Source organism: Vibrio gallaecicus (assembly GCF_024347495.1).
GTDB classification, from domain to species: domain Bacteria; phylum Pseudomonadota; class Gammaproteobacteria; order Enterobacterales; family Vibrionaceae; genus Vibrio; species Vibrio gallaecicus.
The window spans coordinates 1,960,829-2,191,514 of record NZ_AP025490.1 but is presented as its reverse complement, the minus strand read 5'-3'; the positions used below and the strand labels follow the sequence as shown (position 1 = coordinate 2,191,514).

201 protein-coding genes, 2 pseudogenes, 1 riboswitch and 1 other annotated feature (2 of these 205 cut by a window edge) are annotated in these 230,686 nt (G+C 41.0%); of the genes and pseudogenes, 120 read left to right on the top strand and 83 right to left on the bottom strand.

The window, feature by feature from the left end; translation table 11 throughout:
* Both OCU78_RS09450 and OCU78_RS09445 read right to left on the bottom strand, forming a co-directional pair.
* On the bottom strand, window positions 1-1,189 hold the 5' portion of the coding sequence (locus OCU78_RS09450; protein WP_261856012.1) for a VCBS domain-containing protein. The gene continues 17,345 nt to the left of window position 1, outside the view; only the first 1,189 of its 18,534 coding nucleotides appear in the window; the start codon lies at window positions 1,187-1,189; the stop codon falls past the left edge of the window.
* Window positions 1,190-2,400: 1,211 nt separating this feature from the next.
* Window positions 2,401-3,300, bottom strand: coding sequence for a LysR family transcriptional regulator (locus OCU78_RS09445; protein WP_137372820.1), 900 nt, complete (start codon window positions 3,298-3,300; stop codon window positions 2,401-2,403).
* A gap of 140 nt (window positions 3,301-3,440) precedes the next feature.
* Here OCU78_RS09445 and OCU78_RS09440 point away from each other — a divergent pair, with 140 nt between their 5' ends.
* From OCU78_RS09440 to OCU78_RS09400, 9 genes are all read left to right on the top strand, one after another.
* A complete protein-coding gene (locus tag OCU78_RS09440) occupies window positions 3,441-4,079 on the top strand; it encodes a class I SAM-dependent methyltransferase (protein ID WP_137372821.1) in 639 nt (212 codons plus the stop codon).
* Between the two features lie 510 nt (window positions 4,080-4,589).
* Window positions 4,590-4,733, top strand: coding sequence for a DUF2256 domain-containing protein (locus OCU78_RS09435; protein ID WP_137372822.1), 144 nt, complete (start codon window positions 4,590-4,592; stop codon window positions 4,731-4,733).
* Window positions 4,734-4,767: 34 nt separating this feature from the next.
* The gene (locus tag OCU78_RS09430) at window positions 4,768-6,339 is read left to right on the top strand and encodes a cryptochrome/photolyase family protein (RefSeq protein ID WP_137372823.1); all 1,572 of its coding nucleotides are present in this window, start codon (window positions 4,768-4,770) and stop codon (window positions 6,337-6,339) included.
* 472 nt (window positions 6,340-6,811) lie between these two features.
* Window positions 6,812-7,810, top strand: a complete 999-nt coding sequence (locus tag OCU78_RS09425; protein ID WP_137372824.1) for a LacI family DNA-binding transcriptional regulator — start codon at window positions 6,812-6,814, stop codon at window positions 7,808-7,810.
* A gap of 346 nt (window positions 7,811-8,156) precedes the next feature.
* Window positions 8,157-8,480, top strand: a complete 324-nt coding sequence (locus OCU78_RS09420) for a PTS sugar transporter subunit IIB (protein ID WP_137372825.1) — start codon at window positions 8,157-8,159, stop codon at window positions 8,478-8,480.
* A gap of 4 nt (window positions 8,481-8,484) precedes the next feature.
* Window positions 8,485-9,831: a PTS sugar transporter subunit IIC gene (locus tag OCU78_RS09415; protein WP_137372826.1), complete on the top strand. Its 1,347-nt coding sequence runs from the start codon at window positions 8,485-8,487 to the stop codon at window positions 9,829-9,831.
* Window positions 9,815-10,177 (top strand): PTS lactose/cellobiose transporter subunit IIA, encoded by a 363-nt coding sequence (locus OCU78_RS09410; protein WP_137372827.1) that lies wholly within the window; start codon window positions 9,815-9,817, stop codon window positions 10,175-10,177. The genes OCU78_RS09415 and OCU78_RS09410 overlap by 17 nt, the downstream gene beginning before the upstream one ends.
* On the top strand, window positions 10,158-11,039 hold the full coding sequence (locus tag OCU78_RS09405) for a DUF7916 family protein (protein ID WP_137372828.1): 882 nt from the start codon (window positions 10,158-10,160) through the stop codon (window positions 11,037-11,039). Before OCU78_RS09410 ends, OCU78_RS09405 begins: the two co-directional genes overlap by 20 nt.
* A gap of 149 nt (window positions 11,040-11,188) precedes the next feature.
* Window positions 11,189-13,966, top strand: coding sequence for a family 20 glycosylhydrolase (locus tag OCU78_RS09400; protein WP_137372829.1), 2,778 nt, complete (start codon window positions 11,189-11,191; stop codon window positions 13,964-13,966).
* Between the two features lie 197 nt (window positions 13,967-14,163).
* Here OCU78_RS09400 and OCU78_RS09395 read toward each other — a convergent pair whose 3' ends face one another.
* Window positions 14,164-15,045, bottom strand: a complete 882-nt coding sequence (locus tag OCU78_RS09395) for a LysR family transcriptional regulator (RefSeq protein WP_137372830.1) — start codon at window positions 15,043-15,045, stop codon at window positions 14,164-14,166.
* Window positions 15,046-15,163: 118 nt separating this feature from the next.
* On the opposite strand from OCU78_RS09395, the gene OCU78_RS09390 reads away from it, so the two are divergent.
* Entirely contained in the window at window positions 15,164-16,228 is a 1,065-nt protein-coding gene (locus OCU78_RS09390; RefSeq protein ID WP_137372831.1) for an NAD(P)/FAD-dependent oxidoreductase, read from the top strand.
* Between the two features lie 215 nt (window positions 16,229-16,443).
* Here the strand turns inward: OCU78_RS09390 and OCU78_RS09385 are convergent, their stop codons facing one another.
* The 7 genes from OCU78_RS09385 to OCU78_RS09355 are packed head-to-tail and all read right to left on the bottom strand — an operon-like array spanning window position 16,444 to window position 22,564.
* Window positions 16,444-17,319, bottom strand: a complete 876-nt coding sequence (locus OCU78_RS09385; protein ID WP_137372832.1) for a hypothetical protein — start codon at window positions 17,317-17,319, stop codon at window positions 16,444-16,446.
* Window positions 17,320-17,321: 2 nt separating this feature from the next.
* Window positions 17,322-18,203: a metal ABC transporter permease gene (locus OCU78_RS09380; RefSeq protein ID WP_137372833.1), complete on the bottom strand. Its 882-nt coding sequence runs from the start codon at window positions 18,201-18,203 to the stop codon at window positions 17,322-17,324.
* Between the two features lie 14 nt (window positions 18,204-18,217).
* On the bottom strand, window positions 18,218-18,964 hold the full coding sequence (locus OCU78_RS09375) for a metal ABC transporter ATP-binding protein (protein ID WP_137372834.1): 747 nt from the start codon (window positions 18,962-18,964) through the stop codon (window positions 18,218-18,220).
* On the bottom strand, window positions 18,961-19,863 hold the full coding sequence (locus tag OCU78_RS09370) for a metal ABC transporter solute-binding protein, Zn/Mn family (protein ID WP_137372835.1): 903 nt from the start codon (window positions 19,861-19,863) through the stop codon (window positions 18,961-18,963). Before OCU78_RS09370 ends, OCU78_RS09375 begins: the two co-directional genes overlap by 4 nt.
* Before the next feature lie 14 nt (window positions 19,864-19,877).
* A complete protein-coding gene (locus OCU78_RS09365; RefSeq protein ID WP_137372836.1) occupies window positions 19,878-20,438 on the bottom strand; it encodes a hypothetical protein in 561 nt (186 codons plus the stop codon).
* A 9-nt stretch (window positions 20,439-20,447) separates the two neighbouring features.
* Window positions 20,448-20,783, bottom strand: coding sequence for a hypothetical protein (locus tag OCU78_RS09360; protein WP_137372837.1), 336 nt, complete (start codon window positions 20,781-20,783; stop codon window positions 20,448-20,450).
* A 23-nt stretch (window positions 20,784-20,806) separates the two neighbouring features.
* Window positions 20,807-22,564, bottom strand: coding sequence for a PepSY-associated TM helix domain-containing protein (locus OCU78_RS09355; protein WP_137372838.1), 1,758 nt, complete (start codon window positions 22,562-22,564; stop codon window positions 20,807-20,809).
* Window positions 22,565-22,781: 217 nt separating this feature from the next.
* On the opposite strand from OCU78_RS09355, the gene OCU78_RS09350 reads away from it, so the two are divergent.
* Window positions 22,782-25,061: a TonB-dependent receptor gene (locus OCU78_RS09350; RefSeq protein WP_167494009.1), complete on the top strand. Its 2,280-nt coding sequence runs from the start codon at window positions 22,782-22,784 to the stop codon at window positions 25,059-25,061.
* Between the two features lie 175 nt (window positions 25,062-25,236).
* Here OCU78_RS09350 and OCU78_RS09345 read toward each other — a convergent pair whose 3' ends face one another.
* On the bottom strand, window positions 25,237-26,910 hold the full coding sequence (locus OCU78_RS09345; RefSeq protein ID WP_137372840.1) for an amidohydrolase: 1,674 nt from the start codon (window positions 26,908-26,910) through the stop codon (window positions 25,237-25,239).
* Between the two features lie 238 nt (window positions 26,911-27,148).
* Between OCU78_RS09345 and OCU78_RS09340 the strand changes: the two genes are divergently transcribed.
* Window positions 27,149-27,616 (top strand): hypothetical protein, encoded by a 468-nt coding sequence (locus tag OCU78_RS09340; protein ID WP_137372841.1) that lies wholly within the window; start codon window positions 27,149-27,151, stop codon window positions 27,614-27,616.
* 110 nt (window positions 27,617-27,726) lie between these two features.
* Here the strand turns inward: OCU78_RS09340 and OCU78_RS09335 are convergent, their stop codons facing one another.
* Complete coding sequence (locus OCU78_RS09335) at window positions 27,727-28,629, bottom strand: LysR family transcriptional regulator (protein ID WP_137372842.1); 903 nt, start codon at window positions 28,627-28,629, stop codon at window positions 27,727-27,729.
* 99 nt (window positions 28,630-28,728) lie between these two features.
* On the opposite strand from OCU78_RS09335, the gene OCU78_RS09330 reads away from it, so the two are divergent.
* The 4 genes from OCU78_RS09330 (at window position 28,729) to OCU78_RS09315 (ending at window position 32,511) form a co-directional block, all read left to right on the top strand.
* Entirely contained in the window at window positions 28,729-29,577 is an 849-nt protein-coding gene (locus OCU78_RS09330) for an SDR family oxidoreductase (RefSeq protein WP_137372843.1), read from the top strand.
* A gap of 175 nt (window positions 29,578-29,752) precedes the next feature.
* A complete protein-coding gene (locus tag OCU78_RS09325) occupies window positions 29,753-30,625 on the top strand; it encodes an AraC family transcriptional regulator (RefSeq protein WP_137372844.1) in 873 nt (290 codons plus the stop codon).
* Between the two features lie 91 nt (window positions 30,626-30,716).
* Window positions 30,717-32,096 (top strand): amidase, encoded by a 1,380-nt coding sequence (locus tag OCU78_RS09320; protein ID WP_137372845.1) that lies wholly within the window; start codon window positions 30,717-30,719, stop codon window positions 32,094-32,096.
* 232 nt (window positions 32,097-32,328) lie between these two features.
* The gene (locus tag OCU78_RS09315; RefSeq protein ID WP_240701721.1) at window positions 32,329-32,511 is read left to right on the top strand and encodes a hypothetical protein; all 183 of its coding nucleotides are present in this window, start codon (window positions 32,329-32,331) and stop codon (window positions 32,509-32,511) included.
* 428 nt (window positions 32,512-32,939) lie between these two features.
* Here OCU78_RS09315 and OCU78_RS09310 read toward each other — a convergent pair whose 3' ends face one another.
* On the bottom strand, window positions 32,940-33,320 hold the full coding sequence (locus OCU78_RS09310; RefSeq protein WP_137372847.1) for a winged helix-turn-helix transcriptional regulator: 381 nt from the start codon (window positions 33,318-33,320) through the stop codon (window positions 32,940-32,942).
* A gap of 72 nt (window positions 33,321-33,392) precedes the next feature.
* On the opposite strand from OCU78_RS09310, the gene OCU78_RS09305 reads away from it, so the two are divergent.
* From OCU78_RS09305 to OCU78_RS09285, 5 genes are all read left to right on the top strand, one after another.
* Window positions 33,393-34,148 (top strand): SDR family oxidoreductase, encoded by a 756-nt coding sequence (locus tag OCU78_RS09305; protein ID WP_206383699.1) that lies wholly within the window; start codon window positions 33,393-33,395, stop codon window positions 34,146-34,148.
* 247 nt (window positions 34,149-34,395) lie between these two features.
* Complete coding sequence (locus tag OCU78_RS09300; RefSeq protein WP_137372849.1) at window positions 34,396-35,223, top strand: AraC family transcriptional regulator; 828 nt, start codon at window positions 34,396-34,398, stop codon at window positions 35,221-35,223.
* Window positions 35,224-35,257: 34 nt separating this feature from the next.
* Window positions 35,258-35,854: a LysE family translocator gene (locus OCU78_RS09295; protein ID WP_137372850.1), complete on the top strand. Its 597-nt coding sequence runs from the start codon at window positions 35,258-35,260 to the stop codon at window positions 35,852-35,854.
* 15 nt (window positions 35,855-35,869) lie between these two features.
* Window positions 35,870-36,280 carry a DUF2000 family protein gene (locus tag OCU78_RS09290; RefSeq protein WP_137372851.1) on the top strand — a complete coding sequence of 137 codons (411 nt, stop codon included), beginning with the start codon at window positions 35,870-35,872 and terminating at the stop codon, window positions 36,278-36,280.
* A gap of 318 nt (window positions 36,281-36,598) precedes the next feature.
* On the top strand, window positions 36,599-37,411 hold the full coding sequence (locus OCU78_RS09285; protein ID WP_137372852.1) for a protein-tyrosine phosphatase family protein: 813 nt from the start codon (window positions 36,599-36,601) through the stop codon (window positions 37,409-37,411).
* Window positions 37,412-37,894: 483 nt separating this feature from the next.
* Here OCU78_RS09285 and pyk read toward each other — a convergent pair whose 3' ends face one another.
* The gene (gene pyk / locus OCU78_RS09280; protein ID WP_137372853.1) at window positions 37,895-39,373 is read right to left on the bottom strand and encodes a pyruvate kinase; all 1,479 of its coding nucleotides are present in this window, start codon (window positions 39,371-39,373) and stop codon (window positions 37,895-37,897) included.
* Window positions 39,374-39,523: 150 nt separating this feature from the next.
* Window positions 39,524-40,900 (bottom strand): MFS transporter, encoded by a 1,377-nt coding sequence (locus tag OCU78_RS09275; RefSeq protein WP_137372854.1) that lies wholly within the window; start codon window positions 40,898-40,900, stop codon window positions 39,524-39,526.
* Between the two features lie 286 nt (window positions 40,901-41,186).
* Between OCU78_RS09275 and OCU78_RS09270 the strand changes: the two genes are divergently transcribed.
* Genes OCU78_RS09270 through OCU78_RS09260 form a run of 3 tightly spaced genes read left to right on the top strand, consistent with a single transcriptional unit; the run spans window position 41,187 to window position 46,085 of the window.
* Window positions 41,187-42,473, top strand: a complete 1,287-nt coding sequence (locus tag OCU78_RS09270; RefSeq protein WP_167494010.1) for an ABC transporter substrate-binding protein — start codon at window positions 41,187-41,189, stop codon at window positions 42,471-42,473.
* The gene (locus OCU78_RS09265) at window positions 42,473-44,827 is read left to right on the top strand and encodes an ATP-binding protein (protein ID WP_167494011.1); all 2,355 of its coding nucleotides are present in this window, start codon (window positions 42,473-42,475) and stop codon (window positions 44,825-44,827) included. The genes OCU78_RS09270 and OCU78_RS09265 overlap by 1 nt, the downstream gene beginning before the upstream one ends.
* Window positions 44,817-46,085 carry a sigma-54-dependent transcriptional regulator gene (locus OCU78_RS09260; RefSeq protein ID WP_137373283.1) on the top strand — a complete coding sequence of 423 codons (1,269 nt, stop codon included), beginning with the start codon at window positions 44,817-44,819 and terminating at the stop codon, window positions 46,083-46,085. Before OCU78_RS09265 ends, OCU78_RS09260 begins: the two co-directional genes overlap by 11 nt.
* A gap of 129 nt (window positions 46,086-46,214) precedes the next feature.
* Here OCU78_RS09260 and OCU78_RS09255 read toward each other — a convergent pair.
* From OCU78_RS09255 to OCU78_RS09245, 3 genes and pseudogenes are all read right to left on the bottom strand, one after another.
* Window positions 46,215-46,976 (bottom strand): annotated as a pseudogene (locus OCU78_RS09255) (IS5 family transposase).
* Between the two features lie 401 nt (window positions 46,977-47,377).
* Window positions 47,378-47,844 (bottom strand): annotated as a pseudogene (locus OCU78_RS09250) (DUF3429 domain-containing protein).
* The gene (locus OCU78_RS09245) at window positions 47,841-48,386 is read right to left on the bottom strand and encodes a glutathione peroxidase (RefSeq protein ID WP_137372857.1); all 546 of its coding nucleotides are present in this window, start codon (window positions 48,384-48,386) and stop codon (window positions 47,841-47,843) included. The pseudogene OCU78_RS09250 and the gene OCU78_RS09245 overlap by 4 nt, the downstream one beginning before the upstream one ends.
* A gap of 351 nt (window positions 48,387-48,737) precedes the next feature.
* Here OCU78_RS09245 and OCU78_RS09240 point away from each other — a divergent pair, with 351 nt between their 5' ends.
* Entirely contained in the window at window positions 48,738-49,706 is a 969-nt protein-coding gene (locus tag OCU78_RS09240; protein ID WP_137372858.1) for a nucleoside hydrolase, read from the top strand.
* A 266-nt stretch (window positions 49,707-49,972) separates the two neighbouring features.
* Here the strand turns inward: OCU78_RS09240 and OCU78_RS09235 are convergent, their stop codons facing one another.
* The 5 genes from OCU78_RS09235 to OCU78_RS09215 all read right to left on the bottom strand — a co-directional run bounded on the left by OCU78_RS09235 (window position 49,973) and on the right by OCU78_RS09215 (window position 57,868).
* A complete protein-coding gene (locus OCU78_RS09235; RefSeq protein ID WP_137372859.1) occupies window positions 49,973-52,393 on the bottom strand; it encodes a GH92 family glycosyl hydrolase in 2,421 nt (806 codons plus the stop codon).
* Window positions 52,394-52,502: 109 nt separating this feature from the next.
* Window positions 52,503-53,927: a fructose-specific PTS transporter subunit EIIC gene (locus OCU78_RS09230; protein ID WP_137372860.1), complete on the bottom strand. Its 1,425-nt coding sequence runs from the start codon at window positions 53,925-53,927 to the stop codon at window positions 52,503-52,505.
* Between the two features lie 13 nt (window positions 53,928-53,940).
* Entirely contained in the window at window positions 53,941-54,381 is a 441-nt protein-coding gene (locus tag OCU78_RS09225) for a PTS sugar transporter subunit IIA (protein ID WP_137372861.1), read from the bottom strand.
* Between the two features lie 270 nt (window positions 54,382-54,651).
* Window positions 54,652-55,869, bottom strand: coding sequence for a mannose-6-phosphate isomerase, class I (gene manA, locus OCU78_RS09220; protein WP_137372862.1), 1,218 nt, complete (start codon window positions 55,867-55,869; stop codon window positions 54,652-54,654).
* 94 nt (window positions 55,870-55,963) lie between these two features.
* Window positions 55,964-57,868 carry a PTS fructose transporter subunit IIABC gene (locus OCU78_RS09215; RefSeq protein ID WP_137372863.1) on the bottom strand — a complete coding sequence of 635 codons (1,905 nt, stop codon included), beginning with the start codon at window positions 57,866-57,868 and terminating at the stop codon, window positions 55,964-55,966.
* A 378-nt stretch (window positions 57,869-58,246) separates the two neighbouring features.
* Here OCU78_RS09215 and OCU78_RS09210 point away from each other — a divergent pair, with 378 nt between their 5' ends.
* Window positions 58,247-59,086 carry a helix-turn-helix transcriptional regulator gene (locus OCU78_RS09210; protein ID WP_137372864.1) on the top strand — a complete coding sequence of 280 codons (840 nt, stop codon included), beginning with the start codon at window positions 58,247-58,249 and terminating at the stop codon, window positions 59,084-59,086.
* A gap of 145 nt (window positions 59,087-59,231) precedes the next feature.
* Here the strand turns inward: OCU78_RS09210 and OCU78_RS09205 are convergent, their stop codons facing one another.
* Window positions 59,232-60,005, bottom strand: coding sequence for a PTS sugar transporter subunit IIA (locus OCU78_RS09205; RefSeq protein ID WP_137372865.1), 774 nt, complete (start codon window positions 60,003-60,005; stop codon window positions 59,232-59,234).
* Between the two features lie 8 nt (window positions 60,006-60,013).
* A complete protein-coding gene (locus OCU78_RS09200; RefSeq protein WP_137372866.1) occupies window positions 60,014-60,334 on the bottom strand; it encodes a PTS fructose transporter subunit IIB in 321 nt (106 codons plus the stop codon).
* 258 nt (window positions 60,335-60,592) lie between these two features.
* On the opposite strand from OCU78_RS09200, the gene OCU78_RS09195 reads away from it, so the two are divergent.
* Window positions 60,593-62,458 carry a fructose-specific PTS transporter subunit EIIC gene (locus OCU78_RS09195; RefSeq protein ID WP_137372867.1) on the top strand — a complete coding sequence of 622 codons (1,866 nt, stop codon included), beginning with the start codon at window positions 60,593-60,595 and terminating at the stop codon, window positions 62,456-62,458.
* A gap of 50 nt (window positions 62,459-62,508) precedes the next feature.
* Here OCU78_RS09195 and OCU78_RS09190 read toward each other — a convergent pair whose 3' ends face one another.
* The gene (locus tag OCU78_RS09190) at window positions 62,509-63,402 is read right to left on the bottom strand and encodes a LysR family transcriptional regulator (RefSeq protein ID WP_137372868.1); all 894 of its coding nucleotides are present in this window, start codon (window positions 63,400-63,402) and stop codon (window positions 62,509-62,511) included.
* A gap of 104 nt (window positions 63,403-63,506) precedes the next feature.
* On the opposite strand from OCU78_RS09190, the gene OCU78_RS09185 reads away from it, so the two are divergent.
* The 3 genes from OCU78_RS09185 (at window position 63,507) to OCU78_RS09175 (ending at window position 66,075) form a co-directional block, all read left to right on the top strand.
* Window positions 63,507-64,418: a DMT family transporter gene (locus OCU78_RS09185; protein ID WP_137372869.1), complete on the top strand. Its 912-nt coding sequence runs from the start codon at window positions 63,507-63,509 to the stop codon at window positions 64,416-64,418.
* 45 nt (window positions 64,419-64,463) lie between these two features.
* Window positions 64,464-64,820, top strand: a complete 357-nt coding sequence (locus tag OCU78_RS09180) for a nuclear transport factor 2 family protein (RefSeq protein WP_137372870.1) — start codon at window positions 64,464-64,466, stop codon at window positions 64,818-64,820.
* A gap of 76 nt (window positions 64,821-64,896) precedes the next feature.
* Window positions 64,897-66,075 (top strand): MalY/PatB family protein, encoded by a 1,179-nt coding sequence (locus tag OCU78_RS09175; RefSeq protein ID WP_137372871.1) that lies wholly within the window; start codon window positions 64,897-64,899, stop codon window positions 66,073-66,075.
* A gap of 73 nt (window positions 66,076-66,148) precedes the next feature.
* Here the strand turns inward: OCU78_RS09175 and OCU78_RS09170 are convergent, their stop codons facing one another.
* On the bottom strand, window positions 66,149-66,844 hold the full coding sequence (locus OCU78_RS09170) for a substrate-binding periplasmic protein (protein ID WP_137372872.1): 696 nt from the start codon (window positions 66,842-66,844) through the stop codon (window positions 66,149-66,151).
* Between the two features lie 465 nt (window positions 66,845-67,309).
* Here OCU78_RS09170 and OCU78_RS09165 point away from each other — a divergent pair, with 465 nt between their 5' ends.
* Window positions 67,310-69,232 (top strand): sensor domain-containing phosphodiesterase, encoded by a 1,923-nt coding sequence (locus OCU78_RS09165; RefSeq protein WP_137372873.1) that lies wholly within the window; start codon window positions 67,310-67,312, stop codon window positions 69,230-69,232.
* Window positions 69,233-69,344: 112 nt separating this feature from the next.
* Here the strand turns inward: OCU78_RS09165 and OCU78_RS09160 are convergent, their stop codons facing one another.
* Window positions 69,345-70,694, bottom strand: a complete 1,350-nt coding sequence (locus OCU78_RS09160) for a sensor domain-containing diguanylate cyclase (RefSeq protein ID WP_137372874.1) — start codon at window positions 70,692-70,694, stop codon at window positions 69,345-69,347.
* Between the two features lie 667 nt (window positions 70,695-71,361).
* On the opposite strand from OCU78_RS09160, the gene OCU78_RS09155 reads away from it, so the two are divergent.
* Entirely contained in the window at window positions 71,362-72,888 is a 1,527-nt protein-coding gene (locus tag OCU78_RS09155) for a methyl-accepting chemotaxis protein (RefSeq protein ID WP_137373284.1), read from the top strand.
* An 88-nt stretch (window positions 72,889-72,976) separates the two neighbouring features.
* Here OCU78_RS09155 and OCU78_RS09150 read toward each other — a convergent pair whose 3' ends face one another.
* Entirely contained in the window at window positions 72,977-74,269 is a 1,293-nt protein-coding gene (locus tag OCU78_RS09150; protein ID WP_137372875.1) for a YncE family protein, read from the bottom strand.
* A gap of 139 nt (window positions 74,270-74,408) precedes the next feature.
* Between OCU78_RS09150 and OCU78_RS09145 the strand changes: the two genes are divergently transcribed.
* From OCU78_RS09145 to OCU78_RS09135, 3 genes are read left to right on the top strand one after another with little or no spacing between them, the layout of a single operon-like run.
* Entirely contained in the window at window positions 74,409-75,584 is a 1,176-nt protein-coding gene (locus tag OCU78_RS09145) for a TonB-dependent receptor (RefSeq protein ID WP_137372876.1), read from the top strand.
* Entirely contained in the window at window positions 75,574-76,470 is an 897-nt protein-coding gene (locus OCU78_RS09140) for a metal ABC transporter solute-binding protein, Zn/Mn family (protein WP_137372877.1), read from the top strand. Before OCU78_RS09145 ends, OCU78_RS09140 begins: the two co-directional genes overlap by 11 nt.
* Window positions 76,471-76,472: 2 nt before the next feature.
* Window positions 76,473-77,258: a metal ABC transporter permease gene (locus OCU78_RS09135; RefSeq protein ID WP_137372878.1), complete on the top strand. Its 786-nt coding sequence runs from the start codon at window positions 76,473-76,475 to the stop codon at window positions 77,256-77,258.
* A gap of 214 nt (window positions 77,259-77,472) precedes the next feature.
* On the opposite strand, the gene OCU78_RS09130 is transcribed toward OCU78_RS09135, so the two are convergent.
* Both OCU78_RS09130 and OCU78_RS09125 read right to left on the bottom strand, forming a co-directional pair.
* Complete coding sequence (locus tag OCU78_RS09130; protein WP_137372879.1) at window positions 77,473-78,234, bottom strand: transporter substrate-binding domain-containing protein; 762 nt, start codon at window positions 78,232-78,234, stop codon at window positions 77,473-77,475.
* A 221-nt stretch (window positions 78,235-78,455) separates the two neighbouring features.
* Entirely contained in the window at window positions 78,456-78,791 is a 336-nt protein-coding gene (locus tag OCU78_RS09125) for a hypothetical protein (RefSeq protein ID WP_167494013.1), read from the bottom strand.
* A 283-nt stretch (window positions 78,792-79,074) separates the two neighbouring features.
* Between OCU78_RS09125 and OCU78_RS09120 the strand changes: the two genes are divergently transcribed.
* The 3 genes from OCU78_RS09120 (at window position 79,075) to OCU78_RS09110 (ending at window position 81,109) form a co-directional block, all read left to right on the top strand.
* A complete protein-coding gene (locus OCU78_RS09120) occupies window positions 79,075-79,911 on the top strand; it encodes an AraC family transcriptional regulator (RefSeq protein ID WP_137372880.1) in 837 nt (278 codons plus the stop codon).
* A gap of 137 nt (window positions 79,912-80,048) precedes the next feature.
* The gene (locus OCU78_RS09115; RefSeq protein WP_137372881.1) at window positions 80,049-80,783 is read left to right on the top strand and encodes an AzlC family ABC transporter permease; all 735 of its coding nucleotides are present in this window, start codon (window positions 80,049-80,051) and stop codon (window positions 80,781-80,783) included.
* Window positions 80,780-81,109: an AzlD domain-containing protein gene (locus OCU78_RS09110; protein ID WP_137372882.1), complete on the top strand. Its 330-nt coding sequence runs from the start codon at window positions 80,780-80,782 to the stop codon at window positions 81,107-81,109. Before OCU78_RS09115 ends, OCU78_RS09110 begins: the two co-directional genes overlap by 4 nt.
* 88 nt (window positions 81,110-81,197) lie before the next feature.
* Here OCU78_RS09110 and OCU78_RS09105 read toward each other — a convergent pair whose 3' ends face one another.
* From OCU78_RS09105 to OCU78_RS09095, 3 genes are all read right to left on the bottom strand, one after another.
* A complete protein-coding gene (locus OCU78_RS09105) occupies window positions 81,198-81,485 on the bottom strand; it encodes a Bor family protein (protein WP_137372883.1) in 288 nt (95 codons plus the stop codon).
* Window positions 81,486-81,602: 117 nt separating this feature from the next.
* On the bottom strand, window positions 81,603-82,934 hold the full coding sequence (locus tag OCU78_RS09100) for a sensor histidine kinase (protein WP_137372884.1): 1,332 nt from the start codon (window positions 82,932-82,934) through the stop codon (window positions 81,603-81,605).
* A 36-nt stretch (window positions 82,935-82,970) separates the two neighbouring features.
* Window positions 82,971-83,675 (bottom strand): response regulator transcription factor, encoded by a 705-nt coding sequence (locus tag OCU78_RS09095; protein WP_137372885.1) that lies wholly within the window; start codon window positions 83,673-83,675, stop codon window positions 82,971-82,973.
* A gap of 164 nt (window positions 83,676-83,839) precedes the next feature.
* Here OCU78_RS09095 and OCU78_RS09090 point away from each other — a divergent pair, with 164 nt between their 5' ends.
* The 5 genes from OCU78_RS09090 to OCU78_RS09070 all read left to right on the top strand — a co-directional run bounded on the left by OCU78_RS09090 (window position 83,840) and on the right by OCU78_RS09070 (window position 89,269).
* A complete protein-coding gene (locus OCU78_RS09090; RefSeq protein WP_137372886.1) occupies window positions 83,840-84,940 on the top strand; it encodes an alpha/beta hydrolase in 1,101 nt (366 codons plus the stop codon).
* Between the two features lie 483 nt (window positions 84,941-85,423).
* Window positions 85,424-85,969, top strand: a complete 546-nt coding sequence (gene ectA / locus OCU78_RS09085) for a diaminobutyrate acetyltransferase (RefSeq protein WP_180033692.1) — start codon at window positions 85,424-85,426, stop codon at window positions 85,967-85,969.
* A 19-nt stretch (window positions 85,970-85,988) separates the two neighbouring features.
* Window positions 85,989-87,254 carry a diaminobutyrate--2-oxoglutarate transaminase gene (gene ectB / locus OCU78_RS09080; RefSeq protein WP_137372888.1) on the top strand — a complete coding sequence of 422 codons (1,266 nt, stop codon included), beginning with the start codon at window positions 85,989-85,991 and terminating at the stop codon, window positions 87,252-87,254.
* A gap of 14 nt (window positions 87,255-87,268) precedes the next feature.
* The gene (locus OCU78_RS09075) at window positions 87,269-87,655 is read left to right on the top strand and encodes an ectoine synthase (RefSeq protein WP_137372889.1); all 387 of its coding nucleotides are present in this window, start codon (window positions 87,269-87,271) and stop codon (window positions 87,653-87,655) included.
* Window positions 87,656-87,844: 189 nt separating this feature from the next.
* Window positions 87,845-89,269, top strand: a complete 1,425-nt coding sequence (locus OCU78_RS09070) for an aspartate kinase (protein WP_137372890.1) — start codon at window positions 87,845-87,847, stop codon at window positions 89,267-89,269.
* Window positions 89,270-89,397: 128 nt separating this feature from the next.
* Here the strand turns inward: OCU78_RS09070 and OCU78_RS09065 are convergent, their stop codons facing one another.
* Together OCU78_RS09065 and OCU78_RS09060 are read right to left on the bottom strand one after the other, a co-directional pair.
* Window positions 89,398-90,315 carry a permease gene (locus tag OCU78_RS09065; protein ID WP_137372891.1) on the bottom strand — a complete coding sequence of 306 codons (918 nt, stop codon included), beginning with the start codon at window positions 90,313-90,315 and terminating at the stop codon, window positions 89,398-89,400.
* Between the two features lie 273 nt (window positions 90,316-90,588).
* On the bottom strand, window positions 90,589-90,741 hold the full coding sequence (locus OCU78_RS09060; protein ID WP_167494014.1) for a hypothetical protein: 153 nt from the start codon (window positions 90,739-90,741) through the stop codon (window positions 90,589-90,591).
* A 286-nt stretch (window positions 90,742-91,027) separates the two neighbouring features.
* Here OCU78_RS09060 and OCU78_RS09055 point away from each other — a divergent pair, with 286 nt between their 5' ends.
* Window positions 91,028-91,960 (top strand): DMT family transporter, encoded by a 933-nt coding sequence (locus tag OCU78_RS09055; protein WP_137372892.1) that lies wholly within the window; start codon window positions 91,028-91,030, stop codon window positions 91,958-91,960.
* 44 nt (window positions 91,961-92,004) lie between these two features.
* On the opposite strand, the gene OCU78_RS09050 is transcribed toward OCU78_RS09055, so the two are convergent.
* The gene (locus OCU78_RS09050) at window positions 92,005-92,376 is read right to left on the bottom strand and encodes a hypothetical protein (RefSeq protein WP_137372893.1); all 372 of its coding nucleotides are present in this window, start codon (window positions 92,374-92,376) and stop codon (window positions 92,005-92,007) included.
* Window positions 92,376-92,690 carry a monooxygenase gene (locus OCU78_RS09045; RefSeq protein ID WP_137372894.1) on the bottom strand — a complete coding sequence of 105 codons (315 nt, stop codon included), beginning with the start codon at window positions 92,688-92,690 and terminating at the stop codon, window positions 92,376-92,378. The genes OCU78_RS09050 and OCU78_RS09045 overlap by 1 nt, the downstream gene beginning before the upstream one ends.
* Window positions 92,691-92,822: 132 nt before the next feature.
* On the opposite strand from OCU78_RS09045, the gene OCU78_RS09040 reads away from it, so the two are divergent.
* Complete coding sequence (locus tag OCU78_RS09040) at window positions 92,823-93,728, top strand: LysR family transcriptional regulator (protein WP_137372895.1); 906 nt, start codon at window positions 92,823-92,825, stop codon at window positions 93,726-93,728.
* An 87-nt stretch (window positions 93,729-93,815) separates the two neighbouring features.
* On the opposite strand, the gene OCU78_RS09035 is transcribed toward OCU78_RS09040, so the two are convergent.
* Window positions 93,816-94,427 (bottom strand): TetR/AcrR family transcriptional regulator, encoded by a 612-nt coding sequence (locus OCU78_RS09035; RefSeq protein ID WP_137372896.1) that lies wholly within the window; start codon window positions 94,425-94,427, stop codon window positions 93,816-93,818.
* A gap of 295 nt (window positions 94,428-94,722) precedes the next feature.
* Between OCU78_RS09035 and OCU78_RS09030 the strand changes: the two genes are divergently transcribed.
* The 4 genes from OCU78_RS09030 (at window position 94,723) to OCU78_RS09015 (ending at window position 101,491) form a co-directional block, all read left to right on the top strand.
* Complete coding sequence (locus OCU78_RS09030; RefSeq protein ID WP_137372897.1) at window positions 94,723-95,826, top strand: efflux RND transporter periplasmic adaptor subunit; 1,104 nt, start codon at window positions 94,723-94,725, stop codon at window positions 95,824-95,826.
* A gap of 8 nt (window positions 95,827-95,834) precedes the next feature.
* On the top strand, window positions 95,835-98,936 hold the full coding sequence (locus tag OCU78_RS09025; RefSeq protein WP_137372898.1) for an efflux RND transporter permease subunit: 3,102 nt from the start codon (window positions 95,835-95,837) through the stop codon (window positions 98,934-98,936).
* A gap of 253 nt (window positions 98,937-99,189) precedes the next feature.
* The gene (locus tag OCU78_RS09020) at window positions 99,190-99,972 is read left to right on the top strand and encodes a nitroreductase family protein (protein WP_137372899.1); all 783 of its coding nucleotides are present in this window, start codon (window positions 99,190-99,192) and stop codon (window positions 99,970-99,972) included.
* A gap of 238 nt (window positions 99,973-100,210) precedes the next feature.
* A complete protein-coding gene (locus OCU78_RS09015; RefSeq protein WP_137372900.1) occupies window positions 100,211-101,491 on the top strand; it encodes a ferredoxin reductase family protein in 1,281 nt (426 codons plus the stop codon).
* Between the two features lie 45 nt (window positions 101,492-101,536).
* Here OCU78_RS09015 and OCU78_RS09010 read toward each other — a convergent pair whose 3' ends face one another.
* From OCU78_RS09010 to OCU78_RS08985, 6 genes are all read right to left on the bottom strand, one after another.
* The gene (locus OCU78_RS09010) at window positions 101,537-102,019 is read right to left on the bottom strand and encodes a hypothetical protein (RefSeq protein ID WP_137372901.1); all 483 of its coding nucleotides are present in this window, start codon (window positions 102,017-102,019) and stop codon (window positions 101,537-101,539) included.
* Window positions 102,020-102,279: 260 nt separating this feature from the next.
* Window positions 102,280-104,256, bottom strand: coding sequence for an alkyl sulfatase dimerization domain-containing protein (locus OCU78_RS09005; protein ID WP_137372902.1), 1,977 nt, complete (start codon window positions 104,254-104,256; stop codon window positions 102,280-102,282).
* 292 nt (window positions 104,257-104,548) lie between these two features.
* Window positions 104,549-105,538, bottom strand: coding sequence for an efflux RND transporter periplasmic adaptor subunit (locus tag OCU78_RS09000; protein WP_137372903.1), 990 nt, complete (start codon window positions 105,536-105,538; stop codon window positions 104,549-104,551).
* Entirely contained in the window at window positions 105,538-106,104 is a 567-nt protein-coding gene (locus OCU78_RS08995; protein ID WP_137372904.1) for a magnesium transporter, read from the bottom strand. Before OCU78_RS08995 ends, OCU78_RS09000 begins: the two co-directional genes overlap by 1 nt.
* A gap of 585 nt (window positions 106,105-106,689) precedes the next feature.
* Window positions 106,690-107,595, bottom strand: coding sequence for a hypothetical protein (locus OCU78_RS08990; RefSeq protein ID WP_137372905.1), 906 nt, complete (start codon window positions 107,593-107,595; stop codon window positions 106,690-106,692).
* A 645-nt stretch (window positions 107,596-108,240) separates the two neighbouring features.
* Window positions 108,241-109,488, bottom strand: a complete 1,248-nt coding sequence (locus tag OCU78_RS08985) for an OmpP1/FadL family transporter (protein ID WP_137372906.1) — start codon at window positions 109,486-109,488, stop codon at window positions 108,241-108,243.
* Between the two features lie 387 nt (window positions 109,489-109,875).
* Here OCU78_RS08985 and OCU78_RS08980 point away from each other — a divergent pair, with 387 nt between their 5' ends.
* From OCU78_RS08980 to OCU78_RS08965, 4 genes are all read left to right on the top strand, one after another.
* Window positions 109,876-110,817: a LysR family transcriptional regulator gene (locus tag OCU78_RS08980; protein WP_137372907.1), complete on the top strand. Its 942-nt coding sequence runs from the start codon at window positions 109,876-109,878 to the stop codon at window positions 110,815-110,817.
* 258 nt (window positions 110,818-111,075) lie between these two features.
* Complete coding sequence (gloA, locus tag OCU78_RS08975) at window positions 111,076-111,453, top strand: lactoylglutathione lyase (protein ID WP_137372908.1); 378 nt, start codon at window positions 111,076-111,078, stop codon at window positions 111,451-111,453.
* Window positions 111,454-111,468: 15 nt separating this feature from the next.
* Window positions 111,469-112,566 (top strand): alkene reductase, encoded by a 1,098-nt coding sequence (locus OCU78_RS08970; RefSeq protein ID WP_137373286.1) that lies wholly within the window; start codon window positions 111,469-111,471, stop codon window positions 112,564-112,566.
* Window positions 112,567-112,674: 108 nt separating this feature from the next.
* Entirely contained in the window at window positions 112,675-113,553 is an 879-nt protein-coding gene (locus OCU78_RS08965; RefSeq protein ID WP_137372909.1) for a DMT family transporter, read from the top strand.
* A gap of 88 nt (window positions 113,554-113,641) precedes the next feature.
* Here the strand turns inward: OCU78_RS08965 and OCU78_RS08960 are convergent, their stop codons facing one another.
* The 5 genes from OCU78_RS08960 to OCU78_RS08940 form a co-directional block, all read right to left on the bottom strand.
* Complete coding sequence (locus tag OCU78_RS08960) at window positions 113,642-114,070, bottom strand: MarR family winged helix-turn-helix transcriptional regulator (protein WP_137372910.1); 429 nt, start codon at window positions 114,068-114,070, stop codon at window positions 113,642-113,644.
* 177 nt (window positions 114,071-114,247) lie between these two features.
* Window positions 114,248-114,742, bottom strand: coding sequence for a peptidylprolyl isomerase (locus OCU78_RS08955; protein WP_137372911.1), 495 nt, complete (start codon window positions 114,740-114,742; stop codon window positions 114,248-114,250).
* 243 nt (window positions 114,743-114,985) lie between these two features.
* Window positions 114,986-115,585 carry a thiol:disulfide interchange protein DsbA/DsbL gene (locus OCU78_RS08950; protein WP_137372912.1) on the bottom strand — a complete coding sequence of 200 codons (600 nt, stop codon included), beginning with the start codon at window positions 115,583-115,585 and terminating at the stop codon, window positions 114,986-114,988.
* Between the two features lie 92 nt (window positions 115,586-115,677).
* A complete protein-coding gene (locus OCU78_RS08945; protein WP_137372913.1) occupies window positions 115,678-116,094 on the bottom strand; it encodes a hypothetical protein in 417 nt (138 codons plus the stop codon).
* Window positions 116,095-116,187: 93 nt separating this feature from the next.
* Window positions 116,188-117,306: a sensor domain-containing diguanylate cyclase gene (locus tag OCU78_RS08940; RefSeq protein ID WP_137372914.1), complete on the bottom strand. Its 1,119-nt coding sequence runs from the start codon at window positions 117,304-117,306 to the stop codon at window positions 116,188-116,190.
* A gap of 263 nt (window positions 117,307-117,569) precedes the next feature.
* Here OCU78_RS08940 and OCU78_RS08935 point away from each other — a divergent pair, with 263 nt between their 5' ends.
* The gene (locus OCU78_RS08935) at window positions 117,570-118,526 is read left to right on the top strand and encodes a glycosyl transferase family protein (protein WP_137372915.1); all 957 of its coding nucleotides are present in this window, start codon (window positions 117,570-117,572) and stop codon (window positions 118,524-118,526) included.
* Between the two features lie 267 nt (window positions 118,527-118,793).
* On the opposite strand, the gene OCU78_RS08930 is transcribed toward OCU78_RS08935, so the two are convergent.
* From OCU78_RS08930 to OCU78_RS08915, 4 genes are all read right to left on the bottom strand, one after another.
* A complete protein-coding gene (locus OCU78_RS08930) occupies window positions 118,794-119,555 on the bottom strand; it encodes an iron ABC transporter ATP-binding protein (RefSeq protein WP_137372916.1) in 762 nt (253 codons plus the stop codon).
* Between the two features lie 11 nt (window positions 119,556-119,566).
* Window positions 119,567-120,517: an iron chelate uptake ABC transporter family permease subunit gene (locus OCU78_RS08925; RefSeq protein ID WP_137372917.1), complete on the bottom strand. Its 951-nt coding sequence runs from the start codon at window positions 120,515-120,517 to the stop codon at window positions 119,567-119,569.
* The gene (locus tag OCU78_RS08920) at window positions 120,510-121,466 is read right to left on the bottom strand and encodes an ABC transporter permease (RefSeq protein ID WP_137372918.1); all 957 of its coding nucleotides are present in this window, start codon (window positions 121,464-121,466) and stop codon (window positions 120,510-120,512) included. Before OCU78_RS08920 ends, OCU78_RS08925 begins: the two co-directional genes overlap by 8 nt.
* 112 nt (window positions 121,467-121,578) lie before the next feature.
* Window positions 121,579-122,496 (bottom strand): siderophore ABC transporter substrate-binding protein, encoded by a 918-nt coding sequence (locus tag OCU78_RS08915; RefSeq protein WP_137372919.1) that lies wholly within the window; start codon window positions 122,494-122,496, stop codon window positions 121,579-121,581.
* Window positions 122,497-122,616: 120 nt separating this feature from the next.
* On the opposite strand from OCU78_RS08915, the gene OCU78_RS08910 reads away from it, so the two are divergent.
* Window positions 122,617-123,537 carry a LysR family transcriptional regulator gene (locus OCU78_RS08910; RefSeq protein ID WP_137372920.1) on the top strand — a complete coding sequence of 307 codons (921 nt, stop codon included), beginning with the start codon at window positions 122,617-122,619 and terminating at the stop codon, window positions 123,535-123,537.
* A gap of 153 nt (window positions 123,538-123,690) precedes the next feature.
* Window positions 123,691-125,715, top strand: a complete 2,025-nt coding sequence (locus OCU78_RS08905; protein ID WP_137372921.1) for a TonB-dependent receptor domain-containing protein — start codon at window positions 123,691-123,693, stop codon at window positions 125,713-125,715.
* A 167-nt stretch (window positions 125,716-125,882) separates the two neighbouring features.
* On the opposite strand, the gene OCU78_RS08900 is transcribed toward OCU78_RS08905, so the two are convergent.
* On the bottom strand, window positions 125,883-126,116 hold the full coding sequence (locus OCU78_RS08900) for a hypothetical protein (protein WP_137372922.1): 234 nt from the start codon (window positions 126,114-126,116) through the stop codon (window positions 125,883-125,885).
* A 355-nt stretch (window positions 126,117-126,471) separates the two neighbouring features.
* Between OCU78_RS08900 and OCU78_RS08895 the strand changes: the two genes are divergently transcribed.
* The 4 genes from OCU78_RS08895 (at window position 126,472) to udp (ending at window position 132,065) form a co-directional block, all read left to right on the top strand.
* The gene (locus OCU78_RS08895; protein WP_137372923.1) at window positions 126,472-126,888 is read left to right on the top strand and encodes a CBS domain-containing protein; all 417 of its coding nucleotides are present in this window, start codon (window positions 126,472-126,474) and stop codon (window positions 126,886-126,888) included.
* Between the two features lie 105 nt (window positions 126,889-126,993).
* Complete coding sequence (locus OCU78_RS08890; RefSeq protein ID WP_137372924.1) at window positions 126,994-128,451, top strand: MATE family efflux transporter; 1,458 nt, start codon at window positions 126,994-126,996, stop codon at window positions 128,449-128,451.
* A 124-nt stretch (window positions 128,452-128,575) separates the two neighbouring features.
* The gene (locus OCU78_RS08885; RefSeq protein ID WP_137372925.1) at window positions 128,576-130,912 is read left to right on the top strand and encodes a zinc/cadmium/mercury/lead-transporting ATPase; all 2,337 of its coding nucleotides are present in this window, start codon (window positions 128,576-128,578) and stop codon (window positions 130,910-130,912) included.
* Between the two features lie 394 nt (window positions 130,913-131,306).
* Window positions 131,307-132,065: a uridine phosphorylase gene (gene udp, locus OCU78_RS08880; protein WP_004736272.1), complete on the top strand. Its 759-nt coding sequence runs from the start codon at window positions 131,307-131,309 to the stop codon at window positions 132,063-132,065.
* Between the two features lie 357 nt (window positions 132,066-132,422).
* On the opposite strand, the gene OCU78_RS08875 is transcribed toward udp, so the two are convergent.
* Entirely contained in the window at window positions 132,423-133,583 is a 1,161-nt protein-coding gene (locus tag OCU78_RS08875; protein ID WP_137372926.1) for a DUF1887 family protein, read from the bottom strand.
* A gap of 195 nt (window positions 133,584-133,778) precedes the next feature.
* Entirely contained in the window at window positions 133,779-135,770 is a 1,992-nt protein-coding gene (locus OCU78_RS08870) for a methyl-accepting chemotaxis protein (RefSeq protein ID WP_137372927.1), read from the bottom strand.
* 231 nt (window positions 135,771-136,001) lie between these two features.
* Between OCU78_RS08870 and OCU78_RS08865 the strand changes: the two genes are divergently transcribed.
* The 4 genes from OCU78_RS08865 (at window position 136,002) to lpoB (ending at window position 139,019) form a co-directional block, all read left to right on the top strand.
* A complete protein-coding gene (locus OCU78_RS08865; RefSeq protein WP_137372928.1) occupies window positions 136,002-136,352 on the top strand; it encodes an HIT domain-containing protein in 351 nt (116 codons plus the stop codon).
* A 261-nt stretch (window positions 136,353-136,613) separates the two neighbouring features.
* Window positions 136,614-137,942, top strand: coding sequence for a COG3014 family protein (locus OCU78_RS08860; RefSeq protein WP_137373287.1), 1,329 nt, complete (start codon window positions 136,614-136,616; stop codon window positions 137,940-137,942).
* The gene (locus OCU78_RS08855) at window positions 137,939-138,322 is read left to right on the top strand and encodes a YcfL family protein (protein WP_137372929.1); all 384 of its coding nucleotides are present in this window, start codon (window positions 137,939-137,941) and stop codon (window positions 138,320-138,322) included. The genes OCU78_RS08860 and OCU78_RS08855 overlap by 4 nt, the downstream gene beginning before the upstream one ends.
* Before the next feature lie 106 nt (window positions 138,323-138,428).
* Window positions 138,429-139,019: a penicillin-binding protein activator LpoB gene (lpoB, locus tag OCU78_RS08850; protein WP_137372930.1), complete on the top strand. Its 591-nt coding sequence runs from the start codon at window positions 138,429-138,431 to the stop codon at window positions 139,017-139,019.
* Window positions 139,020-139,202: 183 nt separating this feature from the next.
* Here lpoB and OCU78_RS08845 read toward each other — a convergent pair whose 3' ends face one another.
* Window positions 139,203-140,531, bottom strand: a complete 1,329-nt coding sequence (locus OCU78_RS08845) for an anaerobic C4-dicarboxylate transporter (protein WP_137372931.1) — start codon at window positions 140,529-140,531, stop codon at window positions 139,203-139,205.
* A gap of 371 nt (window positions 140,532-140,902) precedes the next feature.
* Here OCU78_RS08845 and OCU78_RS08840 point away from each other — a divergent pair, with 371 nt between their 5' ends.
* From OCU78_RS08840 to OCU78_RS08830, 3 genes are all read left to right on the top strand, one after another.
* The gene (locus tag OCU78_RS08840; RefSeq protein WP_137372932.1) at window positions 140,903-141,757 is read left to right on the top strand and encodes a phosphotransferase; all 855 of its coding nucleotides are present in this window, start codon (window positions 140,903-140,905) and stop codon (window positions 141,755-141,757) included.
* 109 nt (window positions 141,758-141,866) lie between these two features.
* Complete coding sequence (ycfP, locus tag OCU78_RS08835) at window positions 141,867-142,406, top strand: alpha/beta hydrolase YcfP (RefSeq protein ID WP_137372933.1); 540 nt, start codon at window positions 141,867-141,869, stop codon at window positions 142,404-142,406.
* Between the two features lie 416 nt (window positions 142,407-142,822).
* Entirely contained in the window at window positions 142,823-144,112 is a 1,290-nt protein-coding gene (locus OCU78_RS08830) for an NAD(P)/FAD-dependent oxidoreductase (RefSeq protein ID WP_137372934.1), read from the top strand.
* 104 nt (window positions 144,113-144,216) lie between these two features.
* On the opposite strand, the gene OCU78_RS08825 is transcribed toward OCU78_RS08830, so the two are convergent.
* From OCU78_RS08825 to OCU78_RS08810, 4 genes are all read right to left on the bottom strand, one after another.
* Window positions 144,217-144,753: a GNAT family N-acetyltransferase gene (locus OCU78_RS08825; RefSeq protein ID WP_137372935.1), complete on the bottom strand. Its 537-nt coding sequence runs from the start codon at window positions 144,751-144,753 to the stop codon at window positions 144,217-144,219.
* Window positions 144,754-144,831: 78 nt separating this feature from the next.
* Window positions 144,832-145,599, bottom strand: coding sequence for a peptidoglycan binding protein CsiV (locus OCU78_RS08820; RefSeq protein ID WP_137372936.1), 768 nt, complete (start codon window positions 145,597-145,599; stop codon window positions 144,832-144,834).
* 64 nt (window positions 145,600-145,663) lie between these two features.
* On the bottom strand, window positions 145,664-149,125 hold the full coding sequence (mfd, locus tag OCU78_RS08815; RefSeq protein WP_137372937.1) for a transcription-repair coupling factor: 3,462 nt from the start codon (window positions 149,123-149,125) through the stop codon (window positions 145,664-145,666).
* A gap of 6 nt (window positions 149,126-149,131) precedes the next feature.
* The gene (locus tag OCU78_RS08810) at window positions 149,132-149,701 is read right to left on the bottom strand and encodes a PilZ domain-containing protein (RefSeq protein WP_137372938.1); all 570 of its coding nucleotides are present in this window, start codon (window positions 149,699-149,701) and stop codon (window positions 149,132-149,134) included.
* A 206-nt stretch (window positions 149,702-149,907) separates the two neighbouring features.
* Between OCU78_RS08810 and lolC the strand changes: the two genes are divergently transcribed.
* Genes lolC through lolE form a run of 3 tightly spaced genes read left to right on the top strand, consistent with a single transcriptional unit; the run spans window position 149,908 to window position 153,046 of the window.
* Window positions 149,908-151,116: a lipoprotein-releasing ABC transporter permease subunit LolC gene (gene lolC / locus OCU78_RS08805; RefSeq protein WP_137372939.1), complete on the top strand. Its 1,209-nt coding sequence runs from the start codon at window positions 149,908-149,910 to the stop codon at window positions 151,114-151,116.
* Window positions 151,109-151,801 (top strand): lipoprotein-releasing ABC transporter ATP-binding protein LolD, encoded by a 693-nt coding sequence (gene lolD / locus OCU78_RS08800; protein ID WP_137372940.1) that lies wholly within the window; start codon window positions 151,109-151,111, stop codon window positions 151,799-151,801. Before lolC ends, lolD begins: the two co-directional genes overlap by 8 nt.
* Complete coding sequence (gene lolE / locus OCU78_RS08795) at window positions 151,802-153,046, top strand: lipoprotein-releasing ABC transporter permease subunit LolE (RefSeq protein WP_137372941.1); 1,245 nt, start codon at window positions 151,802-151,804, stop codon at window positions 153,044-153,046.
* A 174-nt stretch (window positions 153,047-153,220) separates the two neighbouring features.
* On the opposite strand, the gene OCU78_RS08790 is transcribed toward lolE, so the two are convergent.
* Window positions 153,221-153,730, bottom strand: a complete 510-nt coding sequence (locus OCU78_RS08790) for a DUF2062 domain-containing protein (RefSeq protein ID WP_137372942.1) — start codon at window positions 153,728-153,730, stop codon at window positions 153,221-153,223.
* 17 nt (window positions 153,731-153,747) lie between these two features.
* Here OCU78_RS08790 and OCU78_RS08785 point away from each other — a divergent pair, with 17 nt between their 5' ends.
* From OCU78_RS08785 to OCU78_RS08700, 18 genes are all read left to right on the top strand, one after another.
* Window positions 153,748-156,009 (top strand): DNA internalization-related competence protein ComEC/Rec2, encoded by a 2,262-nt coding sequence (locus tag OCU78_RS08785; RefSeq protein ID WP_240701723.1) that lies wholly within the window; start codon window positions 153,748-153,750, stop codon window positions 156,007-156,009.
* Between the two features lie 31 nt (window positions 156,010-156,040).
* Entirely contained in the window at window positions 156,041-157,789 is a 1,749-nt protein-coding gene (gene msbA / locus OCU78_RS08780; RefSeq protein ID WP_137372943.1) for a lipid A ABC transporter ATP-binding protein/permease MsbA, read from the top strand.
* A 27-nt stretch (window positions 157,790-157,816) separates the two neighbouring features.
* The gene (gene lpxK, locus OCU78_RS08775) at window positions 157,817-158,824 is read left to right on the top strand and encodes a tetraacyldisaccharide 4'-kinase (RefSeq protein WP_137372944.1); all 1,008 of its coding nucleotides are present in this window, start codon (window positions 157,817-157,819) and stop codon (window positions 158,822-158,824) included.
* The gene (locus tag OCU78_RS08770) at window positions 158,805-158,984 is read left to right on the top strand and encodes a Trm112 family protein (protein WP_137372945.1); all 180 of its coding nucleotides are present in this window, start codon (window positions 158,805-158,807) and stop codon (window positions 158,982-158,984) included. Before lpxK ends, OCU78_RS08770 begins: the two co-directional genes overlap by 20 nt.
* The gene (gene kdsB, locus OCU78_RS08765) at window positions 158,984-159,730 is read left to right on the top strand and encodes a 3-deoxy-manno-octulosonate cytidylyltransferase (protein WP_137372946.1); all 747 of its coding nucleotides are present in this window, start codon (window positions 158,984-158,986) and stop codon (window positions 159,728-159,730) included. The genes OCU78_RS08770 and kdsB overlap by 1 nt, the downstream gene beginning before the upstream one ends.
* Window positions 159,731-159,989: 259 nt before the next feature.
* Entirely contained in the window at window positions 159,990-160,670 is a 681-nt protein-coding gene (gene cmk, locus OCU78_RS08760) for a (d)CMP kinase (protein WP_137372947.1), read from the top strand.
* Between the two features lie 106 nt (window positions 160,671-160,776).
* Entirely contained in the window at window positions 160,777-162,447 is a 1,671-nt protein-coding gene (gene rpsA / locus OCU78_RS08755) for a 30S ribosomal protein S1 (RefSeq protein ID WP_137372948.1), read from the top strand.
* Between the two features lie 99 nt (window positions 162,448-162,546).
* The gene (ihfB, locus tag OCU78_RS08750; protein ID WP_137372949.1) at window positions 162,547-162,831 is read left to right on the top strand and encodes an integration host factor subunit beta; all 285 of its coding nucleotides are present in this window, start codon (window positions 162,547-162,549) and stop codon (window positions 162,829-162,831) included.
* Between the two features lie 141 nt (window positions 162,832-162,972).
* A complete protein-coding gene (locus OCU78_RS08745) occupies window positions 162,973-163,245 on the top strand; it encodes a LapA family protein (protein ID WP_137372950.1) in 273 nt (90 codons plus the stop codon).
* Between the two features lie 23 nt (window positions 163,246-163,268).
* Window positions 163,269-164,438 (top strand): lipopolysaccharide assembly protein LapB, encoded by a 1,170-nt coding sequence (gene lapB / locus OCU78_RS08740; RefSeq protein WP_137372951.1) that lies wholly within the window; start codon window positions 163,269-163,271, stop codon window positions 164,436-164,438.
* Between the two features lie 95 nt (window positions 164,439-164,533).
* A complete protein-coding gene (gene pyrF, locus OCU78_RS08735; RefSeq protein ID WP_137372952.1) occupies window positions 164,534-165,244 on the top strand; it encodes an orotidine-5'-phosphate decarboxylase in 711 nt (236 codons plus the stop codon).
* 400 nt (window positions 165,245-165,644) lie between these two features.
* Window positions 165,645-166,667 (top strand): ABC transporter permease subunit, encoded by a 1,023-nt coding sequence (locus OCU78_RS08730; RefSeq protein WP_137372953.1) that lies wholly within the window; start codon window positions 165,645-165,647, stop codon window positions 166,665-166,667.
* On the top strand, window positions 166,664-167,710 hold the full coding sequence (locus OCU78_RS08725; RefSeq protein ID WP_218940997.1) for an ABC transporter permease: 1,047 nt from the start codon (window positions 166,664-166,666) through the stop codon (window positions 167,708-167,710). Before OCU78_RS08730 ends, OCU78_RS08725 begins: the two co-directional genes overlap by 4 nt.
* Window positions 167,711-167,764: 54 nt before the next feature.
* A complete protein-coding gene (locus OCU78_RS08720; protein WP_137372954.1) occupies window positions 167,765-169,603 on the top strand; it encodes an extracellular solute-binding protein in 1,839 nt (612 codons plus the stop codon).
* Window positions 169,604-169,619: 16 nt separating this feature from the next.
* Window positions 169,620-170,486, top strand: coding sequence for an ABC transporter ATP-binding protein (locus OCU78_RS08715; protein ID WP_137372955.1), 867 nt, complete (start codon window positions 169,620-169,622; stop codon window positions 170,484-170,486).
* 4 nt (window positions 170,487-170,490) lie between these two features.
* Entirely contained in the window at window positions 170,491-171,291 is an 801-nt protein-coding gene (locus tag OCU78_RS08710; protein WP_137372956.1) for an ABC transporter ATP-binding protein, read from the top strand.
* A 194-nt stretch (window positions 171,292-171,485) separates the two neighbouring features.
* The gene (locus tag OCU78_RS08705; RefSeq protein WP_137372957.1) at window positions 171,486-172,325 is read left to right on the top strand and encodes a hypothetical protein; all 840 of its coding nucleotides are present in this window, start codon (window positions 171,486-171,488) and stop codon (window positions 172,323-172,325) included.
* Window positions 172,326-172,360: 35 nt separating this feature from the next.
* Window positions 172,361-176,479 (top strand): zinc-dependent metalloprotease, encoded by a 4,119-nt coding sequence (locus OCU78_RS08700; RefSeq protein ID WP_137373290.1) that lies wholly within the window; start codon window positions 172,361-172,363, stop codon window positions 176,477-176,479.
* 87 nt (window positions 176,480-176,566) lie between these two features.
* Here the strand turns inward: OCU78_RS08700 and miaE are convergent, their stop codons facing one another.
* Both miaE and OCU78_RS08690 read right to left on the bottom strand, forming a co-directional pair.
* Window positions 176,567-177,340, bottom strand: coding sequence for a tRNA isopentenyl-2-thiomethyl-A-37 hydroxylase MiaE (miaE, locus tag OCU78_RS08695; RefSeq protein WP_137372958.1), 774 nt, complete (start codon window positions 177,338-177,340; stop codon window positions 176,567-176,569).
* Between the two features lie 94 nt (window positions 177,341-177,434).
* Window positions 177,435-178,199, bottom strand: coding sequence for a DNA repair protein (locus OCU78_RS08690; RefSeq protein ID WP_137372959.1), 765 nt, complete (start codon window positions 178,197-178,199; stop codon window positions 177,435-177,437).
* 330 nt (window positions 178,200-178,529) lie between these two features.
* Between OCU78_RS08690 and cysB the strand changes: the two genes are divergently transcribed.
* Together cysB and OCU78_RS08680 are read left to right on the top strand one after the other, a co-directional pair.
* Window positions 178,530-179,504: an HTH-type transcriptional regulator CysB gene (gene cysB, locus OCU78_RS08685; RefSeq protein WP_137372960.1), complete on the top strand. Its 975-nt coding sequence runs from the start codon at window positions 178,530-178,532 to the stop codon at window positions 179,502-179,504.
* Window positions 179,505-179,584: 80 nt separating this feature from the next.
* Window positions 179,585-180,784: a methyltransferase gene (locus tag OCU78_RS08680; RefSeq protein WP_137372961.1), complete on the top strand. Its 1,200-nt coding sequence runs from the start codon at window positions 179,585-179,587 to the stop codon at window positions 180,782-180,784.
* Between the two features lie 118 nt (window positions 180,785-180,902).
* Here the strand turns inward: OCU78_RS08680 and ald are convergent, their stop codons facing one another.
* A complete protein-coding gene (gene ald / locus OCU78_RS08675) occupies window positions 180,903-182,027 on the bottom strand; it encodes an alanine dehydrogenase (protein WP_137372962.1) in 1,125 nt (374 codons plus the stop codon).
* A gap of 156 nt (window positions 182,028-182,183) precedes the next feature.
* Here ald and lrp point away from each other — a divergent pair, with 156 nt between their 5' ends.
* The 5 genes from lrp (at window position 182,184) to serS (ending at window position 189,684) form a co-directional block, all read left to right on the top strand.
* Window positions 182,184-182,678, top strand: a complete 495-nt coding sequence (lrp, locus tag OCU78_RS08670; RefSeq protein ID WP_004734558.1) for a leucine-responsive transcriptional regulator Lrp — start codon at window positions 182,184-182,186, stop codon at window positions 182,676-182,678.
* A gap of 286 nt (window positions 182,679-182,964) precedes the next feature.
* Window positions 182,965-186,132 (top strand): DNA translocase FtsK 4TM domain-containing protein, encoded by a 3,168-nt coding sequence (locus tag OCU78_RS08665; RefSeq protein ID WP_137372963.1) that lies wholly within the window; start codon window positions 182,965-182,967, stop codon window positions 186,130-186,132.
* A gap of 110 nt (window positions 186,133-186,242) precedes the next feature.
* Window positions 186,243-186,839 carry an outer membrane lipoprotein chaperone LolA gene (lolA, locus tag OCU78_RS08660; protein ID WP_137372964.1) on the top strand — a complete coding sequence of 199 codons (597 nt, stop codon included), beginning with the start codon at window positions 186,243-186,245 and terminating at the stop codon, window positions 186,837-186,839.
* A gap of 38 nt (window positions 186,840-186,877) precedes the next feature.
* Window positions 186,878-188,233 carry a replication-associated recombination protein A gene (locus OCU78_RS08655; protein WP_218941005.1) on the top strand — a complete coding sequence of 452 codons (1,356 nt, stop codon included), beginning with the start codon at window positions 186,878-186,880 and terminating at the stop codon, window positions 188,231-188,233.
* A 143-nt stretch (window positions 188,234-188,376) separates the two neighbouring features.
* Entirely contained in the window at window positions 188,377-189,684 is a 1,308-nt protein-coding gene (gene serS, locus OCU78_RS08650; protein WP_137372966.1) for a serine--tRNA ligase, read from the top strand.
* Window positions 189,685-189,833: 149 nt separating this feature from the next.
* Here serS and bioA read toward each other — a convergent pair whose 3' ends face one another.
* Window positions 189,834-191,117 (bottom strand): adenosylmethionine--8-amino-7-oxononanoate transaminase, encoded by a 1,284-nt coding sequence (gene bioA, locus OCU78_RS08645; protein ID WP_137372967.1) that lies wholly within the window; start codon window positions 191,115-191,117, stop codon window positions 189,834-189,836.
* A 160-nt stretch (window positions 191,118-191,277) separates the two neighbouring features.
* On the opposite strand from bioA, the gene bioB reads away from it, so the two are divergent.
* From bioB to bioD, 4 genes are read left to right on the top strand one after another with little or no spacing between them, the layout of a single operon-like run.
* The gene (bioB, locus tag OCU78_RS08640) at window positions 191,278-192,330 is read left to right on the top strand and encodes a biotin synthase BioB (RefSeq protein WP_137372968.1); all 1,053 of its coding nucleotides are present in this window, start codon (window positions 191,278-191,280) and stop codon (window positions 192,328-192,330) included.
* Complete coding sequence (gene bioF, locus OCU78_RS08635; RefSeq protein WP_137372969.1) at window positions 192,317-193,513, top strand: 8-amino-7-oxononanoate synthase; 1,197 nt, start codon at window positions 192,317-192,319, stop codon at window positions 193,511-193,513. The genes bioB and bioF overlap by 14 nt, the downstream gene beginning before the upstream one ends.
* Before the next feature lie 3 nt (window positions 193,514-193,516).
* On the top strand, window positions 193,517-194,320 hold the full coding sequence (bioC, locus tag OCU78_RS08630; RefSeq protein ID WP_137372970.1) for a malonyl-ACP O-methyltransferase BioC: 804 nt from the start codon (window positions 193,517-193,519) through the stop codon (window positions 194,318-194,320).
* Window positions 194,317-195,000, top strand: coding sequence for a dethiobiotin synthase (gene bioD, locus OCU78_RS08625; protein WP_137372971.1), 684 nt, complete (start codon window positions 194,317-194,319; stop codon window positions 194,998-195,000). The genes bioC and bioD overlap by 4 nt, the downstream gene beginning before the upstream one ends.
* 71 nt (window positions 195,001-195,071) lie before the next feature.
* Here bioD and OCU78_RS08620 read toward each other — a convergent pair whose 3' ends face one another.
* The 3 genes from OCU78_RS08620 to OCU78_RS08610 are packed head-to-tail and all read right to left on the bottom strand — an operon-like array spanning window position 195,072 to window position 196,759.
* The gene (locus OCU78_RS08620; RefSeq protein WP_137372972.1) at window positions 195,072-195,287 is read right to left on the bottom strand and encodes a hypothetical protein; all 216 of its coding nucleotides are present in this window, start codon (window positions 195,285-195,287) and stop codon (window positions 195,072-195,074) included.
* A gap of 33 nt (window positions 195,288-195,320) precedes the next feature.
* The gene (locus tag OCU78_RS08615; RefSeq protein WP_257217091.1) at window positions 195,321-196,382 is read right to left on the bottom strand and encodes an MATE family efflux transporter; all 1,062 of its coding nucleotides are present in this window, start codon (window positions 196,380-196,382) and stop codon (window positions 195,321-195,323) included.
* A 41-nt stretch (window positions 196,383-196,423) separates the two neighbouring features.
* Window positions 196,424-196,759 carry an MATE family efflux transporter gene (locus OCU78_RS08610; RefSeq protein WP_261856011.1) on the bottom strand — a complete coding sequence of 112 codons (336 nt, stop codon included), beginning with the start codon at window positions 196,757-196,759 and terminating at the stop codon, window positions 196,424-196,426.
* A 40-nt stretch (window positions 196,760-196,799) separates the two neighbouring features.
* On the opposite strand from OCU78_RS08610, the gene OCU78_RS08605 reads away from it, so the two are divergent.
* A complete protein-coding gene (locus OCU78_RS08605) occupies window positions 196,800-197,693 on the top strand; it encodes a LysR family transcriptional regulator (protein ID WP_240701724.1) in 894 nt (297 codons plus the stop codon).
* Window positions 197,694-197,754: 61 nt separating this feature from the next.
* On the opposite strand, the gene OCU78_RS08600 is transcribed toward OCU78_RS08605, so the two are convergent.
* Window positions 197,755-197,922: a hypothetical protein gene (locus OCU78_RS08600; RefSeq protein ID WP_167494016.1), complete on the bottom strand. Its 168-nt coding sequence runs from the start codon at window positions 197,920-197,922 to the stop codon at window positions 197,755-197,757.
* A gap of 274 nt (window positions 197,923-198,196) precedes the next feature.
* On the opposite strand from OCU78_RS08600, the gene htpX reads away from it, so the two are divergent.
* Complete coding sequence (htpX, locus tag OCU78_RS08595; protein WP_137372973.1) at window positions 198,197-199,060, top strand: protease HtpX; 864 nt, start codon at window positions 198,197-198,199, stop codon at window positions 199,058-199,060.
* Window positions 199,061-199,339: 279 nt separating this feature from the next.
* Here htpX and purB read toward each other — a convergent pair whose 3' ends face one another.
* The 3 genes from purB to mnmA all read right to left on the bottom strand — a co-directional run bounded on the left by purB (window position 199,340) and on the right by mnmA (window position 202,560).
* Entirely contained in the window at window positions 199,340-200,710 is a 1,371-nt protein-coding gene (gene purB, locus OCU78_RS08590) for an adenylosuccinate lyase (protein ID WP_137372974.1), read from the bottom strand.
* A gap of 68 nt (window positions 200,711-200,778) precedes the next feature.
* Window positions 200,779-201,396 carry a high frequency lysogenization protein HflD gene (gene hflD / locus OCU78_RS08585; RefSeq protein ID WP_137372975.1) on the bottom strand — a complete coding sequence of 206 codons (618 nt, stop codon included), beginning with the start codon at window positions 201,394-201,396 and terminating at the stop codon, window positions 200,779-200,781.
* Between the two features lie 27 nt (window positions 201,397-201,423).
* Entirely contained in the window at window positions 201,424-202,560 is a 1,137-nt protein-coding gene (gene mnmA / locus OCU78_RS08580; protein ID WP_137372976.1) for a tRNA 2-thiouridine(34) synthase MnmA, read from the bottom strand.
* Between the two features lie 203 nt (window positions 202,561-202,763).
* Here mnmA and OCU78_RS08575 point away from each other — a divergent pair, with 203 nt between their 5' ends.
* Window positions 202,764-203,033 carry a hypothetical protein gene (locus tag OCU78_RS08575; protein ID WP_137372977.1) on the top strand — a complete coding sequence of 90 codons (270 nt, stop codon included), beginning with the start codon at window positions 202,764-202,766 and terminating at the stop codon, window positions 203,031-203,033.
* A 103-nt stretch (window positions 203,034-203,136) separates the two neighbouring features.
* A complete protein-coding gene (locus tag OCU78_RS08570; protein ID WP_137372978.1) occupies window positions 203,137-204,441 on the top strand; it encodes an inosine/guanosine kinase in 1,305 nt (434 codons plus the stop codon).
* Window positions 204,442-204,537: 96 nt separating this feature from the next.
* Here the strand turns inward: OCU78_RS08570 and OCU78_RS08565 are convergent, their stop codons facing one another.
* A complete protein-coding gene (locus tag OCU78_RS08565) occupies window positions 204,538-204,948 on the bottom strand; it encodes an H-NS histone family protein (RefSeq protein WP_137372979.1) in 411 nt (136 codons plus the stop codon).
* Between the two features lie 384 nt (window positions 204,949-205,332).
* A riboswitch (Lysine riboswitch) is annotated at window positions 205,333-205,510 on the top strand.
* A 113-nt stretch (window positions 205,511-205,623) separates the two neighbouring features.
* Between OCU78_RS08565 and OCU78_RS08560 the strand changes: the two genes are divergently transcribed.
* From OCU78_RS08560 to hisIE, 9 genes are all read left to right on the top strand, one after another.
* Complete coding sequence (locus OCU78_RS08560; RefSeq protein WP_137372981.1) at window positions 205,624-207,225, top strand: Na+/H+ antiporter NhaC family protein; 1,602 nt, start codon at window positions 205,624-205,626, stop codon at window positions 207,223-207,225.
* A 203-nt stretch (window positions 207,226-207,428) separates the two neighbouring features.
* Window positions 207,429-207,564 (top strand) — a sequence feature (His leader region).
* Window positions 207,565-207,618: 54 nt separating this feature from the next.
* The gene (gene hisG, locus OCU78_RS08555) at window positions 207,619-208,515 is read left to right on the top strand and encodes an ATP phosphoribosyltransferase (RefSeq protein WP_137372982.1); all 897 of its coding nucleotides are present in this window, start codon (window positions 207,619-207,621) and stop codon (window positions 208,513-208,515) included.
* Between the two features lie 5 nt (window positions 208,516-208,520).
* Window positions 208,521-209,816, top strand: coding sequence for a histidinol dehydrogenase (hisD, locus tag OCU78_RS08550; protein WP_137372983.1), 1,296 nt, complete (start codon window positions 208,521-208,523; stop codon window positions 209,814-209,816).
* A gap of 9 nt (window positions 209,817-209,825) precedes the next feature.
* A complete protein-coding gene (gene hisC, locus OCU78_RS08545; protein WP_137372984.1) occupies window positions 209,826-210,866 on the top strand; it encodes a histidinol-phosphate transaminase in 1,041 nt (346 codons plus the stop codon).
* Window positions 210,867-210,956: 90 nt separating this feature from the next.
* A complete protein-coding gene (gene hisB, locus OCU78_RS08540) occupies window positions 210,957-212,045 on the top strand; it encodes a bifunctional histidinol-phosphatase/imidazoleglycerol-phosphate dehydratase HisB (protein ID WP_137372985.1) in 1,089 nt (362 codons plus the stop codon).
* 25 nt (window positions 212,046-212,070) lie between these two features.
* Window positions 212,071-212,685, top strand: a complete 615-nt coding sequence (hisH, locus tag OCU78_RS08535; RefSeq protein ID WP_137372986.1) for an imidazole glycerol phosphate synthase subunit HisH — start codon at window positions 212,071-212,073, stop codon at window positions 212,683-212,685.
* A gap of 43 nt (window positions 212,686-212,728) precedes the next feature.
* The gene (hisA, locus tag OCU78_RS08530) at window positions 212,729-213,466 is read left to right on the top strand and encodes a 1-(5-phosphoribosyl)-5-[(5-phosphoribosylamino)methylideneamino]imidazole-4-carboxamide isomerase (protein WP_012604374.1); all 738 of its coding nucleotides are present in this window, start codon (window positions 212,729-212,731) and stop codon (window positions 213,464-213,466) included.
* The gene (gene hisF / locus OCU78_RS08525; protein ID WP_017109916.1) at window positions 213,448-214,221 is read left to right on the top strand and encodes an imidazole glycerol phosphate synthase subunit HisF; all 774 of its coding nucleotides are present in this window, start codon (window positions 213,448-213,450) and stop codon (window positions 214,219-214,221) included. Before hisA ends, hisF begins: the two co-directional genes overlap by 19 nt.
* A complete protein-coding gene (hisIE, locus tag OCU78_RS08520; RefSeq protein WP_137372987.1) occupies window positions 214,218-214,868 on the top strand; it encodes a bifunctional phosphoribosyl-AMP cyclohydrolase/phosphoribosyl-ATP diphosphatase HisIE in 651 nt (216 codons plus the stop codon). Before hisF ends, hisIE begins: the two co-directional genes overlap by 4 nt.
* Window positions 214,869-214,986: 118 nt before the next feature.
* On the opposite strand, the gene OCU78_RS08515 is transcribed toward hisIE, so the two are convergent.
* Window positions 214,987-215,499: a YchJ family protein gene (locus OCU78_RS08515; RefSeq protein WP_137372988.1), complete on the bottom strand. Its 513-nt coding sequence runs from the start codon at window positions 215,497-215,499 to the stop codon at window positions 214,987-214,989.
* Between the two features lie 377 nt (window positions 215,500-215,876).
* Here OCU78_RS08515 and OCU78_RS08510 point away from each other — a divergent pair, with 377 nt between their 5' ends.
* On the top strand, window positions 215,877-217,769 hold the full coding sequence (locus tag OCU78_RS08510; protein WP_137372989.1) for a hypothetical protein: 1,893 nt from the start codon (window positions 215,877-215,879) through the stop codon (window positions 217,767-217,769).
* Between the two features lie 104 nt (window positions 217,770-217,873).
* On the opposite strand, the gene OCU78_RS08505 is transcribed toward OCU78_RS08510, so the two are convergent.
* From OCU78_RS08505 to OCU78_RS08495, 3 genes are all read right to left on the bottom strand, one after another.
* Window positions 217,874-219,085 carry an EAL and HDOD domain-containing protein gene (locus OCU78_RS08505; protein WP_137372990.1) on the bottom strand — a complete coding sequence of 404 codons (1,212 nt, stop codon included), beginning with the start codon at window positions 219,083-219,085 and terminating at the stop codon, window positions 217,874-217,876.
* 110 nt (window positions 219,086-219,195) lie between these two features.
* Window positions 219,196-219,942 carry a UDP-2,3-diacylglucosamine diphosphatase gene (gene lpxH / locus OCU78_RS08500; protein WP_137372991.1) on the bottom strand — a complete coding sequence of 249 codons (747 nt, stop codon included), beginning with the start codon at window positions 219,940-219,942 and terminating at the stop codon, window positions 219,196-219,198.
* A gap of 89 nt (window positions 219,943-220,031) precedes the next feature.
* On the bottom strand, window positions 220,032-220,526 hold the full coding sequence (locus OCU78_RS08495; RefSeq protein WP_137372992.1) for a peptidylprolyl isomerase: 495 nt from the start codon (window positions 220,524-220,526) through the stop codon (window positions 220,032-220,034).
* 186 nt (window positions 220,527-220,712) lie between these two features.
* Between OCU78_RS08495 and cysS the strand changes: the two genes are divergently transcribed.
* Window positions 220,713-222,098 carry a cysteine--tRNA ligase gene (gene cysS, locus OCU78_RS08490; RefSeq protein WP_137372993.1) on the top strand — a complete coding sequence of 462 codons (1,386 nt, stop codon included), beginning with the start codon at window positions 220,713-220,715 and terminating at the stop codon, window positions 222,096-222,098.
* Between the two features lie 92 nt (window positions 222,099-222,190).
* Window positions 222,191-222,769, top strand: coding sequence for a thymidine kinase (locus OCU78_RS08485; RefSeq protein WP_137372994.1), 579 nt, complete (start codon window positions 222,191-222,193; stop codon window positions 222,767-222,769).
* A gap of 94 nt (window positions 222,770-222,863) precedes the next feature.
* Here the strand turns inward: OCU78_RS08485 and OCU78_RS08480 are convergent, their stop codons facing one another.
* From OCU78_RS08480 to OCU78_RS08470, 3 genes are all read right to left on the bottom strand, one after another.
* The gene (locus tag OCU78_RS08480; protein WP_137373291.1) at window positions 222,864-223,463 is read right to left on the bottom strand and encodes a YdcF family protein; all 600 of its coding nucleotides are present in this window, start codon (window positions 223,461-223,463) and stop codon (window positions 222,864-222,866) included.
* Between the two features lie 43 nt (window positions 223,464-223,506).
* Window positions 223,507-224,349, bottom strand: a complete 843-nt coding sequence (locus OCU78_RS08475) for an NAD(P)H-binding protein (protein WP_137372995.1) — start codon at window positions 224,347-224,349, stop codon at window positions 223,507-223,509.
* 94 nt (window positions 224,350-224,443) lie between these two features.
* Complete coding sequence (locus tag OCU78_RS08470) at window positions 224,444-224,674, bottom strand: TIGR02647 family protein (RefSeq protein ID WP_137372996.1); 231 nt, start codon at window positions 224,672-224,674, stop codon at window positions 224,444-224,446.
* Window positions 224,675-224,935: 261 nt separating this feature from the next.
* On the opposite strand from OCU78_RS08470, the gene OCU78_RS08465 reads away from it, so the two are divergent.
* The gene (locus tag OCU78_RS08465; RefSeq protein ID WP_180033695.1) at window positions 224,936-226,309 is read left to right on the top strand and encodes an ATPase; all 1,374 of its coding nucleotides are present in this window, start codon (window positions 224,936-224,938) and stop codon (window positions 226,307-226,309) included.
* Window positions 226,310-226,640: 331 nt separating this feature from the next.
* A complete protein-coding gene (focA, locus tag OCU78_RS08460) occupies window positions 226,641-227,483 on the top strand; it encodes a formate transporter FocA (RefSeq protein WP_137372997.1) in 843 nt (280 codons plus the stop codon).
* A 235-nt stretch (window positions 227,484-227,718) separates the two neighbouring features.
* On the opposite strand, the gene OCU78_RS08455 is transcribed toward focA, so the two are convergent.
* On the bottom strand, window positions 227,719-228,513 hold the full coding sequence (locus tag OCU78_RS08455; RefSeq protein WP_137372998.1) for an ABC transporter permease: 795 nt from the start codon (window positions 228,511-228,513) through the stop codon (window positions 227,719-227,721).
* A gap of 438 nt (window positions 228,514-228,951) precedes the next feature.
* On the opposite strand from OCU78_RS08455, the gene torE reads away from it, so the two are divergent.
* The 3 genes in view from torE to torA are tightly spaced (at most 49 nt apart) and all read left to right on the top strand, a layout consistent with a single transcriptional unit that may run on beyond the window.
* Window positions 228,952-229,134, top strand: coding sequence for a trimethylamine N-oxide reductase system protein TorE (gene torE, locus OCU78_RS08450; protein ID WP_137372999.1), 183 nt, complete (start codon window positions 228,952-228,954; stop codon window positions 229,132-229,134).
* Between the two features lie 49 nt (window positions 229,135-229,183).
* Window positions 229,184-230,365 (top strand): pentaheme c-type cytochrome TorC, encoded by a 1,182-nt coding sequence (torC, locus tag OCU78_RS08445; RefSeq protein ID WP_137373000.1) that lies wholly within the window; start codon window positions 229,184-229,186, stop codon window positions 230,363-230,365.
* Between the two features lie 24 nt (window positions 230,366-230,389).
* On the top strand, window positions 230,390-230,686 hold the start of the coding sequence (gene torA / locus OCU78_RS08440; protein ID WP_137373001.1) for a trimethylamine-N-oxide reductase TorA. The gene runs 2,166 nt beyond the window's last position; only the first 297 of its 2,463 coding nucleotides appear in the window; its start codon is at window positions 230,390-230,392; its stop codon lies beyond the right edge, outside the window.

Sequence of the window (230,686 nt, the reverse complement as noted above, 5' to 3'; positions counted from 1 at the left end):
TCCACACACCATCTTCCGTGATATTGAGTGTACCCAAATGACCAGTTACTTGTGATGCTTGAAAGTGACTTTCTCCAAAGTCAGAGTCAGCTACAGAAAGTTTACCTTGGATTTGTGTCGTTAAATCTTCTATCACCACTCCTGCATCCACTCCAGAAATTACGGCATTGTCGTCGTTTCCTCCAATCGTCATATCAATGGTTTGTGGAGTTCCATCTTTGGTGTGAACAGTGAAACTTTCGTGTAATGAAGTGGCAGCGGTTAACGCTTGAATATTCGAAAGAGAGTTATCCACTTGATACTGCCAGTGTCCATCAGCATCAATAGTTAGCGACCCATACTTTCCAGAGATGATTTCATGCTTCATTGAACTTTCATTTTGGTCAGGATCTATTACATCAATTTTACCGTTCGCATGTAACAAGCCTTGTGAATCAATGTTGTGATCTTCTGTTACAACACCAGCTAAGTCTCCAGAAATGCTTGGCGTGTCTTGTTTACCGGTTACCGGTATCTGAACAATGATGTTCGATCCATTAGATAGATGTAACGTAAAATTGTCAGTACCTTGTTGGTGCTGGTTCAGCAGGATGTATTGAGGAGATTTTGGATTCAATACAAATGTGTATTGACCATTTACATCAACATGTAGCTCTCCGTATGTACCTTTTATTACTTCTGGCATAAAAGTTACTGGTAGAGCTGGTGTCGAAGGTGTACTTGAAGGAATAGGATGCCAGTTACTTCCTGCAGAGATGTCAGGCATCGATACTGAAGGAATATAATGGACTTGTGGGTGAGAAAACGTCGATAAATGATGAGAAGGTACTAAGTGACTGTTAGAACCATGTGGAGTCTGGTTTGTACTTAAGATCGGGCTTACGTGGTCTTCACCGGTTTGAGCTTCTTGATGACTAACCACTGATGATTCTGCTTTGCCATGGTCGGATATGATGCCTTTTTCTGTCGCGCTATTTGTGTTTACTCGATCTACCGTATCGCTGGTATCGTCTCCATTTCTGGCTGATGCGTGCTTTGCCAGCGATGGTAGTATCATCATAAGTGATTGAAAAATTGGTATTTTAACTTTAAGGTGCGAATGCAGTCTGAGCTTCTTTTTTTGTGTCGGCTTCTTTTGTTCTAGCTCGTTATTTTTCTTGTTTGCTTCGACGTTTTTTTTGTTAGCCATTTTTATCATCCGTGAATCGTGATTGTCTATCTTAAGTAAAATACACAGATAGAGGTTTAGCTAGCTAATTGGATAATTTTTAAAGAAAAAACCAGAAATTGAGAAGGTTCTACGTTTTAGGTATCAATGGATGTAAACAACTATGTATTTGAATACTCTAATTAGCGTTTAACCGACCAGCTTGTTTACATATATATTGGATTCAAGGAGTGGGTAGCAGTTGTTAATCTCAAGATGTAGTCATAGAGTGAAAGGGGTCTTCTGATCAGGAATTTAGTATTACAAAAAGTAATCTATGTAATACTAATTTAGTAAAGCCACTAACTTACTTTTGTCCAAAAGTTTGTTACACACATGTCGACTATGTTGTCGACTATGTCGCTAGAGGATTAATTGGAGTGTGGTAATTTTACTACGTTGATTTTTAGTCGTTGTTCAAATTTGCAGACTTTCGTTGCAATTTTATGCGAACTTATGCTGCAAATGTTATTTTAAGTCTTTGATAGTTAGTTCGCGTTATGCAGACTTATCTTGCAAGCATCACCATTAAAAAAGCCGCTCTTAATGAGCGGCTTTTTGCTATCTAAATCCTATCAAATCAAAGCTTTATCTCTATCAATAACGTGATTTTCAGCTTGGTACTAAAATGCGTTATCTCTCATTACGAAAAACTGAAACTGGTATTTTCGTTATCAAATCCCCCAACAGTTCAGATATCTTTTTGTTATCACTTCCCAGCTCTTTGGTTTCCATTATCAATTTAATAATCGTAAATGCCGATATCCCCTGACTTTTTAGTAACGGATCACAATGAACAGTCAACATTCTTCGAAGTAAAACACTTTGTCAGATTCTCAAACCTGATTTTAGGAATGGATTTGAAGAGAAACAAAGAGTTGCGTTGAATGAGTTCAACAGGCGCTTAGTGTTGGTTACTGAGTTTCAAAAGTTAGTGTTAGCGTTTATTCAACGTAAACAAATGGTGCAGCTACAAGAGGTGTCTTTGTGGCTCTGGGTACACTTATCTTCATATGATGGATCGAAAAGCTATTCAGTAAAATGAGTAAAGGGTTAGTAAACGCACTTTTTTCTTTTCAATGACAATAATAAGGGGATTTAAATGTACCAATTAGCTCACTTTATCTAGAAGCTTGCATTCTTACATTCATAAAAATTCTCGGGTATAAATTGAACCCTCTTATTACCCTAGATTAATTATAGTTTGATAACTCTTTGCTCAAAAATTCGAAAACATATTGGATTCGTCTATTTGTTCGAAGCTCTCGATGGGTAACAAGCCAAAGCTCCGTTGGAAAATGGCCAAGTTCTGGCAGTACTTTTACTACATCATCTGTTGGTTGAACCAAGCTATCTTGAATAAAACCAACACCAACGCCTTGCTTAACTAGCTCCCAGTAAACAGTATGATTACTTGTTGTGACTGGGAAGTTTTCAGGAGTTAGCTGTAACCCCCGTTGATTTAGCATTGAAATGATTTTTTGATAATCCGAAGGACCAATAAAATTAGCACTATTGAAATCTGACAAAGTCTGAGGGTTTGCTATCGAGTTAAGGTATGAATTGGCAGCATAAAGATAGAAATGGTCGTCTCTGATCTTCTTAGCAATTAAGTCTAGCTGCTCAGGTCTGTATGATCTGATAGCAATGTCTGCTTCTCTGCGTTTTAAATCACTACTCGCGTTAGATGCGACTAACTCAATCGTAATTTTGGGTTCAATATTTCTCAGCTTCGATATGATCGCAGGCAACTCGTAAACTGCCATGCTTTCTGATGCGCTTATGCAAACCGAGCCTTCTAATACCTCTGATTTTCCTGAAGCGGTCAGGGATAAATGGGCGGCAGCATTCCCCATGTTTTTGACGCATTCTGCCAATTCTATACCACTTGGCGTTAACTCAAGCCCTTTGCCTACACGTTCAAATAGAGCAACTTTAAGCTGTTTCTCTAATGCATTGACTTGCCGACTCAATGTAGGCTGGGAGCTATTTAAAGCCTTAGCTGCCGCTGACAAAGAACCCAGCTCAGCCGTCGCAAGAAAAGCTCTCGCATGATTCCAATCAAAATCTACCGCCTTCCAATCTATTCGCATATGAATACCTTTTATGCATTTTCCCATCTATCAATCCATAATAGCATCGATAGAATGTAGGTGATTTATGAATTTCAAATCATCGAGATTCAATTGAAATAGCTAGTGTATGGTTTCACAGTACTGAAAGGTGGTAGGTAATGAACAAGACTGAAAACTTCTGGAATAAGGCGTCAAAAGGCTATGACAAGTCTGAAGCTCGTTTTGAATTCATACATAATATGACCAGAAAATATGCAGAAAAATACCTCGATGCTAGCAATATCGTGCTGGATTACGGGTGTGGAACCGGTACAAAATCATGCGAGTTAGCGAGCCATGTAAAGGAGATTCATGCCATTGATATCTCAAAAGCAATGGTTGAATCAGCAAGAAATAAAGCCGCCAATAGCAACATTGAAAATGTTCATTTCACTCAAGCTACTATCTTTGACAGCAGATATGAAAACGAGTCATTTGATGTGATCTTTGCTTTCAATATGTTACATACCGTTGATAAACCTCATCATGTTGTACAAAGGATACACGAGTTACTCAAACCTAATGGTCTGTTGATTTCGAGTACACCTTGTTTAGGGGGGAGAAAATCGCTATTGGTTACCATGCAAATTCACCTTGTCAGAATACTCTCGAAGATCGGAATAATCCCCATCACTATAAGAGAATACAGAGGTTCTGATTTGGATAGTTTATTGGGAAAAGGCGATTTTAAGACAGTTGAAGCTAAAGAGATCTACAAGGGTGCATCTAGTTATTTTATTGTCGCAAGAAAAACGTAGGGATGCGGGTTTTGCGATATAAAAATACGTTGTTCGGAGATGGTTTGTTGGAAAAAAAGCCACTTAATGTAAAAAGTGGCTTTTCTATTTTTCTACAATGTACATGCTATTTCTTTCTTTTACAGTGTTACGGTTTACGTTGAAACTTGTTCATTTACCTACTGATGATGTTCTATCAGTTCTTAAAGAGTAGTCTAATTGCTAGCCTTGTCAATAAATGCCCATCTATAAAACTGACGTTGGTTAGTAACATTAAATATATAAAGATGAATGAGATCTCTTAGATAAGCGATCATGGTGACGATGACTATTTTCCCCATGGTGCACAGGGGTGGGATTAAATATGCCCCGTTGAGATGACAAATATACCTTTTACTTAAACTTTATTGATATGACTGTTTTTTTTGTGAACCCTAATACTCTTTTTTACGTAACTATATTAACTGTTTATCGATAACGGCAAAGAGCCGGAAAAATCGTTATCACGACAAATTAGTTCAGGCAAAAAAGATGAAAAAAACACAACTGCCAAAAAAGATATGTGTTGTTTGCCAAAGACCATTTAGTTGGCGAAAGAAGTGGGAGCGAGATTGGCTTACGGTTAAATATTGCTCTAAACGTTGTCAGTCTTTACGTCGTCGCAACAAAGAATAGATCACCATATGATGGTCTTAGTTAGAGGATGATCATGAACGCTACACCTCATCGTTTACGACTTATTTTGGGTGACCAATTGAATGCCAGTCATTCTTGGTTTAGGCAAGTCGATACAAAAACACTCTATGTGATAGCTGAAATGCATCAAGAAGCCGTTTATGTAAAACATCATGTTCAGAAGGTGTGTGCTTTTTTTGCTGCAATGGGGCAATTTGCAACTGCGTTAGAAAAGGCGGGACATCGGGTAATACATTTAACGTTAGATGATACCCAACAATTTGAAAAAATAGATGATCTACTAAACCACCTGATTGACGAATACCACATTACTCACTTTGAATATCAACTACCTGATGAATACCGATTGCGCAGTATGTTAGATAAATATTGTTTGTCGTTATCGATAACTTCTCAAGTTTATGAAAGCGAACATTTCTTCCTATCTGAAACGCAAATAGAGAAAGATTTTAAGCCTGATCACCATCATCGCATGGAAGCTTTTTATCGTAAGATGAGAAAACGCTTTAACATTTTAATGCAAGATGGAGAACCGGTTGGTGGGAAATGGAACTTTGACAGTACAAATCAAAACAAATTAAAGCGCAGTGAGTTTGATACTGTGCCTATGCCTTTATTATTTGCTAACGATGTATCTGATATTCTGAAACGCCTAGACCGGCATAATATAGAAACCATTGGTCAAGTAGATAAGCAATTATTGTGGCCTGTGAATCGCCAGCAGGCGAGTGAATTATTGGTGTTTTTCTGTCGTTATTGTTTGCCACGGTTTGGTCAATTTCAAGATGCGATGACCTGTAAGCTCGATGATATGCTCACTCAAAAGCAATGGAGTTTATTCCATAGCCGCTTATCCTTCGCATTAAACGCCAAAATCCTCAGTCCTAGGCAAGTGATTGATGCCGCTATTATGGAATTTAACCAACGCCCTAACGAAATTAATATTGCGCAGATAGAAGGCTTTGTGCGCCAAATTCTAGGGTGGAGGGAGTTTGTTCGCGGGATCTACTGGCGCAACATGCCTACCTATCAAAGTTTGAATAAGCTCAATGCTTCATTGTCATTACCAAGTTGGTTTTGGACGGGTAATACAAAAATGAATTGTATGCATCATGCGATTAAGCAATCACTTGATTTTGCTTATGCACATCATATTCAGCGCTTAATGATCACTGGTAATTTTTGCTTGTTAACAGGCATTAAACCTGACCAAGTAGATGAGTGGTATTTAGGTATTTATATCGATGCAATTGAGTGGGTTGAAATGCCAAACACGCGTGGCATGAGTCAGTTTGCGGATGGTGGTATTGTTGCTTCTAAGGCTTACGCAGCTAGCGGTAATTATGTGAATAAAATGAGCGACTATTGCACGGATTGCCACTATAACGTGAAGCAGGTGAGTGAGGATACTGCGTGCCCTCTAAATGCTCTATATTGGCACTTTATGCATACACACATTGAGCAGTTTAATAATAATCCACGAACTCGAATGGTTTATGCTAACTGGAAGAAAAAATCAGCAGAGCAGCAACAAATCATTCTTAATAAAGCGAAGCTCTTGTTATTGAATGTTGAGGAGTTATGATTTTCTATCGTTGCTCGTATCAAGCCATATACTTCTCCTCGAATTACAGGGTTTTGTTGCACTAAATCTTGATACTAACTCTGCTCTTCTAGCATTTTAAATCCATTCACCTGACCTGCATTTTACTTAGACTAGTGCTGAGTTTTTCTGATTTCTGGCTGTATACAACATAGCTAGAGCTAATTAAGAAAGTAAGGTTGCCGCTGCTGAAGATAGCAAGTAATTAGAGAGTAGAGTCGCTTTCAATGCTTGAAATACTTATGTCACTATAAACATCTATAACTCGGAATTTATTTCAATCTGAAGGTTTATTTTTGTTCTACAACAGAGGTATATCTGTATCGTCATGTGTAAAATGATCGAGTAGATACTTTCTAGGTTTACACTCTCGTATTCAAAATAATAGCTGCTCAAGCCCCTCTATTTTCTGTTATCTTTATTTTAATAAGCTTTAAGGTCTGAAGAGGCATAAATGACGACAATTTCTGATGTATCCCGTATGGCTGGTGTTTCGAAAGCCACTGTATCAAGAGTGGTTAACGGGACAGGACAAGTCAAAGAAAGCACAAAGGAACTAGTAAATTCAGTCATGAAAGAGCTGAATTATAAACCAAGTTCAGTGGCGCGAGCGTTAGCGACTCGCAGTGGAAATAGTGTTGGACTTGTTTTATCTGATTATACTGGCAGCTATTTTGGTATTTTACTTAAGCAGGCATCAGTCAGCGCAGACAAAATGGGCAAGCAACTTCTCATAGCGGATGGTCATAATCAAGCTGAAAGCGAGTTAGAGGCGGTTCATTCTTTGGTTGAGAAAAAGTGCGATGTGATTGTCCTTTATAGCCGCATGTTGTCAGGCGAACAGGTGATTGCGTTAAATAAATCGATAGATATTCCATTGGTGAATGTGGGACGAATATTGCCCGCTGAAGCAGGTTATTCCATCGCATTCGATCAAGAAAATGCAGTGTCACTTGCTTTCGATCATTTAGTGGAATTAGGTCATAGAGATATTACTTATATAGGTCCTGCGCCGACTACCCCTACATCTATATCTCGAAGCGAAGGTTTTGCGTTAGCTAAGGATAAACATCAAAACCTCATTATTTCATCTCGCCGCTGTGACTGTTCATTTGGTTTTATTGAAGGTTATGCGGCAGGAAAAAAATTGTTGGAAAGCGGGGAGTTTGGCAGTGCATTGCTTGCCGCTTCTGACGATATAGCTATTGGTTGTATTAAAGCTTTTAATGAGCAAGGTATATCAGTACCTGAAGAGGTATCAGTAGTCAGTATCGATAATGACCCATATAGTGGTTTTGTTACCCCAGCTTTAACAACAATTGATTTACCTATTAAAGCTATCATGGCGCGGGCAATGGAAGTTGCACAGAAATTGGCTCAAGGAGAAATAGACTTTGAGCCTGAAATAATGAGAGGGAACTTAGTTTCTCGGGACTCTACTCGACAAATCTAATGTTAATCTGCTAAATCCTACGCCTAAACCATTTCTTTTAATTCCTTCCTTCTTTATTTGCGGTGCTATTTTCTTTTACGAAATAGCACCGCTCTTATGGATCATTTTTCTTCAATGCGCACATTTATTTTCGATGATGGATTTATAAATTGCTTGTAATTTAATCTATCAACAGGGTTTCATGTCTCACTTTCATCGCTAATTACGTTATAAAAGATTGATCTCCGTTGCATATCAATGCGATTCATACACACGAAGAATGTAACTGAGCTATAAATGTAACCGGTTACTGAAACCGGTTACATTTCGTTCTGGGAAAAGGAACCTACACCTAAGGAGAGGATGGATGAAAATATTTTTATGCTGTGCTGCTGGCATGTCGACAAGCATGCTTGTTGCGAAAATGGAAAGTTCTGCGAAAGAAAAAGGGTTGGAGTGTGAAATTTCAGCTCACTCCATTTCTGAGTTTGACGAATGCATTCAGTGGAGTGATGTCTGCCTAGTTGCACCCCAGGTCAAGTTTAAATATGAAGAGTTTAAGACTAGCGCGGTCAATCTAGGCAAAGGCTGTGGGCTAATTAATATGATGGATTATGGCATGTTGAATGGGGATGCGGTGTTAGATCAAGCTCTGGAATTGTATCAAACACACGCAATAATGGAGAGTTAACACAATGGCAATTTTCGATAAGGTATTAAGTTTTGTTGAAAACGTAGTCGCCCCAGTGGCAGGTAAAATATCGGCACAAAAGCACGTCAATGCAATCAAAGATGGTTTTGTTTCTACGATGCCATTTTTGATTGTAGGCTCAATGTTATTGGTATTGGCATTTCCTCCATCAGAAGGGAATGCATTCTTTAATGCATGGCATGGTTTAATTGAAATTATTGGTTTTGACAACATCATGGCCCCATTCCAATTAAGTATGGGCATCTTTGCGGTATACGCTTCTTTTGGCATTGGGTTTAGTCTTGCTGAAGCTTATAAATTACGCCCGATGAACACGGGCATGCTATCTATGTTTGCTTTCTTACTTTCAGCCGCACCTATGGTGAGCGTTGACATTGGCGGTGTATTACCTGGTGCATATCTTGGTGGCACTGGAGCATTTACAGCCATTATTTGTGGTCTTCTAGTTCCTGAAATGCAACGTTTACTTATTAAGTACAATATTAGAATTAAAATGCCTGCAGCTGTACCTCCAAAGATTTCTGCATCATTTGATTTGTTAATTCCAATCGTATTTATCTCAATCATCGTGATGTCAGTGAACGTGTACTTAAATCAATACGGTATGAAAATTCCTTCCGCGATTATGGAGCTCTTCCAACCTCTCGTTCTTGCATCAGATAGCTTCATCGCGTGTTTGATTGCTGTCTTACTGGTTCAAATGTTGTGGTTTAGTGGCATTCATGGAGGCTCTGTTGTTGGCGGTATCATTGGTCCTATGCTCCTGATCAATTTAGGGTTGAATCAAGATGCGCTGGCCGCTGGCGAACCACTTCCTGCTATTTTCATAAACCCAGTCATGGACTTTTTCATCTTTGTAGGTGGTGCCGGTGGTACGTGGGGTCTTGTGGTATTAATGATCCGCTCTAAAGCTACTCAATTGAAAACAATCGGAAAAATGTCGATTATTCCGGGAACTTTTAACATTAATGAACCGGTTATTTTTGGTACTCCAATCGTTATGAATCCAATTTATTTCATTCCTTGGATGTTAGCGCCAACACTGAATACGACCATCGTATGGATGGCCTTCAAAACGGGCTTCTTAGCAAAAATTATTGCAATTCCACCATGGACAATGCCAGCACCAATTGGTGCCATTATCGCTACGAATTCAGGTACAGCAGCATTAGTTGTATTAAGCAGTATCGTAGTGAGTGCCACTGTTTTCTACCCATTCCTTAAGGTTCATGAACGCCAATTATTAGCAGAAGAAAAAGTGATGGATTCTAAGAAGAAATCGGAAACTAAAACGGTAGCGGAGGGCGGCTTAGATGCAGTTCGAAATTAATAGTGAATCTGAAATCACTGAAGAGTTTTTGATGACTCTACTTTGCCAGGTTGGTGAAGCTCGTTCTTCTTTTATGGAAGCTATGCGTGTCGCGAGAAAAGGAGAATTTAAGAAGGCTGAGACCTTTCTTAAATCGGGAGATCAAGCTTTAGTGGATGTTCATAAATCTCAAACGTCTTTGATTGGGTTTGATGAGGGAGCGGGAAAAGTCACCATGACATTAATCCTGACTCATATCCAAGACCATATTATGACTACGATGTTGTGTCGTGAGTTAGCCGAAGAGATTGTCGCCATTCATTATCAGTTACAAAGGAGTAGTACTCATGAAAAAGCGCATATTTGATTACACGGCTGAAGATGTTCGAAATGCCTCGCGCGAACAAATTGTAAACAGTATCAGAAATTCGGAAGGTCGCACCATAATGGTGGAGAACGTAGTATCAATAACCCCACCAATTGATTTAGTGTCAGGGCCGGAAATTGCGGCTGCATTCGGTGCAGACATGATTACGCTAAATTGTTTAGATGTTATGGACCCAAAGATCAAAGTACTGTCGGAAGTCGCCGATGAGTTCATGACCATCGAGCAAGTGAAGTTGTTAACTGGTCGTTTAATTGGTTGCAATTTAGAGCCGATTCCAGCTGATGTAAGCCATGTAGATGTAGGTCGAACGGTAACGAAAGAAACGGTTGAACGAGCAGTTGAGATCGGTCTTGATTATGTGATGTTAACTGGAAATCCGGGCAACTGTGTGACTCAAGAAACCATCATGGAAGCCATTGGTTTAGTAAGAAGTATCTCGAAAGAGATCATCATTGTAGCGGGTAAAATGCACGCTGGTGGCGTTGGAAATGATTACAACCTCAACATCGTTCCCGGATTTGCGGAAGCTGGTGCAGATATCATGATGTTCCCTGCACCGTACACTACCCCTGGTGTCACTGCTGATGTGGCAAAAGAAATGATCACTGCGGTACACCAAAGCGGTATGTTAGGCATGCTAGCTATTGGTACTTCTCAAGAAGGAGCAACAGAATCCTATATTGAGCAAGTTGCAATGGCTTCGAAAGCCGCTGGCGCGGACATCGTACATATCGGTGATGGTGGGTACAGCGGTATAGCACCACCGGAAAACATCATGCGACTTGGTTTCACCCTCCGCGGTCGTCGACACCAATATAAGCGGATGATCAACCGCAGATAACAGTTATTAGCCAAATAGGCTGATATCAAATAGCAAGGTTCATCCAATTGATGAATGGACCTTAGCTATTGAGTTCGGATAAAACCCCAATCATTTTGTATACACATGAGTAGATTACTCATGTGATTTAATCATGGAGTTAAATTAGAATGAACAAGGTAAAGTTACCATTAAAACTTCTGACGATCGCATTGGCTTCAAATATGGCTATGCCTACTACCGCGCTTGCTGATACCTACCACCCGCAAGCGGAACAGTTGGATTTGCTGTGGAAAGTTATCGATCATGATATAGGTGAGAATAAATTTCTTGGCAGTTTGACTATCACGAATAATGGCTCAGAAGCATTAGGGGAAAGCGGTTGGTCGCTGTATTACAGTTCAGTGAGACCTCCTGCATCAGTATTGCCTTTGGATAGTGCAGACGGAATTCTTGCACGCGAAGAGATAGCAGCGCAAAACCTTGTGCTAGAAAATGCTGATGTATCAAAAAGTGGAGATTACTTTGTCTTAGAACCTGTTACTGGGTTTGAACCAATTTACCCAGGAGAATCGCGCGAAATATTCATTACGGCTCAGTATTGGCAAATGCTGAAAAATGATTCGCCCTCAGGTTTCCACATTTCATTTAATGGAGAGACGCCAAGGGCTGTTTCTGTTGACGTTAAAATGGACCCGTCAGATCTAAAACAAACGAGACAGAGCATACATGACACAATGCCAGTGCAAACCCCAGGACTTCGGTTTGATGAAAACACTACACCAATTACGGACCTAGCATTGGAAAACCAGGTTGTGCCTCAACTGCAATCGGCTAAAGATAAAGACGGCGCGTTTCTAACCCTACTTGGTTGGATGGGGGCGATTGATGCACCTGATAGCCTTAATAAAGAAGCGTTATATTTACAGAGCGCTTTGCAAGATCTTATAGTCGGTGAGTTTCCAATTAATTCGGGAACAGCTCACACCTCCAATCTGATCACGCTTAAGTTGAACCCTAACTTAGATACAGACTCGGACGGAACGCCAGATAGTGAAGGTTATAGAATTGATATCGACCCGTTTAATGGCATCATCATTGAAGGGAAAGATACAAGCGGGGTATTTTATGGTATCCAAACGCTCAGGCAGTTAATCCCACAAGATGTGTATAAAGCATCTGTGGTTGGCAACAAAATGCAACACGCAGTATTGCCTGCAATGACGGCCCTGGATGCGCCTCGCTTTGAATATCGAGGCATGATGCTTGACGTTGCTCGTCACTTCCAAAGCAAAGAAACGGTATTGAAGCTGATTGATCTGTTGGCATATTACAAGATCAATAAGTTTGAAATCAACATTGCCAACGATGAAGGTTGGCGAATAGAAATTCCGGGGATCCCAGAGTTGACTGATTTTGGATCTAAGAGGGGTTTTGACACACAAGAAACAACAATGTTACATACATTTATGGGCTCAAGTAATGAGTTTCAGTCGGGTGATGGCATTGAAGGTAAGCCAACTAATATGGTTGAAGCGAATAACGGAGTCTTGCCTGCATTTCAAGGGTTTGAGGTAGCGCAGCAGAACTACTTAGGTAAAGGCTGGGGATACTATACGGTTGAGGATTTTAAAGAGATTCTTAAATACGCTGCCGACCGTCACATAGATGTTATTTTAGAATATGATTTTCCAGCTCACGCTCGTGCAGCGATCAAAGCAATGGAATACCGTTACAACAAATACAAAGATAGTGATCCCGTTGAAGCGAATCGATATAGATTGATTGATCCACTGGATGAATCACAATTTTACACACCACAATTCTACACCGATAACTTGGTTAATCCATCTTTGCCTGGTACATATGAGTTCTTGAACAAAGTGATTAGCGAAACTAAAGCTATGTATGATGCAGTTCCAGGAGCAAAGGTAACACGTCTTCATGGTGGTGGTGATGAGTTGCCTCACTTAGGGCCTAATGAGTGGTGGGCAAAATCGCCAGTTATCCAAGACAACCCAGAAACTGCAGGCAAAACAGACGCGGAACTATTTGATTACTTTTTTGTAAAGTGGGCGAATATCATTCGTCAAAATGGTTTCCAAATGGCGAGTTGGGGTGACGTACTTACTCATAATGGTACAGGTAACGCGGACTACGGTGACATTTACCCTATATTTTGGAACAACGTATGGGGGTGGGGAAATGAACATCAGTCCTATGTGTTTGCTAATCAAGGTTATAAGGTGGTGCTGTCTCATGCGACGAATCTGTATTTTGATCTCGCATATAACAAACACCCTGACGAAATTGGCTACCACTGGGCGGGTTACACAGACACTAAGAAAACCTTTGAATATCGTCCTTTTAATATTTACGCTAATGGGAAAATCGATAAGTTAGGTAATGCTGTTCCTTGGAATCCGGCTTGGGTACATTTGTCTGAAGAAGGTAAAAATAATGTATCAGGAATACAGGGACAGTTGTTTTCAGAAAATGCGAAGTCACCAGAAATCATGGAATACTTAGTATTTCCTAAATTGTTGGGTGTCGCCGAGCGTGCATGGGTGACAGATATGCCTGTAGAAGGTAAACCTGATATAAATGGAAAAACAGCGATGGATCGTGCGTGGGATGTATTCTCAAACACTTTAGGTAAACATGCTTTAGTAAGGCTGGAGTATATCCAACCTGTTGACACTTATAATCAAATTATTGAAAGTGTAGGGGTCAATTACCGCATTCCGTTACCTGGTGCAGTAATTGAAGCTGATAAACTAAGTATTAATACAAGATTCCCTGGCTTACAAAATCAATATTCTCTAGATGAAGGACAAACATGGGTTCCATACTATGGTTCCGTTGATGTTAGTCATGTGAAGAATGTAAAAATTCGAAGCATAGCACACTCCGGTCGTAGTAGCCGTGTGGAAAGCGTTCATCAATAAATAACCTTAGTAGTAGGAATAAGCCAGCCGCCCCCTATGGCTGGCTTTTTTATGCAAACAGCCCTTTTTGAATATTTCGTATACGTTCTGTTAGCCGTTATTACAGTATTGTTCCGGTTTTTTAGTTTCAGGTTTGATTTTATTTCTAAAACTTTAACTAAGTGGCTTAATTTGCCAATTCACTAGAGAGTAAATTCTCAAAGTTTAAAGTTAATTGGTTTACCTTCGGAGCTGCGTAATATATCGATAAACGCTTTGATTTTGGTTAGGTTAAACATGTCTCTGTGTACCAACGCCCATATTGGAAGTTGCCATTGTAAGTTTGATGAAATTTCTATCAGGTCAGAATTGTCATCCACAATCTCTTTTGGTAAAGCGCAAATACCGCTGCCAGCTTCCAGTGCTCTTACTGCGATTTGCAGGCTTGAACATAGGAATACAATGTTCTTCTCGGGAATATTGGTGTGAATCCACTCATTCCATGGTAAATGAGAAGGTCTTTCCTTCATGGCGATAAATCTGTGCTGGGGTAGCTCCTTTTCAGTTGGCACTCCCATGAGTTCGATATAGTTCTTGTGTGCGCATAGCACTATCTCTAAATCGGCAATTGGAAATACGATGTTGTCTGGCGTTGTTGGTTTTTCTCCACCTCTAATTGCAATGTCCGCTTCGCCGTATTCGAGGTTGTAGTTTCGAATGTCACCAATAAAATCGACGCGCATGTTGGGGTAACTATGTTGGTACTCTTGGATAAAAGGCATAAGCGAGCTGGCCATATCACCGATGGTTGTAATTGTAAGTGTCCCTTCCAGTGCTTGTTCTTTGCTCATTATTTGAGAAGTGAATTGTGAGAATTGGTTTTCGGTCACTTCTCCTAATCGCATAATTTCTAGCCCAGCCTCAGTTGGAATATACCCTTTGTCATTCCGTTGAAAAAGCACCACTCCCAGATCTTCTTCAAGTGCATCAATATGGCGCATGACCGTTGATCTGTGGACGCCAATGTCCTGAGCCGTCGCGCTGAGAGTTTGGTATTGAGCTAGCTTGTAAGCGGTTCTTATTTCATTCCATTTGTTCATTGCTTAACCGTTGCATAAATGCGCATCATTGTCGTATTTTCGCTCATTTACCAAAAAATCAAACGCGCTAATTTAGTTTCACTGAATCGAGTTAGATGGAAAAGTAAGGTAATCGAAGATGAAAAAAGTCGATATTTTAATTATAGGTGGTGGCTTTGCTGGTGTGTCAGCGGCTCAGAAATTAGAAAAAAATGGTATAGAAACGTTGCTAGTTGATAAAAAGGACTACTTCGAAGTTACTTTTGCCACTCTGCGCAATGTGGCTGCTCCTGACATCACAAAAAATAAAGCTAGAAAACAGTATAAAAGCTTTTTGACGGGATCGTTTATACAAAGCGGAGTGACTAAACTTAAAAGTAGTGTTGCGACTTTAGAGGATGGGACATTGGTAGAATTCAAGAAAGCCATCATTGCTTCAGGAACACGCTACCCAACTATGCCTATCGCTAAGTCAAAAACGGCATTGGATCTAGAAACACGAAATGGCGAAATGCTTGGATACAACGACGAACTAAAATCCGCAGACAAAGTACTTATTATCGGAGGCGGTGTTGTAGGCGTAGAGTTAGCTGGCGAAATTGCCTACGCATTTCCTGTAAAGAAAACCGTGTTAGCCCATAACACAGGTGCATTATTAGACGGTTTTAAAGAAAAAACACGCAGAATTGCACTAGAACAATTGAAAAGCCTTGGTGTTGAAGTTGAATTTAATATTAGTTATAGCAATGTCGATGGGGCGTACATTGATAGCAATACAGGGAAAACCAGTGATGCTGATTTTGTTTTTCAGGCAGTGGGTACATTACCGAACAGTGAATTTTTGCAACCTCATTTACCGCATATCTTAGACACTAAAGGATTCGTCAAAGTGAATGATAAATTGGAGGTCACCGGACAAAACAACTTATACGCGTTAGGTGATGTTGCTGATGTTGGTGAACCTAAACTGGGTTATCTTGCTCAACAGCAAGGTGAGTACGTCGCAAAGTCGATAGTCAAAAAACTAAAGAACAAAAAGGTAAAAGGGTATAAACGTAATCCGTTAATAGCGCTCATTCCAACAGGGCAAAAAAGCGGTGTAGCCGAATTACCTTTTGCTGTGACGACGTTTAAATCTCTTATCAATATGAAGCAAAAAGACCTATTTATAAAGAAAGTGCACACGGCATTCGGGGCTGATTAGAGTACGGTACTTTTATTCCGTTGAACTGTATTTTTTCCGTTGAACTTGAGTCAGACAAAGAGGACTGAACGTAGATACGTTCGGTCGTTCTTCGTAGTGAAAGGTTTCGATTCTTCAGTAGCAAAAAAAGGGCGACTTGCACTTTTAGTCGCTTAAGTCTCAGTCGTATAAACTTTCAGGTGCTTCAAATTAGATCCGCTTAAACACAGCCTAGCTTAGTTTGAGGGCAAAGCCTTCATGTTCATTTTCCAACGCTCGGTAAATGATCCTTTACGCTGTTTCGCGAAGTCATCCACGCTCCAAATAACAATATTGTCTGGAAGCTCTTTTAAGGAAGAGTGGTGTAATTTTCTATTTGTGACCAAAAGGGTTTGAAGCCCATCTTCAATCGCATCTCTACGTTCAACTAATGGCAGCAGAGTGGCAGAAGCAAGTCCTTTTAGTTCTGGCTTATTCACTATGACTAGCATGGATTCGCTATTGAAAATGATGTTATCAAATGTGATTTGGCTTTGACGTAAAGACTTGTTCATTTGTGCAAAATTGGCATTTAACCTTTGTTTTTCCTCCTTGGATCCTTTATTTCCTTTGTAATCAAGAATAAGGGATAAATCTCTATGCAGAATGCCTAACATAACAAGAGCATTCGCTGGGTTTAACCAAAAATAGCTCGAAACTTTACCTTGTGAGCTCAGCACTGCGACTCTTTCACCTTTTGGTATTAACGCTTGCGCGATGTCTATGGGGATTATCGCTATATTTTGATTGCGCAAAGCTGGATAGGCGTCAACATTCGACCAAATTGAGGATATTCCAATGACAGCATCTGCAATGGGGTAAGACTCTGAAGGTTGTCGTTCCAACCACCCAGGGATACGTTTTATATTGTACTTCAAAGGCGGTAGCAGCTTCACAGTGATGTTTGTGCCCTTAACCAGCTCCTCTGTCATGCTCGCGACAACAGGAATGACTGTCACGATCTTGAGATGGTTATCTTCATCGGTTTGTGCAAAAGATGAGCGATAGGTAAGAGCAAGTAAGCTAATGAATACTGCAACACGGTGTTTAACTATAAGTCGGATTAAAGTCATTGTTAGGCTGCCTTTTTATTCGCTTGTCGATGAACAAGGCTAATCAAGAACCACCCGCAGGCGAAGAGTGTAATCGCTGGTCCGGCGGATATCGGCCACTGTAGATACATGGGAATTAGGACTCCGAAAACGGACGCCGTAGTGGAAAAGAGTACGGATAAAATAAGAAGTTGTTTTAGATTCTGTGCAACCAAACGAGCACTGGCGGCAGGAATAAGCAGCAGTGCACCGACTAATACCGCCCCGATGATCTTAACTGAGGCGACGGTAATCAAGGCGATCAAAATGACAAATGCATAGTCGTGTAATTTGGTTTTGATTCTTTGGCTATGGGCAATATCGGGGGAAATAGCGACTAAGTAAGCGTGATTACCATAGAAGTAACTTAGAATTAGTACAATAAAGCAAATAATCGCGAGCATGATTAAGTCACTCGTACTCGCAACCAAGATTGAGCCAAACATCACTTGTTCGATAAGGTGGGCATTGACTTTCTTAGCAACATAGAGGAGTAACGCTGCGCCTGTCGCGAGTGCAAAAGATAAAAACACACCGATCAAAGCGTCGTAAGGAATGGTTGAACGACCTTTAACCCATTGCAGTAATAGAGCAAACAAAATAGAGAAACTGAACAAGCTAATAAGAGGCGATGTTGCGGGCTCTCCAAGCAAAATTCCAATGCTGACACCTGTTAAGACACTATGCCCGACGGCTTCTGAAAGGAAGGCTAAGCGCTTCACCACGACAAGAGTGCCAAGCAGACCAAGTAAAGGACCAATCATCATGCTGGCTAACAGCGCATTGATGAGAAATTCGTATTCAAACATTTGTGGCAATATGCCTTGCTCAACCCTGTAAGCAAAAAAATCATATACTTTGTTCATTTGAGCTCTTTAGATTATTTATTGACGATAGGGTGAAGCTTATTGGGCTGCTGGTATTGAGCAAAAAAAGTGTTTGAGTGGTCTTGGGTTTGAATTGTTTTATCTATCCAATACACCTGTTGGCAGTGTTTTTTAACTACTTCCCAATCATGTTCGACCATGAGAAGTGTTCCTCCAGAGCGGTGGAATTTTGATAAGAGGCTAAGGCATTGTTCTTGGCCTTGTTGATCTAAACCTGTCATCGGTTCGTCCAAAATGAGCAAACTCGGCTTCTTGAGGAGCGCGATACCAAGAATGAGCCTTTGTCGTTCTCCACCTGAAAGATCGCCTAGTTTGCGTTCTAATTTGTCGTCTAGACCTAATTCTTCTAGCGCTAATTGCACGTTTTTCTTTAAAGTTCGAGTAAACCAAACTGGTTTGGTGGATAGACTCATTAGTACGTAATCACGCACAGAGATTGGTAAGCTCGAATCAAATGGGGATAGCTGTGGCATATAACCAATGTCATTCATGTGAGCTTGGGAATAGTCGGAAGAATGCGGCCAATGTATTGCCACTTCACCTGAATGGTCAGTTAATCCTAAAATGGTTTTTAATAGAGTGCTTTTTCCGCCCCCATTCGGTCCTAAAATAGCGTGCCAACCACCCGCTTTTAGCTCGGTGTTAATGTTTTCAAGTATGGTTAACTTCCCTTCGACCAAGCCCACATTTTTGAGTGTGATTAACGGACCTAAAATAACATCTGGAATTAAACAACTCATAACGTTGGCTTTCCCTCTGCATATTTGAGTGAATGAACGAGGGTGCTTAGGTTGTGTTTCATATCGGTTTCAACCAAATCTTTCCGGTAGTCACCATAAGTCATGTGAGAAAAGTGGAACACACGAGTTCCGCTCTCCTTCTCAATGACGTTGATGTATTGATTAGCCATCTTGAGTTCAGTGAAAAGAACTTGAACATTCGCATTTCGAATTTTATTAATGGTTTCTTGCAACTGTGAAGCACTTGGGGATACGCCGTGCGCTGGTTCTACAACAGCAGATACTGTCATACCAAACTCTTGTAAGAGATAGCCATACGCGCCATGTGTACTCGCAATTCTAATATTACTCACGTTTAAGCCGACAATTTCCTTTAAAGCTGTTGACTTAATTTTGCGTAGTTTTTTGGCGTACTTCAGTGCGTTGCGTTGATAGTATTTTGAATTTTCCGGGTCTAGCTTTGCTAAGCTTTTGGTAATGGTATAAATCTGACGAATCGCGGCGTCAATGGATACAAAAGTGTGGGGGTTGTGTATTTCCCCTCCCGGTTTGCTGATCAGAGGCACGTTGGCATTTGCTTGAATTACGGTGAGCTGCGGTAAGTTCAAGCTTTCCAAAGCTTCAACAGCAAACTGATCATGACCAATACCGTTTACGACAATTGCATCCATAGATTTTAATCGCGACAAATCCGCAGGTGATAGCTTATAAGCATGAGGATTGAATCCCGCATCAATTAGAGGAGTTACGGTTGCTTTATCACCTACAATATTCGTCACGTAGCTGTAGTAGGGGTGTAAAGTAATCCCGATGTTTAATTTAGCAAAAGCCAAAGAGGGTAAAGAAAGGGATAAAATAGCGATAAAAATCGCAAAAATATTACGATGTAAAAAAGACATTAAAATTCCCTATATCAATGACTATGCAGTTGGTTGTTATTTGTGGAGTTTAGGGTGTGCCATGTCTTATTTGCTTGAACAGAACATAACTCTTCCAGTGTGTCTGGTTGTGCAACACGCCAAGCAATTGAAGCTCCACTGGTATCGCCGACGATTAAGCGCATTTGATAATCAACTTGATTGATGTGGGTTTCGCCAATAAAGCAGTGATCGACTTGTTTCCATGAAACGACACTTAAATTACCGATGTTCTGCTGTGTAAAAGGCGCAATGTCGAAATTGACTAACTCAGAGAGGCTAGGGAATTTTTCGCCCATTTCACTCATCATTAATATCTCATCTGTCGCGTTTGCTAGGCTGGTTAAATGCGCGTGCATACCTTGCGGAATAGTAGGCTTGTGGTTACTTTTTGGCGGGTATAACCAAAACAGCAATGAGGATGCAGTGAGCACAACGGCTACAATACAACTCAACACTATTTTGTCTTCTTTCTTCCCGTCGGCTGGTGGAATTATTTCAACAAACACCATCTTTGAGTCTAACGATTTGACTTTACAGTCAATGGAATGATTCACGAGCATTACCTATAAATTGTTATTCACTTCATCGTTAGATATCTCTAGGACATGTCCTGGTCCCGCATCCATAAGAATGAAGTAATCACCTTCTGGGAGAGGAAACTGGTACATCGCCTTTTCATCAGTCACGCCAGAGGACAATACTTCATCCTCGTCAGAAAATACTTCCATAATGACATTTGGGGCTTTAGCTCTATTTGAGAAACTAGCTTCACATATCACCAATTTGCTCTGGTCATTGTGTCCTACGTTGCAAGTCAAGATGGGGTAGTGTGCAAAGCTAGCAATACTCGTAAGCATTGAGCCAAGAGTTATTGAGAGTAGAGTTGCTCTTCTTAACATGATTTAAAGCCTTCTTATTCGTTCTAATTTAGATCGGTTGTTCGTTTGTCGAACGTACCTACACCATCAGGCATGAGTGACCAAGAGGCTTGGTAAAACTCGCCACTCCAGTCTTCAATCGTTAGCCAAAGTTTTGCGTCGGTAGGCAGCTTCTTTGGAACAACAACATGGGCGGTTAAATTGCCAGTTACACCGTGGATAACAAAACCAGGAGCTCTTAGTGTCCGTGGTTTTTTGAAGTCAACGTACATAAATTTGATGTTAGAGAAGTCACCTTCAACAAACGCATTAACGTTAGTTTTTCTACCGGGACTAATTGGAGGCAGGTCTTTTTCTAAAAGACCGAGTACGACTTGCAAGCTAATATCCCATTGCCCAACGGTTTGTTGTTGGTATTGGTATCCGCCACCGGATGTGCCCTCTCGTTGAAGCTTGAAGGCAATACTAATTCCTATGCACATAACCAAAATAAACGCCCAGTTAAGATATTTGAAACCGGACATTGGGCCACCCCAGGGCCTAATGACTAGCCAAGCTTTAAGTAGCCTTTTTTTAGATTTAGACATTGAAGGGCGAATAATGCGTGAAACTTCGGATCTGGTTCGTTTGTAGTAAATAATGGTTCCTGAAACTGAAAGTGCTGTCATTGCAAATCCAAAAACAAACCATATCGTTTTAACTAAAATATCAGTCCAGCCTGATTCTCCGAAAGTTCCGTAATGAAGAGGTCTCATTGCCCTGTCAAACCGGTGACCAAAGCTGGCATCTTCCATTAATCTTGAGCCAATAATTTCACCTGTATAAGGGTGGATGAAATACACACTATCCATTATGTGAGTGAGTAGGTCGCCTTTTGTTCCGCGGATTGAATAAGCCATACCATTGTGCTCAGGTGGGCGAAGTAAAAGGGGAGTAAAGTTAGGATCATGCTTATAAACCGCATCTACAATTTGCGCAGATGTCAGTTTCGTTGGGGTTTCGGTTCCTAGCTGTTTTATATCGGCTCTTGTCAGCCCTGGCTCAATTGGGAGTGCTTCGATGACTGGGGGAGCTAGTTTATAGAGGACCAGTGGGTTGTGATAAAACCACCAACTTCCAGATACGCCAATGATGAGAACAAACCAGAGAGACCATAAGCCAATAAATTTATGTAAATCAGCAAGAAAACGGTGGAATTTTACGCCTTGGTAGCGAGGTAAAGTAAAAAAATGTCGCCAAAATCGACGGTAGGATATCAGCCCTGTGATTAATCCAATAAGGCAAAGAATGCCGAAAAAGTTGACAAATGCACGACCAATTAACGGCATGAAAAGATTGGTATGAAGGATACGAATGAAGCTACCAACGGTTAAGAAGTCGGTTTCTCCTTTATATTCGCCAGTATATGGGTCGATATGGACAACAGTAAATCCACCGCTTGATGTGCTTTTAATTGCGGTAGCGGATGTTTGCTCGCGATCGGAAGCCGTGTAGTAGGACGATAGCCCTGAGTTTGGAAATTCTTCCTGAAGGCGGTCGAACACAGCCCCTGCATTCATCTTCTTTGGCTCCGAAACCACGCGTTTTTCAGAGTAAATTAGCCAGTCGATTTCTTCATGGAAAACAGCGATTGTGCCACTAAGTAGAACGACACAAAAAATAATGGATAGCTTTAATCCAATGTAGCTGTGCACAAGAAAAGCGATTCTCCCGGCGGTGATTTTCTTGGCCTTTTTATTTTTTAATTTCCGCTCTAGACTTTCGTCAACTGAACTTCCAGATACTGACACATTCGTGGTCACGACTCTCTCCCTGTCTTGTTATTCAGCTTAGGTACTGTGCTTTATTCAATATGGGATCCAGATAAAGTTATCTAAATCAGAGCATTAACGCACTTATAATTCTGAGTGATGATTATTTATAAAATGCATTGTAAATGCAAACAATTACTATTATTGTTCGTTTCTTTGCTGCTTTTTATACACAAAATTTTCACAAATAATTAAAGGGAGGTGTGTTTTGAGGTTTTCTGCAACCGCTGTGGCAGTTCTATCTGTCCTATCAAATGGCGCTTTGGCTCAATCAGATATTCGAGATTCAGCACAAACAGAAGTGATTGTCGTTACAGGACAAAAAATTGCTCGCTCTACTCAAGACACTAAGGAAAGTGTGGCAGTCGTAACCGATCAAGATATAGAAAGGTACGAGCTACAAGATCTCAATGATATCTACGCTTTTTCTGCCAATGTTTATGACATGGGTTCTGGTGAAGTGTTTGGTATTCGTGGGGTATCGCAAAATTCTGCATCAACCGGTGGTGGCACTGGTGAAATGGGCAGTCTTTATATTGATGGTGTTGCTTACACTGGCTATGCGAGCCGTTTTTTAGCGAAAGATGTTTGGGATGTTGAACAAGTTGAAGTGTTGCGTGGTCCCCAGTCCACTAACGTGGGACGAAATGCCCTTATCGGTGCTGTCGTCGTTGAATCTAAAAAGCCTGAACTTGGTTATTATGACGCTGTGATGAGAGTTGGAGCCGGTAACTACGGGCGTAAAGTTCTTGATGGTATGTTCAATGCCCCTGTTGGTGATGATGCGGCTTTGAGAGTTACTGGACAGTTCCATGAATCTGATGGGTTTATGAAAAATGCAACTTTAGGTAATGATGATTTCGATGCTCGTGAGAATCACAACATCCGAGCACAATTGTTGATCGAACCAAGTGACCAGTGGAGCCTAAATCTCATGGCTCAGTTTGCTAAGTCAGATCGTGGGCAAGACATTTATTATGTGAATCCAGCCAATGGATATCCACTAGATAGCCGAACATCTTATGATGATGTGGTAGCTCGAGAGAATTATGACGGCTTTACGGCTGCGATCGATTTTACGTATTACTTAACAGATCAGTGGACGCTAAGCTCAATCACATCTTATTTAGGTGGTGATTACATTCGAACAGACGATAGTGACAGAATACCAGGAGTAACGGGTAATCAAGTGGACAGGACTGTTGAGGATAAGAATATTGCTCAAGAAGTCCGTTTCAATTTTGAAGGTCAAGATACAAGAGGTGTCGCGGGCATCTATTTGACTCAGGTTGAACAAAAAATTGCTACCGATAGATTACAACTCGTAGGTATACACCCGTTGATCTCTGCAGGTTTAAATCAAATGGGCGCGGGAGCTTTGGAAGGGGCTATTCTTCCTCTTTACATGGAGAATGCGCAGATTGATGACAGTATCGCTTATGATAAAACTGTTCAGAATATGGCGTTCTTCACGGAATGGGATCATGATATCGCTTCTGCTTGGACTGCTTCTGCTGGTTTCCGTTATGACTATGAGAAGAGTGAAATTGCGCCATCTCAGCAATCGCGAAGTGTTGTTGGCGGGCTAAACTTACCAGATGCTGCAGGCGCAGGCGCTGCCATTGATTCGGCTACTGGGTTACCAGCGGGCACTGGTGCGGCGATTGTGTCTTCGATTAACAATAACCTTAACTCTTACGTAGGTGTTTCTAATCAAGCAAAGCAAGAGACTTCTTATCACGCGCTGCTTCCGCAGGTTGGGTTAACTTATAATGTAAACCAAGATGCATCGATTAGTACTTTTTACAAACGTGGGTACCGTTCAGGCGGTACAGACATCGATGGTACGGGTACATCTCGAAGTTTTGACCCTGAACACTTAGATAACTTCGAGCTGGCGATACGTACTGCTTGGTTAGATGGTGATTTAATTTCTAATGCTAATATTTATTACGGTGATTGGAAGAATCAGCAAGTAGATGTTTGCCCTGATGGAAACTCAGTTAACTGCTATACAGAAAATGCAGGTGAGTCGGAGATTTACGGTTTAGAATTTGAGAACGTCTACCTGTTTAATGAAGACCTGTCGCTATTTGCAAATGTGGGTTTTGCTAAAACGAAATTCAAAGATTATGTGGGAGCACAAGGGGATCTTTCAGGTAACCAATTCGCATTTAGTCCTGAATATACGGGTTCACTAGGGGCTAATTATTTCTTTACTGAACGTGTCTACTCTACATTTAGCGTGGATTATGTTGACGAGATGTACGGCGATCAAGCGAATAATGAGCTTTATAAGTCCGATGCTCGCACGATTTACAACGTAACCGCAGGTTACCTTGGGGATAACTTTAAAGTAGATGCTTATGTGAAAAACTTAACTGATGAGTTTTATATTAATGGTAACTACTCTGACTACCTTGATAACCAGAATATTCGAGCGGGAGCGCCAAGAGAGTTTGGTGCTAACCTAACAATATACATGTAGTATAAGACCTATCATCAACGGAGAGTGCACGGGTATTTCGCCCTCTCTGCTTGGTGATTTATATTCAGCTTTGTACTTATTTCTTCAGCTTAGTACTCATAGCCAGTGTCTATGTAGCTCTGTTCATGGATAGCTAACTTCTTATTCAGCTAGAGCTGACTTTTTACCTAATCATTTACTCTTCAACATCAAATACAATATTACCCTGCAAGACAGTCATTAAGATGTTCGTATTTGCAATATCATCGGCAGACAAGTGGGTAATATTTTGCTCTAAGATAGCAAAATCAGCAGATTTTCCTACGTCGATAGAACCTGTAATGTCTTCTATTCCAAGGCTTATAGCTGCGTTGATAGTGTATGCATCAATAGCGGCCTTTATATTAGGTAATCCTGTACTTCCCATTCTTATACTGTTTGCGATACCTATAAGTGGGTTTAACTCATGGACATTCCAGTCACTACTTAATGTGAGGTTAGCCCCTGTATCAAAGATAGCTTTAAGGTTCATTAATGCGTTTGATCTCTTTGCTCCTAAGAATAGTTTAGCCCACGGGTGGTCGTGTTCGACAATGTATTCAGATCCTACTTGGAAGTCTGCTGTAACATTTAAATTCGCAAAGCGATGGATATCGTCTGGATCTATAAGCTCGATATGGGTAAGCGTGTACGACTTCGATGCCCCGTTGCTACGAGCATGTTCTACCGCGTTAAGCGATTCACGAACAGCCCCGTCTCCAATAGCATGAATATGTGCGCTATAACCAATTTTATCCAATGCAGTCAGCCAAGTTTTCATTTGAGTAGGCGGAATATAATTAATGCCGTAAGGCTCATCTGGTATGTAAGTCTCTAAATACGGTGCCAGAGTTTTTGCGGTACCATTGATCGTAATACCATCGCTATACATTTTTACCTGATCGATTAGGAGTAGGCGAGATGTATCACTTGATTGAATTTTTTCCAGATAGACTAATTGGGGATTCATGGAGTCAGCAGGGTAAATCCATGGACGTAGGGATACTCGAGCCGTTAAGTTACCGTCTTGTTCCGCTTGTTTCCATACTTCATACCAACCGCGTTTCCAATAGAGCCGACCATCACCAATAGTCGTAATTCCGTATGATGCTGACTCTTCAAGACCAGCTATTAAGCCGTCATAACTTTGATCAAATTGACCTTCTAGGCTGTTCCATGCCATTTCCATAACGATATCGCCAGCATTATCAAATAAGATGCCGTTAAGCTCACCGCTATCTGGATCTTTGATAATCTTTCCACCTTGAGGCTCGGGTGAATCTTTGGTGATAGCTGCAAGTTCAAGAGCGGCAGAATTGACCCACATTGAATGAGAAGTCTGTTCCATGAGCACAACAGGGCGAGTAGGAAAAATGTTGTCGATTACCTCTAGTGGAGTTTGAGTATTATTTTCATTGATTATGGCATCTAACGAAAAACCATAGCCTATTAACCAGCCTTTAGACTGACTTTTTCTACTACAAGCTTTTAAGTAAGGGATTTGATCTTCAAGTGAGGCGTCCATATGCAGCTCACAGTTACCGCCGGCCTCAGAAACAGCTTCAAATACATGGTTATGGTTATCAATAAACCCCGGCATGACATACGCTTTTTCAAGGTCTATCACTTCAGTATTTTTATTACTATACATTTTTGTGTCTGTAGCTTTACCTATAAATAGGACATTTCCATCATGAATGGCAATCGCATCGGCGTTCTCATGACCGTGAATTTGTGCGTTTGTAAAGATCATATCGGCTTCATCGAAAGCCAAAGTATGCGAGCTCATTATTAAACTCGCTACCAGAATTAGAGAGGAAGTTCGGTTCATCGTTACTCCTTCGGTTCCCACCGTCATTATGAATATAGTAAAGGTATGAACCTTAACCCATGGCGTTTTTGGTTCGTAATTCGCACACTTTATTAGAGTAAAAGCTCTGTCACATTCTGTAGATGACCTGTTGAGATATATATGAAACGAAACAATTGAGTGTCAACAACAAGATGAGTTGATGCAGGTCTAACAACGCCCCGTGATGAATAAAGGGGATAAATTACTTTGGTGAAAAATGAAAAAATTTGCGATTATTGCCTCTTCAACATTACTCTGCTCATGTGCCATCTTGGGACCTCAATCATATAAGGCACCGGAGACAGGGAAAACGGCAACCCTAACATTAAGAAATCAATCCTCACTAGAGGCTCACATGACCTTCTTCAGAGAATATGAATTCTGTGCAGGCAGAAGTGAAGGGATCAAAACACCGCCTAATGGAAAGAACACATATAAAATTAGTGCAGAAACACCTTTATCCATCAATATAACTATATCTGACTATTATACTTCATGCGGTGGCTTCTTAACTTTTCCAACCGAAGATAATCATTCTTATACTATGGAAATAAATGAGACTGTTGGAGGGTGTAGTACACAAATTTATGATTTAGTGTCTGGAGAAAAGACTGCAGTACCGTTTAAAAAGCGGAAAAGTAACATTTTCATGTTAAATGGAGACAGTGAATTTTGCAGTGATTAATTCGATGGTTTAACGAATACTGATTATCGTTGGCTGCCCGCGACAATCAGCAAATGATTCGTTGTCTACTTTAGGGCAGAAAACGACAAAGAATAGCTGTCGTGTATTAGTTAACGGATGCCTGGCAGTGTTTGCAGTTGCTGCTGTTTTTCGAAGATAAATTCAATAAACGTTGATAGTTTTTTTGATTTATTTCTCGCTTCATGGAATACAAGATAAAAAACGTTCCAATCAGGCCAAAGAGCTTCACAAACTGGCACAATTTCCCCATTACTAATGGCAGAATTCGCATCAAAACAAGGGACATAAATGATTCCTAACCCTGCTTTTGCGGCTTTCACAGCTTGCTTGGGGGATTCAAGTAACAAGTCGGAATTAGGGTAAATCGTCAGCTGTTTATTATCTTGCTGAACTAACCATGGTAATCCCTTACCTTTCACACCAATGTTAACTACCTTGTGTTTTTGTAACCACTCTAAATCGTGATTACTACCGTGCTCTTTTATCCACGAAGGCGAGGCATAAATGCCGTATTGCAACTCGAACAACCGTCGCTGTTTCAGATCTGAATTGGACAGTGGTCCCTGACGAAACGCAATATCTATCCCGTCATCGTAAAAATCTAGATTTTCATTGCTACCAACTAATTCGATATTGAGTTTTGGGTAAAGGGATTTAAATTCAATGACCCAGTCACTGAGTGGCCAATCAACAAATTGTAATGGAGCGGTGATGCGCAATGTGCCAGAGACCTGTGACTGGTTATCTTGCCAATCTTTTAGGGATTGATAACCCAACTCGAGTGGCTTTGTTAGAGCTAAATACTCAGTCCCAGATTGAGTTAACTGCATACTTCGCGTGTTCCTAACCAATAATGTGACACCTAATTGAGCCTCAAGATTGGCGATACGCCGGCTGACGGTACTTGTCGGCACTCCCAACGCGATAGCAGCTTTCGAGAAAGAACCCGTTTTAACAACGGTTGAAAACCATAAGCTAGCTTCAAGATCCATATTTATCCCATTTTTGGCAAGCAGGCTCTCACTTTATCCTACTAATGATTTTAATCAATGATGTTTATGATTAGTGAACCATTAAGAAGGAGTATTACTATGTTAAAAACAATTGCTGTAATTGGCGCCACTGGCATGCTTGGTTTACCGGTAGCAAAAGCATTCGCTCATGCTGGTTATACGGTTCGTATCATTTCCAGAGATTCATCTAAAGCTAGAGAGTTATTCCAAGGTTCGCAATTTGAATTTATGGAAGCAGACCTATTTGACCATGATAGCTTGAGTGTAGCTCTGGAGCAGGTAGAAGCTATTCATATCAACCTTAGTGGTAATAGCCCTGAGACTTATCGCCGTAATCACATTGAAGGAACAAAACATATTCTTCGAGCTGTGGATAAATCGTCCATACAGTTAATAACGATGATTTCAACCGCAACAGCGTATCCCCAAAATAGTTTTAGAATCGATACGCAGGCAAAGCTAGAAGCAGAAAACTTATTAAAGAACAGTGGCATTCCTTACATGACATATTTGCCAAGTTGGTTCTTCGAGACTCTACATTTATTAGTTGACCAAGAGACAGTGACCACAATGTGCAACTCAACGAAACCAATTCATTGGCTAAGCGCAGATGATTACGCAAAGGCCGTTGTTCAAAGTTACACATTGCCTAGCTTATACAATAAGCGTTTAACACTGCTGGGGCCGGAAGCTATCACAATAACCGAGGCTGCTGATATATATGCACAATCAAAAAAACTATCCAGGCAGCATATGATTGAAAGTGATGCTTGGGCTTACGCCAAAGAGCTGGGTGATGACACTCTACTTGATGCCGTTGATTTATTATTGTACACCGAAAAAGTTGGAGAAAAACCAGATCTTGTTACTCTGGAGCATCCACTGACTTCCTCAACCAGCCTATCCGAATGGTTAAAGGTAAATTAAATCTCGGTGGAAAAAGGCTCCTAACAATTAGGGGCTTTCATTGTTAAATAGAAAAATTTCTTGCACCATAAACATCAATAAAGAGCTATAAAGTTCATTTCCATTTTAGACATGGGTTGCTTCATTGCCCTAGCTTCATTCCATGTTTTATTCTGATTGAAGGCACTATGATTGTATGAGTGATAGAACACGAAAAAAACTAGAGAAAGCTCTACTGTTTATAGAAAAAAATATAGAAGAGAAAATATCGGCAGAACAAATAGCTGAACATGCGATGTTGTCACCTTTCCATTTTCAACGTCTCTTCAGTGCTCATTTAGGTGAGTCCGTTGGTCAGTATGTATTACACCGTCGCTTAGAATTGGCTGCAGATAGTCTATCAACCCAACCAACACTTGGTGTACTCGATATTGCGCTGAAATCAGGTTTCGAAACTCACAGTGCATTCTCGCGGGCATTTCGTCAGCATTTTCAGGTGAGCCCTAGTGAGTTTCGTTCTCACCCTGAGCACATTCGAATAGGGTTGGATGAATCACGTCCTTTCCTAAATACTATTGCCGCAAAGAACTTGTCACCAAAGGTTGAGCTTAAAACTTTACCGACCTTGTTTTATCAATACAGTGCAACGTCTGGAACGATCAATGGAACGTTTCTGACCCAAGCTCTACGAGATGTTTCGAAGGAATTCCAGCGATTAAGTCAAGAGCCACAGTTGTATGGTTTAGTGAGTGCTTTTCCTTCCAGCCCACAAAGTCTTAACGATGAACATGCCCAAGTTCTGTACGGTGCACTTTTTTATGAACCGAAGGATCATTTGCATACACCATATTCAAGTCGAATTGAGCAGGGGTTATGGGCTGTATTTGAACACATAGGTCACTACGATTACCTTTATCAGACGTGGAACCATGCTTTTCGCTCTTGGCTACAAAGCTCAGGCTATGAGCTCAGAGATGCTCTTCCTTTTGAGCTATATTTGACCTCCCCAGAAAATACTCCCCCACAAAACTGGGTAACACACATATATGTGCCGCTAAAAGCTAGCTGAGATTAAACGGCGAAAAGATAGCAGAGATTGAACAGCGAAAAAGTGCGTTTGCTGGTGCAATAGATTGTAGATAACACACAAGGGAGTATCTATGACTATTCACCATATGACGGCTATTGAGGCTTGCAAAGCGCTAAAGAAAAGAAGTATCACCGCTCAAGAAATCAAGACACACTTACTAAGTCGAGTTTCCTTACTCGATGATGAAATGGGCGCTTTTATTTATCAAGATCAAACCGCAGCGTTAGATAACACCGAGTTACTAGCCGGTCTTCCCATAAGCTTTAAAGACCAGTTCCATATAGAGAATCTACCTTGTAGTTTTGGTCTTAATAAAACCATACACAGTGATATCACAGCGCCTATTGCAGAAAAGCTGTTTGCCCAAGGTGCTACCTTACTTGGTAAAACTAGCCTTCCGCCTTTAGCCATGGATTTTCAAACGAACAACCCAATACGTGGTTTTTGTAAAAATCCGTGGAACCCCGATTACACGGTTGGAGGCAGTAGTGGAGGCGGTGCGGCCGCAGTTGCGACCGGGATGAGCTTCGTTGATATTGGTACTGATTTGTCTGGTTCGTTAAGGATACCTGCAAGCTTCTGTGGTGTTTATAGTTTATTACCGAGTGAAGGTGCAGTAAGCAGCGATGGAATGCTGTTAACCCCAACATTGTCTCTAAATCATTTTGCACGGCCAGGTCCAATAGCTAGGCAAGCAAAAGACTTAGCTTTAATGTGGCGAGCACTCAGTGGTGAACATGAATCTAGTATTCCAAAAAGGTTGAATTTGGCTTATTGGCTCGAAGCTGATGACGTGCCGCTGGATGCTGATATTCAGGATCTAATAACTCAAATGATGGCCTGCTGGCAACAAAAAGGTCATCAATGCGTCAAAGCTAAACCCAAGAATTTCTGCTTCAAAAAGTCTTGGGAAACATTCGGACGCATAATGGGTGATGAAACGTCGGCATTCATGAACCCTTTGACACGATGGTTGAGCTTACTCTTCGGAAACCAGAGTCGAAAGCGTTCCCCGAACTTTCTTAATAATGTAATGAAGGGTTATCGTAGAAACCCAAATGAATATACAAGCGCACTGAAAGACAGAGAAGAAACGCTTCTAGACTGTCATGATTTTTTTAAAAATATTGATGCTTGGATATTACCTGTCACTTGCTGTACCGCGTTTAAACACATGGCACCTACATCTGAGCATGGTCCTAGTCGTGATTATAGAGAACCAATAATGGTCAATGGTTTAGAGGTGAATTACTTTGATGCTCTCACCGCTTTTACTACACCAGTCAGTCTGATAGGTCATCCCGTTGTAACCATTCCAATAGGTTTAGACCGAAATGGGCTCCCCATCGGAATTCAAATAGTCGGGCGCATGAACAAAGAATCAGAATTGATATCAATTGCAGAAGAGTTATCAAAGCATACTCAAATCCCTGACTGTCCGGTCTTCTGATATGCCTTCTATTAAATGAAGGTTTTTAAAAATCATGAGTTCACAGTGGTGTGAATTTTATTGTTAAACAACAACTAACAGGTGTTATATGCAGTATGAGGTTGATGTTAAGTCGGAACATAGCGCATTGTTTTTATTGTTGAGAAACATATTAATTGAAGACTATAAGTTGCTCGAAACAAGAAAACAGCGAATAACCAGTTACTCAGACCCTTGCGGTGGAGTTTGCCATATGAGGACCACGAAAAATGGCGTTGATATCGGTTTCTTAAAAGGCGTCCACATGGTTGATACCTATAATCAACTGACAGGTACTGGAAAGGTGATGCGAGTTCTACCTATTAAAACGGTGGAGCTAAAAGTAATTACTCACTACCTTACTCAAGCTATAGACATCAATAGAGCAACTCGGTGATGTTCGATTTTTGGCTAGAAATGAGCTGCCGTAAGCCAAGTTATCTGCCTATGTTCATGGGGACATGCTAAAGGGTCTATGCTCATGGTTTGTGTGCATAGACCAATTTCTATCACTGGCGCTGGTGGGATAGTTTTTAGTCAGACCATTTTGTTTAGAACTAAACATCTAGATTCAGTCAGCGAACAAAGTTGCGAATAGGAGAGTCGAGATCATCCAACGGAACATGTCGTCGCAGAAATGTTGTGCCTTCGACTAACTAATACGAACTGATCCTGTCCATCCAAAATGACGGGAGTAGTCTTGGGCAGGATCTCAAACCACCAGGTACCCATATCGCTAATCTATTGCTTTCGAGTTTGTTAATGCTATTTAGCCCGACTAAAAGTAATGCTTGTCAGAATGCAGAACTCGACCCCAGTACTGTTCTATTCATTCTCTGATACAGCTTTGCCAATCAATTGACCTCGATATTGGGTCATCCAGTTAGCGAGTGAATCGAGAGTTGGTTTTAATGTAATTCCCAAATCAGTCACACGATATTCAACTCTGGGAGGCATCTCTGGATAGACTTTTCTACTAACAAGCCCAAGGCTTTCAAAAGCACGTAATTGCTTTGTTAATTCCTTTTGCGTGATAGGACCTATTGCTCTTTGTAACTCGCCAAAACGTATTACATCATTCGTGACAATCAAGCGGTATAAAATTGGGATTGCCCATTTTCCTGAAACAATATTTACGAAGTCGACCATTGGGCATGAAGACTTATTGTCTATAAATTTATTTTTATTTATTTCCTTAGTATCCATTTGGTACCTACTGTGCAATTGAAACTGTTTAGCAAATAATGCCCTCCGATTACGTAAAAAACAACAGGAGATATGATGTCATTAAGATTACAGAATAAGTATGCCTTAATCACCGGAGGTACCGCAGGTATCGGATTGGAAACGGCAAAGCAGTTTCGCTTAGAAGGAGCGTGCGTTGCAATAACAGGACGTGGAGAAGAAGGGCTAATAAAAGCAAAGCAGGAGTTAGGGGATAGTACCATCTTTATTCAAAATGATTCTTCTGATGTCCATCAGCAATACAAGTTAGCCGAAACGATTAAATCTGTATTTCCGAGGCTTGATGTACTTTATATCAATGCTGGCGATGTAACACACAAATCACTCGAAGAATGGGATGAGGAAGGTTTTGATCGTGTAATCAATACAAACTTAAAAGGTCCTTTCTTTCTAATTCGCTCATTATTACCAATATTATCTGACTCAGCCTCTATCATCCTATGTGGAAGCGTTTCAGCCCAAATAGGTCTACCGAAAAGTAGTGTTTATTCTGCAAGTAAAGCCGGACTAATCTCCCTTGCCAGAACATTATCTGGGGAACTAAAACATCTAGGTATTCGAGTTAACACACTGAGTCCAGGACCAACGCAGACAGAGGCTTTTGATAAATTTGGTTTGCCTGATTGTGAGAAAGTAGCTTTGATTAATCAAGTTAAAGAGTTAGTCCCGCTAAAGCGTTTGGGAACACCACTAGAATTGGCAAAAGCGGCCGTTTTTCTCGCCTCTGACGAATCCGCCTATATGCTTGGTTCTGAATTACTGATTGATGGCGGCGTAGGGAATTTATAAGTGTTTTGTGGTGAAATCTTGCGGTGAAAAAATAGATTTGACCACAGCTTTCGATGTTTTCCATACCTATTTTTATCCAACAATACCCTGACTTTTACCCGCGGCACTTTCCTGCTAGAAAGTGCCCCCAAGCTTGCTAGGTAAGAAAAAGCAACTGTTATGCATTTAGCAATTTTGTTCTATCTTCACTATCACTTGCTCTCTATACTTTCATTATGTTTCCACTAAATAGGTTGAGTCTGTAAGCATGCAAGAACAATTTAGCTATCAAAAAAGTGCGCACACTAAAGGATTGTGTTCATTTTCGGCAAAGATCAAAGACTTTAGCTACGGTAAACATGCCCATGAAGAGTTCAGTATCGGTGTGACATGCCGTGGCCGTCAGGACTTTTTTAGTAATGGAACTTTTCATAAAAGTCAGGCAGGAAACGTGATCTTTTTTAATCCAGAACAGGTTCATGATGGGCATGCTGGAGGTGGAAAAGATATGGAGTATGAAATGGTCTACATACCTGAATCGACAATGATGAGTTTGATGCAAAGCATAGGTAATGTATCTAAAGATCAGTCTCTATTGAAAGTATCATCTTTCCATGATGCGGTTTTGCAAAAACAGATCATTTCAATTGCACGCTTTATGAACTTAGAGCAGCCACTTTCTTCACTAGAAGAAGAGCATCTGTTACTCGGCATCGCTCATTCGATTGTTCGTCTTGGCGATGGCTCTTTTATTGATAAGGTAGCTTATGGGCGAACAGATAAACTATTGGAGCAAGCAAAGGAGTTTATTCACTTCAACCTTAATCGAAAACTAGGTATTGAAGAGATTTCAAGCGCTGCCAATATGTCTAAATATCATTTCATTCGACTGTTTAACAAACAGTTTGGCATGACGCCACATCAGTATGTACTTAGCTATAAAATCAATCGTGTAAAACGCGAATTAGAACTAGGTGACAATGCAGCGAATATTGCTTTTAAGTACGGTTTTTCCGATTTAAGTCATCTTAATCGTAACTTTAAGAATACGTTTGGCATCACGCCGACCCAATACCAAAGACAACTCTCGCTTTAGACTCAACTAAAGCATCTACCAAAAGATAAAATCTATGCTGGACATAATTATTTATGCTCTAGGGGTCATGTACACCCCAGGGCCAGTCAATGCTATCTGCTTAAACAGTGGCATACAGAAACAAAATTCGATATTTGGTTTTAGTCTCGGTGTCTCGATCGCCATGTTTGCATTATTCAGTGCTGTTTCGCTGATTGGTGAAACATTAATGAATTATGCTGTCTTACAATGGACAGCAATACTGGGTGCTATCTACATTCTTTGGTTGGCATACAAAATATTCTTAAGCCAAGTGGGTAAGGTTGAATTAAAGCCAAGCCAAAGCATGAATCTTCGAGACGGTTTGATGCTTCAGCTTCTTAATCCGAAAGGCATTACGGTTGCATTGCCTATTGCAACAGTTCAATTTCCATCAGCAGGTATTACGGGCGGGTACATCTTTGTATGGTGCGCTATTTTGGCACTACTTGCGTTTGGTGCACCTACTGTTTATTACATTGCTGGACGTCTTATTGGCAAAAAGATAAACGAAACTGACTATTTAGTTGTAATGAATAAGCTAATGGCAGTGTTATTACTGTTTGTTGGCTTAAAGATGGGTGTACCGCCTGTCATTGATTTAGTGTTCTGATTAATAAGAGGTTATATGCGATTTGATTCTAAGTTTGTCATTGTTGTGGCAGAGGATTTACCAGTATGGCAGAAATTGAATGTTGTAAGTTTTTTATCTGGTGGCATCACTTCGACATCAGCGGTTAAGACTGGAGAACGATATGTGGATGGGAGTGACAACACCTACCTACCACTTTGTATTCAGCCAACAATAGTACTTAAAGTGAAGAGAAGTAAACTGCCTACTTTTATCCAACGCGCTAATCGTGCAAACATTGAAACTGCAATATTCATCGAAGATATGTTCGCAACAGGTCATGATGAAGCTAATCGAAGAACCGTTCGTTACTATGGTACGGAAAGCTTACCCTTAGTCGGGATTGCTATGTATGCAGAGAAAAAATTAGTGGATAAAGTGGTCAAAGGTGCGAAGCTTCACGATTAGGGTTGAAGTGATTATATCTGTAATAACACAAACCTAGGATAACGAGCCAGAGAAAAGTCTGGCTCATTTTTGTCCAGATTCGTGCTGATGGGTTAGATCATCGTAACGCAGATCTGCCCCATTGTTGGCTAGACCTTTTACTCATTACATCCTGTTCATGGGCGTTTGCCATACTCAATTTTATCCGAAATAATTGATTTTTAATTGGTCAACCATAAAATCCCTTAGTTATTAAAATTTGAAATACGACAATTTAGCGCCTAACAAGTACTATGTATCCGTACACAAAAAAGATTTAACTACAGGGAGAAGAAGAGTATGAGAGGTCGTATTTCTGGAAGTAGTTCTGATACCGCCGAGCTACTGATGGGGATCAAAGGATCTGCTAGACGCATTCGGTTTGACTCAAGGAGGGACCGATTTAATATCCCCCACAGTCTAAAAACTAGTATTCGTAGAGACTTAAATGCCAACTATATTAAGGTCAATGGTGAGAATATCGCTATTGCAACGCAGTACCCTTACCATCACCAGTTGGAAGCACATTTACAGTTATTGGTAGATAATAGAACCCCAGTATTAGTGGTGCTAGCAAGTAATAAAGATGTTGTAGAGGATCAAATGCCTGACTACTTTTCTGTTTCAGGTATCTATGGGGCTATAACGGCGACTTCAACTTTAACTGGTAAAGTGGATCTTACCGATTCGATTGAAGCTAAAACTTACAACCTCGATATAGATGGTTATCAAACAAACTTAACAGTACCAGTGATACACGTTCATAATTGGCCAGATCACCACACAATCACCCCAGCGAATACAGAAAAGCTGATTATCATGATTGAGTCGGTATTGCTGGAAAGGAGAAGTTTTTATACTAAGCGCAAGAGTCGTGCGGTCGATGACCCAGATAAACTACTACCGATAGTACACTGTCGAGCTGGTGTTGGAAGAACTGGGCTAACAATTGCTGCAATGGCAATGCGTAAACACCCTAAGCTAAGTTTGGCTTCAATCACCAAAGATTTGAGAGTGTCACGCAACGACTACATGATACAAACTACTATTCAGATGGAGACACTTGTGCAAATTGGTCTTGAAACTAAAAATAAGGACTTTGGTGTTGAGTAGCCTGCACTATATGTCGAATGGTCTACGCCTTTGATGCTGGACATAAAGTTAACGATTTTCCATACCTGTCTTTATTAATAAATTTATAATTTAGGAAATTCGCTGACAAACTTTTGTCCGATAATTTCTCAGGTTGAATTTTTACCCGTGGCACTTTCTAGCTCGAAAGTGCCCCAAAGTGAGTTCGTCCAAGAGGAGAAAACCTGGCTCTATGCATAAGGAACGGACAATCGAGATGCCCCCACAAACCTAGGTGGAATGCTTATTCTTCAACATTAGCGCGCTTTTGGAGATAACAATCGCTCTACAATAGCAACTAATGACCGTACTTTTATTAACTTAAGTTCCTTGCCTAACGAGTATGTAAAGGTTAGACAGATAGTGCGAAATAAAAAGGACCTGCCATGTGGCAGGCCAAATCCCTGTGGAGCAAGTTATGGGCGATAAATTCAAGTCAGAACTTGAATAAGGGGGGAGGTCGACCTAGGCTGCGATTTCTTTGGCAGGCTTGATTTGAGAAGTCATATTCAAGCTTAGTAAGCGACAGGCGTTAACTTCTCCCATGCCTTCTATAGAATCTAACTGAGTCATTAATATTGATGAGATTTGAGCTTCTTGAGCTTTCTGGTTTAAGCATTCTACTACCTGCGATGCGAGTTCGACTTTGGCTCCTTCCGCTTTGAAGTACAAGGGTTCAACCCCTCGTAAGATTGTCATTTGTGCAAGCAACGCTGGATTATCGCTAAGAGCCCAAATCTTAGCCTTACTCTGACAGCGAGACATTAACAGCGGAGTTTTTCCCTGTTTGGTTAGAATCGCAACGCCAAGATCTTGATGAGCGCGAGAAGCTGAAATCATCGATGAAAGCGCAAAGCTTTTACCTGGGTTAGAACATAAATGTTGAAGGGTATCCCAGCAGTCATGGTTACATTCGAGTTCGTGTTCTGCGCCTTCTGCGATACGAACCATAGCTTCGACTGCTTCGATAGGGTATTTACCCGCCGCGGATTCGGCTGAGAGCATCACGGCGTCTGTACCATCAATAATCGCATTTGCCACGTCTAACACTTCTGCTCGAGTAGGAAGTGGGTTATCGATCATTGATTCCAACATTTGTGTTGCGGTGATCACTGGTTTACCCCAATACTTAGAGCGGTTTATTAGTGATTTTTGAACCATAGGTAATCGCGCGTCACCAATCTCTACGCCTAAATCGCCGCGAGCAACCATTATGATATCTGATGCGATAATCACGTCATCCATGGCTTCTTTGGTTGCCACGACTTCTGCACGTTCCACTTTTGCGACGATCTTGGCATCGCAACCTGCTTTACGCGCTAAGCTACGAGCGTATTCGATATCTTGTGCATTACGAGGGAAAGAAATAGCAAGGAAGTCGGCACGGATTTTCGCTGCGGTTTCAATGTCTTGAACGTCCTTAGCGGTAAGGGCCGGTGCAGAAAGACCGCCACCTAATAAGTTGATGCCTTTACGGTTAGATAATTTACCGCTATTCAATACCGTAGTTTTTATCCATTGCTCGTTAGTATCCACTTGGTTAATTTTCAGCTGAATGCGGCCATCATCCAGCAGCAGAATATCGTCTTTATTTACATCTTGAATGAGCTCTGGATAATCAAGGCCAATTATCTCTTGGTTACCTACGTGTGCATCGAGTGTTCCGCTCAGCGTGAATGTGTCGCCTTGATTGAGTTGAACTGCATCATTTTCGAAACAAGAAATACGAATCTTAGGACCTTGTAAATCAACAAGTACACCAACATAAGTGTCAAGTTCAGCCGCGATTTCACGAACCAAGTGTGCACGTGCGATGTGCTCTTGCGCTGTTCCATGTGAAAAATTTAGCCTGACTATGTTAGCGCCTGCTCGAATTAATTTAGTCAGTGTTTCACGGCTTTCACTTGCTGGACCTAGCGTGGCCACAATTTTGGTTTTACACATTTATCACCTCAATCGACACATAAAAAAGAAAATAGAAATAAGGGGTCTATCAATTTCGTAAGCACTCTTTGCAAAAGAACTTAAGAAAATGGAGAGCGTCAGAAAATAGTGAAGTAAGCGGGAGTTGCCTCCCGCTTTTGTGATGAATTACTAACTAGGGCGAACCTCTAGTTCTGTTTCTTTAGCTGGGTTGATATCAACCACTTTCTTCGCATTCCAAACCGTCAAAGCAAGAAGAAGAGAAACTACACCAGCGGCTAGCCAGAAGTATTGTGCTTGCGAGAAGTCGTATTTGGCTACGCCATCAACCTCAGTGATTTTGATAAGAGAAGCTGATACTAACTCTTGACCAGAAGCTGCGATGTAAGAGAACAGTCCGATAAAGCCTTTAACTGCACCTACGGCATTTTTAGGCATTAAGTCACATGCAGTTAAACCAGCAAGGAAAACAACCAGACCACCAATAGCGAAACCAATCAAACCTAGTGCAACAGCGTCAACAATGCGGTGGTCTGGGCCGAAGAACATCAAACACATACCGCCAATGTTTGCCAATCCGTAAAGTAGAGTAGGAATGTGGCGGTTAGAGTTGAACAGCTTGTCAGAGACAATGCCCGATAGTATTGCACCTGCGAGACCTGCAATAGGGTAGGTGGACATTGCAAAACCAGCATCGAGTAACGAGTAACCTTTTACTTCTTGAAGATAAAGAACAGCCCAAGAAGACATAGCGTAGCGAGAGATATACATCGCCGCGCACGCTGCAGCAATTAACCAAACAGTCGGTTGCTTCATGATGAACATTTGAGCGCGACGAGTTTCTTTCGGGTCGTTCTTTTTCTTCATCTCAGTCGCTTCATCAAACGCCGTAGCGGCATCTGGCAAACCATAAGTTTGTGGGCGATCTTTTAGGATGAAGAACATACATAGTGCTGCGGCAATCGCTGCGATACCTGCACCGATAAAACCAGCGCGCCAGCCAAAGTAGCTCACTAGAGATGCCGTTAAGATCCAAGTAATACCTTCACCGATGTTACGTGAACCACCCCAGACAGAATATCGACTACCACGTTGCTTTGGTGAGAACCATTGGAACAGGGACACACAAGAAGGAGCTGAACCAACAGATTGGAACCAACCGTTCAAACCCCACAGTAGAATGAAGAAGAGGGCCGTTGTATTTAAACCCATGAATACTGCCGTGATGCCTGACAGTAGCAATGAGAACGACATAAATCGGCCAATGTTGGCGTAGTCAGAAAGGAAGCCGTTCGAGAACTTACCAATTGCGTAAGTGAAGAAAAAAGCCGAACCCATGATGCCGAGTTCTTCGATGGTTACGATGCCTGCATCCAGCATTGGTTTTTTAACAACGCCTAAACTCATACGTACTACGTAGAAGACTGCGTAACCAAAAACCAAGCCTAAAAATACCTGCCATTGGTAGCGTTTGAAACGCGCCTGCATCTCCTCTTTCGAGCCATCTGAAAGAGGGAGGTCAGGACGTGATTTAAAGAAATTAAACATGTTGCACTCCAAGTTTTAATTACAAATGTTTTGTTGCAGGGGCATCTTGAAGTGACAGATTGCACAGTACAAAGGTATGAATTTGAGGCAGAATTGACTCATATTGATATTTAGGCTGAGTCAAAAACGGGAATTTAGAACGGTAGGCTGCTACTTGTTACTGATAGAATATACGTAGTTTAGGTTGAAGTGCGTCAATACTGACTCAAACATACTCTGTAAGATTTTTAACGATCTTTAATAGATTTGAGTTACCGCACATTATTTAAGGTTTTTGGTTAATCTGATGGCTGATTTAAAGCAATTAGGGCGTCGTTTACTTCTGAGTGCTGCTCTTTATACACCACTCACAATCGCAGCAGATAAAGAGCTGGTAATACTCACTACTTTTTCTCAAGCTCCAATAATTGCTTTGGTGGATGACTTTACGCAGCATTATCCTGATGCGGAAGTCAGAATAGTGCACCGTCGTACTCAATCGAGTCTGCAACTGCTAAGCAAAAGCTATATGAAGGATATCGACTTGGTATTGAGCTCATCTCCATTTTTGATGAAAGAGCTTTCTAACGAGCATCGATTAGTTGATATGCCATCTAACGTGCAAGTTCCGAAATGGTTATCTGCCTATTTATTGCCGAATAAAGAGCAAGTTGTTGCGTTTGGGTACTCCGGGGCTGGGATTGTTTGGAACAAAGATTATTTAGCCGCAAACCATTTGCCAGAACCGAAGTGGTTTCAAGATCTGACAAACCCTCTGTACTTTGGACATGTCACCATGAGTACACCAAGTCGTTCAGGAACAACTCAGCTGATGGTTGAGAGTGTACTTAGTCGATATGGTTGGAAAGAGGGCTGGCGTATATTACTCAACGTAGGAGCGAATTTGGCGACGATTTCATCTCGCAGCTTCGGGGTTGCGGATTATATAGTCAAAGGCAAGTTAGGTATTGGACCAACAATTGACAGCTATGCATTGATTGCCCAGCGTAAATTTGACTATGTCGGTTTTGCTTATGATCAAGACTTTACGCTAATGCCCACTTACATTGCTCAAATAAATCGTGGTGAGAGCGACAAGTTGGCAGAAGCCTTTGTTGCGCATTTACTTTCAAAAGAAGTTCAAGAGCAAATGGAAAGCAGCGCAATTTCAAAAACGGCCCTCTATGATACGGCTCGATACAGTGGTGATAACCCAGTGCTCGACCTAAAACAGGTAATGCCGAGAGAAGCACTGATCAATTTGATTTTTGATACCGCGATTACTAAGCGTCTTCCAGAATTACAAGACGCTTGGCTCACCCTCATTAAACTCAATCTGCTGGTTGGAGATAGTCCTGAACAACAGTGCTCACTCAAGACGATCGAGAAGCAGTTGTTTGAACTACCACTGAGCGAAGAGAAAATAACTACCATTGCCCAAAATTTGGCGACAATGGATAAAGACTCCGAAGTTGGAATGACGCACTACCAAGCCTTGTTGGCGGAGTTTTCTCATGAATTGGGGCGCGCGATGTCGGAAAAGTTGGACAACGTAAATCAACAATTGGCTCACTGTCGGGGGCAAGGGAAGTAGTGTTATACCCGAAATATAAAACCATTGGGGCTCGTTTAGTTGTAGCTTTCGCTTGCAGTACGCTTTTACTCACGGTGGTGTGTGTGGTTGCTTGGGCTACTTGGAACAGTTTAGACAATCAGGTGAGGACTTTGCTGGAAGATAGCGTGCCCAAATACAACGCCAGCTATTTCCTCGAAAGCAAAACGAGTGAAATAAACCGACGCGTTGCAGCGCTTCAAGTCGTTGATAACAAAGTACAGCTGAATGAACAAGCTATACAGGTGAATGAGGAGCTAGCTTCAATTTCAACGGTTCTAAAAAGCAATAGAATGAATTCGGAGTTCTATCAGTTGCTTGAATCGGAAGCAGGACTTACCTCGTTACTGGCAAAATATGTCGATCTGATTTCCACACGAATTGATCAAAATCGGCGTGTCGATCAACTGATGGAACAAATTAACTGGCTCCACCAAGATATTCGCTCCGAGCTCAAACCTCTTCGCCAAGAAGTGCATTGGCAGATTGAGCGGGCAAACGATTCAAAAGATATTCAAAGTTTGTTGGCTAAACTGAGTACATTACAAAAGGTTATTGACGTTGAATCGGCTGTGTATGACATGGCCATTGACGTTTCAGGAGCCTCAATGTCAGAGCAGGTCGATAATGGTATGAAAGTGATTTACTTTCGCCTGTTGGATCTTCAAGAAAGCAGCACAATGTTAATGAACCAACCAACCTCAATAGCTTACAAACAGTTGCTGCAAGAACTCGTAGTGGTGTTGAGTCCTGATGGTGAGTTCGAAAAACAACTTATGTCACTGGTGAAATTAAACGGTGGCATCAAAAAGATGCAAGACCAGATTGCACTAAGTATGGATGCCATCCATCATCAAATCGCAGAATTGGTTCTTACCGCCGACCACACGTTCAAACAAGTAAAAACGGAGACTGCCGAGCGTGTGTCATATGGTAATCACGTTTTGCTCGTTTGCTTCAGCATCTCGATCATGACAAGTATGTTCTTGACGTATTACTTTATCAACCGCCGAATTGTGGCGCGTTTGATAGGACTGGGTGACAGTATTGATGCCATCATCAAAAATGACCTAAATCATCCAGTTGTGGTGGACGGGAATGATGAAATCGGACGCTTGAGTGAAAAGCTCATCGAATATGGTGAAAAGGTACAGGAAATTCAGCGTACTAATGCCTTGAGTTTAATCAACAATACCACGGCGAGTTTGATCACAAGCGACCTCAACGGAGTAGTGGAGTCTGCAAACTTAAGTGCGCGTAAGTTATTGAAACTTCGTGAAGTAAACGAAAGTTGCTCGATTTGGGAATATTTCCCAGAAAGCTGCCGAGAACAGCTAAAAAAGGTATTCGCTCGCTCGCACTTGTGGATTGAACTTGGAAAAGTTCATGTGACCTTGTCACTTGGAGGAGATCAGCCTAAATACGTACGTTTCGATATTCGCCCTTTTGCCCACGGAGCCGAATACAAACTTATCATGACTATCACTGATGTGACTCATCAAGAAGTTGCTACGCGAACATTGGAAAGTCGAGTGTTAGAAAAAACGCAAGACCTATTGCTGAAGAACCAGCAGCTAGAAAACGAAATCGAAGAGCGAATTCGAACTGAAGACAATCTTAAAAAAACACAAGATGAACTCATTCAAGCTGCAAAAATGGCGGTTGTAGGCCAAACCATGACGAGCTTAGCGCATGAACTTAACCAGCCACTAAATGCGATGTCGACGTATTTGTACAGCGCGAGAATGTTTGTTCAACAAGACAACCCAGATAAGGTCAGCGAGTCGATCACACATATCGAGGGCTTAACGACTCGGATGACCAAGATTATCAACAGTTTGCGCCAGTTCGCACGGAAGCCAGTCGGTGAGAGTGAAGCAAAGCCTGTATCTATTCATGAAGTCGCGGAGCAAGCGTCGACCATCGTGAATACGCGTGCAAAACGTCAACAGATCACGATAGAAAATAGGCTACCTGATGACGTGAAAGTTCAAGGCGATATGTTGGCGTTAGAACAGATTTTCATAAATGTCTTAGTAAATGGCTGCGATGCGCTAATGGAAAGCACAAGAGAAGATAAAAAACGAATTAAAATGGAATTGGTGGACCGGAGTAAGCAAACCACACTGGTTGCGATCAGTGACAATGCTGTTGGTTTCGGAGAAGAGATTGTGCCACGGATTTTTCAGCCTTTTGTTTCGACAAAAGAGGTTGGGTTAGGGCTAGGAATGAATATTTGTAAATCATTAATAGAAAAGCATAAAGGAAATATCTACCTTGCTTCCTCACTAGAAAAAGGTGCGATGGTTGTGTTGGAGTTACCTAATGATCAATAACCAGTATTCAGTATTATTAGTCGATGATGATCAAGATGTTTTGGATTCATATTCTTACCTAATGAACATCTCATCGATAAAGTCGAAGGCCATTAACGACCCAACACAAGCGTTGCAATACGTCTCTCCTGAGTGGGTGGGCGTTGTGATTCTAGACATGTATATGCCACAGATGCATGGTTTAGAACTGCTGAAACTGATTAAAAATGTTGATGAGCGAATACCCGTTATTGTGATTACTGGGCACGGCGATATTCCGATAGCTGTGGATGCTGTGAAGCAAGGTGCGTGTGAGTTTTTAGAGAAGCCGATTAATCCTGCGGATTTATTAACATTGGTTAAGCACCAGCTTGAAACTCGCACTGGTCAGGTAGAGTTCCAGCGTCAGGCAGAGAAGTCCATTTCACGTTCACTAATTGGTAACTCCGCGCATATGGAGCAGATCCGAAAATATGTCGCGCAATACGCTTTGTTGGACACGCACTTGGTAGTTTATGGCGAGTCAGGTACAGGGCGTCACAGTGTCGCTGGGATCATCAAAGATATGATGACGAAGAACGAAGAGATAGGATATATCACTCTTGCGCTCAGCAACACCACGACAATGAAGTGTATTGATGATGCGACTAACAAGCAGGAGCCGAGTGTGCTTGTGTTAGATAACTTACCAGAATTGCCTGAAGAGGTGCAACGGCATTTGGCTCAGTTGCTGCTGGCGCGTGAGCGTTGTGGTAAAAAAAATCTGCGTGTAGTGACAATTTTTGAGTCCGAGCCGGAAGAGTACATCACTAAGAATCAATTGTTGCCAGAATTATACTATCTGCTTAACCAGGGAGTGGTTCACGTGCCTCCTTTGCGCCAGCGGCCAGATGATATCGTCGCGATATTTCATTATTTCTTGAAATTAAGTTGTAAGAAACTAGGTAAAGCACTGCCAAATGTAGACTCTAACTATCTCGCTCTTTTGAGAAGTTACCCTTGGCCAGGCAATATCCGTGAACTGCGAAACATTGCTGAGTTGTATGCCATCGGGATTGTTAAGCTGACAGGTAAAGAGCGTATCTACTCACAAAATGATATTCAGCTTCCATTAGCAGAGTTGGTAGACGATTTCGAAAAGCAACTCATAGAAGATGCGCTGTTTTTGCATTCTGGGCGAGTTACCGATGCCGCTAATCATCTGCAAATACCCCGAAAAAAGCTGTACTTGAGAATGAAAAAGCACGGAATAGAAAAAGGCAATTACAAGTCGAGATAATAGAAATGTTTGAGAACTGCACCATTAGAATCAGGCACTTTTTATGTCATTTAACTAGTGATGAAAACTAATGTGACGCATAGGTGATGACATTTTAGGGCGTGTTGATCTTTGCTATATATTTCATGTTCAGCAATACATCGGTAGCCACATTAACATAAATACCAGCGATAACATGCTGGTATAAATCCTTTCTATCTTGTCATATCTACTTGAAATGGCTAGATAATGCTTAATTCTCGCAAAGGCATTTTCGATCAAGTGACGATACTTGTATAGACACCAATCCATACTGCCTTTGTCTATATATTGTCCGTAATTGCGTTTAGCAATTACCGTTTCTCCGCCACGTTCCTTAACAAAAGCACGAAAAGGTTCGCTGTCATACCCTTTATCACAAACCATGGTATTAACTTCATCAAGTTGCTCAACTAAACTTTCGACATGCACTATATCGTGGCGTTGACCTTCTGATAAATCAAAGCAAATCGGCAGGCCACCACTATCCACAGTTAAATGAATTTTGGTTGAATTACCACCACGACTTTTTCCTATTTGCTCTGAGATTTCAGTAGCTGCACCTGTGCTATGCTGATACGCTCGAACTATAGAGCCATCCAGAAAGAGCTACTCAAAGTTAGCCATGCTAGATAAGTCCATAAAAATCCTATCTAAAGTCCCTTTTTTTGACCAAAAATTAAATCACCTGTAAACGGTACTCCACTCTCCGAACTCAGGTGGCAGATCTCGCCAAGGAATACCTGTTCTCATTCGATAAAGTATTCCTTCAAATGTCATTCGATGTTCAGTTTTATCGTAAATACGACCTGTATTTTTCATAAGTCGAAGTAGTAGTTCCCATCGAATATCAGTTAATATTGTTCTTGGTATGGTATTGGTTATGGTTTTACTTTTGGCAAAGCAAATTATAACTCTTTACTATGCTGTTTAAAAAACAATCACGAAAGATCAACACGCCCTAGCTCTTGAAACTCAATAAAGGCATGATCTAGAGGTAAACTCCAAAGTCATAGTTTTATATAAAAGCGTTCTAAATGCCATTTCTCAGGATTCACAATAGCGCTAGTCCTTAGATTGTGCAGTCTGACCTGATTAGTGCAAGTAATCCGTAAATCTATATTTTTGAACAACACCTAACTCATAAATGTCCAAAACCTTGTTACGTTTCTAATACGTTACAGTTAGTGAGCTAGTTTCGAGACACAAAAAAATAATGCGTGTCAAAACTCAAGACCTGCCCCTTTTTTATACGTGATGCAGGCGTCACTCGCTTAAGTCAACATCACTATACCGTGCATTAATACCACGCTGGAGGTTAATCTGGTTCGCATGTCAAAATAGCCGTCGGGACCTTCACTTTGGTTCTCTTCTCTCATTGACCTTTCCGCTCGCCAAACCGCAATGTAGCCTAGGAGCAGAATCAGAGTGGTGAGAAACTCTTGCTGTTCACCGAGCAGAGCCGCTAGCCAAGCTGCCAACACAATAACATTACTCAGAATTAGAGCCTTGTTACTAGATTGGTTTCCGAAGTTCTCTATTCCATTCCCCCACAAGATACCCGACAAAAAGCTCAATATAACCACGCTATAGGTGATGAAGAACGTTTCGCCGCTCAAGCTAAAGAGTTGGCTGTCGGTGAGCGATAACAATAGGCCGAATAAAAGGGGATTAAACCCATGTAACCGAGCTTGACCATGGTGTTGCGTGTTTGAGTTGTCTCCATGCAACCTGACCTCATAATTGCTGCTCTATTGCATTTTTGAGGGTAGTACTGGTTGGCGATGTAGAACTCGGGAAGGTTGCTATCACTTTGCCTTCTTTGCTGACCAAGAACTTGTAGAAATTCCATTTCGGTTTAATACCAGCTTGTTGTTGGATCTCGGCAAAGACTGGATTTGCGCCTGGTCCAGAGAGTGATGCACGCGCCATCATCGGAAAGGTTACACCATAATCTAGGTAGCAGACTTTAGCAGATTGCTCCTCGCTTCCTCTGTCTTGGCGAAAGTCATTACTTGGAAAACCAACAACCGTGAAACCTTTCTTTTTGTAGGTTTGGTGAAGCTGCTCAAGTTGCTCGAACTGAGAAGTGAAACCGCACTGACTTGCCGTATTGACAATCAATAAAGTTTTACCTTGAAATTCTTCACACAGTTCAATCTCTTCATTTGAATTTAACAGCCTTTGTTTGCCGTTAAGTATCTCAGGGCAGCTTGCTGAAAAGGCGAATGAACTTGTTAGGCTCGCGATTAGGGTGGTGGAGCACAGTAGCGAATATTTCATAGGTCTGACTCATTTTAGTTGGCGTAGTTATTGTTACGGTTGATCGACTTGAAATGATCACGTTAAAGACCGTAATCGCTTAAGAATTAGTCATCAGTGAGTAAGTAGGGAGCCACTAAGAGCCTTTGGACTTTACATATCTATAGTTATTCATGATTAGTTAAAGGAATTAAAATTTAACTAATTTTTCCAGAACATAAGGAAACAATGGTCGTAGTACAATATTCATACGAACAATCCACACCTTGAGTGTTTAAGTTAATATGCTCTCGTCATGCGATTTAAGTCACGTTTATCAGTGTTTTTTCTAGGTATTGTCTATTCTTTTCAACTGTTTAATTAGAGGCTGATATGACAAAGAAAATCATCCTAGATACAGATCCAGGCATCGATGATGCAATGGCAATCTTATTTGCAGAAGCGCATCCAGATATTGAGCTGATGGGGATCACCACTGTTTATGGTAATGCGACGATAGACAACGGGACTCAAAATGCCCTTTATCTAAAGCAGAAGTTTGGAATGAAGACGCTGGTGGCTAAGGGAACGGATAAGCCTCTGATAAGAGATCCCGTTGGAGCCACGGTTGTAGTGCATGGTGAGGCTGGATTTGGGGATGTGAAAGCGCCAAGTTCATTAGATGTTACAGCTATTGATAAGCCGGCTTATCAGTTCATTATCGACAGTATTCGAGCTGAGCCAGGAGAGATTACCCTTGTGGCGGTTGGTCCTCTTACTAATCTGGCACTCGCACTTGAAGCAGCTCCTGATATCGTTGACTTGGTCAAAGAAGTGGTTGTTATGGGGGGCGCGTTCGGCGAAAACGACCACAGAGGGAACGTGACACCATTTGCAGAAGCGAATATTCATGATGACCCTCATGCTGCCGATAAGGTGTTTACGGCATCATGGCCAGTAGTCATTATAGGGCTCGATGTGACGGAGGAGAGCTTTTTTACCAGTCAATACCTTGATGAGTTGCGAGATGATGCAGGAGAGGTAGGGCAGTTTATCTGGGATGTTAGCCGTTACTACTTAAAGTTTTATTCTGAAAAAGTAGGAATGGATGGCTGTCATGTTCATGACCCATCAGCTATTGCTTATGTTATCCAACCATCTCTTTTTACAAGTCGTAGTGGTCCTGTCAGGGTAGTCACAGATGGACCTGCGGAAGGGATGACTATTCAGAAAGCTGATCAACGTAACTATATGAATGATGAATGGGGCTTATTTCCGGCACAACAGGTTGGTGTTCAAGTAGATAGCGCTACTTTACTCTCACTCTACAGAGAGACATTAATACACTACTCACAGCAGTAATAGTTGGTTCTGTCGTACATGTTGGGAATTGCGCGGCAGGCTCATCCTCTAGACACAATGCGTAGAAACGCTCAAAGGCAATGTCAGCTTCATTGGCTTCAATTTAAACTGATCTGCACCATCAATACAAAATACCGAGCTAAGTGCCTTTCCATACTAAAAAGTAATTTCATTTACTGAATTCGCCAGTTCATTTATGTCCAAACGTTTGCTGGCTTTATGATGTGTATTGAGCACAAAAGGGGGCATAAAGCCCCCGATAAGCGTTATTTTCCGAGATTGGCTTGCATAGCTTGAGATTTATCTGCAGTCATAACGAAGTGAAGTTCGCCTCCTGCTTTAAATTCACTGTGCTGGAAAGTGTTATACATATCTAGCGGTTTGCCGTTAATGCTTACCTCTTTGATATATAGGTTATCCGGTCCGTTGTTTTCAGCGGTGACAGTGAATGACCCAGATCCAATATTGACGACGGCTTTATCGAAGATTGGACGACCGATACTATAAGTAGGATCCGTTGGTGAAATTTGATAGAAGCCTAATGCAGACATCAAATACCAAGCCGACATTTGCCCTACGTCTTCGTTACCGATGATCCCGTCAGGTGTTGGTTTGTAGAACTGGTCATAAACTTGATCTAAGTATTCTTGAGCCTTGTAAGATTCCTCTGTGCGGTTGTACAAATAGATGACGTGATGCGATGGTTCGTTACCGTGAATGTATTGACCAATGTAGCCTGTCATGTCTTGGTGCGCTTCGCCACCATTAGGGTCAGCATTGAATAGGTTGTTCAACTTGTCGTTTAACCCTTCGCTACCACCCATTATTTCAGTCAATTTGTCTAAGTCTTGCATGAACGCCCATTGCCATTGCCATGCGTTGCCTTCAGTGTAGTAATACGCGTCTGATTTATATGGGTCAAAGTCAGTTGAAGCGTATTTCAATGCACATGGGTCGCCTTCTTTTAGTTCCGTTGGTACGAAGAAGCCTGTGCCATCTGCTCCGCCAGCATTGGCATCCCAATGTGTCAGAGAGTTATACGAGCGTGCTTTAAACTCTTCATATGCATCCATATCACCAGCGGCTTTCGCCATTTCAGCAATTGTCCAATCGTAGAATGAAAACTCTAGTGAATAGGAGATGGAGTTCCAGTTCGGGTAGCGAACACATGTCTCGTTCTCGTGATAGCTTAATTGCCCCGCCATAAGCGAACTTAAGATACCGTCGTGAATTTGTGGATACTCATGGGGAGTGTAGTGAGCAGATTTTACTGATGCAGTATATGCCTGCTCTGCATCAATTAACCCTTTAGTCACCGCGTCACCTAGAATTGCCGCAGATGGGTAGCCAATCATTGTGCCAGTTTCAGAACCGTGACCTTCCCATTTAGGCAGCAGACCGAATTCATCGTTAGATTTACGAATCAAGTCTTTCGCGTAAAGTGTTGCTTGATCAGGATCGATGATCGTCCACATTGGATGCACCGCGCGGAACGTATCCCATGTCGAGTAGATAGAGTAGTTCGGTGTATCACCTTCTTTTAGGGTGCGAACGGTACCTAGCATATCAACATATTGACCATCTACGTCGTAGAATTCTATTGGGGCAATCATCATGTGGTACATGCCAGTATAAAAATTGGTTTTTTCGGCGTCAGTACCGCCTTCTACTTTGATTTTTGCCAGCTTTTCGGCCCATGCGTATTCGGCACTTTCTTTGACCTTCGGAAGATCAAAACTCGGAGCTTCTGCTTCTAGGTTTTTCTGAGCACCTTGCCAACTCACTGGAGATATACCAACCCGGATTTCTATGGACTCGTCACCAGCACCAAAATTGAGGTACGCGGTGAGATCATCGCCTGAATAAACAGACGATTGGCGCATCTCTCGTGTCGGTTCTTGATTTTGTTCACCTAACATAGCTTTGGCGATAGGTTGGTTAAATTGGGCGTAGAAAAATATGTCTTGGCCTTGGTGATCTTGGCCTTGGAACCAGCCAGTCGATGTTTTTCGACCACGAATGGTGTAGTCGTCTACCACTTCGATTTTATTCTTTAATGATTGACCGTTGTTGTGCATTAATGTGTGTCCCAAATCGAACTTCACATTACGTTCGGCACCGTCTTCGAAGATATATTTATGTAAACCGACACGCTTAGTTGCCGTGAGTTCTACTTCAATTTGACCTTGATTTAGCTTTGTTTTGTAGTAACCAGCGCTGGCTTCTTCGTTACTTTTGTCAAAGGTGTTCAACTGGCTGTTTGCCATATCCGAATAAGGCAAAACCAATATATCGCCTAGATCTGTGGCACCTGTACCTGATAGGTGTGTATGAGAGAAGCCGTAGAGTGAAACGTCAGTGGAGATAACCTCTCCCGTTTCATAGTTCGATGAATCCCAGTAACCAGAAGCTGAATGCCATGGATTAAGACCAGATTCGTGGTCGGTATTAGAACCAATAAAAGTGTCTGGAGACAGTTGAACCATACCCGCAGGTACGGTTGCTCCTGGGAACGTATGACCAGATGCCGCAGTGCCGATCATAGGATCTACGTATTTTAGCACCGCAAGATCAACTAGAGGATCACCGGGTATTGTGGCTGTTGAATCATCGTTGCTATTGCAACCAGTTAGACCGATAAAACTACTGAGAATCGCGCATGCGAGAAGAGAACGTTTGAGTTTCATACAAAACCTATTATTTATAATTTTGAGGGATACAAGTAGAGCGTGTTTGTATTGTTATTTTGAAAATAGAGCCCTTGGGGGAAGGGCTCTAGGGGTGGAGCTTATTGGTTTACGCCGACATCATCTGCGTGGCGTTTTTCATTGCATGCTTAGTTGAACACTCGACTACGTTTGCGTTAGCAAAGCGGTGTGCGTCTTTCACTTGAATATCGTGTGCCAAGATAACCAGTCTCGCGTTAGCTACATCTAGGTCGGTGATGCGGTTTTGAATACCGTTTTGACCTTGAGTTTCTACCTTAACCTTAAGACCTGCAGCTAAACCTGCTTTCTCTAGTGCTTTTGCTGCCATGAAGGTGTGTGCAACACCTGAAGGGCAACATGTTACTGCCACGATGTCGTACTCGCCTTCGCCAGCGGCAGGAACCGCTTGAGCTTGTACTGGTGTTTCAGCCATATCTTCTTCGGTTTCAACCGCGACAGGTTTCCAGAAGCCAACAATAACCGCTGTGGTTAATGAGCCAAGTGCAATACCGACTACATACATTGGAATGTTGCTTGATACTGGTGCAGTGATTAGACCGCCCCACGGTGCGTGCAGAAGAACGTCTGTCATAAAGCCAAACACACAGCCAACGATACCACCGGCAACGATTGAAGGAAGTACGCGCATTGGGTCGTTCGCGGCGAATGGGATAGCACCCTCAGAGATACCGATAGAACCCATGATTGCTGCCGCTTTACCTGCTTCTTGCTCTTGTTTAGAGAACTTGTTTTTGAATAGGAAAGTCGCCAGAGCCATACCTAGAGGTGGAGTACAAATCGCGATGCCTACGCCGCCCATTAGCCATGGTTGTGTGTCTACTTGAGTTTGAGCAAATAGTGTTGCTACTTTGTTGATAGGACCGCCCATATCAAACGCAGTCATACCACCAAGGATGGTGCCTAAAACCATCTTAGAAGCGCCAGCCATTGAAGCTAGGAACTCGTTCATAGAAGACATGAACAGTTTGATTGGCTCACCGATGCCCCAAAGTACGATACCGGCAGAAATTAATGTGCCTAAAAGTGGGTAGATGAAGTAAGCACCAAGTGCCGTCATGTTTGAAGAAAGTGGGATCTTCTTAAGTTGGAACACCACACCACCTGCGATAAAACCAGCCACGATACAGCCAAGGAAGCCGCCGCCCATATCAGCCATAATGCCAGATGAAATCATCGCTGGTGCAAGGGCTGGTTTATCTGCAATTGAGTAACCAATAAAGCCACCAAGAATGATTGGGAAAAGAACAAGCCCTTTGATACCGATATTAGAAATGTCAGCCAGCAAGCCATCTGCAGGAACCGCGCCTTTACCTGATGCCATTACCGCTAGAGCTAAAAGAACACCGCCGGCTACAATGAAAGGTAGCATGTGTGATGTACCAAAAAGCAGGTGACCTTTCATGGTGCTGAGTATTTTTTTATAATCGCTACTGCTATTTTTATTTTTTGAATTAGCATTATTATTCGTAGCTTGATTTGTTAGGGTGGTCATAATTTTCTACGCCTTATGAATTAATTAAAATATTAAGGATTTGATGTTCATCTTTTGCGTTATGGATATTTTGAATAAACTCATCGCTGAATTTTCCAAATAATTCTTGTAGTACATAAATATGATGGTCAGCGCCGTTGTCTGGTGAGGCAATCATAAAAAACACGGTTGGGTTAATGCCATCTTCATCGCCATATTCAATGCCTTCTCGTTTTACTCCAACAGCTATTGCAGGCTCAGTTACCGCTTGGCTTTTCGAGTGTGGGTAGGCGATGCCATCCATCGAAGTAATACTTTGAGATTCGCGAATTTCGATGTCTGTTAAAAAGGCTTCTTTATTACCAATTCGGTTATTTTTAAATAACATTGTTGCGAGTTCTTCAAACAGTTCTTTCTTATTATTTGCTTGAAGGTTGTTATTAATTAAATTGACGTTAGTTAGCTGTGTGATCATTTATTAACTCATTCACTTTTGAAGTTCTTGAATTAAAATTAATGGATTAACAGCATTCGCGAAATAGCAAATAAAAGCCCTTCACTGTACATTTGTACCAAGCAAAATTAAGTGTGATTTGCATCATTTATACAGTGTGATATTGGTCATGGTGCATCATCGTTGATAACGATTTTTAACTTAGGAATTGGAGTGTGCAGAAACAAAAATGCCCCGCAAAGCAGGGCATGAGTAGTGTTAAGTAAGTGTGTTTGATCTGTTTATCGAAAATTAACTGTAAGCGCGTGCGACACGTCCAATACAATCCAGTTTGTAGCTCTCAGCATAAGCGGGAATGAAAACTGACTGACCTTTTTCTATCACGCAGGTTTCGCCGCATGGGTGAGTGAGCAGCATAGATTCATCGAGCGGTAGCAAGATCTCTGCACCCTCTGTGGTGATTTTCCTTTGATGAGAGTTTTGAACAATAGAGAACTTAAAGTCCTCCACTGGAATCTGGTATTCCATTACATCACCTTGCTCAATCGGGCTTAGTAGCAACCTATCTGCAGGCTTTTCATTAAATCGAGTACAAGAGACTAGCTCATTCACGTCCATATATTTAGGCGTTAACCCTGCGCGAAGCACATTGTCTGAGTTCGCCATAATTTCTAAGCCGGTGCCTTTTATGTAGGCGTGCGGTGTTTCAGCATCCAGATACATAGCTTGCCCAGGTTTTAGAGTGATCACGTTGAGTAGCAGTGGGGCGAATAAACCCACATCACCGGGATATTGCTCTTCCAACTCTGAGATTAACTGGAATACGGGTGCATCAGAAAGCTTAGCCTTCATAAGCAACATGGTAAGTGACATTCCTTTTTGCTCGCCCTCCAAAGACAACAAGCTCGCGAAGAAGCTTGCTAACCCATTGGGAGTTTGGTCGCCCGTTAAGTCGTTGACCATTGAATGCAGCTCTGGAATGTCGAGGTATTGGAAATGCTCAAGGATCTCATTAATCGCTCTAAAGCCGTTCATCGCCGTGTAGTCGGTTAATGCGTAAACCAGCTCTGGCTTGTGATTGGCATCTTTGTAATTACGGTTTCCCGCCGTCATAGGAATACCTTGTTGCTCTTCCAGAGCATATCCAGATTCCGCTTGCTGCTTGTTTGGATGAACTTGCACAGACAGCGCTTTCTCTGCTGCTAGCACCTTAAACAGATAAGGAAGTTCTCCAAATCGACGTGCCACTTTTTCACTAAGAAACAGATTCAAGTTTTGAGAGATTAGACTCGACAGTGTGGTTTGTTGCCCGTTATTAGTCACCATCGAGCAACCGTTGGGGTGAGCGCCCATCCATATTTCCGCTTGCGGTTCACCAGACTGGTTATCAATACCAAACAATTGGCTAAACGAAGAAGGGCTACCCCAGGCGTAGTTTTGAATTACGTTGGTCATAGGGTAAAAGAAGCGTTGTACGAACGAGTCGTTCGCTAAAGAAAAATCAGACATCGAAATCACCATGAAGGGAAACATGGCTTGAGCTCTACCCGATTTATTTAAAATACGAGAGTAGAGGGGCTCAAGCCATTGGAGTTGAAATGACTTAAGCCGCTGCTGTCATTAGCTTGGCTTTGCGTAGGTTTTTAAGCGCGATACAAGTAACAGCAGTCACACCCGCACCGGATGCCATGCACAGAAGAGCCAGCATTGGGTAATTCATTGCGCCTAGTAGAGCCACAACGGGGCCACCGTGAGCAACGCTGTTGGTGATGCCGAATGAGAACGCCATAACCGCTGCAGTCATTGAACCAAGCACGTTGGCAGGGATAACCGACATTGGGTCTTGAGCGGCGAAAGGAATCGCACCTTCAGAGATACCCACCAAGCCCATTGCTCCAGCAGCCTTACCCGCTTCAATTTCAGAAGATTCGAATAGGTCGAACTTGCGGCCAAGTCTGGTTGCGATAGCCATGCCTAGTGGAGCCACAGGGATTGCACACGCCATCGCACCCATGAATTGAGTTTGACCGCTGGCAATCATGCCGACCGAGAATAGGAACGCCACCTTGTTGAATGGACCGCCCATATCAAAACCGGCCATACCACCCAATACGATGCCAAGTAGAACCACGTTGCCAGTGCTCATGCTAGTTAGCAGTGCAGTAAGAGCATCCATTAGCCCAGCGATAGGTGCGCCAATCACAAAGATGAACAGACCCGCGATGAATAGAGACCCAGTGATTGGAGCGATCATGATAGGCACAAGCGGTTGAACGAACTTGTGGTAGTTAAACGAGGTGATCCATTTAACGAAGTAACCTACCAATAGACCTGCGATGATCGCTCCAATGAAACCCGTACCAGCATCTGCGCCGTAGAAAGAGCCGTTGTTCGCAATCCAACCGCCAATCAAACCTGGGGTTAGGGCAGGGCGGTCGGCAATCGCGTAAGCAATGTAGCCAGCCAAAATTGGGATCATCAATGTGAAGGCAACCACACCCACTTCTAGAATTTGGTTCCACATACTGCCAGCTGGAATCGCCATGCCGGATTCACTTGGCTGGCCGCCAATTGCCAGTGCAAGCGCAATCAAAAGACCGCCCGTTACCACGAATGGGATCATGTGAGATACGCCATTCATCAAGTAGCGGTAAAGGTCTGAACGCGCTTGTGAGGCTTTTTCTGCGACAGATTGGTTGTTCGGTGTTTGTTCTGCTTGGTAGCTTGGCGCACTGAGTGCTTGTTTAATTAAGCCTTGTGCGTCTTTGATTGGCGCTTTTACGTTGGTGCTGATGACGCGTTTTCCGACAAAGCGAGCCATGTCGACTTGTTTGTCACAAGCCACCACAATCGCATCTGCACGTTCGATCTCTTCTTGAGTCGGGCTGTTTTTAACACCAATTGAACCGTTGGTTTCGACCTTAATATCGTAGCCAAGAGCCGCAGCGCCTTTCTCTAGTGCTTCGGCTGCTAAGTAAGTGTGTGCAACGCCAGCTGGGCAGCCTGTCACACCTATGATGAAGCCTTGCTTCTCAACGTTAGTTTCGGTTGCGGATGGTTCAGGCTTTCTAAGCAGTAGTTCCAAAGCTTCTTGTTCAGAGCCTGCATTCATGAAGTTTTCGATAAAACCTTCTTCAATCAGTTTTGAAGATAGCTCTGCCAGTACTTCTATATGGTGATTATCGCCACCATCTGGAGAGGCAATCATAAAGAACAGCTTTGATGGCTGACCATCATCTGCGCCGTACTCGATACCCTGTTTGTGAACGCCGATAACAACGGCTGGTTTGATAACCGCGCTGCTTTTTGCGTGTGGCAGGGCAATACCTTCTTCAAATCCTGTATTACCTTGTTCTTCTCTTGCCTTAATATCGGCAAGAAATTGCGCTTTGTCTGAAATTCTACCTTGCGCGTAAAGCACATCTATCAGCTCTTTAAAAACTTCTTCTTTTGAAGTGGCGCTAAGCGAAAGCTTAATCAAATCTTGATTGATCAATGTCGTGATCATAATGAACCCCTACTTTGTTTTTATTTTGTTAGGGGTATTTTGAAATTGATCACTTGCCTTCTGTAGTGAAGAAAAAACGCATTTACTGGATGATTGTTGCGTGATTGGTGGAGTGTGATTTTGATCGAGCGATCGACCATTATTAGACCTGTATTGACAAGGTTTGCTGGGTGTTAAGGCTTTTAAATATAAGGGATGTAGCGTAGTTGCTTGTTTGAGATGTAATGAGGTATATCTGTTTCATGGCTGGATATTTATTTCCATTACTGGATTTTTGTAACACAGATCTCAAATTGTGATTTTGCTCAATAGCGCTATGTTCCACTTACAGGTATATCTATTGGCGTAGCCTCATTGCTGCCCATAAGAGTTCGAATAATGATATTTCATGACTTAATTTCCTCAGTGTTAAATGAGCGTGAGCCATTGCATAACATCTGGTTTGCTGGAGATTTTCATACGCCATCAGCGTGTAGCTATCAGGTGAATTTTCCGCGCTTAGAGCTGGTGCTTGATGGAGAGTATGTCAATGAAATGGAAAGCCATGACCGCAAAATCACAAATGTCATAGCCAAAGCTGGAGACGCGATTTTTATTCCGCCTAACTGTTGGAACAAACCGAATTGGGACACGGACTGCTCGGTATTGAGTATGTTGTTTGGTCGTCGTCAGCTGGGTTTAAGTTTGGTGAGTAAGCGCAAAGGCGAGGAGAGCTTTTATGATATTCAAAAGCACAGTATTCAGACTCGATCTGGGTTCGCGATTGATAACATTTTGGAGGCGCTCAGCTCATTAGCGAGAGAGAGCAACAAGCAACCTATGGACGAGTTATTGCTGCAAGCTTTACTTCAATACAGCAAGACGATGTTAGAAGCACCCGTCGAAAAATCTCATAGCCGGGTGCAGGATGTGTATCAGGGTATTTGTATCTATATTCAAGAGAACTTCCACCGTCAAATCACTCGAGATAGCATTGCTTCGCGCTTTAGTATTTCATCCAACCATTTGTCGCGTATGTTTCGCCAACAAGGTCATATGACGCTGGCTGAATATATCACCCGCGTGCGAGTTGACCGCGCCAAGTTCATGCTCAAGAAGTACAATTTCAAGCTTAATGAAGTGGCAGTACGTTGTGGCTTTAAGGATGTGAATTACTTCTGTCGAGTATTTAAAAATCGAACTGGAAGAACACCAACTGAATACAGAGGTTCTATTTAGCGAGCCAGTTCCACTTCATAAACCTGAGCTTTGAGGTAAGCCGACCGTTCGGCTTGAGTAGGCTATCAAGTTAGTAGGCTATCGAGTGGTTAGGTTGTTGATTTAGTAGATTATTGATTTAGTAAGAAAGCCAGGGCAAAAAGTGTTAAAGCAAGCGAGATGAGATATACATCAGCAGCGCTTGTAAATCGACACTGCTTCTGGTTTTTTGCAGGCGCTCATTTACCTGATCGTGGAGTAGATTTCTCGTTAAATTGGTGGCAGCTACAATATGTTCGCGTTGCGGTCTTGTTGGAAGAACGAGTGCGATGGCAACATGCACTTGACCTATCTGCGATGCCCAATCAATTGGGCTGTCACTGACGATAACAGCAATAGAGAGATCTTGAGTCGACTCAAACATCACATGAGGTAAAGCAATTCCAGGTGATACACACGTCGACGAACGTTCCTCTCGCTTAATAAACGCCAGAATCAGTTCATCTGGGTCTTCTGGATAAACCAAATGAGCAAGCCCTTTTAAGCATTCAAATTTGGTCAGTTGAGTTTGTGCTTTGGCATGGTGCCATTTGATGTCACAAGGTGGGCAAATCTGCGGCATACGCTGGATTAAATCGTTAGAAAATTCATGGTTCACTTGAGAGCCAACCATGTCGTAATGCTCAGCAATCACGTCTTTTAATACAAAACACGCCAACTCTGCATCAATACCAACGGCGGTGATCTGACACAAATCTCCACGAAGTAAGCCTACTTGTAACATCGCAACAGATTGGGACAGATCAGCAGTTCGGTTTTGAGTGATGTTGATAATGCGGATGTTGCTTTTGAACTTCTTCGCTAAGCGAGTAAGAGGCTGCGCGACGTGTGAATTCTCGGCAGGATCGTTAACGAAGAAGGTAATCTGATATTCATTCATACCGAGAGTTAGGCTCGATTGCTTTTTATGTCGCGACAATACTTAATAAAGACTTTATCCACGCTCAGTAGTACCTCTTCCATTGGGACAAATATGGTTTTAGAGGTTTCAAATCGGTCTGGCTGTTCGATATCGATATCAGAGACGATCAATACTTTGTCCGCGAGGGCAATGTCCTGTGCAGATAGTAGGTTTTCAATACCCATAGCCCCCTGTGTCTCAACCTTAATTGAAACGTTGAATTTAGGGGCAGTTTTATTTAGTGCATCAGCTGCCATATAGGTGTGCGCAATGCCTGTAGGGCACGCAGTTACCGCTACAATTCTCATTTTTCTTCTCGGTTTAATCTCGGCTTATTCTCTGGTTACTAGATGACTAGAGTAGCAAGATCTTTATAGTAATCTGTGAATTTTATGGATTACCGTTTTTAATTCAAAGGTGGATGTCACACTCTCGATTCTTGGTTACAAATATCCAGTTAATGCACCTTTCGTCCTATATAATGAGTGCGCTCACACCGTTAATCTTTTCATCTTATTAACCTCTTTATCTCATTTACTTAAATTGGCACTCGAACGAGGCAGCACATGGACATCACTGACATTATAGAGCCGGAGATTATCTGTCTGGATTTAAAGGCAGACTCTAAACAAGCGGTATTTGAAGAGCTTGTTGAACTGCTTGATCGTGCTGGCAAACTCTCCAGTAAAAGTGAATTCCTTGATGATATTTGGAAGCGTGAGGCGATTGGCAACACCGGCTTTGATGATGGAATTGCGATTCCACATGCGAAAAGTTGTGCCGTAGCGAAACCTGCTGTCGCGGTGGGTATCAGCCGTTCTGGTATTGATTATGGTGCAGACGGTGGAGAACTGTCTGATGTGTTCTTCATGCTCGCTTCTCCTGACAACAATGATGACCATCATATCGAGGTGTTGGCTCAGATCTCGACCAAACTGATTGAAGATGACTTTGTTACAAAATTAAAGGCAGTTGAGTCGGTGGAAGAGGCTCAAGAGCTGTTTCTCGAAGCTAATTCTGAATCCTTCGATAGCTATGCCTCAAATCATCAAGAAGCGTACAGCGAGCCTCTAAGCCCTTGGGCTCAATCACTTAATCGTCTCAAAGAACATCTCTTATACGGCACGTCACATATGATCCCATTCGTGGTCGCGGGTGGTGTGCTTTTGTCTCTGTCGGTGATGATCTCTGGTCACGGCGCTGTGCCTGAAAGTGGCGTTCTGGCTGACATCGCACAAATGGGTATTGCGGGTTTAACTTTGTTTACTGCCATACTTGGTGGTTACATCGCGTATTCAATGGCAGATAAGCCGGGTTTGGCGCCCGGTATGATTGGTTCTTGGGTCGCTGTGGATCAATATAATACTGGTTTCCTCGGTGCGATAGTGGTTGGTTTTTTTGCGGGCTTTGTGGTCAATTTACTCAAGAAAATCAAACTACCAGACAGTATGATCTCGCTGAGTTCGATCTTTATTTATCCGCTTGTGGGCACCTTTGTTACGTGTGGTGCTGTGATGTGGGTGATTGGCTCGCCGATTGCCCAAGTGATGCTTGAGATGAACCAAATGCTTACTGGCATGGCAGGATCAGGAAAAATGTTATTAGGCAGTATTCTAGGTGCGATGACGGCCTTTGATATGGGCGGTCCGATCAACAAAGTCGCGACGCTGTTTGCCCAAACTCAGGTGAATACTCAACCATGGCTAATGGGCGGCGTCGGAATTGCGATTTGTACGCCACCCTTGGGTATGGCATTGGCGACTTTCATCTCTCCAAAGAAGTTTAAACGAGATGAACGCGAAGCAGGAAAAGCCGCAGGAATCATGGGTATGATCGGAATAAGTGAAGGTGCGATTCCTTTTGCCGCCGCTGACCCTGCGCGCGTTCTACCGGCTGTTGTAGCTGGTGGTATTGTTGGTAACGTAGTCGGCTTTATGTTCCATGTATTGAACCATGCCCCTTGGGGCGGCTGGATTGTTCTGCCTGTGGTTGATGGAAAGATTGGCTATATCATCGGGACATTAGCAGGGGCTCTAACGACAGCTCTAATAGTGATATTACTGAAAAAGAACGTGGTCGAAAGCGATGAGCGTTTGTACCAATCCCTAGGCGGTTCGGTGACGGAAGAAGGGCAAGCCGATGTACTTGCGATTACTTCTTGCCCATCAGGTGTCGCGCACACTTTTCTCGCGGCAAAGTCTTTGGAAAAGGCGGCTCATCATCTTGGAGTTCGAATTAAAGTTGAAACACAAGGTGCCAATGGAGTAGACAATCGCATTACGCAGAGGGACATTGAAAAGGCAAGGTTGGTGATCTTTGCCCACGATGTGGCGATTAAAGAGGTCGAACGCTTTGCGAACGTTAAAACCTTAGATGTCAGCACCAAAGAAGCGATGCTCAATGCACAGGCCTTGATTATGAGGAAAATCTAAGGCTAAAACTAATGTTAATGATAAGTCTGAAGCTAAAAGATCATAGACGTTCAACGGTCATTGAGCTCAGCTGCAAGGAAATCGATGAACAATCGTAATTTGAGTGGCATAGGGTCTCGCTCGGGAAACAAAGCATAGACATTTTTCTCTGGCATTAAATAGTTAGGCAACAAAGGCAGTAATTGTCCCGACTGAATTGGGGCATTGGCGATAAAGTCGGGGAGCCTAGCAATCCCAAGCCCTGCGATGGTCGCACACAGTAATGCCTCGCTGTTGTTGACTCGGTAATTTCCTTTTACAACAACACTGGTCACTTGATCTTGGTGACCAAAAAACCACTCGGCACTCTCAGATGCATGACGATAAAGCAAAGCGTTATACGTACTGAGTTCACCGATCTCGGTTGGCGTAGATAAACCACTCTCATTAAAATACGTAGGAGAAGCGCAGATGACGCTACGGACGCTGGTTAATCGCTTTGCCACTAAACTCGAGTCATTTAAATCCCCTGCTCGAATCGCTATATCATACCCGCCTTCGACAATATCAACGTAACCATCATCCATCGTCATGTCGATGTGAATATGAGGATAGCGTTTAAGAAACTGTGGGATGAGAGGGGCTAATACAAGACGACCAAAAGACATTGGCGCATTAACCCGCAATGTGCCAATTGCCTGATCCTGTTGACTGGTTGCTGCATCTTCAGCTTTTTGCAGCCAATAATTTGCTTTGGTGAGGTGATCATAAAACTGCTCACCGGATTCAGTAAGCGATACTTGCCGTGTAGTGCGGTGCAGCAAACGCACTCCAAGGCTTGACTCTAATTGGATCACCCGTTTGTTGACTGCCGAACGTGACACGCCCAGTTCACGCGCTGCGCCCGCAAAGCTTGAATGCTTTACCACCGCAAGGAAATAAGGAATAGCGTCTAAGTGCTGCATGATTGTCGCCAAATTGGATACAGTGTGGAGAGTGTAGAGCCTATTCTCTAATCAATCTAGGTCTTTTATGCTGATTTCATCGACTCCAATCTATAGAGTAAAACATGAAATCACTGATAAAACCGTTAACGGTAAGAATGCATCTGAATGATATTGGTCGGCAATTTCAGTCTCCGTTATATGTGGTCAGCATTGGCAGCCTTGTTGCCGTAAATTTTGCATTAGCCAAATATTCTGTGACCATTGGTATTCCACCAATTGATGTCGCAATAATACCGATGGCAGGTGCTGCTATATTGTTAATGACGTTATTGGTGATTAGAGGTCAGCTCAACCTAACGGCATTGGTGCATTACCGTTATTATCTTTGGGCTGGCTTACTGGGTGTCGCAATCCCAAATCTTGCGTCGACCTATGCCCTGCAATCACTCAATACCAGTACGTTCAGTGTACTCGTTACTTTGTCGCCTATCTTTACCTTGCTGTTCACCTTACCTTTTCAAGGTTCCTCACTAACCTGGCGAAAAGTGCTCGGAATCATGATTGGGTTCATTGCCGCACTCTCTGTAACTTTGTCACCACAAATGAACACTTCATCTCCTTGGTCAGCGCTGGCTATTGCGCTACTCGTACCCATATTTTTGGCTGCTGGTAATGTCTATCGCAGTCGCGCGTTTCCTCCTCTTGCCAATCCAATTGTTCTGGCTGCTGGGATGCTGACACTTCAGAGCATGATATGGCTTCCGTTTACACAGGCGGTTGAAGGTGAATTAATTTCAAACGGAACTGGCGTACTTGCACTCATGGCAAGCTTATCGGCACTCAGTTATTTACTGACGTTTCGTTTTCAACGGATCACAGATGGGCTGGGCTTTAGCCAAGTGGGAAATGTGGTGACTGTGGTTGGTGTATCCATTGGGATCTCGTGGTATGGCGAGCCATTAACGCTGCAATTGATCGCGGCAGTCATTCTGTTGTTGGTAAGCCTGTACTTATTTAATCACGCTAAATCTTAATCTCGTTTAAAGCCAATTTAGTTCAAACACAAAGGAGCAACATGTATGTCACTATTAATCGAACAGACCAAATATCTATATCAAGTCGTCGACCAAAAGGATGTTCACGCCTTAATGGCATTACTGCATGATGACGTGTCGTTTCATTTTTCGAACGCGGAGCCAGTAGTTGGGAAGCCAGCCGTCGAAGCAGTTAACGCTGCGTTCTTTGCGTCAATCAAATCAATGACGCATACATTTTCTGGGATTTACGTAAATGAAGATACGGTTGCGTGTGAGGGGAAAGTTGATTATGTACGCATGAATGGCAGCGCACATGTCGCCAAGTTTGCGACCTTCTTATCTTTCAAGCAGGGCTTGATACATCAATATAAAATCTTCGCGGATGTCTCTGAATTGTAATACCTGAAAATATTTTGCATCTTTTGCGCAGTTTATTCGTCTTATTAGTACGAACCAAAAATGCAGAGAAGAAATCATGTTTAAAGCCTTTACAAACAACCCAACCGCCGCAAATAAATTTATCAAACACGATAGCGATATGCTAAGCCAAGTTTACGGCTCAGATGAAGTTACTCCATATTGGATTGCAGATATGGAGTTTCCAATTGCTTCTCCAATCACTCAAGCTATGCAGCATTTGGTAAGCCGCGAGACTTATTCCTATGAGTTTGACTCAGAGACCGTATTTGCAGGGATCTCTGCTTGGAATAAAAAGCGTCATGGTTTGACGCTTGACATGAAATCGTTTGTTCAAGTGCCAGGTGTACTAAGTGCGATTGCATTACTCATTCGTGAGTTCACTGAAAAAGGCGAAGGGGTACTTATCCAGACTCCGGTTTATCATCAGTTTCGACGCTTAATTGAATCAGCAGACAGAACCGCTATTAGTAATACGCTAAAAATCGAGAATGATCGTTATGTGATGGATTATGAAGCTTTTGAGAACCAGCTTCGTGACGAAAACGTGAAAATGGTACTGCTATGTAACCCTCATAATCCTGTAGGTCGCGTTTGGTCAAAACACGAACTTGAAAAAATGGTAGAGATTGCTGAGAAAACTCAAACACTCATTGTGAGTGACGAGGTGCATGGCGATATCGTCTTTGACGGAGCAGATTTCACTAGCATCGCTTCTTTTGATTACGAAAACACCATCACAATTATTGGCTCGCCAGCAAAGAACTTTGGTCTTAATAGTATTTCGAATGGCTATATTTACACTACAAACAGTGAATTAAAAGATGTAATTAAAGCAACGGTTGCTTCAATGTCGCTTGACCACGGTAATGCATTTACTACTTACGCAACGATAGCCGCATATCAACACGGAGAAGAGTGGTTCAACCAATTTGTTGAATACACACAAAACAACCGTGACTGGATTATGGACTTTATTTCACAGCATATGCCACATGTGAAAGTGTTTAAGCCAGAAGGTACTAACCAAATATGGTTTGATTTTACTGGCTTGGGCCTAGAAACCGGAGAGCTCAAAACATTACTAGTGAATGATGCAAAAATGGCATTAACACCGGGAACCTGGTTCGGCGAACCAGACGCCAACTTCTACCGCATGAACTTTGCTGCACCTCTGGAGCAAATTCAAGCATCATTGGAGTTACTGAAAAGTGCGGTTATAAATTTGAATAAGTAAGTGCAGTTAACAAAGTTTATGTAGGTGAACTTTAATGCTCACTAGCAAATATGCCGAGACTTTTAATAGGGAGCTAGTGCTCCCGATATGTCCGAATTGCCTGATTCAGCTTGGACATAAAGCCTGGGTTATCACTTAGGAAATGCTTAGAAATATAAAGACCAAACTCTTTCTCTTGTTCTAAGATGATTTCGTAATCACTTATCTGGTCCACGGTATCAAGAAAAGTCATTTCAGCAATTAATATGGCAGTTATTGCTCCTGAGTCTAGCTTATCTTTAAGACCTCGAACTGATGTGGCAGCGTGTACAGATGTAAAGCCACTGACTTTTAACCAGTGGTGTGTGTTGGTATTGAGCAAGCTCGCGACTGTCGAGCGTTTTTTAAACATTGGATCGCTGGGGTTAAAGTTTTGCGCATTTTCTTGGCGAATAACCCAAACCCAGCGGTTGGACATTAAAGGCTCTGAAAACTCAGCGTATTTATCTCGTTCTGAATTTTGTGATGCCATAAAGAAACCGTCAGAATGTTGCTTTCGGACCTCTTGTAATGCGCGACCATGGTTCGACGATATAGTAATCGTATAATTAACTCCCATAGAATCCAGAACTTGTTTGACTGCATCTGTTCCAATGCCTGAGGGAAGGGAGTCAGAGTCTAATTGAGTGTAAGGCGGAAAAACAGGGACGATAAAGAACATATCTTCAAACGAATATGACTTAAGAGAAATCAGAAGTGTTACAGCTAATAGAAAGAATCTACTTATCATGTTGATATTTACACCTTAAACAAGCTTTTCATTCATTATAGTCTCTAAATGATGGAACTATGATTGTCCCTTCTATATTTTTCAAAATCATCAAAGAGTAAGTTCCATTGCTTATTCTTCACACCCTTTTGCCGGTTTCTCAGATAGTGAATCGTGCGATTTTTTCATTAGAAAATAAATTTGGTTATTAGCTAATTATTGAGTGCCTATTCGCTCAAAAGAGTAGGGGCAAAGTTACGGTGCTTCTCTTCGAATGAATGAGGATGAGTTGCTTGTATAATTCCTTATTACTGACCATCATCATTATAAGCGTGAAGTGATTAACACTAACAATAAGACTATGAACTAATTGCAGTGCCTATTCTAATTAATATACTTATATACATGACTTAAAAGAATAAATTCCACATACTCTTACTTAGTCACTAAATTTATTAGCAGTGAAAAATCCAAGGATGTAATTTAATGCCCTATAAAGCCGAGCTAAAAAAGCTGCAATATGATCACCTATTCGGTCATGTGGATATTAATACATCTCAGATCGACGTACCTGATGATATGTTCAATGGTTGGCAGAAGACACTTGACCTATTAGCTGAAATTGTCGATAGCCCTGCTGTGCTAATAATGAAAGTAACAGCGACTGATATTTCAGTCTTTACGACGAGTAATACTCAAGGCAACCCTTATAATCGACATGATAGTGAAGTTCTAGGAAATGGGCTTTACTGTGAAACGGTCATTAAAAATCAGAGTGAACTGCATATACCGAACGCTCTTAAGGATCCTGAATGGGACCAGAACCCAGATATTAAGCTAGGAATGATAGCCTACTGTGGTTTGCCTTTGACTTGGCCGAATAAGACCCCATTTGGCACGATATGCATGTTAGATAATCAAGAGCGAGAATACAGTCAATCTTATCGGCAATTATTGGAACGTTTTCAAAATGGCATAAATGCTAATTTAGCGCATTTGTATCAACAGTCTGAGTTGCAATATCTGAATCAGATACTTGAAAATAATGTTCAGAAAAGAACCACAGAGCTGGCAAAGTTGAGTGAAAAACTGATTAAAGAGATAGAGGAACGCAGAGTTATAGAAGACTCTGTGGATTACTACAAAAGTTATGATGCTCTCACAGGTTTACCTAATCGTTTAAGTTTTATAAGTTCCCTGACTCAACAGTTAAATGCTTCCATTCCAGCGAATACAACGGTGATCTATTTCGGACTAAGGAACTTTAAGTCGATCAATAATAGCTACGGTTATGTGGTTGGCGATAAATTATTGCAGCTCTTTACTCAACGTGTTCAGAGCTTTTTAAGTAGTGATACTCTATTTGCTAGGGTTGCGGGTGCTGAATTTGTCATCGCACAACCTAAGTGTGACTCAACTGATGAGATTCAATTGATTAATCAGATTATTACAAGCAGTAATACTCCGTTTACGATTGCAGAATTTACCATAACCATCCCTTGCTGTATGGGTATCGCCCAAGCTCCGTCAGACTCTGAAAATGCGGCTGAGCTGATCCAGAAAGCAGGAGCTGCGATGGACATTAGCAAGGTTAATGGCTCCCCGTACACATTTTTTACGAAACAAACTCAGTTAAATATTGAGCAGCGATATCACCTTGAATCAAATTTAGTCGATGCCCTAAAAAATGGAGAGTTGAGCCTTAACTACCAACCTTTCTTCTGTCTTAAAAATAATAAAGTGATTGGAGCTGAGGCTTTATTGCGTTGGAATAACCCTATTTTAGGTAATGTACCACCAGATCAGTTTATCAACTTGGCTGAGCGTAATGGGCAGATAAATGAGATCGGTAATTTTGTATTACATACCGCGATTGCTCAAGCCGCTAAATGGTTTGTCATACAACCCCAAAACTTTCGAATTGCGATTAATATTTCGCCAGTTCAATTTAGGAATTCGAGTTTTGCGGAACATATAGAAAACCTTTTAAGTTTGTACAACTTGCCAGCATCGGCGTTGGAAATAGAGATCACTGAAGGTATTTTGTTGCAAGATGAACATGTTGCGCAGCACACGATTAAGAAACTACAACAATTCGGGGTACGGGTGTCATTGGATGACTTCGGGACTGGGTATTCATCATTGAGTTATTTGCAGAAATATTCTTTTAATACCCTTAAAATTGATCGCTGTTTTATCACCAATATAGAAAAAAATGAGCAGGATAGAGAGCTCTCTAAAGCGATCATTGCGATTGGTAAGAAGTTAGACATGCATGTCATTGCTGAAGGGGTTGAAACGCAAGCTCAAGATGACTTCATAAAATCTGAAGAGTGTGATTATGGTCAAGGCTATCTTTACGGTAAGCCAGTTACTGCGGATTTATTTGAGAAGAGCTACTTTAGCTAATTCTTTCTTTTTATTAATAAATTGGTTTTCTTTTGATTACTTGTTTGTAATTGAATCTATAAATGGGTAACCAAAACCAAAACCAAAACCAAAACCAAAACCAAAACTCAAGCTAACTGTAAATAACGACTCTATTTCTTCCTTCATTTTTAGCGTCATACAAAGCTTTATCTGCTTTCTCAATCAAGACTTCTAATTGGTCATGTTTAGTCAGAACGGAGACTCCAATACTCACGGTTAAATGGAGTGGCTTGTCTTTTGAAACAAAGGGAGTTTGGGCAACGAGCGCTCGAATTCGATTAGCGACTTCGATGGCTTTTTCAAGGTTCGTATTTGGTAGAACAACTGCAAATTCTTCCCCTCCAATTCTGCCAAAAATATCAGATTCCCTGAGTTCTTTGAGACAAAGTTGAGCAAAATGCGTTAAAGCTTTATCACCTACACTATGACCATGCTGGTCATTAATCGCTTTAAAGTGGTCAATATCAAGGACTAAAACGGTAAAGAGCCCCTCATCTAGGCGTTTATAGGCATTAAGCTCTCTTGAGCCTATTTCCATAAAGTAGCGTCGATTATTCACTTTAGTAAGAGAGTCGGTAGTGGCTTCGAGAAAGAGTTTATCCTCATATTCTTCTCGGCTAGCTTGTTCTTTTTGGAGAAGAATTTTCATTACACTCGTAATAATGAAAGTAAATAGTATAGATATGAGAATTATTACTGGAATAATATCCCGACTCGGCAGTTGAGGCTTCCATGATAAATATGCAATGGCATTTCCAGAAGGTGCAAGTAGGGCTGTAAAGTATTTGAGACCTTTAGGGCTGTAGCTTAGTTTAAGGTCGAATAGCTGATAATTCTTCTCAAGCTCACTCAAATACTCTGTGTCAATACGTCTCCCGAGGGCTAAAAAGGTCCCTTGTATCGGGCTTTTCAATCCTTCATCGATTAATGGACCACCAACGATATGATAAACATCCGAATTAAAACGAAACAGCCCGTGAGCTAATTGAGTCTCTGTCTTGTGCTGTTGTGCTAAATTCATCAATTCAAAAAGTGAGTTCTTTATTTCATCAAAGCTTAGGTTTTGAGCATCAACGCCTTTAATGAAATAAGCTTCTTTATCTCCCTCTATAACCCCAACACTAAAATCATGATCACTTTTTTCCATCAAGTAGTTTCCTGAATTGTTTTCAATCCAGTTAGCATCATTTTCAATGACTACCTTCAAATAAGTTTCATCCCAATATGTATACTCTTCGAGAATATCTCGACCATGATTGGCTTCAAGCTTTTGCGCTAAATGAACCCGCTGGTCTAATTCATCGGTAGTAATCTGATCGAGTGAATTTAAAAAAAACAATAGGCAACTAGCCAATGCAACTACCATAGCAAACAAGAGCCACGCGACTATGTGAGTCAATGACTTGACCGGAATAAAGGTGCGTGATTTTAACTTTTTCATACCTATAGAAGGTTACCTATGCTTATTGGGTGAAATACAGGTGGCACTAAATCAGTATAGTCTTAAGTAGGTTTTTCAAAGGGAATCCGCTCTTTTTAAATAACAGATTAATAAAATTATAGATAACTCCATACATTCTAGGTATCTCACCAAGCAATTTTTGAATGGTTGCAACAGCAGAGTACTACTTAGCCCCCTGAAGTATTTTCCAACACAAGAGCTCCTTCGGAAAATCCAGAGGGTAGAGCATAGATAACGATATGAATATTTATAGCGTTAATAGGCAGTCGTTTTTCTTTTGGCAACGCCAGTTATTATTGCTCTCGAACCACAACTCTTGCAGCTGTATCTGCTTAAACAACTAATCTGATATAGAAACTTTATAAGAAGGTATGAGATTTAAATCGAAGTTGTATTATGGCTTTTATCTTTAATTGGAAAGTAATTGATATAAATGTGTAAGGACTTATTACCAGTATAAATGTGATAGCGGTATGCTTTTTGGGTTATTTTGTTAAAGCTGTAGGAATCTATGGGGATAAAGTAGCGGTAGCTAGCCCTAATGTTGCGAAGTAAATCATGAAATTAGGTCTCTTTCTTAAGGTTTTAACAAAATTGCATCGAGGCAATATAAATGAAAAGAATAATCCTATTAGCTGTTTTTATCATGTTTGGCATCGCAGTTGCCGCTAGCATGGCATCAACGTATCTCATTTCTAGTGAAAAAATTGATGAGATAATTTTGCAAAAATCTCAAGTGCAAGCTGACTTTTTGGCAGGTAATGCAGAATACATTCTAGAGAATTCAAGCGATCCCGTACGAGATCTACAAAAACTTGTTGATGAACTAAAGCAACGCTCAGATGTGACATATGCCATTGTTATTGATAGTAATGTTACTGCAATAGCGCACAGTGACAAGAATAAGCTAAACAAAGTTTATAAAGACAGTTACACCGTAGAAGGTGCAACTAAAGGTGTACCGCAATATTCTAAATGGTATGCAGATGTTCAGAAGGTATGGGTGTTTGACATAATGGCTCCAATTTATGTCAATGGTCAATTGTACGGTACTTTTGATATCGGTATTCCCATTACAGAGGTAAGCCAAGCAACAAATGGAATAGTCACGTACCAACTTACTTCAATGGTGATTATTTTTATTGTTTGTCTTGTGATCCTTTCGCTTTTATTAAGCAAATTGATGCAACCTCTCTTAGTGTTAAAAAGTACGCTGCAGGACATTTCTAAAGGTGATGGTGATTTAGCGGTTCGACTTCCGATTAAAGGCAATGACGAAGTGGCTCAAATATCTTCGGCTTTTAATGTGTTTGTTGGAAAAGTGCATGAGATCATTACGCAAACTGTGAATACTGGCGTTGAATTGAATGGTACTGCTATCTCACTACGTGAACAGTCACAGCAAGCTTTGCAAAGAGGACAAGAACAAAACGAGCAAACCATGCTGGTGGTGACCTCTATGAATGAAATGATTGCAACGGTGAATGAAATTGCGACGAGTGCAGCTAATGCTGCAAGTGCAGCAAATACGGCATCTAGTGAGACTCAAGAAGGGCATAACACTATTGAGAGAACAACGACTGCAATTGCTAACCTCGAAGCTGAAATGAATAGTGCATCCAACATAATAGTGAGCCTTGCAGGTAATACTCAATCGATAGGTACCATTCTGGATGTTATCAGAGGTATTTCCGAGCAAACGAATTTACTTGCGCTAAACGCTGCGATTGAAGCGGCACGTGCGGGGGATGCTGGCCGAGGCTTTGCTGTAGTTGCTGATGAAGTGCGTAACCTTGCAACCAAGACAGCGCAGTCAACAGACGAAATTGACACTATGATTAATCAGCTACAAACCGAAGCTCAAAATGCTGTTAATTCAATGAGTAATAGTAAAAACTTGATTGAAGAAGGGACAACTGAAACGGACATGGCACGCCAAGCATTGGAAAAAATATCGATGCAAGTCTTAGCTATTTTAGATATCAATACTCAAGTCGCTACAGCAACAGAGGAACAATCAGCGGTGGCGAACGAGATCAATATGAATATGGATATAGTCAACACGTCTGTTAAAAATGGCTTGGACGCGAGTGAGAAACTTGAACAATCGAGTCAAAAACTTGCAGACTTATCTCAAGTGTTAGACCGACATGTTGGTTCATTTAGAATCTAGTGTGAGTAATTTCTAATTAAAAACAGCGCAGTGTTTAGCTGCGCTGTTTTGTTATCTACATAATTTGATTATTTTCAGCACCTAATGATTAGTGGTGGTGCTCTTCTTTTGTTGTTCCTGCCCAAGTAATTAAACCTGGTACAAAACTCAGTTGGTGTGTTTTCACTGTTGGCTGTTCATGTAGCTCGACTTCTAGTATCACCTTGTTCGTTGGGTCGGTTACGTAAACATGGTGGCTTCGTTTATCGTAACTGATACTGAATTTTTGACCTTCAGCTAGAGTTGGTACAGTTTCCCACAGTTGCACTTCGGCGCTTTGGGTGAAGTTAGTTGATGGGTCAAACACCTTTAATTTACCAGTTGAAGACAACACTAAGAATGCAGATTCTGTGCTGGCGTAAGTTAGGTATCCTTCCTCATTTGTCTCTTTCCATGAGATTTCTTCCAATGCTCCCTGATTAAGCTGGAATGCTTGTAGAGAGCGGCTTACGAAAAGTAATTTATCAGAGTTTTTGAAGCCTAAAACTTTACCAAAGCGAGAACCAGCCTCTAGAGATGCTGGATTAACAATTTTAGTGTACTGCGGTGCTACGCCAGGATCGCTGATTACTACGACGCCGTCATCACAAGCGAATGCCACTTGAGTTTCTGATTGTGCGCTGCCGTGCAATGAAGGACAGGTGACGTTCGCAACTGTCGGTCCATGGAAGTGATCACCATGTAGTTCAAGCGCTGCGACTTGATCTGGTAGCCCGCCGACTGCAGGGTCTGATTTGATGCCTGTAAAAACATGCTCGCCAAAGATTTGAGCTGTGCTGTGCATTGCATAAGTGAATGAGTAGCTTGCGATCTGGCTTGCTCCCGCAATGGTCGCGTCATCCAAAATTTTCAATTCAGCGTTTAAGCCAGCTTCTGCATTCCCATCAAAGAACAGTGCAGTTTTATGGTCGGCTAAGTCGTAGTGTGTTGGTGCTGGACTCGTGTACGTATCGCTTAGCAGTACTGGTTCATCTGCATGCAGGTGGAAGTGATCCCCATGAGTTTCCGCATAAACGCCACTGTCAATGATTTCTACTGTGTCTTGGCTACGTTGAAGCGCCAATGCATAGCGACCATCCGGGCTAGTTTTTAACCCTGAAGGTGCATTAAGCAAAGCAAACTGCCCAAGGGTTTCAAAACTATTGGCATTTAAAACATAAACATTGTTGCTACCCGCTTCACTAATCACGACTCGGCTTACATTTTCTTCCTGGTGATCAGGTTGGCTATCTTGCGTTCCTGTGTCGGCTTTGTTTTCACCATCAGAACAACCACTGATAAATGCAGCGATTGACAATGTTAATAGTGTTCTTTTTCCGAAGAATCCTGGAGCAAAGTGCATAGAACTTCCTTTTATAAATCTATGAATTGTTGAATGAGAAGTATTCATTGAATGATTGACTTTGTGAGATGTTATAACATAACATTATTATCAATCAATCTTTTTGTTAGTAATAATCATTTACAATTCAGAGGTCTAGGTGAAAAAATTCTCTTTAAATGCGTTTTATGGTGCTTCTCTCCTTAGTTTAGTTTCGCCATTTGCGGTAGGTGCGCTTGATGTAGATCTGGGTGTTGTGCTAGATGGGGCTTATCAGAGTGAAACTCGACAGTGGGGGATGCGAGATAAAGGATTCGGTCTTGGTCATTCTGAAATTTTGCTGAGTAGCAACATTGACCAAAACTTTCGAGGTCAATTGATTACGGTCTTAGCCACTCACGGTGGTGCGACTGAATTCGAATTGGAAGAAGCGTTTGTTGAAACGCTAAGTTTGCCTTTGGGTTTCAAAGTGAAAGCTGGACGATTGTTGTCAAACGTTGGCTACCTCAACAGTAAACATCTTCATGAAGATGCATTCAGTGATAGACCCGCTGTCTATCGCGCCGTGTTTGGTAGCCATTATTTTGATGATGGTGTGCAGGTTTCTTGGTTGGCGCCAACGGACACTTTTATTGCCGCTAGTTATGAAATGTTTAGCGGAAAAGGTTGGGATGTTGGCTACAGTGATCCGGCAACGGTTGGCGTGTATACCGCAAACCTTCAAATTGGTGATGATGTTGATGAATCGAATAGCTGGCGTGTTGGGTTGAGTACTATGTACAACGCTAATGGTGAAGGATTTGTTGCCCAAGAAACGTCTGGCGGCTCACACGATCATTCATCCCATGACCATGGAGATCATAGTCACTCACATGGACCAAGCGTTACAGGTAAATGGATACATGGTGTTGATATGACATGGAAGTGGGCGCCACAAGGAAATTATAAGCAAGAGAACCTTCGAGCAACCACTGAAGCATGGTTAATAGATGATCGCTACGATGAGCAAATGGAATCCATTCCAAATGCAGATGACCAAGCTTATGGTTGGTATGCTGAGTTAGCTTATCAGTTTTCGCCAAACTGGACCGTGAGCGGTCGATATGGGGAGATGAATGCTGTAACTGGAGAGGTTCACTGGCATGTAGACCATCATCATGGCGAGTTGACTCAATCTGATATCCAAGAAACGGATATTGCTCTAGATTGGCATGGCTCTCACTTTGGACGAGTGCGTACTCAGGTGACCCATGAGCAGTTAAGTGAAAAATCTCAGACTATCTTTACTGTGCAATACATCATGTCATTCGGAGCACACCCAGCTCATGCTTTCTAAATTCGTTATCGCAAGTGGTTTGCTCGCGACCTCATTTTTTACAAATGCAAGCTTGAACGTATTTACATGTCAGCCCGACTGGGCGGCTTTAGTCAAACAACATGCGCCAAATGCCGAGGTTTTTTCAGCGACTACCGCAATGCAAGACCCACATTATGTACAAGCGAGACCTTCTCTTATTTCAAAGATGCGAAAAGCTGATCTAGTGGTTTGTTCAGGGGCAGAGCTTGAGATTGGTTGGCTACCAGAATTGCAACGTCAGAGCCGTAATAGCAAAGTTCAAAATGGCAAAGACGGTCTATTTTGGGCAACGGATTATGTGAATATGTTAGATACTCATGATCACGTAGATCGTTCTATGGGGGATGTGCATGGTCATGGTAATCCACATGTACAATTTGCTGTAGAGGATATTCCGAATATTTCTAAGGCTCTTGTGGAACGATTAGCTAAAATCGATCCAGGCAACCAGGCTTTGTATAAAGGAAATGGGGTTAAGTTTCGTGCAGATTGGCGCAAGCATATAAAGCGTTGGCATTCTCTAGGTGATAGTTTGAAAGGAATGCAGTTAGTGGGGTATCACGAAACCCATCGCTATTTATTTTCATGGCTTGGTGTCGAGCAAGTGGCAGATTTAGAGCCTAAGCCTGGTTTACCGCCGACAGTAGCACACCTTAATTCATTGAGCTCAATTAGTTCCAAGGATGCTAATGGTATTGTGTATTCCAGTCATCAGCCAACAGACGCCGCGAAATGGTTATCAGAACGAACATCCTTACCTGTAGCAGAACTAGCACAGAGTGTAGGTGGCAGGCCAAATACAGAGACATTAGCGGCATTAATTGACGATAGCATCGCGCAGCTACTCAACCTTCAAAGGAAATAAATGTGGCGTATTCATGGATAGTTGCCCCTGCTTTAGTGGGACTGTTTGCTCTGTTTGCTAACATTATTCTTGGGCGACAAGTCTTGAAGCGAGGGGTGATATTTATTGACCTAGCGATGGCGCAAATTGCTGCCCTTGGAGTCTTGATAATTCAGCTATCTGTTGGACATGCTGATGTGCCGTTTAGCTCAAAATTATTGGCTTCTTGGGTATTAACAGTGCCTGCGGCGATACTTCTGAGCTACCTTGAACGCAAAGTTGACCAGCATTTAGAAGCCTTAATTGGGTTACTTTATGTGTTAGCTGCGTGTTTAGCGGTACTACTGGTTAGCCATAACCCGCATGGTAAAGAGATGATATCTTCTTTACTCAATGGTCGCTTACTCTGGAGTAGCCCAAGTGACGTGCTGCCAGTTTTTTGTGTAGCTGCTGCTTTATTTGCTATTCAAGTATGGCGTGGTAGCTGGTTAGCTGGTCGTGGTTTTTACATACTATTTGCCATCGCGATTCCACCTTTAGTGATGAGTCTTGGCGTGTATCTAGAGTTTGCTTGCTTGATTATTCCAGCTTTGTCTGTTGCTGCTCTGAATAATCGTACCATGTGGTTAGGAGCCATTGTTGTCGGTATGGTTGGAGGCGTTGGAGGGTTTTATACCTCTCTGATTTGGGATTTTCCCGTTGGACCTTGTGTAGTGTTAAGTATGGCTGTTTCTGGATTGCTATATAGCGTGATTTTATCAGGAGTGTCTAAAAAGGTCGCTTCAGTTGCAAGTACGCCGAACAGCTAAATTTTGGTATGAATAAAGTAACTTTATCGATACTAGTAATAAGTGTTGGATGGTGAACTTTGTAAAAGTACTGATGTGTAAGAAAAGCCGCTTTAATAGCGGCTTTTTGTTGTTTAAATTGCCTAAAAATCGAGCCAGAATCTTTGTTCACGATTTTTGAAAACATTGTTAGTTCTCCTTGTAAACATAGTCGGCTCTCATTTAAACCAATAGATTACTCGTAAATACTGTATGAAAAATACTTACTTGCAATCTTTTTGTGTTGTCCATTATCGATAAGTCTTTGTATACCATCATCAATAAGGTCTTTGAGTTCGTTATCTTGTTTTCTGACTGCTACACCAATACCGCGACCAAACCATTTCTCTTCAGTGAACTTCGGACCTGTAAAGTGATAGTCCTTACCTTGTTCTGTTTCAAGAAAGCCTGCGTTCAGCCCCATTGAACCACCAAAAACGGTATCAAGACGTCCATTGAGTAAATCTGTGAATGCTTCATCAAAAGTACCATAGCGACGAATATCTACATTAGGGTAAATTTCAGATAGATATTTATCTCCAATGGTTGCTCTTTGAACCCCAATCGTAAGCTCATTTAAACTGTCGTCCTGCATATTGATTTCTCTATCACTTTTCATGACAAAGCGAGTCGGTACTTTTGCATATGGAATAGTGAAGTTAACCTTCTTTTCCCGCTCTTCAGTAATTGTCATTGCCGCAATAATCGCATCGTTTTTGCGACTTAACAGAGAAGGGATGATACCGTCCCAATCTGTTTTTGAGATGATGCATTTAACACCTAATTCGATGCACAGAGCATTAGCTAAATCCACTTCAAACCCTTCAAGTTGACCATCTTGTGTTGTCCAGCTGAATGGCGGGTAAGCCCCTTCAACAGTAAAGCGAATTTGTTTCCAATCTTTTGCGTATGTGAAGACAGAAAAAAAACTGACGAAAGCAAGTAATATCCATTTCATTTGTTATTTCCTTATTGTAATAATGGATATGGATAATTAACTATTTGTTAACATTTATCAATACGAATGCATATTGATGTGAACTTAGGCATAGGTGGATTTTGATTTAGATGAAAGAGGTTTGAAACTTTTCTTAAAGCAGAACTTGAATGCAAAAAAGGAACGATTGTTTATTGGTTGGTACTCGCTAAAACTAAAGCTAGTACCAATTAACTCATGGATTAAATAGCAGGAACTACAACGGGCGACTCTTCTTCTGAATCTTGGTTGTCATCTACTTTATCAGAGACCCAATCAACGGCTTTTGTAAAATAGAGCTTGTTTGTCTCGCGGTCACACCAACTTTTTGATAGCCCTCTTCTATTAAATTCACTTCCAATTGCAGCCAGTGTTTGATTGCTTGAACGCCCGTAATACAAGGTGTCGCACAATTGTAGGTTTGACATAGACTGAGGATAGACATTGACTGCCGACGTGTTAGCACTTAAAGCTTTAGATTGGTTATGTGTGCACCCAGTGATGCTTAAAAATAAGAGCAGGCTTAAGATTATTTTCATTATATTTCTAGTCTGTTACCGATGATTTGAGGTGTTGGTTTAGTTTTTGGTCTGAGTCGAAATGTTGATTTAGGCAGAGATTATGCGCATGAATATTGAAGTGTTTTGTCAATTTTTTGCTAAGAGAGTAAATAGCAGGATCTTCATCTCATTAAGGTGAATCGTTAAATTGATGTCTCAGTTCATTAAATAAATGCTAAATGCGCAATTTTATACAAAAGTCATGTGAACCTATAAAGTAGACTGATAGGTCGTTTGATGATTAACAGGCTTGGGGATGGCTATGGACAGCAAAAAGCGCTCTAAAGAAAAAGCTGAATATAAGATCACAGAAGAGCTCGGCGGCCTTGAGATCCTCAATGCAGAATACGAAAAGCAAAACTTCTCTCGCCATAGCCATGAAGGCTACACCATTGGTGTGATTGAACAAGGTGCTCAGCGCTTCTACCGAACAGGCGGTCACCATGTCGCGCCGCAAGATACCATCATTTTAGTTAATGCGGATGAAGTCCATAGCGGGCATTCGGCATCTGAAGGTGGTTGGGCGTATCGAGCAATGTATCCTGTACCAGAACAGTTAGCTAAAATTTCTAAAGACCTCAATTTACCCAGCTATGGGGCTCCATATTTTCCTAATGCCGTAGTTGAAGACCCTGAGTTAGCGAATCAAATTCGTCTTGTTTTCAATACCATTGATGCTTCTGACAACCGCTTACTCAGAGAAACACTGATGTACGGAATGTTTGTCAAATTAATCAGTAAGCACGGCAAGTCTACACTTACTCCAAAATTAGAAGGTAAAGTTCAGAGACAACTTTTACTGGTTAAGGAGTTTTTAGATGATTTCCCACAAGCTGATGTGTCATTAGAAGAGTTATCTAACCTTGCTGCATTAAGTCCTTATCATTTGGTGCGTTCTTTTCAAAAAGAGTTTGGTTTACCGCCACACGCTTACCAAATTCAAGCTCGACTACGGTTTGCACGTCAGTTATTAAAGAAAGGGCATACCATTTCTGAAACGGCGCAAGAGTGCGGTTTTCACGATCAAAGCCATTTTCATCGGCACTTTAAAAGAGCGAATGGATACACGCCTGGTCAGTATATAAAGATGCTTGCTTAGCTATAAAATCAGACGTTGTATGAGTAAGTCTGATTCTAGTGTTAGCAGTTATAGAGCGAGTCAATAGAGCAAGTTTGTACAATCGCGGCAGTGGATGCTCTCTTACATTAAAAGCATGTGATGAATAATAAGAATATATGGATTACGCAAGAATGAACAAACGCACTGAGTTACGAAAAGGGTTTATTGCGGGAATGCCTTTAAGCATCGCAGTAATACCGTGGGGGATATTAGCGGGTTCCTATGCGATTGATGCTGGGCTAAATGTATATCAAGCTCAGGCTATGTCTGGAATCTTGTTTGCGGGCTCTGCACAACTGGTTGCTGCGGGCATGTTTAAATCGGGGATTGGTATTGGCACTATGCTATTAACCACTCTATTTATCACTTCAAGGCATTTCCTTTACAGTATTTCAATGCGAGATAAGATCAGCCATTTGCCTGCCCGATGGCGCTTGTTATTGGGTTTTTGGTTAACGGATGAGTTATTTGCAATTTGTAATGGGCAAACACAGCAAGAATTCAACCGTTGGTATGCGGCGGGAGTGGGTGGCGGTTTTTATCTTATTTGGAATATTGCCAGTTTTGTCGGAATTATAGCTGGTAGCCAAATCCCTTCATTAAACGAAATTGGTTTAGATTTCGCGGTAGCGTCAACGTTTATCGCGCTGGTTTTCCCTTTAATTAAAACTCTACCTGTGGTGGTGTGCGTGTTGGTTTCTCTGGTTTTATCGGTATTTCTAACAGTCAATCAGGTGGAAGGGGCATTAATGATCGCTTCCATTTCGGGAATGATCGCTGGGTTTATTAGTGAGTCTTATGTGCAACGTGGGCATTCCAAAAAAATGACTGCCGAAGGAGAACAGCTATGATTTGGTTATCCATTTTATTAATGACAGCGATTGTGTTTGCAAGTCGCTACATTTTTTTGGAGCCAGCGATTCCACTAAGGCTTAATAATACCGCTCGACGTTTCCTTCGTTATTCAAGCCCTGCGGTGTTAACTGCAATCTGGGGACCTATTGTATTTGCACCGGAACAAGAATTTTTCCCAAGTTTTGAGAACCCGTATTTGATTGGTGCCTTGGTCACTGGGTTACTAATATGGAAGACAGGTAATGTATTACTGACGATAGGAGTGGGGATGGGAGTTTTTCTGTTTTACAACTTAGTTGTTATTGACCTCTTATTTAAGTAAGCCACGTCTTAGTCGTGAGTATAAATAATCCCTCATAGCGAGGGATTATTTACAGAATTTTACTTATAGGGTTTACACCAGTTCGAGCTTAAGCCTTACAGTAAACACGAGCCTCACGAGGTGTGTAGATACCGAAAGTAACCGTAGCAAGTAAACCATTAACGAATGTTTCTTGAACTTCTACTTTCGCTACTTTATCGATACCACCACATACTTTCGCAGCATCGATTTGTTTCTTTTGAGCAAGGCCATTAATAAAGAAGTGGTGAGACTGCTCAGTAGTGACTTCAGTTTCTTGTGGTGCCATTACGAACGTTTGTTGTGCACAACCAGTAGCAACTAATGATAGGGCAGTAATAAGAATTAACTTTTTCATGGTATCTCCAAATAATATTCAATGATTTGGTCAGGAGTAACAAAGGTGTGCATCATGAAAAATGTTCTCGTGCATCTCCTAACCGATGTCGCTTATTATTCCAGAGCTTTTATTGATTTACTGTATAGGTTTGTCAGCGCATTCATTACATAACGGTAAAGTTATAATAAAAAGCGCACCATGCAATTTGGTACTACGCTCGATATTTATGGAGCCATTGTGCTGTTCGCAAATCTTTTTGACGATAGATAACCCTAAGCCATGCCCACTTTTTGCCTTGTTTCGTGCTTTATTGCCGACATAAAAAGGTTCAAATAGATGAGCTTGATGTTCATCTTCAACACCGGGACCATCATCATGAATAGCAATCTGAAATTGCTCATCGTGAGTGGTTAGTTCAATAAGAATTTGTGTTTGAGCATATTTAAAAGCGTTTCGCACTAAGTTATCTAGCGCGCGGCTGAGCAATTTTTTATCGGCTTCAAAAAACAGTGTTGAAGTACTGAGGGGCTGGGGAAGAGCAAAATGTATATCAAGCTTGGTTTCTTTGCTCCAGCGTTTGATTGCTTTATCAAAGAAGTCTGTGGGCTCTAGTTTCTCATACATTAACTCAAGGCAACTATTGTCGAGTTTTGCGTAATATAAAAGCTCATCGACCATTTGTTCCATTTCTTCAGTGTCTTCCACAATGCTTTCAATGGTGGCAAGTTGCTCATTCGACAGTGGGGTATCTTTTAATAATTCAGCTTGCCATTGGATGCGAAAAACAGGAGTGCGAAGCTCATGGGCGACGGCGTTAGTTAAAGAACGGTTACTTTCAATAAGATGAAAAATCCTGTCTGCCATAATGTTGAATGATTTGTTCAACGTACCAATTGAGCTTCCTCCTGAAGTATCAGCACGGGAAGATAAATCACCTTCGGCAAAGCGTAAGGTTGCCTGTTCTAACTTATTGACTCGTCGGAAAATAATTAATAAATGACCTAAGCTGTACACAATAAAACTAGAGATGAAGAAAACCCAAAGTAACTTATCTTCGAGTTCAATTTTTTCACGAACTAAAGACTGATCATCAGGGTAGTAATGATAAATATGGTCGCTATCAGAAAGTCGAAACCATAGATCTCTATTGTCATCATGAAAGGTATGCAAAGTCGGGTTCTTTGCAAAAAAGTTAGCAGCTAAGTCCGGAACAGTATCGTTCGGTTCGTAAACGGTTAGAACAAGCCTAGTGGTATTCGCAAATTCATTAATGGCTTGCTGAGCGGCTTCTAAACCCTGACTTTGGGCAATATTTTCTAAAAGTTGCTGATGGGCGACCGCTTCGTAGTCCTGCAGTATGTACTCATAATCAGTATTGAGTTGATAAACACTGATTTCAAAGGTGATCACACCCGTTAAAAAACAAGCGATTAAGCCGAGTATGGATTCTAGATAGATACGTCGCATTAGCGTTCTCTTTTCACACGCTCAATTTGAGCGTCGTTAATTCCAAGCCGTTGAAACAAACAAGTAGCCTTTTCCTCTGATTGTTTGCACCTTTTCTGCTGAAGCATTGTCGTCACCAAGCAGTTTTCTCAGTTTGACCACTTTGTTATCGATAGTCCGGTCGATGCCATCGTACTCAATGCCTCGTAATGCTTGGGTAAGGTAATCACGAGATAAAGGTTCGTCAGGGTTGCTTGCCAGTAACCAAAGCAAATCGAACTCGCTATCTGTCAAAGGTAGTAAGTCACCCGCTAACTCACATTTCTTGTACTTGTTTTTAAGAACAAGTTTTCCAAAACTAATGTGATCCGAGTTTTCAATCGAAGCGGCTGAGTTATTTTGACGACGAAGCAAAGACCGAACTCGCGCGAGCAAAACGCGCGGCTTGATAGGTTTAGTCACATAGTCATCAGCACCAGTTTCAAGCCCCGCAACGTGGTCAAAGTCATCATCGCTTGCAGTCAGCATTAAGATCTTACCTTGGTATTGGGAGCGTGTCTGTCGGCAGATTGTCAGTCCATCAGTTACAGGAAGCATCAAATCAAGTAGAACAATATCTGGTTGCTCATTGATGATCGTTTGTGCGGCATTACTGCCATCGTCTAAAGCACTGACATCGAAGTTTTGTGTGATGAAGTAATCTTTCAACATCTTCTGCAGCTTTAAGTCGTCTTCAATGATAAGCATTGTTGGGTGTGTCATTCTGTATCAACCTTGTTGTACTTATGCTTTGTAGTTCTTAAGTTAAGAGCACCTTTAATGGTTTGTATTCTAACGGGGTAAACGACATTTCCATACATAACCAAGACAGTAAATTACACTTTTAACTCATAAAATTCTCCCATACTCAAAACTGGGACAAACACATGAAATCTTATCGCACTCTTTTACTGGCTACTCCTCTTATTATTCTCGCTGGATGCAACTCTGGATCACCTGGCAGCTCGACTAAACCAAGTACAGTGGATAAGCCTTTAGCAAACTATGACTTTTCCGAGCAAGCTAAGGCTCAGTTAGTGGGTGAACGCCAACAAATACTTGAAGTGATGCGTTTGTCTTATGGTGGGACCACTTATTCAAGTATGAAATTCGCCGAAGCGTTAGGCGAAGCGACACTCGTTAAATTGTCGGACAGTAATGGTAAAAGTGTCGATCTTTACCTACAAAGTGCAGAGGGTTCTGAGCCTTGTGTTATTTATCAAAACGCAGAAGACTTTGAGACCTTCCCATGTAGCCAATCCACTCGTTCTGTTTCAAATGAAACCACATTGATTAGTAGCGCTACATCGGATATGAAGCGACCAGTTCAGGTGGAGTTCTACACGGAAGCTGAAGAGCACATCGGTAGCATAGGCTCAACTTTACTGACCCCACAAGTGAAAGATAACCAAGTCAACATTCAAACTTCATTTGCGTTCAATAAGTTTTATAAAGTTGTTTTTGCAGACGATGGTACAGGCGAAAGAATTAACTCAACGTTGGGTTATACAACTTACTTACAGTTGGATGAAATTGTGAAAGCGAACCAAGGAACCAATATGGAAATGCAATTTAACAATCATATTGGAGGAAGTGCTGACGATGACATTAATATGTATACCGGACTTTTGATTAAAGATAACGATATGGACACGGTTGTCACGGCAACGGGTTCTGTTTTCTCTGGCGGGACGGATTTATTTTCAGCAGGTAAACAGCGTACTTTGATTCGTTCAAATGCAGCAAAAGCGATCGAGAAAAACCAACAAATAGGGGTGCATAGTTGGGGGCAGGGGGACAAGACAGCGAAAGACTTCCCATATACTGACGAAAGCCATCGTAAGCAGGCGACCTATTTCAAAAAAATGATGGGCGATAAGGGCATCGACTTTTATCTGTTTACTCTGGATTCAGCACCTGCAAACGGAGCACACTGGGTAACCAAAGCTGATTCAGATAAATATAGTTTCATTACTCAAATAAAGTAGCAAATACACATTAGATTGAAATATCTGACACTCTTAAATACATGAAGGAGGCAGTTTGTTGCGAATATAAACGTAACAGTCTGTCTCTTTTCTTTTATAAAAATCTTCTCTCTAACCAAACTTCCTTCCATCTTTGATCATCCTCTTACTTGTTTATTTGTCACATTCTCGGTTCACTATTTGTACTGGTTTTTGTTTTTTTATACCCATAATTTCAGACCTGAGAGTTGGTGTATTGCTTTCTTTTTTGACTGTTTTTAAGGGCTTTTTTATAAACAAAATACCGCGTAATTAGCTTTTTTAAATGCTTATTCAATAAAAAGATTAGAGATCTAATTAAATTATTTAAGGTCGATCTGGCTTGTTTTTGTGATTCAGGTCTCAAATTTGAGCTTAATAAACGGGTATTTTTGATTTTGAAGAGCAGTTCTGTGCCTAATAACGGCGAAATTTGCTTAGAGTACAAAGGAAATGTATTTACACATGATCACATCAGTACCTTGGATGATGTATCCCGATATAGAGCAAGATCCTAACGAAAAATGGATCTTTTCTGAGCCATCAGCAGAAGATGGTGATGAAGTTTTCAGTCTCATTGCAGCATGCCCTCCTCTTGATGTTAATTCATCATATTGCAACTTCCTTCAGTCATCACACTTCAGCCGAACTTGTATCATCGCAAGATCGAACGGTGAAATAGCCGGTTTTATTTCTGGTTACAGAAAACCAGACGATCCAAATACTTTATTCGTATGGCAAGTTGCAGTTTCTCCCCGTTTCAGAGGTAAAGGGCTAGCTTTTAAAATGCTCAGCGAATTACTCGGACGAGACTTTCTTAATACTGTAACGGCTGTTGAAACGACAATAACGGAAGATAACGCCGCTTCTTGGGCATTGTTCAAAAAACTGGACGCCGAGAATGATCAGCAGGGTGAAGTCAGCACATTTCTAGATGAAAAAACACATTTTAAAGGGAAACACGATACGGAATATTTGTATCGAATCCCGTTAAACAATTCTAAAAAATAGGAAACCAAACGGTCTCATCATGGATATTTTTAACAAGCAAGAATCAAAAGTACGTTCTTACTCAAATAGCTTCCCTGTCATTTTTACAAAAGCGAAAGGTTGCTGGCTAGAAACAGACAAAGGCGAACGTTACCTAGATTTCCTTGCTGGTGCAGGATCACTGAATTACGGACACAATAACCCTGAGCTGAAGCAATCATTGCTGGACTACATTGAGATGGATGGCATCACTCATGGTCTAGACATGCATTCATCAGCAAAGGCTGGTTTCTTAACCGCGCTTCAACGCGACATTCTTCACCCTAGAGGTTTGGACTATAAGGTTCAATTTACAGGTCCTACAGGAACCAATGCCGTAGAAGCAGCACTTAAACTTGCTCGAAAAGTAAAAGGTCGCAGCTCAATTGTGGCGTTTACCAATGGTTTCCATGGTTGTACAGCTGGAGCATTAGCAGCTACCGGTAACCAACACCACCGTCAAGGCGCTGGTATGAGCTTAAACCAAGTAACACGAATTCCATTTGAAGGTTATGCCGACATTGATGGTCTTAAATTGTTTGAAACTATGCTTTCAGATAATTCAGCAGGAATGGATAAGCCAGCCGCTGTTTTACTAGAAACGGTACAAGGTGAAGGCGGGCTGAACGTTGCATCTAATGAGTGGTTACAGCGCCTAGATAAAATCTGTAAAGCGCATGATATTTTAATGATTGTTGATGACATTCAAGCGGGTTGTGGTCGTACAGGCACATTCTTCAGTTTTGAACCGTCAGGCATTAAACCCGATATGGTGACGTTATCTAAGTCTATCGGTGGTTATGGTTTACCTATGGCCGTGGTTTTACTTGCCCCTGAATTGGATATTTGGAAAGCAGGTGAGCATAACGGTACTTTCCGTGGGAATAACCATGCATTCGTTACCGCTGCTAAAGCGATTGAACTTTACTGGTCTGATAATCAATTTGAAGCGCATATTGCCTCATGTTCATCGAAAATTTCAGAAGTCATTCAGCGCAATGTTAAACGCCATCCAGATCTTTTTGCACAGCAGAAAGGCCGTGGAATGATGATTGGTATTGAATGTAATGACAGCGAGTACGCAAGTGCAATCGCGAAGACATGTTTTGAAAATGGCATGATTATCGAAACAGCGGGACCAAACGATGAAGTTGTGAAGTTTTTCTGCCCACTGACTATTACAGAATCTGAGCTAGAGCAAGGCTTGAGTATTTTTGAAAACGCAGTAGAGCTAGTAGTAGCGAAGCACTTTAAAAAAGCATCTTAAGAAGGATTAGAAAGATGATTGTTAGAACACTGGATGAGTGTCGCGATAGTGAGCGTAGAGTAGCGTCGGAAACATGGGAAAGTGTCCGCATGCTCCTTAAAGATGACAATATGGGTTTCTCTTTTCATATCACAACGATATATGAAAATACAGAAACGCATATTCATTACAAAAACCACTTGGAGTCTGTGTACTGCATGAGTGGGGAAGGTGAAATTGAAGTGGTGGGTGGTGAGACGTATCCAATTAAACCGGGAACGTTATACATACTTGATAAACACGATGAGCATTTTCTTCGAGCGTTTAAAGACAAAGAAATGGTAATGGCGTGTGTCTTTAACCCGCCAATTACTGGTAAAGAAACGCATGATGAAAATGGTGTTTACCCGTTAGTTGATTAGGTAAAGCCTATTCATTGTAAATTGACGAAGAGCGAGTGGAGATCAGCCGTTGATGTAACGGGCTCCACATTTCAGTGAGGCGCAATGCCTCACTGAGCTTTTTTCAAGCTATCGGTATGCAAAGCTATTGCAGTAATAAAATCTAGTAAAGCCTTCAAAGCTACCAACCTCATATACTAAGGTTCCCCTATGACTTATACCGTAGAGAAAATCGGCGGTACATCCATGACAGCATTTGATGCTGTTTTAGAAAATATAATGTTACGTCCAACTAACCGCTACAATCGCGTATTTGTGGTTTCGGCTTATAGCGGTATGACAGACGCACTGCTTGAGTGCAAAAAGACCAGTAAACCTGGCGTGTATCAGCTCATCGCGAAGCGTGATGATAACTGGGAAGAAGCCCTCAGTTATGTTGAACAGCGAATGCTTTTGACTAATGAACATATTTTTGCAGATCCAATGAGCCGCCTTCGTGCAGATAAATTCATTGGTTCTCGTATTTCAGAAGCTAAGCATTGTATCTCGAATATCTTGGAAACTTGCCAGTATGGTCAATTTTCGTTACGCCATTATCTGCCACAAGTTCGTGAATTCTTATCTTCGATCGGTGAAGCGCATAGTGCATTTAATACAGCACTAAAGTTAAAAAACTTGGGTGTTAACGCCAAGTTCGTTGATTTGTGTGGTTGGAATTCTGAAAAGCCGAAAAGTCTGGATGACAATATCCGTGATGTATTCGCTGATATTGATGTCACAACAGAGCTTCCGATTGTTACTGGTTATGCTTCGTGTTCAGAAGGTTTGATGTCCACTTACGATCGCGGATATAGCGAGATGACTTTTAGCCGTATTGCGTCGATTACCAAAGCGGATTTAGCGATCATCCATAAAGAGTATCATTTAAGTTCAGCAGACCCACGAGTCGTAGGTTCCGATAAAGTATTGCCAATTGGTCGTACGAATTATGATGTGGCGGATCAACTTGCGAACTTAGGTATGGAAGCTATCCATCCGAATGCAGCAGCAGGCTTGCGTGAAAGTAATATTGAGCTGCAAATTAAAAACACTTTTGAGCCAGAGCACGCAGGTACATTGATTTCGAGTGACCATCAACCTACAGCAAATAAAGTTGAAATTATTGCCGGAAAAGAAAAGGTTTTTGCTTTGCATTTATTTGATCAAACTATGGTTGGTCAGGTGGATAATGTGAGCTATGAATTGATGGAAATTATTGCGGACGCTCACGTTTGCCTTGTAGGTAAAGAGATGAATGCAAACTCGATTACTTATTATTTAGGCGGCAGTACTGAAAGTTTGAATAAAGTACTTTATAAAGCTGAAAAGCGATATCCAAAAGCGGAGATTAAAGGCCGGATGGTCGCTCTTATTTCTGTGATTGGTTCTCAGATTGATACTAACAAAGCACTCACTCAGGGTGTTTTAGCCTTGATGAAAGAAGGGGTGACACCTGTAGCATTGCACTCTTCAATGCGTAATGTGAATGTTCAATTTGTAGTGGGTCATAAAGAATATGGCTCAGCAATTTGTGCATTGCATGGTGAATTTTTCAACTCTTCAGATAAAGGCGAACTTTCTAGCAAAGTAGCTTAGTCGATTACGCGAAAAGACTTTGTAAAAAGCCAATGGCACATTCGATTGAATGTGCCATTTTCTTAACTTCTTAACTTCTTAACTTCTTAACTTCTTAACTTCTGTGAGCTGAATTCAGCACTAAACCGTTAGAAGATAAATTGGTATAGGAAGCCTGCGCTCATTGCCATGCTTAAAATTACGAATAAGAAAGCGGCAATCATTTGGTTTTTGAAGATTGATTTAAGCAAAATGACTTCAGTTAAACTTGCCCCTGCGCTACCAATGATCAGTGCCATTACTGCCCCAAGCCCCATTCCTTTTGCAGCTAAAGCGGCACTTAGCGGAATTACAGCTTCAGCTCTAATGTACAGAGGGATACCAATAACGGCAGCAACTGGAATAGCAAATGGGTTATCTTCACTTGCTACGCTCGCCACTAATTCTGTTGGCATGAAGCCGTAAATCATTGAACCTAAAGCTATACCACCAACTAAATAAGGTAGAACTTTCTTAAAATCAGACCATGTGCTGTTCCAAATTTTCTTCCACTTATTCACTGGCGCTGCTTTAGCCCCGCATGATGACCCACAACCTTTAGACTCCGGTTCAATATACGCCGATTCTTTTACATATTTCTCGAAGCCTAGCTTTTCTAGTGTGTAACCAGCAATTACGGATACACCCATCGCAATGGCAAAGTAGAACGCAGTTACTTTCAGACCAAAGGTTACGGCAAATAAGCCAATAATAATTGGGTTTAAAAGTGGGCTAGCAAACAAAAATACCATCATAGTACCGAAGCCAGCTTTTGCTCGTAGCAAACCTTTTAAGAAAGGAATCGTTGAGCATGAGCAGAACGGAGTAATTGCTCCTAATAGCCCTGCAATAAAGTAACCTTTACCATTTTTTCCGCTAAGAATGCTCTGAATTTTTGCTGGTGGAATGTATAGCTGCAGTACACCAACAATGTAACTAATCAGTAAGAATAGGATTGTTAGTTCAACTGCTAGAAAGGCAAACATGCCTAAAGTGTCCATTATCATATCTTGTGTAATATTAAACATAATCTAAATCTTCATATTTCTGGAATAATCGAAATATACGCTCGTCGATTTATTAGATCAATAGATATTTCGATAAAATTGGAAATAATTTTATTTTATACAAAGCTTGATTATTGAGTTTTTTGTTAAGTGATTGATCTGTATTAAATTAGTGGTAATTGTATCTAGGTTGGTTCTGAAGATGAAAATTGGTAGGTTTCTGGAAGGGGCAAAACAAAAAAGCAGCGCGAGGCTGCCTTTATTAATATCTGTAGTGGTCAAGCTAGCAACGAACTATGCTTTTTTAAGGTCTTGAGCTGGGTAAGTCAGAGCCATACCATCAACCGTTACATGAATGTAGAAACCGCCTGCGCTGATGCCAGTTACAGTCATCTCACCAAGCTCGATACCTTTTGTAGCTACTACTACGTCATCAATTGAAAACATTTAAATACCCTAATAATAGAAAATAGAACAGGACAATTGTCTGAGCGCGATTAAAGCAGATAGTCTTGAGCTGACCTAATCGGGTTATTTATCGTTAGGATTAGCATTATTTGTTTATCGAGTCGGTGAAAGGTATTGCTGATATATGGAAATGTAAGTGGTAAACCTAGCCGCATAGAACCATGTGACTTGTAGCTCAATCGTTAAATTCGTGAATAAATACGTGTCTTATTGATAGGGATGCCGCTAGTATGCAATTTCAACTCAGTTACATGGACTGTTCGCTATGACATCTGCTATCTCAACCTCTATGAGTACTCGCTTATGGATAATGCTGGTACTACTTTCAATGCTTTGGGGTGGCTCTTTTTTCTTTGTTGGAATAGCCGTCAATGAATTACCGCCATTAACCATCGTTGCTTTAAGAGTTGGTATTGCAGCGCTAACATTATGGTTTATCGCTTTACTACTTGGTTTGAAACCACCTAAAGAGCTAAGTATTTGGGGAGCCTTTTTTAAAGTTGGTTTATTAAATAATGTTATTCCATTTGTGTTGATTGTTTGGGGTCAAACTCAAATTGCTTCTGGTTTAGCGTCTATTTTGAATGCAGCAACGCCAATTTCGGCTGTGATTGTGGCTGGTTTATTGTTACCAGATGAGCGCCCAACGCCTTTAAAAATTATGGGTGTAGCAATAGGATTTATTGGTGTGGTGGTTATGATTGGTTTACCAGCCTTGAGCGGCGGGGGGAGTTTACTTGCGCAGCTTGCCGTAATTACAGCGACTATTTGTTACGCATTTGCTGGCGTTTATAGCCGCCGTTTTAAAACGCTAGGCATTAATCCTATCATTGTTGCAGCTGGTCAAGTGACAGCATCAACAATGATATTGCTGCCTATCTCATTGTTTGTTGATGGTCCGCTAAATGTATCAAATGTTAGTTCACAGACTTGGCTCGCAATCATTGGATTAGCTGTGGTATCGACTGCTCTTGCCTATGTTATGTACTTCAAAATAATCGAATTAGCTGGTGCTACCAATGTACTACTTGTCACCTTATTGGTTCCTGTGTCTGCAATATTACTTGGGTACGCCTTTTTGAATGAAACCCTTGAACCTATCCATTTTATTGGCATGTCTTTAATTGCTTTAGGACTTTCAGCTATCGACGGGCGTTTATGGAAAGGGTTATCTAATGTTAAGCAGGTAAGCAAATAATATGGTTCTGTTCCAGTAGATAAGATAAATGAAGCAGTGATCACTCACTGCTTTTTCATTTGTACAAAGCTTAAAATGGACAGAAGCATAAAGAATGCTGGGTCACTCCATCCTAAGCCTGTAAAAACACCTATTACAGCACCATAAAATGTAATGATGACACCTAATAGGTTAGTCAGCAGTAAAGATAAGAATAAGTTCTTTGCTACTTTTCCAGGCTCTATATCTCTTAGCATAAAACTAATTATGGCAAGTCCACCAAGGAAAATACTGGTATGTTGAGATAGAAATAGCGCATTTTGGTCATTGATTTCCACGCCATAGACCGGCCACATTAGCTCTGGTATTAGAAATAAAGCCAGAGCAAAAGCGGTATAAATACCGCTATGCAAACTTAAAAAAGTTTTGTTGTTCATTATTGAACCACCTGTGCTACAGGACCTCTGTTGATAGCCGTTAATGGTTGATTAATGTCAAATATGAAGCCACGTACATCATTAATGCCCATGTTCTGTAATCGAGTGGTATGCATATCTAGGTAAGCTTGAGCACTGGGTTCATCTTCGAATAAGTAAATACCACCACCCATTTGGTCTTTTTCGCTTTCAGTCCAAACTTTCCAAACTATGCCAGGTTCGTTATTAATTGAGTTTGCTAGCTCCATTAATGCATTTGCCATATCTTCACCAAATGGTCCTTTAAATCCAAAATCTACTTGTAATAATTTCATGGTGTTTCTCCAATTTTCGATGAGTAAACTGACGGACAAGATGAGTCTTGTTTGTCGTTGAGGTAAGTATCACCTGTAAAAATTGAACAGAAAAGTTCATAATACTGCCAATAATCCTCAAGAAATTAGACTATGAGATTAAAGACGACCTTAGACCAGTGGCAAACCTTGTATGAAATAGACCGTGCAGGGAGCATTCAATCTGCCGCCATACAGTTAAATAAAAGCCACACCACGTTGATCTATGCGGTGCGTAAATTGGAGGAGCAACTTGGTGTGACGTTAGTTCGTGTCGAAGGGCGCAGAGCTGTGTTATCTGAAGATGGTAAAGCATTGTTAAGAAGAGCTTGTAGCATGCTGGATCAAGCCCGTGAGTTAGAGCTGATCAGTGAGCAGTTATCGAAAGGAATCGAATCTGAAATTACTGTAGCGGTCGATCACCTTTGTAACCCTACATGGGTATATCAAATAATGGCTCAATTCCTTGAAAGTAACAGTACAACATCTATTCAGCTTATCGAGACATCGCTTTCTAAAACGACAGAGATGGTGACTCGGGAGCTGGCTGATGTCGCTATTATTAACTTACCCGTGACTAATTTTCCTGCTGAAGCTTTTGGGGTGACTTCATTAATTCCAGTCGTTGCTAAATCACACCCCTTAGCGAGTGTTGATATTGTGTCTTTGAATCAGCTTTCAACGTTGCCTCAAATAGTGGTAAGAGATTTAGGATCAGTTGAAAAGCAGAGTGATAAAAAAGATGTGGGTTGGCTAAAGTCGAGTCAGCGCGTTACGGTTGATAACTTCGACCACGCATTTCGAGCGGTCGAACAAGGTGTTGGATATTGTCGTTTACCTAAGCATATCGTCGAAAGCCGAGGGCAAGAAACACTTACTATACTGAACATCGAGCACTCTCGAAGCTACCAAGTTCCGCTGCATTTGACACTGCCTAAAGGGGTGAAGACAGGCTCTGCGGCAAAAGAGTTTTACTCTTTATTACTGAGTTCAGCGGCAACACGAGACTTTACCTTTTAACTCAATAGCGAAGCTGATATTCAGCAGTACATGTAAACGGTTAGATGGGGGGGAACAACACAATTTTTCATGTAGATCAGTCGTTTATTAAGAACAGTTACCGTTAATAAACAGAGCCACGCATTCTTGGATGTAATTTAGTCTATCTTCATCACTTTCTTGGCTGTCTTGCCCGAAGAATCCCCAGTAAGCGGATTTTCCGTGGAACATGAGCAACAACTGCATGGCTGCAATTCTTGGTGAACTTGAAACTGACAAGTTAAAGTCACCTGAATTGACTTTGTCTTTTAGATACTCAGCCAATAAGTTAGTCGTTTTCTGGGGACCAGACTGCAAGTAAACCGCGGCTATTTCAGGATGAGTGTTGGCTTGGCTGACTGCATTTTGAAAAGTTTGCCTTGCTTGTTCATCAAGCAATAAGTTCTGAAACTTCATTCCAAATTTGACCAGTTCTTCGGCGACAGGAGCATCCATATCAAATGCGCTTGGGCTTAACTCTCTCTCAATACATCTGGTCTGCATGCAGGTTTCAAATAACTCATCTTTGTTTTTGAAATGAGAATAGACCGTTTGCTTAGAAACATTTGCAGCTTTCGCTATTTGATCCATATTGATCTTGTAGCCGTATTGAGAAAATAGCTCACTGGCTGCGGCTAAGATCTGCGATTTTTTTTGTTCACTCTTGATGATTTTTGTCACGTTTGCTTCTCGTTACGTTTTGTTTCTCGTTACTTTTCGGGGCATCGCTACTTACGTTGCATTGCTACTCTAATTGTAACTGTTTTTCTTTCCAGGTGCTGACAAGGCTCAAGTTGATCCGACAAATCGCATTGAACCAAATGTAAGTTAGCCGATGGATAGCATTATGCTTTTTGTGATGTTTTTATCAATCATTAACGATGAAACTTATATTTAACATAATCAAACTAGACAGTCTAGTTTGATTTGGTTAGTCTAAAAAGGATACGATTGAAAACTGCATAGGAACAGTAATATGTATAAATTGATGAAGAGAAGTGCGATGGCGTTAGCGCTATCGACTTTTCTTATTGGATGTGGAGAAGCAACGCAAACTGAGTCTCCAGTTGACTCAGCTGTTTCAACTACAGGAACGGTATTAACTGTTGAAACGATCGCTTTGGAGCTATCACCTTCTTATGCAGTTCAGCGTGAATATGTTGGAGTTGTCAAAGCTGGGCAGCAAGCCAATTTGGGCTTTGAATTAGCAGGGAAAGTACAAGAGATATTTGTTGATGTGGGTGATACCGTCACAGAAGGGCAGCCACTTATTCGTTTAGATACTCAGCTTCTTAAAACAGAGTCCAGCCAGTTAAAAGCCCAATCTGAAGAAGTAAAAGCTCAGTTAAGTTTAGTGGCGGCTAACCTAAAGCGTCAGCGTTCGCTCAAAGCGAAAGGTTTCAGTGCTGAAGCTGAAATCGACACACTGACTAGTGAGCAGCGTGTACTGCAAGCTAACCTTCTGCGGATTGATGCTTCAGTACAAGCAAATGATTTAAAACTGATTAAATCGACTGTTCTTGCTCCGTATTCGGGCACGATAGCAACGCGTTTTGTTTCATTAGGTGATGTGGTAAATGTGGGAAACCCGACATTGACTCTACTTGCAACGGAAGGGAAAGAAGCCTTCATTGGCATTCCTGCTCATCAAATGCTAAAGGTCACTTCACTTGAAGCTCCGGTGATAAGAGTGGCTAACTCAAATTATTCTGTGAGTTTACTTAACCCTGGTGCCATGGTTGATACCCAGTCTCGCAGCGTAGCATTACGCTATCTCTTCCCAGAAAAATCACCAGTTTTAGAAGGGCAGCTTACTTACCTTCAATTTGATGAAACGATAGATGAACAAGGTTATTGGATCCCATTAACCGGATTAATCGATGGTTTACGTGGCGTGTGGAATATTTTCGTTATTGGTGAAGGTAACAAAGTTGAACGCAGAAGCGTTCAGGTTCTATTTGCAAATAATCAACAAGCTTATGTGATTGGTGCCTTAGCTGATGGCGAGCAGGTGATTGCCAGTGGTTTGCATCGTTTAGTTCCAGGGCAAACAGTAAAGCCTGCTGAAGTGGCTAAGTAGGGAATACCATGAAAATCATAGAGACTATTTCCAATACTCGGCTACTGATATTAATGACTGCTTTACTTCTTGTAAGCGGTATTTCAGCTTTCATGACCTTACCGCGAGCTGAAGACCCAGTCATAGAAAACCGTTATGCAAACATTACCACCAGTTTTCCAGGTGCTAGTGCCGAGCGGGTTGAAACGCTGGTGACTGAAGTCATCGAAAACAAATTGCGTGAACTGAGTGAAGTTAAATTAGTCACCTCAACGTCAAGACCGGGAGTGTCGATTGTGACACTGGAATTGAATGATGACATTACCGAGCCAGAACCTGTTTGGTCGCAGGCTCGTGACAAATTATCTGATGTTGAGGCGCTCTTGCCATCAGGCACACACTCTCCGGATCTCGACAGTGACCATACTTACGCCTTCACCACAATTACTGCGCTTACTTGGTCAGGTTCTGGAGAGCCAGATAGGCTAACTCTTGGTCGTTATGCAAAAGAATTGGCTAAGCGATTAAGAACCTTATCAGGCACCGAATTCGTTGATGAATACGGGATGCCACAAGAAGAAATTCAGATCAGTTTGCGAACTGCTGATGCTGCGGCATTAGGGCGTTCAAGCGCTAATATTGCGGAATCACTGGAAGGCGCTGATGCGAAAAACTCTGCCGGGGAATTAGTCAGTGCATATTCTCGTTTTGGGTTAGAAATTGAATCAGAACTCGACTCGATTGAACGAATTAAACAAGTGCCAATTGCGACAGACAGTAATGGGCACATCATCCGAATGGAAGATATTGCTTCTGTACGCCGAGGGGAAAAAACGCCACAAAATCAAATCGCGATTGTTGATGGTGAGCCCGGAGTGATTGTTGCTGCGCGAATGCATCCTGACTTGCGAGTGGATAATTGGACAGCTAGAGCCAATACCGTTATCGATAAGTTTGAGCAAGAACTGCCAAGCAATGTTCAAGTAACTGTGTTGTTTAATCAGCAGGGTTACACCGAGACTCGCTTAGATGACTTAGGCAAAAGTTTAATGATTGGTTTTGTGCTGATCTTAATTGTACTGTTCGTGACTCTAGGTGTTCGAGCTGCAATTTTAGTCGCCATTTCTCTTCCGTTAACCTCATTACTCACACTTTCCATCATGAAGATGACCGGAGTACCAATCAACCAAATGTCGGTGACTGGTTTAATTGTTGCACTCGGGATAATGGTGGACAATGCGGTGGTAATGGTGGATACCATTCAAGCTTACCGTTTGAAAGGTCAGCAGCGAGCCGAAGCAACGATGAATGCACTTAAGCATTTATGGGTGCCGCTACTAGGTTCAACACTTACGACCGTTCTTGCTTTTGCACCAATCATCTTAATGCCAGGAGCTTCAGGTGAATTTGTGGGCGGCATTGCGATTACCGTTTCTTTCTCTCTGTTAGGTTCTTACCTAATTTCGCATACGCTGATCGCAGGTCTAGCGACTAAGCTTCTTCCTAAAAAGCTCAGTGATGTTGATAAAAAAGGTCAGCACCACTGGTTTATTACAGGGCTGAGAATTCCTGCATTGACTCGCTGGTTTTCGTCGTCAGTTCGCTTTGGTGTCACTCACCCGATAATCACGATTGCCCTTGTGCTGTTAGTACCTTTTACCGGTTACTGGAGCATGTCTCAATTAACAGAGCAGTTCTTCCCACCTTCGGACAGAGACATGTTTGAGATTCAGGTTTACATGCCGCCTCAAGCAAGTATCTATGCGACCAAAGCCACTTCAGAAAAAGTCGATGACATTATTCACCGTTACCAAGAAGTGGAGCGTATTGATTGGCTGGTAGGAGCTAACTTCCCGTCTTTCTATTACAACCTGCAAGCAAGACAAAACAACGCGCCTTATTTTTCACAAGCGATGGTGAAAACGGAGAACTTCGCACAAGCCAATGCTTTGATTCCAATGTTACAAGAGGTGTTGGATAAAGAGGTTCCAGAAGCGCAGATTTTGGTAAGAAAGCTTAATCAAGGGCCGCCATTTACTGCGCCTGTAGAATTACGTGTTTATGGCGAAAACTTAGATACCTTGAAGGCGATTGGTGAAGATGTACGCTTAATTCTTGCCAATATTCCCAATGTTACTCATACACGAGAAACCTTACAGCCGGGTACGCCTAAAGTATGGCTTAAGGTCGATGAGGATACAGCCAAGCTAAATGGTATTTCTCTTAATCAATTTGCAGGCATGCTACAAACCACGTTAACGGGTCGTGAAAGCGGCTCAGTGATTGAAGGCAGTGAGTCAGTACCCATTCGAGTACGTGTAGCGGATGATGCCCGCGAGAATTTATCGCACCTAAGTAATATCCGTTTACCGATAAGCTCAGAGGTGTATTCAACGGGTATCAATGTTTCAACGTTAGCAGAGTTAGAGCTTACGACTAGCCGCGGTTCTATCACTAGACGTAATGGGCAGCGTGTGAATACTATTGAGGGTTACATCAAAGCTGGTGTACTACCACAGACTGTACTCAATGAGTTCCAAAAGCGTTTAGAAAGTTATGAGATCCCGTCAGGCTACACTATTGGGTTTGGTGGCGAATCGGCGGAACGAGATAACTCTGTAAATAGTCTAATTTCTAATGTGGCCGTTGTTGTGGTCTTGATGGTACTAGTAGTGGTGATGTCGTTTAACTCATTCAGAATGAGTAGCATCATATTCATGGTGGCAGCGCTTGCGGGCGGTCTTGGGTTATTGTCCGTGTGGATATTTGGTTACCCATTTGGCTTCACTGTAATCATCGCTATGTTGGGTATTGCTGGCTTAGCTATCAATGCAGCCATTGTAATTTTGACTGAGCTTAAACTGGATGAGAGGGCTTCATCTGGCAATGTTGATGCTGTGGTAGAAGCGGTGATGTCGTGTACTCGTCATATTAGCTCCACAACCATCACAACGGTTGGCGGTTTTATGCCTTTGATTATTGCAGGCGGTGGTTTTTGGCCGCCATTTGCAGTTGCCATCGTCGGCGGTACAGTATTAACCACGCTGATTTCATTCTACTTTGTGCCTGTCGTGTTCCACTTGATGACACGTAGAAAAGGGCTGCATTCTCAGAGATTAGTCTCAGATTAGATATAAGAGTGTAATGAATAGTTTAATAAGAAGCGCAGCTAAGGCTGTGCTTTTTTATGTCTATGTCTATGTCTTTGTTTGTGTTTGTGGCTATGGGGTTGGGAAATAGAAAGTCGGTCTGCATTCTATGTGAAATGCAGAGAGAAACTTATCTGACCGAATGTCTCATTTTTATTTTTAGAACATATGATTCGATAATGAGTTAGTTACTATGAGGCTACATAAGGATAACTAAATCAATAAGGATATTTCAGTGGATATTTTGTCTCACTTGCATTCTCATCGTTCAATTCGTCAGTATAAATCTCAAGAAATACCGCAACAGGTGTTAGATGAAGTGCTGCAAGCCGGTATTCGAGCTTCTTCATCGGGTAACATGCAGTCCTATTCGATTATAGTCACGAAAGATCCTGCTATTCGTGAAAAACTTTATCAGCCACACATGGAACAAAATATGGTGGTTGATGCACCAGTATTAGTCACTTTTTGTGCTGATTTTCGTCGAATGAAAAAGTGGTTAGAACTCAATGAAGCGAAGCCTAATTTCGATAACTTTATGAGCTTCATGATTGCGACGATTGATGCCACTTTAGTCTCGCAAAACGTTGCGACTGCGGCTGAAGCGAAAGGTTTAGGGTTATGTTATATGGGTTCTACATTAGCTAACTGCGATCAGATCGGTGAGATACTCAATTTACCGGAAGGTGTAGTCCCCGTGGTAGGTTATTCGCTCGGTTATGCAGATGAAAACCCTGAAGTGCGAGATCGTTTACCATTAGAAGGGCTTGTCCATTACGAGACTTATCAAGACCAGACGGATGAACAGATTAAAGCCATTTATAAGCAGCGAGAAACGGACGGTTGGAACCGTTATATGTCGTTCCCTGAACTTAAAGCTAAGATTGAAGCATCAGATGTGAAGAACTTAGCTCAGCTATATACAACTCTAAAATATACGCGAGAGTCACACGTTGAGTTTTCACAAAGCGTTCTTCATTACATTGAGAAGCAAGGCTTTATGAACCACAATCTCTAGTTCGAATCGATGTGTATGAGGCTAGGGTCCACCTTGTTCTTTTAATCATTTATTCTTATTTTTTGTAAAACTAATGATTCTATATTTATGTGCCAGTCAACCTTTCAAGCATAGGTGACTGGCCTTTTTGTATTGATTCGTTTCTTTATACCCATCAATAAGCTGAACAATAGGTTCATGTTTTATTCACATTCAGCATGGCATTCTAAAAGTATCTTATTACCTGTTCCGGTTTATTATGACATTCAAAAATTTCACCTTAATTATCATTAGCTTCTTACTGTTGGTAGGCGTTTGGTTTTTGCTTCCTGTTGATTTGGAACTGGCACGAAAAATTCCTGCATTCTTTGCCACTATCTCAATGATTAGCATGGCTTTAGCTATGGTGATCAGCTGCCGCCCTAAGTGGATTGAGCCTTTGGTCGGAGGCATGGATAAAGCGTACATTTGGCACAAATGGCTGGGTATTTTCGGTTTAATTGGTGCAAGTTTTCACTGGATGCTAGTACCAGGACCTGCTGGTAATGCACTTGATCCTCAGTTTGCTGAAATGGGGGAAGAAGTTGGGCAATGGGCTATGTATGGTTTGTTGCTTCTAGGTGGAGTGAGTATGGTTAAACAAATCCCATATCGTATCTGGTTTTATACTCACAAGCTTATGGGGCCTATTTTCCTAATTTCTGTCTACCACACGTTTTTTTCTGATGTACCGTTTGAATTATTCAGTGTAACCGGGGCAGCTTTGGTTGCGGTTTCCCTCATTGGCTCGCTTAGTTGGATCTACAAAACATTCATGAAGCCTAAGCAGTATCGAGCTTATCAGGTGACGGAAGTGAACCCAATTGATGATGCAGTTGAAGTGGTCATGAAAGCGGAAGATGAAAGCATTCAATATCATGCAGGTCAGTTTGCTTATCTTGATTTTGGCTTTGACCGTGTAGAACATTTTCACCCATTCACCATTACATCAGCACCTGAAGTTATTGCAGCTTCCAATGCAGCAAGTGCTAAAAATAAAGGCACTGGTCAACAACTGAGCTTCGTTATTAGAGGGCTTGGTCGCCACACCAAAGAATTACAAAGTAGGCTTAAAGTTGGTTTACCTGTCACGGTTGATGGCGGCTATGGACGCTTACATGCGAAAAAGAAAGCCAATAAACCTCAAGTTTGGATTGCTGGTGGTATAGGTATTACTCCATTCCTAGCGTGGATTCGAAGTTGGAAAGAAAGCGATCAACCCGTGCATTTGTTTTATGTAGGAAGAGGGTCACTCTATTCGTTAATGTTAGAAAAAGTGGGACACTTGATTGGCTCTAAGCGAATTGTACTGCATAAGCAACATTCTGGAAGTGAGCGACTAACTGCAGAGGCCATGTGTAGCAAGCTAGAGTTGGATATTAAACAGTATCAATGGTTTGCATGCGGACCAACACCAATGCTGATGTCATTGAAATCTCAGCTAGTTGAGAAGGGTATGAAAACCAATCAGTGGCACAATGAAAACTTTAGCATGCGATAGTTTTCAGTAACTCATTTATTCGAATCCCACTTAAAGGCAGCGGCATCAAAAGATGTCGCTGAACCAAGCGTTTAACTGTTCACGTTTATCATCAGGTCCATTGATGACTACTAATCCCTGAAGGCTGGCTTGATCCCAAGAAATGGTGCCAGTTGCGATCGCATCAAATACATCGAGTTCAGTAATTAGTAATAGATCTTCTTTTGTTGGGAGGGTTTCTCGCCCCGAAACGCTCACCTCATTTGCTACATTAATTTCACTGTAATGACCTTTAATGGCTTCGAATAAGTTGAAGTCAGTGCTTAGTGAGTGCTCTTTGGCAAGCGCTGCTTTTATAGCAAATAATCGGAAGTGGTCTGGTTTATTGAGATTATTAAATTCATCGTCTTGGCGGGCATTAATGATATTGCCAAAGACTTCAAGTGAACCTGGTTCTGTAACTAAGCTAAAGCCAGTTTCTTGGTGTAAACCACACGCAAAAACAAGCGAAGAACTTAATGAAAGAAGTAGAGCAATTCGTTTTAACATGGTGACCTCTAACTTTAAGCGGTAAAAATGCACGTTTAGCTGCACTAATATAGGCAGCACTAACATAGATGCAGTGGCATAGGTGTTTTGATATTGATGCAGCTTAAAGAAGCCGCTAAATCATCTACCAGCCTGCCGGATGGCGCACTTTACCAGTAATCAAACCAAAAGATAAAGGGACCATGAGGGTCCCTTTTGTATATCGTTATCTATCCTTGAAATCAAACAAGCTATCAGCTATTGATTTAGCGAACATTCAATTAGCGAACGATAAGCATGATTTCTTCAGGAGTCATTGGCTTATCGAAGTAGCTCATGAATTGACCGAAGCCTTTGATGTCGCCATTCGAGAATTTGAATGCGCCAGACTGTAAGTTTTTACCAATCACTTGTTGAGCGTTTGGACCCGCAATCAAGATTTGGTTCAATACTGTACGCGTGGTGTCGATTTGTACATCAGCACCTTTTACTGCTTCTTCGTGTAGCTGTGCAATACCGTTACGGATTTCGATAGTAAATGCTTCGTTAGTATCAGAGAAGTTGTACGTTAGCATCATGTTTACGTCTAGCGAGTTTTCTGCGATAAGCGTTGAAGTCATCATGTCGAAGATCTGCTTGCTTGGTAATGCAGTAAGAACGTCAACTGAAGCAAAGCTGATCATGTTAGAGAAATCACGTTTGTTCTCTAGTTCAGCAGCAGCGTTAAGTGCCCAGTTACGCCAGTTGATGTTCACTTGATCTGCAGCCCATGCTTTGTAAGCTTGTGCTTTCATCTCGCGAGCTTCCATATCTTGCTTGTTAACCGTAATAGGGTAAGAAAGAATTTCTGCCGCAAATGTGTAGTTTTCTGCTTTGATTGCTGCTTTAGCGGTTTCGATGATGTTCTCACGGCCGCCCATGATCTCTACGAATGCTTTAGCGCGTTGCTCGTATGCCATTGGCTCTAGTTGCCATGGATCCGCTTCGAAGAAACCGTTGTAACCTACGTAAATCTGGCGCACTGCGTGTGCAACAGTACCGTAGTGTTCACCTAACCAAGGGTGCTCTGCAAGGTGATTAGGAAGTTTTACCACTTCAACTAACTCATCTGGCGTCATGCCTTTGTTCATGTAACGAATTGTTTGGTCATGCGTGTATTGAATCGCATCACGGTAAGCCGTTAATACGTCAGATACCGCTTCTTTACCTTCAACAGGGCGACCGTGAGAGTTAATCATAATCTCAGTGTCAAACTTACGCATTACGTCGATACCTTTGAACCACATTGAAGGGTCACGGAATTTCGTGCCACGAATGGTGTGAAGGTTCGGGAAGTTTTCACCTTGAAGTACTTCTGCAGCATGTAGAATTTTTTGCTCTGGAAGATAAACAACTAGCTCATCTTTAGTTTCAGAAGGCACGTTTTCAATGTGCATTTTAACGCCAGAAATTTCAATCTCTAAGTGCCCTTGGCTTGGTACAAGCACGTTTGGTTCGATGAACGAGATAGCACCCTGCATGAAACGAGGACCTAGACCATCGTTTACAGTACCGTGCTCTCCTTCTTCTACGTGCTTAGCGCCAGTATAAGAAGTACGGTGACCGAATAATGTTCCCAAGTTTGAAGACCAGTTAGCCACGGCTGCTGTTAGGCCTTCTTCAGCGATGATTTTAACGTCGCCTGATGCCACTTCTTCGTCTGTCACCCATGCACGAACACCAGAGATGTGGTCAATATGGTTGTGAGAATAGATGATAGCTTTAACTGGCTTATCTGTGATTTGACGGAATTGCGCTTTAACCGATTGAGCCATTTCTACTGATTCACCTGGATCAACGATGATAATGCCATCGTCACCTTCAATCATTACTGGTGTATCAAGACCGAAACCGTAACCAAGGTAAACATTGTCATCTACTTTGATGATAGCTTGATCCATTTTACGACCGTGCTTGGTTAAAATAGGGTGAACATGGTCAGACTCAGCGGTGTAAGCTAGAGAATCACCTGTTTTAGAAACAACCTGAATACGTTCGCCTTTACCCCAGAATAAGTTAGATTTATGTTCAAATAGAACTTCACTCTTGTAACGTGAATCAAGATCGATGTTTTGGTATTGAGCTGCATTTGCAGTTTGAAGTTCTTGACCTACTTTCGATGTTGCTTCAATAACTGGAGTTGCAGAGGCAAAGCCAGAAGTGAAAAGAACACTTGCAATCGCAACGGGTAAAGCCATTTTCTTAAACGTATTAGTCATAATGTGACCTTTATTTTTAAAACAGGAATAGGATTTGATGGGGTAATCATAAAGAGGTAAGTGAATGGTATCTACGAGGTAAATCGATTTCGACATATCGTTATTACGATGATTTGATTTTCATTCAATCGCTTATTCGATTTTATTGATCAAGGTCAAACAATGATTTTTGGCATTGATGAATACAAAAAAACACCTCAAGAATGAGGTGTTTTTGATTCAGTAATGGAGCATAGAGTCTTTCTATGAAGCTATGAAGCTATGAAGCTATGAAGCTATGCGAACGATCATATTACCAAGCACCCAGATAAGATTTGTAGGATTGAAGGCGGACTGTTGCTGCGCCAATCACATCAATGAAGCCCCAAAATGGATGCGGTTTCTCTGCGGAAATCCAAGCTGCACCTGCTGCACCTATTGGAATGGTGTAGCCTTCAGGTTCAAATATTTCTAGTACGATAGTTCGCCCTAAGCCATTACCGTTTCGAACAACGTGTTGACCGACACTTTGTGGCCCTTGAAGAGGTGAAATACTCGATTCACCAGTACCAGCTGTAAAGCTGTGAACTTTGGCGCGGAACACGTGACCTGGGTAAGCGTCAACAAAGAACTCGGCAAAATCGCCCACTTTTACGTAACCGTAAGTTTGGTCTGAAATACGCATTTCAAGGAATTTCTTACTGGTGTTGTATAGGTGCATGTTACCCATAACCGAACCTTCAGCAATGTTCACTATTGACACTTGACCATCAAACTCGGCGGTAATTGTTTTCTTTTCTTGTGCCCAGTTAACCTTCTGTAAATCGGCTCTGAGTGACGCTAATGCAGCATTCATAACACGAAGATCTGAATTTAATTTTTCTACGTCACGAGTATTGAAAATTTGAGGCGATGTTTCAGCGCGATCCAAATCGCGAGTCATCTGCTTAATCTCTTCTTCTTTTTGTACAATCGAAGATTCAATTTTTGCTTTATCTGCCGCCGAATTAATGTCGACTAATGTATAGATCACATCGCCTTTCTTAACGATTTGGTTGTGATCAACGAACACTTGGTCGATCTGTTGACCGAAAACCGGAGACATTACAGCGTGTGGTGCTTTTACCGTTGTCGAGTTAGTCATATCAACAGGTGCCCAAAGGCGAGATACGATAGCTAAAAGACCTAAAATAACCGCGCCTCCAATGGCTGCCCATGTGTAGTTTTTAAAGCTCTTTTTTAATGCGCCAGTTGCAAACAGGGACCATACAATCAGGATATATGGGATCATCATTTCTTTCATTATGCTGCCTCGTTTCCGGTTGCTGTCTGTTTAGGATTCGCTTGGTTGATAAGATTTTGGTCGTTTGAATCTTGATTATTTGGGGCTTTATCGCTGGCAGCGGGGTCTTTAGGTTGAACACCACGGCGAATAACGTCACTGATGGATTGGCCAACATGTTTCCAATTTGCTAGGGCAATAACCAAAGCGATAACCCAAAAGGTTTTGCTGATGAATAGACCGCAAAGAGAAAGGGCGAATACAATTTGAACATGTGCACTTTTATGCTCTTTCGCTTTATGCACACCGAGTTCATGGACTTGCCACATGCCGTATATAACAGCAAGTACCACAGCCATGGTTACAGAAAACAGATAACCCGAGAAATACTCCGTTTGAAAAAACGTCATCATCATTTCATTTGGGTGGTTATTGAATTGGCTAAGGTCGATGTCTTTTGAATGTATTTTACCCATTGGTGCCAGCACCCAAGCGCCAGCAAACATCAGCACCATAAAAAGGATGAACTTAATAAAGACTAAGGCGACAGCCCAAATCTTTTGGAAAACAATTTTAAGAAATTTCATATCTCTACCTACGTAAAATAAGAAGAGAGAACTTGTAGCCTAGAATACTTTTTAGCATCACCTGAGAAGTTAATGCCTACCGCGTTTTAGTCATACTACGCATAGACAAAAGGTGTCGATGAACTCTAAAAATAATGGCGCTATATCCAGACAACGGATTCTCTGTATTAGGCACAAATTGGCCCCTTAGTGAATCAACTTCATTGTCTCGTTCCAAAAAAATACGAGTATTGGTCATTATCCGGTGTAACTCACCTTAAATAAGGGGCTCTTCCATGATGCTTTACACTGAGCACGATAAAAACATTCGTCATTCTGTTAGTTCGAGTGAACATTGATTTACTAGCAGGATAATAGGAAGAGAACTGAGTGGTATCTACCGTGTAATACGATTTTGATATATCGAATTTACGATGTGTTTATTTAATACTAAATCGGTACTCCGATTATTTGAAAAGGCTCATATACATCTTGAAAACTTTGTTCATTAACTTGGTCTGGATCATAGAAGTGGGTAAAAAAGAATTAGGAAGACCGGTCTAAAATATTTGAGAAATTAGACCAGTCAGGGGGGATTTGGACAGTTTATTTGAATGGATTCAGTGTAACCGGAGCAATGAAGAATTTCAGGTTCCAATCTGGAGCATACGGAACATATTCTGATGGGTTAGTAGCACCAACATTGGCATCAGGCTTCATTACATAATACTGAAGTTCAACCCCCCAGCGTACGGGCATAGGTCCAATTTTAAACATATCGATATAGCCCAAGCCTACTGGTACCGTGAATTGGTCTGAGCCATCTTTTGTCCAATCAACTTGTATATTCGGTGTCATACCTATTAGGGCTGTGTTGCTTAAACGATAGTTTAAAAAATACTGGATATCAGCTTGGCTTGTTGAGTCGGTGACGCTATCACTTCCGCCAACATCCCACCATTGCTGGGCTAAGAAACCTACGTTCCAGCTTTCAATGCTTGTTGGGTTACCTGTTTCTTTACCAAGACGAGCCACCATTGCAGCAGGACCTACTTGCCATTTATCTTGTGTTAAACCGTCAGTACCGGTGGGCATAATCATTGTTGGACCAACACCCCAAATCCAACCGTCGTCACGGTTAGGTGCGGCCATTGATAGAAAAACGGTGTCGCCCATGCCATTTGTACGACCTTCAAAGAAGTCACCGTCTTCACGATCTCCTGGAGCGCTATAATGGTTCGCTACCAGACGGTTAACTAGGTTCCATTCGCCATCCATAATAGGGACTGGCATTACTGGTTGAAAGCTGAAACGGTTTTGCATTTCATGGTGACCATCGTCTTTTTCTAGGACTGTGTAATCATTTTGGGTGATCAACATCCAAACATCAGATACAGGGTTAGCTGATTTTTTTGCAGCTTCTTGCACTGATAATTTTTCTTGTGCACTTGCTGTTGTCGAAAGTAGTGCTGCTGCGGTGATTGCAACAGAAAGGAGATTCTTTTTAAGCATATCTATATCCTTAGCCATAATTTTTAGGAAATTTATTTCATCTTCATAGCCATTAGCCATGAAGCGTTTATTCGTTGGGAGGAATATAGAGGAAGCGAATAATATGAATCTACGTGATATTTCGTTTTGTAATTATCGTGAATCCGATAGTTATAGTTATTTATTCCTTGGATATACAGATTAATAACAAATAACCGGCCGGCTTTTGAGAAAAGATATGTGTCGATTTTTAGAGGAATGACGTGCAGATAAAGTGAACGAAAAGTTCACCATGCTAAGTATAGTAAGGGCTAGAGCTTATGATGCTTGAAGATGAATGGATTTATCTGGAAAGCTGTATGGTGGGAAAAGGTGTAATGTTCGGTGCGTACGATATAAATATAAAACGAGCTTTACTACATGACAGAAAGTGATGCGCGAAACAGTGTCACGAAAAGTGAGACAATAAGCCCTTGTTTATCCCGTTCATTAGGCTAAAATTCAATACAAATCGAAACGGTGTAGTCATGATTTACGGATAAAGCTCTAAAGAGAAGGATGAGACTCTTTTAGAGTGTATATACGCGACATAAATAGAAAAAGCTTAGCCAACGCTAAGCTTAATATTCCGATAAGTACTGAGTAGATTTATACCTGAGTTAATCGTTACTTGAAGCGATAGTTAACTTGGAGACCTACATAATGAGCATGGCTTTCATAGGAGCCTTTCATGTTACCAAGATTAGGAAGTACATCGAGCGTATAATCGATCTCAGGTTCGCTTAAGTCGATGTAGTCGTAATAGCCGCGCATCTCCCAATTACGGTTGATTTTATACGTTGCTCCTAGACCAAATCGCCAAATTTCACCTAAAGGCACATCCATGTAAATATTATTTGGATTGTCTTGAGGAGATGTTTCGTAACTTATTCCTGTTTCTAAACGTACTTTTCGGCTTAATTGGTAGTGAGTGCCTATTGCGAAGTTCCAAACATCATCAAAGTTTCGAGTCACAACAGGGATAGGGCTATCATTGATATCCAGCGTTAAGTCAGTCCAGGTTGATAAATCGTACCAAGTGACACTCCACAGTAAATCCCATTTTGGAATAACTGTGTGTACACCACTTGCTTGTAGGTGTGCTGGCATAATGAAGTCCAAACCAACATCTGCAGAAGGAGCTGTGTCTAAAAACCCGGTATGGCTGGCCTTCACGTCTCCTTCACCATAATGTGCGATTTCAGAACGGTAAATTAAGCCAAATCTATGGTTATTGTTTGGTTTATAAAACGCACTTAATGAATAGCCAACGTTAAAATCGTTCGCTTCTGCTTCAAGCACACCCGTTCCAATAGTAGGCAGTGAGCCGGGGAGTACATCAAGCTCGCCATTTGCCGTAAAGTATTCAAAGTTAGCTGACATACCAACCGCTAATTCTTCATTTACTTTATAAGATATGGCTGGTGCAATTTGTACGGTAACAAACTCGGCATTTTCTAATAAGCTTTGCCCGTGAAAGTTTTTCCCATAATCAACCCCTGATCCTCCTTGGGATGCAAGCGCAATTCCGCCGTGAAACTTGTCATTAATCGGGGTTGCGAAATAGAAACTGGCCGCAGGGGTTAGCGTCCCACCATCTGCATTTTGACCATTAGCGAACGCACCCGTTGAGCCCGCGTCTGTATAATTAAATGTGGTATCAAGTAGCGCAGCATTCATCGTTACATTCATTTCTTCTAACTGCGACATACCTGCTGGGTTTGTCCATGCTGTTAAAGCACTTTCTGCTAATGCTGCGCTTCCTGCTCCTGCTGTACTGACATTTAAAGAGCCTAATTCAGGAAGAAGTGGACCCGCAGCATATGCTTGGCTTACTACCGTAGTAATTGCCAAAGCTAAAAAGTGTTTTTTCATTTAACCAACCTATTGTGATGACTACCATAAACAGGCGGATACTAGATGGACTTTAAAGTGAGAAACATAAGCAAAATAATTATTTAATTATCGCTTTCACGATGATTCAATCTAGGTGGATGTCAAAAGTCGGTTATATAAATGTGTTGTTTAGAAAATCTATGAAATTAAGTGATTATATAGTTAGACCGCAATACGTCAGTAGTAAACACTGAAATCTATCGCTCTTATTATTAGGTCTAGTGGTACTACTCATAGCAATTGAGTTTGAAGAGTTAAGTTTCAGTTCACATATAGAAAGCAAGCAAATGGTAAACATTGAACCTATTACGAAAAACAAGTAAAAGATAAGTTAATTATCGTTTTAACGATTGATAGGAAAAATGAATGAGTAACGACATTCCGAACTTTAACTTATTGGCTGTATTTTCTGCTGTGATGGAGCAGGGGAGTTTAAGTAAGGCGGCCGAGCACTTGAATACCAACCAGTCGACAATCAGTACCGCTTTGGGACGATTAAAGAATGATGTTGGTCAGGAATTGTTTGTACGCAGCGGGCGAGGAGTGGTACCAACCGCTTTTTCGCAGAGTTTGTATGAGCAGGTGAAAGCTCCAATACAAGAGCTTAATGGCGTCTTTCAGGGAATGGCATCATTTGATGAGGTGACATCTGAGCGTAAATTTGTCGTCTCAGCCCCTGAACATTTGCAGTGGTTATTGCTTAACCGCTTTGCTCAGTTGCCTAACCAAGGGATCTCGTTGGAAGTTTATGATCAACCTGACACTGATGATCAAGTTCATGAAGATCTTTTAACGCAAAAGTTTGATGCAATGATTGATATTGTATTGCCTGAGCATCCAAGTACCGTCAGTGAGAAGCTTTATGATGGTGAGTTTGTGATTGCTTGTCGCACTGGACACCCAAGAATTAAGGGTGAGATAACTGAAGCGCAATACATGACAGAAAAACATGCTGTTTTGGATCGAACTCGGCGTCAGGTTAGAAGCTTAAGTCACTATACTTCACTGGATATATCACAGCGTAAGATTGTTTTTCACGGCAGTTCGCTATTTAGTAACTTATTACTGTGCAGTCAGTCGGACTACATAACGGTTGTGCCACTTTCAATGGCAATTCAATTTCAAGAGCGTTTAGATTTACAGTTATTCCAGCCTCCTTTTGAGTATTTGCCTATCTCTCATTATCTGATTTGGCTGAAAAAACAAAATAACGATCCTGCTCATAAGTGGTTCAGACAAGAAATTATCAACACTTCCGATGAAATGTCACAGCTGTTACATCATAAGCGTCCTGCTTTTAAAAAATAGAAAAAGTATAAATTTCCATTAATATTCAATGATATAAATTAAATAGGAGGCTTCGGTCTCCTTTTTCTATTTAAACTTTCATATTACCCGTCTCTCCCTTCCCAACAATCACATTGATAACAAAAAATTATCACTATGAGAATTTTTGATAATTTCATTAAATTGTACCTTTCCCCTAATATACCCAACAACAGAGAAGATTAAGACTTCAGAACAGACAAATCGCTTCATTAGTTTGAAGTATACAAAGGTGAATAAATGAAATTTTTGCACACAATGCTTCGAGTGACGAACTTAAATAAATCTATTGAGTTTTATACGAAGGTTCTGGGTATGAAGGAGCTTGAGCGTCACGAGAACACTGAATATCGTTATACACTGGTTTTTGTGGGTTACGAGCACGGTGGAACAACTATCGAGCTGACATTTAACTGGGATACCAATGAGTACAACATGGGCAACCAATTTGGTCATTTGGCACTAGGTGTAGAAGATATTTATGAAGCGTGTGACAAGATTAAATCATTGGGCGGGAATGTGACTCGTGAAGCGGGACCTGTAAAAGGTGGAACCACTCATATTGCTTTTATTACTGACCCAGATGGCTACCAAATCGAACTGATTCAATTAGGTTAATTAGAGGATAACATGATGACAAACGCACTATTCCAACCGATTCAACTTGGTAATATCACTCTAAAGAATCGTATTGTAATGCCACCCATGACTCGTTCTCGTGCTACTCAGCCTGGCAACGCAGCAAATGAAATGATGGCTGAATATTATGCTCAACGTGCAACTGCAGGTTTAATTATTGCGGAAGGTACACAGATCTCAGCTATGGGACAGGGTTATGCTTGGACTCCTGGCATTTATTCAGATGAACAAATCGCGGGTTGGAAAAAAGTAACGGATGCTGTGCATGAAAAAGATGGCGTTATATTCGCGCAGCTTTGGCATGTTGGTCGTGTTACACACCCAGACAACATCGGTGGTGAACAGCCAATTTCATCATCAGCAATGAAAGCTGAAAATGTAAAAGTATTTATCGATAATGGTACTGATGCTCCTGGATTTGTTGATGTTGTTGAACCTCGTGAAATGACGAAGTCAGACATCAAAGATGTTGTCGAACAATACCGTCAAGCGGCTTTAAATGCGGTTGAAGCGGGTTTTGATGGCATTGAATTACATGCGGCGAATGGTTACTTGATTAACCAGTTTATTGATTCTGAAGCAAACAGTCGAACAGATGAATACGGCGGTTCAGTTGAAAATCGCTTACGTTTCTTAGGTGAAGTTGTTGAAGCTATGGTTAGTGCTATCGGTGCTGATAAAGTAGGTGTTCGCCTTGCTCCGTTTACATCACTAAATGGCACTGTTGATGCGACACCTGTTGAGACTTACACAGCCGCAGCGACGCTACTCAACTTATACAAAATCGTTTATTTGCATATTGCAGAAGTCGATTGGGATGATGCTCCAGAAACACCTAAAACATTTAAAGAAGCGGTGCGTAACGCTTACGATGGTGTTCTGATTTACGCAGGTAAATATGACAGCGAACGCGGTGAGAGAGCAGTTGCTGAAGGAGTGACTGATATGGTTGGTTTTGGTCGCCCGTTTGTCGCGAACCCTGATTTACCCGCGCGTATTCAAAATGGTTACCCACTAGCAGCACATGATCCAAACACATTGTTTGGCGGTGCTGAAAAAGGTCTGACTGACTACCCAGTATATGCAGGCTAAAAATACTGCCTGAAAGCAGAGTATTAAGATAGTATCTTGATCCTGTGAAATGTTTATAAAAGCAACCCGCAGAGTCGGGTTGCTTTTTTGTTATTGGACCATATGTAAATGATGAACGTAAAAGCAATGCGTGGAGAACTTTATCTCTTATGTGCAACTTTATTAGCTGGGGTTGGATGGATTGCTTCTAAGCTGGTGGTCTTAGAAATGCCAGGTCCCGTGTTTATTGGTGTCCGATTTACGATCGCAAGTTTATTGCTTTTACCCTTTTGTTTTCGCCATATTCGCCAACTGACGATTAAACAAATTATGTCGCTATGCGGTGTTGGCTTACTGCTTTCCGTCTCATTACAGGTGTGGGTGTATGCAGTTTCAGTGACCGAAACGTTATCTGAAGGGGCGTTTATTATGAGCTTAGCAATGATTATTGCCCCATTTGTTTCTTGGGTGATCTTTCGAGTTAAACCTAATCGTGCGTTTTGGCTGTCATTTCCTATCGCGATTATTGGTATGTTGCTGCTTACCTTAACTAATGGTTGGCATCTAGAGCCGAGCCAGATCTATTTTCTGCTGGCATCAATGCTGCTATCACTTCACTTTGTAATGAACAAACGAGTCATCACCAATATCAAGCCTATTGCATCAATTTGTATTCAACTTTTTGTGGTCGGCATCAGTGGGCTCGTGTTTGCGTCTTCGACTGTTCAACCTGAGTTTGAAATAACTCAAACTCTTGTGTTTTGGTTCGTAGTCTCTGCTGTCGTTGCCACATCTATCCGCTATTTACTGCAGACTGTGGGACAACATTCAGTGAATATGGAAGTGGCTGCTCTTATCATGATTTTAGAACCGGTATGGACGTTGTTATTAAGTGTCTGTGTACTTGGAGAGAGTGTAGAACTGCAAAAATTAATAGGTGGGGCGGTAATCATTGCGTCACTGTGTTGCTACATCAAATGGTCGAGAAAAAATAAAGCCCTCGACTAGAGCGAGGGCTTTGGTGATTTGGTTTTGTACTTACTGAATCTTGACTGAATTGCAGGGAGCTTATTTGTTAGATAGCGAAAACCTTTCGCTAGATATCAGCAACCATTTTCTGTAGTAAAGCGATCATTTGCTTCTGCTCATCTGAGTCGAGAGCGCTAAGTAAGTCTTTGTTTAATCTTAGAGGGATAGGGATCAACTCTGTTTCCAGCGCTTTACCTTTTTCAGTCAAAAATATTCTAAATGATCGACGGCTATTTGGGTCATCTCTGCGTTCAACGAGTGCGAGTTTTTCCAATTTGTCTAATGTTCGTGTGGTTGTTGAATTTTCAACCTTCGATTTAGCGGCGATGTCTCGTTGGGTGATGCCTTCTTCTTCCCACAGACACATCAATGTTGGCCACAAAGCAATGGTTAACCCATGCTTTTTCAACTCAGCATCAAAGTCTTTACTGGCTTTGTTAGCAACGACATTGATCATCCAGCCAAAGCTACTTTGTCTATTAAACTCTTCCGGCATTTTCTTACATCCAGTTCTTACTGTGATAATACAACTATTGTCATCGTAACTAATGCTGATGCAATAAGCACTAGAAATGCTTTTTGTTCTGATGAAAAAAGTTAACTGCATACCATTTTATTAAAAAACATCCAATATCATCAATATGCAGTTTTCGTTGTGGCTTATTACTCGCGCCTATTCACTGACCGTAACTTTAGATATGACAATATCTTCGCATGGAACATCTTCATGGCCCCAACGAATTGTTGTAGGGGCTGACTCTATTTTTCTGACCACATCCATACCAGCCGACACTTTTCCAAACACGGCATATCCCCAACCAGAATTTGTAGTAGAGGTATGATCTAAAAACTCATTGTTATCTAAGTTAATGAAAAATTGAGCGGTAGCGGAATGAGGAGCATCTGTACGCGCCATAGCGACGGAACCAATGACATTTTTTAAACCACGATTTGCTTCATTAACAATCGGAGCTCTTGTTGGTTTTTCTGTCATATCGATGGTATGCCCACCACCTTGGATCATGAAACCTTCGATGACTCTGTGGAATGTGGTGCCTTCATAAAATCCATCTTGGCAATACTTTAAAAAGTTCTTAGAGCTAACCGGAGCTTTCTCTAAATCCAACTCAATCTCAATGTCACCAAAGTTTGTCGTAAAAATAATCATAGTATTTACTGTTTTAAAAATAGTTGAAGGCAGTATAAGGAAATTCCATAAAGAAGAGTAGAAGAGTAGAAGAGTAGAAGAGTAGAAGAGTCGAGGACCAACAGAATACGAAAGCCATACTAGAAACGAAAAGGCTTAGTCATGAACTAAGCCTTTGGATTAATAAACTGGATGATTGTTCAAATTAATATTCGCTTGGAAGTACCCGCAAATATCAGCACAAAGCTAGCCAGAAAATGACTATTATAGATCCAGTAAGTAGTTAACTAATTGGTTGTATTCTTCATAGCTCTTGATGCTACCAGGTTTCACAATGTATTTATCATTCACTAATACGCCAGGAACACCTGTTAAAGTACTTGCCTCAAACTGCTTATCGAAACGTTTTTGTATCGAGTTAACAGCAAAGCTGTTATATGCAGCGTCAAACTTTTTAGCATCAATCCCAGTATCTAAGAAGATTTGACGTAGAGCCTCTTCATCTTTTGGCGCTTGTCTTAGGTCGTGTATTTGTTTGAACATTTCAGGAATCATGCTTTCTTCAGCGTCAAGAGCGATCATAGTTGCGTATGACTTAGCCATAGGCACTGCCATGTTGCTGCCCATAAAGGCTACGTGCACTTTCTCAAAACTAGCATCCTTCGGTAAGCTTTTTTTCAAGTTCTCAACCACACCTTCAAACTTGTAGCAATGCGGGCAATAGAAAGAGAAAAACTCCGTCACTGTAGATGTTTTTGCTTTTTTCACATCTAAAGTTGTGTAATGCGTCCCTTCTTCAAATTGTGCCGCTTGTGCTGATAAGCTAAGAATTAATGCGCTAAATAGAGTAAGTAATTTTTTCATAATGATTTTATTTCCAATAATTAAATCGTCAGTCATCACGCCATAAGTAGTAGCGTAATGAATTTATGTTGTTGTATAAGCTGAGATGAAAGCTAGGAAATAGGAGGGCGTAGTAAAGTTTGGCTATGTAAAACCGGTTTTAGTTTAGGTTCGCGTTCTATAAGCGCTAAAGATTGATGCTGATAATCAATAGAGCTTGAAGCCTTGAAAGGTGGCATTTTTAACAGGCAGACAGAGCTACAACCACTGTGTTCAGTGTGTTTAACTTCAGTCTCTTGATAGTTATTCGGGCAATCTAAGTGAGTGACTTCGGTAGTTAGGTGAGAAGTCACTGGCTGAATGGTATTCGCAAAACTAGGGCTGTTATGTAGGCTTGTGCTTTCTGTTGCCGGAATTTCAGATACAAGCCCGGTGTCAGCGCGTTTTATGGCACTAACTGAGTTATTTGCTACTAACATAGCAAACAACATAAAAGCATGTATCCAAATTTTATTAAGCAATTTTGGCATGAATGATCGCAATCTAGTTTAAACAATAACTTTCGTTGTTAAGCATCATACATGACCAAGGGTAACCCGCCAATTGTTCGATGTGATTCAATATTATTCTCTACTTTCGTTAAACATGTGTATGGTCCCGCGTTCCATATTTTTCGCATAAAATAGAGCTCTATCTGCTATCGCTATGAATTGTTCAATATTGACTTCATCGTTTATTGTTTTGCGATGCATAAGTCCAATGGTAATCGAAAGTACGTTACTAACTGTCGAGTCGATATTAGGAATTTTCAGCGATTGAATAATCATAAGCAATTTTTGAGCGTATTGTTGCGCTTCATCCTTACTGACTTTAGGCATGAAAACTAAAAATTCATCACCCCCAAAACGGAAACAGTCACCACCTTTACTTGCACACCAACTCTTAATTGAATGAGCTATTTTTATTAATGCTTGATCACCTTGTAAATGTCCGTAGCGGTCGTTAAGGTTCTTAAAACAATCAATATCGATCATAAATAAAGCGGCACTTGTTTTATTTATTATCGTAGTATTCAAAGCCGTTGGAAGAAGTTTTTCTAAAGCAAAACGATTATATATTTGAGTTAAATGGTCTGTATAAGTTTGCTTTTCAAGGGCTTGTTGCTGCTCAGCCAGTTGAACTTGAATGACTTTGTATTCAGTGATGTTTCGCACGGTCCAAAGTACATGGTGTTGAGCTAACGGAACAACAAAAGCGCTGAAGTATTGCAATCCGGAAGGTCCATCCATACCTTTAAAGCACGGTAATTGCCTTGAGTCTAATTCATACTCTAACTCATAAGCTTGTTGAGTTCGGATTACTTGCCGGACAATATCTTCAAACCAACATGCTTTTTCCATAGGTAGAATTTCACGAATGTGCATTCCTACCACTAAGTTTGGACTATGGTGACGCGTATGATCTGTTCCACCCCAAGCTTCCACGTAGAAGCCATCCTCATTAATTAAGAATGTTGGTTCTGGAAGTACATCAAACACCTTTGAGATGACTTCAGGGTTGTTGCTGACTGCTCGGTAAAATACTGAATCCAAGTTTTCGGGGTCCTGATAAATCCAACTGTTAATAAAGATATAGCGTATTTCATCAATTTTAACCGGATATAGCCCATATATTGATAATGAAGTCCCACTTTTAGGACCGTTTTCGTTACGGGAAGAAAGCAGTGCTGTATGGAATGTCATTCTTTATTTTAGAGGCATTAAAGCGGATTAAGACTATTGCTTTGAATCAAGACCCACGTGTCATAGAATCAATACTCCTATAGTTTGCGTCAGAATTTTTGATGTTCATCGGACTTGGATGGTCAGTGTGCATGTTTTAGGAGTGACGCATATTCTCGATTGATAAAGCGGAAGAGTTTGAAGTGCTGAACGTATTTTACTTAGCTGAATCAGTCGACCAACGGTTTACCCGTTAAGATTAAATTGAAGAGTAGTGAGAGTTAATGAGCAGTATTTTAGAGTGTATTCGAACTGTTGGACGTGGTGAAAGAGGGCGTAAGCCTTTATCGTTCGACCAAGCTTATAGAATCATGGATGAGTATTTAAGTGGGCAAGTTGGTGATGACCAAATGGCAATGCTTTTAATGCTGATTCGAGTGCAAAATGAAACGAATGAAGAGATTGCCGGCTTCGTTAAAGCATTCCAATCTCGAGTCCCAGATCTTGGTGCCGATATTGACTGGCCGTGCTACGCAGGTAAGCGAAATGACAAAAGTAGCGGTAAACCTTGGAATCTCTTAGCGGCAAAAATTTTGTCGGAACAAGGTTATAAAATTTTAATGCATGGTTATATGGATAAGCCAAGCGGGCGAGAGCATGTTGAAACCTACCTCGAAACACTCAACGTGCGAAGTGCCGAAAGCCCAGAAGATGCGAAAGCAATAATGGATGCGGATGGTATTGCTTATTTGCCATTGGCTAACTTTGCTCCTGAAGCAAAAACCATGATCAGCTGGAAAAATCGCTATGGTCTTCGTACTCCTATCAACACCGTAGTTCGAGCGTTAAACCCCGGTGGCGGTCGTTTAGGTTTAAGGGGCAGTTTCCATCCAGGATTCCCACAATTACACGCTGAAGTGGAACATGTAATAGGCAATAAGTCACACTCGGTTATTTCATTTAAAGGTCAATCAGGTGAGTCTGAATACAACCCGAAAGTGAGCCAAACAGTATGGATGAGTACTCCTGAGAAAGTAGAGTCATTTTATTGGGAAGGGTCAATGAATGTTGAGTTACCTACGCCTAAAGAATGCGTTCTAGGGACACCTGAAGATGAACATGAACTCATGGTTAATAGTGTTGTGGATACCATGACAGCGATTTTATTTGCAGAAAAGCACAATAAAGAAGAAGCCTATGCTTTGGCTTTACAATATTGGAAGCAATACTGCGCAGCTTGATAGCTTGATAGCTTGATAGCTTGATAGCTTGATAGCTTGATAGCTTGATAGCTTGATAGCTTGATAGCTTGATAGTGCAAAATTACTGAACTCCTGTCTGTACTTTGAGCATGCATTAAAAAGGTCAGCATAATTGCTGACCTTTTGTATTCGAGAGCGAAAAACTTAAAACTATATCCTTGGCTAGGCTTTGTTGCTCTTAAAAAATGCACACCGAGAAGGTAATTGTATTAGATAATCAATAGGTTACCTACGATAAGAAATTAGCTATCTACGGTAATAAAGTGATATGCGATTGCCATCTATTTCTTGTACTTTGAAAGGGATTTCATAGATTTCACTGAGTACATCTTCTTGAATTACCTCTAAAACAGTACCGCTTTTTATTACTTCACCAAATTTCATTGCCACAATATTATCCGAATAACTAGAAGCAAAGTTAATGTCATGAATAACAATCACCACCGCTTTGTTGTGTTTATCAGCCAGTTTTTTCAAAGTTGCCATGATATCGACAGAATGCTTAATATCTAGGTTATTCAGTGGTTCATCTAAGAATATGTAGTCGGTATCTTGCGCGACAACCATCGCAATGAACGCCATTTGTCTTTGACCACCAGAAAGTTGATCAATATAGCTGTCTTGCAACTCCGATATGTCGAGATGGAAAAGAGCGCGATCAATAATGCTGTTATCTTCATCAGTGAGTCGACCTTGGGAATAAGGAAAACGACCAAAGGCAACTAGTTCTCGAACCGTAAACCGCATGTTGATGTTGTTAGATTGTCTCAACACCGATAAACGTTTTGCAAGGTCAGCACTGCTCCATTGTTCTAGTGGTTGATTACCGATGATGACTTGTCCGGCATCGCTCTCAGTTAACTGGCTTGCCATAGAAAGTAAGGTGCTTTTGCCTGCACCGTTAGGCCCAATGATACTGGTCACTTTTCCTTGTGGAAACAATGCATCGGCGTTTTTTACGACGTATTTATTATTATATTTTTTGCTTAGTCCGCTAATTTCAATCACGAGGGTAGACCTTAATCAAATTTGTATTTCATTAGGAGAAATAGGAAATAACCGCCACCAAGGAAGTTGATAATTACGCTGATAGTTGTATCAAAATCAAAGAGGTTCTCGACTACCCACTGTCCGCCAGCAAGTAGCACAATAGAAAGTATCGCCGTCGCAAAAAGCAAGAATCGATGTTGGAATCGGCTGAATAACTGGCGGGTGAGTGCAACGACGATAAGACCGAAAAACAGCACGGGACCAGTCAAAGCTGTGGAAATTGATACCATCACAGTGATGATGAACATTACTTGCATGGTTAGCTTGTGGGTATCAACCCCCAAGCTTTTTGCGTTATCAACGCCTAACCACATTACGTCCAGCTTGTTCGCTATTTTGAACAAATATGCGCAGCAAGCGACCAAAGGAATCGTACACCAGTAAACAAGTTCAGCGTTGATGTTATTGAAGCTCGCAAACATAGAACCTTGTATGTAAGTGAATTCATCAGGGTCGATGACCATAGTGAAAAAGCTCGTCACACTGCTGAATAAGCCGCTTAATACCACGCCAATCAATAGCAAAGTAAAAATGTTCCTTTGCCTACCCTTAAAGTAAAAATGAAATAACGTCATGGCACATACAATCATGATGCATGTTGCAAATAGAAAGTTCATTTTCGTATCAATGATGATGGTACTGAAGCCACCAAAAGCCGCTACAAGTATCACTTGAATCATGACGTAGAGATAGTCAAAACCTAAAATAGAAGGCGTAAGGATACGGTTCGCTGTAATCGTCTGAAAAATTAAAGACGACGATGCAATAGCCATTGCTGAGAGTATGATAGCCAGTACTTTGGGAATTCTTCGTGATAAAAAGAATTGGTAATTCTCTGGCGTGAGCCCTTTACCCAAAAATAGTGCACAAATAGCAAAAGCCATCACTATGAGAAGAATAAGTTTATTTGAATCACGCATTCGACTTATCTCTCATGATTAAGTAAATGAACACGGCACCACCTAGAATACTGATGATCATTGAAATGGGCATTTCGTAAGGGAATATAATGATCCGTCCTAAAATGTCGCAAGCTAAGACCATCACCACGCCAACGTAAGCTGTCCATGGAAGATTACGGCGCATGTTGTCGCCTATGAACAAAGAAACAATGTTGGGAACAATTAACCCTAAGAAAGGGATCATTCCAACGATCATCACGACGGATGAAGACAATACCGCAACAAGGATAACGCCAATCAACACAATACGTTGGTAGTTTAAGCCAATGTTTTTTGCAAAGCTTTCTCCTACACTTGCCGCGCTAAAGCGGTTTGCGTACGCATATGCCAGTAGCGAAACCGGAAGGGCAATATAAAGAAATTCATAGTTGCCACGTAATACCGAAGCAAAGTTTGCAACAGTCCATGACCCTAATGTCTGAACAAGATCGTATTTATAAGCGATGAAAGTCGTCATCGATGAAATAACGTTGCCATACATGATGCCGATGAGTGGAACCATAACAGTACTTTTGAATTTTAAGCGCTGTAAAAAACGCACGAACACAACTGTGCCGAAAACAGAAAAAGCAAAAATCGTAAGCAAGTGGACCCAAGCACTCATTCCAGAGAAAGTGATTAAGGCGACGATGTAACCCAGCATGGCCCAATCAATGGTACCTGTGGTAGAAGGAGCTGCAAATCGGTTCTGAACAATTTGCTGCATGATAAGACCAGCAATACTTAATCCAGCACCTGCAAGAATAATGGCTAATAAACGAGGCAGTCGGCTCGTAAATAGAATATTGATTGCATGGCTATCGCCGGACAATATTCCTGATAAAGAAACATTGGCAGCGCCAACTAATAGAGAGCCGCTAGCAAGGCCGAGTAAAATTAAAAATGCTAATAAGTGTGATGATTTCATTTTGTTGGATACGGTACTTATATTTAGTGTTTTTCGTACGGTTTATAACGAAAAACTTGGCGATTGATATTAATCAATCGCCAAGCGTATGGTAATTTTGGTAATTGGTGACCTAGCGAATAGAGTCGTGTAAATCATCAATCATCACTTTAATAGATTGGTAGCCACCCGCAGCCAAATACCAAGCTGAAGGGTCAAGGTAAGTGATGTGCTTATTTTTTGCTGCAGGCGTTGAGGATACTAATGAATTATCAAACAGTTGCTTTGCTTGACCACTGGCTTTTCCGATAGCTTGATCTCGGTCTAAAATTAGCAGTACATCTGGTTTCGCATCGGCGATGTATTCAAATGAGATTAAGTTACCGTGTGTGCGAGTTTCGCTTGAAACATTATCTGATGTAGACGTTTGCATACCAGCTTCATTATAAATAAATGAGAATCTGCTAATTGGTCCAAACATAGTAATGTTACTGCCGTTGCTCATTACAGTTAAAGCTTTAGGTTTTGCCTGCTTTGTGAGGCTAGTTAGTGTATCAACCTTAGCTTGAATTTCTGTAATTAACGCGTCTGTTCTTTCTTCTTTATTGAAAATTTCACCTAGTGTGCTCCAGTGCTTCTGAGTGGTATCCCAGTAATTCTTTGAATCGATTTGGAACATATAAGTAGGGGCAATGTCAGCTAGATCTGAGTAGATACTTGCCATTCGACCTTCAGCAATAATTAGGTCAGGTTTAAGCGTAAAAAGAGTCTCATAATTAGCTTCTTGCAAGCTACCCGTATTAATGTATTTATCAGACTTGTATTTACTAAGTGCTTCTGGAAGCAAGTTTTTCGGCATACCAAGAGGTTCAATACCTAGTGCGTCAACAAAATCTAAGCTACCAAACCCTAACACTACCACTCGTTGTGGCACTTCATTGATTTCAATCGTTCCCATACTGTGCTCGTATGTTTTCGCAAAGACAGAGGCAGAAGAAAGAGCGATTAAAGACGCCGTAAACGCCAATTTGTTAAAGATTTTAGTTAACATTCGAGAACCTAGGCAGATGAAATTGATATAGATCAAATAAGAATAGTTATTAATTGCGTTTACGTTATCATAGGTTCACTATGCGTCAATCGCATTTCTGTAATAGTGAGTATTCTGAAAATGAATCTATCTCAGGTTGACTTGAACCTTTTAGTTATTCTTAAGCACCTTCTCGAAGAAAAACACGTATCCAATACAGCGCTAGCTCTTGATATAAGCCAGCCAACCGTTAGTCGAACATTGCAAAAATTACGAGGTGTGTTTAAAGATGATCTCTTGGTCAGAACAGCTTATGGCTATGAGCTGACTCCTAAAGCAGAGTCGATAAAGCAAGATTTAAATTCTGTATTAGCGAGTCTTGAAAAGCTCGTTCATGGGGATAATTTCGATCCTTTGGAAAGCCAGAGCACGGTACGATTTTTTGGTTTAGTACCTCAAATTACGCATCTCATGCCTCAGATAGTGGCAAAGATAAGGCAGGATGCGCCAGGCATGATCGTTGATATAGATTCCATTCCCAAAAGACCCTTTGAAGCATTGTTATCTGGTGAGGCTCACTTTGTGCTTTCAACTCATGAGCCGTTGAGTTCAGAGCAGAACTTATATCGAATGTTTGTTGTCAGCCGTGATTACCGTTTATTAATGAGCAAAGATCACCCTTTAGCAGATAAAGAAATCACGGTGAATGACTTATTAGTTAGCCCGTTTGGTCAAATATCCTTACAGGGTGATAAAAAACTCTCAATAGAAGGTCGCTTTAAAAAGCTTGGGCTCATCGATAAGAATCAAACCTTGTCTGTGCCCATCCAGCTTTCTAATTTTAACGTTGCTCCTGCGATTGCAGAGACAACGAATGTAATCTTCCATCTCCCCACACCATTTGCTGAACAAGCCGCGGAACATAGAAACCTTGTATGTAAGCGAGTTCCTGAAGCTCTGCGTCATCCATCCGAAGATGTATACCTTTACTGGCATAAGCGATTTCATAATGATCCTATGTGTCAGTGGATTCGTTCGTTGTTTAAAGAGACTTATTCATAACGTGAATAATGAACTTTGAATATTCATCGGTTCAATTATTTAATAATTAAATAGTGATAATTACAAATCGATATGAAGCTTTTATTGATATGGTCATTGGTTAAATATCTAATGCAAACCATTATCATTACCAACCTCATTAAGATTGAAATTATGTCAACGAATTCACAGTTTAACCGCTGCCCACTATCTTTAGCCGTAGCTATTATTTGCTCAACTCTGTCATTGAACGCTTTAGCTGAACAAAACGAAGTAGTAACTGATGAACAGATGGTCGTGACAGCTACGCGTACAGAAATGGCGCTTAAGCAAGCACCTGCATCTATGTCGGTGATTACTTCAGAAGATATTGAAAATAGCCCAGGCATCACTTTGGCGGATATTGTTGGTGAAGCCACAAGCGTTGAATCTGACTTTGATAGTACTCGTGCTGGTCGCCAGATGATATCTATCCGTGGTATGGATTCAGACTACACCTTAATTATGGTGAATGGTCGACGTTTGAGCTCGGCAAGTGCGATTATTCGAGGCAATGATTTTGATCTTTCGACTATTCCTTCAGAGTCTATTGAGCGCGTTGAAATCATTCGAGGTCCAATGTCTGCGCTATATGGCTCAGACGGCATGGGTGGCACAATTAATATCATAACTAAAGCGCCATCTAATGATTGGAATTCGACACTCAGCATGGATAACGCCACACCGGGCGATGGCGATGGTGGTCAGGAGTATTCAGTAGGCTTAACGTCTTCTGGCGCATTAATTGAAGATGAACTATTTGCTCGTTTCTCTGTTAACCAAACCACACGTGATGCTTGGCAACCGTATTCTGGTCAGCACAGCAATGGTTATGATCGTGAAGAAGTAACGGCGTTAGAAGGTAGAGACACTCTCAGCCTGTTTGGTACTTTATCTTGGAACGTAACTGACGACCAAACTATCGATTTGGACTTAGGGTACAGTGACGACCAACGTGACAGCGTGGCAGAGCATGCAACAGGCGTGAATGTTACTAAGTCTCATGTTAAGCGTAATAGCCAAGCATTAACTCATAATGGTTTTTGGGCATGGGGCGACACGCAAGTTCGTTATTCTCGTGAAAATGTTGTCGATAAAAATGCGGCTGACGTCGGTCGCTCTACTCGTGATGTTGAAGAGTTAACACAAATAGTTGAAGCGTCTGCAACCGCTGATCTTGGTCAGTCTCACACTCTTACGTTTGGTATGGATTACCAATTAAGCGAACTGACGAATGAAGAAAACATTCAAGGTGCACCAGCAGAAGCTTACCAAGGAGCCCTGTTCATTCAAGATCAGTGGTTGATGACTGAGCAATTAACTGCAACATTGGGTGGTCGTTTAGATAAGCATGAAAAATACGGCGAAGAGTTCAGCCCGCGTGTGTACCTAGTCCATCAAACAACGGATGAACTAATCATTAAAGGTGGTGTGGGTAAGGCATTTAAAGCGCCGACATTGACGCAAAACCATGCCGATTACACTGTGTCTAGCTGCAAAGGTTGGTGTGATCTTGTTGGTAATGAAGACTTAGACCCTGAAACAAGCTGGAACTACGAGCTAGCAGCCGTTTACACCCAACAACGTTGGAATGTAGAAGGTGCTATTTTCCGTAACGAAGTTGAGAACTTGATTGATCGTGGCGACACCACATGTGAGCTGGGCGGGACTTGGGGTGGAAACGGTGTTGGTTGTGTTGATAACAACGGTAACTTTATCAGTAACGGTAGCCGTACATATGTGAATGTATCTGAAGCTGTTATTCAAGGAGCTGAAATTGCTGGTCAAGTAAGCATTACAGAGCAATGGGATTTATCGGCAAACTACACATATTTAGATACTGAAGATAAATCAACGGGCGAAGAGTTACTTGAAAGATACAAGCACTCTGGTCTAGTTAAAGTGAACTGGAACCCAACATATGAACTAAGCACATTCTTGAGTGCTCGTTACCGTGGTGAGCGTAAGATCGAAGATAATTTATATCAAGATGCATATACTACTTTGGACTTCGGTACGGTTTATTACGTGAATGATTCTGTAAGACTACGCGCTGGTATTACCAACCTTACTGATGAAGCGGTTTCGCAAGAATTAGAAAACTTAGGTTATGTAGAAGCTCCTCGTACTTACTATGTAGGTATGACTGCCGATTTTTAAGTTATGTAGCTTGTATTCGCCTATCTAGATAGCCATCAACTGAATGTCTATTACCCAACTTGATAGGTAAAATTGCCCGCACTGTTTCAAAGCTACTTACTTTGGAGCATGTGTGGGCTTTTTTGTCTTATTTAACTGGTTTTGATTTACGCAAGGAGTAGCGAGTTTTAACCAATAAAAGCCGCAAAGTCGATTTCTTGTATTTTCTGGTACTTTGCTAGTTTGATTTTTTTATTGTCATTAGCCGCGCAATTTATAGCGATGCTCGTCATGCTTTCTATATCCGCAATGTTGTCAGACATTAATGCCTTTTCTTCTCCATTGATGTTAGCGGTCACAATACTGTCAACGCCATTTTCTCGTTCATAAATGAAAGCATAAGTGATGTTTTGATGTGGCATAAGGGCAAAAACTAAGGTCTGAAATAATTGGCTGTAGAGTAACAAAATGATTTTAGCTCGCTAGAGTTTGTAAGTAAGGCAATGTAAGAGGTACCTATAAAGTGGCAAAAGTACATGAAACGAATAATAAATTGCCCTTTAAATTCGTTAATTTGGATAGTTCGTAAGCGTCATTTTTTTGAAAGATAAAAGTGAAAATGACGAGCGAAGCCTTTCTCCCTATAGTCTGCTGAGCTTATAGGTTTTACCTATCAATAAAATTGTTGAAATCCATTTAGTAAAATCAAGATTTTAGACAACAATTAACTTATAGGAAAAATTAAATTCAAAGCAAAGAAAGTTTAGGGAGTAAGTTATGGAATCATTAAAAGTTAAAGACTATATGACTCAGCAAGCCGTAACATTTAAAGCTGAGATGCCATTAAGCTTAGCTTTGGACAAAGTGATGAAGAGTGCTCATATGGGCGGTCCTGTTATTAATGAACATGAAGAAGTGATTGGATTTTTGTCGGAACAGGACTTATTAGATAAGCTGGTAAAAGTGAGCTATTTTTGTCAAGACACCCACCTTGTGGGGGATTGTATGCATCCTGATGTACTGTCTGTATCACCAGAGTTACCTATTATTGAACTGGCCGATCTGATGAAGGTTGGTAAACCTAAGGCTTACCCTGTTATCGATAACAAAAAGCTGGTGGGTATCATCACACGAACAGATGTATTACGTGCGATAGGAAAAACCTTAGATGACTGCTTCAAGCACCCTGTTTAATTCATTGTAACAAGTTGTGTTTTTGACTATATTTCTCTGACGATAAAGGCGCATTAAGCGCCTTTTTTATTTGTTTTTATAAATGAGTGTAAGTAAGGGGTATAAATGACGAATCAAACCGCCAAGTTTGTTGAAGGCTCGACAATGCGTCATATCTTAGTAATGTCGGGTGCTGGCTCTGTTGGTTTAATGGCGTTATTTGTGGTCGATTTGTTAGACATGTTATTTATCAGTATGTTGGGACAAATCGAGTTAGCAGCTGCCGTCGGGTTTGCAGGCACTCTTACTTTCTTCTCTACTTCGGTATCCATTGGTACTTCAATTGCGATGGGAGCCTTAGTTTCTAAGGCTATTGGTGCTAAAGATCGTGAACATGCTCGGCACTTGAGCAGCAGTATAATGATGACGGCTTTTGCTATTAGCGCAATTATAACGGCGGTTATGTATGCCCATATTCCTGAATTACTTTCCGCAATTGGTGCTAAAGGTTTAGCGGCGGAACGTGCTGCCGCTTATTTACAGATCTTATTACCGAGTGGTCCCTTTCTTGCCCTTGCTATGGCTGCGGGTGCTGGCTTAAGAGCTGCGGGTGATGCTAAACGTTCAATGTTGGCAACCTTATCTGGAGGGATAGTAAACGCCATACTCGATCCTTTATTCATTTTTGGTTTTGGCTGGAATATTGAAGGGGCCGCTATTGCTTCTGTGATTGCTCGATTCGCGGTTTTATTCTTTTCTATTTACCCTTTGATCCGTGATCACGATTTGGTTGCCTCACCTACTTACCGAGCGTGGCGTAGTAATCTAAGAGTTATTTTGGCTATTGCTTTACCTGCCATTATTACCAATGCAGCCACTCCAATTGGTAATGCTATTGTGACTACTGGTATTGCTCAATACGGGGAAGATTTCGTCGCAGGCTTTGCGGTTATCGGTCGTTTAACGCCAGTTTGCTTTGCCGTTATATTTGCTTTGTCTGGAGCGGTAGGCCCAATTATAGGACAAAATTTTGGGGCTGGCAGGGTTGATAGGGTTAAAGAGACATTAAACAATTCATTATTGGTTACCACTATCTATACGATAATCGTATGTACCATTCTGTACTTTGTCCAAGACTTCATTATTTTAGGTTTTAGCTTAGAAGGGGACGCAGCCATAATTGTCGGGGCTTTTTGTACTTATATTGCTCTTACATTCATTTTTAATGGTGCATTATTTGTTGCGAACACTTCTTTTAATAACCTCGGTAAGCCCCTTTATTCGACGGCTTTGAATTTAAGCAAAGCGACATTAGGCACCTTGCCTTTTGTGTATTTCGGTTCTGAGTGGTATGGGGCTCTTGGTGTTATCTATGGGCAAGCCGTGGGGAATATATTATTCGGTCTGATTGCTATTGTTGTTTTACGATTCCACATCGCTGAATTAACGGCTGGTTCTAAGGTAGAAGTAGAAGAGGAGGATGTTTCTATTGTGAGTTTAAACACGCAGCCTTTCTGCTCTCATGACGCGGTTTTAATTGATGATGTTTCAAAAAATAGAGATGAAACCGCTGAAGCCAAGTGATTTTTCTTAATTTATCTATTGACCTTGGAGTCGCCTCCAAGGTTTATACTTTTTATATTCTTGTAATGCTGTCAACTTTTGATAATCGACAGTCAGAGTATTTAATGTATTAAGGATAAATATTATGTGCACAAAACATACAGCATGCCGCTCGTCCAAAGTGAATGTTCAGTCTGTGGGACATTCAAATTGCTCGAATTCTAAAATTACCAGTATAAGCGCTGAAAGCGACCTTGCTGGTAATTCCGAGGGAGGGTGCGGCGGTGGCGCATCCAAAGGCGATTCTTGTTGCAGTTCAGATAGTGGAGAAGAAGACAGTCTGGTTTCTAGTCAAGCCGCAGTCGCTACATTTACTCAAAGTTGGAAAGTCAATGGTATGGACTGCCCTTCATGTGCTAAAAAAATTGAAACCGCAATCAATAAAATAAGCGGTGTGGTACATACGAAAGTCTTATTTGCGACCGAAAAGTTAGTCGTTCAGTTTAATGATCAAGCCCTTTCAGAAATCATCGAACAAACCGCTATAAAGACAGGCTTCACTTTAAGTGCTGTCGGCGCTAGTCCATCCAACCAAGCGCCAGAGACCTTTTGGTCTACGTATATTCAACCCAATATTCAAATCATAGCCATAGCATTTTCAATGTTGATTGCCGCTGTGATTAAAGGACCGTTACCAATCATCAGTGAAGGTCTATTTACCTTAACGTGCCTTCTTGGTTTATATCCCGTTGCAAAAAAAGCTGTCCAATTAGCACGCTCTGGTACTCCATTTGCGATTGAAACACTGATGAGCGTTGCTGCATTAGGTGCTTTATATCTTGGAGAAACAGTAGAAGCGGCGATGGTTTTGCTGCTGTTTTTGATTGGTGAGCGACTAGAAGCTTTTGCGTCATCGAGAGCGCGTAGCGGTGTGCAGGCGTTAATGGCTTTGGTTCCGGAAAATACCATTAAGATAGTTAATGGTGAACGTATTGAAACTGCCGTAAGTGAGCTAGTTCCAGGCGATGTCATTGAAGTTGCCCCCGGTTCTCGTTTACCAGCAGACGGAGCATTAGTAACGGCTTCCGCGAGTTTTGATGAAAGCGCATTAACAGGAGAATCAGTCCCTGTTGAGCATATGGAAGGCAACAGTGTAATGGCTGGGGCAGTTGTTGTAGATCAAGTGGTACGCCTTACCATCACTTCGAAACAAGGTGAAAATGCGATTGATCGAATTCTTCATTTAATTGAAGAGGCTGAGTCACGTAAAGCACCTTTAGAACGCTTTCTCGATAAATTTAGTCGTTGGTATACACCATTAATGATGTTTGTTGCAGTCCTTGTGATAACTATCCCTCCAACTCTTTTCGCACAACCGTGGGAAACCTGGGTATACCGAGGCTTAGCATTACTGCTGATTGCATGTCCTTGTGCACTTGTGATTTCAACACCAGCAGCCATTACTTCAGGTTTGGCTGCTGCTGCAAGGCGTGGTGCACTGATTAAAGGCGGTGCAGCTTTAGAGCAATTGGGAAAAATTGAAACTATCGCATTTGATAAGACCGGCACGCTAACTCAAGGTAAACCTCAAGTAACGGATGTTCATGCGCTTTCCAATTGGGAAGAAGCGGCGATGCTGCAAGTGGTAGCAGCTATTGAGATGGGCTCGACTCACCCATTGGCTCATTCTTTAGTTAAAAAAGTGGAAGCCGACGGCATTGTTATTCCTGAAGCAGAAGATAAAAAAGCATTAATCGGCAGTGGAGTTGAGGGGTATGTTGGCGGTGTTAAATACAGTGTTATCGCGCCATCTAAAGTTGAATCAGACCTTCCTGATGAGGTTACTCATCTCGTTGGTCAACTAGAAGGTGAAGGTAAAACAGTTGTAGTTGCCTTGGAAGGTGAAGCTAGTTCAACCAACACTATTGGTTTGATCGCATGGCAAGATACTTTAAGAAAAGACGCTAAAGAGGCGATAGATAAATTAACAGCTTTAGGTATTGATTCAATAATGCTGACAGGGGATAACCCTCGAAGTGCTGCTGCAATCAGTAAGAAGATTGGTATCCAATTTAAAGCGAGCTTACTTCCTAGTGATAAGGTCAATTATGTAGAAGCCTTATCTGAACAGTCACATGTTGCCATGGTGGGTGACGGTATCAATGATGCTCCTGCAATGAAAACAGCGAATGTGGGAATTGCAATGGGGGGCGGTACTGATGTAGCGCTTGAAACCGCCGACTCAGCATTGACGCATAATAGGCTGACTGAATTACCAGTGATGATAGAGTTATCACGAGCAACGATGAATAACATTCGTCAAAATGTTGCACTCGCACTTGGTTTGAAAGGCGTGTTCTTAGTGACGAGTCTATTCGGAATTACAGGTCTTTGGGTCGCAGTTTTAGCAGATAGCGGGGCAACAGCACTTGTAACATTGAATGCACTTCGTTTACTTCGTTTTAAACCAAAATCAGAGTAGTGCCTATATCCGTATATTTTAACCAAGTCTTAAAAGAGTAATGAGTGCTATATCTCGGAGTTATTTCGCTATTTACTCGGTAATTTAGTTTACATTGCGCAGTGACTAGAATGTACGTTACCAAGATAATGTGAACTGCATCTTATAAACGCCTTTCGCGGATTACCGCTAGAGGCGTTTTTTGTCTCATTAATATGCAACTAAAATGTCGAAATTACTGATTTTTGTGATGCCAACCGATTTTTCTTGAAATGTCATGATACATTACAACGTTCAATGTGACTCTCGTCACTTCATTTGATGTTTGCCTTCGTTAAAGTACACCTGTACCCCATGAATTTATTATGCGCTTAAATAAGGACGAACAACGTCTATAAGCCACAAGGAGCAAACTATGTCTCAAGCTGTTTTCCACTTAGGTGTTACTGAAGCTGATCTTAACGGTGCTACTCTTGCTATCATCCCTGGTGATCCTGCTCGTGTTCAAAAAATTGCAGAAGAAATGGAAAACCCAGTTTTCCTTGCTAGCCACCGTGAATACACGCTTTACCGAGCTGAACTAGATGGCAAACCTGTTGTTGTATGTTCAACTGGTATCGGCGGTCCATCAACATCTATCGCAGTGGAAGAGTTAGCACAGCTAGGTGTTCGTACTTTCCTTCGTGTTGGTACTACTGGTGCTATTCAACCGCATGTAAATGTGGGTGACATGATTGTTTCTACTGGCTCCGTTCGCCTTGATGGTGCAAGCTTACACTTTGCTCCAATGGAGTTCCCAGCAGTTGCTGACTTTGAAGTTGCAACAGCAATGAAAGCTGCTGTTGACGAGTCTGGCGCGACGGTTCATATGGGTGTTACAGCATCAAGTGATACTTTCTACCCAGGTCAAGAGCGTTACGACACGTTCTCTGGTCGCGTTGTTAAGCGTTTCCAAGGTTCTATGCAAGAATGGCAAGACATGGGTGTTCTAAACTTTGAAATGGAATCTGCAACACTGCTAACTATGTGTGCAAGTTCTGGTCTTAAAGCGGGTTGTGTTGCGGGTGTTATTATCAACCGTACTCAGAAAGAAACGCCTGATCACGAAACTCTAAAAGTAACAGAAGCTCGTTCAATCAAAGTGGTTGTAGAAGCTGCTCGTAAAATGCTTTAAGAGTATTATCAATACTACGACAACAACTTTCTATTGTTTAACGTAGAATATTGAGAAAGCACAAAGCTGATAGATTCAAAGCGCTCACATGAAAATGCGAGCGTTTTTTTATGCGCAAAAATTGTTGTATGACTAGAGAAAAGTGGTCATGTATTTTGAAGCTATGAAGCTATGAAGCTATGAAGCTATGAATGGAAAAAATATAAGATACAAAGATTGATAAGGGTAAGATTTTCACTAAACCGTAGCTATAAAAAAGCTAGGTTATTACCCTAGCTTTTTGTTTTTAAATATTTTTAGTTTCGTAAAGCTATTTGATTCTTAAGGTTTGTTCTTAAGAGTGACTAGCCAGTGAAATTACAATTCTTCGTGCCCACCGGCTGCTGTAAACCAAGCGGCTAAATGTGTTTTAAGGTCTTTCAATTCATCAGGTCCAATTAAGGCTAAGCCTAGGTCTTCCGCACGAGTGATGTCATTGTGACGTAAAGGTCTAAAACTCACTAGCATTGCACGCGCTTGTAAGCCACCAAGCAAATCACGAAGTGACTCAAGCTTATAGAGCGTGTCATCCCCGTCATCACGCATGCCTTTCGTCTTACATTCGATAATGTGCAGTTTGTTGTTCACAACAGAAGCCACATCAAGCTCATTTCGAACTTCTCGTTCGCCTAGCTGACGGTAAACCTGTACATTCAATGAACGATCTTGAATGGTAGGCAGATCATCTTGAATCTGTTTAACTGTGCTGTGCACCAAGGTTTCAAGCCATTCCCCATTAGAGAATCGGCGTGCATCTTCATTTGCGAAGGTCAAAATCCCGTTATCGTAAGTAGCAATTTCAGCTTCAACAAGATCACTGAGCAGCATATTTAGTTCTCGGTAGCCTTGTTGCTTCTCTGAAAGCCCGACATCTAATCTTTGTTCTTTACGACAAGTCGTTGCTAGGTAATTCAGTGTTGCTAAACCGGGACCTAGTTCCAGTGCATTACCAGCCCAACGTTCGCCGAGTTCATAAAGCTTTTGGTCCAGTTGTGGAGGTAATTCGATATCGCTGAATTCACCACGAGCACCAAAAATGGTTAAGTAATCATCGATTGTGATGCGGTCTTGAACTTGCGCATCTTCCTTTCCATTCGGGTATAGCCAGCATAACTTATCGCTGTTTGGTTCAACGACGAAAATTGGCCAGTGGTAGGTACGGAAAACTTCATAGACAGAGAGTAAGCGGTGACGTAAACCACAACTTGCATTGAGTTTTACTTCTTCCCCTCTGGCTTTTAAATCTTCAGCGAGTACTTGTACAGACTCTTTAATTGCTGAAGTATTAATTGCAGTTGGAAGCTCGAAAAATTCGCTCGTGATATCACGTTTTGTGAGTACTGAGTGTAATCTCAGGTACATGTGTTCTTGTGTTTTATCCCCGATAAAAACAATGTGGGTACTGATTGTTCGGTTATCTAAGAGTGGAGTAATCAAGCGGATAGGGTCTTGATCGATAATGCCAACATGTACAGCCATAAATGTTCCTTAGTGTTGGCTCACTCAAAAGAAAAGAAAACTGGAATAACAGCAAGCCATACTAATCATATAATGACACTAGCCCCAAAAAACAAGGGTAACTTCTGATAAAAGTTACCCTTGTTCAATTAGTTATTAACTTTAACAGCCATTATTTAAGCTGCGGTGCAGTGTTTACTGCCAATTAATTGTTTATTAAAGTTTAAATTGATGGACTAAATCACCCTGTTGATTTGCAAGTTTAGTCAGGTTTTGGCTTGCTTCAGCAATTGTTGACATTGCTTGGTAGCTCGCGTCAGCAATTAAATTGATATCTTCGATATTACGGGCGATGTCACCTGATGTTTCACTTTGCTCAGCTGCAGCTTGTGAAATGTGAGTACTCATATGACTAATCTCTAAGATTAATGCTTGAATCTCTTCCATTGCACTGTTCGCACTTGAAGCTTGTTGAACTGACATGTCCATATCACTCACACAGCTAGTTATTACGGCACTTGCTGTTTTAGAGCTAGACTGCAAATTACTGATCATAGTTTCAATTTCAGACGTTGATTGAGTCGTTTTCTGCGCCAGTACACGAACTTCATCTGCAACCACTGCGAAACCGCGTCCTTGTTCACCTGCACGAGCGGCTTCAATCGCGGCATTCAATGCAAGCAGGTTAGTTTGCTCGGCAATGCCACGAATAACATCAAGAATAGAGCCTATTTGGCTACTCATTTTTTGAAGTTCATCCACGGCACTAACCGATTCATTTAAACGTGTTTCTAATTGGTTAATTGTACTTATATTGTTGCTCATGATTTGGCGACCAGAATCTGAAGCAGATTCCACTTGCTGAACCATTGATAGTGAGCTCTGAGCACTTTGTGCTACTTCTTGCACAGAATGCGACATCTCGGTCATTGCGGTTGCTACATTTGCAGTTTGCTCACGTTGACTGCTCAATTGAGTTTGAGCTTGTGAAGATGTTCTTTGGTTGTTGCTTGCCGTTTCTGTCAGATCATCAGAAGCATCATTTAGTTTAACGAGGATATTGCGTAGGTTATCTGCCAACGTATTAATGTGACCGCTTACACGGCTAAATTCGTTGTTATAGCGAATATCAATACGTTGAGTCATATCACCTTCAGTTAGACCTTCTAGAGCGCTTAGAATGCGCGTTAGTGGCTCTCGAACGCTATGAGCAATGTGGTAACCAATCGCTGCCGCAAAAACAGTAACAATGACACCAATAGTGATCGCTTTAATTAAACCTTGGTCATATACATCACTTGCTTCAGCTAGAGAATTACCCAGCTGCTCACTTGCCACAGTATTAAATGAATTTAACACTGTCATTGCATTATCAACTTCAGTCGCTAAGTTGCCGATATTGATATATAGCGCTTTTTTAGCTTGAAGATAATTGTTGTGTTTATCGAGCACACCACCTTTTTTACCAACATCCAAGGTGAATTGTTCAACAGGCTTATCGAAAACGGTTTTAATTGCAGGCACTTGTGTCGCAAGCCCTCGGTATGCGTAATTAAGATGCGCCACTGCCTTTCTATTTTGTTTTACCGCTTTACTTACAAAATCAGTATCTGAACTTGCTAGAGCATCTGAAGTAGTGACTTCTGCATCTTGTAGTTTGATGAAATAACTTTTCGCCATTACTTTTACGGTGATGCTTGATTGGTCTGCTACGTACTCTTTCATACCAACCGTTAGCTCAGAATGAAGCCTTTGGAAATCACGTGCAGCTTTTTGAACTTGAGCCTGAGCGGCAAACATTGCTTCGTAGTTATCCATTGCTTCGGCAGCTTCAGAAAAGTAGCGCTTTTCCATCTCTTTCAGCTGAGTGATACGTTCTGCGAGATCGTTATTACTCATACTTGCTGATTCCAACTGCCCAAGTATTTGAGAAAACTCGCCTTTAGATGCAATAAATTCGCTGCGCATGGTTGACATGCGCTCAGCGTTTTGTGTAGTTAAGAAATCTTTAAATGACTTGTCAGCTGAAAGTAATTGAACACTTGTTTGGTTTGAAAGCGAAACTAGAGGTAAAGAGGTGGTTGACACACTTTCAAAGTTGGTGTGAATTTGATTCATGCTGCTCATCATGATGGTAATCGTGATTGCAAACATAATGATGATCAGTGCGAAACCTGCGTACATACGCTTAATCACTGAGCCTTTCATGGCATTCTCCCTAAAATGGACCTAATTGGTAGGTATATGGAAACTTACAAAATTATCAGCATTGTATTCAGCTTGGGCTGCACATTTTATGACGGAGTCTTCAAAAATAGATAAGCAGACTAAGCAGAATGGCGTACATTGTAAATGAACAGTGTTTTTTATTGAGCTTTAAGCTGCCATCACGCATACTCAAAGCATAAATTTAGATGAGAATATTAAGTGGAGAACAAAATGGCTGAAGAAACAATCTTTACAAAAATTATCAATAAAGAGATTCCTGCTGATTTATTGTACCAAGATGATCTGGTGACGGCATTTCGTGACATTAACCCGCGCGCTCCAAGCCATATTTTGATTATCCCGAATAAGCTAATTCCAACGACTAATGATGTAGAAGTTGAAGATGAAGCAATGATGGGGCGTATGTTTACGGTTGCTAAAAAACTAGCTAAAGAAGAAGGCATTGATGAAAACGGCTACCGCTTAATCGTGAATTGTAATTCTCACGGCGGGCAAGAGGTTTATCATATCCATATGCACCTGGTTGGAGGTCGACCACTAGGTCCTCTTTTAATGAGCTAAGTCCCCTTTTGTAATGAGCTGAGCCATACTGAACAATGAACTAAGCTTATTTATAGCATTCAATATTTTTTGAAACTGATGTCAACTTTTTGTCTAGATAGCTGTCAGAGTTCTACATAGCTGCAAGTTACGAGATGTAAAAGTTGGCATTTTTTAATGTTCAGTATGACTGGAGATAGAGTATGGAGAATGACTTTGAAGCGACACGTTAAATTAGCTTCTATTTCTTTGCTATCCGCACTTATAACAGGGTGTTCGAGTCTGTCGGCAGGCAATTTATTTAGTCATTACAGCGCACAAAATAACGAAGTATATCAAGCTGTGAAGTTGGGGGAGTATTCACAAGCCCAGCAAGAATTACCAGAATATAGAGCGGGTGATATTCTTGATAATTTTGAGAAAGGTCGAGTTAACTTTCTTGATCAACTTTATCCTGAAAGTAAAACATCATTCGAGCTTGCGGATAAAGCGGTAACGACTCAGCAAGATAAAGCTGTAATTTCTGTTGGAGATAGTGCCGCAAGCGTTGGGGTATTAGCCGTCAACGACAACCTTACCGAGTATTCCCCTGCTGATTATGAGCTCGGATTTCTTCATCTATACCTAGGTTTAAACTATCTAAAGCAAAATGACCTTGAAGGCGCTGTCATAGAAATGCGCCGTGCAAATCAAGTTCAAGAACGTGCGAAGAAGCAGCGTGAAGATGAGTTGAATGCAGCAGCGAATGAGGCTCAATCCAAAGGCGTTTCAGCAAATGTTGGCAGTATCTTGTCAAACTACCCAGACGCGGGTGATAAGCTTCGATCTGTTCAAAATGCTTACTTAATGTTTTTATCAGGCTTGTTATATGAAGCATCAAATGACTTAAACAGTGCTTATGTTGATTATCGTCGTGCGCTAGCCGTGATGCCTGATAATCAGCAGATTGTAGAAAGAACGCTAGCGGTTGCGACACGCTTAGGGATGAAAGAAGATTTAAATATCCTAAATAAGCGCTATGGTAAATCGAAACCTTTACCAATAGGTCATGGGCGAGTCATTGTTTTACAAGAGCAAAGCGTTGTTCAAGCAATGGATAGCTGGCGTTTAGACTTGCCAGTTTATGATAGCCGAGATCAAGGCGCGATTTATTCGCTAGCTCTTCCTTATTATCCAAGTCAAAACGTAGAGAAATTTTCGCAGATAAAACTTGATGGGAGAGTTCTGCCGAATAGTTTACTCACTGATGTGAATGCGATGGCTCAAAACGATCTTTCAGAAAGGTTACCGAGTATTGTTATTCGCCAAGCGTTACGTGTGGTAGCAAAAGATAGAATACGTAAAGAAACAGCGAAAGGTGATGATGTTGGTAACTTACTCTTTAATGTGTGGAATACATTAACAGAACAACCAGACACTCGCAGTTGGCAGTCACTCCCGGCAGAAGTTCGCAGCAGTAGCTACGTAATTCAGAGTGGGATGCATAGACTTGAAGTCGGCAGCCAGCAATATGAATTTAATGTTGTAAAAGATCAAACCACATTAATTTGGGTTTCTCGACAAGGAAGCAATGCAACAATGTGGCATAAACAGCTAGGGAGGCTGAGATGAAAAAATGGTTGATGTGCTTAGTAGCGGTTATCACGCTGGCTGGCTGTGCGAACAATACGGCAGGTGTAAGAGTTGACAGCCTAACTCAAAACGTGATTTTTGGGGACAAAGTATTAGGCAGTCGCTTACTTGTTGAAGATGTACGTACTGATCAAGTCGATGGTCATACTCGAGGTATTGTACGTTTAACTAGTCAGTTTAAAGGTGAACAAAACATCATTTATCGATTCTATTGGTATGACGATGCTGGCTTAGAAGTCAATGCTAAAGAAGGTCCATGGAGACAAGCGATTGTACAAGGTTTTGAAAGTATTTCGATTTCTGAAGTGTCGCTGAATCCGAAAGGCACACAGTTTCGAGTTCAGTTCCGTGAGCAATAAATAGTATGTTTTTAAATGCATCTGCTTTGGCTCAGCTTGAGTGGATGGCAATAGATTAAAGTGCAAACCTAGCATGGTTTGCCCGTTTGTAGATTGAGGTATTAAGATGAAGAAGAGTGTAATTGCGCTATTAGGTTTAGCGGTGATCTTAGGTGGTTGTTCTAATAAAGTAAGCTATGGCGACGCACAAGCTGTAGAAACCACAACTATTGATTTTGGTTCTACGGATCTACAAACTATCGCCGGTCAAATGGTTGATAGTATGATGACTTCTGGCTCTGTTGCGTATATTACTCGTGAGCAACGTCCAATTGTATTTGTTGAGCGCATTAAGAATAAAACAAGCGAACACATTGATACAGAATCAATTACAGATACGATCAGTACTAAAATGCTTAATTCTGGCAAATTCCGTTTCGTAGATATGGACAGAGTTGAATCTGTTCGTGATCAGCTTAATTTCCAAAACAACGATGAACTGGTTAATCAAAGCTCAGCGATTCAATTCGGTAAAATGGTAGGTGCTCAATACATGTTGTATGGCAACCTATCTAGCATTGTGAAGAACGATGGTAGTGACCAAGACGTGTACTACAAAATGACAATGCGCCTAATGGATCTTGAAAGTGGCTTGATTGAATGGGCAGACGAAACAGAAATTCGTAAGCAAAAATCAAAAAGTTTACTTGGCTTATAATCACTGATTAAGTGACTAAGTTATTAGATCTAAGCTAAGAAGGTTCTTCTATAAGTATGTTTCGCATCATATAGTTTGAATGTTCTAGCCTAAGGTCAACAAAAAGCCCGCAGATAAGTTTCTGCGGGCTTTTTTTAGTTAATTTAGGTTGGTTAGTTTTACTGTTTAGTTGGGTTTTATCGATTATCCGATAACGATTTGTCCTAAAACATAACCTATGGTACAAGCCGATATTACCCCAATTAAACCGACGGACATGAAGGAATGGTTGAAATACCACTTACCGATTTTAGTTGTACCTGAACTATCAAAGTTCACAGTTGCAATATCAGATGGGTAATTTGGAATAAAGAAGTATCCATACACCGCGGGCATTAAGCCAATCACTAATGCTGGTTCTAACCCCAATGCTAAACCTACAGGAAGCATCATTCGTGCAGTCGCAGCTTGTGAATTAACTACAACAGAGACAATGAAAAGTGAAAGGGCAAATGTCCATGGGTGCAGTGTCACCATATCAACAATACCTGCTTTGAATTGAGGCATAGCGTATTGGAAATAGGTATCTGACATCCAAGCGATACCAAAAATAGCAATAGCAGCAACCATACCGGATTTAAACACAACTCCGTTTGGCACATCTCGTGGGTCTGTTTTGGTCGAAAGTAAAATAACGCCACCAAATGCCAACATCATCATTTGAATCACAACAGACATTTTAATTGGTTTTTCACCATCGACTATTGTTCGAATCTCTGGGAACATTGCAATAACGACAATTGCCACAATTGCTCCTAAGAATATCAAAACAGCATTACGAGCTTTAGCGGGTAACTCTTCATCTAGAGAAGTTGATGTCGTATTGAGGATTTTTTCACGCCAGATTGGATCTTTTAATCGAGCTTGGTATTCCTCATCATCGTCTAATTCTTTACCTCTGCGTAAGCTGTACAGAGAGAGCATCAAAGTACCGAACAAAGTGGAAGGAACCGTGACCATTAAAATAGACATTAGCGTAATAGATGCATCAATATCGACTAATTGAGCTAAATAGTAGACAACCGCTGCCGATAAAGGGGAGGCAGTAATAGCAATTTGAGAAGCAACTGAGGCTGCAGCCATTGGTCGTTCAGGGCGAATACCGTTTTTCAAAGCCACATCACCAATGATTGGCATAATAGAATAAACCGCGTGGCCTGTACCCAATAAGAAGGTCATTGAATAGGTGACAAAAGGTGCGATAAGAGTAACGCGTTTGGGGTTCTTTCTTAAAATACGCTCAGCAACCTGAAGCATGTACTTGAGCCCGCCAGCCGCTTCAAGAATTGAGGCACAAGTCACTACGGCTAAAATGATGAGCATGACTGTAACAGGTGGAGATGTTGGTGGCATTTTGAAGATAAATACTTCAATCACTAAGCCTATGCCAGATACGACACCAAGTCCGATACCACCAAATCTAGAACCGATATACAGAACTAACAACAAAAAGATAAATTCAAAATAGAGCATAAGGCACCTATAAAAAGAAGAGCAATATAAAGAGGGACATTAGCCTAGTAATACCTGTTAAATGGATTACATTTGTTGAACGTATTCTCATTTGAATTGTTGTTGTTTTTATCAATAGAAGGTTGGTTGATCTGTATTAAAATTGGCGTTACTTTTCGTTTTTCAATAGAAATATGTGCTCTATCTATCAGATAAATAAAGTTTTAATGATTATGGAATTTATAATCGGTGGAACGAAAACCCTTAAATTGGTGTCCAATTGTATAAATGTATTAGGCATGAGAATTAGAACGGTTGTGTTAGACGGGATTTGAAGTTGATAGTGCCGTCATTATTGTTGATGACATTAAAAATTTTAGAAGGAATTAAGTATGGCGATTTTTGCTTGGTCTGAAGCGAAACAGTTAGATGATAGCTTGAATTCGCTGGACGATTTCTTTGCTTTTCCGCCTCAGTCGGTTCAAACCTTAACTGGGGGGCTTACTAACCGCTGCTGGAAAATAGTTGACGCTGAAGGCGTTGCTTATGTTTGGCGACCAACAACGGCAATTACTAAAGCTTTTTCTATAACTCGTCATCAAGAAAACCAAGTTCTGTCCGCCATAGAGTTATTAAAAATAGCCCCTAAACCGATACTTCTGAATGATAAAGGGCTACTTGTCGAATGGCTAGACGGTGAAACCTTATCGGATGGCTTAGCACTGGATAGCTTATTAAGAACCGCTATTTCGGTACATCAAGTCAATACGGCAAGAATTCCTTTAACCCCTTTTTGTTTTACGGCACGAGTCGATCATTACTGGTTTCAACTAAATGAAAAGCATAGGATTGAACCGTTTAAAAGTATTTATCAAGAATGGCGTTCTTCACCGAATGTGAAAAGTGTAGATAATGCACTTTGCCATTTTGATCTAGGTGGTTATAACTTAGTGAAAAATCAGCAAGGGATTCAAATAATAGATTGGGAATACGCAGCATTAGCTGATCCACGACTGGATTTAACATTAAGTATTGCTGTTGCACAGCAACCTTTGTTGCAATCGGTGTATCGTTACTGTCAATTACGCGGAATCGAAGATGTTGATACTTGGGTCGAAGGTGTACAAGCTTGGTTACCTCGAAGCCAGATGATGGCGATGCTCTGGTACTTACTGGCTCATCAACTATGGGGGGACGCATCATTCCTTGAAGAGGCTGAAGCGCTGAGTCACACTTTCTGTAGCTAGGATCACGTTTATTGTGTGAAATGTGTAATTTCACTGCCCATCCCTTTAAAACCATAATTTTCGTGTTAGATTTACAATACGAGTACCAGCATTCAACGGGGGAGGTACAATGATTATTTATCTACACGGGTTTGACTCTACAAGCCCTGGTAACCATGAAAAAATACTGCAGTTGCAATTCATTGATGATGACATTCGTTTTATTAACTACAGTACTTTACATCCAAAACACGACATGCAGCACCTGCTTAAAGAAGTACATAAAGTGATAGAGCAGTCTGATGACCCACACCCTATTATTTGCGGTGTTGGTTTGGGTGCATTTTGGTCGGAACGCATTGGTTTCTTATGTGGAATTAAACAAGTTATCTTTAACCCTAACTTGCATCCAGAAAATAATATGGTGGGTAGAATTGACCGACCTGAAGAATACGAAGATATTGCTACTAAGTGTGTTGAACAGTATCGAATGAAAAATAAAGGTCGTTGTTTGGTCATTTTATCTCGTAATGATGAAATACACGACAACAGCAAATCCGCAGAAGAGTTAGAAGATTATTACGATTTGATTTGGGATGAGAAAGAACCCCATAAATTTAAGAAGATCTCTCAGCATCTACAAGCGATGAAAGCATTCAAAGATATGTAAATCATAAATTTATGATGAAAAGCAGTGCCATGTTGGTGCTGCTTTTTTTATGCGTAAAGCAAAGTTGACATCACGTACTGATATTGAGTTAAATTTAATCGAAACCTCATTGAAGGTAAGGATTTTAGTTGCGGACATTGTTTTGCTCTATATAATGTTTAATATCTAAATATGTTGATATTTATCAAATAAAATTGAGAGTAAGTGAAAAACTTACCCAAAATATGTGCAGTAACCCTCATGTTGCGCACCTTTAAATCTATGTGAACAGAACCTTGGAGCCAGCCTCCTTGGTCTAGCCCCTCTAAATACTCAATGAATGTGCACTGACTGCATTGAGTAACAGCGAAAGAATTTATCGGTTGGATTCGTCGAGCCGAACACTAATTTATTCATTTTTGTAGAGGATTGTCATTATGACAAATATTATCGTAGTTGGCGGTGGTGCTGGTGGTTTAGAACTAGCAACAAAACTAGGTCGAACCTTAGGGCGTAAGAACCGCGCAAAAATCACTCTTGTCGATCGTAAAGCTAGCCATCTATGGAAGCCTTTGTTACATGAAGTTGCAACGGGCTCTCTCGATGAAGGTGTTGATGCTTTAAGCTATCGTGCACACGCAAAAAACCATCAGTTTGATTTTCAAATGGGTAGCCTGAGCGATATCGATCGTGAACGTAAAGTCATTGTATTGAGCGAATTAAAAGATGACAACGGCGAGCTTTTAATGCCAGTACGTGAACTAGAATACGATATTTTGGTTATGGCGATTGGCTCTACTTCGAATGACTTTAATACTCCAGGCGTTCGCGATAACTGCATTTTCTTAGACAGCCCAGAACAAGCACACCGTTTCCGAACTGAAATGAATAATGAGTTCTTGAAGCTTCATGCGAAAAATGGTCAAGGAACCGTTGATATTGCCATTGTTGGTGCTGGAGCTACAGGTGTTGAGCTTTCAGCTGAGCTTCACAATGCAGTGAAAGAATTACGTACTTACGGCTTTGGTGACTTAGACTCTAGCAAACTGAACGTTAGCCTAGTCGAAGCGGGCGAGCGTATTCTTCCAGCTCTTCCTCCTCGTATTTCGAGTGCTGCCCATTCTGAATTAACTAAGCTTGGTGTAAATGTCCGCACGACAACAATGGTTACACAAGCTGAGAAAGACGGTCTAACGACCAAAGATGGCGAGAAAATCCCGGCACAAATCATGGTTTGGGCTGCTGGTATTAAAGCTCCTGATTTCATTAAAGATATTGCAGGTCTTGAAACTAACCGTATTAATCAGTTAGTTGTTAAAGATACATTGCAAACGACTCGCGATGACGACATTTTTGTTATTGGTGATTTGGCACAGTGTACACAAGCTGATGGATCATTCGTTCCGCCACGAGCGCAAGCCGCGCACCAAATGGCAAGCTGTGCATTCAGTAATATCATTGCGAAGTTAAACGGGCGAGAGCCAAAAGCTTATGAATATAAAGATAAAGGTTCATTAGTATCTTTGAGCCGTTTTTCTACTGTTGGTAGCTTGATGGGTAACTTAACTAAAGGGTCGATGATGGTAGAAGGGCGTATTGCTCGAATCGTATACATCTCGCTTTACAGAATGCACCAAATGGCTCTACACGGTATTATTAAAACATCATTAATGATGCTAGTTGGGCGTATTAACCGTGTGTTACGACCAAACTTGAAGCTTCACTAATAAACTTTGATGAACGATTTGTTATATCTCTAGTAAATCGTTGCAGGTAATAAAAAAAGAGCTCTTAGGAGCTCTTTTTTTATGTGGAAATTTTCAATTGAGTTCTAGGGGATGATAGAAAACACAACCCCATCTTTAGGCTTACCATTAAACACAAATCGATTTCTGGCTATGGCTTCTTTTTCTGCACCGCAGCGTTCAATTAATCTTTGGCTAGGTAAGTTATCAGGGTCACAAACAATCTCGAGACGAGTGAGCTTTAATTGTTCGAAGCAAAAATTGATAAGAGCTTGAAGAGCCTCTGTTGCTATGCCTTTGCTTTGGTATTTGTCTCCAATCCAATAACCTAGACTAGCCATGTTGAAGGTATGGTAAAGCTCATTAATTGCTACCATTCCTAGTATATTGCCACTGATATTATCGAAAACACCAAAGCCAAAAGCGTCGGCTTTCACCCAGTTTAATCGTGTTGCTAGAATGAACTTTTCAGCTTCTGTTTCGCTATAGTCAGGAGTACACCAATCAATCCATTTAAATAAGCTACTAGATTGGCGAACAAGTTCAGAAAACTCACGAGCATCAGATGCTTCTATAATTCTTAAGGTTACGCGGTTTGAAGATATTCGATAGTCTGGGCTCATGCTCTTTACCTAATAATACGCCCTCGGAAGAGGGCGTATAGTTGCAATTGAAATTGCGATTTATCTAATGAGTAAGTGCTACTCCACTCGTCTTACTTGGATGATCATACCAAGAAGAGGGTTATCTAAGTAATGAGTTTCTGTGCTGCGCATACGACGTTTTTGATCCATACGATAGCTTTTCAAAAACTCTTCTACTTCAACTGTAGGGGATATTTCTTTTAAATTCCCGACCTGAACTGTACTGTCAGCACCGCTTAAAGGCGCATCTAATTCAATGGTTTGGTCCTGAAGAGTAATCTCTCTTACACTGGGTGCTTTTAAATCTAAAGTTGTTTCCGCGTATAGGTAATGCTGTACATAAATTTGAAGTTTACCGTCTAATTCATATAGGGGCTTATCAATAGTCTCTTCTTTAAAAGATGCATCATTACTGCTACCAGACAACGCAGATTTTTCAGAACCATCAGCATTAAATTGTGCCGAATAATCCCTTCCGGCTTGTATTCTGAAGATAGGAGCAGACCCTTTACCTTCATCACCTTGTCGCCATGCTGTATGTAAAAGAACATTAAAACCAGCATGCTTACGCAATGATTCTTTCTGATTTTTTAAGTGATATTCAGAGTGGGGCAGCATCTGAACACTTTTTTTAGCTCTGTATTGGGCATCCTGAAATGACCCAACTCGTGCCATTGATATTTCAGGAAGCTTATTTGGCCATGATTCATTAATCTTTTCGGCATCAACTGCACGTTTGAAAATGATCACTTCTATATCAAATTGTCTTTGTGCCAAACTTGGCAAAGAAACGAATAAGAGTAGTAGCGGGATCAGTCTTTTCATTTTTACTCCATCTTCCAACTGCACATTTTGTTGGATTCATATTGTTATACTGTGGCGAAATTGATTAAGCCGAAGGCAATAGATTCTGACGGAATTCGCCAAGTAAATCGCTTACAAACTGTATGCGCTTGCGTCTATCAACTAATGGTACCGTAAACTTAAACTTAGTTGGTCCTTCCATTGAAAACTTTTGAGGCTGAGATTGCAATAGTTTAACCAGATAGGTCGGGTTAATGTCAGCATCAGGATAGAACTCTATAAAGCCCCCTTTATCATGTGCTTCAATTTTTTTCGTTTTAATTGCAGCAGCAGCAAGTTTTAGTTCTGAAACTGAAAGTAGATTCTTTGTTGCATCTGGCAATGTACCGAATCGATCTATCAACTCAACCTTTAGCTCAGCTAATTCGTCACTATCATGAACACTGGCAATTCGCTTATAGGTAGATAAACGGGTGTTTATGTCTGGAATGTAGTCGTCAGGTAGCAGAGCGGGTAAGCGCATTTCAATTTCAGTCTGTTCTCTAAGCAGGTCATCCAAAGATGGTTCTTTTCCTTCTTTTAGAGCTTCAACAGCCTGCTCCAACATTTCCATGTATAACGTAAAACCGACAGACTGGATTTGACCACTTTGTTCATCACCCAATAGCTCACCAGCACCACGAATTTCTAAATCGTGCGTAGCAAGTGTGAAACCTGCGCCTAAATCTTCTAGTGAAGCAATGGCATCGAGACGTTTAACCGCATCTTTAGTCATTGCTTTAGGGTGAGGAGTGAGTAGGTAAGCGTACGCTTGATGATGTGAGCGGCCCACACGACCACGTAGTTGGTGAAGCTGAGCTAAACCTAAGTTGTCAGCTCGATCCATTAGAATCGTGTTAGCCGTTGGAACGTCAATACCCGTTTCAATGATCGTGGTACAGACCAACACATTAAACCTCTGGTGGTAAAAATCATTCATAATACGCTCTAGCTCGCGCTCGCGCATTTGGCCATGAGCAACGGTAATTCTTGCTTCTGGAATCAAAGCTTGAAGTGATTCAGCTGTTTTTTCGATTGTATCTACTTGATTATGCAAGAAATAAACTTGACCACCACGCATAATTTCACGCAATACAGCTTCACGTACAGTCGCATCATCGCTCTGGCGCACAAATGTTTTTATTGCAAGGCGACGTGCTGGTGGAGTTGCGATGATCGATAGATCTCGCATGCCACTCATTGCCATATTCAATGTTCTTGGGATTGGTGTCGCTGTCAGTGTGAGGATATCAACATCAGCACGCATTGCTTTGACTTTTTCTTTTTGGCGTACACCAAACCTGTGCTCTTCATCAACAACAAGTAGCCCAAGGTCTTTGAATTTAATGTCGCTTGAAAGTAATTTATGAGTGCCGACCACAATATCAACTTTACCTTCAGCGACATCTTGCAGAATGACTTTCTGTTCTTTTGCTGATTTGAAACGTGATAATACTTCAACTCGGATTGGGAGATTAGCAAAGCGGTCTCGGAAGTTTTCAAAATGCTGCTGTGCTAGTAACGTGGTTGGAACAAGCACGGCGACTTGTTTACTATTATCTGTACATACAAAAGCTGCTCGCATTGCCACTTCAGTTTTACCAAAGCCCACATCACCACAAACAAGGCGATCCATTGCTTTAGCTTGACACATATCCGACATGACCGCATTGATTGCCATGGATTGGTCGTCGGTTTCTTCAAATGGAAAGCCTGCTTTAAACGTTGCATATTGCCCTCTATCGAGTGCGAATTTGTAGCCTGGTTTTAGTTCTCGTTTTGCATAGACATCAAGTAACTCTGCTGCCACATCTCTGACTTTTTCAGCCGCTCGCTTACGTGCTTTTTGCCAAGCTTCACCACCCAGCTTATGTAGTGGGGCCGAGTCTTCAGCTCCTCCAGAGTAGCGACCAATTAGGTTTAGCGAAGCAACAGGAACATATAACTTTGCATCGTTTTGGTATTCAAGCGTCACGTATTCTGTGATTAAACCACCAGCTTCAAGTGTTTGAAGCCCAATATAGCGACCAATACCATGGTCAATATGCACGACTGGCTGACCTGGTTTAAGTTCTGCGAGGTGACGAATAACCGTATCACTATTGACACTCTTTTTATCTTTTTTACGTCGCTGAACTACTCTGTCACCAAGTAAATCACTCTCACAAATAAAGGCTAAGTCTTGGTCTTGAAAGATGAAGCCGTGCTCAGCTGAACCTAAAACAAGCGAAAACTTATTACCAGATTGAGTTGCACTTTGCAGGCTATCCATTTCGGCAGGGCGAATCTTTATCCCTTGTAGCAGTTCACCTAGCGCTTCTCTTCGACCTTCTGACTCAACTGAAAATACGATACTTCCCTGAAAGGACTCCGTAAATTTTCTAAGGTTGGCTAATGGTTCTTTGTTTTTGTGCTGAACACTTAGATCAGGCAAGTTAGAAATAGGTAAGTTTACTCTTCCTGCCTTTTCTTCAATGCTGTCTAGGTTTAGTAGAACTTGTGACTTTTGTTTGAAGTGAACGAATAATTCGTCTTTTTTTAGCCAAAGTTGCTCTGGGGATAGAAGAGGGCGCAAAGGGTCCACTTTACGCTGTTCATACCTATGCTCTACATCCGATAAAAATGTATCAACTGCTGTTTCAACGTCACCTAAAATAAGAAGCTGAGCTTCATCAGCTACATAGTCAAAAAGAGTTTCGGTGTGCTCAAAGAAAAGAGGCTGCCAATATTCAATACCTGATGGCCAAGTTCCTTTGGATACTTGCATATATACCGATTCAGGCTCTCGTCTTGCTTCAAACTGTTGGCGCCAGCGAATACGAAAATCTTCAATTGCGGTTTCAGAGGTTGGAAACTCGTGAGCTGGTAGGAGTCGTATTTCGGAAACGTCCTCTATGGAGCGTTGATTTTCTGGATCAAAAGTACGAATGGTATCGACTTCGTCATCAAAAAAATCAATTCGATATGGATCTCTGCTGCCCATAGGGAATAGATCAAGAATTGACCCGCGGCTTGCGTATTCACCAGGACCAAATACTTGATCAACATAGCGGTATCCTGACTTTTCTAGCTGCAACCTTAGCTTTTCGAGTGAAAACAAGTCACCCGTTTTTACCATTAAGGTGTGCTGCAATAAGTAATCACGTGGAGATTGGCGTTGCAAAAGTGTGCTTATTGGAACAATAGTGATTCCGCTATTCAGAGTAGGTAATGAATAGAGGCGTGCTATTCGATCTGAAATTATTTCTTGATGCGGAGAAAAGCTATCGTATGGCAATGTTTCCCAATCAGGAAATAAGGCAACTTCTTGCTGTGTAAACTGCTCTATCTCATTTTGTAGCTTAAGCGCTATTTGAGGATCAGGAACGGCAAGCAGTGTATGACTATTGTGCTGCTCGGCAAGTTCAGCGATTGAAAGCGCAAGCGATGAACCAATTAAATTACCGATGTGTTTTTTGTCACCAGAACCTGTTGGTTTTGGTAAAGAGAAAATAGGTGCTGTTTTCATGTGTGATTACTTGTTATCTCGGTCTAGAGAGCGCTGGCGTAAAAGTTTTTGCTGCTGGTGTAATGCGGCTTTAATAAGTAGGTCTTGGTCTGTATCCCTAAGAAGCGCGTACTTGAAATTGACTTCAAATCCTGAGTCTTTTTCTTGGCTGGTAAGAACTTGTGCGTAGCAATAGATAGCCGCTGCTGGATATTCTAAAAACAGTTTAGCTTTAACAATTTGTCCAGCTTCTAGTGGTTGGTCTGCGTAGCAAGAGAACAAGCTCGCCCCAAAGCTATAAGTATGTGTTCGAAATTGTTCGTCATCTTGCTGAGCAAGCATAAAACTGAGTAATAGGTTTAACTTTGAATTTTGAGTATCAAGTAGGCTGATGACATTTTTGAGATCACTGTTCTTGAGTTCAATTCGAGCATTATCCGCAAGCAGATCAAGCTGACTGAATTCACTAGCCACTACAAAGGGAGCGGGGATTTCTGCTTCGAATTGTATTTGAGAGGGCAAAACGAACTCGCTTCCCATTGGCTCGATATTAGCGGTAAGGCTATGGTGAACGGTGAAATACTCTTGTTCTGTCATGTGCGTGTTCCTTGAATAGTTATATTGATTATCGTCATGTAGACGGAGTAATCAAGGCTCGCGGTTGGAAAGTAACAAATAGTTAGTTGATTCTTACTTTATCGCTAAGTAATTGACTTATTTAACTCAATAATTTCAATTACCCCCTACACAGTAACGGCAATTCCCGTTACATTAACTCGCATCTCTTTTCTATGGTTCAAAGTATGTTTCATCCTATTTCTATATACATAGGTCTGCGTTATCTCAAAGGCCGTTCAGGTGATCGCTTTAGCCGCTTTGTCTCTTATATTTCGACAGCCGGAATCACAATTGGCGTGTTGTCTTTGGTTACAGTCTTATCTGTAATGAATGGATTCGAAGCGCAGTTAAAAGAACGGATTTTGGGTGTGTTACCACAAGCCGTAATCTATGAAGATGGTGGTAAAACTCTCCAAAAAGAACAAGCACCTGATTTTATTCGTGACATGTCTTTGAATGGTCGCGTAGAACCGATAGTTCGAAGTGAGGCTGTTATTCAAAGTTCAGCGCAACTTTCGGCTGGCTTGCTAATTGGTGTTGAGCCTACAGACAATGACCCACTACAAAATCATTTAATTGCTGGTCGTCTTTCATCATTAAAGCAAGGTCAATACCATGTTTTTTTAGGACACACTCTAGCAAGAGACTTGAAAGTTTCTATTGGTGATAAAGTGCGGCTTATGGTGACTAGCGCTAGCCAATACACACCTTTAGGTCGTATTCCAAGTCAGCGTAACTTTACTGTAGCCGGTATTTTCAATACGGGCTCAGACATTGACGGGCAGCTTATGGTTACGCATATTCAAGATTCAGCTCGATTAATGCGCTTTAAAACAGGCACCATCTCAGGGTGGCGCTTATTCTTTGATGACCCATTTGTTGTGAGTGATCTATCCAATCAAACATTGCCTGACGGTTGGTTATGGAGAGATTGGCGTGAACAGCGCGGTGAACTTTTCCAAGCGGTTCGTATGGAAAAAAATATGATGGGTTTGATGCTTGGTCTGATTATTGGAGTCGCGGCATTTAATATCATCTCTGCATTAATCATGGTGGTAATGGAGAAGCAATCAGAGGTCGCAATTTTAAAAACCCAAGGAGTGAGTAACTGGCAGGTCATGAGTGTCTTTATGGTTCAAGGTGCTAGCAGTGGCGTAGTGGGAGCTGTATCTGGTGGAGTGTTAGGCGTAGTTCTAGCCTCAAACTTAAATAGTGTACTTGGAGCGATGGGCGTGGCTTTGTTCTCATTCGGTGGTCAACTACCTATCCTTATTGACCCCCTTCAAATTTGTATTGTTGTTATTTTGGCTATTGCACTGAGCCTGATCGCTACGATTTTTCCTTCTTACCGTGCATCTTCAGTGAAACCAGCAGAGGCCCTTCGTTATGAGTAATTTTTTGCAATGTCACGATATCCGTAAAACATACCGTGAAGGCTCACTCGATACGGAAGTGTTGAAAGGTGTGAGTTTCTCTATTGATCGAGGTGAGCTGGTTTCTATCATTGGTACATCTGGTTCTGGTAAAAGTACGCTGTTACATATTTTAGGCGCGTTAGATGACGCATCTGCGGGAAGTGTGAGCTTCTTAGATCAAGACTTAGCATCTTTAAGCTCAAACAAACAAGCCAAATTACGAAATAAGCACTTGGGTTTTGTGTATCAATTCCATCATTTATTAGCGGACTTTTCTGCATTAGAAAATGTGGCAATGCCGCTACTCATTGGGGGCGAAAAACCTCAAGTTGCGAAAGATGCAGCCCGAAAATTATTAGATAAGGTTGGGTTGTCGCACCGAGTGGATCATCGTCCGTCTGAATTATCTGGTGGTGAAAGACAGCGTGTGGCTATTGCCAGAGCCTTAGTCAATAAACCTGCTTTAGTCCTAGCGGATGAACCGACGGGTAACCTTGATCACAGCACCGCACTTTCTATTTATGATTTGATGCGAGAACTTAATCGCGAGTCTGGGACCGCATTTTTAGTGGTAACACACGATGGTGAGTTGGCTTCTAAAATGGATCGTCAATTGCACATGCAGGACGGCTTGCTTGTGAATGTAAATAACGAGGTGAAGTAAGTGTTTTCATCTTTATCCCTACTAATTGGGAGCCGGTTTAGCCGTGCGAAACAACGCGATAAAATGGTGTCATTCATTTCTTTGTCTTCGACAATTGGGATCGCCGTGGGGGTTGCGGTGATCATCATTGGTTTGTCTGCAATGAATGGTTTTGAAAGAGAGTTGGAATCTCGAGTTTTATCAGTTATTCCACATGGAGAATTTGAAGGGGTAAATGCCCCTATCACTCGCTGGCAAGAAGTGATAGATAAAGCTGAGCAACATGAAAAGGTTATTGCAGCTGCGCCCTATGTTCGTATTACAGCATTAGCTGAAAAAGGGACGGAACTGAAAGCTATTGAAATTCGTGGGATTGATCCTGAACAAGAAAGCGAAGTGTCTAGTTTACCTCGTTTTATTGACCAAGATGCATGGAGCAACTTTGTTCCTAACCAGCAGCAAATTATTTTGGGTTCAGGTGTGGCTAAAACACTAGGTGTCAGTGTGGGGGAGTATCTTACACTTATGATCCCTTCCGTTACCAACTCAACTAAAGTTCAGGCACCTAAGCGTGTTAGGGTTAAAGTCGCAGGTTTACTTTCGTTAAGTGGACAGATTGATCATAGCCTGGCATTAGTGCCGATAGAAGATGCAAAGCAGTACGCTAATATAGGTCAAGGTGTCACTGGTGTTTCCTTGAAGGTTACCGAGGTACTTAATGCTGCAGCCATTGTTCGCGAACTAGGTAATACGCTGGATGTTTATGTCTACATAAGAAGTTGGCAACAAAAATTTGGCTTTCTATATCGCGATATTCAACTTGTAAGAACCATTATGTACCTAGTCATGGTGCTTGTAATTGGGGTTGCCTGTTTTAACATTGTGTCTACGTTAATGATGGCAGTGAAAGATCGCGCAGCTGAGATTGCTATTTTAAGAACGATGGGAGCAACAGATAGCCTAGTTAAACGTATTTTTGTTTGGCAAGGTGTGTTTTCGGGAGTGCTGGGCAGTATCGTAGGAAGTGCTATTGGGGTACTGGTTGCATTGAATCTTACGAGCATAATTAAATTCATTGAATCTATTGTCGGACACCAGTTTTTATCTGGGGATATCTATTTTGTCGATTTTTTACCTTCGCAACTTAATCTAACTGATGTTGCGACAGTTTCAGTTACTGCTATTGTTTTAAGCCTGCTTGCGACTTGGTATCCTTCCTCAAGAGCTGCAAAGTTGAATCCGGCGTCAGTGTTAAGTTCGAAATAAACGCTGCTTCTAAACGGATTAAATATTCACTAATAAAAAAGGACCGCATATGGTCCTTTTTTGTTTTGAGATGGAAATTGGACTTATTGAGCTTGTATTACATTGCCATACTCTTATTTAAGTCTATTACTCTAATATCTGAAAGTGATAGCTACACGTTCAAATAGTAATCATTTATCTTGCTCTACGTTTCTGCCAGCTTCTTACCACTGAATAGCGCCATAGTCCTCGAATGCCAAAATAGCCCAGCATAGCAGATAGTATTCCACATATGAGGCAACCGAGTAAGAATGGGGGGCCGATAGTTGTCATTTGAGCTAGGATGAAGTCCCACTCAAGCTGAAAATGAAAAGGCTGAGGAGGGACCTGCATTACAAATGCACCGACCTTATACGCGAAATAAAACAGGACTGGCATAGTAACGGGATTACTTATCCACACTAACGCTACCGCTAAAGGTAAATTTACACCACACATTACAGCCAGGCCAGCAGACATGATCATCTGACTGGGAAGGGGAACAAAAGCCATAAATAAGCCAACCGCAAATGCGCCAGCAGCAGAGCGACGATTAAGACACCATAAATTGGGGTTATATAAAACGTTGCCAAAAACTCTTAATGCTTTCTGACGCTTTATTAGCTCATGGTCAGGCATAAATCGTTTAATAAACTTTCTTGGCATAGTAGGAAGTAACTCTCTTGTTTAACAATTATTTTCTAATGTCATTCGCTTTAACAATAATTTCAGCGAGTTTTTGGCCAATTATCCCTTCAATAGTTTGGATAGTGCCGATATTTTATTTTTTATACGCATCAATTAAGTATAGGGCGTTCTCTTATCTGGGCGGAGTCATTTTAGCTGTTTTACTTATTATTTATCAGGGTAACCTGATTAAAACCCAGACGAGTGCGCTGTTTCAATCAGGTCAGAATACTATCATAAAAGCGTCTGTTACTAGCCTTTTTAAGAAAAATTCTCACGGTTATAAAAGCGTTTTAGTGGTTAGATCAATCGACGATGAAAAAACAATCAAGCCGCAAGCTGTTAAGGTTCAACTTTTCACCCCTTTTAAGTTAAATCAAGGTGATTTGGTTACACTTTCGGTGTTAATCAAGCCAATCTACGGACTTTTAAACGAAGCTGGGTTTGATAAAGAACGTTACTTATTTAGCAAAGGTATTGTCGCGAACGCAAACTATATTGCAGGTACATCATATAGAATTCGTTCAACGCAAAGCATCAGAGCGGTTTGGTTCGAAGAGATAAAATTTTACACGGAGAATTTCAGTAACCAAGATCTAATATTGGCTCTAAGTTTTGGTTATAGAGAGTTAATCTCCAACGATACTTGGGGGTTATTAAAAAGTAGCGGCTTGCTTCATTTGATCGCTATTTCAGGATTACATATTGGCATTGCTTATGGCATTGGATACAAGGTTGGCACATCGCTTAGGTGGTTTCTTCCTCATGCGGTCTGGATGCCATTAATTACTGGTTTGAGTTTAGCCATATTCTATAGTTGGTTTGCAGGCTTTACTTTACCGACTCAGCGAGCTCTTGTGATGTGTTGTATTGCGAGCTTTTTAATTTTTTCTAGAGTCAAGGTTGGAATAGTTCAATATCTTTTGTTGAGCTTGTGTGTCGTTTTGATTTTTGACCCATTCTCAACATTATCAAGTAGCTTTTGGATGTCTTTTGGTGCGGTTTCAGTCGTTCTATACTCTGTTCAATTTTTTGCTATGGATAAAAACAAAACCGGTTTAATTAATAGATGGGGTAGCTTATTAAAGATTCAGTGCATGTTATCATTCATGGTACTGCCGCTGACTATGCTGTTTTTTGGAGGCTTCAGTGTAGCCACTGTCATTTATAATGTTTTATTTATCCCCTGGTTCACGTTAGTTGTTATTCCCTTACTTTTCTTATCAATTTTCATTACGATATTTTTAAATGTTGATGCCACTTTATTCTGGGGATTAGTTGATAAATCTTTATCAATTTTAGAGCTATCAATTCCATACTCTGACTCATATTGGATTAATAGCAGTATTGAACTTGCTGCGACGATGACAATCATCATATTCATATTGTTCATGTTTTACCGTTATCTATCGAAGAGTACAGTTTTTATTATTGGTTGTATTTGTTTGTTAGGGTTACTTACTCGAGAGAATGAGAGGAATTCTCTGAAAATTGATTTTCTCGATGTAGGGCATGGGTTAGCCATTCTGATTGAGAAAAATAAGCAGGTGATTGTCTACGATACTGGAAAAGCTTGGGAAGGAGGAAGTATTGTTGATTCCGTAGTTACTCCTATACTTCAAAGTCGGGGAGTTGAAAAAGTTGAAGGGGTCATTATTAGCCACTTCGATTCAGATCACTCCGGGGGATATAAAGCAATAATTAAAAATTTTGCACCTGAATGGATTCGTACTAGTCAAAGGGCTACAGAGTTACATAAACCATGCATTCAAGGTGAATCATGGCTATGGAACCAAGTGAGTTTTAAAGTTCTTTGGCCACCTAAGTTAGTCAATCGAGCATATAACCCCCAATCTTGTGTTGTACGTTTAGAAGATCATGATAGTGGTCGGTCTCTTCTTTTAACTGGTGATATTGAAGCTCTAAGTGAGTGGTTATTATCACGGAATCCAACATTGCTTAAAAGTGATGTGATGCTAGTTCCTCATCACGGTAGCTTTACCTCTTCAATTAATACTTTTATTCAATCTGTTGAACCGGAATTTGCTATTGCTTCTTTAGCAAAAGGTAATCAATGGGGAATGCCAAACAGCCGAGTTATGGACCGATATGCCCAGTCAGGCAGTCATTGGTTAGATACGGGCTCTAGTGGTCAAATATCATTCGAAATCGTTGAGGGTAAATGGAAATTTCATACGATTCGAGGAGATAGCCCTTTCTCTTGGTATAGGCAGATGCTTCGTAAGGGAGTAGAATAGATAGATTATTGTAAGAAAAATAAGCGATTCTATGTCAACAGAAACTGATGAAACAACATGGGTTACCTTTAAGCGATTATGGACTTATATTCGCCTTTATAAATCGGGTTTAGGTGTTGCTGTCATTGCTCTTGTAATTAATGCAGTGTCTGATACTTATATGATTTCTTTACTGAAGCCTCTACTTGATGAAGGCTTTGGTAATGCAGAATCAGATTTCTTACGTACTTTGCCGATTATCATATTTGTGATGATGTTTATTCGCGGTATCAGCGGCTTTGTTTCCACCTATTGTTTGAGCTGGGTTTCTGGCAATGTTGTCATGGAGATCCGGAGAAAAATTTTCAGCCAATTTATGCATATGCCGGTTTCGTTTTTCGATAAAGAGCAAACCGGGGCATTGTTGTCTCGAATTACATATGACTCAGAGCAAGTATCATCAGCCACAAGTAAAGCGTTGGTGAGCATTGTACGTGAAGGTGCAAGCATTATTGGCTTGATAGTATTAATGTTCTGGAATAGCTGGCAGCTTTCCCTTGTTTTATTTGCTGTAGCACCGGTCGTTGCATTTGGTATTAGTGTTGTATCTAAGCGTTTTAGAAAAATTTCTAAGAACATGCAGACCACCATGGGTAAAGTCGCATCATCTGCAGAGCAAATGCTTAAAGGGCATAAGGTTGTTTTGAGTTATGGCGGGCAGGATATTGAAAAGAAACGTTTTGATGATGTAAGTAATCAAATGCGTCAGCAATATATGAAGTTGGTAACGGCTCAGGCGGCTGCTAACCCAATTATCCAAATGATTGCTTCTATCGCTATTGTTACAATCTTGGTGCTAGCAAGTGTTGATTCAATTCGCAATGAATTAACTCCTGGTACTTTTACCGTTGTATTCTCGGCAATGTTTGGTTTGATGCGTCCGCTGAAAGCGTTAACAAACGTTACTTCTGAATTTCAACGTGGTATGGCTGCTAGTCAAACCTTGTTTGGTTTGATGGATTTAGATATTGAATCTGATAAAGGCAAACTAAATGTTGAACACGCCAATGGTGATGTAGCGGTTAAGAACGTAACCTTTACGTATGAAGGAAGCGAGAAACCAGCACTAGATAATGTGAGTTTTACTATTCCTAAGGGTAAAACAGTAGCTTTGGTCGGGCGTTCAGGTTCAGGGAAAAGTACCATCGCAAATTTGTTTACACGCTTTTATGATGTGGATTCGGGCGTCATTAGCTTAGATAACCATGATATTCGAGATTACAAATTGAGAAATTTAAGGGAGCATTTCGCTTTAGTTTCTCAGAATGTTCATTTATTTAATGACACGGTAGCTAATAACATCGCGTATGCTGCTGAAGAAAAATATACACGTGAGCAGATAGAACATGCTGCGAAACTTGCTCATGCGAAAGAGTTCATTGATGGGATGGAGTTTGGTCTAGACACAGTTATAGGTGAAAATGGATCAAGCCTGTCTGGTGGTCAAAGACAACGTATTGCGATTGCTAGAGCATTATTACGTGATGCTTCAGTGTTGATTCTTGATGAAGCAACATCCGCTCTTGATACTGAGTCGGAAAGAGCGATTCAGTTGGCTCTAGATGAGTTACAGAAAGATAAAACCGTTTTGGTTATCGCTCACCGCTTATCTACAATTGAAGATGCAGACGAAATCTTAGTCGTGGACGAAGGTAAGATCATTGAACGTGGACCACATGCTGAACTTCTTGCTCAAGATGGCGCATATGCTCAACTCCATCGAATTCAGTTTGGTGAGTAGTCGTCTGCCGATTATTAAGGTAATAGTTTGATTGAGAAAATTTGGTTCCATAACCACGTTCTGAAATATGTACTGTGGCCGCTATTGTGGCCATTAAGCTTGATATTTCAAATTATCAGCAATAAACGACGGAACGCATATCAATCCGGAAGCAAATCAGTATACAGAGCCCCACTACCTGTGATTGTGGTTGGGAATATAACTGCTGGTGGTAATGGTAAAACTCCCGTTGTTATATGGCTGGTAGAAACACTTTTAAAGGAAGGCTTTAAACCAGGTGTTGTTTCCCGTGGTTATGGGGCGAAAGCACCAAGTTACCCATTAGTTTTGAATGACTTAACACCCGCTGAGTTCTCAGGAGACGAACCCAGGTTAATCCGAAAAAGAACCGGAGTACCAGTTGCCGTCGATCCAATAAGAGCAAATGCAGTAAAAGCTTTATTAGAGCAGGGCGTAGACATAATAATTACTGATGATGGCCTGCAGCATTATGCATTGGCAAGAGACATTGAGTTTGCGGTAGTTGATGGCATGAGACGTTTCGGTAGTGAACGCTTGATACCCTTGGGTCCCTTAAGAGAACCAATATCACGATTAAATGATGTCGATTTTATTATTAATAATGGTGGGCAACCTGGTGATAATGAAATCAAGATGTCTCTCGCACCTAGTGAAGCTATTAATCTAAAAACTGGTGAGAAAAGCACAGTCTGTGACTTAAAGGCTTTAGTGGCGTTTGCCGGTATTGGTCACCCTCCTAGATTTTTCAAAACGTTGGAAAGTTTAGGTGCTGATTTGATTGATACTAAAGGTTTTGCTGACCATAAGAGTTTTAATAAAGATGAACTGCATTCTTTTTCTAGACAAGGCAAGAATGTGATTATGACAGAGAAAGATGCGGTCAAATGTGAAGAGTTTGCTGAAAGTAATTGGTGGTACTTACCAGTTACTGCTGATATTGGCATCGACGCACAACACAAAATTATGCAAAGAATTAATGAGGTTATGGAATACTATGGATCATCGTCTACTTGAAATTGTTGCCTGCCCAGTGTGCAAGGGTAAATTAACTTTTGATAAAGATAAACAAGAGTTGATATGTAAGGTTGATCGTTTGGCATATGCAATCAAAGAAGGCATTCCTGTTCTGCTGGAAAATGAAGCTCGCACCATGACAATGGAAGAGGGTAAGTAATGTCGTATACGGTTGTCATACCTGCAAGATATCAATCAAGTCGGCTACCAGGAAAGCCATTAGCTGATATTGGTGGAAAACCAATGATCCAATGGGTTTATGAGCAGTCTATGAAGTCGGGTGCTGATAAAGTGATCATTGCAACCGATGACAGCCGTGTTGAAAAAGCAGCTGAAGCTTTTGGTGCAGTGGTATGTATGACTTCACCTAACCATGAGTCTGGCACTGAGCGGCTTGCTGAGGTGATTGAACTAATGAATATTCCGGATGACCATATCATCGTGAATGTTCAAGGAGATGAGCCTTTAATTCCACCAGTGATTATTAATCAGGTCGCTTCTAATCTTGCAAATAGTTCTGCTCCGATGGCGACATTAGGTGTTGAAATTTCTCATGTTGATGAAGTGTTCAATCCAAATGCTGTCAAAGTCGTGACTGACAAAGATGGATACGCTTTATATTTCAGTCGGGCAACAATTCCATGGGATCGTGATGCTTATGCTAATAATGGTACATCGGCTGCATCCCCATTATTACGTCATGTAGGCATTTACGCTTATCGAGCGGGCTTCATCAATACCTACATTAATTGGGAGCCGAGCATCTTAGAGCGTATCGAGTGTTTAGAGCAGTTGCGTGTACTTTGGTATGGCGAAAAAATTCATGTTGATGTAGCACAAGAAGCGCCTGCCGCTGGTGTTGATACACCAGAAGACCTCGAAGCCGTTCGAGCAATTATTGGTTAAATTGTTTCGGATTATAGTGACTAGTTTTTAAGCCTCGCACATTGCGAGGCTTTTTTCTGTCTAATGAAAGCTTATTCGTATCTTGTTGACTGAAGGTAATTAAAATTGAGTTGATTGCATTCATTGGTGCATTGTTCCATACGAATTAACTGAGATTTACCTCGCTCGACTTTCAATTTTTCTTTATAATATGCCGCCTATAAAGTAGTGGCCAATCGCTAGTACAAAATAAAATTTACGACAAAACGTGGAGTAAAAGATGCCTTCTCAAAGCCCAGTGATTACGGTTGATGGACCAAGTGGTGCAGGTAAAGGTACCCTGTGTATGCTGCTAGCAGATAAGCTAGGTTTTCACCTTCTAGACTCAGGCGCGATCTATCGTGTGCTGGCTTTAGCTGCAATTCATCACGGTCTTGATACTGAATCAGAAGATGTTTTAGTTCCTCTTGCGACACACTTAGACGTGCAGTTTATTGCTGAAGGCGACTTAGTTAAGGTTATTTTAGAAGGTGAAGATGTGTCAGGTGAGCTTCGCAAAGAAGAAACCGGCATGGCAGCTTCAAAAGTGGCAGCTTTACCTCGCGTTCGTGAAGCACTGCTTCGTCGTCAACGTGCATTTAGTGCTGCACCTGGTTTAGTTGCTGATGGTCGTGATATGGGAACGGTAGTGTTTCCTGAAGCTGAAGCCAAAATATTTTTAGATGCAAGTGCAGAAGAGCGTGCGAGTCGCCGCCTTAAACAGTTGCAACAGAAGGGGTTAGATGTTAGATTTGACGACCTTTTGAGCGAGATCCAAGAGCGAGACGATAGAGATCGTAATCGCCCAGTGGCACCATTACGCCCTGCCGAGGATGCGCTTGTGCTTGATTCTACTTCGATGAATATCGAACAAGTAGTAGAAAAAGCACTACACTATATTGAATCGAAACTGGCTGGGTAATTTCACCGGGCTAGTAAGAACGTTGGTCGCAAGGATGATGACTGGCGAATTTATCAACCCCATGCGGTAGGATACCCATGGACGTTTAATTATTGAAGATTAAATAATGACTGAATCTTTTGCTCAACTCTTTGAAGAGTTTCTAAACGAAACAGAATTCCAACAAGGCAGCATCGTTAAAGGTACTGTAGTAGCTATCGAGAACGGTTACGTTCTTGTTGATGCTGGTCTTAAGTCTGAATCTGCTATCCCTGCTGAACAATTCAAGAACGCTGCTGGCGAACTTGAAGTTGAAGTTGGTGCTGAAGTAGACGTAGCTCTAGACGCTGTTGAAGATGGTTTCGGTGAAACTCAACTTTCTCGTGAGAAAGCGAAGCGTCACGAAGCTTGGATCGTTCTTGAGAAAGCTTGTGAAGAAGCTGAAACTGTTGTTGGTATCATCAACGGTAAAGTTAAAGGCGGTTTCACTGTTGAACTAAACGGTATCCGTGCTTTCCTTCCTGGTTCTCTAGTAGACGTACGTCCTATCCGTGACACTGCTCACCTAGAAAACAAAGAGCTAGAGTTCAAAGTAATCAAGCTAGACCAGAAGCGTAACAACGTTGTTGTTTCTCGTCGTGCTGTTATCGAATCTGAAAACAGTGTTGAGCGTGACGAACTTCTTGAAACTCTACAAGAAGGTACTGAAGTTAAAGGTATCGTTAAGAACCTTACTGACTACGGTGCATTCGTTGATCTTGGCGGTGTTGACGGTCTTCTACATATCACAGATATGGCTTGGAAGCGTGTTAAGCACCCATCAGAGATCGTTAACGTTGGTGACGAAATCCTAGTTAAAGTTCTTAAGTTCGATCGTGAGCGCACTCGTGTTTCTCTAGGTCTTAAGCAACTTGGCGAAGATCCATGGGTAGCAATCGCTAAGCGTTACCCAGAAGGTCACAAACTTTCTGGTCGTGTTACTAACCTAACTGACTACGGCTGCTTCGTTGAAATCGAAGAAGGCGTTGAAGGTCTAGTACACGTTTCTGAAATGGATTGGACTAACAAGAACATCCACCCTTCTAAAGTTGTTAATGTTGGCGACGAAGTTGAGGTTATGGTTCTTGATATCGACGAAGAACGTCGTCGTATCTCTCTAGGTCTGAAACAGTGTAAAGCTAACCCATGGCAGTCATTTGCAGAAATGCAAGCTAAGGGCGACAAAGTTACTGGTAAGATCAAGTCTATCACTGACTTTGGTATCTTCATCGGTCTTGAAGGCGGCATTGACGGTCTAGTTCACCTATCTGATATTTCTTGGAATGCTTCTGGTGAAGATGCAGTTCGTGAATACAAGAAAGGCGACGAGATCTCTGCAGTTGTTCTAGCAGTAGATGCAGAACGTGAGCGTATTTCTCTTGGCGTTAAGCAAATGGAAAACGACCCGTTCAACGCATACGTTGCTGATACTAAGAAAGGTACTCTAGTAAACGGTACTGTAACTGCAGTTGACGCTAAAGGCGCTACTATCGAGCTAATCGAAGGCGTTGAAGGCTACATCCGTGCTTCTGAAGTATCTCGTGACCGTATCGAAGATGCATCTCTAATCCTAAGCGCTGGTGACAGTGTTGAAGCGAAGTTCACCGGTGTAGACCGTAAGAACCGCGTAATCAACCTATCTATCAAAGCTAAAGATGAAGCTGATGAGCAAGAAGCAATGGCTACACTGAACAAGTCTGACGAAGGCTCATTCGGTAACGCAATGGCAGACGCATTCAAAGCTGCTAAAGGCGAATAATTTAGTTTTTCGCTAAGAAAGGAGCCGAAAGGCTCCTTTTTTTTGCTTATTTTTCCGATAGGTCTATAATTTCTAAAAAGAAAACCAACGAGGGTAACTATGACTAAGTCTGAATTGATTGAAAGATTGTGTGCTGAGCAAACACATCTTTCTGCTAAAGAAATTGAAGATGCTGTAAAAGATATTTTAGAGCACATGGCTACAACACTTGAAAGCGGTGACCGAATTGAAATCCGTGGCTTTGGAAGCTTCTCATTACATTATCGTGAACCTCGATTAGGAAGAAACCCTAAAACAGGTGATAAAGTAGAACTAGAAGGTAAATATGTTCCTCACTTTAAGCCTGGTAAAGAATTACGTGAGCGAGTAAACGCTGGAATGTAGTGCAACTTATCGGAATTAAAAATGCGGCATACTATAATGGTATGCTGCTTTTTTATGTCCATAATATTGCTAATATGCGTGGTCTGAATAGTAATTTTCCTGCATAATTGTCTAAGTAAACTAACTCATGAGTGATGAACTATGAAAATAATAAAAATAGTCGCGGTTATAGCACTTTTCTTAATTGCATTGGCTTTGGGCTCTCAAAACCAGAGCGTAGTTACGTTTAATTACCTGCTAGCACAAGGTGATTTCCATTTATCAACATTATTAGGTGTAGTGTTTGTTTCAGGTTTCGCACTCTCATGGGCTGTTTTTGGGAGTATGCATCTTAAATCGCAGTTGCAGGTTATTCGCCTAAAGAAAAAGCTTAGTAAACAGTCAAAATCGATTGTTGTTGAGTCAAAAGCTTAAAGCAACTAAAGGTCTAAGACTTAATGTTAGAGTTACTGTTCTTGTTATTACCAATTGCTGCTGCTTACGGGTGGTACATGGGTAATCGTAACGCTCAGCAAGAAAAGCAAAAACATTCCCATCAAATATCTCGTCAGTACGTGACGGGCTTAAATCTATTGCTATCAGATCAATCAGATAAAGCTGTAGATCATTTTATTGAATTACTACAAGTTGATAATGAAACTATTGATACGCATCTAGCTCTTGGTAATTTATTTAGATCTAGAGGTGAGGTTGATAGAGCAATACGTATCCACCAAAACTTGATTTCCCGTTCAGGTCTTACTTTGGACCAAAAGAATTTAGCACTTCAACAGCTAGCTAAGGACTACATGGTTTCAGGTTTCTTAGACCGCGCGGAAAAGATTTTTGAACAACTGGTTGAAGAGCCTGAACATAGAGAAGGTGCTTTACAGCAGTTAGTGTCTATCTATCAGCAAACACGTGAGTGGGACAAAGCCATTCATTATGCCAATTTGTTGGTTAAGTTAGGCAAGAAAAAGATGCATGCAACAGTTGCACACTTTTGGTGTGAACTGGCTATGAATGAACAGGCTGACGGTAACCAAGTTAAGGCTATCCAGTTTTTCAAAAAAGCATTAGCTGAACATCCAAAATGCGCCCGCGCGAGTATTTCACTTGGTAAATTGTATTTAGGAAATGAGCAGTACCAAAAGACAATTGATCATATGGAGCAAGTGCTTGACCAAGACATTGATTTAGTCAGTGAAGTACTACCAACTCTTGCTGATTGTTATCACCACTTAGGCCAGGAAGAGCTCCTAGTCGAGTTTTTACGCAAGTGTATAACTAAGAAAGCTGGGGTATCTGCTGAGCTCATGCTTGCTCAACTTGTTGCCCACCATGAAAATACGGGCTCTGCACAAGAGCTGTTGACTAAGCAACTAGTAAAAAACCCTACAATGAAAGGCTTTTACCGCCTAATTGATTATCATCTAGCAGAAGCTGAAGAAGGGAGGGCAAAAGACAGCCTAACTACTTTACAGTCTATGGTAGGTGAGCAACTGAAAACTAAGCCACACTATCGTTGTAGGAAATGTGGTTTTTCTACTCACTCCATGTATTGGCATTGCCCATCATGTAAAGGGTGGGGAACGATTAAGCCTATTCGTGGGCTTGATGGTGAATAGATTTTATGGTCATCAGACCAAATTAATAATTGCAGCTTTCGAGCTGCATTTTTTTGAGTGAAAATTGCACAAAGTTAATTACGTTAGGAGATGAAATGAACGATCAGAAGATTATCGTAGCACTGGATTATGATAACCAAGCAAACGCATTAGCTTTTGTCGATAAAATTGATCCAGCGACATGTAGGTTAAAAGTGGGCAAAGAGATGTTCACACTATTTGGCCCAGAGTTTGTTCGTGAATTACATAAACGTGGTTTTTCAGTATTTCTAGATTTGAAATTTCATGACATACCCAATACATGCTCTAAAGCGGTAAGAGCTGCAGCTGAGCTTGGTGTGTGGATGGTGAACGTTCACGCGAGTGGTGGTGAAAGGATGATGCAAGCATCACGTGAGATTTTAGAACCATACGGAAAAGACCGCCCATTACTCATTGGTGTAACGGTTCTGACTAGTATGGAGCAAAATGACTTAGCCGGAATTGGACTGGATTTAGAACCTCAAGAGCAAGTTATGCGATTAGCAAAACTGAGTAAAAACTCAGGTCTCGATGGTGTTGTATGTTCAGCTCAAGAAGCTTCATTGCTTAAATCTACTTTAGGGAAAGAATTCAAGTTGGTTACACCGGGTATTCGCCCTGTAGGTGCTGATATTGGTGACCAAAAACGAATCATGACCCCAACAAAAGCGGTTGAGTCGGGATCTGACTATTTAGTAATAGGTCGACCAATCACTCAGGCTGCGAACCCTTCTGAAGTATTGATGTCCATCAATAATACCCTGTTACAATCTAGCAACAAATAATAGTTCTAATAATAGCGCCTATACATGTCAATCCAATGACGCAATCGTTTAGGCGCCTTCCAATCCAGTATAAATCACTAATTCTTATCAATGTATAACTAAAGTATCTAATCTATAGTCATAAATCCTTTTTCGAGATACTCCCAAGTCGAATATTATAACTTCGTTAACTGAAAATGTTTTTTTTGAGCGCAACGTGTTTTATGAAAGCACAAAATCTGCCATAAATATGACATAACTCGATTATCTTATAAGTTGTTAAAATTAAACGTTTCATATGAATAATTTATAGATTAGAGTTTTCCACCAGTTTACAACTTTGCAATAGAACGTTTTTACATCATCTTAATAATTTACAGGATGTAAGTTACATTTAGTAATTGGTACGGAGTATTTCCAATTGTTAGCATATATTATCAGGCGATTATTATTAGTTGTGCCTACCTTTATAGGTATTACAATTTTAATCTTTGCAATAACAAGATTTGTCCCTGGTGGACCAGTAGAAAGAATGCTAGCCAGTATGCATTCGGGATCAGATAGCGCCTCAGTTAGCGTTGCTGGTAATAGTTCCGCTTTATCTGAAGATCAAATTGCAGATCTAAATGCATTCTACGGATTGGATAAGCCTGTTATTGAATCTTACCTTGATTGGCTTTCAAAAATAATCGTATTGGATTTTGGAGAATCTACTCGATATTACGAACCTGTCAGTGACATGATTGCTGAGAGATTACCTGTCTCATTATTCTATGGTGGGATGACATTCTTTATTAGTTATTTCATTTCAATTCCTCTCGGATATTTTAAAGCCATAAAGCATGGGTCAGTATTTGATTCATTTTCGTCAGTATTGATTTTTGTTGGATATGCTCTTCCTGGTTATGTAGTTGGTGTATTTCTTATTACTGTGTTCGCATACAATTTAGATTGGTTTCCTATGGGAGGCTTTGTTGGCGATGACTTTGATGATTATGAAACCGGATTAGAACAAATCAAAGACATAATGTGGCATGCAGTTTTACCATTGATTTGTTATTTGATTGGTGACTTTGCAACATTGACAATGACGATGAAAAATAATTTGATGGAAAATATTTCCGCAGATTACATTCGTACTGCGATAGCTAAAGGGCTTCCATTTAAAACAGCGGTTAAAAAACATGCTTTACAAAATAGTTTAATACCAATTGCGAGTCATTTTGGTAACTCATTATTATTCTTTATGACAGGTTCATTTTTAATTGAAGTAATCTTTAACATTGATGGTATTGGCTTACTTGGGTATGAGTCTATTATGGAGAGAGATTATCCAGTAGTAATGGGAATTGTAGCAATTAATGCAGTGATGCTGATGATAGGTAATATCCTTTCTGATCTTTGTGTCGCAATTGCAGATCCAAGAGTGAGGTTTGGTTCATGATATTTCAATTAACCCCTTTAACTCTAAAAAAGGTTAAACATTTTAAAGAAATAAAACGAGGTTATTGGTCATTAATTATCCTTTCTACTTTAATTTTACTATCTTTATTTGCTGAAGTTTTAGTCAACAGTAAAGCTTTGGTTGTTAAACAAAATAACCAATGGTTCTTTCCTGTATTTAGTGATGTAAGACTTGGTACAGATTTTGGTTTGGATTATTCAAGTGAAGCTGATTATCGTGATCTCCAAGTGCAATTTAGTCAGGCTGATAATGGCAATTTTGTCATTATGCCAATAGTTCCATGGAATCCATACGAACAGGATTTTTCAGGGGATTTTCCTCCCTTGGCTCCAAGCCTAATAACTAAGCATTACCTTGGCACAGATGTCATTGGTAGGGATATCCTTGCAAGACTAGTTTACGGATTTCGAATAGCTATGGGATTCGCGTTGATGACAATGGCAATCTCATACGTAATAGGAACAGTTGTAGGTTGTTCCATGGGTTATTTCGGTGGGAAATTCGACTTATTTGTACAAAGGCTGATAGAAGTATGGTCCATGGTACCTTTCTTGTACGTCATCATGATATTGGTATCTATAACTCAACCAACCTTCACGCTCTTTGTTGCTATTAATGTGTTATTTGGCTGGATGGGTATAACTTGGTATATGCGAACAATGACATATAAAGAGTCAGCTCGAGAATATGTCATGGCTGCACGAGCTTTAGGAGCTTCAACATCTCGAATTTTACTACACCACATCTTGCCGAACACTATGGTTATGATTGTAACGCTAGCACCTTTTACAATCGCAGCAAATATTACTGCGTTGACTGCGTTAGATTATTTAGGTCTTGGGTTGATGCCACCGACACCTAGTTGGGGTGAACTATTACAACAAGGTAAATCAAACTTAGATGCCCCTTGGATTGTAGTTTCTGTTGTGACCTCAATTGTTGCAGTTCTGGTTATGGTTACCTTCATTGGTGAAGCGATTCGCTCAGCTTTTGATCCTAAAAAATTCACACGTTACATTTAAGCGTCTTTTAGCGCTAATTTACAGGATGTACCTGATTCACAGGAAGTAATGATTATGAAAAATAAAGTAGCACTGTCTGTTATAGCAGTATTGTCGAGTATCAGTTTTTATTCGAATGCTGATGCATTACCGCAAGAGCTTACTTGGCTTTCAAATAACGCTGAACCTCTTTTTGCTTCAGAAGATGCAAAAAGAGGGGGGACATTAAGAACCTTTATACAGAGTTTTCCTCAAACTTTAAGAAGTGTTGGTCCTGATGCCAACTCAGGCTTAAGGCACTACTTCATGGATGGGGCTCCTAAACTTGTACAGCGTCATCCGAATACAGGTAAGTGGATTCCTCAACTAGCGACTGACTGGGCATTTGATAGTGATAATAGAACGGTATATTTCAAGCTTGATCCGAACGCAAAATGGTCTGATGGCGAGCAAATAACTGCTGATGACTATTTGTTCATGCTTAAATATTATCGCTCGAAAGATATTGTTGATCCTTGGTATAACGAATTCTTCTCAAACTCAATTGTCAACGTGAGTAAAATTGATGACCTTACTATTTCGGTTGAAACTGAAGTAGAACAAAGCTCTGATGCATTAATGGTTCTTATCAATATGCCGAGCAACGGTTTTCAACCTCGACCTGAACACTTCTTTGAAAATGGTAAAGATGAAAATGGCGATGGAATGGTTGATAGTTTTGTCCGTCAATACAATTTCAAAAGTGAACCTACAGCTGGACCTTACTACTTAGACAAAGTTAAAAAAGGTAAAAGCGTCACCTTTAAACATGTAGGGGATGATTGGTGGGGCTATTCAAATCGCTATTATCAAAATCGTTATAATGTCGATAAAATTAGAATTACTGTAATTCGTGATTTTGATATCGCATTAAAGCACTTTGAAAAGGGTAAGCTTGATTTCTTTGATCTAGTTCTTCCTGAATATTGGCATGGAAAATCCGACTCTGAAGGTGTTGAGAACGGTTATATTCATAAGTTCTGGGGGTTTAACCAAACACCGCAAGGAGCTGGCGGTCTTTGGATGAATACATCTCAACCTTTACTTAATGATATCAACGTGCGTAAAGGTATCATGCATGCTACGGATTACGACGGTATGATTGCTAATATTATGCGCGGTGATTATTCCCGTAAGCCGCATGGCTTAGGTTTTGGTCATGGTGAGTATGATAAAGCAGATAATAAAGCCCCTGACTTTAATCCTAAGGTTGCGGTTCAGCATTTTATTAAAGCAGGATTCGATAAAGTTGGTTCAGATGGTATCCGTATAAATAGTAAAGGTGAGAAGCTAACTTTTGCTATTACTTATGGGTATACCACTTGGACTCCACGTATTGCTTATTTGAAAGAGCAAGCCAAATTAGCAGGCGTTGAGTTTTCACTTAATCTTGTAGATGGTTCATCAGCATTCAAATACATTTTGGAAAAGAAACATGAACTTGCTTTCCTTAATATGGGCTCAGGTGAAATTCCGTCATATTGGGAATATCTGCACTCAGATAATGCAAATAAACCTCAAACCAATGCTCATACTAATTACAGCAGCCCTGAGTTAGACGCATTGATAGAAAAATATGATGCGGAATTTGATCAGCAAACACGCTATGACTTATCACATCAAATTCAAGATTATGTTACTGATGCCAATATTATCGTACCAGGTTACATGGTGCCGTATTCGAGAGCTGTTCATTGGCGATGGGTTCAATATTCAGACAATGCTATGACTAAACAAACTCAGGCCTTCTTTCATCCGATGGATATAGGCAACTTTTGGATTGATAAATCGGTTAAAACCGACACCCAAAAAGCGATGAAAAAAGACAAAAAGTATCAGCCAGTAACAGTTATTGATGATCAGTATAAGTTGTAAGCCAGAGTTAGAACCTATGAATAATGAAACAGTATTAGAAGTCAAAAACTTAGAAGTCGAATTCAAAACTGATGACGGAATAGTGAAAGTACTGCATGGCGTAGACTTCGAAGTAATAAAAGGTCGCACATTAGGTTTAGTCGGCGAGTCAGGTTGTGGTAAGAGTGTCACTTCTATGTCCATTATGGGGCTGCTTCCTAAGCCATATGGCAATGTAGTCTCAGGGAGTATCTCATACAAGGGTACAGAGCTAACCTCATTGCCTGCTGAAGACATGTATTCAATGCGTGGTGATTCAATTTCAATTATTTTTCAGGATCCAATGACTGCTTTAAATCCTGTTCATACAGTTGGTAAGCAGATAATGGAAGTGCTGGAGCTTCATAGACCTGAATTACAAAAAGTAGAGCGAAGACAATACGCGATTGAAATGCTCGAGAAAGTAAAAATTCCAATGCCAGAAAAGCGTATTGACGAATATCCGCATAACTTGTCCGGGGGGATGAGACAACGAGTGATGATCGCAATGGCACTGGCATGTAAACCAGATCTTCTGATTTGTGATGAACCAACAACAGCCTTAGATGTAACGGTTCAAGCTTCAATTCTTTCTTTGATGAAGGAATTGCAAGATGAGACAGGTATGGCAATGTTGTTTATTACTCATGACTTAGGTGTAGTTGCACAGATATGTGATGATGTTGCAGTTATGTATGCAGGCAAGGTTGTTGAAAAAGCCGATGTGTTTGATTTATTCGATAACCCTCAGCACCCTTATACAAAGCGGTTGCTTGGGCTAATGCCAAATTTGGATCACAAGCCGAAAACCATTATTGATATTGAACCTATTGATACAACAGAGTTTCCAGAGTTCAGAGGGTAATGGAATGAAAGAAGTACTAAGAATTGAAAACCTAAAGCAGCATTTTATATCTGGAAAACGCTTATTTTCAAAAGGCTACACGATTAAAGCGGTTGATGGTGTTTCTTTTACACTAGATGAAGGTAAGACACTTGGCTTGGTTGGAGAATCTGGCTGTGGAAAAAGCACTCTAGGAAGAACGATCCTTAAGTTATTTGAACCTACTGCGGGCAAAATTTATTTTGAAGGCAAAGATATTACAACTCTGTCGCCAAAGGAAATGCGACCATTACGTAAAGACATGCAAATAGTATTTCAAGACCCGATGGAATCACTAAACCAGCGCCACACTATTGGAATGATATTAGAAGAACCTTACATCATTCATGATATTGGTACTTCTAGTGAAAGAAAGCAGTGGGCTTTGGAATTGTTGGATAAAGTGGGTCTGCCTCGTGAATCAATTAATCGGTACCCACATGAGTTTTCAGGCGGTCAAAGACAAAGAATAGGCATAGCTCGCGCAATTGCTTTAAAGCCTAAATTACTTATTTGTGATGAATCGGTTTCAGCACTGGATGTATCTGTTCAAGCACAAATTATTAACTTGCTTTTGGTACTTCAGAAAGAAATGAATCTAGCGATTATATTTATTTCTCATGATTTATCTGTGGTAAAGAAAATGTCTGATGACGTTGCTGTTATGTACTTTGGTAAAGTGGTTGAATTTGGTGATGCGCTAAAAGTTTATAACCAACCGGAACATGATTATACGAAATCTTTACTGTCAGCAATACCAATTACACATCCAAGGCAAAGAATATAATTCAGTATAATAAAGCTATATAAATAAAATAACTAAAAAGTAAAACATTATTTCGCTTGTAAAGAATATTAGAGTTAAGCATAGCTTTACTCTAGTAGTTATTGTCATACCTAAAATATAGAGCATTGATTGCTCGATATTAATGACAATACATGGATGACTCGAAAGAGTTTAATATTTCATGGACGTAAAATATGCAATATACACAACAGTGGAAAAAAAGCGCTCTTGCTTTGCTTCTCACACCTTTATTAATTACATCCGCTTTTGCGGATGAAAATAAAGGTGAGGAAGTTCAAGAGAAGGAACAAGTCGAGTCTAAATTGAGCGGCTCAGTTTCCTTAGCTTACGATACAAATATATATAATAAAGATGACTACAGAGCGGTTCGTAACATTTCATGGGGCGGGTCGTTATCGTATAGATTTAATCAGGATTATAGAGCTTATTTATCTTCAGGTGGATATCGAGCTCTAGAAAATGAAACAGGTACATTTGCTAATGATACTGTAATTGGTCTCAGTCGTTCTGGACTTTTTACATTTGGTGAAACTGGATCTATTGGAATGAGTGGTCAATTTACTATTCCAACCTCGGAAACATCGAAAAATGATGAATTAAATACTGCTTTTAGATTAGCTATTCCAGTTAGTTTTAAAGCATTAGGCATTGATTTTTCGATAGCACCTCGTTTGAGAAAAAACTTCCATGAGTATAAAACTGCTGGCGGCAAGTCTTTAACTGAGTGGACATATTCGTTGTCTACAGGTGCAAGTTATAAGTTTGAAAAGCTAGTTATTGGTATTTCTGCACTAGGTGGAAACTCTCAGAGTTACCAAGGAACGCGTAGAGATAGCTTTAATTATGGCGGCTCTATATATGGTTCTTATCAAGCAACCGACAGTATCGGTATTAGTTTGACAGGAGCAACATCTGGATTTTATGCAGATGCTGAGCAGGGTACATTGGGAAATATCGATTTATTTGATGCAGACCGAGCTTCGTATATAGCAGAAATAACTTATTCCTTTTAAGGAAAAATAAAATAATAAAGAAGGATCACATGATGATGTTTAAAAAAATTGCACTAGCAGCAGCAGTTTCTGCTGTACTGGCTGGTTGTGGGGCTGATGACCAAGCCTATGAATACGAAAAAAGAGATGCAAAAGAAGTAGCTGTTAAAGATCTTAAAGAAGGTCGATGGTTCTATGTACCTACTACTGGTGCAGCGCCACGTTTTGCTTTAAACCAATTCCCGTTTTTACAGGGCATGGGTCGATACGTTGAGCTGTGTTACACAAAAAACGGTCTTGAAGTTCGTAGTTTTGATAAAAACTATCCTGACGCATCACTAAATATTGATGAGAACAACTACTGTGCTGAGTCTGGTATTGTTGGTGATGACGATTCCGTAAACTTCCCACATGTTCTAACTATTCCTGGTGACTATGCTGCATATCGTTGTAACGAAGATAGCTATGGTGACTGTACGAATGAAGAAGAAATTAACACAGATAAAAACTTACCATATACTGCTCAAACGCACTTCACACCAAATCCAGAAGATCTAGAAGTTTCTGAATTCAACTATGAAGACTTATTTGGTCTAACAGACGGTGTAACTGAAACTGATGGCGCGAAGTTGATCTCTTGGGAGTTCGATGACAAGTCTGGTGTTCTTAACTTCGAATTAGAGCGCACTTTCCGTATTGATATGGATAAGCTATCTGATTACATCAATTTTAGCACTAAGAAAGGCCTAGAAGAAGCCTTGGTAGATGGCGCTTTCAAATCCCGTTTTTACTACTCTCTAGTTCATGAAAGTGTTGTTGCAACAGAAGGTTACCAACCAGCTCTATACCCTGTTGGTGACGAAAATGATATTGGTTTCTTCACGACTGAAACGAAAAAAATCAACCCGATTACGAATAAATACGATCGTGATGTTGTATATCTAAACCGCTTTAACCCAGATCAAGACTCAATTAAGTACTACCTAACGGATAACTTTTTTGAAGAAAAGAACAAATTATTCTTAGATTCGACGATTCAAACTTTGAATAAGATGAACCAAGCATTGAACATGTTTGGGGCTGATTCGGCAATGCCGATACTTGAAATTGTAAATGAGTCTGCACCTGCAGGTATTCACCCTGGTGATTTACGTTATAACATCATTAACTTAGTTGATGAGCCTTTGGCAAATGGTCTGCTAGGCTATGGTCCTTCAGTAGCAAACCCTATGACGGGCGAAATCATTAAAGCGCATGTTAACCAATATTCAGGTGTTGCTCGAACGGGTGTACCATTCTACTGGGATAACCTTGCACGATTCTATAACCGTAATCAGCTAGACTTAGATGGACTAGATCCGCTACCAAGTGACGCTGCAGCTTCTTCAGAAGTTCAGTCTCGAATCCAGCAATTGTCTACTCTAAGTGCGTTAGCAAAAATTGAAGGGACATTAAACCCTGAGTCTGCACCAAACGTCAGCCGTGATGAAGCGGTTAAGAATGAAGCTCATCGTGTTGCACCAACAGTTTTATTAGATAATTTCAATGATGAAATGGACTTTAAAGATGTGGTTGCAGCAGAAGAAAACCGCTTAGCTTTCTGGTCTGAAAACAACGCTTATCCAATCGAAGCTTCATGGGTATCTTCAACAAACAAAGCGATGTTAGATAATCTGAGCCTTGACGATGCGCGTTACTTCAACATCAAGCTTGATGCTGATGGTAATGAGGTTTCTCGTGAACTTAAGCGTTGGAAATATCTACCGACTGAATTACAACAGCTGGCAGCTGATGCAATTACTGTTGCGACTTACAGCAATACTTTAGTGCATGAAATTGGTCATAACGTAGGTTTACGCCATAACTTCAAAGGCTCTAATGATAAAGATAACTACTACTCATTAGAACAAGCTCATCAACTTGGCTTACACAACGTACCTGCATACAGTTCAACAATGGATTATGCACCTAGTATGTTAGATGAGACGCCAACTTGGGGTCTGTATGATATAGCAGCATTTAAATTTGCTTACGGTCGTATTGTTGAAACAATTCAAGACTCTCCAGGCCAAGCTCCAACTCCGGTTGCAGAGCCTGCAGCAGATGCATCGGATGAATTGAAAGCAGCTTATACGGCTTACCTAGCAGAGTTAGAATCTTATAACACTAGCTTCGCGATGAGATTTGGCAACACTTCAAGTAATCAATCTTTGATGGTGTGTCTACCTGTAGCAGAGTTAACTGATGCAGCTAACGCAGGCAAGTCTATTTACAACTGTGATTTCTCTAAGTTTGATACTGCAGCTTTATCCGGAAACGAAGATGACTATCAAGCAACCCGTTACGGTATTCTTCATTACTTAGATGAAGTTCAGAAAATTGAAAGAAAAGACTATGCATTCTGTACTGATGGCAACGTTTCATTAAACAGTGATTGTAACCGTTTTGATGAAGGTACGAGCCTAGAAGAAATTGCTACTTATGAATGGCAGAGCTACCTAGATAGCTATGACAGACGAAATGCAGCAGCTTATAGCGTAAATGGTCTATATAGTTCTGATTACCCTAGCTACATTATTAGACGCTTCCGTGAAATGTCATCTATCCGTGACAAGATCGAAGATCTAGAGCGTATTGATAATTTATACACTAACTTGGGCTATACGAGTTCAACAGACAAGCCTGGTGATTTCTTATCTCGCCTAGCTGCTAACCCAACTTATTGTACAGAAGGTGGGGATCAGAATAGTTGGTTCTGTGATTACTCATACGGTGCAACCAAAGCTGCTGAGTTCTTCTTAGATGTATTACGTACACCTGAGCATCAGTGTGTTATTCAGAATGCTACTGGTCAGCAAAAAGTAGTTGCATTAGGTACTCTACTGAATAATAACTCTCATCAGTTACCTGCAAGCTACGATATCTTAGATGCGAACTGTTTCGACGAACAGGCAGCTGCATTTATTGCTGATGCTGAAACTGGATATTCAGCTGTAGCTGAAACTAAAAATGGTCGATTCCTAACATCTATTGGTAGCTTTGACCCAGATTACCCGTGGTCAAACGCGGTATCTGTACTAGGTAGTTGGCCTGATAAAGCGCTAGCAAGTTACTTCTTAGCGCGTCGCTATTCAAACCGTTACACCGACGAAGTGAGCTTTGCTTCATTACTTGACTTATCAGGTGTTAAAGCTGAATACGACGATATTATGTCGAACATTATCGCGAAAGAGCCATTAACAACGCCACTAGAATTGGTTGATGCAAATGGTGATGCCTTTACTAGTTTATCGGGCGTAACCGTAGATCTTCATTCTACAGTACAAATGGAATCTCTTTCTCCAATGCCGCGTGGTATTAACCGATTCTTTGGTTTATCAAGCATTAGTCGTGAGCGTGTAGGTGATGTCATCCTGAACATGGGTGTTCGTCAAATGCAATCGAATGATTACCAAGTGAAATCTCGAGGTAAAGCACAATTTGATTCATTCACTAAGCAACAAGACCGTTACGGACTTATCGCTGGTGATAAAGTTGAATTCGTCATTGATGGTGAGAAGTTTGTCGCGACTAAATCGAACAAACTAGCTTATGAGTACGCAAATCAGCTAGTAAGTTCAGATGGTTACGATTTGAAAGTATTCTTAGATAACTATGACCCTGCTGCGCTATCAACAGTCGTGACAAATATTGATACTGCGTGGGGCGGTTTCAGAACAGCAATCTTGCCAGCTTACCATGACGCAGTATTACTGTTCGATGCACCTATGGTCAATGCAATGAAGGTAACGATTGATACCGATATTGCTGCTGGTATCCTTAACTTTAATACATCGTTCAATAACTTCCGAGACGCGAATATTGCGTCTGGTGATTTAGTTTATGATGCTGGGGCTGATACTTTAGTTTACCAAGGTGGTGCAGTCCATAGTGTTGCTGATGCTTATGCAGCGTACACAGATGCAATGCTACTTATCTTTAATAACTACACGACTTCTATGATGTTCGCAGTAGATAATGTTTACGCAAGCTACACTGCTTCTTCTGATGCAGATAAAGAGCTATGGTTGAAAGATTTCAACATGCTCCAGGCTTACGTTGCTGGTGATATTGGCGCAGTAGCTGGTAAGTACTACGAGTTACTAGACCGCTTACCAAATGCTGGAGACTTTTAAGTCACATCAGGCATATAGTAAGAAATGAAAATAATAAGGCTCGCATTTGCGAGCCTTTTTTTGTTCAATCGACAGTGTTGACAGCGACTAATTCAGTGCTGGTTTTCCACTATGGAATTTAAAATCAGAGTCATCAGAACTAATTAGATCAGCCTCAACTCGTCCAAAATGTGCAACACGCTCAGAAATATCATCTTTAGAAATTTGTTGAGCAAGTGCTAAGTAATCTTGGTAGTGCCTAGCTTCTGAACGTAAAAGAGAAATATAAAACTTTTCAATATCTTCATCTAAATGAGGTGCAAGTTTAGCAAAGCGTTCGCACGAACGTGCTTCAATATAAGCCCCAACAATCAGCTTGTCGACTAGGGTTTGTGGCTCATGTGTTTTCACATGTGAAAGCATTCCTTTAGCATAACGGCTCGCAGGGATGCTCTCGTAAGGAATATCTCTTGCTGTCATTATTTCAAGAACTTGGTAGAAGTGATGCAATTCTTCTTTGATGAGTAGAACCATTTTATCGATTAAATCTTGGCTATATGGCGCGCCAGATTTAGCCATAATGGCTTTCGAAATATTACTTTTACCTTTTAATGTTTCAACGCTACCTATTTTTCGATAAGCAAATTCTTCGTAGGGCTTGAACCACTCTAACAGTGTTGCTGCGCTGTCTTTATCAACTGCATATTTACGAATTAAGTACATAGCAGATTGACCGGCTTTTAATTCACAAAGAAGGTGATCTAGAAGGATGATTTTTAAATTTTCGGGCTTTTTAGCTTCGTCGACCCATGCATCAGGGGTTTCACATTGTAGGAAGGATTTGATGGGTTCTAGGAGTTTTTGAGTCGCGTCATTAGTCATTGTTAATACTTACACTGAGAGATTTTTCACTGCGTGGAGTGAATAAAAAAGGCCACCACAGGTGACCTTAAAAGGAATGAGATCTAGCTGAAATTTACCACTTTTTCTTCTGACCAAACAGAGCATCCATATCATCGTCTCGCTCTTTTGATTCAATTTGTTGAAGTTGTTCAGCATTTTTATCAACACGTTTTTGGTCAAGGTCGTTGAGCATATTTTGAAGTTTCTCACGAGCTTGGTTTGAATACGTATCATTTTTTGAGTTCAGAGCATCAATGCCTTTACGCAGTAACTGTAAAGCAGTGCCGGGCTGACCACGAGCAATAGAGTCGTTCGCTCTCTTGATTACATTTTCAATATTGATACGAATTTGAATGGTCTCAAGCCGTGCATTTTCAGTCACATAGGCTTGGGTATCAAAACGACCTTTATTATGTTCATTACGAACCGTATCACGCAATCTTTTAACGAGCTTTAGCATCATGATTGCTTGCTTATCACTACTTGGTACCTTAAATGTCGTGCTTTCGCCACCTTGGTAGTTTTCTTTAAGCTGTGTAATTTGCTGTTTTACACTTTCAATTCGTTGAGCCAGTTGCTTATTCTTTGGATCTAATTGATACATGTTTTCAAGGGCGTCAAGAATACGCGTATTCAGGCATACGAGTAGGTCTTGGCTGAAAGGCATGTGATGAGCATTACCAATGAGTTCTTCGGTTCCATCAATAATGGTTAGATAGCGAGAAGATTCCTGCTTCTTCGCGGTTTCAACCTTCACTTTGTATTGAAGCATGATGTTATAGCCTAAGACTAATACCAAAAGAACGGCTACTAAGGCGATAATTAAACCAATATTCATATATTTGTGTCTGCTTATTGTTTTTATAGCTAGTCGTAAAGGATACACGATCCTGTTGTGTATCTGCACATAGAAATTGCAATTAATGATTATTCCCTCTAACAAGGCATTTGATAATCAAAAAATACAACTATTAGTTAATAATGAGCTATAGCCTGCAAAATGTCAGTTATCCTTTGTTAATTTATTTATCAATAGTCGTAGAAATGTGCTTTTTATCTATCATTTTATGGGATTAGACGTTATAACTATTAATTATATTAGACGCGCATTAACAGCTCTATTTTTAGATAAGTTAGCACTAAATAGTAAAGGATTACGAGGTTAAAAATGAAGTTACAGCAGCTGAAGTACATTGTTGAAGTCGTTAATCATAACTTGAATGTTTCTGCCACCGCGGAAAGTTTATACACATCTCAACCTGGTATTAGTAAGCAAGTTAGACTATTAGAAGATGAACTAGGAATTCAAATTTTTGAGCGTAGCGGTAAGCACCTGACTCAGGTAACCCCCGCAGGTGTTGACATTGTTAGGATTTCACAAGAAATCTTAGCTCGAGTTGAAAGCATAAAAGCGGTAGCAGGGGAGCACACTCACCCTGAAATGGGCACGTTAAATATTTCAACTACTCATACTCAAGCCCGGTACGCACTTCCTGATGTCATCAAAGGTTTCACAGCTCGATATCCTAAAGTGTCACTTCATATGCACCAAGGTACTCCTAGCCAAATGTCTGAAGCAGTCGCAAAAGGAACAGCTAACTTTGCAATCGCAACGGAAGCATTACATTTGTATCAAGATGCCATTATGTTGCCTTGTTATCACTGGAATCGCTCTATCGTTGTGACCAAAGATCACCCATTGGCGCAGAAGAAATTGGTGACGATTGAAGATCTGGCTGCCTATTCTCTAGTTACTTACGTATTTGGTTTTACTGGTCGCTCTGAGCTTGATACTGCTTTTAATAAGGTAGGGTTAACTCCGAGAGTTGTATTTACTGCAACAGATGCAGATGTCATCAAAACTTATGTACGTATGGGCATTGGTGTTGGTGTCATTGCTAGTATGGCGATTGACCAAGAACAAGATACAGATCTCGTGGCTATTGACGCTAGCCATCTATTTGGTGCAAGCACCACAAGTATTGGCTTCAGACGTGGGACTTTCTTACGCTCTTATATGTTTGATTTTATGGAGCGCTTTGCACCTCATCTCACTCGACCAGTGGTAGAGCAGGCTATCTCACTAAAATCTAATGATGAAATTGATGAGATGTTTAAAGATATTGATTTACCAATTAGGTAAATAGCAAACTCAACGAACATGTTTTAAATCTTCCTATTTTAGCTTCTTCCCCCTACAATCTCGCGATATTAGGGGGAAGCATGCACTCAAAATTCATATCATTTGACACCTTTTTATCTAGCCATCAAGAATATTGGAGACTTGACCCATTTCATTTGTGTCAAGCGAGTACTATTCCTTGGTATCGCGCTAAGCCAAACTTAAATGCATGGCTAAATTCGCTTGATAGTTCATCAATCCAATCATTGAAAAATTGCCCTAGTAAGCTGGTTGAAGAAATGGAACGCTTCTTTCCTATGCTTGAATCGATTAAACATTTATGCGTTTTGCCCCAATATCAATTAGGTGGCTTGGATCTACCTAAGGGAGCGGATGTTGGAATACCAGGTAGAAAGCTGACTCAAATTTTAGCGATGGGAGAAGCGGCGTTAGATTATCATGAAGGGTCTGAATGGTTAGAGTGGTGCGCCGGGAAAGGCTTTTTAGGTCGTATTTTGTCTTCTCAATCCCAGCAAAAAGTAACCAGCTTTGAGTGGCAGAATAGTTTATGTATAAACGGACAAGCTGAAGCTGACAAACAAAGTCTTAACATGCAGTTTGTTCAAGGTGATGCGTTTTCTGACACCTCTGATCATGTTTTTAATTCATGTCAACACGCTGTAGCATTGCATGCTTGTGGGGATCTACATACGAAGTTACTTAGAAAGGCAGCACAGCATGCTTTACCTGCCGTGAGTATTTCACCATGTTGCTATCATCTTATTCAGTTAGAACATTACCTCCCTCTCTCTGAGCGAGCAAAACAGTCTAAGCTCGAATTGTCTAAAAGTGACCTGAGGATCCCTTTACAAGAGACAGTGACTGGCGGGGAGAGAGTGAAACGGCATCGTCAACTTGAAATGACGTTTAGGCTTGGGTTATGTCAATTGTTGAAGACACAGGTTGGTATTAAGCAATATATAACCGTTCCAAGCATCAAAAAGTCACAATTGGCTGAGGGTTTTAAAGCTTTTTGTTTATGGGCTGCAGCAGAGAAAGAAATTACATTACCAACACCGATTGATTTTGGGCATTATCAACAGCAAGGAGAAGCCTTGTATTGGGAAATGGAAAAATTAAGCTTGGTGCAACAGGTGTTTAGAAGACCCCTAGAATTATGGCTGGCATTGGACCGAGGTATGTACTTACAAGAGCAAGGCTATCAAGTTGAAATTAGCCAGTTTTGCGATAAACAAGTAACCCCAAGAAATATTTTAATTCACGGTCATAAGAGAAACTAACTTCATATCCATGAATAGAAAGAGCCAGTAGGGGTTACCTTACTGGCTCTTCTGTAACATTCGTCGCATTTTCGGCTAAATTAGCACGTCAATAATGAATGTCATTTTAGCTGTAGTATTAGCTGAACATTGCAATTGCTTCTGCTGGGTCTACGTATTCTAAGTCAAAGCTTTCAGCAACTTCTTTACAAGTTACTTTACCGTGAATAACGTTCAGACCTTCTAGGAAACCTTTATCAGCGAGTAGTGCTTCGCGGTAGCCCTTGTTTGCTAACTTAACAATGTAAGGAAGTGTTGCATTATTAAGAGCAAAAGTAGAGGTACGAGCAACAGCGCCTGGCATGTTTGCTACACAGTAGTGAACTACATCATCAACAATGTAAGTTGGATCTGCGTGAGTTGTTGCGTGTGAAGTTTCGAAACAACCACCTTGGTCGATAGCAACGTCAACCACAGCTGAACCTGGCTTCATCTTAGCGATGTGATCTTTTGTAACAAGTTTTGGAGCTGCAGCACCAGGAATTAGTACTGCGCCAATTACTAGGTCTGCTTCTAGAACATGCTTCTCAATAGCGTCTTCAGTAGAATAAACCACTTTTGCACGACCTTGGAATTCTTCATCTAAACGACGAAGAGTATCAAGGTTACGGTCTAGGATGGTAACGTCAGCACGAAGACCAACAGCCATACGTGCAGCATTAGCACCCACAACACCACCACCAACAACTACAACTTTAGCAGGGGCAACACCAGGTACGCCACCTAACAGTAAGCCACAGCCACCGTTCGATTTTTCTAAAGTTTGCGCACCTGCTTGAATAGACATGCGACCAGCAACTTCAGACATTGGCGCTAATAGTGGCAAGCGACCCATATTATCTGTTACAGTCTCATATGCTACGCAGACAGCTTTGCTCTTGATCAGCTCTTCCGTTTGTGGAAAATCTGGTGCAAGGTGTAAATAAGTAAATAATATTTGCCCTTCGCGAAGCATAGCTCGCTCGACAGCTTGAGGTTCTTTAACCTTTACAATCATCTCTGCTTTCGCAAAAACGTCAGCAGCAGTAGGAAGAATGGATGCGCCTACAGCGATGTAATCATCGTCTGAAAAACCGATTCCTGAACCGGCATTGGTTTCGACAAACACTTGGTGGCCTTGTGAGATTAGTTCTCTCACACTAGCTGGAATCATACCGACACGATATTCGTGGTTCTTGATTTCTTTAGGTACGCCAATGATCATCCTGAATCCTCTTTTAATTATGGTTGTATTATCTATGTGTAGGGTAATTCTGTCGAATTAATATCTAGTATAGATATGTTTAGATAAAATTTTGTACTGAATATTAAAAAGTTGTAGTATATTTTTTTGCAAGGAAGTAATAAGGTGGAATAAAAAATGGCAGACAATTATAAGAAGCCGTCCAAGGAACTAGATCGTATTGACCGCAACATTCTTAATGAGTTGCAAAAAGACGGTCGCATCTCAAACGTTGAACTTTCAAAACGTGTAGGTCTATCTCCTACACCATGTCTTGAACGTGTTCGTCGTTTGGAGCGTCAAGGATACATTACGGGCTATACAGCATTGCTAAACCCGCAATACCTTGATGCATCACTTTTAGTGTTTGTAGAGATCACATTAAACCGTGGTGCTCCAGATGTATTTGAACAATTTAACACTGCAGTACAAAAACTGGATGACATCCAAGAATGTCATTTAGTGTCGGGTGACTTCGATTACCTTCTAAAAACACGCGTATCAGATATGGGTGCCTATCGTAAACTACTAGGGGATACGCTATTGCGTCTTCCTGGTGTAAACGACACTCGCACTTACGTTGTGATGGAAGAAGTGAAGCAAACGAACCAGCTGGTGATTAAAACTCGTTAATCCCAATTGAAGAAGTGAAAGAAAGCGGACTTAGTTTCCGCTTTCTTGCTTTCTGCAATTGGGTTTTTTTGTATGATATGGTTAAATAAACAGTGTTTTAGTTGAGTAGAAAGGCTCATTTGATTTATAGAGTAGATGTGAATTGTCTGTATCAATGCTGGCTCTCTGTAAATGTTTGATTACCAGTCAGTAAACCAGAGCCTTTATCAAAATCGATTATTCAAAGCTTGTTAATGTAAACAAGTGGATTACATTCAATATTTAATTCTCAGTCAGAAGTTGGTTTATGTTCAAAGAGAGTAACAATAAAGTCGAAACCATCATCAAAACGAGTGAAGAGCCTCAGTCTCCTCGGTTAGATGGTACCCAGCGTTTAAAAGAGTGCAGCTTTATTATAGGTGTACTTTTTTCTATCCTACTGGCTGTAGCATTATTCACGTTTAATCCTGCCGATCCTTCTTGGTCACAAACTGCATGGGGTGGTGACATTCAGAATGCTGGTGGGTACGTTGGTGCTTGGCTAGCTGATACCCTTTTCTTTACCTTCGGTTCTCTTGCTTACCCTTTACCAATTTTAGTGACTATCGCTGCTTGGGTTTTATTTCGTAACCGAAACGAAGATGAACCCCTAGATTTTATGCTTTGGGGGACAAGGCTACTTGGTCTTACAGTGCTAATTTTGACGAGCTGTGGGCTGGCAGATATTAACTTTGATGATATCTGGTACTTCTCATCTGGTGGGGTCGTTGGGGATGTGCTTTCTAGTTTAGCTTTACCTACCCTTAACGTGTTAGGCAGCACATTAGTGTTGTTATTTTTATGGGGGGCAGGTTTCACATTACTGACTGGCATCTCATGGCTAAGTATTGTTGAGTGTCTTGGTGAAGGTGTTATTAATTTGTTCGCAATGCTAGCGAATAAAATTCGAGGAAGTAGTGAAGAAGTTCTAGAGCCTCAATTGCGTGAAGCAGAAGCTGAGGTACCTCATGAAGATGGACAAAATGGATTAGAAGAAAATATTGCAGAGCCAATGTTCATCGACCCTGATACTCCATATAGCAAGGATGAGGTAGATGATGAGAGCTTTAAGGCTGATGATAGCTTCTATGACGAAGAGCCTGTTACTGAAAAGCGCCAATATAATATACATATGCCATCTGAAGCATCAGAGCCTATTGTGCGTCCTCAAGCCACTCAACCAATTTATTCAGAATCGCCAGCAACCAATACAGTTCAGGCATTTGCTGCAGATGCAGAATCACTTCAACAAGATCGATCAAAGCAGTTGAATGCAACTATAGAAGAGTTAGAGCATGCTGCTATATATGAAGACGATCTAGCAGAGCAAAACCACCTTGAAGCTCAAGCCTCTCAAGATGCCTACCAAGAATATATTGCAGATGCTGCTACAGATAGGAACCATGGAACTGAAACTAGCATTGGAGATAATGCAGAACACTTTAGCTCAAATGTTAATGAGCCCTCGCGGTCTAATCCTAACCAAACGGCGAGACAAGAAGCGTATGTTCCTTCGTTTGAACCTGTTATTTCTGAACATGGGTTGGAACAAGTTACGCAGCAAATTGCACCAGAACAGCAGTATGTAGAACCTACGATCTCTTCGATTGAACCGATTGAAAGCGATGGTGTGGATCAGGTTCAGTATACGAAAGAAGCGACTATGGCTTCTGAATCATTTACTTATGACGATGAGCCTTTGGCTGATGATGTTAACCTGCAACGAGATGATTATTCTGAAGTAAAACCTTCTAATAGTTTGGAAGGAGTAGGCCTACCATGGGAAGAAGTTACTGGTGATGATCAGCAGGTTAATAATGTAGATCAAAACGTAGATGAAGATGTGGCTGCATTTCAAGATATTGTGTCAGAAGCACAAGCAAACATGGCAGCAACGCAAAACCCATTTTTAGTCCAAAAAGATGTGAATTTACCTAAGCCAGCAGAGCCGCTTCCGACATTAGAACTTTTGTTCCATCCGGAGAAGCGAGAAACTTTTATAGACCGAGATGCATTGGAATCTATCGCTCGTTTGGTTGAATCAAAATTGGCAGATTATAAAATCAAAGCTGATGTGGTTGATATCTTCCCTGGTCCTGTGATTACGCGCTTTGAGCTTGATTTAGCTCCTGGTGTGAAAGTTAGCCGAATATCCGGTCTTTCAATGGACTTAGCACGATCGCTATCAGCTTTGGCTGTGCGTGTTGTAGAGGTGATTCCAGGTAAACCTTATGTGGGTCTCGAGTTACCGAATATGAGTCGCCAAACGGTTTTCTTTTCTGACGTTGTAGGCAGCCCAGCTTTCCAAGAAGCCACATCTCCAACAACCGTCGTTTTGGGGCAAGATATTGCTGGTGAAGCTGTTATAGCGGATCTTTCAAAAATGCCACATGTCCTAGTTGCAGGTACAACGGGTTCTGGTAAGTCAGTTGGCGTTAACGTCATGATTCTCAGCATGTTATATAAAGCTTCACCTGAAGAAGTACGCTTTATAATGATCGATCCAAAAATGCTAGAGCTTTCGATTTACGAAGGTATCCCACACTTACTATCCGAAGTTGTAACGGATATGAAAGATGCATCAAACGCTTTACGTTGGTGTGTAGGTGAAATGGAACGTCGCTATAAGCTTATGTCTGCTCTTGGTGTGCGTAATATAAAAGGCTACAACGATAAACTTAAAATGGCAGCAGAAGCTGGGCATCCAATACATGATCCTCTCTGGAAAGAAGGGGATAGCATGGATACTGAAGCGCCATTACTAGAAAAACTACCTTATATCGTCGTTATCGTTGATGAGTTTGCGGACTTAATCATGGTTGTGGGTAAAAAGGTTGAAGAGTTGATTGCTCGATTAGCACAAAAAGCTCGTGCTGCTGGTGTTCACCTTATTCTTGCTACTCAACGTCCATCAGTAGATGTTATTACCGGTTTAATTAAAGCAAACATTCCGACCCGTGTTGCTTTCACTGTTTCAACTAAAACGGACTCACGAACTATTCTCGATCAAGGTGGCGCGGAGTCATTATTAGGAATGGGTGATATGCTTTATTTACCACCTGGCTCAAGCCATACCACTAGGGTTCATGGTGCATTCGCATCTGATGATGATGTGCATGCTGTGGTGAATAACTGGAAAGCTCGCGGTAAGCCAAATTATATTGATGAAATTACTAATGGTGATCAAACTCCAGAAACATTACTTCCAGGCGAAAAAATGGAAAGTGATGAAGATGTTGATCCACTGTTTGACCAAGTTGTGGAGCATGTCGTGCATTCACGCCGAGGCTCAGTATCAGGCGTTCAGCGCAGATTTAAAATCGGTTACAACAGAGCGGCTCGAATTGTTGAGCAGTTAGAAGCTCAGGGAATAGTAAGTACTCCAGGGCATAATGGTAACCGTGAAGTATTGGCTCCGGCTCCCCCTAAAGATTAATAATTTGACAGAAAAATAATAAGTTAACGAGGAACTCGTGTTATCAAGGTCGGTCAAAACCCAAGTGGTAGTGACCTATCATCATTAACTTATTGTCTATAGGAACATTAATGAAAAAAATATTCGCACTTTTATTTATGAGCTTTTCAGTTTTCGCATCTCCAAAAGAAGAGCTCAATAGCCGACTTGCATTAAATGATGGTTTCAGTGCCGATTTTAAACAAACAGTAACCAGCCCTGACGGGGATATTGTCATGGAAGGGGAAGGGACGGTTGATATTGCAAGACCAAGCTTATTCCGCTGGGAAACCAAGCTCCCTGATGAAAACCTTTTAGTTTCTGATGGTCAAAGCCTATGGTATTACAGTCCGTTCATTGAGCAGGTCAGTATTTATTGGCAAGAGCAAGCGACAGCTCAAACTCCTTTCGTTTTGTTAACGCGTAATAAGCCAAGTGATTGGGATAACTATAACGTAGTACAAAAAGATGACTTGTTTACATTAACGCCAACAGCCGTTGATTCTAATCAAGGTAACTTCCTTATCCACATCACCGAGCAAGGTATCGTGAAAGGTTTTGATGTTATTGAGCAAGATGGTCAAAAAGGGCAGTTTGTTTTTAATAATGTCAGTTTAGATAAACCAAAATCAGACCGTTTTACCTTTGTAACACCTGAAGGTGTTGAAATTGATGACCAACGAAATTAATAGTTGGGGGTTATTGGTGACATTCACTATTCAAGAGACTGCCAGTGAGTAATTATAGCTTAGATTTTGCAGGGGACGAAGATTTTCGTCCCCTTGCTGCTCGTATGAGACCAGAAACCGTCGAGCAATATATTGGCCAACAACACATTTTAGGCGTGGGTAAACCATTACGCCGTGCATTAGAGGCGGGGAATCTTCACTCAATGATCCTTTGGGGACCGCCTGGCACCGGTAAAACAACCCTCGCAGAAGTTGCTGCCAACTATGCGAATGCAGAAGTTGAGCGAGTGTCTGCGGTGACATCTGGTGTGAAAGATATCCGAATTGCGATAGAGAAAGCGCGAGAAAATAAGCAAGCAGGCAGAAAAACAATCCTGTTTGTAGACGAAGTCCACCGTTTTAATAAAAGCCAGCAAGATGCTTTTCTTCCTCATATTGAAGATGGCACAGTGACATTTATCGGTGCTACCACAGAAAACCCCTCTTTTGAGTTAAACAACGCTTTGTTATCACGTGCGCGTGTCTACAAACTGACTTCTCTTAATACAGATGATATCTCCCTAGTCATTCGCCAAGCTATCGAAGATAAACAGCGTGGGCTTGGAGATGTTCCGGCTGATTTTGCTGATAACGTCTTAGATCGCCTTGCTGAGTTGGTTAACGGTGACGCTCGTATGTCGCTTAACTATCTTGAGCTACTTTATGACATGGCAGAAGACAACGCGCAGGGTGAAAAAGATATAACTATTCAATTGCTTGCTGAAGTGGCTGGTGAAAAGGTTGCCCGCTTTGATAACAAAGGTGACATTTGGTACGACTTGATTTCAGCCGTCCATAAATCAATCCGCGGTTCTAACCCTGATGCTGCTCTTTACTGGTCTGCACGAATGATAGCAGCTGGCTGTGACCCTCTCTATATTGTAAGACGTTTGCTTGCTATTGCATCTGAAGATATTGGTAATGCTGATCCAAGAGCTATGCAAGTTGCCATGTCGGCATGGGATTGCTTTACACGCATAGGTCCTGCTGAGGGGGAAAGAGCTATCGCCCAAGCTGTCGTCTATTTAGCGTGTGCACCTAAAAGTAATGCGGTGTATACAGCTTGGAAACAAGCACTTTCTGACGCTCATAACCTACCTGAGTATGAAGTCCCTCATCATTTACGAAATGCACCAACAAGTTTGATGAAGGACATGGGATATGGGCAAGAATATCGTTATGCTCATGATGAACCTGGAGCTTATGCTGCTGGGGAAAAGTACTTGCCGCCAGAGATGGGGTCAACGCAGTACTATTTTCCAACAAAACGGGGCTTAGAAGGTAAAATCGGCGAGAAGTTAGATTACCTCGCGGATTTAGACGCAAAAAGCCAACAAAAGCGCTATGAAAACTAGGCTTTTTTGGATATCGTTACATCTACATTATCTTCAGATTAAATTGCCAGGAATTGATTGTTTTACAACCATTTTAGGCGGTTTAGTAGTAATTCAGTGGTTAACTCGCTGAATATTCAAATAACTAAAGCATGGGATTAGCAATGCTGGACTCTAAATTACTTCGAACTGAGCTGGATGAAACAGCCGCAAAATTAGCACGTCGTGGTTACACTCTTGACGTAGAGACTATTCGTGAACTTGAAGAAAAGCGTAAATCGCTTCAAGTAAAAACTGAAGAGCTACAAGCTTTACGTAACTCCCGTTCGAAGTCCATTGGTCAAGCGAAAGCGAAAGGCGAACATGAAGAAGCGGCGCGTATCCTTGCTGAAGTCGGTAACTTAGGTGCAGAGCTTGATGAAGCAAAAGTTTCTTTAGCTGAACTTCAAACTAAGCTTGATGAAATCACATCAGCAGTACCAAACTTGCCTGATGATTCAGTACCTAACGGTGCAAATGAAGATGAGAACGTTGAAATTTCTCGTTGGGGTGAGCCAAAAGCTTACGACTTCGAAGTAAAAGATCACGTTGATCTAGGTGAAATGTCTGGTGGTCTGGATTTCGCAAGTGCTGTGAAAATTTCAGGTTCACGTTTCATCGTTATGAAGGGTAAATTTGCTCGCCTACACCGTGCTATTGCACAGTTTATGCTTGATCTTCACACGGATGAGCACGGCTACACAGAGATGTACGTTCCTTACCTTGTAAACTCTGATAGCTTGTTCGGAACTGGTCAATTACCAAAATTTGGTGAAGACTTATTCCACACTAGCCCTCTGACTGAGCAAGTGAGTGACGTTCCTCTAAAAACATTGTCACTTATTCCTACGGCTGAAGTGCCTGTAACGAATATGCTGCGTGATACTATTAGCGAAGAAACTGACCTTCCGATTAAGATGACAGCTCATACTCCGTGTTTCCGCTCTGAAGCGGGTTCTTACGGTCGTGATACTCGCGGTCTTATCCGTATGCACCAGTTCGATAAAGTTGAACTAGTACAAATAACTAAGCCAGAAGATTCAATGGCTGCACTTGAAGAACTAACAGGTCACGCTGAGAAAGTTCTTCAACTTCTAGAGCTACCTTACCGTAAAGTGATTTTATGTACTGGTGATATGGGCTTCGGTTCTGCGAAAACTTACGATTTAGAAGTATGGGTTCCAGCACAAGAGACTTACCGTGAGATCTCTTCTTGTTCAAACATGTGGGATTTCCAAGCGCGTCGTATGCAAGCTCGTTTCCGTCGTAAAGGCGAGAAGAAGCCTGAGCTTGTACACACGCTAAATGGTTCTGGTCTTGCTGTTGGTCGTACTATGGTTGCTATTCTTGAAAACAATCAAGAAGCTGACGGTCGTATTGCTGTACCAGCTGTACTACAGAAGTACATGGGTGGTGAAACGCACATCGGTTAATTATTACGATTACCATGAATGATGACTTAAAAGCCCAGCTAGATGCTGGGCTTTTTTATATCTTTCAAAAGCACAATTTATCTTTTAAAACACGATTTTCTAATGGGTTAATCTTCCATTGCAGGAGCTATAAAGCTTAATTATGTACATCAGGTGTTTTGAAAACATTCAGGTGTTTGTAGTGCTGTTTCAATAGCACGAACTAGAACAAGGAGTTCATCAGCCTTTGTGATAAAGGGAGGCATCATATAAATCAACCGCCCGAAAGGTCGAATCCAAACCCCTTGATCAACAAAGTGAGCTTGGATGGTTTCCATATCGACAGGTGTGTGGGTTTCAACGACACCGATAGCGCCCAACCAACGAACGTCTCTAACCAGTTTATTTTCTCGTAAAGGAGGGAGTAATTCAGAAAAGAGCTGTTCGATCTTCTGAGTCTGATTTTGCCAATGACCTTGCTCTATGATAGATAAACTTGCAGCACCTACTGCGCATGCTAATGGATTACCCATAAAGGTTGGTCCGTGCATAAAGCAGCCGGCTTCACCTCCACATACAGTGTCAGCAACTTCTTTGCTAGCAAGCGTCGCTGAAAGGGTCATATAGCCCCCAGTCAGCGCTTTACCTAGACATAGAATGTCTGGTTGAATGTCTGCATGTTCACAAGCAAAAAGTTTTCCTGTACGTCCAAATCCAGTAGCTATTTCGTCCAAGATAAGTAGAACATTAAACTCATCACATAGTAAGCGAACTTGTTTCAAGAATTCAGGGTGATAAATTCGCATGCCGCCAGCACCTTGAACGATAGGCTCTAAGATTACTGCTGCGACTTCATCATGGTGCACGACCAGTTTTTCTCGAAAGCTATCGATGTCATCAGGGGACCATTCATCCCAAAAACCAGTTTTTGGCGAATCAGCGAAGATATGCTCAGGTAAGAAGCCTTTATACAGACTGTGCATTGAATTATCAGGATCTGTCACCGACATCGCAGCAAAAGTATCGCCGTGGTAGCCGTCGCGTAGGGTCAAAAATTTAGAGCGTGGTGTTCCTTTCGCATGCCAATACTGAAGCGCCATTTTTAAGCTCACTTCAACAGCAACAGAACCAGAATCGGCAAGAAAAACATGCTCTAAATTATTAGGGGATAAAGATAATAACTTTTTGCATAAATCGATAGCTGGTTGGTGGGTGATTCCACCGAACATAACATGGGACATCTTATCAATTTGGCTATGTGCAGCTTCATTCAATACAGGATGATTGTATCCATGAATGGTTGACCACCAAGATGACATACCATCAATTATTCGTTTTCCCCCTTCTAATTCTAGGTAAACCCCATCGGCATTGGTGACTGGGTAGCAGGTCAGAGGTGTAAGAGTCGATGTGTACGGATGCCAGATATGCTGGCGATCAAAGGCGAGATCCATAGTGTCTTCCATAAATTTATCGATTAAAAAGCAATCAAATGTAAACTTTTAATATTCTCATTATGTTGACAGTCTAATGGTTGTAGGTAGACTAGCCAAGTATAAATGCAGGCCACAAGTATGAGAGCTTGTAATACTAAATAAAGATAAGGATCGACACGTGGAAGTTCGTCATAACTGGACAGTATCTGAAGTAACTGCTCTTTTAGAAAAACCGTTTATGGATTTAATGTTTGAAGCTCAATTAGTACATAGAAAGTACCAAGAGCTTAACCACGTGCAAGTCAGTACTTTGCTCTCCATTAAAACAGGTGCTTGCCCTGAAGATTGCAAATACTGCCCGCAAAGTGCCCACTACCGTACCGATGTAGATAAAGAACGCTTAATGGAAGTTGAGCGTGTTTTGGATGCGGCGCAAAAAGCTAAAAATGCTGGTTCAACTCGCTTCTGTATGGGCGCAGCTTGGAAAAACCCGAAAGAACGCGACATGCCTCACCTAACTGACATGATCAAAGGTGTGAAAGGCATGGGTTTAGAAACTTGTATGACACTAGGTATGTTGACACCAGAGCAAGCCGGTGAATTATCTGACGCCGGTCTGGATTACTACAACCATAACCTTGATACGTCTCCTGAGTTTTACGGCAGCATTATTACTACTCGCACTTACCAAGATCGTTTAGATACGCTTTCTCATGTTCGTGATGCGGGTATGAAGATTTGTTCTGGCGGTATCATTGGTATGGGTGAAAGTACTAATGACCGAGCAGGGCTACTTGTGGAATTGGCTAACTTACCAGTACACCCTGAAAGTGTACCAATTAATATGCTGGTGAAAGTGAAAGGCACACCGATGGAAAACGTTGATGATGTTGAATCTTTCGATTTCGTTAAACTTATTGCTATTGCTCGTATCATGATGCCTATGTCTGCGGTTCGTTTATCTGCAGGTCGTGAAAACATGAATGAACAGATGCAAGCAATGTGCTTCATGGCTGGTGCGAACTCAATCTTCTATGGCTGTAAGCTACTGACTACTCCAAACCCAGATGAAGATACAGATATGCAGCTGTTCAAAAAGTTGGGTATCAACAGCCAAGAAGTGGCTCAAAAGCCTGATGAAATTCAAGAAAATGAACTGTTAGATCAAGTGGTGGAGCGCGTAGCTGCTCGTCCAGCGAAAGATGACATGTTCTACGATGCCACTGTTTAAATCTCGCATTAAAGAAGCCCTTGTTCGTCGTCGTGAGCAAGGGTTAAGTCGTCAACTTAAAGTACTCGAAAATAGTAATGGCCCTTTGCTTCGCAGCGAAGGCTCAGATTTTATTAATTTTTCGAGCAATGATTATTTGGGTTTAGCGAATGACCCAGAACTTGTTGATGCATGGCAAACAGGGTTATCTCAGTATGGCGCTGGTAGTGCTGCATCACCACTAGTTTCTGGTTTTAGTCCTGCTCATCTAAATTTGGAAGCTCAGCTGTGCGAGTGGCTCGGCTTTGAACGTGCCATTCTATTTAGCTCTGGTTTTAGTGCTAACCAAGCTTTGTTGTTCTCTCTTCTCGAGAAAGACGATTTTCTGCTGCAAGATAAACTCAACCATGCTTCTTTGATGGAAGCGGGTATGCTTTCCCCTGCAACAATGAAACGCTTTAAGCACAACGATACACAGCATCTAGACTCGCTGCTGAACCGAACTCCTCAATCGCTTGTAGTGACTGAAGGTGTGTTTAGTATGGATGGGGATCAAGCACCTCTCAGTCAGATATCTAAGCTTACTAATCGATACGACAGCTGGCTCGTCATTGATGATGCTCATGGCATTGGTGTGCTGGGTGAAAAAGGGGCGGGGAGCTGCAACGTAGCGCAAATAACGCCCGATATTCTGGTCGTGACTTTTGGCAAGGCATTTGGCCTTTCTGGTGCCGCTATTCTGTGTTCGGCAGAGTTGGGTGATTACTTAACTCAATTTGCTCGGCATCATGTTTATTCAACAGCAATGCCGCCTTCGCAAGCTGTAGCTCTATCTTATGCTTGCCAAATGATTCAAACGCAAGAGTGGCGTCGTGAGAAGCTCTTTGAGCTTGGGGCCACTTATTCAGAACAGATGAGTGGTGTTGAAGGGTTTATCGAGACTCAGACTCCCATTAAACCGTTTGTGGTTGGTGAAGCCAAAACTGCATTATCTATTGCAGAAGAGTTAAAGCGTGATCAAGTATGGGTCACCGCGATAAGACCGCCAACGGTGCCGGTTGGAACTGCTCGTTTACGTATTACGCTAACGGCAAGGCATACTCAAAAACAAGTTCTTCAGTTAACAAGCTCATTGCATCAAGCTATCGAACGAAACATCGAATCAAGCTTTGAATCAAAGATCGAAACAAATAATAGGGCTTAGTAAATGTCACAAGAAGCAGTAGTGAATAATTACATCGGCCACGATAAGAGTGCGATTGCTGAAGCTTTTGGCAAAGCAGCAACCACTTATGATAAACACGCTGAGTTTCAGCGCGATGTCGGTCATCGATTACTAGACAAATTGCCTAATGATTTGTCTGGGCTTAAAGTGCTCGATCTCGGTTGTGGTACTGGTTACTTCTCTTACCAATTACTATCAAGGGGAGCAGATGTAGTATGTGCGGACCTTTCTCAAGAAATGCTAAACCAATCGAAGTTAAGGTGTGGTGTTCAGATTTCATCTTATCAGCAAGCAGATGCGGAACAACTTCCATTCGAAAACCAAAGCTTCGATATTGTCTTTTCAAGCTTAGCATTGCAGTGGTGTGATGATTTATCTGTACCTTTACGTGAGATAAAACGAGTGACGAAGCGTGGAGGAAGTGTTTTATTTTCCACTTTGTTAGATGGCTCACTGTTTGAGTTGCAAAAATCGTGGAATAAAATTGACACACATCAACACGTTAATAACTTTATTTCTGAGAATCAGGTAAAAATTGCGTTAGCGCAATCTAGCTGTGAGGCTCATCAACTAGACTTGCCCTCTATCACAGTTTGGTACGACACTGCATTAGAGTTGATGCGAGACCTTAAGGGAATCGGGGCTACTCATGTAAGTGGTCGCTCACACGGTTTAACAAGTCGCAGAATGTTGCAACTTGTCGAGAAAGAATATCGAGAGTTTCAAAGCCATCAAGGTTTCTTACCAGCAACATATCAAGTTTGTTTAGGGGTTATTAAATTATGATTGATGCATTATTTATTGCAGGTACGGATACCGAAGTGGGAAAAACAGTTGTATCTAAGGCAATTCTTCAAGCTTTAGCTGCAAAAGAGTTATCAACAATTGGTTACAAGCCGGTTGCTGCAGGGTGTGAAAAGTACCCAGAAGGTTTACGTAACAGTGATGCTTTGCATTTACAAGAAGCCGCTACACAAGATCTAGCTTATGAAGATGTAAACCCTTATGCGTTGCTTCTTCCGTCTTCTCCTCATATTGCTGCTAAGCACGATGGAGTGGTAATCGAAGAAAGCATCTTAAGTGAGAAATTGGCTGAGCACAAAGAAAACTCCGACATCGTATTAGTTGAAGGTGCTGGTGGATGGCGTGTCCCGATTTCAGATGACGAATATTTGTCTAAGTGGGTAAAAGCAGAAAAACTACCGGTGGTTCTAACTGTTGGGATTAAACTCGGTTGTCTTAGCCATGCTTTGCTGACTGCGGAAGCTATTCGTGCTGATGGATTAGAGTTAATTGGTTGGGTAGCAAACCGAATTAACCCAGGAACAGAACATTACGCAGATATTATTGCAATGCTTGAAGACAAGCTAGGTGCGCCGAAGTTAGGTGAAATCCCATATGTGCCAAGAGCAGAGTCTAAGAACATTGGTAAGTACATTGATGTTTCCCCCCTTCTGAATCTATAGACTTCGCCTACTGAACCCGAAAAAAACCGATTGTAGCTTTTACAGTCGGTTTTTATTTTTGTATTAGCACATTATTTTTTATCGTCTTGATTATCTGGTTTATAACCCATTGTTCGAATATGTTCGCCGTGGATTGTGTTTTTCATTAATGCCCATAAAGCTTCTAGAAACCGTTTATGTGCTTCATGGTGTCGAATGTACTTAATATGGACAAATATATAAATTGCTATGAAAAGTAGCGTAGCGATAGTGAGACCATAAGCTTCATATAAGGTGATTAAATTCATTTTTATATCTCAATTTTATTTACATTAAGTGTTCTATTGGGCTAAGTAGTTCAGCCATTTTTTACTTCTAAACCGATGAATACATGCAAACCATTTGAAGAGTGTCTCCAAGAAAAACAGGGCGAAGATCCATTCAGCGTTTAAACCTATTAATAAAGCGCCTATCGAAGCCAAAGGAATACCGAAACACCATTGGGTGAGTAGATCTTGATGTAGGCCGAATTTTACATCACCTCCAGCTCTTAACACGCCAACAACCATCATGGTTGGGAGTGATCGCAAAACAATTCCGATACATAGAATTAGATAGAACTTATTGGATAGATCTCTAGTAGTCGTACTTATTGAAGTGAAGAGATCGAGAACGTTATCTTTGATTGCATATAAGGATAGAGACACGCAAAGGGTAACCAAAATCGCGACTACATTGAAAACAATAGCGTGGTGGTAGGCAGACTCAAAATCTTTTGCGCCTATATGGTTACCAATAATAACGGCAGAGGCGTTGGCGATACCGATCAAAAAGCTAAGCGATAATGCTTCAATCGGCGTAATGATAGATAAAACAATCAAACCTTCAGAGCTTGCCTGTCCCATGATTGAGGTATAGGCAAATAAACCTCCAGCCCATAATGTAAAATTCACGGTGGTAGGGAATGCCAAATAAGTCATCTGTTTTATATAGGGGAACTGTAAAGCTTGCTTGATATCGGAAGAGTCAAACAAGGTTACGTATCTATTGAGTTTTAGATAGATAATCGTAATAACAACTTCGAACACGCTGCTGATTAATGTGGCAATAGCCGCACCTTTCAATCCCATTTGTGGAGCGCCAAAGTGTCCAAAAATGAATACCCAATTAAGTAAAATATTGAGAATAATACCAATACTACTCAAATATAGACTGATTGAGGCTTGATGGATGGAGCGAAGGTAAGCTGCGATGCTACCGGTAAATGCTATATACAATAAACTAAAGCTTGTAACCACAAGATATTGAGAGCCTAAAGCTTGAACTTCATTATTACTAGATGATATCGCCATGACCTGAGTGCTTGCTAGCGCAAGAACAGCAAAAGGTACTAAGGCGAGCAAACTTGATAGTAACCAAGTTAATGCAGTCCCTCTTTTGGTTCCTAGGTGGTCTTTTTTCCAAAGTATTGAGCAATTAAGATTGCTCCAGCAGTGGTTACGCCTGAGATAATAATTGTTGCCACAAATAAGGCTCTACTTGCAACTCCTGCGGCTGCGATATCATTTTCGCTCAATTGACCAATCATGATTAGGTCAATCACTCCTTTGCTAGAAAAAAAGATACTTTGTAATGTTATAGGGAGTGCGAGAGCAAAGAGCTGCTTTAAAATTGGGGCATTAAATTGTGCCAATAGGTTTGAATTTATTGTTCTTTTATTTGAAGTCATAGCTGTAAGAAGTAAGAAATACTTCTGGTAATTATGATTGGACTTTAGCACTCTATAAAACCACTTATGATGGGGTTTTACGTCCAAGAGGTTGTATGCATACATTGGAACAATTGCGAGCTTTGTCGCTGTCTATGAGGAACATTCGTTTAGTGCTGCGGGACGCCGTTTAAACAAAGACCGTACGACTATTCGTGAATTGGTTAAATCTTACGAAGACTCTTTAGGCTATGAACTTTTTACTATAGTTGGGAGGAAAGCCGTCGAAACCCCTGCCGCAGAAAAACTCTATCCACATGCTATTTTAGTCATTCGACAAGACAGTAAGTTGGCAGAAATAAGTAACTTTTTATTTAACGACTCAAAAACACATTTCAATATCGGCTATGACATTGACTTTCCTTTTGATTTTTTGAAATACATTGAGTTATGGGCTGCAAAATCTTTTCCATTGGTCAGTATTAATTGGCTAGCAAGAAACCGTGAAGTTGGGCTCGAGGAATTGAAAAACGAAAAGTTAGACTTTGCTTTCTTCCCAGCAAAAGGTTCAATCTCATTGATGTTCCCCGCCTATTATCAACATCTTGGGTATGTCGATTATGGGTTATATGTTGGGTCGAATTCTAAATTGGCGGCAAAATCGACGTTTGACCTTGAAGATGCGCAGTTAGAAGTTCAATATTTGAGTGAAAACGCGTTAAAAGCAGAGGGAGTTATAAAAGCATTCTCTTACTGTACACGTGTTGTGAGTAGTAGCGAGCTAATCATGCAGTTGCTTCAAGAGCAAGGGTGGGCGTTGCTTCCTAATCATACGGCAGAAAATGGTGTGCGGAAGGGCGTGATACAAAAGAAAGAAACGGGCTTACTTTGTAATGATTTTAAAGTACCTTTTAGTTTGTTTTATACCATTGGTTTAGAACAAGATTCTTTTATTAAAGCATTGCGCGAACAGTGTGACTTGTTGGCTAAAGATTATTTTGATTAGACTAATCGTGGAAGTTAAATGAAGGGTCAGAATTGAAGTTGAACCCTTCATTTTAATAGGATTATCTGTCTTGAGTTAAACCCATTAGTGCTTGTTGGGTTTCAGATATATGTGTTTGGATATCTTGTGTAGGTTGAACGCCAATCTGCTTTTTTGCTTCTTCTTCAGATATACCTAAATGGCAGCACAGTAAATCTATTGCCATTTGGAAGCTATTCCCTTCAGCCATGATCTTTCCTTTTATTACATGGACAAGCCAATCATTAACATGGCTGCTACTCTAGACTGATTGTTTTATCATCGCCATACTACTTAGGTCTAATAGACAAAAGTTAATGGAATGTAGTCTCGTAATCAAATGTTGCAATTTAATGCTTAACCTTGTTTTCTAAATCTTAGACTATATGTATAAGTAATAAATATTCGAGAGTGTTACCAATTGGTAGTCTTCTTGTTATAACGATAAGTTTTAATAAAAAACAGCTTTCATGCGGAGAAAAGTAATGAAGCGAGTAATGTTGTTCCTTGCAACCAACCTAGCGGTTGTATTGGTACTAAGTATTGTATTGAATATTGTTTATGCTGTAACGGGGATGCAGCCAGGTAGCCTATCTGGACTATTGGTGATGGCTGCTGTATTTGGTTTTGGTGGATCATTTATTTCACTGTTAATGTCAAAAAAAATGGCATTACGTTCAGTTGGTGGTTCGGTCATTGAAAGTCCTAGAAATGAAACAGAACACTGGTTAATGGAAACAGTGAGTCGCCAAGCAGGGCAAGTTGGTATTGGTATGCCGACAGTTGCGATTTACGACTCTCCAGACATTAATGCATTTGCAACGGGAGCAAAGCGTGATGATTCACTTGTCGCAGTCTCTACGGGGCTACTGCATAACATGACTCGTGATGAAGCTGAAGCCGTGTTAGCGCATGAAGTTAGCCATATTGCGAACGGTGACATGATCACGATGACATTAATGCAAGGTGTTGTGAATACGTTCGTTATTTTCTTGTCTCGCTTTATTGCGAATATTGTTGCGTCGAACGATGACGAGGAAGAAGGTGGCAGCAACATGATGGTTTACTTTGGTGTGTCCATCGCCCTTGAACTGGTATTTGGTTTCCTAGCTAGTTTTATCACTATGTGGTATAGCCGTCATCGTGAATTCTATGCAGATGCTGGCGCAGCTCAATTAGTGGGTAAAGAGAAGATGATTGCTGCGTTAGAGCGTTTAAAAGTCAGTCATGAGCCACAGCTAGAAGGCTCTATGATGGCGTTTGGTATCAACGGTAAGAAATCTCTTAGTGAGCTGCTAATGAGCCACCCACCGTTAGATAAGCGTATTGAGTCACTACGTAACATGTAATCATTTAGTAATTTACAGTCACTAGGCGACAATATGTAATTGAAAGGCTTCCTTCTGGAGGCCTTTTTTGATCTAGGCGTCCAAAAAACAAGTATTCAAGGAGTACGGGTTTTGGTTACAGCGAGCTACGCCATTAAATGGATTGAGGAGAGTAGGGTAAACTAGGAAAAAGCACTTTGTCTTCTTTAATCAGAGTGTTCTTTTTATACGGTTTATTCAGTGCAACAAAAAGGCTTCCATATAGGAAGCCTTTGAAAGTTACTATTCGAAAGTCGAATCTTACAGCTTGTCAGTCAGCTCGATTGCTTGACCGATGTAGTTAGCTGGCGTCATCTCTTTTAAACGAACTTTTTCGTCTTCTGGAATCTCAAGACCATCGATAAATGCACGCATGCCTTCACCGTCTACACGCTTACCACGAGTTAGCTCTTTAAGCTTCTCGTATGGCTTTTCAATGCCGTAACGACGCATAACGGTTTGTACTGGTTCTGCCAATACCTCCCAATTTTTGTCTAGCTCAGCAAGTAGCGCTTCACGGTTAACTTCTAGCTTGCTAATACCCTTCAGAGTTGAAGTGTAAGCTATGATAGCGTAGCCCACACCAACACCTAAGTTACGAAGAACTGTAGAGTCAGTAAGGTCACGCTGCCAGCGAGATACAGGAAGTTTTTGTGCAAGGTGGCTGAACATAGCATTAGCTAGACCAAGGTTGCCTTCAGAGTTTTCGAAGTCAATTGGGTTAACTTTGTGCGGCATTGTTGAAGAGCCAATTTCGCCAGCAATTGTCTTCTGCTTGAAGTGACCTAGAGCAATATAACCCCAAACGTCACGGTCGAAGTCTAGAAGGATAGTGTTGAAACGTGCAATTGCGTCAAAAAGCTCTGCGATGTAATCGTGAGGTTCGATTTGAGTTGTGTATGGGTTCCAAGTTACGCCAAGAGATTTAGTGATGAATTCTTCGCTAAATTGGTGCCAATCAACTTCAGGGTAAGCAGATAGGTGAGCATTGTAGTTACCTACTGCACCGTTGATTTTCGCAAGAATCTCAACGCTTTCGATTTGCTTGTATTGACGTTCCATACGGTACGCAACGTTCGCCATTTCTTTACCCATAGTAGATGGGGAAGCTGGTTGACCGTGTGTACGAGAAAGAAGAGGAATATCGCGGTATTCTGAAGCCAGTGCCTTAATCGCATCAATAACGTTGCGAATTTCAGGAAGAATAACAGTATCGCGAGCTTCTTTAAGCATAAGAGCGTGCGAAGTATTGTTGATATCTTCTGAAGTACAAGCGAAGTGAATGAATTCATTAATCGCGTGAAGTTCAGGAACGTCTGCTACTTTCTCTTTTAGAAAGTATTCCACTGCTTTTACATCGTGGTTTGTTGTGCGTTCAATTTCCTTGATACGCATTGCATCTTCTTCGCTGAAGTTAGCAGCGATGTTATCTAAGAATTGGTTCGCTTCTGCGCTTAGAGTAGCCACTTCCGCAATCGATTGCGTTTCAGCTAATTTTTGAAGCCAGCGAACTTCAACAACAGTACGGTACTTTAGTAAGCCGTACTCACTAAAAATACTGCGTAGAGAAATTGTTTTACTTCCGTAGCGACCGTCTACAGGTGACACAGCAGTTAATGCTGACAATTCCATGTGAATCTCCTAGATATTTAAATAAGTTAGGGGGAAATAAAGAAGCTCGCAATTAAGCGAGCTAAAAATTAAATTCTTGCTAAAAGGATCTGAGCTTGCTCGATCATTTTCTTACGACCAAAAATAAGGTGGCGACGTTTGCCGCCAACTTGGCGCCAAAGTACCGCACTTCGGATACCAGAAAGAAGCAAAGCTCTTACTTTATGCTGGCTGGCAGTCTGCTGTAACACTGAAGGTGTTCCAGAAACTTGAATTCGAGGGCCTATTGGGCTGACAACGTCTAAATAGATGCTTGCAAGATTACTGAGCATTTGCTCATCAAATAAGTCAAAGTGCTCAACTTGTCGCTCAACCATTTGAATACGATCACCCAGTTGAGACATCGCATCATTGCGACCCGAAAGTTTACGCTCTAGCGCCATTAAGCTAATAATATAGCGGGTAATGTCACTACCTGCAGGAGTACTATCAATCCCTTTTACTAGGCATTCTAAGCCTAGCTTTAGGTTCGCTTCACGACCAAATACACCCACAGTATTGACTGGGTTGATATTTAAAATTGCATTGAGAGAGGCTTCGAAGGCATCGTTATCACAGTGACCGTCTTTCGCAACTTGTTGAACCAATGCCACAGCTTGGCATATTCCAGCAAACGCAATGGTGCGGTCATAAAGTGTATTAGCCACGTAGTAACTCCTTGTTGAATTATTGTATTAGATGCGTTTTTCGATGATACCGCCACCAAGGCAAACTTCACCTTGATAAAATACTGCTGATTGACCTGGTGTCACAGCAATTTGAGGCTCATCAAAAATGACTTTAATATTCTCATCATCAATAGGGATGATTGTACAAGGAATATCAGTTTGGCGGTAACGTGTTTTTACCGTGCACTTCATAACATCGGTAATTGCTGCGCGGTCGACCCAATGTAATTGCGAAGCAATTAACCCTTCAGACTTAAGAAGAGGGTGATCTTTACCTTGAACAGCAATTAGCACATTACGTTTTAAATCTTTTTCGCCAACAAACCATGGTTCTTCATTACCGCCACCACCTTTAGTACCGCCAATGTGTAGACCTTTACGTTGACCAAGAGTGTGGTACATAAGACCTTGGTGTTGGCCAATAACTTGGCCTTCTGGTGTCTCAATATTACCAGGCTGAGCGGGTAGGTACTTACCTAAAAATTCAGTAAACTTACGCTCACCGATAAAGCAGATACCAGTTGAATCCTTTTTCTTAGCCGTGATCAAATCTTGCTCTTCAGCAATGCGTCGCACTTCAGGCTTCTCTAATTCACCAACAGGGAATAGGCTGCGAGCAACTTGATCAGAGCTTAATGTATATAAGAAGTAGCTTTGGTCTTTGTTACCATCAAGACCACGTAGCATTTCGGGTTTTTCGCCAGCATCTAGCTGCTCTTGAGTTGGGAAAGTACGGCGAACGTAATGACCCATTGCAATGTAGTCTGCGTCTAGCACTTCATCCGCAAACTCTAAGAATGCTTTGAATTTGATCTCTTTATTGCAAAGAATATCTGGATTAGGCGTTCGACCTGCTTTGTATTCTTCTAGGAAATATTCGAATACGTTGTCCCAATATTCTGCAGCAAAGTTAATTGTATGTAGATGAATACCTAACTTGTCACATACCGCTTGTGCATCAGCAAGATCTTCAGCTGCTGTGCAGTATTCTTCGTTATCGTCTTCTTCCCAGTTTTTCATGAAAAGGCCTTCTACCTGATAGCCTTGTTGCTGAAGAAGATACGCCGATACTGACGAATCTACACCGCCGGACATACCGACAATTACTTTCTTTTCGCTGTTTCCAGAGCTGATATCTGACATGTCTAAACACCGTTACAATTACTTGGTCGCAGATTCTATCAGAAAGAGAAACAACGTGACAGATCCGAGACCAGAATCACAGTTTCAATTGCGCAAATAGTGCGCTGACTTTCTTGAGGAATCTCATGAGGCGAGGTGACTCGCTAGGATGTCAGAAGTATATGTGGCATAGTCGCACGAAATCCAAGACCTGAGATGAAAAAATGTCTGAACAAAACGAATTTATGCAAGAAGAGCAGTTAATTGAAATTATTGAAAATCAATTAGAAGACGGCCAGCCAGTTACAGTAAAAGAAACGTTGATGCGATTAATGATGACAGGGACACCTCGTGAAGATGCAATTGCTGCGATGGCGTGTGCACTTGCTATTGAAGTGTTCGATGTAATGAAAAATGGCGCTGAGTTCAATCAAAAGCGCTATAAAGAGCATTTAGATATGCTACCAGATTTAAGCTTCATGGAAGGTGAATAAAAAAAACATAGAGCAAACGTTTGCTATAGTTTCAAAGATTGCCGCGTTAAATATAGCGCGGTAAAATCCGCCCCCTATTTCCCCCTTGACTTAGACTGACCCTATGAAATTTCCTGGACAACGTAAATCAAAGCATTATTTTCCTGTTCATGCTCGTGATCCGCTAGTAAGCCAAGCGCATGAAAGTAAGAAAATGTCTCGTACGCATATTATCGGTATTGACCAAACATTGGTTGATATTGAAGCTAAGGTGAGTACTGACCTCATTGAAAAGTATGGTCTAAGCAAAGGGCACTCACTTGTTATTGATGACAAGTCAGCTGAAGCATTATACCAAGAGCTTAAAGAGAGCTGTTTAATTACCAATGAATATGCAGGTGGAACAATTGGTAATACATTACACAACTACTCAGTATTGGCGGATGATCGTTCAACACTATTGGGTGTAATGAGCCAAGATATTAAAATTGGTAGTTATGGTTACCGCTATTTATGTAATACATCAAGCAGAATGGACCTGAATCATTTACAAGGGGTGGATGGTGCCATTGGTCGTTGTTTTGCTTTAATAACAGAAGATGGTGAACGTACTTTTGCAATCAGCGAAGGTCAAATGAATCAACTTCAACCCGAAACCATTCCTGAGAAAATATTCAAAAATGCTTCTGCTTTGGTTTTAACTGCATATTTGGTTCGTTGTAAACCTGGTGATCCAATGCCGGAAGCAACAATGCAAGCAATTGAGTACGCTAAAAAATACGATGTACCTGTTGTACTAACTTTAGGTACTAAATTTGTTATTCAAGATGATCCTGATTTTTGGAAAGACTTTCTAGAGCAACATGTGAGCGTTGTTGCGATGAATGAGGATGAAGCTGAAGCATTAACTGGTGAAAGTGATCCCCTTGCCGCATCGGATAAAGCCTTGGATCTTGTTGATTTGGTTTTATGTACAGCGGGTCCTGTTGGCTTATTTATGGCTGGTTACACGGAAGATTCAGCAAAGCGTGAAACTTCTTTGCCTCTATTACCAGGTTCTATTGCTGAATTTAACCGTTATGAATTTAGTCGACCAGCTCATAAGGATTCATGTTTAAACCCAATTAAAGTTTATTCGCATATTGCACCTTATATGGGTGGACCCGAGAAAATTAAGAATACTAATGGGGCGGGTGATGCAGCATTATCTGCATTGCTTCATGATATGGCGGCGAATAAATATCATAAATCGAATGTACCTAATTCGAGCAAGCATCAGCATTCATATTTAACTTACTCATCATTCTCACAAGTTTGTAAATATTCAAACCGAGCAAGTTATGAGGTATTAGTTCAACACTCACCTCGTTTATCTAGAGGCTTGCCGGAACGAGAAGACAGTTTGGAAGAAGCATACTGGGAAAGGTAGAGTATATATTCTAAATATAACCTACCTGATACAGGTGAAAAAACAAAAAGGCTCCTAGTAGGAGCCTTTTTATTATTTAAACCAATTAAACATTAATTAGATAGCGAAATCTTCAAGAGACTTTCCAGAGTTCAGTAAGTCTTGGATAGCTGAAGGAGTACGACCTTGACCAGTCCAAGTCTTCTCTTCACCGTTTGTATCTACATATTTATATTTTGCAGGACGTGGTGCACGCTTTGCTTTCGGGCCTTTAGATTTAGTTTCACCAGAAAGTGCTGCAATTAGATCTGCCACATCAATACCATCTTTTGCTATTTGTTCTGCAATTGCTGCTAATTTTGCTTCTTGTTCAGCTTTTGCTGCACGTTCTTCAGCTTCAGATTCTTGACGCTCTTGAACTACTGTAGTTAGTTTATCTAGTGCTTCTTCTAATTGCTCAAGAGTTAATTCACGAGAGAATGCACGGAGGCTACGAATATTTAATAGAGTTTTAGTTAATTCTGACATGATATTTCCCATCAAGATGATTTTATTTAACTACCTAATAATAAACAGTGGTTTAAAATAAAACAAATAATATTTCATTTAATAAGTAATTAAATCTATTTTAAAACACACAAAACGAATAAGAATAACTGAATTTTGATAAGTGAATATTATAGGTAAAAATAATATGTATATATAAATTGAAACAGCTTTTTTATATATGTAATTAGTGGAATATTACCTGAGTCACTTTATTGATTGGTTCAAGATAGAAGGTAGCTTTTAATTGAACTTTCTTAGAATGATATGTTGCAATGTTTATCTCTATGAGTACAATTGCGGCTACCTGATGCGATAGCTTAGTAATATTATTGTTAAATTATAGTAACAATAGTGGATAATGTCGTCGCACGTAGAGGTGCAATTATAAAAAGTAATTTTTGTTGGGGTGATGCCAATGAACAAAAATGAAAGGTCTAATTGCCGAAGTAAATTGTATATCTAAGCAATTTGCTGGGGTTGTGCTCAATAGGTACAACACTGCCATAGTCTTAATTTTAAACTATGGAGCGCTACTGTGGGGTTGGGTGAAGTGTTCACTTCCCTTTCGCTTAGTTCAACATGACTTTGATAAGCTGTTATCAAAGTCATCTGCAGTAGATCTCTAGCCAAATAATAAACTGGTTTTTGAAGATCATGAATTTAATAGATTTTGCAACATCTCCTCTTTCTTTGCTTCCGCCCATTGTGGCTTTGAGCCTTGCTATCATCACACGTCGGGTACTTGTCTCGTTAGGTGTTGGTATTGTCATGGGTGCGCTTTTATTAGCTGATTACTCGTTAGGTAATGCTGCTGGCTATATTGGGACAAAAGTTTCTGGTGTCTTTATTGAAGATGGCGGAATTAATACTTGGAACATGAGTATTGTCGCGTTCTTGTTACTATTGGGTATGATGACGGCATTACTGACGTTATCCGGTGGTACACGCGCTTTTGCTGAATGGGCTCAATCACGAGTAAAAAGTAAACGTGGCTCTAAATTGCTAGCGGCTTTCTTAGGTGTGTTCATCTTTGTTGATGACTACTTTAATAGTTTAGCGGTTGGTGCCATTTCACGCCCAGTGACAGACCGCTTTTATGTATCCCGTGCAAAGCTAGCTTATATTTTAGATTCTACAGCGGCTCCAATGTGTGTACTAATGCCAGCATCAAGCTGGGGTGCTTACATCATGACAATCATTGGTGGCATCTTAGTCACTCATGGTATGACTGATTACTCAGCTCTTGGCGCTTACATTCGACTTATCCCAATGAACTTCTATGCAGTATTTGCTTTACTGATGGTCTTTGCTGTTGCTTGGTTTGGTCTTGATGTCGGCAAAATGCGTGACCACGAGATTGAAGCTTCGCAAGGTCGAGGTTTTGATGGCGATGAAAGCAACAATAAAGATGCAAGAGATCTTAATGAAGAGCTAGGCATTGAAGAAAGTGAAACAGGTTCTGTTGCTGATCTAGTGATGCCGATCGTTTCTTTGATTGTCGCAACCGTTGCTGCAATGATGTATACGGGTGGTCAAGCACTTGCGGCTGATGGTATCGCTTTCAATCTTCTAGGCGCATTTGAAAATACCGATGTTGGCAAGTCTCTTGTTTACGGTGGTATCTTAGGTTTACTTGTAGCACTTGGTACTGTGTTTAAGCAAAAGCTGCCAACAATCGATATTGTGAAAACAATGTGGATCGGTGCTCGTTCAATGTTTGGCGCCATTTTGATTCTGGTATTTGCTTGGACGATTGGTTCTGTAATTGGCGACATGAAAACCGGCGCTTACTTATCTTCATTGGTGCAAGGTAATATCGACCACCATTGGCTACCTGTTATCCTGTTCTTACTTGCTGGCTTAATGGCTTTCTCTACAGGTACTTCATGGGGCACATTTGGCATCATGTTACCAATCGCAGGTGATATGGCGGGTGCAACAGATTTAGCGCTAATGCTACCAATGCTAAGTGCAGTATTAGCGGGTTCAGTTTTTGGTGACCACTGTTCTCCAATTTCTGATACGACCATTCTTTCTTCTACTGGTGCTCGTTGTAATCACATTGACCACGTTTCTACGCAGTTACCTTATGCGTTATCAGTAGCTCTTGTTTCTTGTGTAGGCTTTATTGCGCTAGGTATGACAGCGTCAGTTGCCATTTCATTTGCAGCAGCATCAGCAACCTTTGTTGCCGTGTGTTTTGCCTTGGCGTATTTCTCTCGTTGCAAAATGGCAAACTGCGCGAGCAAAGCATAAGATTAAAAGCTTATACTTAAATAGAAATTAATCAGTTAAGGGAGGCGGAAGCTTCCCTTTTTTTATGCTTGTTAAGTTTATTCTTAATTAAGTGAAAAAACTTAGAATAAATGGTTGAAAAAGCGTGTCACCTTAGTTAGTGTGGAGACAAGACAGCAAACAACATAAGAGCTGATAACTATGCGTAAATTTGTAATGAACATTCATCATCACCATCACCCTATCTAGTCTTTCGGGGAGGTTTACGTATACCCGGGAGCAATTTTACTCCCGGAGGTTAAGTCAAAGAATTTAGATTTAAACCCTCGGGATGACAAAGTCTCCCGAGGGTTTTTTAGTTTTAGCTATTTAAAATTATTCAATAAATTCAATATTTTGCACAGGGATATAGCAATGCAGACACAACGCCTAAGAATCGCAATTCAAAAGAAAGGTCGCTTAAGTAAAGAGTGCCAAAACTTACTAAAAAAATGTGGTGTTAAATTTAACATCATGGGAGAGCAGCTTGTTGTTCATTCACTAAATATGCCAATTGATTTGTTACTTGTTCGTGATGACGATATCCCAGGTTTGATCATGGATGGTGTAGTGGACCTTGGTTTTATCGGAGAAAATGAACTTGAAGAAGTTCGTCTAGATCGTAAAGCTTTGAATGAACCGTGTGAGTTTGAAGCGTTACGCCGTTTAGATTTTGGTGGTTGTCGCCTCTCTATTGCGATCAATAAAGATGAAGATTACAACGGCCCTCAAGACTTAGCCGGTAAACGTATTGCAACAACTTACCCGCAGCTACTTAAAGCTTACATGGATGAGCAGGGCGTAGATTATAGTGCTTGTATGTTAACTGGTTCAGTTGAAGTTGCCCCTCGTGCAGGTCTTTCTGATGCCATCGCAGATTTAGTTTCAACAGGTGCAACGCTTGAAGCCAACGGTCTGAAAGAAGTGGAAGTTATCTTTAAATCAAAAGCGACTTTGATTCAGCGCCAGGGTGAATTTGATGCAGATAAAACGGCATTAATTGAAAAGCTTCTGACTCGTATGCAAGGCGTACAGCAAGCTAAAGAATCAAAATACATCATGCTTCACGCACCGACTTCCCAGTTAGAACAAATTAAAGCATTACTACCTGGTGCAGAAGATCCAACTGTACTTCCTCTTTCATCTGACCAAGATAAAGTTGCCGTTCATCTTGTAAGTACAGAAAATTTATTCTGGGAAACAATGGAACAGCTTAAAGAGCTTGGTGCTAGTTCAATCTTAGTTCTGCCAATTGAAAAGATGATGGGGTAAGTAAGATGAGAACCGTTGTATGGCAATCTTTAAGTGAATCTCAACAAGACTCAGTATTAGAGCGTCCAGCGATTACTGAAGGAGCAAATATCACTGCAGCGGTATCCGATATTGTCGCTAAGGTACGCTCTGAAGGCGATGCTGCTTTATTTTCTCTGGCTGAAAAGTTTGATCGTGTGACTCCTGAGTCTATTCGAGTGAGCACTTCTGAAATAGAAGAAGCCAGCGAACGCTTGAGTGAAGAAATGAAGTTGGCGCTTGAGCAAGCTTATAAAAATATAGCTAAATTTCATGAAGCTCAAAAGCCTCAACCATTACGTGTAGAAACCCAACCTGGTGTGGTGTGTGAGCAAATTACTCGCGCAATCAATACTGTTGGCTTATATATTCCTGGTGGAAGCGCACCACTCCCTTCAACGGTATTAATGTTGGGTGTTCCTGCTCAAATAGCAGGGTGTCGTAAAGTCGTACTGTGCTCACCACCACCAATTGCTGATGAAATTTTGTATGTTGCCAAATTATGCAAAATTGATGAAGTTTATAACGTGGGCGGTGCTCAAGCTGTTGCCTCAATGGCTTATGGCACTGAGAGTGTCTCTAAAGTTGATAAAATTTTCGGACCAGGCAACGCGTTTGTTACTGAAGCGAAAAGACAAGTCAGTAACGATTTCCGAGGTGCAGCTATCGATATGCCAGCCGGACCTTCTGAAGTTATGGTGATCGCCGATGAAATGGCAGACCCTGACTTTATCGCTGCTGATTTGTTGAGCCAAGCTGAGCATGGTCCTGACTCTCAGGTGGTACTAGTGACTCCTTCTCCTGTTATTGCTGATCAAGTTACAGAAGCTGTCCAGAAACAGTTGAAAGAGTTAACTCGTGCAAACATAGCTCAACAAGCACTAGCTTCAAGCCTGATTATTATTTCTGAATCTATTACTCAAGCTGTTGCGATTTCCAATTTCTATGGACCTGAGCACTTAATTGTTCAAACAAAGAACCCAAGAGAGTTATTACCATTATTAGATAATGCGGGTTCAATATTCCTTGGTGACTGGTCTCCTGAATCTGCGGGTGATTATGCTTCGGGCACAAATCATGTTTTACCGACTTACGGTTATACAAAAACGTATTCTAGTTTGGGGCTTGCTGATTTTTCTAAACGAATGACAGTTCAAGAGTTGTCAGAAGATGGGTTGAAAGTATTAGCTCCAACGGTTGTAACTATGGCAGAAGCCGAAGGCTTGGATGCGCACAAGCGTGCTGTGACCATTCGAGTTGAAAAGTTAAATAAAGCGAAATAAGGGCTGGGCATGGAAAAGTTAGCAAGAAAACAAGTTCAGGCGCTGACACCTTACTTGTCTGCAAGGCGTATTGGTGGTAGCGGAGATGTATGGCTAAATGCCAATGAATCTCCATTTGATAACGAGTACAACTTAAGTTTGTCTCGTCTTAATCGTTACAGCGAATGTCAGCCTAAAGAGTTGACTGATGCTTATGCTCAATACGCAGGTGTTAAATCAGAACAAACACTGACAACTCGTGGTGCTGATGAAGGTATCGAATTACTGATTCGAGCTTTCTGTGAGCCGAATGAAGACGCTATTCTCTACTGCCCACCAACCTATGGTATGTACGCAATTAGTGCCGAGACGATTGGTGTTGAACGTAAAGTTGTACCTTTGACGGCTGAATGGCAATTGGATCTTCCAGCTATAGAAGCACAACTAGATAATGTAAAAGTAGTCTTCGTTTGTAGCCCAAATAACCCAACGGGCAATCTAGTTGATCGTAAAGACATCATCAAATTGCTTGAAATGACGCAAGATAAAGCGATTGTCGTGATGGATGAAGCGTATATCGACTTCTGCCCAGAAGCGTCCACTGTTGATTTGCTTGAGCAATACCCGAACCTTGCCATTCTACGAACGCTGTCAAAGGCTTTTGCTTTAGCTGGTTTACGTTGCGGTTTTACGCTAGCCAATAAAGAACTTATTGATGTTTTATTGAAAGTGATTGCGCCTTACCCAGTACCAATTCCAGTAGCGGATATTGCGATTCAAGCACTTTCTGAACCAGGGCTTGCTAGAGCGAAATTTCAAGTTCTGGATTTGAGTGCAAATCGAGCTTATTTACAAGCGGGTTTACTCGGTATGCCGCAATTAACAGTATTTGATGGTTGGGGTAATTATTTGTTAGTTAAATTCCCTGATGGCGATGCTTTATTTAAAGCAGCATGGGATACCGGAATTATCCTACGTAATTCACCAATAGAAAATTGTGTGCGTATTAGCATTGGTAATCGAGAAGAGTGCGAAAAGACACTTGGATTTATTCGAAATTTTTATCAGTGATACATGTTAAGCCGTGAGGTTTGATAAGAAAGAATATTTAACCTAGCGACTTTTGCTAGGCGACAGATTTAAAATTAAAAGGAAGTTCAAGTGAGTAAACAACAGAAAATACTTTTCATTGACCGAGATGGCACCTTAATTGTTGAGCCTCCCGTTGATTTTCAAGTGGACCGTTTAGACAAACTAAAATTTGAACCGTTAGTTATCCCTAGCCTGCTGGCTCTACAAGACGCTGGGTATCGCTTAGTTATGGTGACTAATCAAGATGGTTTAGGTACTGATAGTTACCCACAAGATGAATTCGATGCTCCGCACAATATGATGATGGAGTTCTTTGAATCTCAAGGTGTTAAGTTTGATGATGTACTGATTTGTCCTCACTTTGATGAAGATAACTGCTCTTGCCGTAAGCCTAAGCTTGGAATGGTAAAAGAATACCTTCAGGGTGGAAAAGTTGATTTCCAAAAATCTGTTGTGATTGGTGATCGCATTACTGATCTTCAATTAGCTGAGAACATGGCAATCCGCGGTATTCAATATGGCCCGGATGCAGAAACGGATGGTACGCTTAACTGGCCACAAATTGTTAAAGATCTGACGGTTAACGCTCGTGTTGCTGAAGTGGTACGCACGACTAAAGAAACCGACATCAAAGTAGCAGTAAACCTTGATGAAACTGGCGGCAACAAAATTGACACTGGTATGGGCTTCTTTGATCACATGCTTGATCAAATTGCGACGCACGGTGGCTTCCAAATGAACCTGACCGTGAAGGGTGATTTGCACATTGATGATCACCACACGATTGAAGATACTGCATTAGCATTAGGTCAGGCATTAAAAGATGCGCTTGGTGAGAAACGCGGTATTGGTCGTTTTGGTTTCAGCCTACCAATGGATGAGTGTCTAGCTCAGTGTGCACTAGATCTTTCTGGTCGCCCGTATTTGAAATTCGATGCTAAGTTTAGCCGCGAACAAGTGGGTGATCTTTCAACTGAAATGGTGGTTCACTTCTTCCGCTCTCTAACCGACACACTAGCTTGTACATTGCACCTTTCTTCTGCTGGCAATAATGATCACCACATCATTGAGAGCTTATTTAAAGCGTTTGGTCGGACTCTTCGCCAAGCAATTAAAGTTGAAGGTAATGAATTACCAAGCAGTAAAGGCGTCCTGTAAGGCTTACGTTAGCAAGGAAAAAACAATGAAAGAGCAAAAAGTAGTCATTATTGATACTGGTTGTGCCAACGTTTCATCAGTGAAATTTGCCATTGAACGTTTGGGTTACGCGGTTGATATTTCAAAAGAACCAGAAGTCGTCCTTGCTGCAGACAAGCTTTTCCTACCAGGCGTAGGCACGGCTAGTGAGGCAATGAAGAACCTACAAGAGCGTGATCTTGTCGCCCTTGTGAAGCAAGTGGAGAAGCCTCTACTTGGTATTTGTTTAGGTATGCAGTTACTAGGCAAATTGTCTCAAGAGAAAGGTCAAAAGGCTGACGAGTTAGTTGAGTGTTTAGGCTTGTGTGATGGTGAAGTTCGTTTACTTGAAACGGGCGATTTACCCCTACCACACATGGGTTGGAACACAGTAACGGCAACACCTAACCACCCGCTATTTAAAGATATCGAAGAAGGCGAGTATTTCTACTTTGTCCACAGTTTTGCAATGCCAGTAGGTGACTACACCATCGCACAATGTGATTACGGTAATCCGTTCACTGCCGCAGTGCAAAGTGGCAACTATTATGGTGTTCAGTTCCACCCCGAGCGCTCCTCAAAGGCTGGCTCTAAGCTGATTCAGAACTTCTTGGAATTGTAATAAGGATTAGGCAGCGGCTAACGTTGCCATATAAGGAATGTAAATGATTATTCCCGCATTAGATTTAATTGAAGGTCAAGTAGTTCGCTTATTCCAAGGGGACTACGGGCAAGTAACAGAATACAAAGTAGACCCAGCAGAGCAGTTTAATCTGTATCACCAAGCTGGTGCTGGTTGGCTGCACCTTGTTGACTTAACGGGTGCAAAAGACACAACGGCTCGTCAGTTAGACTTGATTGCTAAGCTACTGGCTAGCACGCCTGCCAATATTCAGATTGGTGGTGGCGTGCGCAACGAACAAGATGTCGTTGACCTACTAGAAGCTGGCGCGCAGCGTGTTGTGGTTGGCTCTACTGCGGTTAAGCAACCAGAGCTTGTGAAAGGTTGGATGGAAAAATACGGCGCTGAAAAAATTGTACTGGCTCTGGACATTAACATTGACGAAAGCGGCACACGTAAAGTGGCAATTTCTGGTTGGCAAGAAGATTCAGGCGTGACTATTGAAGCGCTGATTGAAGACTACCTAACTGTAGGTCTTAAGCATGTTCTGTGTACTGATATTTCACGTGATGGTACGTTAGAGGGATCAAACGTAGAACTCTACGTTGACCTTTGTAAGCAGTACCCACAAGTGCAATTCCAATCATCTGGTGGCATTGGCAGCCTAGCTGATATCGAAGCTCTGAAAGGCAGCGGTGTTGCTGGTGTGATAGTGGGGCGCGCGTTACTGGATGGTAAATTCACCGCAGAGGAGGCATTTGCATGTTGGCAAAGCGAATAATCCCTTGTTTGGATGTCCGTGATGGACAAGTGGTGAAGGGCGTTCAGTTCCGTAACCACGAAATTATTGGTGACATCGTTCCGCTAGCACAACGCTACGCAGAAGAGGGCGCTGATGAGTTAGTATTTTACGATATCACAGCATCAAGCGATGGTCGTGTGGTCGATAAAAGCTGGGTGAAGCGCGTAGCAGAAGTGATTGATATTCCATTCTGCGTGGCTGGTGGTATTAAATCAGCGGAAGATGCTGCGCGTATTCTTGAGTTTGGTGCTGATAAAGTGTCAATCAACTCACCGGCATTGGCTAATCCGCAACTGATCACTGACCTTGCTGATAAGTTCGGCGTGCAGTGTATCGTTGTTGGTATCGATTCATACTTCGATAAAGAAACCGGTAAATATCAGGTTTACCAATTCACTGGCGATGAAGCGCGTACTAAAGCAACCAAATGGGAAACCAAAGATTGGGTGCAGGAAGTACAGAAGCGTGGCGCAGGTGAGATTGTGTTAAACATGATGAACCAAGATGGTGTCCGTAACGGTTACGATATCGAGCAACTCAACATGGTTCGCTCAGTATGCAATGTTCCATTGATTGCGTCAGGTGGCGCAGGTGCAATGGAACACTTTGCTGAAGCCTATAAAAAGACCAACGTGGATGGAGCACTTGCGGCTTCGGTATTCCACAAACAAGTCATCAATATTGGTGAACTTAAACAGTATTTAAAACAACAAGATGTAGAGGTGCGACTATGAGTTTTGAACCCGTAAGCTTATCAAAAACAGAAGTAGGCGCATTGTCAGAGCGTATTGATTGGGAAAAAGTGGGTGGCTTAGTGCCAGCTATTGTTCAAGATTACCAATCTAGCCAAGTGCTGATGATGGGATACATGAACCCAGCAGCACTTGAGAAAACAGGTGAAACCGGTCAAGTGACGTTCTTCTCTCGAACAAAAGAGCGCTTATGGACTAAAGGTGAAACTTCAGGAAATGTTCTTCAGTTAGCTAACATCTCTTTAGATTGTGACAACGATACTTTACTCGTTAAGGTCAATCCGATTGGACCCACTTGCCACACAGGAACAACAACATGCTGGGATGGTGATAAGCAAGAAGAAACACAAATGGTCTGGCTTCATCAACTTGAGCAGCTACTGGCTGCCCGCAAGGACGCCGACCCTGAATCTTCTTATACTGCCAGTTTATATGCCCGTGGCACCAAGCGTATTTCGCAGAAAGTGGGTGAAGAAGGCGTTGAAGTTGCGCTTGCGGCGACGTCGGGCGATAAGGCGGAATTAGTTTGTGAGTCTGCTGACTTGATTTACCACCTTATGGTACTGCTACAAGACCAAGGTTTGTCTATGGATGATGTAATCAATAAGCTTAAAGAACGCCACAAATAGTCAGTGTTCTGATAATAATTATCTTTAATGAAAAAGGCTTCCGAATGGAAGCCTTTTTATTTTGTACGAAGTGGCGAAATTAAGTGACGGTAAGCTTAGTTAATCGAATTGGATATCTTTATCCGCAACACTTTTTATATTTCTTATCACTCCCGCAAATACATGGGTCATTACGACCAATTTTAAAGCTTTCAATGGTTTGGTTTAAGCGTGGATCAATTTCAGGTTGTTGATTTTCTTCTTGTTCAGGGAAGGTGCCATCAATGTAATACCAAAGACCATCCTCACGAACAAAACGCGAACGTTCTTGCATGCAAAACTGTTCGGTACCGTCGTTGAAGTAAGCTTTAAACTCAACAAAGCCTTCGTTCTCATGAGATCCTTTGGTTGTATCAATGACTTCTAAACCTGCCCAGTCGCTGTCGATCGACTCGGCAATACCTGTTCTTTGCGCTTCTGCATTGCAACTAGGGTGGTAGGTAGTGATTACGTAATCAACTAAACCAAACACGTGTGCAGAATAACGAGAGCGCATTAACTGTTCTGGAGAAGTTACTTTAGCATGGTCATTATGGGCAATTTCGCAGCATTGTTGATAGTGTTTAGCACTACCACAGGGGCATACAGACATTGGGTATTTCCTGAATATGTTGGTTTGTAAGTGTGATGTATGACTTAATCAATGAGTATATCAAACCATATATAAAATAAGCACAGTGATACTTCACTATCGAGTGATAAATTGAGGTTATATATTTAACTGGGTCTATTGGTTAAATCGTGATCGATGAGTTTGATATATAGACATTCAATATTAAATGTCATGAATAATGCCATGACGCTGTGGCTGTTCCCTTTTATTTGTAATACTCTCGCCGCCTGAATTGCATATGAGTTTTTCTTTTGTAATTTAATAGCTTACCTATTGAACGGTAAGTTCGGGTTCTGTTTGATTTGATAGAAAGTAAATGGAACGTTTGGGCAATAAATAATAATTAAAGAACAATAATGATATCAAAAATAGTAGCGGCGGTATTAGTCGGCGGGCTTTCGTTTAGTTTAAGTGCGTATGAGATTACCTCTAAGCAAACTCAATCTATCTCACTTGCTGGTATGAAAGCACAAGCTGGAGCATCATCAATCTCATTTGGTAAATGGGATGCAGATTGTGATGAAAAATGCGATAAAAAATTGGTTATTGATGGGTATGCCCATCGCTTTGATCATTCAGCGCGCTTACAAACAACGGCAACATATAAAAACCGTTCGTACGCTTTAGTCAGTCAGGAATACCAAAAAGGAAGTGGTAAAAGTAGCTCACGTAATGAGTATCACTTTGTGAGCGGTAAATACTCTCAGCGTAGAAATGTATATGGTTACTCTTTATGTGAAGGTTCTCAATCGACAGGTTTCAGTTATAAAGGTGAGCTACTGTGTTTGAATGAAAACTCTGTAGACGTTTATACAGTGAGTAATAAGCATTCAATCCCGCTTCCTACTGAATCTGATTTCGGGGCTATTAATAATAACCTTGCAGGTACAGTTTCAATAGCATATGTAAATACCTCGGATCGTAAATTACGTTACGCTAACTTATATGATTTAAATAGAGTCGGAGCAGAAGCTTGGGGTGCTCATAAGACTGATATACACAGCCGGTCAGATCGTAGAGACGTTATTGCCACTTATCCTATCAATCGTGAACGTGGTTTAGTTGGAATTTATGAATATATTAATCCATTTAATAAAGGCATAAATTTATATTACTTTGAAGGTGATCAAAGTGCACGTCGCGTGATCAGTAACAGCGAAGAAGGTAACTTTGGCTTTGGACCCGAGGTATTTGTGTACGGTCAGCAGTATGCGATTACAGCTCATGACCCTAAAGATAATGAACGACAAACCTATTTAATTGATCCGAGTGAAATGGAGAAACCAGAAGTCTATACCAACGAAATATCATCAAAGTCTAGTGTTGATTTTCTAGCTGGATATGGCTTGATGAATAATTATTGGGAAGCGACTCAGTCAATTGGTGACGATGTAGAAACTAAGTATGATATCAACGATAGCTTTCTTCATTCTGTTTACCTTCAAGCACGCCTTAAAGATACACAAGTCTCACTAAAGTACCTTACAAACCAAGCAGAAGAGTCTGCTGGTCAGGGTTCTGAAGCCGTCAGTATGCTTACTGGTCTCGTCGATTTTAATGCTTTCTTTGAGGGTGCGGATACTTTACGTTTAAAAATGGATTGGACTAAGACCGATGGGTCAGCCACATTCAAATCAACAGATACCAATAACTGTCTTGTTACAGGTTGCAATGTTAAGAAAAACTTTTCTACGGAATACAAAGCCATTGAAACATTAGTGTTAAGTGAAGGTGGCATGTACATGGGGTTCAGTTACTCAAACTATTCAATGCCTTCAGCCGTTGGTTTTCAAAATAACAAAGACAGTTCTTCACTAACAGGTGTGGCTTTTGATGAAGACTTTGAACAAACACGTTATATGTTTGTGATTGGTCGAGATGAAGCGGCATACGGTGCTCGATACGAGACCAATTATAATCGTTTCTATATTATGCCTAAGTTCGGTATTGGTATAGCTCAATATGACATTTCATCAAAAGCTGAAGAAGAAGCTAGAAATGGAGAGTCAGGAAGCATTACAGGTAAGTATGGCTTAGCACTGACAGGTGGTCTAGATGCTGGTTATATTTATCAGCGCCGTTGGTCAGAGGCTAGTGGGCTTGGTTATTCAATTCAAGGTGGCTTACGAGCTAATATTGATTGGTCAGCGAATGGCTTATTAGATTCAGGCGATGATGGACTGTATTTTGATTATAATCGCTTCGATATCATGTGGGGTCCATATATTCAATTTAATGCGATATTTTAACTCATAGAGCTATAACGTAAAAAGGAAAGCTATTTTGCTTTCCTTTTTAATTAGAGAGTATTTAAATTCAAAGGTATATAATTGAAAACGATTTGAAAATTGAGTTAAGGCTGAGCAAGAAGCTCTTGCGCCCAAATGGTTGCTTGGTCATAAGTTTTACCAAGTTGTTCTTCATTCAATTTTAATCGATTGCGAATTTTTGTAGCGTCGTCCCAACGCGCTTGTTCATAAGCGACCACCATCGCTAGCACTGCACCTAGCACGCCTTTTTTCTCGATTAACGCTCTTTTTATTTCTTCATCAATAGGCACTGAATTTAGTACCTGCTCTAAAGGTTGATCGAGTAGAGAATCCAATAAAGAGAACATGCCAGTCAGAAAAGCCTGACCAGGTTCTTCCTTAACATTCAATTGTTCAATGATCAGCTCACACTGCCTCGCTCGAAGTATGGCTAAACCATATAAAGAGTCTGGCTTGTCTTCTTTCGCTGATGCAACCGCAACTAGAGAGACAAATTTACGTAATTTTTGCTCTCCTAAATATACTAGAGCTTGATGAAAAGAACGTATTTTTGTCGAGGAACCGCCTGCCGAGTTAACGTATGTAAGCAGTTTATAAGATAAGGTCACATCTAATGTGATTAAACGCTCTACTTCTTTAAAATCGATAGGCTCTTGCGCGATCTCTTTACACAGTTGGATCGTGGTAAGAAAGGCAGGGTTAAGAGCCCTAGTTTGAATCATTTCAGGTTTACTAAAAAAGTATCCTTGAAAGTAATGAAACCCAGCATCTTTTGCTTGCTGGTACTCTTCGTAAGTTTCAACTTTTTCAGCTAAGAATTCAATTTTAGTGCCTTTCAAACTGGACATAAACATTGAAGCTTTCGCGATTGGCACTAAGCGTATATCGAACTTGATGATCGAAATATATGGCAAAAATCTTTTCCAAGCTTTGCTTGGGATGAAATCATCTAGTGCTATGGTGTAACCAGCTTGAAATAGTTTTTCGATAGAATGCAATAATTCATCTGTTGGCTGGCAATCTTCCAATACTTCAACGACCAAACTGTCTTTCGGAAAAAGGGTAGGTACTAAGTTGATCAGGCTAGCATATGGAAAATTAACAAAACCTAATTTGTCACCTAGCGTGTTGTAGTGCGTAGATAAGAAATGATCAGACAACAGTCGACTTGTGGCGAGTTCAGGCTCCACTTCAGGGAACGTATTTTTAGGACCATCCCTAAATAATAGTTCGTAACCGATGGTTTTTTTGTCTATGTCTAGTATTGGCTGACGAGCTACGTATGAAAATTTCAACTTGTATTGTGTTCGGTTTAATTACTGTGAATTGATAATAGCTAATTTGAAGAAAAATACTATCCAGAATATGAGAAATTAAGAGCAAGGTTAATAAACCTGTTTAAAGATTAGCTATCTTTAGGAAAAACATTGCCAAAAGCACGATTTTGCAGTTCAAAACCTTGTTCGGTAAATTCTAGAACTGAGCCTTGAGTATACCAGTCTCCTAGTACAATACGTTTTTTAGCTACTTCATTCATATCGAAGGAGTGGATGTTCGGTCTATGAGTGTGACCGTGTATCATGAGATCAACTTTGTTGGCTGAGATAACATTCTCAACTTCTTTTTGAGTGACATCCATGATATCTAAAGATTTAGTTTGTTTGTCGTCTTTAATATCTGATTGTACTTTTGAAACTATCTTTTTTTTAATAAAGAAAGGAATACAATTAAAGACCCACTGCAACCAAGGTTGGTGTACTTTTTCACGGAAGGCTAGGTATTTTATGTCATCTGTACATAAAGTGTCACCATGCAGTACTACGGCAGATTGACCGTAAATATCAATGACAGCCACTTCATCAAGGAGTGTCACTCCGGTTTGTTTTGCAAATCGTTTACCCACTAAAAAGTCTCGGTTACCTTGAGTGAAGTAACAAGGGACACCAGAATCAGTGAGCTTAATAAACGCTTGTCTAATTGTATTTGCAAATTCGGATCTATCATCATCCCCAATCCAGAACTCGAAAAGATCCCCTAGAACATATAAAGCATCGGCATGACTAGCTTCTGTCTCCATAAAGTTAAGAAAGCAGTCTGTGATGTCCTGTCTTGAAGGAGTGAGGTGGAGATCTGAGATAAAGTAAGTCTTCATGGGTAAGTCAATTCTATAGGTCGAAAAAAGGGGAGCAAGTTGCCCCCCATGTCTGGTCTGTAATCAATAAGATCAGATATACAATCGAATTAAGCTTCGATTGTTGTACCTGTAATGATTACTTCTTCAAGAGGTACGTCTTGGTGCATGCCCATAGTACCAGTACTTACATTTTTGATTTTGTTTACAATGTCCATGCCTTCAACTACTTCAGCGAATACACAGTAACCCCAACCATCTAGGCTTTCTGAACGGAAGTCTAGGAAAGTGTTGTCATTTACATTGATAAAGAACTGAGAGCTCGCTGAATGCGGTTCCATAGTACGAGCCATTGCTAGAGTGCCTACTTTGTTGCTCAGGCCATTGTTTGCTTCGTTCTTAATCGTTGCGCGAGTTGTTTTTTCTTTAAGGCCAGAAGTCATGCCGCCGCCTTGAACCATGAAACCATCAATAACACGGTGGAAAAGCGTGTTGTCGTAAAAACCGTCACGGCAATACTGTAGGAAGTTTGCGCTTGTTTCTGGTGCTTTTTCTTCGTTTAGTTGAACTTTGATATCACCAAAATTTGTGTGAAGGATGATCATGATTGTTACCTTACTGTCTTTTTAATATGAAAGGCGATTCTAGCGTAAGTTGCGCCACTTTCAAATCATCAAATCAATTGATGCGAATAGAGTTGAATGAATTGTTATTAAGGGTATTACCTAATAAGTCATGAGTTGTTATACTCACGACTTATTTTGGTTTATACATAAATATAGATAGAGATCATGCTGAAGATATATAACACGCTCACAAGACAGAAAGAGGAATTCAAACCAATTACAGCCGGCAAAGTTGGCATGTATGTCTGTGGGGTAACCATTTACGATCTCTGTCACATCGGTCATGGACGCACATTCGTTTCATTTGACGTTGTTTCTCGTTATTTACGTTACCTAGGGTACGATTTAACTTTTGTTCGCAATATCACGGATATCGACGACAAAATCATTAAACGAGCAAATGAAAACGGTGAATCTTGTGATTCTCTAACAGAACGATTAATCGGTGAAATGCATGCTGATTTCGATTCTTTGAACATGAAGCGTCCAGATGTTGAACCTCGTGCAACAGAATTCATCCCAGAAATTATCGAATTGGTTGAAACGTTAATTCAACGTGGCTTCGCTTACGTGGCAAGCAACGGCGACGTTATGTTTGAAGTTAAGAAATTCGATGAATACGGTAAGCTTTCAAAGCAAGATCTTGATCAGTTACAAGCTGGTGCTCGTGTTGATATTGAATCGGCAAAACGTAGTCCTCTTGATTTTGTACTTTGGAAAATGTCTAAGCCAGGTGAGCCTACTTGGGAATCACCTTGGGGCGCAGGTCGTCCGGGCTGGCACATTGAATGTTCAGCGATGAACTCATCTATCTTAGGTGACCATTTTGACATTCATGGCGGTGGCTCTGATCTTCAGTTCCCTCACCATGAAAATGAAATTGCGCAATCTTGCTGTGCACACGGCACTGACTATGTAAACACTTGGATGCATAGCGGTATGGTGATGGTTGATAAAGAAAAAATGTCTAAGTCTTTAGGCAATTTCTTCACGATTCGAGATGTGCTTGAGCATTATGATGCTGAAACTGTTCGTTATTTCTTAATGTCAGGTCACTATCGTAGCCAACTTAACTACAGTGAAGATAACCTGAATCAAGCTCGTGCATCTCTAGAACGTCTATACACGTCATTACGCGGCTTAGATTTAACGGCGAGCCCTGCTGGTGGCGAAGAGTACGTAACTCGTTTCTCTACGGCAATGAATGATGACTTCAATACACCTGAAGCTTATTCAGTATTGTTCGAAATGGCACGTGAAGTGAATCGTCTAAAAGGCGAAAATATTGAAAAAGCGAGCAGCCTAGGTGCATTGCTTAGAGAACTAGCTGACATCATTGGTATTCTTCACCAAGATCCTGAAGCATTTCTGAAAGGTGACACTATTGGCAACGATGGCGAAGTTGCTGAAATTGAAGCTCTTATCAAATTGCGTAATGATTCTCGTGCATCAAAAGATTGGGCAAATGCAGATCTAGCAAGAGATAAACTTAACGAATTAGGTATTGTGCTAGAGGATGGTCCTGAAGGGACAACTTGGCGTCGTAAGTAATTTATAAAAGGGCTGGTTTTCAGCCCTTTTTTCTTGTCCCTACTTCTTCCTGAAATAGGTTTTTACAATCAAAAATAAATGGGAATATCTCTGTGGCTCAGATGTATTTTTACTACTCTGCAATGAATGCGGGTAAATCCACAACACTTCTTCAATCCTCTTTTAATTATGAAGAGCGAGGCATGACTCCCGTCATTTTTACCGCAGCACTTGATGATCGTTACGGTATCGGAAAAGTGAGCTCACGAATTGGCTTACAATCTGAAGCGCAATTATTTAGAAGTGACAGTGACCTTTTTGAAGCCATAAAAGAATTGAACGAGAAAGAGAAGCGCCATTGTGTGTTGATTGATGAGTGTCAGTTCCTATCAAAAGAACAAGTATATCAACTTACTGAGGTTGTCGATAAGCTTCATATTCCAGTGCTGTGCTACGGCTTAAGAACGGACTTTTTAGGGGAGCTATTTGAAGGCAGTAAGTATTTATTGTCTTGGGCTGATAAGTTAGTTGAATTAAAAACAATTTGCCACTGCGGTCGTAAAGCGAATATGGTGATTCGCACTGATGAGCATGGTGTTGCTATCGCTGAAGGTGATCAAGTCGCTATTGGTGGTAATGATAAATACGTATCTGTTTGCCGCTTCCATTATAAAGATGCTCTAGGCAAATAATCGTCTAGGTCCAATATCAGGGTCTTTGATGAAACAATAAAATGGCGACCTTAATGGGTCGCTATTTTTATTTAAATAGTAAGAAACTTTTGCTTCAAATAGCAAGAGGCTTTAGCTTTTGATAAAGAGCTTGGTAAGCAGTTTCTACTTCAGGTGGGATCTGCATTTCGATTTGAAAACCTTTCGCCGGATAGTCTCTAATTCGCTCAAAATCGGCAAGTAATGCTTCAATGACCATTGGTAAAGGTAATGTTTCGTTAAAGTAGTCGACCCAGTTTTTCCAAGGGGAAGTCACCATGACTTGCTCAACTTCATTTGGCCACTGCTTTTTAAAAGTAGCAAAGGTACGTTTTTCCATAAATGGTTTTTGTACCAAGATGAAAGAAGTAGGAAATAGTCTCTTTTCTGATAATACTTGATGAGTAAATCGAACGTTTTCGCCAGTATTCGTCGCATTCGTCTCAGTGATGATTGCTGTTTTAGGAACACCGTAATCTCTGGCTATGTCAGAAAAGGTTTCTGCTTCTGACTTATCGAAAAGCCCTTCAGTGAACCGGCCTTTACCTCCAGAAAATATGACATAGGGAGCAAAGCCTTGGTGGTACAACTCAGCAGCGTGCTCTGCGACTCGAACATCATTACTACATAATACAAAGATGCAATCTGCCTTGGTTAGTTGATGCCCCATTTTCATGAAATCCCACAAAGTATCAAGGTGGCGATGCAGGTGAGTTCGGTTATTCATACAAGGCATCCAATGTTGATTGAAAATAAAATTGGTATCCGAGTTTTAAGATCTTCTCAGGTGAAATCAGCTTGTCAGGTGTATCAACCTTTGGTGGTAGTGGGTCATTACTTTCTGCTGAAGCTAAGGCTGCTTGATAAAATTCAGCTTTACTAACGGTAGTTGGAGTAGTGGCATTTACTATTTCTTTCGAAGCACTGCTAATACAGAACGATACAGCGCCAATAGCATCGCGCAAATGAAGCATATTAGCAGGAGCAAGAGTACTTACTTGTTTCAGTTTGCTAGCAAAGCGTGATGGATGGCGTTCTGGTCCAATTAACCCACTGCAACGTACAATCGAGTAATCTAACCCTGAATCAATAACATGTTGTTCAGCTCGTAACATTGTCTTCGCGTTAGAAGAAAACTCGTCATTATTCGTTGCTAAAAATTCAGAAGCATCCTCTTCGTGCATGACACCACTTCTAGACGGATAAACAGTCGTTGAGCTTACCATTATCACTTTAACTACATTTGTGTTCTTTGCTGAAGTAATGAGTTGATGCCAATAATCAGCATACTCTTCTCCATTACCTTTTCTAAACCCAGGAGGAAAGCAGCCAATGATTATTGAGGTGTTTTTATTCGCTAGGAGTGCAGAAAGTTCATTAATAGATTTTGTCGGACGCTCGCGATCAAACTGAAATTGTTCGCAAGGTATACCTTGGTTAATGCATTGTGATTGCCCAAGTTCCGTCGTCTTTGTGACGATTGAGTCCATGCCTTTTTCGATAAGTGACTGACATACGGGTTTCCCTAACCAGCCACCGCCAATAATTAAAATAGATGCCATAAAGAACCCCTAGGAAAGAAAAAACAAACATACCCGCTAAAACGAAAAAACTCCACAGCTTGCGCATGTGGAGTCCTTGAATTCGAAGTTTTACTTACTTGATTACACGTAATAGCTTGTCTGCACGCTCAGCTACTTCAATGCCTTCATCGGTTAAGTAACCGCCATCAGACTGAGTACAAAGACCTTTAGCAAATAAGCGTTTTACGGCATCCTGCATTTCTTGGCTTGCTTCTTGATGAACTTTAATGCCTGTTGCTGCGCTACTGATGTCGAATTGTAGAAGAAGGTTTAAATCGGCAATGTGTTCAGCGGTGTATTTCATATTCAACCTATCAATTTTAATGTTTTATCTACCCTCACCTTAGTGCTCAACGCTACTTCAATCAACTAACAATAAATAAAATTGATAAGTGATACCAAATTGAAGAATTAATCATCAGTGCAAAAATAAATGTATGTTGTTTTGTATGAAATATATACGTTTGATTGGTGTAGATATGTCTATTTAATGAAGGCTGTAATATATTGGTTACATTATAAATAAGCAGCATCATATTCAGGTGCTTTGAATTAAGGATTTTTTGTGAAAGTCAGTAAAGTTGCATTGGCAATAAGCGTATTACTCAGTGTTGTTGGTTGTCAGAGCACGTCGACAACCAGTGATTCAGCTCAAAAACCAACGAATATGGATGTTCAGACACAGACTGAAACTCGTACTTTCCAATCAATTAAACCAATTTATGAAGAGTGGGAAAAGACGCTTGTAGGGGTTACTTCTTTAGAGATTTATGCACCAGAGAACTATAGTGACTTACAAGATGCTTGGTCTGAAGCTCAAGAAATTTATCTTGATATTGAAAAGAAGCCTGAACTTCTCTTAAAAGATTATTCTATTTTCTCAAGCCAGACTTATGCCGAAGCTTTTGATGAGCGTATTGCAGTACTAGAAAATAATTACAAATCAATGTTAGAGCTAAAAGAGAAGTCTGATCGCGTATTAGCAGATTCTATTGCTCAAATAGAGTACCTTCAGTTTTTAGAGGCTGATAAGTTATTCTCATCAAACTACAAAAATATATACTCTCAATACCGTGACTTATTTAACTATGTATTAGTGGATGAATTAGAGAACGCACAGGAAGCCCAAGTTGATTTCTTGAATGATGCTAGAGAGCTTGAAGTAAAAGTTGTGAGAGAAAAGTACATTACGCCTTTAAAAAAGCAGCTAAAAACTTTGAAAAATGAAGACTTCCACGAAGTTGCACCGCTGACTTTTTCTAAAGCGTCATCTCAAATTGAATTAGCAGAAAGCAAAATTGAAGCAAGCCCTAGAGATAAGTCAATTATCACTCTTGCAGTCCAGTCTGCGGAATTCGAACTGAACCATGTTCGAAATGTGGCTCAAGAAGTGAAACTTTTAGCCAGCATTGAAGACGATAAGTTTGAACAAGCAGTGTTACGCATGGAAAACAAACTGTTGTCTATTTCAACAGTCGTTAATAATAAAGACTACCGTGACTTGGCTATTCGCGTCCAATCACAAAAGATCATCGAGAGCATTTCCGAGTTGAAGACTTCAAACCAAACTGTTGAACTGTCTTCAGAGGTAGATAAATTGTCTGAGAAGTTAACGCTGTTAGAGAGTGAAAACAAGAAACAGGCTCAGCAATTAATTGATAGCGATAAACGAAGCCAACTACTAACTGAACAAATTACAAGAGGTGATGCTCATATTAAAAGTTTAGAGGAGTTAGTTTCAAATCTAAAAGGTAAAGGCGAGAAGGCTTTAGCTAAAGATGCTGAACCGGCTACAGAAAATAAAGCTGAACCTGTTGCTGAAAGTGAAGCTGAACCGGTAGCTAACGAGTCATCTTCTGTAGATGCTCCTGCACCTGAGGCCGCTCCTGAAGTAACTCCTCAGACCAGCGAGGCTGGGGTTGTAGCTGATAACGCATAATTATTTTACTGTTTTGTGATATGAAAAAGCGCCTGATGGCGCTTTTTTTGTTTCTGTTGATCTATATCAAATTTACAAAATTATTTTTGTTTAAGGAAAAATTCAGACAATGCTAAGTTGTGATTTTCCGTTAAACATATGATTTTAAAGTATTATTTTTACTTTTGTGTTCTTTTGGGAATACTACTAAAGATGTATTGATAATTCAGGGGAGTCGATTTGTTTTTGTTAGTGAGGCTTACATTGCTTTCCTCTAGAAAATAGCGCTTGAATAAAAAAATAAAAGGGGGGATTATCGCCAGCCCTAAACATGTATCAAAATGTAAACGCTATGAACTTAAATCAATTTGATTCTTTATTACCACCACAAATGGCTGAGCGAGCTGCTGAAATTGGTGTGGGTAAAGCCACCAAAGACCCGGTCAAATCGTTCTTATTGGCTATATCAGCCGGCATCCATATTGGTATTGCATTTGTCTTTTACACTATTGTAACGACAGGTGCCGGTGATTTACCTTGGGGCATCACTAGATTGCTGGGAGGGTTAGCATTTTCTCTTGGGCTTATTCTTGTTGTGGTGACAGGAGGCGAATTATTTACAAGTTCAGTCCTTACATTAGTCGCGAGAGCCAGTGGAAAGATTAGTTGGCGTGTACTGGTAAAAAACTGGGCGACTGTTTACGTAGGGAACTTGATTGGTGCGCTATTGTTGGTCGTGTGTATGCTTTTTACCAAACAATACATGTTCGATAATGGTCAAGTTGGTCTGAATGCGATGGCTATTTCGCAACACAAGATGCATCACGGTTTCTTCCAAGCGGTTGCGTTGGGAATTATGTGTAATGTCCTAGTTTGTATTGCTGTTTGGATGACGTTTAGCGGACGCACATTAACAGATAAAATTGCTGTAATGATTCTGCCCGTTGCTATGTTTGTATCAGCAGGTTTTGAGCATTGTATTGCAAACATGTATCAAGTGCCTCTTGCGATTGGTATCAAGACATTTGCTCCAGCTGAATTTTGGGCGATGACAGGAGCGAACCCTGCAGACTATTTGGATTTAAACATGCTGGATTTTATTACCAACAACTTACTGCCAGTAACGCTCGGTAATATTATCGGTGGCGGGATATTTGTTGGTATGTGGTACTGGCTAATCTATTTAAGAGATTAACTTTAAACGCTTTGCATTAGATTCGGCTTACCAGATGGTAAGCCGATTTTGTATGTACTCGAATAAAAAGTCCACTAGTTAAAATATCGATACATAGGAATAATAGATAGCTTTTTGTTATCCACAGTTTCTGTGGATAACCTGTCTTAAAATCGGTGTGTAATCAAGTTTATAGCCGTCATACCAGTCGTTCACCAATGCCTATCTTTTTATTTAAACTTTGGTAAGTTCTAAATTACTTAGCTTTGATAACTCTGACTTTAACGCGTCCTTCTTTGCTCAATACGGCTTTTAAAGAAAGGTGCAGTGCTAAAGAAAGCGAAACACTCATCATTGTAAAAATCGCAACCATAATCATTAGCTGGTACTTAATCGCAATCATGGGTGAAGTTCCTCCTAATATCTGACCTGTCATCATGCCTGGTAATGTCACAAGCCCTGTTGTTGCCATAGAAGCCATTATTGGAGACACAGCCTTTTGCATTGACTCTTTCACGAAAGGCACAGAAGCGTACTGCGGAGACGCTCCTAAGGATATAGCGGCTTCATATTCTGATTGTCGATGTTCATATGAGCTAAAGAGGTTCTGTAACGCCACAATATTACAACTTAAGCAGTTACCTAAAAGCATCCCTGATATTGGTATTAGATACTGAGCGCCAAACAAAGGAGTTGGCTTGATGATATAGAAACAAATAATCAGAACGATAGGGATAGCGGTAATGGCAAGGCTAAACGCGATTGGGAGGATTAATAAGCGTTTTGGTAATTTTGCTTTACTAAGAATAGAGCTCGCTCCGATAAGGACCATAACCATCAGCCATAGTAGGTTAATCCAAAGGTTATTAAGAGCGAATAAATATTCGAGATAAAGACCTACTAGACATAACTGGAAGAACATCCTGAAAATACTGATTGTCGCTTCAGTGCCAAGTCTCAGTTGGAATCGATAGTTTATCCCGATAGGCAATATGAGAATTGAGCTAAAAAATAGTAATTGCCACCAAGATATATCAACAACGTCTTGCATGAGAACTCCTTATTGTGGAGCTAGAATAGTAGCGGAATTGCACAACCATTACAGGTAGATTTTAATCTACGCTTCTTAAATAAAAAACACTCCTCATAACATTGCATTAACAACCAAGTGGTAAGTTGTGAGCTTTTTAGCTACTACTTATTAGGTAAAAAGTAGTATTCAGTTGATATTATGTAGTGAAAATGTATTTTTTTAACATTGTCGCATCATTATTAATTTGTCATATTTGTTAATACTTTTTAATATATATTATTAACTGCAAACATCTATGGATGAGCTCAAAAAAGTGTTGAATAACAAGGTTTCTAGCTGTTGAATTGATTGAACCCTACTTTGTGTATGGTCTAATATTTGTAGTTAGAAACTAAAAAACTTTGGCTCATTACACTGGGCTATTCGGAATTACTAAATACAAAATAGGCAAAATGTATGAGTGATGTTAATAAAATTGAAAATGGCGAAAAACAATCGCTGGAGTGGAAGTCATTCCTCTTCATTGCTGTTGTTCTCTTTCCAATCCTTAGTGTGGCATTCGTTGGTGGCTATGGGTTCATCGTTTGGGCTCTACAAGTCTTCTTCTTAGGTCCTCCTGGCGCTCATGGCGGCATGTAACGTCAAAGCTTCCTTCCACTTTTTTGATTGATTTTTAAGAGAGCTAAACATGAAATCATTTTTAGTTAAATTATGGCGCACAATGACTCGCCCAGCGGTACACATTAGTCTTGGTGTACTAACTATGGGTGGCTTTATCGCCGGTGTTATCTTTTGGGGCGGTTTCAATACGGCTTTAGAAGCGACTAACACAGAAGAATTCTGTATCAGCTGTCACACGATGCGTGACAATGTATATGTAGAACTGCAAGAAACGGTTCACTGGAAAAATACATCTGGTGTTCGTGCTACTTGTCCTGACTGTCACGTTCCACATGAATGGACAGCAAAAATTGCACGTAAGATGCAAGCATCTAAAGAAGTATTCGCTCAAGTTTTTGGTGACTTAGATACACCAGAGAAATTCGAAGCTCGTCGTATTGAGTTAGCAAAACATGAATGGGATCGTTTCTCAGCAAACAAATCTTTAGAGTGTAAGAACTGTCATAACTATGAGTCTATGGACTTTGAAAATATGCGCCCGACAGCTCGTATTCAAATGAAGAATGCGGCAGAGCGTGACCAAAGCTGTGTTGACTGCCATAAAGGTATCGCCCATAACTTGCCTCTAGATATGGCATCAGCAAGCGGTATTGTTGGTGAACTAGAAAATGTTGCTAGCAGCACGTCTTACGCTTCAGGTAACAGCGTTATTTCAATTCGTCACCTTCCAATGTACACGGATGAAACAGCAGAAGTTGAAGCTGGTCTACTTAGCCCAGCAAGTCAAGTTGCCGTGATTGAAGAAAAAGGCGACATGATCAAGATTCAAATCGATGGCTGGCGTAAAGCGAAAGGCTTCGGACGTGTAATCCAAGAAGACTTCGGTATGAACATCTCTACAGCAATTTTGACTAAAGATGTTTCTCAAAGTGACGTTATCACTGTTGGTGAGAAGAAAGAAGATGAGCTAACTGGTCTTCCATGGGAAAAAGTTGACCTTGCACTTTGGATGAAGAAAGAGTCAATGGTTGATAACTTCGACCCAATTTGGAACGCAGCAGGTCAGGCTTACCAGTCAAACTGTTCTACTTGTCACTCACAACCAGATGAAGGTCACTTCAGCGCTAACGGTTGGGTAGGCATGCTAGATGGTATGATTGCATTCGTTAACTTCGATACTGATACAGAAGCACTTGTTCTTAAGTATCTACAGAAGCACTCATCAGATTTTTCTGAAGGCCATCACTAATAAGACGTCAATTGGAGTAATACAATGGCAATTACAAGAAGAAGTTTTCTGAAAGGTGTCGCTACTACTAGTGCGGCATCGGTTATCGGTCCAAGCTTATTGGCGTCGGCATCGGCTTCAGCAGCAGAAACAGAGGGAACTTGGAAGGTATCAGGTTCTCACTGGGGTGCTTTCCGTGCTCGTGTTTATGCGGGTAAAGTACAAGAAATTAAACCTCTAGAAATCGATCAGCACCCAACTGAAATGCTGAAAGGTATCAAAGGTATTATTTACAGCCCATCACGTGTGCGTTACCCAATGGTTCGCCTAGATTGGTTGAAG

What these genes read in the sequence shown, in the direction of transcription:
- gloA (WP_137372908.1), top strand. Translation starts at nt 111,076, where the DNA reads ATGAAATTTTTGCACACAATGCTTCGAGTGACGAACTTAAATAAATCT.
- OCU78_RS08895 (WP_137372923.1), top strand. Translation starts at nt 126,472, where the DNA reads ATGGAATCATTAAAAGTTAAAGACTATATGACTCAGCAAGCCGTAACA.
- OCU78_RS09180 (WP_137372870.1), top strand. Translation starts at nt 64,464, where the DNA reads ATGTCACTATTAATCGAACAGACCAAATATCTATATCAAGTCGTCGAC.
- hisA (WP_012604374.1), top strand. Translation starts at nt 212,729, where the DNA reads ATGATTATTCCCGCATTAGATTTAATTGAAGGTCAAGTAGTTCGCTTA.
- pyk (WP_137372853.1), bottom strand. Translation starts at nt 39,373, where the DNA reads ATGTGTAAAACCAAAATTGTGGCCACGCTAGGTCCAGCAAGTGAAAGC.
- OCU78_RS09050 (WP_137372893.1), bottom strand. Translation starts at nt 92,376, where the DNA reads ATGAACAACAAAACTTTTTTAAGTTTGCATAGCGGTATTTATACCGCT.
- OCU78_RS08665 (WP_137372963.1), top strand. Translation starts at nt 182,965, where the DNA reads ATGTTCAAAGAGAGTAACAATAAAGTCGAAACCATCATCAAAACGAGT.
- OCU78_RS09305 (WP_206383699.1), top strand. Translation starts at nt 33,393, where the DNA reads ATGATGTCATTAAGATTACAGAATAAGTATGCCTTAATCACCGGAGGT.
- ihfB (WP_137372949.1), top strand. Translation starts at nt 162,547, where the DNA reads ATGACTAAGTCTGAATTGATTGAAAGATTGTGTGCTGAGCAAACACAT.
- OCU78_RS08870 (WP_137372927.1), bottom strand. Translation starts at nt 135,770, where the DNA reads ATGAAAGGCTCAGTGATTAAGCGTATGTACGCAGGTTTCGCACTGATC.
- OCU78_RS08840 (WP_137372932.1), top strand. Translation starts at nt 140,903, where the DNA reads ATGGCGATTTTTGCTTGGTCTGAAGCGAAACAGTTAGATGATAGCTTG.
- OCU78_RS09380 (WP_137372833.1), bottom strand. Translation starts at nt 18,203, where the DNA reads ATGAACAAAGTATATGATTTTTTTGCTTACAGGGTTGAGCAAGGCATA.
- OCU78_RS08910 (WP_137372920.1), top strand. Translation starts at nt 122,617, where the DNA reads ATGAATCTATCTCAGGTTGACTTGAACCTTTTAGTTATTCTTAAGCAC.
- OCU78_RS09105 (WP_137372883.1), bottom strand. Translation starts at nt 81,485, where the DNA reads ATGAAAAAGTTAATTCTTATTACTGCCCTATCATTAGTTGCTACTGGT.
- OCU78_RS08925 (WP_137372917.1), bottom strand. Translation starts at nt 120,517, where the DNA reads ATGCGTGATTCAAATAAACTTATTCTTCTCATAGTGATGGCTTTTGCT.
- OCU78_RS09200 (WP_137372866.1), bottom strand. Translation starts at nt 60,334, where the DNA reads ATGAGAATTGTAGCGGTAACTGCGTGCCCTACAGGCATTGCGCACACC.
- OCU78_RS08915 (WP_137372919.1), bottom strand. Translation starts at nt 122,496, where the DNA reads ATGTTAACTAAAATCTTTAACAAATTGGCGTTTACGGCGTCTTTAATC.
- hisC (WP_137372984.1), top strand. Translation starts at nt 209,826, where the DNA reads ATGGAAAAGTTAGCAAGAAAACAAGTTCAGGCGCTGACACCTTACTTG.
- OCU78_RS08920 (WP_137372918.1), bottom strand. Translation starts at nt 121,466, where the DNA reads ATGAAATCATCACACTTATTAGCATTTTTAATTTTACTCGGCCTTGCT.
- OCU78_RS08980 (WP_137372907.1), top strand. Translation starts at nt 109,876, where the DNA reads ATGAGTAACGACATTCCGAACTTTAACTTATTGGCTGTATTTTCTGCT.
- OCU78_RS09385 (WP_137372832.1), bottom strand. Translation starts at nt 17,319, where the DNA reads ATGACTTTAATCCGACTTATAGTTAAACACCGTGTTGCAGTATTCATT.
- OCU78_RS09060 (WP_167494014.1), bottom strand. Translation starts at nt 90,741, where the DNA reads ATGTTTTCAATTGATGACGTAGTAGTAGCTACAAAAGGTATCGAGCTT.
- OCU78_RS08455 (WP_137372998.1), bottom strand. Translation starts at nt 228,513, where the DNA reads ATGCAAGACGTTGTTGATATATCTTGGTGGCAATTACTATTTTTTAGC.
- ald (WP_137372962.1), bottom strand. Translation starts at nt 182,027, where the DNA reads ATGATCATTGGCGTACCTAAAGAAATCAAGAACCACGAATATCGTGTC.
- OCU78_RS09225 (WP_137372861.1), bottom strand. Translation starts at nt 54,381, where the DNA reads ATGATCACACAGCTAACTAACGTCAATTTAATTAATAACAACCTTCAA.
- OCU78_RS09420 (WP_137372825.1), top strand. Translation starts at nt 8,157, where the DNA reads ATGAAAATATTTTTATGCTGTGCTGCTGGCATGTCGACAAGCATGCTT.
- OCU78_RS08955 (WP_137372911.1), bottom strand. Translation starts at nt 114,742, where the DNA reads ATGATTATTTTTACGACAAACTTTGGTGACATTGAGATTGAGTTGGAT.
- OCU78_RS09125 (WP_167494013.1), bottom strand. Translation starts at nt 78,791, where the DNA reads ATGAAAATAATCTTAAGCCTGCTCTTATTTTTAAGCATCACTGGGTGC.
- OCU78_RS09445 (WP_137372820.1), bottom strand. Translation starts at nt 3,300, where the DNA reads ATGCGAATAGATTGGAAGGCGGTAGATTTTGATTGGAATCATGCGAGA.
- OCU78_RS08960 (WP_137372910.1), bottom strand. Translation starts at nt 114,070, where the DNA reads ATGCCGGAAGAGTTTAATAGACAAAGTAGCTTTGGCTGGATGATCAAT.
- OCU78_RS09410 (WP_137372827.1), top strand. Translation starts at nt 9,815, where the DNA reads ATGCAGTTCGAAATTAATAGTGAATCTGAAATCACTGAAGAGTTTTTG.
- OCU78_RS08770 (WP_137372945.1), top strand. Translation starts at nt 158,805, where the DNA reads ATGGATCATCGTCTACTTGAAATTGTTGCCTGCCCAGTGTGCAAGGGT.
- OCU78_RS09215 (WP_137372863.1), bottom strand. Translation starts at nt 57,868, where the DNA reads ATGATCACGACATTGATCAATCAAGATTTGATTAAGCTTTCGCTTAGC.
- OCU78_RS08905 (WP_137372921.1), top strand. Translation starts at nt 123,691, where the DNA reads ATGTCAACGAATTCACAGTTTAACCGCTGCCCACTATCTTTAGCCGTA.
- OCU78_RS09315 (WP_240701721.1), top strand. Translation starts at nt 32,329, where the DNA reads ATGAGGACCACGAAAAATGGCGTTGATATCGGTTTCTTAAAAGGCGTC.
- OCU78_RS09040 (WP_137372895.1), top strand. Translation starts at nt 92,823, where the DNA reads ATGAGATTAAAGACGACCTTAGACCAGTGGCAAACCTTGTATGAAATA.
- torC (WP_137373000.1), top strand. Translation starts at nt 229,184, where the DNA reads ATGAAATCATTTTTAGTTAAATTATGGCGCACAATGACTCGCCCAGCG.
- OCU78_RS08715 (WP_137372955.1), top strand. Translation starts at nt 169,620, where the DNA reads ATGAATAATGAAACAGTATTAGAAGTCAAAAACTTAGAAGTCGAATTC.
- OCU78_RS08970 (WP_137373286.1), top strand. Translation starts at nt 111,469, where the DNA reads ATGACAAACGCACTATTCCAACCGATTCAACTTGGTAATATCACTCTA.
- lolD (WP_137372940.1), top strand. Translation starts at nt 151,109, where the DNA reads ATGAGTAATTTTTTGCAATGTCACGATATCCGTAAAACATACCGTGAA.
- OCU78_RS08995 (WP_137372904.1), bottom strand. Translation starts at nt 106,104, where the DNA reads ATGAAATTTCTTAAAATTGTTTTCCAAAAGATTTGGGCTGTCGCCTTA.
- OCU78_RS08900 (WP_137372922.1), bottom strand. Translation starts at nt 126,116, where the DNA reads ATGCCACATCAAAACATCACTTATGCTTTCATTTATGAACGAGAAAAT.
- OCU78_RS09270 (WP_167494010.1), top strand. Translation starts at nt 41,187, where the DNA reads ATGGCTGATTTAAAGCAATTAGGGCGTCGTTTACTTCTGAGTGCTGCT.
- OCU78_RS08890 (WP_137372924.1), top strand. Translation starts at nt 126,994, where the DNA reads ATGACGAATCAAACCGCCAAGTTTGTTGAAGGCTCGACAATGCGTCAT.
- OCU78_RS08705 (WP_137372957.1), top strand. Translation starts at nt 171,486, where the DNA reads ATGCAATATACACAACAGTGGAAAAAAAGCGCTCTTGCTTTGCTTCTC.
- OCU78_RS08575 (WP_137372977.1), top strand. Translation starts at nt 202,764, where the DNA reads ATGTCTGAACAAAACGAATTTATGCAAGAAGAGCAGTTAATTGAAATT.
- ectB (WP_137372888.1), top strand. Translation starts at nt 85,989, where the DNA reads ATGGATATTTTTAACAAGCAAGAATCAAAAGTACGTTCTTACTCAAAT.
- OCU78_RS09300 (WP_137372849.1), top strand. Translation starts at nt 34,396, where the DNA reads ATGCAAGAACAATTTAGCTATCAAAAAAGTGCGCACACTAAAGGATTG.
- cysB (WP_137372960.1), top strand. Translation starts at nt 178,530, where the DNA reads ATGAAGTTACAGCAGCTGAAGTACATTGTTGAAGTCGTTAATCATAAC.
- OCU78_RS08620 (WP_137372972.1), bottom strand. Translation starts at nt 195,287, where the DNA reads ATGAATTTAATCACCTTATATGAAGCTTATGGTCTCACTATCGCTACG.
- OCU78_RS09170 (WP_137372872.1), bottom strand. Translation starts at nt 66,844, where the DNA reads ATGATAAGTAGATTCTTTCTATTAGCTGTAACACTTCTGATTTCTCTT.
- kdsB (WP_137372946.1), top strand. Translation starts at nt 158,984, where the DNA reads ATGTCGTATACGGTTGTCATACCTGCAAGATATCAATCAAGTCGGCTA.
- OCU78_RS08515 (WP_137372988.1), bottom strand. Translation starts at nt 215,499, where the DNA reads ATGTCTGTATGCCCCTGTGGTAGTGCTAAACACTATCAACAATGCTGC.
- OCU78_RS09275 (WP_137372854.1), bottom strand. Translation starts at nt 40,900, where the DNA reads ATGTTTAATTTCTTTAAATCACGTCCTGACCTCCCTCTTTCAGATGGC.
- OCU78_RS08940 (WP_137372914.1), bottom strand. Translation starts at nt 117,306, where the DNA reads ATGACATTCCATACAGCACTGCTTTCTTCCCGTAACGAAAACGGTCCT.
- OCU78_RS09310 (WP_137372847.1), bottom strand. Translation starts at nt 33,320, where the DNA reads ATGGATACTAAGGAAATAAATAAAAATAAATTTATAGACAATAAGTCT.
- OCU78_RS09165 (WP_137372873.1), top strand. Translation starts at nt 67,310, where the DNA reads ATGCCCTATAAAGCCGAGCTAAAAAAGCTGCAATATGATCACCTATTC.
- OCU78_RS08950 (WP_137372912.1), bottom strand. Translation starts at nt 115,585, where the DNA reads ATGAAAAAATTACTTACTCTATTTAGCGCATTAATTCTTAGCTTATCA.
- hisD (WP_137372983.1), top strand. Translation starts at nt 208,521, where the DNA reads ATGAGAACCGTTGTATGGCAATCTTTAAGTGAATCTCAACAAGACTCA.
- mfd (WP_137372937.1), bottom strand. Translation starts at nt 149,125, where the DNA reads ATGAAAACAGCACCTATTTTCTCTTTACCAAAACCAACAGGTTCTGGT.
- OCU78_RS08885 (WP_137372925.1), top strand. Translation starts at nt 128,576, where the DNA reads ATGTGCACAAAACATACAGCATGCCGCTCGTCCAAAGTGAATGTTCAG.
- serS (WP_137372966.1), top strand. Translation starts at nt 188,377, where the DNA reads ATGCTGGACTCTAAATTACTTCGAACTGAGCTGGATGAAACAGCCGCA.
- OCU78_RS08855 (WP_137372929.1), top strand. Translation starts at nt 137,939, where the DNA reads ATGAAAAAATGGTTGATGTGCTTAGTAGCGGTTATCACGCTGGCTGGC.
- OCU78_RS09295 (WP_137372850.1), top strand. Translation starts at nt 35,258, where the DNA reads ATGCTGGACATAATTATTTATGCTCTAGGGGTCATGTACACCCCAGGG.
- OCU78_RS08845 (WP_137372931.1), bottom strand. Translation starts at nt 140,531, where the DNA reads ATGCTCTATTTTGAATTTATCTTTTTGTTGTTAGTTCTGTATATCGGT.
- OCU78_RS08680 (WP_137372961.1), top strand. Translation starts at nt 179,585, where the DNA reads ATGCACTCAAAATTCATATCATTTGACACCTTTTTATCTAGCCATCAA.
- OCU78_RS08745 (WP_137372950.1), top strand. Translation starts at nt 162,973, where the DNA reads ATGAAAATAATAAAAATAGTCGCGGTTATAGCACTTTTCTTAATTGCA.
- OCU78_RS08710 (WP_137372956.1), top strand. Translation starts at nt 170,491, where the DNA reads ATGAAAGAAGTACTAAGAATTGAAAACCTAAAGCAGCATTTTATATCT.
- OCU78_RS08560 (WP_137372981.1), top strand. Translation starts at nt 205,624, where the DNA reads ATGAATTTAATAGATTTTGCAACATCTCCTCTTTCTTTGCTTCCGCCC.
- bioA (WP_137372967.1), bottom strand. Translation starts at nt 191,117, where the DNA reads ATGGATCTCGCCTTTGATCGCCAGCATATCTGGCATCCGTACACATCG.
- pyrF (WP_137372952.1), top strand. Translation starts at nt 164,534, where the DNA reads ATGAACGATCAGAAGATTATCGTAGCACTGGATTATGATAACCAAGCA.
- OCU78_RS09345 (WP_137372840.1), bottom strand. Translation starts at nt 26,910, where the DNA reads ATGAACCGAACTTCCTCTCTAATTCTGGTAGCGAGTTTAATAATGAGC.
- OCU78_RS09090 (WP_137372886.1), top strand. Translation starts at nt 83,840, where the DNA reads ATGAAATCTTATCGCACTCTTTTACTGGCTACTCCTCTTATTATTCTC.
- OCU78_RS08985 (WP_137372906.1), bottom strand. Translation starts at nt 109,488, where the DNA reads ATGAAAAAACACTTTTTAGCTTTGGCAATTACTACGGTAGTAAGCCAA.
- OCU78_RS09115 (WP_137372881.1), top strand. Translation starts at nt 80,049, where the DNA reads ATGGATTACGCAAGAATGAACAAACGCACTGAGTTACGAAAAGGGTTT.
- lpoB (WP_137372930.1), top strand. Translation starts at nt 138,429, where the DNA reads ATGAAGAAGAGTGTAATTGCGCTATTAGGTTTAGCGGTGATCTTAGGT.
- cysS (WP_137372993.1), top strand. Translation starts at nt 220,713, where the DNA reads ATGCTGAAGATATATAACACGCTCACAAGACAGAAAGAGGAATTCAAA.
- OCU78_RS08495 (WP_137372992.1), bottom strand. Translation starts at nt 220,526, where the DNA reads ATGATCATCCTTCACACAAATTTTGGTGATATCAAAGTTCAACTAAAC.
- OCU78_RS09360 (WP_137372837.1), bottom strand. Translation starts at nt 20,783, where the DNA reads ATGTTAAGAAGAGCAACTCTACTCTCAATAACTCTTGGCTCAATGCTT.
- bioD (WP_137372971.1), top strand. Translation starts at nt 194,317, where the DNA reads ATGATTGATGCATTATTTATTGCAGGTACGGATACCGAAGTGGGAAAA.
- OCU78_RS09160 (WP_137372874.1), bottom strand. Translation starts at nt 70,694, where the DNA reads ATGAAAAAGTTAAAATCACGCACCTTTATTCCGGTCAAGTCATTGACT.
- OCU78_RS09045 (WP_137372894.1), bottom strand. Translation starts at nt 92,690, where the DNA reads ATGAAATTATTACAAGTAGATTTTGGATTTAAAGGACCATTTGGTGAA.
- OCU78_RS09400 (WP_137372829.1), top strand. Translation starts at nt 11,189, where the DNA reads ATGAACAAGGTAAAGTTACCATTAAAACTTCTGACGATCGCATTGGCT.
- OCU78_RS08565 (WP_137372979.1), bottom strand. Translation starts at nt 204,948, where the DNA reads ATGTCAGAATTAACTAAAACTCTATTAAATATTCGTAGCCTCCGTGCA.
- OCU78_RS09435 (WP_137372822.1), top strand. Translation starts at nt 4,590, where the DNA reads ATGAAAAAAACACAACTGCCAAAAAAGATATGTGTTGTTTGCCAAAGA.
- OCU78_RS09325 (WP_137372844.1), top strand. Translation starts at nt 29,753, where the DNA reads ATGAGTGATAGAACACGAAAAAAACTAGAGAAAGCTCTACTGTTTATA.
- OCU78_RS09285 (WP_137372852.1), top strand. Translation starts at nt 36,599, where the DNA reads ATGAGAGGTCGTATTTCTGGAAGTAGTTCTGATACCGCCGAGCTACTG.
- OCU78_RS08700 (WP_137373290.1), top strand. Translation starts at nt 172,361, where the DNA reads ATGTTTAAAAAAATTGCACTAGCAGCAGCAGTTTCTGCTGTACTGGCT.
- mnmA (WP_137372976.1), bottom strand. Translation starts at nt 202,560, where the DNA reads ATGTCAGATATCAGCTCTGGAAACAGCGAAAAGAAAGTAATTGTCGGT.
- OCU78_RS09340 (WP_137372841.1), top strand. Translation starts at nt 27,149, where the DNA reads ATGAAAAAATTTGCGATTATTGCCTCTTCAACATTACTCTGCTCATGT.
- OCU78_RS08965 (WP_137372909.1), top strand. Translation starts at nt 112,675, where the DNA reads ATGATGAACGTAAAAGCAATGCGTGGAGAACTTTATCTCTTATGTGCA.
- OCU78_RS09190 (WP_137372868.1), bottom strand. Translation starts at nt 63,402, where the DNA reads ATGCAGCACTTAGACGCTATTCCTTATTTCCTTGCGGTGGTAAAGCAT.
- OCU78_RS09440 (WP_137372821.1), top strand. Translation starts at nt 3,441, where the DNA reads ATGAACAAGACTGAAAACTTCTGGAATAAGGCGTCAAAAGGCTATGAC.
- lolA (WP_137372964.1), top strand. Translation starts at nt 186,243, where the DNA reads ATGAAAAAAATATTCGCACTTTTATTTATGAGCTTTTCAGTTTTCGCA.
- focA (WP_137372997.1), top strand. Translation starts at nt 226,641, where the DNA reads ATGAACTTAAATCAATTTGATTCTTTATTACCACCACAAATGGCTGAG.
- OCU78_RS09405 (WP_137372828.1), top strand. Translation starts at nt 10,158, where the DNA reads ATGAAAAAGCGCATATTTGATTACACGGCTGAAGATGTTCGAAATGCC.
- lapB (WP_137372951.1), top strand. Translation starts at nt 163,269, where the DNA reads ATGTTAGAGTTACTGTTCTTGTTATTACCAATTGCTGCTGCTTACGGG.
- lpxH (WP_137372991.1), bottom strand. Translation starts at nt 219,942, where the DNA reads ATGAAGACTTACTTTATCTCAGATCTCCACCTCACTCCTTCAAGACAG.
- OCU78_RS08830 (WP_137372934.1), top strand. Translation starts at nt 142,823, where the DNA reads ATGACAAATATTATCGTAGTTGGCGGTGGTGCTGGTGGTTTAGAACTA.
- OCU78_RS09065 (WP_137372891.1), bottom strand. Translation starts at nt 90,315, where the DNA reads ATGTTTAATATTACACAAGATATGATAATGGACACTTTAGGCATGTTT.
- OCU78_RS09175 (WP_137372871.1), top strand. Translation starts at nt 64,897, where the DNA reads ATGTTTAAAGCCTTTACAAACAACCCAACCGCCGCAAATAAATTTATC.
- OCU78_RS09155 (WP_137373284.1), top strand. Translation starts at nt 71,362, where the DNA reads ATGTTTGGCATCGCAGTTGCCGCTAGCATGGCATCAACGTATCTCATT.
- OCU78_RS08510 (WP_137372989.1), top strand. Translation starts at nt 215,877, where the DNA reads ATGATATCAAAAATAGTAGCGGCGGTATTAGTCGGCGGGCTTTCGTTT.
- OCU78_RS09055 (WP_137372892.1), top strand. Translation starts at nt 91,028, where the DNA reads ATGACATCTGCTATCTCAACCTCTATGAGTACTCGCTTATGGATAATG.
- OCU78_RS09130 (WP_137372879.1), bottom strand. Translation starts at nt 78,234, where the DNA reads ATGAAATGGATATTACTTGCTTTCGTCAGTTTTTTTTCTGTCTTCACA.
- OCU78_RS09395 (WP_137372830.1), bottom strand. Translation starts at nt 15,045, where the DNA reads ATGAACAAATGGAATGAAATAAGAACCGCTTACAAGCTAGCTCAATAC.
- hisH (WP_137372986.1), top strand. Translation starts at nt 212,071, where the DNA reads ATGAAAGAGCAAAAAGTAGTCATTATTGATACTGGTTGTGCCAACGTT.
- OCU78_RS08990 (WP_137372905.1), bottom strand. Translation starts at nt 107,595, where the DNA reads ATGCTTAAAAAGAATCTCCTTTCTGTTGCAATCACCGCAGCAGCACTA.
- OCU78_RS08725 (WP_218940997.1), top strand. Translation starts at nt 166,664, where the DNA reads ATGATATTTCAATTAACCCCTTTAACTCTAAAAAAGGTTAAACATTTT.
- OCU78_RS09205 (WP_137372865.1), bottom strand. Translation starts at nt 60,005, where the DNA reads ATGAATGAATATCAGATTACCTTCTTCGTTAACGATCCTGCCGAGAAT.
- OCU78_RS08945 (WP_137372913.1), bottom strand. Translation starts at nt 116,094, where the DNA reads ATGCCAAAATTGCTTAATAAAATTTGGATACATGCTTTTATGTTGTTT.
- OCU78_RS09425 (WP_137372824.1), top strand. Translation starts at nt 6,812, where the DNA reads ATGACGACAATTTCTGATGTATCCCGTATGGCTGGTGTTTCGAAAGCC.
- htpX (WP_137372973.1), top strand. Translation starts at nt 198,197, where the DNA reads ATGAAGCGAGTAATGTTGTTCCTTGCAACCAACCTAGCGGTTGTATTG.
- OCU78_RS09095 (WP_137372885.1), bottom strand. Translation starts at nt 83,675, where the DNA reads ATGACACACCCAACAATGCTTATCATTGAAGACGACTTAAAGCTGCAG.
- OCU78_RS09235 (WP_137372859.1), bottom strand. Translation starts at nt 52,393, where the DNA reads ATGAAACTCAAACGTTCTCTTCTCGCATGCGCGATTCTCAGTAGTTTT.
- OCU78_RS09240 (WP_137372858.1), top strand. Translation starts at nt 48,738, where the DNA reads ATGACAAAGAAAATCATCCTAGATACAGATCCAGGCATCGATGATGCA.
- OCU78_RS08825 (WP_137372935.1), bottom strand. Translation starts at nt 144,753, where the DNA reads ATGAGCCCAGACTATCGAATATCTTCAAACCGCGTAACCTTAAGAATT.
- OCU78_RS09010 (WP_137372901.1), bottom strand. Translation starts at nt 102,019, where the DNA reads ATGTTAAAACGAATTGCTCTACTTCTTTCATTAAGTTCTTCGCTTGTT.
- hisG (WP_137372982.1), top strand. Translation starts at nt 207,619, where the DNA reads ATGCAGACACAACGCCTAAGAATCGCAATTCAAAAGAAAGGTCGCTTA.
- ectA (WP_180033692.1), top strand. Translation starts at nt 85,424, where the DNA reads ATGATCACATCAGTACCTTGGATGATGTATCCCGATATAGAGCAAGAT.
- OCU78_RS09110 (WP_137372882.1), top strand. Translation starts at nt 80,780, where the DNA reads ATGATTTGGTTATCCATTTTATTAATGACAGCGATTGTGTTTGCAAGT.
- OCU78_RS09000 (WP_137372903.1), bottom strand. Translation starts at nt 105,538, where the DNA reads ATGAAAGAAATGATGATCCCATATATCCTGATTGTATGGTCCCTGTTT.
- OCU78_RS08790 (WP_137372942.1), bottom strand. Translation starts at nt 153,730, where the DNA reads ATGCCAAGAAAGTTTATTAAACGATTTATGCCTGACCATGAGCTAATA.
- lrp (WP_004734558.1), top strand. Translation starts at nt 182,184, where the DNA reads ATGGCAGACAATTATAAGAAGCCGTCCAAGGAACTAGATCGTATTGAC.
- udp (WP_004736272.1), top strand. Translation starts at nt 131,307, where the DNA reads ATGTCTCAAGCTGTTTTCCACTTAGGTGTTACTGAAGCTGATCTTAAC.
- OCU78_RS09415 (WP_137372826.1), top strand. Translation starts at nt 8,485, where the DNA reads ATGGCAATTTTCGATAAGGTATTAAGTTTTGTTGAAAACGTAGTCGCC.
- OCU78_RS08820 (WP_137372936.1), bottom strand. Translation starts at nt 145,599, where the DNA reads ATGAAAAGACTGATCCCGCTACTACTCTTATTCGTTTCTTTGCCAAGT.
- OCU78_RS09335 (WP_137372842.1), bottom strand. Translation starts at nt 28,629, where the DNA reads ATGGATCTTGAAGCTAGCTTATGGTTTTCAACCGTTGTTAAAACGGGT.
- OCU78_RS08475 (WP_137372995.1), bottom strand. Translation starts at nt 224,349, where the DNA reads ATGGCATCTATTTTAATTATTGGCGGTGGCTGGTTAGGGAAACCCGTA.
- bioC (WP_137372970.1), top strand. Translation starts at nt 193,517, where the DNA reads ATGTCACAAGAAGCAGTAGTGAATAATTACATCGGCCACGATAAGAGT.
- OCU78_RS09245 (WP_137372857.1), bottom strand. Translation starts at nt 48,386, where the DNA reads ATGAAATATTCGCTACTGTGCTCCACCACCCTAATCGCGAGCCTAACA.
- OCU78_RS09140 (WP_137372877.1), top strand. Translation starts at nt 75,574, where the DNA reads ATGCTTTCTAAATTCGTTATCGCAAGTGGTTTGCTCGCGACCTCATTT.
- rpsA (WP_137372948.1), top strand. Translation starts at nt 160,777, where the DNA reads ATGACTGAATCTTTTGCTCAACTCTTTGAAGAGTTTCTAAACGAAACA.
- lolC (WP_137372939.1), top strand. Translation starts at nt 149,908, where the DNA reads ATGTTTCATCCTATTTCTATATACATAGGTCTGCGTTATCTCAAAGGC.
- msbA (WP_137372943.1), top strand. Translation starts at nt 156,041, where the DNA reads ATGTCAACAGAAACTGATGAAACAACATGGGTTACCTTTAAGCGATTA.
- OCU78_RS08570 (WP_137372978.1), top strand. Translation starts at nt 203,137, where the DNA reads ATGAAATTTCCTGGACAACGTAAATCAAAGCATTATTTTCCTGTTCAT.
- OCU78_RS08600 (WP_167494016.1), bottom strand. Translation starts at nt 197,922, where the DNA reads ATGGCTGAAGGGAATAGCTTCCAAATGGCAATAGATTTACTGTGCTGC.
- OCU78_RS08470 (WP_137372996.1), bottom strand. Translation starts at nt 224,674, where the DNA reads ATGAAATACACCGCTGAACACATTGCCGATTTAAACCTTCTTCTACAA.
- torE (WP_137372999.1), top strand. Translation starts at nt 228,952, where the DNA reads ATGAGTGATGTTAATAAAATTGAAAATGGCGAAAAACAATCGCTGGAG.
- miaE (WP_137372958.1), bottom strand. Translation starts at nt 177,340, where the DNA reads ATGACTAATGACGCGACTCAAAAACTCCTAGAACCCATCAAATCCTTC.
- OCU78_RS09025 (WP_137372898.1), top strand. Translation starts at nt 95,835, where the DNA reads ATGAAAATCATAGAGACTATTTCCAATACTCGGCTACTGATATTAATG.
- OCU78_RS09210 (WP_137372864.1), top strand. Translation starts at nt 58,247, where the DNA reads ATGATATTTCATGACTTAATTTCCTCAGTGTTAAATGAGCGTGAGCCA.
- OCU78_RS09015 (WP_137372900.1), top strand. Translation starts at nt 100,211, where the DNA reads ATGACATTCAAAAATTTCACCTTAATTATCATTAGCTTCTTACTGTTG.
- cmk (WP_137372947.1), top strand. Translation starts at nt 159,990, where the DNA reads ATGCCTTCTCAAAGCCCAGTGATTACGGTTGATGGACCAAGTGGTGCA.
- OCU78_RS09230 (WP_137372860.1), bottom strand. Translation starts at nt 53,927, where the DNA reads ATGACCACCCTAACAAATCAAGCTACGAATAATAATGCTAATTCAAAA.
- manA (WP_137372862.1), bottom strand. Translation starts at nt 55,869, where the DNA reads ATGTCTGATTTTTCTTTAGCGAACGACTCGTTCGTACAACGCTTCTTT.
- OCU78_RS09260 (WP_137373283.1), top strand. Translation starts at nt 44,817, where the DNA reads ATGATCAATAACCAGTATTCAGTATTATTAGTCGATGATGATCAAGAT.
- OCU78_RS09370 (WP_137372835.1), bottom strand. Translation starts at nt 19,863, where the DNA reads ATGTCTTTTTTACATCGTAATATTTTTGCGATTTTTATCGCTATTTTA.
- OCU78_RS08935 (WP_137372915.1), top strand. Translation starts at nt 117,570, where the DNA reads ATGAGCAGTATTTTAGAGTGTATTCGAACTGTTGGACGTGGTGAAAGA.
- OCU78_RS09195 (WP_137372867.1), top strand. Translation starts at nt 60,593, where the DNA reads ATGGACATCACTGACATTATAGAGCCGGAGATTATCTGTCTGGATTTA.
- OCU78_RS09185 (WP_137372869.1), top strand. Translation starts at nt 63,507, where the DNA reads ATGAAATCACTGATAAAACCGTTAACGGTAAGAATGCATCTGAATGAT.
- OCU78_RS09120 (WP_137372880.1), top strand. Translation starts at nt 79,075, where the DNA reads ATGGACAGCAAAAAGCGCTCTAAAGAAAAAGCTGAATATAAGATCACA.
- OCU78_RS09005 (WP_137372902.1), bottom strand. Translation starts at nt 104,256, where the DNA reads ATGACTAATACGTTTAAGAAAATGGCTTTACCCGTTGCGATTGCAAGT.
- hisIE (WP_137372987.1), top strand. Translation starts at nt 214,218, where the DNA reads ATGAGTTTTGAACCCGTAAGCTTATCAAAAACAGAAGTAGGCGCATTG.
- OCU78_RS08810 (WP_137372938.1), bottom strand. Translation starts at nt 149,701, where the DNA reads ATGACAGAACAAGAGTATTTCACCGTTCACCATAGCCTTACCGCTAAT.
- OCU78_RS09100 (WP_137372884.1), bottom strand. Translation starts at nt 82,934, where the DNA reads ATGCGACGTATCTATCTAGAATCCATACTCGGCTTAATCGCTTGTTTT.
- OCU78_RS09075 (WP_137372889.1), top strand. Translation starts at nt 87,269, where the DNA reads ATGATTGTTAGAACACTGGATGAGTGTCGCGATAGTGAGCGTAGAGTA.
- OCU78_RS09030 (WP_137372897.1), top strand. Translation starts at nt 94,723, where the DNA reads ATGTATAAATTGATGAAGAGAAGTGCGATGGCGTTAGCGCTATCGACT.
- OCU78_RS09390 (WP_137372831.1), top strand. Translation starts at nt 15,164, where the DNA reads ATGAAAAAAGTCGATATTTTAATTATAGGTGGTGGCTTTGCTGGTGTG.
- OCU78_RS09430 (WP_137372823.1), top strand. Translation starts at nt 4,768, where the DNA reads ATGAACGCTACACCTCATCGTTTACGACTTATTTTGGGTGACCAATTG.
- OCU78_RS09320 (WP_137372845.1), top strand. Translation starts at nt 30,717, where the DNA reads ATGACTATTCACCATATGACGGCTATTGAGGCTTGCAAAGCGCTAAAG.
- OCU78_RS08720 (WP_137372954.1), top strand. Translation starts at nt 167,765, where the DNA reads ATGAAAAATAAAGTAGCACTGTCTGTTATAGCAGTATTGTCGAGTATC.
- OCU78_RS08875 (WP_137372926.1), bottom strand. Translation starts at nt 133,583, where the DNA reads ATGGCTGTACATGTTGGCATTATCGATCAAGACCCTATCCGCTTGATT.
- bioF (WP_137372969.1), top strand. Translation starts at nt 192,317, where the DNA reads ATGCCACTGTTTAAATCTCGCATTAAAGAAGCCCTTGTTCGTCGTCGT.
- OCU78_RS09330 (WP_137372843.1), top strand. Translation starts at nt 28,729, where the DNA reads ATGTTAAAAACAATTGCTGTAATTGGCGCCACTGGCATGCTTGGTTTA.
- OCU78_RS08690 (WP_137372959.1), bottom strand. Translation starts at nt 178,199, where the DNA reads ATGAATATTGGTTTAATTATCGCCTTAGTAGCCGTTCTTTTGGTATTA.
- hisF (WP_017109916.1), top strand. Translation starts at nt 213,448, where the DNA reads ATGTTGGCAAAGCGAATAATCCCTTGTTTGGATGTCCGTGATGGACAA.
- OCU78_RS08865 (WP_137372928.1), top strand. Translation starts at nt 136,002, where the DNA reads ATGGCTGAAGAAACAATCTTTACAAAAATTATCAATAAAGAGATTCCT.
- purB (WP_137372974.1), bottom strand. Translation starts at nt 200,710, where the DNA reads ATGGAATTGTCAGCATTAACTGCTGTGTCACCTGTAGACGGTCGCTAC.
- OCU78_RS08480 (WP_137373291.1), bottom strand. Translation starts at nt 223,463, where the DNA reads ATGAAAATGGGGCATCAACTAACCAAGGCAGATTGCATCTTTGTATTA.
- ycfP (WP_137372933.1), top strand. Translation starts at nt 141,867, where the DNA reads ATGATTATTTATCTACACGGGTTTGACTCTACAAGCCCTGGTAACCAT.
- OCU78_RS09070 (WP_137372890.1), top strand. Translation starts at nt 87,845, where the DNA reads ATGACTTATACCGTAGAGAAAATCGGCGGTACATCCATGACAGCATTT.
- OCU78_RS09150 (WP_137372875.1), bottom strand. Translation starts at nt 74,269, where the DNA reads ATGCACTTTGCTCCAGGATTCTTCGGAAAAAGAACACTATTAACATTG.
- OCU78_RS09375 (WP_137372834.1), bottom strand. Translation starts at nt 18,964, where the DNA reads ATGAGTTGTTTAATTCCAGATGTTATTTTAGGTCCGTTAATCACACTC.
- OCU78_RS09290 (WP_137372851.1), top strand. Translation starts at nt 35,870, where the DNA reads ATGCGATTTGATTCTAAGTTTGTCATTGTTGTGGCAGAGGATTTACCA.